This window comes from Planococcus faecalis (assembly GCF_002009235.1).
Lineage (GTDB): Bacteria > Bacillota > Bacilli > Bacillales_A > Planococcaceae > Planococcus > Planococcus kocurii.
Genome location: NZ_CP019401.1, coordinates 1,171,885 through 1,402,570, shown reverse-complemented (window position 1 = coordinate 1,402,570; position 230,686 = coordinate 1,171,885). Strand labels below are relative to the sequence as shown.

Here is a 230,686-nt window from a genome sequence, read left to right as displayed (position 1 = left end):
CATTGTTCCACAACGACCTTTTCTCCAATACGAGCAGCAATATCACCTAGCGCGCTACGCTGCATCGCAATCAATTGATGGATTCCTGCTTCTCCAAGGTCCAGCAATTCGTTGAGTTGAGCACGTGTAAACGTAGACTCCTCTCCCGTTCCTTGCAATTCCACGAAATGACCTGCCCCTGTCATAACTAGGTTCATATCAACTTCAGCGCTAGAATCCTCAACGTAATTCAAGTCAAGAATGGATCCGTTTTCAGCTGTAACGCCGACACTTGTTGCAGCAAGAAAGTCCGTTACTGGAAATGCCGGAAGCTCTAGCTTACTAATAGCCATCGTCATAGCGATAAATGCCCCTGTAATCGATGCTGTACGCGTTCCACCATCTGCTTGGATTACGTCGCAGTCGATCCACAATGTACGCTCACCTAGCTTCTCAAGATCCACAACAGCTCGCAATGCACGACCAATCAGTCGCTGAATTTCCATTGTCCGTCCACCAATTTTTCCAGCTGAAGCCTCACGACGGTTTCGGCTGTTCGTTGCACGTGGCAACATGGAATATTCTGCTGTTATCCAGCCCTTGCCTTGACCTCTCAAGAATCCTGGAACTTTGTCTTCAATCGTCGCTGTACAGATTACTTTCGTCTGTCCCACCGTGATTAATACCGAACCTTCTGGGTGAATCAAATAGTCTACGTCCACTGAAACAGGACGCAACTCGTTAGTTTGTCTATTATCTATGCGTGTCATAAAAATCCTCCTTGTATATGCTCAAATAGCTTACCATATTTCGCTGATAACGACAAAAACCTGACAGCATCTGCTATCAGGTTTTGGGAAATCGAATCGAATAGATCATGGGTCTTTCAATGCCTAACCATTTATGAATAATGGAGCCAAAAATCTGAGTAGATCCCGATGTATAAAAGCGATGCACCGGCGGCTTGTTCCAATTTGCAAACTGCTGTTTATAGCTCAAGTATCGCTCGACGTCTTTGGCCGTTTCTTCTGCTGACGACAACACGTTCACCGTATCTCCAAGAACTTCCTCAATAAAACCTTGTAACAATGGATAATGCGTACATCCTAAAATTGCTGTATCAAACTCTTCATAGGCAATAGATGCTAATGTATCTTGAACAATTCGATGAGCAAACTCACCTTCGTATTCATCACTTTCTACCAAAGGAACAAAACGTGGACAAGCAAGTTGTACGACGTGTGCAGAAGAAACTAATGATAAAATTGCTTTTTCATAAGCTCCGCTTTGCACTGTTCCTAACGTGCCTAAAACGGCAATTTTTTTAGTTGTTGAAGATTTAATGGCAGCACGAGCCCCTGGAAAAATAACACCAATTACAGGAATTGGCAAATTCTTCTGCAAAGAGTACAGCGCTGCTGCAGTTGCCGTATTGCAGGCGATAACTAACATTTTAATATTTTTCTTCATCAGTGCATCGGCCATTTGCCACGTATACGTCCGTACTTCCGACAGCGGACGCGGACCATAAGGGCATCGCGCGTTATCCCCAATATAATAAATTTGCTCATTCGGCAAAAGTTTCATTATCTCTTTTGCGACGGTAAGTCCACCGACTCCTGAATCGATTACTCCGATTGGCGCATTCACACTCATCGCCTCTATCCTATTTCATGTTGGTATGCAATTTTTCAAGTAACGCCGCAAATTTCACAGCCTCGTCTTGAGTAAAATTCTCTAATACGGTTTTCAAGTATTCCTGGCGTTTTTGAATCACTTCTTCAATGACGCGTTCGCCTTCTTTTAACAACTTTATACGAACAACGCGACGATCCTGTTCTTCGCGAATACGGACAACCAGTTCATTTTTCTCCATACGGTCAACTAAATCCGTTGTCGTGCTGAACGCTAAATACATCTTATTCGATAAATCTCCAATGGTCATATCCCCATGCTCAAATAGCCACTGCAATGCGACAAATTGAGGCGGGGTGATCGTATAGGAATTTAAAATCTCTCGACCTTTTTGCTTAATAATCCCCGAAATATAACGTAGCTCTTTTTCCATGAACGCGATGCGCTCCAATTCATGATTGACGCTTTGCTTGTCTTCATTCATTAATCAATCCCACTCCTTGAAAAACCTATCTTATTTCTATAGTGACGGTTTTTTATTGATATAGCAAGAGCTCCTTATTTTTTTGCACTGATCAATTGCTTGCTCTGAAGCATTTCAATCTCTTGGTCTGACCAAGGGTGACCTTTTCCCGTGTGTTTCGATATTTGGACAATGGCTCCTCTTCCCGTGAAACAAGTTTCCTCTTTTTCGTTGACAGTCCAGTAATGAACATCGACAGAAGAAGTTCCGATGCGCGCTATTTTGACGTAAACTTTTAACTTTTCATCAAAAAATACTTGTTGAACAAAATCTACTTGCATATCTGCTACGACGGGAAACAACTCGTTGCCCGTTTTTAACCAGCGCTGCATCAATCCCATTTCTTTCATAAATTCGATTCGGGCAAATTCAAAATAAGCAATCGGCACGGTGTTATTAACATGCCCAAACATATCCGTTTCAGAAAAACGAACTTGAACCGGAGCAGAAAAGATAAATTCCTGCTTCCACTCCTCCAAATTTCCAATGTAATTCGCTGTCATAAGTAACCTCCACTAAATAATTTGATGACTTGAACATTTTTCCCACGCACTGAATAGCACGAGGATCATCACTCTTGTATGAGCCTGTTAAAGGGTTCAGCCTGGAGCGTTTTTTACTACCACTCACTCCAGTCAAAATCTACTTGTCTGTTTCATTTTATTAGTATACCAAATTTTTTATGGAAAGGCAGGTCTATTAAAATTAGACAAATTAAAAACCCCGCCGCAGCGGGGTTTTTACTAAATACTAGTCAACCATTCTGTCGCTTCCGAAGAAGTTACGGAACATTTGTACAGTTGTGTCGCGGTTTAGTGCTGCGATTGAAGTTGTCAATGGAATTCCTTTTGGACAAGACTCCACACAGTTTTGAGAGTTACCACATCCTGCCAATCCACCTTCACCCATGATCGCATTCAAGCGAGCATCGCGGTTCATAGAGCCTGTTGGATGCGCGTTCATCAAGCGAACTTGTGACAGTGGTGCAGCTCCGATAAAATCGGATTTATCATTAACGTTCGGGCATGCTTCAAGACATACGCCGCAAGTCATACATTTAGATAGTTCGTAAGCCCATTGACGCTTGCGCTCAGGCATACGCGGTCCATCTCCAAGGTCATGCGTACCATCGATTGGCACCCATGCTTTAACTTTCTTCAACGAATCGAACATCCGACTGCGGTCAATGACAAGGTCACGAACAACAGGGAATGTTTTCATCGGTTGAAGACGGATTGGCTGTTCTAACTGATCAATCAAAGCCGTACACGATTGACGTGCTTTGCCATTGATAACCATTGAACATGCGCCACAAACCTCTTCTAGACAGTTCATGTCCCAGTTTACAGGAGTGGTTTTTTTCCCTTCCATGTTGACAGGGTTACGACGAATTTCCATCAATGCCGAAATGACATTCATGTTCATCTTATATGGCAATTCGAACTTTTCCCAATACGAATCTTCATCCGTAGAGTTTCTGCGTTCGATTTCAAATATTACCGTTTTTGCTGCTTCACCCATGGTAAATTAGCTCCCTTCATAATTATGCTTTTGCTGAATAATCACGTTTACGCGGTGGAATCAACGATGTGTCGACTTCTTCATAATGGAAGATTGGTGCATCAAAGCCATTAAATTTAGCCATCGTTGTTTTCAAGAATTCCTCGTCATTACGTTCCGGGAAATCCGGTTTGTAATGAGCTCCACGACTTTCGTTGCGCATAAGCGCTCCGATTGTGATTGCTCGAGCTAAATGAAGCATATTGCGCAATTGACGTGTAAACATCGCGCCTTGGTTACTCCAAAGTTGCGTATCTGTAATGCTAATCTGATTGAAACGTTCAAGAAGTTCTTGGATTTTCTCATCCGTCTTCTGTAAACGATCATTATAGCGTACAACAGTTACGTTATCTGTCATCCACTCGCCTAATTCCTTGTGCAGAACGTAAGCGTTTTCTGTACCATTCAATGCCAAAATTTCTTCCCATTTGCGTTGCTCCTCAGCTTCATGCTGATCATAGATCGCTGAAGGAAGGTCTTCCGCAAGAACAGCTAAGCCATTTACGTATTCAATAGCATTCGGTCCTGCGACCATACCACCATAAATCGCTGACAGCAAGGAGTTCGCACCTAAACGGTTACCCCCATGCTGAGAATAATCACATTCGCCTGCTGCTAAAACGCCCGGAATGCTTGTCATTTGATGATCATCTACCCATAGTCCGCCCATTGAGTAATGAACAGCTGGGAAAATTTTCATCGGTACTTTACGAGGATCATCACCTGTGAATTTCTCATAGATTTCGATGATTCCGCCCAACTTGATGTCAAGCTCTTTCGGGTCTTTATGAGAAAGATCCAAGTACACCATATTCTCGCCATTAATGCCAAGTTTTTGGTTGACACACACATCAAAAATTTCACGCGTTGCAATATCACGCGGTACTAGGTTTCCGTATGCTGGATACTTTTCTTCAAGGAAATACCAAGGCTTGCCGTCTTTGTAAGTCCAAATACGTCCACCTTCTCCACGAGCCGATTCTGACATTAAGCGCAGTTTATCGTCTCCTGGAATCGCTGTCGGGTGAATTTGGATAAATTCGCCGTTTGCGTAATAAGCTCCTTGTTGATAAACGATAGAAGCCGCTGAACCTGTATTAATAACAGAGTTCGTCGATTTCCCAAAAATAATTCCCGGTCCGCCAGTTGCCATAATAACAGCATCCGCACGGAACGATTTAATTTCCATGGTCGTCATGTTTTGAGCTGTGATCCCTTTACCAACGCCTTGCTCATCAAGAACAAGACCGAGGAATTCCCAACCTTCATATTTCGTGATCAGTCCAGCCACTTCATAGCGACGAACTTGCTCATCTAGTGCATATAATAGTTGTTGACCCGTTGTGGCACCAGCAAACGCTGTTCTGTGGTACATTGTTCCACCAAAACGACGGAAGTCCAATAGACCTTCTGGCGTACGGTTAAACATAACGCCCATCCGATCGAACATCCGAATAATTCCAGGTGCCGCATCTGCCATTGCTTTCACGGGACGCTGGTTCGCTAGGAAGTCTCCACCGTAAACGGTATCATCAAAGTGGATGTCCGGAGAATCCCCTTCACCTTTTGTATTAACCGCTCCGTTGATCCCGCCTTGTGCACATACTGAGTGGGACCGCTTAACTGGAACGATTGAGAATAAATCAGCGGGAGAGCCTGCTTCTGCAACTTTAATTGCTGCCATTAAGCCAGCAAGGCCACCACCGACGATTGTAATTTTGCCCTTCGCCATGTTAGTATTCACTCCTCTTTTAGTTCACCAATGATTGAAACATTCTTAAACGAATGCAAACAATGCTCTGATACCAATAACCGATAACACAATAAATACTAGAAGTGTGAAATAAGTTGCGTTTTTTTGTGCTGCTGCAGATTGTGTAATTCCCCAAGTAACAAGGAACGACCAAAGCCCATTTGCAAAGTGGAAAGTTGCTGCCACTACACCAACAATGTAGAATGCCATCATCCAAGGGTTGTCTAAGATGTTTGCCATCATGTTAAAGTCAGCTTCAGCAGCTGCTCCGATTGCAACTTGGAATCTTGTTTCAAAGATGTGCCAAGCGATAAAGACTACTAGGAAGACTCCAGTATAGCGCTGTGCAACAAACAACATATTGCGCATATAGCTATAATGCCCAGGATTGTTCTTCGCAGTAAACGCTATGTATAGGCCGTAGAACGCATGATACAAAATCGGCAGGTAAATGACAAAGATCTCCAGGAAAATGACGAATGGAAGATGTGCCAAAAAGTAAGATGCCTTGTTGAATGCCTCTTCCCCCTGTGTAGCAAAATGGTTGACAATTAGGTGCTGCGTTAAGAATATACCGATAGGAATAATTCCCAACAATGAGTGCAGCCTACGCATAAAAAATTCACGATTGTTATCCAAAATTTTACCCCCCTCAAAACATTAATTGGTAGCGTTCAAGACAGACGATTCGTATGACTATACCTGAAGCCACGCACCATCATGATACAATAATATGACATATTTATTGTACTCCCCCCCTCAAGGAGCGTCAAGGCAACATAACTCCTTTAAACCGATAGCGCTTATGGATTTCGCAGGCGATTACCTTCTATCTAGAGGAAATGTATCGAAATAGAATCGATTTAACAGCATTCCCTCAAAAAAGCGATTCTCTAATTGAGAATCGCTCTTTCCAACTATTCTAGTACAAACCACTGTGTAGACATCATTACTATATCAGCATTGAGAATTTGAACATTTTGTGAATTTTTTCACTAGCTTTTATTACATTAGGAATTCATTATTTATGAGTGGACTTCTACCGCAGCCAATCCGTACGCTGCATGTAAAGCATTCGCTGATTTGTTCATATCTACTTCTGGCACAACGACTGAAATTTTTATTTCAGAGGTACTAACCATCTTCACCGGAACTTCTTCGCTTCTTAAAATATCGAACATCCGAGCTGCGACTCCAGGATTCGATACCATGCCTGAACCTACTATCGACACTTTCGATAAGCCGACTTCTACATTTAGTGTCAGAAAACCAATGGCATCTTGTGCTTCCGTTAAAACTCGGCGTGTTTCTTCAAGGCTTTCCTGGCTAATAGAAAAAGAGACAGACGGTGGAAATTCATCACTGATGCTTTGAACAATAATATCCACATCAATGTGATTTTCAGCAAGCTTTGTAAAAATAGTAGCAAGAGATCCGTTGAATGGCTTTTTGTAACTCACAGTTACGCGCGCTATTCCTGGTTCGAATGCCACACCTCTAACGATTAAATTTTTCTCCACAGTGATCACCTCTTGTATGATTGTGCCAGGCTCGTCTGAATAACTTGCTCTGACAGATAATGGGACGTTATTGTTTTTTGCGAATTCGACCGCTCTCGGATGTAGTACGCCCGCTCCGAGATTAGCAAGTTCCAACATTTCATCATAAGAAATTTGTTGTAACTTGCGTGCACCTGTTACATACCGTGGATCTGACGTATAGACACCGTTAACATCTGTATAAATCTCACATTTTTCCGCTTTTAGTGCTGCAGCAAGCGCAACGGCAGTCGTATCCGATCCACCGCGACCAAGGGTTGTAATATTACCAATTGTATCCACTCCTTGAAAACCGGCAACCACACAAAGATAACCATTTTCCAACACACGTTCAAGACGTTCTGTATTTATTTTAATGATGCGTGCATTACGTGGTACGGATTCTGTTTCAATTCCTGCCTGCCATCCAGTAAAAGATAGAGCTTCATGACCCAGTTTCTTGAAAGCCATCGCCAATAACGAAATCGTAATTTGCTCACCTGTTGCCAGTAACATATCCATTTCTCGCTTTGGCGGTTCCGCTGATATTTCTCCCGCTAATCCGAGCAACGTATCAGTTGTCTTACCCATCGCCGAAACAACAATGACTACGCGTTTGCCTGCTTGTTTTTCACGGATAGCTCGTTTGGCAACTCCGATAATTTTTTCTGGAGTCGCGACAGAAGTTCCTCCAAATTTCATGACGATCGTTTTCATTCCATCCACTCCCACATTTAGTATGTGGCCCTCAAAATGACTAGCGATCATGCCACTAGACACAAAAAAAGGTAGCTCCCCGCAACCGCGGGAAACTACCTCTTATCATGTACGAAAAAAACGTCCATGTGAGATAGCCCTCCAGAGATTGACTCTGACAGCTCTGCACTTGTTAAATGCAGAACCAGCATGCGTAATAGCAGTCATACGCACACTTCGGCGACCATCCCTTTCACCATCCTTCGCAGATTCTGCAAATCTCCAGATGCTTACTATTGACGTTCGCGCCTCTATCATCACTTTTCCAAGTGATTTACTTATTCTTCTACGATACCATGTTACGACTCGCTTGGCAATGTGCCTTGTTTAAAATGCTGTTCAATAGAGATTGCTAGCGCTTCTGGCATTCCTGCCTCTTGGATTTGTTCTACTGATGCTTCTTTGATTTTTTTAACAGAACCAAAATGTTTCAGTAGCTGTTGCTTACGTTTGGGGCCAACCCCTTCAAGCCCATCAAGTGCTGATTGAATTGAATTTTTTCCACGTAACTGACGGTGAAACGTAATAACAAAACGGTGGACTTCGTCTTGAATCCGTTGAAGCAAGTAAAAAGCTTCACTCGTCCGTTTTAGTGGCACAATTTCAGCAGGTGAACCATACAGCAATTGAGAAGTTTGGTGCTTAGCGTCTTTTGCTAGACCCGCAATTGGGATAGATAAACCGAGTTCATCTTCTAAAATTTCACGTGCCGACTCCATTTGTCCTTTTCCTCCATCAATAACAATCAGGTCAGGTAAAGGTAAACCGTCTTTCAATACACGTGAATAACGTCGACGGATAACTTCTCGCATCGCCGCGTAATCATCCGGCTTTGACGCATTCCGAGTCTTGTATTTGCGGTAGTCTTTTTTAGAAGGCTTGCCATCAATAAACGTAATCATTGCAGATACTGCATCAGCGCCTTGAATATGCGAGTTATCAAAAGCTTCGATGCGAAGAGGCACTTCAATATTCATCGCCTCACCCAAATCTGTACACGCGCCAATGGTTCGTTCTTCTTGTCGCTCTAACAATTGGAATTTTTCTTTAATGGCCACTTCCGCATTTTTCTTAGCAAGTGCCACCAGCTCTTTTTTCTTGCCTCGTTGTGGAACGAGTACACGAACGCCTAGCCATTCTTTTAACATGTCCGGATCATCCGCTTCAGGAATTAAAATTTCATTCGGTTTCACATGGTTGGCTTTTTCATAAAATTGCCCGAGATACGTTAAAAATTCCTCTTCCGGATCGCGGTACAAGGGGAAAAGCGATACGTCTCGTTCAATTAGTTTGCCTTGTCGCACAAAAAAGACTTGCACACACATCCAGCCTTTATCAACAGCATACGCAAAAACATCGCGATTGGTAAAATCATTCATCGCCATTTTTTGTTTTTCCATCACCGTTTCAATCATATTAATTTGATCACGGTATTCTTTTGCGCGTTCAAATTCCAGATTTTCTGCCGCTTCCGACATTTTTGCGACCAATTGCACTTTAACTTCACGGAATCCACCGTTTAAAAACTTTGTAATGCCATCAATCATCTCTTGATAGGTTTCTTTTTCAACCGGTTTAACACACGGTGCTAAACATTGACCTAAATGATAATACAGACATACTCGGTCAGGCATCGTATGACATTTCCGCAACGGGTACAAGCGGTCCAGTAGTTTTTTTGTTTCTGCTGCTGCGTAGGCGTTTGGATAAGGCCCAAAATATTTCCCTTTATCTTTTTTTACTTGTCTTGTCGTGATCAGCTTCGGATGACGCTCTCCCGTAATTTTTAAGTACGGGTAGCTTTTATCATCTTTCAGCATAATGTTATACTTCGGATCGTATTTTTTAATCAAGTTCAATTCGAGAATTAATGCTTCTTTATCAGAAGACGTAATAATATACTCAAAATCCTCTATTTCATTCACCAAACGTTGTGTTTTGGTATCATGACTTCCCGTAAAATAAGAACGTACACGATTTTTGAGAACTTTTGCCTTTCCTACATAAATTACCGTATTCTGGCGATCTTTCATCAAATAACAGCCTGGTTGATCAGGCAATATTGCCAATTTGTGTCGAATCAATTCGTTTGCCATTTTATCACCCTATTAAAAAACCGGGTACCATCACTGGACCCGGTTAAGAATTATGTGTGTTTTTCAACCAATTCAGCTAATGCTTCTTTTGGTCGGAAACCAACTACTTTATCAACTGTTTCGCCGTCTTTCATCAATAACAAAGTTGGAATCGACATGATGCCATAGTTTCCAGCTGTTTCTTGGTTTTGATCCACATCAACTTTTACGATTTTAACTTTATCGCTCATTTCAGCGTCCAATTCTTCTAGCACAGGAGCGATCATTTTACATGGTCCGCACCAAGTTGCCCAAAAATCTACTAAAACGAGTCCTTCTGCTACTTCTTGTGAAAAGTTCTGATCTGTACCGTGTACAATTGCCATGAATAATTCCTCCTTATGATTAACCAAACTATATTCAAAGTATATCATGCGTTAAAAACACTAGCTATTTTTTTGCCTACTCCTCTATTACCCAGCAGATCATTGGGCTAAACGAAAACAGATCGCTTCCGTCCTAACAGTTGCTTTCCTACAGCAGTCGCTACTTCTTCAAGCCACTCATTAGTAAAAATCCTCAGACAAAAACAGATGACGAATTTTTTCTCGCCACCTGTTTAAGTTTTTAAAGTAAGCGATTAGCCACTTTTTGTAATTACATTACTTTCTTAAATTCTTCTGTCAGCATGGGAATAACTTCAAACAAATCTCCGACAATGCCGTAATCTGCTACTTTGAAGATATTTGCTTCTGGGTCTTTGTTGATTGCTACGATGACTTTCGAGTTAGACATCCCCGCCATATGTTGAATAGCTCCAGAAATACCAGCTGCGATATATAGGTCAGGTGTTACCACTTTTCCTGTTTGTCCAATTTGAAGTGAGTAATCGCAATAATCTGCGTCACAAGCTCCGCGAGATGCACCGACTGCACCACCAAGAAGATTAGCTAATTCTTGTAAAGGTTCAAATCCTTCTGTGCTCTTGACGCCACGGCCTCCAGCTACGATAACTTTCGCTTCCGAAAGATCGACACCTTCAGTTGATTTGCGGACAACATTTTTAATAATCGTGCGCAGGTTTGTAATATCCACAGCCAACGAATTAACTTCACCTGAACGTTCTTGTCTTTCAAGTGGCGCAATATTGTTCGAACGCACTGTAATAAAGTCAATGCCATCTTTTAGTTTCACTTTTTCAAACGCTTTACCAGAGAAAATCGGGCGGATAAATACAGCTTCGTCGCCTTCTCCTTCAATGTCCGTAACATCTGAAATTAAGCCAGCTTGTAATTTAGAAGCGATTTTGGGCGCCAAGTCTTTGCCAACTGATGTATGACCAAAAACGAGACCTTCTGGTTTTTCTTGTTCGATAACTGCCATGAAAGCTTGACCATAGCCGTCAGATGTATATGATTTCAAATGCGGATGTTCAACTGTTACGACACGGTCTGCGCCATATGCCACAAGTTCAGCACCAAAATCAGCGACTGCATCTCCGATTAAAACGCCTACTACTTCACCGCCGCCAGAAATTTTCTTAGCAGCTGCAATTGCTTCAAATGAAACATTACGTAATGCGCCTTCGCGCGTTTCGCCTAAAACTAATACTTTCTTCGCCATAGTCTGTTTACCCCCTAAGTAAATGTGAAAAAATGCTATCGTTATATGAACGTACCGAACGCTTAAAATCATCAACAAACTTGTCGTTGTATCTTTTACTTAAGATGATCGGTCACTTCAAGTTACATTAAATAACTTTTGCTTCGTTACGTAGTAAGCCAACCAGTTCTGTTACCTGGTTTGAGATGTCACCTTCAAGAATACGGCCAGCTGCTTTTTTCGGTGGCAAGTAGATTTCGATTGTTTCTGTTTTCGCTTCTACGTCGTCTTCTTCGATATCTAAATCATCTAATTCCAGTTCTTCTAGCGGCTTTTTCTTCGCTTTCATAATTCCTGGAAGCGATGGATAACGCGGCTCGTTTAACCCTTGTTGAGCTGTCACTAACAGTGGCAATGACGTTTCTAATTCTTCTGCATCGCCTTCGATATCACGAACGATGGTTACAGTTTCGCCATCAATGCTCAAACTAGTAATAGTCGTTACACAGTTAATGCCAAGTAAATCGGCAACGCGTGGTCCGACTTGTCCAGAACCGCCATCAATTGCTACGTTTCCTGCTAAAATCAAATCAGCTTCTTTGTCCTTTAAATACTCAGCCAATATGTATGCAGAAGTAAATTGATCCATTTCTTCAATGTCGTCTTCTGTATTAATCAATACAGCTTTGTCGGCGCCCATCGCAAGTGCTGTACGCAGTTGCTTTTCTGCTTCTTCATTACCAATTGTAACGACCGTTACTTCTCCGCCGTGTGCATCGCGGACTGTGATAGCTTCTTCAATCGCGTATTCATCGTAAGGATTAATGATGAATTCCGCACCGTCTTCCTGGATTTGTCCACCTGAAACGACGATTTTCTCTTCTGTGTCAAACGTACGTTTTACTAATACATAAATGTTCATGAACGTAAACCTCCCAAGTATTATTTCCCTTTAAATTGCGCTTCCCGTTTTTCCAAAAATGCTTGAATTCCTTCTTTAGCATCTTCTGAAACAAAAACTGTACCAAAAGATTGTGCTTCTGCATTGACACCTTCGTGATACGAAGCAGGTTTTGTATATTGCAACATTTGGATAGCTGCTTTTACAGAAACCGGACTTTTCTTCGCAATTTTACGGGCAATTGTAAGCGTTTCCGAAAGAAGGTCTTCTTCTGGATAGGCACGGTTAGCCAAGCCATATTGCGCTGCTTCCGTTCCTGAGATCGGATCACTCGTTAATAACATTTCAGCTGCTTTTGCTGCGCCTACATACCTAGGCAAACGCTGCGTTCCAGCAAACCCCGGAATCAATCCTAATTGAAGCTCCGGTAATCCTAGTTTAGCATTTTCAGTAACAAATCGCATGTGACAACTCATTGCCAATTCCAATCCACCGCCCAAAGCAGCTCCGTGGATCGCGGCGATAACTGGCTTATGGAACGTTTCAACACGTTCAAAAACTTCCTGACCACTCGCTGACAATTTTGAAAATTCTTCTCCTGAAGATACTTGTGTGAATTCCTTAATATCGGCTCCTGCAGAAAAGAATCTGCCTTCTCCGTGCAAAACAATGACGCGAACTTCCTCATCATTTTCTACTTGGTTTAACAATTCATCGACTTCCAAAATAAGTGAACGCGACAGTGCGTTTGCCGGTGGACGATTAATCGTCGCGATGGCAACTCCATCTTCTTTTTTCCAACTAATAAATTCCATCCAATGAGCCCCTTTCTTTAAGCTTGCATACCTTTTAGCAGCAAACGATGAACTTGTGGCGCGAGTTCGACTAAATCATATTTATGATCATTCATGACCCATGTTGTGATGGTCTCATCCATTGTACCAAAAACCATCTGTCTCGCTAAACGAATATCCATTTCAATGTCAAATTCTCCATCTTCCATTCCTTTTATGAGAATCTTGTCCATTAGCTTTAAATATTCTCGAAGCACATTATTGATTTTAAGGCGGAGATCGTGATTTGATTGGCGCAATTCAAGTTGCGTCACAATAGCTAAGTGAATGTCGCTCGCTAATAACTCGAAATGACTCGTAATCATTAACCCTAGTTTAGTTGATGCAGTCAACTCACGCGAGATGATTTCTTCTAGCTTGCTGACGAAAATACCCATTTTCTCTTGAAATACAGAGATGAGAATGTCTTCTTTGTTTTTAAAATACAAATAAATCGTTCCGTCAGCTACGCCTGCTTGTTTGGCTATTTTCGAAACTTGCGCTTGATGATAGCCATTTTCAGCAATCACAATAACCGCCGCATTGATAATCTGCTTATACTTTGGCTTATCTTTTTTTACCATACTGTCACCACCCAAAAAAATATGAAAATATGAATGGCGATTCATTCATATTTTCATATTATCGTTTATTCACTAGAGTGTCAAGTTTTTATCCTATTTACTGACTCAGCAGATTGCAAGTTTGAAATGGGCGAGTTCTTATGACGGAACTGCTTCGTTCTGTTTAGCGACTTCTTCATCCACTAACGATCTTCGTAATATTTTACCAACTGCTGTTTTCGGTAATTCTTTGCGGAATTCGTAAATGCGCGGCACTTTAAATGCAGCTAAGTTTTCTCTGCAATGCGTATTGAGTTCTTCTTCTGTTACAGTATAGCCTTCTTTTAGCACGATGTATGCTTTTACTGTTTCTCCACGATACGGATCTGGTATACCAGCTACGACGCATTCTTGAATCGCTTCATGCTCATATAATACTTCTTCGATTTCACGCGGATAAATATTAAAGCCACCAGCGATGATCATGTCTTTTTTACGATCCACGATAAAGAAATGACCTTCATCATCCATGTAGCCAAGATCTCCAGTCAATAACCAGCCGTCGACGATTGTTGCAGCCGTCTCTTCCGGTTTGTTCCAATAGCCCTTCATCACTTGAGGACCTTTAATCGCAATTTCTCCAATTTCGCCGTTAGGAACCGGGTTTAATGTACCTGACTGAAAAATTTTACTATCTGTATCTGGATACGGTAAACCAATCGAACCTTTTGTTCGTTCTCCCCAAACTAAGTTTGAATGAGTAACTGGGGCAGTTTCCGTCAATCCGTAACCTTCGACTAGCTTGCCTCCTGTTAGTTTTTCAAACTTCTCTTGCACTTCTGCTGGCAGTGGAGCCGAACCGCTCAAGCAAGCTTCAATAGAAGAAAGATCGTATTTTTCAATATCCGGATGATTCATCAATCCAATATAAATCGTTGGTGCTCCTGGGAATAAGGTAGGTTTTTGCTTGCTGATGGTTTTCAATGCTGTTTCTGGATCGAATTTTGGTAGCAGCACCATTTTGTCACCAAGCATGACAGATAAAATCATGACCGTCGTCAAACCATATACATGGAATAACGGGATGATTCCCATAATGGTTTCTTCGCCTTTTTTACATTTATACAGCCAGCTATCACACATGGTTGCGTTGGAAATGATGTTTTTATGCGTTAACATGACCCCTTTCGGAGAGCCTGTCGTACCTCCTGTATACTGCAACAACGCAAGGTCTTCTTCAAAATCGAAAGGTGTTTTCACGACAGTTGATTGTGCGGTTTTCATAATTTCAGTGAACAAATGATTAATGCCTCGATGTTCCACTTTAACGGTCATGCCGTACTGCTTTTTCTGGATAAATGGATAAACTAAATTTTTAGGAAATGCCAGATAATCTTTAATCCCGGTGACAATGACATTTTCTAGATCTGTTTCTTTTAATACTTTTGAAATCCGTGGGAATAGAATATCCAATCCAATGATGGCTCGTGCACCTGAATCTTTCATTTGATAAGCGATTTCGCGCTCGGTGTATAACGGATTGGTCATCACGACGACGCCACCCGCATAAAGGATCCCATAAAAACTAATGACCGCCTGCGGACAATTGGGCAGCATAATCGATACTCTATCGCCTTTTTTAATGCCTAATTTTTGAAGATAGTTAGCGAACTTCATAGAAGACTGATAAAGTTCTTCATAAGAAAGTTCTTTCCCCATAAAATGGATTGCTACTTTTTGTGGGTATTTCTCATAAGCCTTTGTTAAATATTCCTGTACCGGCATGCTTGGGTAAGTCAGTGTATGGGGCACTTCTGGTGGATAATGTGCAAGCCAGGGCTTTTCAGTCATTCTTTTGACCTCCTAATTTTTATTAGAATCGCGCGAATATTCCTACTTTTGATTATAAAGAAGATTGAGAACGCTTTCAAACTTTATTTTAGGACTTCTGAGTAAAGACTAATTTTGCTAATGACCAACTCAATCTTTTTGAGTACCTTTCACTAGAGCAGCTCCATTCGAAACAGCTCTCACCTGTCGATAACTGTCTCTACTTGCGAACTTTTCATCCATATAAAAAAGCCAGCTCCAAGGCTGGCACTGTCCATTAAAAAACGAACAGGAAAATAATTCCGACAATAATAAAAATCGCACAGAAAACAAACAAAATTTTAATAAGATTTTCCACAACATCCAACTCCTATTGAATACTAGCTCCGATGACAAACGACAAGCCAACCGAAATGGTCATTGAAATAAAGCCGACAGAACGATTATCCCGTTCAATTTCATCATCTACTTTAAATTTAGGTGTCAAAAACTCAAACAAAATATAAGCAAAGATCAACAAGGTAAAACCAAACAGACCCCAGCCCACCATTTCAACTAACGAGTTATGCTGTTCGATGGAAAAGCGGAAGATATTGGTGACACCAAAAATCTTGCCACCTGTAGCCATTGCCACTGCTAGGTTACCTTTTTTGATTTGTTCCCAATTATTGTACTTGGTCACCATTTCGAAAATCACCATTGCGACGATCAAGCACAATACTACCACACTAAAATAGCCAGCAGATTCGACTAGCGGGTGTGTCCAAAACCCTGTCTCTGTCATTTGTTATTCCCCTTTTTAGAAACTTACTTTAATTCGGCGACGGTCACACCAGAGCCGCCTTCTCCCGCTTCGCCAAAACGATAGCTTTTTACACGTGAATGTTTTTTCAAGTATTGCTGGACTCCTTGGCGTAGCGCACCTGTTCCTTTTCCGTGAATAATTGATACTTGGTGGTAATTTGATAATAACGCATCGTCCAAGTATTTTTCAACACGTGCAAGTGCATCCTCATAACGTTCACCACGTAAGTCTAGCTCCATTTTGATGTGACTGTCACGGTCTTTTAAGGTTGCCATCGTTCGGGTTTCTTTTTGCTTTTCGGGTTTTGTATAAGACAGGTCTGACTCAGGCAATTTCATTTTCAAAATACCGATTTGAACAATCCATTCATTTTTCGATACTTTTTCAACTAAGGTTCCTTTTTGACCGAAGGAAATGACTTTAACTTCGTCATTTGGTTTTAACGGTTTTTCTGCATTGTCTTTTGCTGCTTTTTTCAAGATTCGGTTTTGAGGCATCGCTTCTTCAAGCCGCTTTTTCGCATGGATCAGTTCGTGCTCTTTTACCGGCGAACCTTGATTAAGCTGCATTTTGCGCAAGTCCGTTATGACAGCTTCCGCTTCTGCTCTTGCTTGGTCAACAATTTTCCGCGCTTTTTCTTTGGCTTTTTCTTCTAGCCGTTCTTTTTGTTGCTCGTATTCTGCTAATTGCTTGGCTAATTCTTTTTTCAATTGCTCAGATTCTAGTAAGACTTCTTGCGTTTGTTCTGCGTCTTGTTCTGCTTGTCGACGACTCTTCTCAAGAGATGCAATCATCGAGTCAACTGCTTTGCTATCTGTTCCTGTAAAGCTCTTTGCATGGCTAATGATATGATCTGGCAATCCAAGACGTTTTGAAATTTCAAAGGCATTACTCCGACCTGGTACTCCAATTAATAACCGGTAAGTCGGACTCAATGTCTCCACGTCAAACTCTACACTGGCATTCGCTACACCGGGACGATTATAACCATAAGCTTTTAGTTCCGGGTAATGCGTTGTCGCAATAACACGCGCGCCTCTGCCATGGACCTCGTCTAATAGTGATATTGCTAGCGCCGCTCCTTCTTGAGGATCTGTACCCGCTCCCAGTTCATCAAAAATCACCAGTGAATTTTCATCGAACTTGGTCAAAATATCAACAATATTCACCATATGCGAAGAAAACGTACTCAAGCTTTGCTCGATTGATTGTTCATCGCCGATATCGGCAAAAATTTGATCGAATACCGCAAGTTCTGAACCATCAAGAGCCGGTACCGGCAAACCAGATTGTGCCATCAACGTCGATAACCCAACCGTCTTTAACGTCACTGTTTTACCGCCTGTATTGGGGCCGGTGATGACGATCGCTGTTATATCTCTACCAAATTCGATATCGTTTGGTACGACTTCGTCTTTTGGAATTAACGGATGTCGCGCTTTTCGCAAATTAATATAGCCTTCTGTGTTCATCGTCGGCTTGGTACCTCGATGAGCTGAGCCGTATTTTGCTTTTGCTAAGATTAAATCGATTTCACCGAGTACATCAACTAATAAGAAGAGTTCATGCGCCACTTCTTGGACCTGTGCTGACAACATCAGCAAAATACGATCGATTTCTTCTTTTTCTTTCATCTTCAGACGACGCACTTCATTATTTGCTTGGACGACTGCATCTGGTTCGATAAATAAGGTCTGTCCTGATGAAGATTGGTCATGTACAATGCCTCCGTAATGGCTGCGGTATTCTTGCTTGACCGGAATGACAAAACGGTCATTGCGTATCGTCACAATCGAATCCGACAGCATTTTCGAAGCATTTTTGCCACGCACCAAACTTTCTAAACGCTCACGGACACGACTTTCTTGTGTACGCAATTGCTGTCGAATAGTCCGTAGCTCTGTGCTCGCACTATCCAATACCCTACCATTGTCATCAATACAAATATTAATGGCGTGTTCAAGAGCTGTCAGGATGGGCATGGATTCTTTTTTCTCTAGGAAATGTGGAATCTGCACTACTGCTTCTTCTTGAATGGTTTCGAAAAACTGACGCAAGATGCGGCTCGCACGAACAGTCGATGACACTTCCATTAGTTCCATTGGACTTAGACTGCCACCAATTTGTGCTCTTCGTGCGTGAAGGCGAATGTCAAAAATCCCCCCCATCGGCACATTGTTTTTAACACGCAGTACTTGTGCGCCTTCGTCCATTTGTTCAAGTAAGCGATTAACTTCATTGATATCTGTGGATGGCAACAGATTATCCACATGGGCTTTTCCAAGTGAAGACGTACAGTAACGTGCCACTTCATCGCGGATTTTGTAAAATTCAAGTATTCTTAATGCGCGTTCTGCGATCATGTAAGAACCTCCTAACTTTGGCTATAAAATAAATGGTTCTATGTCGTTCTTCTGCAAGTGTCTGGATCATTTGTTATTTTGATTTGTTGATAAATTCTTTGAATTTTTCAAGTGACCACGTATTGACGACCGTGTCTTTTTTCAGCCAGGCTTTTTGGGCATGCTTGACGCCGGTTTCCATGACTTCCAATCCTTCAATGGCATGAGCATCTGTGTTGATTGCGACAGGAACTCCTTTTTCTTGAGCCAGTACAAGGTAAGGAACAGCAAGATCTAAACGGTACGGACTGGCATTCAATTCAACAATTTTGCCGTATTCTTTTGCCCAATCGAGGATTTGTTCAACATCCGGATTATAGCCATCACGCTGGCCGACAATTCTACCAGTCGGGTGTGCAATCATGTGAACATTTGGGTTTTTCATAGCCGTTAAAATCCGTTCCATAATTTGTTCTTGTGGTTGCTGGAAACTTGAATGGATGCTGGCAATGACAAAGTCTAATTGGCTCAGCATGTCATCATCGAAATCCAAGCTAGCGTCTGGCAAGATATCCATTTCTGTTCCAGAAAATACTTCGATTTCTGAGTATTTTTTATTCGTTTCACGAATTAAGGCGTGTTGCTCTGTCAGTCGTTCAGGGGTTAGGCCATTCGCAACTTTCAAGTACTGCGAATGATCGGTAATAACCATAAATTGATAGGATTTCGCGACACACGCTTCAATCATTTCTGTTAAGGAGTTGGCACCATCTGACCAAGTGGTATGCATGTGCAAATCGCCTTTAATGTCTTCAATCGTTACTAATTCTGGCAATTCATCTAAACGATCGAGTTCACGGCCATCTTCACGCACCGATGGCGGAATAAACGGCAAACCAAAATGGGCAAAAAATTCTGTTTCAGATGCAAACGTAGTGACCGTTCCGTCTTCCTGCTCGACACCGTATTCACTAATTTTCTTGTTTTGCGACTTGGCCAGTTGACGCATTTTCACGTTATGGTCTTTCGATCCGGTAAAGTGGTGCAGCGCTGTGACAAATTCTTCAGGCGCGACTAAACGAAAATCTACATCAATTGGTTCTAATACTTCTACAGTCACCGAAACTTTTGTGTCTCCAGATGCAATCGTTTCCTTTACAGGTAAAGCCGCAAGTAATTGCTCTTTCACGAGCGCAGGTTCAGCGGTTGCGATAATAAAGTCGATATCTTTACTTGTTTCTTTCGTCCGGCGAAAACTTCCAGCTACTGAAAACTCAGTAACTTCGGCAATTGATGTTAAAACATCTTGAATAAACGCCACGGTTTCTTCCGTTTTCCAAATTGGCTGACGATCCGGCTTGGTTTCAAAGTCATTGATCTCTTTGAGTATCTTTTCTTCTGATTTCGGACCAAATCCTGGAAGTTTCTGGATTTCTTCATTCAAGCAAGCTGCCTTCAAGGTTTCCATCGAATCAATGCCCAATTCTTTGTAAAGTTTGGCAATTTTCTTACCACCTAATCCTTGAAGTTTCATCATTGGAATCAGCCCTTTTGGCACTTCTTCTTGAAGCTCTTCGAGAACGGTTGACTTATTGTCATTTATTAGTTCGAGTATAACGTCTCCCGTTCCTTTTCCAATACCTTTTAATTTGGTGACATCTTCGATTTCGTCCAAACTGCGCTGATCGAGTTCCAGCGCTTGAGCGGCTTTTCGGAAAGCCGATACTTTAAATGGGTTTTCCCCTTTAAGTTCCATGTATAACGCAATTTTTTCAAGTGTTCTGATGATAATTTTCTTATTCACCAAAAGCCCTCCTCGTTTCGATTAAAAAAACTTCCCTCGTAAGAGAGAAGTTCCTACTATAGATAAATATACCACCATTCTTTTACTTTCTCAGAAAAATAAGGCGTATTCTCAATCATGGATTGAGCAATTCCTGAATTCTCTAATTGGTTCTGCACCACATCAAGTGGAAGCAGCGCGAACACATAGATGAAAATAAACAACAGTATGTAGGCTTCGATAAACCCTAAAATCGCACCTAGAATTTTGCTGAAAAATCCAAGTACTGGTAAGAACTTTAAAAAATCAAACATCGATGCAACCAGTTGCAATGCGAACTTCACAACAAAGAAAATAAGTGCAAAGGCTAATAATTGATAAAAAGTTTGATCCAAGTCTAATTGATCCACTACTAGCGTGAACTGAGAGTTTTCATTTATCGCTGGATAGGGAATCCACAACACAAAGTATTCGGACAGTGGTTTATAGTATTTATAAGCCGCGACTAGTGCAACAACAAACCCGATCATATGAATCAACTGGACAATAAACCCTCTTTTTGCGCCCACGATGATACCACCGATCAGTAAGATGACTAATAGTATATCAAGCATTCACGTCAACCCTTCAGTTTTTTCAATTCATTTTCTAATTGTTCAACTTGCTCTTTCAGTTTAAGATAGTCATGTACCGCATTTGATGCAGTTAAGACGGCAAGCTTTGCTTGATCCAATGATGGATTCAACGCATTGATTTCTCGCATGCGGCTATCGACAATCGATGCAACTAAGCGCATATGACCGGACGTTTCAGTACCAACCATTTTATAGGTGTTGCCATAGATGTCAACGACCGTGTGAATTTTATGTTGCTCTGACAATGCAATATCCCCCTTTGGAATTCTTTACCCATCATACCATGAACACAAGCTGATTGTGAATCAAAGAAAGGTGACCCACTCATGTCAAACGTCGTTCTAAAACTTACAGAAGACAGTCTTCTCAAAGTGATTGCTCATTACGAGAAAAACAAGATCATTTCCAAAAATCCATATGCTCGCTTTAGCGCTAAAATCTCCGATACCGTCGTGACTGTTTACACCTCTGGAAAAGTCATGTTTCAAGGGAATGGAGCTGCACGAGAAGCAGCAAAATGGGGAATTGCCCCTGCAGCTGACAAAATCGTCTCAACAAAAGGAGACAAACTTCCTGACGGTTTTGCCCAACTTTCGGTTCTCGGATCTGACGAAACGGGCACCGGTGATTTTTTCGGACCAATTACCGTCGCGGCGTGTTACGTACCGGCCGACAAAGTTGAACTTGCACGCGAACTCGGTGTGAAAGATTCGAAACAACTGACCGATGACTGGATGCGCCAAGTTGCCCCCGACCTTAGAGCAACATTTGCACATAAAGTGCTAACTTTAAAAAATGATAAATACAACAAAGTCCAAAGCCAAGGCTGGTCACAAGGAAAAATCAAAGCCTTGTTGCACAACCAAGCACTCAAATATGTTCTAAACGAGATTGCACCCGAAAAACCAAACTTTATCTTAATCGATCAATTTGCAGAACGCGGCATCTATTATAAGCACATTAAAGAAGAACCAGAAATCATTCGTGAGAACGTCTTGTTTTCCACGAAAGCAGAAGGTCTTCACGTTTCAGTTGCCTGTGCGTCGATTATCGCTCGCGTTGCATTTCTTGAAGAAATGGACCGAATGAGTCAAGACGCGGGTATGACTTTGCCAAAAGGCGCTGGAAAAATCGTGGATGAAGCAGCGGCGAAGATTTTATTGAAGCATGGTGAGGCGTATTTGAAAGGGTTGACGAAGGTGCATTTTGCGAATACGGGGAAAGCTGTTGCAATAGCTGATAAGAGGCGCAAGTAAATTTACACTTAACATTTAATGAAGCTTATTATTTTTATAAGGTAGATATCCAATTCAAAAGTTCTTTAAAAAGTGCTATCCCATAATCTCGAACTCGACGTTTACTTTTTGAAGTCCTAGAGGTGAAATCTTTTGAACAACCAATTGCGCTTAATAGGAGCGAATACACTTTCTACATCTATTTTGCGTCTGCTGTAAAGTTGGGTTACAGATTCATCCTCAAGAGCTGCTTTAGTCTTTACTTTCATTTTACGGAAATAATCTTTTGTTTTAGCTTCAAAATGGATGATGGTACTGAAGACGAATCGGTTGAAGCTATGCCCGCGGAAAACGTCCGTCACAATGGATATCATTCTGTTCTTTAACTCGGAAAAGGAGCTGTACCCAAAGGTCATTGTTCATGACCTTTGGGACAGCCCCTTTTTAACCTTGCAATTAAATTCCGTTAACTTCTCAGCTCTGCTCCAGCTTCTGTTAAAGCTGCTAATACTTTTTCATGTGCACGGATAACATCTTCATCCGTTAATGTTTTTTCTGGATCAAAGTAAGTTAACGAGAAAGCTACTGATTTTTTGCCTGCTTCCATCTTATCGCCTTCATAAAGGTCGAACACGCGGACGTCTTTCAATAGTTTGCCACCTGCATTGCGGATGACGGTTTCAATCGTTGCCGCTTCTACCACTTTAGAAAGAACTAATGCCACGTCACGTGACATGGACGGGTAACGTGGTACTGGCGTGTAAACAAGTGCATCTGTTGCTTTACTTAACAACACAGCCAAGTTCAACTCCATGACAACCGTAGTTTTCAAGTCGCGCGCTTTTTGTTCAGACGGATGCAACTCACCGATCACACCAATACGCTGACCGCTATGCATGATAAAGGCCGTTCTTCCGGGATGCAAATCATCCATTTGGCCACGTTCAAAAGTCAATTCAACACCAAGTTTATCGCTAAGCCCCTCCACAATACCTTTCAAGACGAAAAAGTCGACGGGCTTTTTCTCACCTTGCCAGCTATGATCGAGCCAAAGACCTGTAATAGCGACCGCTAAATGTTCCTGCTCGTTTAGTAGCTCATCTTGACCTTTAAGGAAAACAGAACCAGTTTCATACAAAGCGACCGAATCCATTCTTCTTGCTGTGTTATACGTAACAGATTCCAACAAATGCGGCAACAAGCTTTGACGCAACAAACTACGCTCTTCGCTCATCGGCATTAAAAGACGCGTTGTTTCCGTTTCTTCTAAAGCAAATTGTTTTACTGATTTTGCAGAAGTTAACGAATACGTCGTCGCTTGCAATAATCCAGCGCCTTCCATAAGTGAACGAACAATGCGGCGTTTTGCCTGATAGGGAGTCAAGCCACCTGGTGTCGTTTCAGCTTCTGGTAATGTTGCTGGAATTTCATCGTAGCCGTATAGACGAGCAATTTCTTCGACTACGTCTTCAGGAATTTGAATGTCTTGTCGACGTGTTGGCACAGAAATGACCAGTTGGCCATTCGTTGCTTCTGTGTTAAATTTCAAGCGGTTTAAAATATCCCACATGTCTTCAAAGGAAATCTTCATGCCCAGACGGCTATTAATGAAATCTGGAGATACTTTAACAATTTTCTCTTCTTTGTTTAATTCATCGAATATGACAGAGCCAGCTAATACTTCGCCACCCGCAAGTTGGGACAACAACTGCGCTGCACGTTCTGCGGCTGGAATGACACGATTTGGATCGACGCCTTTTTCAAAACGTGAACTAGCATCACTGCGTAGGCCATGATCTTTAGAAGTTTGACGAATAGAACCCGATTCAAAATAAGCAGATTCGATGACAACAGTCGTCGTTGTTTCGCTTACTTCCGAGTTAGCGCCGCCCATAACTCCTGCAATCGCCACCGGTTTTTCTCCATTGGTAATCACTAATTGACGGCTAGATAATTTTCGCTCCGCGTCATCTAAAGTGGTAATCATTTCGTCTTCTTTAGCATGGCGAACCGTAATGTTCCCTGTTTCCAATAAATCATAGTCAAATGCGTGAAGCGGCTGACCATATTCCATTAATACATAGTTTGTAATATCAACTACGTTATTATGTGGACGGACACCAGCTGCCATTAAGCGTTGTTGCAGCCACATAGGTGACTCTTGAACTTTAATGTTGCGAACGACTTTTGCGACATACAAAGGGTTGGCTTCAGGCGCATCGACTGACAAGGATAGCATCGAATCTGCTGTGTCAGCTGCTTCTGTATAGCTAATCTCAGGCAGGTTGATTTCTTCTGATAAAATAGCTCCTACCTCATAAGCAACGCCCAGCATGCTCATCGCGTCTGCGCGGTTTGGTGTCAGTCCTAGTTCTAATACAGTGTCATCTAAACCGAAATTTGCAATGACATCAGAACCGGTTTTTGCATCTTCTGGCAGCACATAAATGCCTTCAGCGTAGGCTTTTGGCACAAGCTTGCCTTCAATTCCGAGTTCTTGCAACGAACAAATCATACCATTCGATTCTTCTCCACGAAGCTTCGCTTTTTTGATGTTGATGTCACCTGGAAGTTTCGCTCCAGGACGTGCCACGATTACTTTTTGGCCTGCTGCAATGTTCGGTGCACCGCAAATGATTTGTGCCGTTTCTCCGCCAACATCTACTTGACAAATCGATAGTTTATCAGCTTCAGGATGTTTGACACAAGATTCAACATAGCCCACTACGACATTTGTCATACCGTGTGACCGGTCGATCACTGCGTCTACTTCAATACCTGAACGCGTTATTTTTTCACCTAATTCAGCGGGTGGTAATTGTTGTGTGTTTACATAGTCTTTTAACCAGTTAATGGATACGAGCATGTTTTATTTCCTCCTTAAAGTTCTGTACGTTGGAACTGAGATAAAAAGCGAACATCGTTTGTGTAGAAATGACGAATATCTTCAACGCCGTATTTCAGCATCGCAATCCGTTCTGGACCCATACCAAAAGCAAATCCAGTTAAGCGTTTGGAGTCATAACCAGCCATTTCAAGTACATTTGGATGCACCATTCCAGCGCCTAGAATTTCAATCCAACCTGTTTTCTTACACACGTTGCAGCCACTGCCGCCACATTTAAAGCATGAAATATCCATTTCAACAGAAGGCTCTGTAAACGGGAAGAAACTTGGACGAAGGCGAATTTCGCGATCATCGCCGAACATTTTCTTCGCAAATACAGAAAGTGTTCCTTTTAAATCACTCATGCGAATGTCTTCGCCGATAACCAATCCTTCAATTTGTGTGAATTGGTGTGAATGCGTCGCGTCATCACTATCACGGCGATACACTTTGCCCGGGCAAATGATTTTGATCGGTTCGCCGCCTTTTGCTTCCATTGTCCGCGCTTGAACTGGTGATGTATGTGTGCGTAGTAGGATGTCTTCTGTTATATAGAAAGAATCTTGCATATCACGAGCTGGATGACCTTTAGGTAAATTCAACGCTTCAAAATTGTAGTAATCTTTTTCTACTTCTGGTCCTTCTGCTACTTCGTAACCCATTGAAATAAACAAGTCTTCAATTTCTTCTACTACACGCGTCAGTGGATGTGCATTACCTGTTTTGACGGGACGTCCTGGTAATGTAATGTCAATTGTTTCGCTTTGCAACTTCTCATAGATCGCTTGTTCTTCTAAGATGGCCATGCGTTCTTCGAGTTGCGTTGTAACTTCCTCGCGTACCACATTTACCAAAGCTCCCATTTTCGGACGCTCTTCAGCTGGGAGTTTCCCCATGCCTTTTAATAAATCCGTAATCGGTCCTTTTTTCCCTAAATACGCGACACGAACATCATTCAGTTCTTTAACAGTCGACGCTGTGGCAATTTTTTCGAGTGCCTGTGTTTTCAATTCCTGCAATTGTGCTTCCATTTTTTCTCCTCCTTAGACAGTAAAAAGCCCCGTCCCAGAAAAGGGACGAGGCATTATTCGCGGTACCACCCTAGTTATTGCAAATTGCAATCACTTGTTTACATAACGGCTCTTCACCGGCCCATCTTTACAGTATTGCTACTGGTCCCGTTGGGCAGCTCGCGGGGTGAACTTCTGAGGCGTTTACATATCTACACTTCCAGTCAAGGTGCAGAATCTCTGTGATGTAAGGGCGCAACGTACTTTTCCCGTTCTTCGCTTTTACTTATTTACTTTCTCATTATACGAAAGTTCTAGCCTTTTATCAAACTTAGTTTTTCGGAACCAAGCTATACAAAAGAATCCCTGTCGCCACTGCAACATTCAGTGATTCTGCGCTACCATATAGCGGCACCATCAAATTCTGATCGGTTTGCTGCAAAAGTACAGCATCAACGCCACTGCCTTCATTGCCAACAAGTAAAGCAAACTTTTCACATGTCTCAACTTCGTGAACCGGTGTCGAGTTATGAAGCGCTGTTCCAAAGATTTGGATATCATTTGCTTTAGCTTGCGCTGTCCATTCAATCAGTTCGCCTTTAACAACAGGAATCTGAAAATGTGAACCTTGAGCAGATCGAACCGTTTTCGGGTTGTAAGGGTCTGCACAGCCTTTTCCAAGAATGACTGCGTCCATGCCGCTTGCTGAAGCTGTCCGAATCATCGTCCCGATATTGCCAGGATCTTGAACAGCATCAATCATCAATAGCTTAGACCATGTTTTTTGCTCATCTTCTGTAAATTCGGGTTGTGCACAATGCGCGAAAATTCCCTGCGTATGCTCAGTTTCCGAAATTTCCTTCGCTACTCCTGCCGTGACCGAATAATGAGGAACGCCTTCAATATCCCAGTCTGCTGGGATATCTACGCCTTCGCGGACAATCAATGATTTGACAAGATCTTTTTTACGCAAGGCTTCTTCTGTCAAATGAAAGCCTTCGACTAGGAATTCTGCAAACTTATCGCGTTCTTTTCGTGTCGTTCCAAGCTTTTTCCAATGCTTGACGAGCGAGTTTTGGTTAGATTCAATTCTTTTCATTATAGCTTCACGCCTTTATTTCAGAATAACACCAGTATAACATACCCAAAAGCGCAATCACCTAGAAGTCGATGTCGAGCTATTGCCACTTTACTTATGCAAGATATTTTGACGAACCAACATTTTTCGCCACGTATTAATGAGATCTAAGCAACTTTACCTTCATTTATTCAAGCCGTAAAAAAATCAAATCCAAGCGCTGTCAAAATACCGAATGCTAATGTCCAAGCAGCAATGCTGATCGTCAGCCAAACCGTCGTGTTCTTTTTAGTAGCACCAAGTGTCATTCCGATAAAAGCTGCAATATGTGTACCAATTAAAATAGGTCCAAGCATCGCTAGTCCTGGCAGACCGTACTTGTTCCAAATTCGTTTGGCCCGTTCATTTTTTTTCGAAGTGGCTTTACCTTTTGCTTGTTGTCGTTTTGTGTACCAAAGTTGGAAGCGGTCAAAGCCAATAATTAATGCCAGGACAGTGACCATATTTCCAACAAATGCAAGTACCATCACCCAAAACGGGGATAACCCCCAAACAATGCCAAGCGGAATAACCAACGCAATTTCAAACCACGGAATGGCCGCTCCTAAAAAAACGAGAAAATATTCGTAGATCATTCATCTTCCTCCTTTAAATGCGCGCGAATTTCTCGGTAGTAAATGACGTATTGAAGTAACGCGACTACCAAAATGGCAAGCACGGTATAAATCCGTGGCAGCGGCGAAAACATTGCAAATACTGCGAGTGCTGGCAAACTCCAAGTCATAAAGGTATAGACTTTTTGAGAAGCAATGCGCGTAATATGTGTCATGCCTTCATCTTGTTCTAAATATTCAGGTGGACGAATTGCAAAAGACGGAATTTTTTGTGTTGGATACAGCTTGTTATGGCGTCTTATTTTCATGTAAAAAATGAACAACATGATCAGGTATAAAATGATTGACCCTACAATAACAAATCCTTGAACGACGCCATACTCAACTAATATGCTTTGTTCTATTTCTGTATTGACAATTTCAGTCGTTTCGGGTGAATTGACTCCGAACAAGAAAATTCCTAACACCATGATAAATCCCATCATCCACAATGGATACTGCATACGAAAATCATTTTTCATGTCCTTCGTCCTCCTCTAACCAGAATAAGTCGTTGATGTTCGTCTGCAGAGCTTTTGCGAGTTTTAACGCTAAGGTAATTGAAGGGGAAAACTCCCCTTTTTCAATAAAAGCAATCGTTTGTCGCGTGACATCCACTTGCTTGCCGAGATCGCTTTGGGTAAAGCCGTAACGAGCTCTTAGTTCTTTTACTCGGTTCTTAAGCATCTGCTTCATCCACCCTTTTATGTTCGGTTTATATTACATAATGTATATTATACTTAACATTATGTCAATTATTATGTACATTTTTGAAGCTAGAGACGCTTTATTTGCGGATTGAATGACTTTGTTTGCGCGATAAAATCGGTTGTTTACATTATCTCGCGCTTTGTTTGCGCAAGACGAGACGTTGTTTGCAAAACAAAAAAGCTTCTCACTTGAGTGAAAAGCTAGTCTTTTTTCTTTAACTGATAGGTTCGATTGCGCAATGCACCAGCTGTGTCAAATTCGAAAGTCGACAATAAGCGAGACGCTACAAAAGGCGATTCGATATTACAATACTGCCTCAACATCTTATTACTCAGCTGATTATGAACGAGCGAAAAATATTCCCGAATCGTCGTTTCAAATGCATTTATATCTATCGATTGGCACAATTCGCATATCCAGCCACATCGTTTTTTTCGAACCATTCGCAGGCTTTTGCATGAATCGCAAAAAATACCGGTCTGTAGTTCGCCAGGTTTTATAGCATACAGCTGACATAAAGGAAGTCGCTTATAAGGAGTTTGATGTTTTTGAAGAAGTTTATCGATTTTCACTAAATTCGGTCGGATATTCGAGTCGGGGAAAGAGGAGAGTATGTTGAGTAAATAATCGATTAGTTGATAAGTTTTACAAACATCGGTGGTTTGCGGTTTCGTAATAAATTCACATTGTTTGGATGTGAATACAACAATTCCTTTGACCGGCAACTGGATTTTATGCAGTTTGAAAAATTTCGTTAAAAAGCGAATGTGTTTATTTAATTGAATCGCGGGATCTTCCATCACGGTCCGCACGCCTTCTACATCTGTTCGAGCAAATTCGCCTGTTTGATTATCGAAATGTAGCCGTCCACTAATGTTTTTCGACTCAATAATAATCACACCACGTTCTGTTAGCAGCAATCCGTCCATTTGGATTTTCCACTCACCAAGTGATAAGCAAACATTCTGCAAAAAGCGGTAGTTTTCTTCAGGGCTGAATTCAACCAGCTTTCGTACCAGTCCAGCTTCTCCTCGTTCTCCAGCAGCGCTTCGGTACAATTCGACTTGAAGAAATTGGCGTTGTGGATGCTGCTCTGGCAACCGGTATAATAACCTTTCGAGCGCTGTTGTTTGAGATAATAAAACGAGTTCTTTTTTGTGCATAGAGCACCTCCTATCAGAATAAATAGAGTATAGCATTCTTTTTAAAACCTGAAAATCTCTAAATGGATGCTTTTCGCTAGCGAAAAGCGAAAAACTTTAGTTGTTTGCGGTATACACGCTGTTGTTTGCGCTACCTCACTGTTTGTTTGCGGCAAGAAAGTCTTTATTTGCGCAAAAGATCACTTTGTTTGCACAACAAAGAAACCCCTCGCCAAAGCGAAGGGTTTCCGGATTTTATTCGAATGTAATACGCGCGACGGTATCTTTATTTAGCTTTTTGATCACTTCGATGATTAATTTCACTGCATTTTCGTAATCATCGCGATGCAAGATTCCAGCGTGCGAATGAATATAGCGAGTAGCTACGCCGATTGCAAGTGCAGGAACGCCGTTTGCTGTTAAGTGAATGGACCCAGCGTCAGTTCCGCCGCCTGCGATCGTTTCAAATTGGTACGGAATGCCCGCTTCCTCAGCCGTATCGACCACAAGTTCGCGCAAGCCGCGGTGAGATACCATTGAAGCATCGAAAAGCAATAATTGTGGGCCATCTCCCATTTTACTGTTCGACTCTTTGCTCGTAATGCCTGGTGTATCTCCTGCAATGCCTACATCTACTGCAAATCCGATATCTGGTTGAATCTTCGCAGTCGCCGTTTTCGCTCCGCGCAAGCCGATTTCTTCTTGCACTGTTCCAACACCGTAAACGACGTTCGGGTGATTGACACCTTTTAATCCTTTTAAAACATCAATCGCAATCGCACAACCAATCCGATTATCCCAAGCTTTTGCCATTAATAATTTTTCGTTGTTCATCACCGTGAATTCAAAATACGGAGTGACCATATCTCCTGGTGTGACTCCCCACTCTTTTGCTTCTTCACGGGAAGAGGCACCAATATCAATAAACATATCTTTGATTTCAACAGGCTTCTTACGCGCTTCTAGTGAAAGAATATGCGGTGGTTTTGAACCAATTACGCCTGTGATTTCTTTACCGCTTCGTGTTGTAATTGTCACGCGCTGCGCTAGCATAACTTGTGACCACCAGCCACCTACTGTTTGAAATTTTAAAAATCCTTTATCATCAATTTGCGAAATCATAAACCCAACTTCATCCAAATGACCTGCTACCATAATTTTAGGTCCGTCAGCTAATCCTTCTTTTCTAGCAATCAAACTGCCAAGACCGTCTGTTTCAATCGAGTCAGCGAATGGTGTTATGTATTTTCTCATGACTTCACGCGATTGACGCTCATTTCCTGGAATAGCGTTCGCATCTGTCAACTCTTTTAGCATTAATTGTGTTTCATCCAAATTAGTCATTCCTTCGACCTCCTAAATAATTCATTGCTCATCTATTGTAATGTAGTTAATAACCTATATCAAAACTTACGTTCAATAACCCTCTTTTTGCCTTTGATAGTTTATATTATTCTTTCTTATATATCCTTCGAATATTTCTTCATCTGTGAGATCAAGAGCTATTCTTATTTTTTCCATTACTCCCCATATATCTGAATACACTTCTTTTGTCGGTTTAGATATAAAAATATTTATTAGCATATTAGCATTTAAAAATAATCTAGTTAAGTTATCTTCTTTCGGACTTGTAAAACATACTTTCACATCATTAAATCCCACTTCAATTCCTATAGACAATAAAAAATGTAATGTGTCTACGTATTCCTCTAAGATCATTGGCTTTGGAGATGGCGTTTTTCTACTCCAATATTTAAAAGAGCGCACTTCATTTGCTAATTCTCCTAGTTCAACAATTAACGCTAAACTTTTGTCTAAAAATATATCTTCTTTATTTTTTAAATTATTCCCAATATAATTGTCTAATTTCATTTGCTTTTCAAATAGTAATTCTAAACTAATCATAATTTCACACCCAACTTTGTACAATTTATTTGGTTATCGCAGCGTAAGAAGAAACAACTATTGCAGCTAAAGACATCAAAGAAATTAATATTGTTATAATAGTTGCATTATCCTTTACAAATACATTCACTTTATCATTTAAAAGTATATTTTTCTTAGTATTCGGTAACTTCTTCCCTTTCTTTTGATATGGTCTAGCGCCATCTGCAATATCTTGTATTATTAAAGAACAAAATTTTTCTTTTCTATCTAAAAAAATAGTTTCTTTACCTAAATTAAAGAGCGTAATAGTTAACGATCCTTGATAACCTGGATCAATTTTCGACGTTGTATTTGAAACTCCCTTTTCTAATAATTTAACTTTCGGAAGTATTTGTCCAAATTTGTTCAATGGAAAATGCACTTCTTCTTCTGTTTCAATAATCAGTGCTGCCCCTGGTTTTAATCTTATATTTTGATTCTCGCTTATACTAACCGTTTTATTTTTAATATGATCTCTATAACTCTCTCCTACCCTTAAATCATAAGAGACATTAGAATCCATTTCATCCGAAAACTGTTCATCATCTAAATTAACAATACATACCTCTTTTCCATCCAGCTTAAATTTACTCTTTTCAGTTATGATTGTAGCGTAATTATCATTTGAATTAATAAAAGGAATAATCGTCATATTCAGTCCTCACCATCTGTTAGAATTCTTCGAACAATTTACTAGCTTGAATGCCCGTATTTCCGTTATACTTTCCATTTAAATAAGGTAAAAATTCACCATCTAAATGATGATAATATATTTGACACACCTCAACTCCTGCATAAATTTTTACAGGCTGTATACAAGAAATTTCTAATGTCCAATATCCTTTAAAACCAACATTCCCATATGGAGATGATAAGTGTATCGATATTCCCAATCTTCCTAAGGAAGAGCGACCTTCAATTACTGGAACTAAATCCCGTGTTTCAGTATATTCAACTGTCCTTCCAAGATATAATATACCTGGTTTTAAAATAAGTCCCTCAGGAGGAATAGTCACTTTACTTATTCTATTATTTTTCTTCATGTCTAATATTTCTTCTTCATAGATCAGTAATTCGTTATGTAAGCTCAAATTATAACTATTTGGATTTAAACTTTTTTTATCGAACGGTTTTATTATTATACTCTCATTCATTCTTTTTAATATTTCTAATCCAGATAATATCACTTTAATCCTCCTCAACTCTACAACTAAAAAATAAAGAATATAAATATATAATTCCTTACTAATATCCTCTGAGAAATCAGCCCCTTTTATTACTTAAGTTCATCTTATTTTTATGCTATTCAGATAATTTAGTCAACCCTTTAATTTGAAACTCTAAATAATCTTTAGGGTTACTATTATAATACTATTATTTTCAATTAAAATCATAAATATCACTGTAAATAGATGTTTAAATATGTAAATTACGAATTCAATTCGAACATGGCATAAAATCACGAATACCACGGGGTGTGTTGTAATTAAGTACTTTTTTGAGGAACCTGGTTGAATACCAGGACAAAGTCCATGATTTCTTTCTGGGTCATTTGTCTAATTAATGCCTTTCGGATACCTGAGTCGAATACGACCGTCATTATTCTCATTCGTGCCAAGCTGACCAGGTACACCCAAATCCGAGAAGTAAAACGGGATTTCCAAAGCTTTTTCCACTTCGAGCCAGTCGTAAAATTCCTTGCTCCGGTCCGCGGTAATAGACTTCACTATTTTCTTTGACAGATTTTTCAACACATGGATGATTTCCTGTGTGGTTTCACTTGCCGTCTTCGCAGCTAACTTATAGATCATCTTGAAACGGGTGGTACATTCGGTCAATGTGAGAATCTGGCTCTTGCGCGACTTGCAATTTCCCAATGTCCCACTTGACTTCTTGGCGCCAAATGTGCATGAATCTTTTCAGACGATGCATCTTACTTCGCGTCTCCACCTCGCTATTCTTTAACTTTCGTCCTTTGCGGATTAACTGTTTTTGGGACAGGTTGAACAAGCCGAGGGCCATGTATCGGTAGATTGTCGAAACACGGATGGGAAAGGATTTCTTATGATTTTTCCAGTATCGTCCGATAATGTATTCTGGTAACCAGCCCAACTTTAGTTTGGACAGGATATAGTCGACGTTTTCTTGATTGACAGAGCATTTAGCCCCACAATTTTCACTTTTAATCTCTAATCAGCCCGTGCCAACAGAGCGTTGTATGACTTATAACGTTTCAAATTCGTAGTGATTTGTACTTTTACTTTGTTTCAATTGCTTCGCCATGTAGGTCAGCGATTTCTCTTCTAGGCAATAACTCTAGATTAGCACATGTTCCCGTGATTTCATTTAGGCATAGCTTATTTTGGGGACACTCTTTTAGTTGATTCGTATTAACTATTATATACCCGTTTGAGAAATTTTTATTTTTTTACCGTTTGATTTAATATGATAATCTACATTTATATAGTGTGCATCTTGAATTTTTATTCAAATGTAATTTCTTCAACTTCATAAAACCTCTCCTTTTTTCAATCAATCTTGAAACCAAACTACTTCCTAATCGTATAGTACTGAGTAGGATTATGTAAATCAGGGGGTAATTCATTTGGCTTTTCTCATACGCTTTGTTGTGTTGGCATTAATTATCTACTTATTTTACCGACTGATCCGTTATGTTGTAGATCCTAAAAGAAAACTCGATAACGCACTTGAATCGGGTGCTTATTATTTTTTAGACGATGTGAAAAATGTGCAAAAAAACTTTTTTATCGCACTTCGTGGCGTGTTGTTTGAAGGCGAAAAATACTTAGGCACAACTGAACACTCTTTCGAAGTCGTCTCTATTTTTGTGTGGGTCGAAAAACCTAATCAATTACAGGGATTCACAAAAGAAGATTTTCATTTTCTAGAAAAAGAAATTTTGATGAATTATCCAGAAGCTCGCATAAGTTGGAAAAATCCAATAGAACAATTAATGAAGCAAAATGGATGAGCATGAGACTCATCCATTAACAAAAGTTTGATAACTCCACATCAAAATAAGAATATCAAATAGAGCCAAAATCAGAAAACCAACACGAAAATTAGTATGCTTCGTTTTGTGACGAAATGCCATCATGCCCAAATAAGCCCCAATGCCGCCACCAAAAATAGCGACGGTCCACAAGTTTTTTTCAGGAATTCGCTGACCGTGACGCTGCGCTTGAGATTTATCGACTTTCATCATAACAAAAGCCATCGCTGTTACAATTGCAAAATAACCAACAATAATCAAAAACATCGGATTTTCCTCCATAAGAAAAGACTGACGAAAATTCGTCAGTCTTTTTTGTTATAGCGTTAGATGCCTGTACATTGCAGTTTTCTAGTTGTGTGATGTCTATGGGCTACACTGAACAGGCACTTTCGCTTTTATTATCTAGCTGCAGTGCCTAGATCCTTGGGACTTAAGTCAGCCCACCTGTGCGACAAAAAACGCCGCTTCGGTGGTCTGTCTTAAGCCTGTCGGGTCTTAACAGGCACTTTCGCTTTTAATTACTTAGTTACTGCTTTTTTTGCTTGGTCAACCAATGATGTGAAAGCAGCTGCATCAGATACAGCGATTTCAGCTAGCATTTTGCGGTTGATGTCGATACCAGCAACTTTTAATCCGTGCATAAGACGGCTGTATGAAATTTCGTTCATACGTGCTGCTGCGTTGATACGCGTGATCCAAAGTCTACGGAAATCACGTTTTTTGTTGCGACGGTCACGGTAAGCATAGTTACCTGACTTCATTACCTGTTGGTTTGCTACTTTGAAAAGGATGTGCTTTGCACCATAATAACCTTTTGCTAATTTAATGACCTTTTTACGACGCTGACGCGTCACTGTTCCACCTTTTACGCGTGGCATATCACATTACCTCCTGCTGAATATAAAAAATTCGATTTTTTGTTACATGTCTAGACTCAAGCACCCAGATTCTCGGGGTCATAAGTCAAAGTGGCTGTGCGGCAAAAAACGCCGCTTCACCTCTTCGCCTTATGTCCGTCAAATCTATACGGGCGTTTTAGCTTTTATTATTTCATGTTATAGATTAATGATTTGATGCGTTTTAAGTCGCCTGAAGAAACAAGTTTCCCTTTACGAAGTTTACGCTTTTGTTTTGTAGATTTGTTTGCGAATAAGTGGCTAGTGTGTGAGCTGTGGCGTCTTACTTTACCAGTACCCGTTTTTTTGAAACGTTTTGATGCACCGCTGTGGCTTTTCATTTTCGGCATTTCGAATTCCTCCTAAACAATGATCTCTTATTCTTTTTCGTTGACTGGTGCAAGCATCAAGAACATGCTGCGGCCATCCATTTTCGGGCGCTGCTCAACTGTTGCAACTTCTTTGCACGCTTCTGCGAAACGTTCAAGTACACGTTGTCCAATTTCTTTGTGCGTAATTGCACGGCCTTTAAAACGAATAGAAGCTTTCACTTTGTCGCCTTTTTCAAGGAACTTGATAGCGTTGCGAAGTTTCGTGTTGAAATCGTGATCGTCAATTGAAGGGCTTAAGCGCACTTCTTTAACGATAATCACTTTCTGATTTTTACGGATTTCACGATCTTTCTTCTGCTGCTCAAACTTGAATTTACCATGATCCATGATCCGAGCAACCGGCGGCTTAGCTTGAGGAGCCACAAGAACAAGATCCAAGTTGACACGAGCTGCAATTTCAAGTGCTTCGATACGTGTTTTGATGCCAAGTTGTTCACCGTTTTGATCAATAACTCGCAACTCACGTGCACGAATACCGTCATTTACATTAATGTCTTTGCTAATAGTAATCCACCTCCGGATAGTGTCGCGAATAGCTTAAATGTGTGAACCGGCCGAACCGGTTTACAGGGTTCCGATCAAAACAAAAGCGGATGGACCAATGAGGTCCACCCGCAAATATGACAACACGCGTCTTTCTGCGTGTAAAAGTCAATCGTGTATACCTGCCAACAATCGGTCGATCAGGTGAGAAGCGGGTGCTCCTGCTTGCACATATAAGTATTCTATAACCTTATTCATAATATCACGCGTTGTAAAAGAAGTCAAGATGTTTAACGAATTTCACTTTGAACCAGTTTAACAAAATCTTCAAACGGCATACTTTCAGATTTTTGTTCGCCGTATTTACGGACATTCACCGAACCATCTTGTAGTTCTTTATCTCCGATCACAAGCATATACGGTACTTTTTGCATTTGTGCTTCACGAATTTTGTAGCCTAATTTTTCATCGCGCTCATCGATATCTACACGAATTTTATGCGACTGCAGTTTTTCTTGAAGTTCTTTTGTGTAAGTACTATGAGCGTCAAGCGAGACTGGAATCATTTCCACTTGGACAGGTGCCAGCCACGTTGGGAAAGCTCCTTTGTATTCTTCGATTAAGAATGCAACAAAACGTTCCATTGTTGACACGACTCCGCGGTGAATAACGACCGGACGATGCTGTTTGCCATCTTCTCCGACATAAGACAAGTCAAAGCGTTCTGGCAAAAGGAAATCTAGTTGGACAGTTGACAAAGTTTCTTGTTTACCAAGAGCTGTCTTCACTTGGACGTCTACTTTCGGTCCGTAAAATGCCGCTTCGCCTTCTACTTCCTCATAGTCAATCTCCATTTCATCCATTGCTTCTTTTAACATCGCTTGTGCACGATTCCACATGGCATCATCATCAAAGTATTTTTCTTTATCTGCTGGGTCGCGATAAGACAAACGGAATGAATAATCTTTGATATCAAAATCTTTGTAAACTTCAACAATCAAGTTGACGACTTGTTTGAACTCTTCTTTGATTTGGTCTGGGCGTACGAAAAGATGCGCATCATTCAACGTCATTCCGCGAACGCGTTGAAGACCCGACAATGCACCTGACATTTCGTAGCGGTGCATCAACCCAAGTTCAGCAATACGAATTGGCAACTGACGATACGAGTGGATACCTTGTTTGAAAATCATCATATGATGCGGGCAATTCATTGGACGCAATACCAATTCCTCATTGTCCATTTTCATCACTGGGAACATATCGTCTTGGTAATGATCCCAATGTCCGCTTGTTTTGTATAATTCCACGCTACCCATTACAGGCGTATACACGTGATCGTAGCCTAAGCGCTCTTCTTTATCGACAATATAACGCTCGATAATGCGGCGGATTGTGGCGCCTTTTGGCAACCACATCGGCAAGCCTTGACCGACCTTTTGAGAGTTCATGAACAAATTCAATTCTTTTCCGATTTTACGGTGATCACGTTCTTTTGCTTCTTCTAGCATTTCAAGATGTGCTTTTAAATCTTCTTTTTTGAAAAAGGCAGTTCCGTAAATACGCTGAAGCATTTTGTTGTCGCTGTTCCCTCTCCAATATGCTCCGGCCACACTTAATAACTTAAACTCTTTTAATTTACCTGTTGATGGTACATGAACACCTCGGCAAAGATCGAAAAAATCACCTTGCTCATAGATAGATACTTGATCATCTTCAGGAATGGCTTCAAGAAGTTCTAATTTGTACGGATCTTCAATCGCTGCAAATCGTTCTTGTGCTTCTGCACGAGTCACGTCATGACGAATAATTTCAACATTTTCATTGATGATTTGCTTCATTTCTTTTTCAATCAATGGCAAATCTTCTGAAGTAATTGCTGACTCTGTATCGATATCATAATAAAAACCGTTCTCAATAACCGGTCCCACACCGAGCTTCGCATCTGGGTACATCCGCTTGATCGCTTGTGCCAATAAATGTGCTGTGCTGTGGCGCAATACTTCTAAACCTTCATCAGATTCTGGTGTGATGATTGCAATATCTCCATCTTCTTTTAAAGGTGCACGTAAATCGACTAATTTATCGCCCATTTTACCAGCCAATGCTTTTTTCCGTAATCCTGGGCTAATTGATTGAGCAATTTCCTCAGTAGTTACGCCTTGTTCAAACTCTTTTACTGCTCCGTCTGGGAATTTCAGTTGAATCATGTTTGCCATGTCAATCTCTCCTTTTAGTTAACTCTGGTCGAAATGTCTAAACCACAGGGTCTGGTAGACATTTCTTTATTCTTGTCTAGCTGCAATGGCCTGCTCCTCGGGTCATAAACTGTCCTTCCTGTGCGGCAAAAGCGCCGCTTCGGAAGTCCACCTTATGCCTGTCAGAGCAAAACGGCCATCTCCGCTTTTCTTTTTTTCCACAGAAAAAAGCCCCATCCCAAAAGGGACGAAGCTTTAGCTCGTGGTTCCACCCTTCTTCTATTTTGAACAGCTGAAACCATTCAAAATGAAGCTCTGCATCGGCTAACGGGCCGGTACCGTCAGCTGCTACTAAAAAACTGTTCACAGCTGCTGCTCAAAGGGGGTAAGCGAAAAAACGATACTTAAGAAGCTCACAGCCTAGGCTTCTCTCTCTGAAAGTCGTAAATTCCGCTCATGTCCTTGTCAAGGCATGTAAAATCTTGGTTCGATTGTTATTACTATAAACCGAATTGTTCCAAAAGGCAATAGTTCTCGCACTTAATTTCTTCGATTGCGTCCATCAAGTTTAACTGGACTCGTTAATGCACGAATTCGTTCCATAATGCGCGCCGCTTTTAAATCTTCTTTTTCTCCGCGCTGCGAATAGGTTAAATGATACTCCAGCTCGGTATAACTAAAGTTTGATGACATAAATGTTGGCAGTTTTTCAGACATCCGGTAATGGAGAATTGTTCCAAGTACCTCGTCTCGTGTCCAGCTTGACATTGCTTCAGCTCCAATGTCATCTAGCATCAAGACGTCTGCTTTTTTCACATAATCCACTTTTTCCTGCAATGTTTGATCACCAATCGCCTGTTTCATTTCTCGCATAAATTCTGGAACGAATACCAACACAGATTTCACATTGATCTCAGCCAGTTCATTTGCCACTGCGCTCAATAAGTACGATTTCCCGATACCGAATTGTCCATAAAGATACAATCCTTTCTCAGGTAAATTGTCAGGACCCGTTGCTTGATCGAGGAAATCACCAACCGCTCGAAACGCTTCCATGCGACTGTCATCTAATTCAAAGCCGTCCAGTGTCGCTTGCATCACTTCTTTTGGCATATACATGCTATGGATTAAAGAAGATGCATGACGTTTGTTGTCGTGAATATCCTTTGAGCGACATTTTGTATACGAAATTCCGATAGTTCCACGTTCTAATACAAGATTCGGCTCAAAACCTTTTAAATGATTAATACAGCCATCCAAGCTAGGACATTTGTTGCAATCATGGGATTGGTCGATGTATTCGTATAACTTATGAAGCCCTCTATCAATAGTAGGTGCGTCAATTTCGTCTGCGTGATTTTCCAAGAATTTTTGAACTCCCACATGCGCCAATACTTCTTTACGCATTTCACCGTAACGCTCAGAAAAAGCAGGGGCATTGACTACACGTTTTAAGGTTTCGCTAATCGGTTCCATTTAACCACCTTTTCCTTTCTTCAGCGCAAGTTTCGCAAGAAGTTTTTGTTTTTCTACTTCTAAGCTTTCGTTTCTTGGCTCTGCTTTAGCAACAGGTATATCGTCTTTTTTATGGAACCATTCCGGCAATCGTTCTTCACGCAGCGGCTTTTGATTGCCTGTGAATGGTTTGGCGATAGTCGTTAGCGAGCCTTCAGACTTCCACTTCATATACTGCGTGTGCTCGACACGGGCAATTTCCATTGCATCTTTTGCGGTTGTAATATTCTTGCGTAGCCAGTGCGAAGCGATTTTCTCCACATATGCTTTGGTTAGCTTCATATCGGTTCGTAGCAACACATAGTGAAGCAATACATTTACAACCGCTGTCTCCATCTTGTGAAAAGTGACTAATTGGTTTGCTAGTTCCACATCTGCCGGCAACGGTTCGTGGCCATCCGCAATATCTCTCAGTACTTGGATAGGAGCTGCAGTCTCTAAATAAACCAATAACTCATCTTCTTTTGTTTTTGACGTTTCATCTGTTGCTTCAACAGGTTCTGTTGCTTTATGTACAGGAACCAGTTGCGGCGCTGTAGTGGATACTTTCATTTTGTAATGCTCGGTTGCTGCTTTTTTTAAAAGATCAGTCGTCAATTTATAATTGTCATCAATCGCCATTAAGACAACTATTTGCATTTCAAGCGGGTCCCAACTATACAAAAAAGCCAATTTGGCAATATAGGCTTTTATGCTGCCCGTTAATACACGTTTGGGGACTAATTGCTCGGAAAGCCCTTGTTGCAATAAACCAAAGTCAAAATCTGATTCTGTGCTGTATCCCCCATTTTTTCGTTCTTGTAAATCTTTTTTCTTAGCGGGATAGCCTGCTTTAGCATGAACTGGTTGAAAAATATCGGTAAAGGTTCTCGACACTTCTTCGTAATCAGTCGGAATCTCCGTTTCGATGGCAAAACGTTTGCGAACTTTTCGGTAAGACGTTTCACCAATTTTGCTAAATAAAAACATAGACAATAACGGATCCATAAAAAACGTTTTTGGATCGAGTGGCGGACACAGCTCATAGATGAAAGAACGCTCACTGCTTTGATTTTTATACGTTCTAAGCAATCCAATTGCTTCCAACTGGATTCTAGCGTCAAATATTTTCGAAATAGAATTCCCCAACATATTCATCAATGTATAATGACTCGACTCTTCACTAGTCACTTCTCCTTCAGCCCATAAAGTTAAATACAATGCAATGGCTTCCGCACCAATCATAGGTTGATAGAGCAATGTTAGAAGTTGCCGATCATAATTTGAAAACGGATAAGGTAAGCGAATTCGAAATGGATCAGCAGGCTGCAACTCTTTATAATATGCAGTCATAAGTCACCGCCTTAATCGATTTTCTTGTCTTCCGGAGTTTTATTTAGCAAATCCTTGAGTTCATCAATAAAAACAGTGATGTCTTTAAATTGGCGATACACTGAAGCAAAGCGAACATATGCTACTTCGTCGATTGTTGCTAGTCGATTCATGACCAATTCTCCGACTTCTTCAGATTTTACTTCTGGGTTACCCGCACGGCGAAGGTCTTTCTCAATCGTAAAGACAACTTCTTCTAACACTTCTAGAGATACCGGCCGTTTTTCACATGCGCGAATAACGCCACGCAAAACTTTTTCACGGCTGAACTCTTCACGTGAGCCATCTTTTTTGACAACAATCAGTGGCATTTCTTCCACTTTTTCAAATGTCGTAAAGCGATAACCGCAAGACTCACATTCTCTTCGCCTCCTGATGGATTTCATTTCGTCTATTGGCCGCGAATCGACAACACGTGTGCCGTTATGTTGGCAAGCTGGACATTTCATTTTTACATCTCCCTAACTTCTCTATCTCGTGTATCTAGTATAACAAAAAATCATTGAAAAAATAGAAAAAGCAGAGGATTTCATCCTCTGCTCACGTGTTTTTGGTTAAATGGATTATGCTGTTACTGAAACTTTGGATTTCTCAACACTTACTGGTCCCATACCGCGTGGTATTTCTACAAGCTCGCGTGATGTTGAACCTAGTGCGTCTGCGATATATTCCGCTGCAATAGTCGGATCTAAATCGCCGCAAGTGTAAACATCTACACTCGCATAGCCGTGTTCTGGAAAACTGTGAATCGTTAAGTGAGATTCTGAGATAATCACAACTCCGCTAACACCTTGTGGTGCGAATTTATGAAAAGCTACCTCTCTTACTTCAGCTCCAGATTTGAGTGCTGCATCAACAAAAGTTTGTTCGATAAAATCCATATCGTTTAATTTGTCAAAATCACACTGCCAAAGTTCTGCAATTACGTGACGTCCCATTGTTTCCATGGTTCGTTTTCCCCCTTTGATATCATTTTGGTTTTTGCGCAAAATATTCAAAGTTGACTACCACGGGGGAAAGTTAGTCCAAAGAGGTCCTAACCCTTTAAGCAGTCATGTGAATAAAAAATCTTACGCTCCTAATTCCGAATACACGATGGAAAGTCAGAAGTGGTAGTCATTTTTCAACTACGATTCATAGTATAAAACGTATTTATCGCAAATGCAATAACAATATCTTATTGATTCAGAATTTTTACGATCATATGGACAGAGAAAAACCCTGTTTCTCTTTTTAAAAAACTAGAGAACAGGGCATTCAGACTTATTTAGAAACAAGAACCATGGCATTGGCAACTTTTTTAGTCAAATCGATTACACGTGCTGAATAGCCCCACTCGTTATCGTACCATGCCAAAACTTTTACTTTGCGATCGCCAATAACCATCGTTGATAATCCATCAACAATTGCCGAATCTGAATTGCTATTAAAATCAACAGAAACCAATGGTTCCATCGTCAAGCTCAAAATTCCTTCTAAGCTATTTTCAGAAGCTTCCTTGAAAGCTCTATTAACTTCTTCAATTGTCACTGCTGTGTTCAAGTCAACAACTAAATCGACTAAGGATACATTTGGAGTTGGCACTCGTAATGCCATACCATGAAGTTTCCCTTCCATCTCAGGCAACACTAATGATAGCGCTTTCGCAGCACCCGTAGAAGTTGGAATAATGGATTGTGCACAGGCACGCGCGCGCCGAAGATCTTTGTGCGGATTATCTAAGTTCTGCTGGTCGTTTGTGTAAGAATGGATGGTCGTCATCAAGCCATTTTCAATTCCAAATGTATCATTCAGCACTTTTACAACAGGTGCTAGACAATTGGTCGTACAGCTAGCGTTGGAAATGATATCATGCTTATCAATGTCTAGTTTATCATCATTAACTCCCATAACGATTGTGATATCTTCTTTTTTTCCAGGCGCTGTCAAAATCACTTTTTTAGCTCCTGCTTCTAAATGCAGCGCTGCTTTTTCACGTGAATTGAATTTCCCAGTTGCTTCGATGACGATATCAATGCCCATTTCTTTCCATGGCAAATTCAGTGGATCGCGCTCACTTACCAATTGAACCCGTTTTCCATTGACAATTAAAGCATCTTCTTCTGAAGATACGTCACCCGTAAAGGTACCGTGATTTGTGTCATACTTAATCAAATGCGCCAGGGTCTCAGCTGGATACGAAGCGTTGATTGCTGTTATTTTAACATCATCCATCAATATCGCCTGTCTGAAAACCATACGGCCAATACGGCCAAATCCGTTAATTGCAATAGAAACTGTCATGTAGGAATCCTCCGTTTGTAATTAAGTTATACTCATATTTTTAATTTCTTATATAGTATAACACAATCACCTATTTAGAGAACCTTTAAAATTACATATCTTTTATTCTTTTTCAAGGCTGGTTTGCCAATTTGCTAAAATTCGATTTAATTGGCTTTCCGTCTCGTTCAATGTACCGTTATTGTAGATAACCGCATCCGCTCCATCTTCTTTTACAGACATTGGCAGTTGTGAACTAATACGTGCCCGCGCCTCTTTTTCAGTAAAGTTGTTGCGTTCCACTAGCCGAGCAAATTGATTTTTTTCGGTAACACTGACGACTAAAATTTTATCGACCAAGTGCTGTAGGCGGCTCTCAAATAATAACGGAATATCCATGATGATGGTCTTGAATCCTTGCGCCAAAAAATCCTGCCGCTGCCGGAGCATTTCCTGACGAATTGCCGGATGAATAATATCGTTCAATATCTTGCGACTTGCCGGATCGTTAAAAATGATTTCGCCTAGTTTTGCACGGTCCATCGTTCCGTCTTCGCGCAGTATCTCATCGCCAAATGCTAAAACGATTTGTCCTAAGGTGTCAGAACCTGGTTCTACTACTAACCGCGCGACAAGATCCGCATCAATAATCGGATAGCCTAAATTTTTTAACATTTCGGATACGGTACTTTTTCCACTGGCAATGCTACCTGTCAATCCAATGATCATTATTCATCCTCATTTCTGGCAAGTTGGGCAATATACAGATGCCCGACCTCCGATTTTCAGCGTCTTCGTCATCGTGCCACAAACCATACACTGTTTTTTTCCATACATACCAAAACGATCTTGCATGCTGCCTGATTCACCATTGATGTTGCGGTAATCCGAAATCGTACTTCCGCCTGCTTCTATGCTTTCTAGCAAAATAGCAACAATTGACTCAAATAGTTCTACTTTTCGTCTCCGACTAATGCGCCTAGCCGCTCGTTTGGGATGTATTTTCATTTTAAAAAGGGCTTCTGTTGCATAAATGTTACCGCAACCCGAAATAATTTGGCCGTCCATAATAAGTTCTTTGATTGCTTTGTTTTGGTATTTAGCACTCTCAGCCATCGCCAAAAAATGTTCTCGCGCACCTGGCTCAAAAGGCTCCGGTGCCATCAGCAGTAAAGGAGGGAATTCTGCCTCTTCTTGCAATACCCTCATTTCCCCAAAACGACGAATATCCGAAAACGCTAGTAAGTTGCCATCGCTCAATGTCAAAATGACATGAACGTGTCGCCGGAATTTATCTTCCGGAATAGACTGAAGCTGGTCGACGTAAAACCAAGCTCCTGACATTCCCAAATGATTAACTAATAAAAATTCATGGTCTTTTCGCAATGTAAAGTAAATATATTTGCTGCGTCGCTCGACACGGACAATTTGCGCTCCTGTTAAGCTATCAACAAAACGGTCGGCTTCCATCCGCTTAATGATTGCTTCTTTGCCATTCGCTTTCGATAAGCGAATAATGTCTGATACCGTTACTGCCTCAATTTTTTTACCAATAGAAACAGGGCGGATCTGCCGAACGACACCTTCTACTTCTGGAAGTTCAGGCATATCGTTACCCTCCGATCATTTAGTATCGTACCAAGTTGCACCATTGGCGATGTCTACTTTTAACGGCACAATTAGTTTCACTGCATGTTCCATTACTTCAGGTACTAATTTCATCAGTTTCTCCAATTCTTCAGGTGGTGCTTCAAAGATTAATTCATCGTGTACTTGCAACAGCATACGCGTTTGCATCCCCTCACGCTCGAGTGCTGCATCCATATCAATCATCGCTTTTTTAATAATATCCGCTGCACTCCCTTGAATCGGCGTATTCATCGCTGTACGCTCTGCAAAGCTACGCAAATTAAAGTTAGAACTCGTAATATCCGGTAAATAGCGTCTCCGGTTCATCAATGTCGTGACAAATCCATCACGCTTTGCGTCTGCCACAATCGTTGTCATATAACTTTTGACGCCAGGAAAACTTGTGAAATAACGTTCAATAAAATCTGCTGCTTCTTTCCGTGGAATGCTTAAGTTTTGAGACAAACCATAATCACTAATGCCATAAACAATTCCGAAGTTAACGGCTTTAGCAGCTCTTCGCATATCGCCTGTCACTTGTTCTATAGGAACATGAAAAACATCGCTAGCCGTTGTTGTATGAATATCTCGGTCATCTTTAAAAGCTTGCACGAGACGCTCATCTTCCGACATATCTGCCAAAACACGCAATTCAATTTGTGAATAATCCGCTGCGACCATTACCCAGTCCGGCTCTGAAGGAATAAAGGCTTTCCTGATTTTCCGTCCTTCTTCAAGACGCACCGGGATATTTTGCAAGTTCGGATTAGTTGAACTAAGTCGACCAGTTGTTGTAAGAGCCTGTTGGAACCGGGTGTGGACTTTGCCGTCTTCGTGTACTTCTTTTAGCAATCCTTCTATATAAGTGGACAATAGTTTGCCCAATTGACGATACATAAGAATATGCGAGATGATCTCGTGCTGCCCCTCTAGTTTTTCTAGAACATCTGCTGCTGTTGAGTAACCGGTTTTGGTTTTCTTTAAAGCTGGTAATCCCAGTTTTTCAAACAGGATGACACCTAATTGCTTAGGGGAATTGATATTAAATTCTTGTCCGGCCAGCCCATGTATATCCGATTCAATTTTTTCAAGCTTATGAGACAATTCCTTGCCCATTTCGGACAATTGATCGCGATCGACTTTGACGCCTAGTGACTCCATTTGACCTAAAACTGTCGCCAGTGGCAATTCTAATTTGTCGTATAAATCAAATTGCTCGTTTTCTTCGAGTTTTTTCATAACTAATGGCCGAACTTTCCAGATAGTGCGTGCTTTTCTAGCAATATGCTCGTTTAGAATCGTTTCTTCCGGCACTTTCTTTTTAGCACCTTTGCCGTAGATTTGTTCGTTAGTTGATACGTCTCTATAACCGTACTCTTGAACAATACTCGCCATATCCGTATAAGTTAACGACGGATTCACAATATAAGCACCTAGCATCAAGTCAAAATCGACACCTTTTAATTCAATGCCCATACGTAAAAATGCTGCAGTTGCTGCTTTTGAGTCTGCCATAAATTTCTTTTTCGATGGATCTTTGAACCACTTGTTGAATTCTTCTGATTGCTCAACAACTGTCATTGGAATTACATAGGTTTCCGTCTCCGTCGCTAAAGAAACACCAAGTAAATCACAGCTATGGTAATGTTCATCGTATAACTCTAGGTGAACAGCCATCTCGTCTTTTAATATAGCTGGGTCAATGGCAGTCAGTACCTCGAAGTGTAATTCCTCTTTAACTGTTTCTTCTGCTGTATATTCCATTTTTTCTAGTAAAGATTTAAATGCCAATTCCGTCCATACTTTTACCAATTCGTCTTGATTTGGTCCAGCATAACTCAATTCTTCAATGCTAATTTCAATGGGGGCATGTCGTTCTATGGTCGCCAGTTGCTTGCTGATATAAGCAAGATCTTCATTGGCGACTAGTTTTTCTTTCATCTTGCCTTTTTGCAAGTCAATTGCTTCATAAACACCTTCAACTGAACCGTGTGATGCTAATAATTTTAGCGCTGTTTTTTCGCCAACACCTGGCACACCCGGAATATTATCCGATGCGTCGCCCATCAGACCTTTCATATCAATAATTTGATTGGGTGTCAGGCCGTATTTTTCTTTAATATGCTCGACTGTGTACTTTTCGATATCTGTGATCCCTTTTCGCGTGATAAAGACGGTCGTCGTTGATGATGCCAATTGCGTCATATCCTTATCTCCAGAAATAATCACAACTTCATCACCCGCTTGTTCTGCTTCAAGACTCAAAGTTCCGATAATATCGTCCGCTTCGTAATTGTCTAATTCATAGCGTTTAATGCCGTAAGCATCAATCACTTTTCTCAGATAAGGAAATTGTTCCGACAACTCAGGCGGCGTTTTTTGTCTCCCGCCTTTATACTCACTAAATGTCTTGTGACGGAAAGTCGTTTTCCCTGCATCAAACGCCACAATCATATGCGTTGGTTTTTCTTCTTCGATTATTTTTTGAAGCATCATCGTAAATCCATATACAGCATTCGTGTGAATGCCATTTTCATTGGTCAATAGCGGCAAGGCGAAAAACGCGCGATATGCCAAGCTATTGCCATCTAATAAAAGTATTTTCTTTGCCACAAAATTACCCCTCTCCATAAAAAAAGCCATCATTCCCTCTATTTTACCACGCGGGCAAATAGAAGAGAAATGACGGCTCTAGCCTTATTCGAAATTACCGGATAAGATTTCTGCGTAAGGTGAATCAGATGGTAAAACGATGACGGTATCATCACCAATTGTTTTCTTATAAGATTCTAGTGAGCGATAAAGCTCATAGAATTCCGGATCTTTTGAGAACGATTCGTTATAAATTTTAGCAGCTGCGGATTCGCCTTCTGCTTGGATTAATGCGGCTTCTTTACGCGCTGTAGCAATTACTTCTTGTGCCTGTCGGTCAGCTTGTGCTTCCATTTCACGTTTTTTCGCATCTCCCTGAGATAAGTATTCTTGAGCCGTGGACTCACGTTCTGAAATCATCCGCGTATAAACAGACTGCTCATTTTCTTCAGGTAAATCTGTTCGTTTTATCCGAACATCCATCACTTGAATGCCATATTGATCCTTGTTTAGCAATTCATTCACTTTCGCCGTGACAGCATCGTTCACACTGCCCCTAGAAGAGTTTTCATCATTAATGATTTCATCGTAATCCAACTGGCCCAGTTCTGTACGAACTACCGAGTAAATAAATTCTTCCATTCGGGATTCAGCGTTGACGATTGTCCCCGCATTTGAAATCAAGTCAAATGGATTGACAACATGCCAAACTGCATAATTATCGATGATGATTCGTTTTTTGTCTTTCGTATTAATTTCTGCTTCTGAAACATCGTAAGTCATTTGATAGTTCGGCAAAGTCGTAACGCTTTGAATAAAGGGTATTTTCATGCGGATGCCTGGCTCTTCTTGAATTTTCACCACTTCACCAAATTGACGAACAACTCGGTATTCATTTTCTTTTACAATATACACATTCGTTAAGACCATTAACAAGAGAACAAATGCTACAACTAAACCGACAATCAATTTCCAGTATTTTTTAAAGTCAACCGGATCTCTCGGTTCTTTTTTCTTTTTTGGCCTATCATAAGGGTTGAATTTTTTCACTTCTCCTAAAGGTTTGTTTGGTTCCATTAGTCGCCACTCCCTTCTTCAGTTTCCGCAACCGGTGGGATAGTTGTCTGCAATCCTTCAAGTGGCAGGTATTTCATCGTTCCACCTTCATCGTTCATAATATACAATTTGGCGTTTGGCAAGACTGTTTCTAAGGTTTCCATAATAATCCGTTGCTTTGTAACTTCTGGATTGTTTTCGTATTCTTTATACAATTTATCAAATAATGCAACGTCTCCTGTTGCTTGTTGAATACGCGTTACTTTTTGACCTTCTGCACGTGAATTAATCGCAGCTTTTTCTCCTAAGGCTTCGTTACGTTTTTGGTTTTCGTATTTTTTGGCTTCGTTGATTTTCGTGTTCATCGTTTCTCTAGCATCTGTTACATTCGTAAATGCCGCGCGCACTTCTTCGTTCGGTAGTTCTACATCTTGGAGTTTGACAGCTAACACAGTTATGCCGATATCGTACTTCTCAATTAAAGAAGCAAGCAGATCGCGTGTGTCCGATTCAATTTCCGCTTTTCCAGATGTTAGTGCGTCATCAATCAGCGAGTTGCCGATAATTGAACGGATAGATGCAGATGTTGCATCATGCAAAATATCTTGAGGAGCTTCTGCATTAAATAGATATTTCTTAGGATCCGTGATTTTCCACTGAACAATCAAGTCCGTAAGAACGATGTTTTCATCTCCTGTAATCATCTTAGTTTCTTTGTCGAATGCCACAATTTCACCTTCGTCGTTTTGGTTGTAGCCGAATTTCAAGCTGTAAGTTTCTTTTGAAAGAATTTCTGCTTTTTGAATTGGCCATGGCATTTTAAAATGTAAGCCAGCTTCAGTATTCGTTTCATTGGCTACACCGAATGTAATAATGATTGCTTGTTCGGATTCATCTACCGTGTACCAAGAAGTAAAAATCGCAATCAGCAGAAGAATTCCCGTAATTGATAAACCAATCACCGCTAGTAGTTTTTTAGTTGTCATGATGGCCCCTCCTTTTTTCTTGTTACTGACTATACGGAATAATAGTGAAATAGTTTCAGAAAAACAGAAAAAGAGTCCGGGGGAAGGACTCTTTTTCAAATTATGCGGTTGAAGGGGGTTCTAGTAAACCTTACCATCCAAGTATGAAGCCAGTGTTAAGCTTCTGTAAATTTACCATTGATTGTTTTTATACTTTTTATAGTAATTCACTTGGCGTGCCAATAAATAAATTTTTCGTTTTAGATGCTTATCTTGTTTATAAAATAACGGATTCCCGTATTGTCCTTTTTTAATCAAGCGCTTAATGTCTTTTAGCACTGCTTTATTCGCGACAAAATTGCGCAAGACTGCTTTTGGTACGACTGTGAACAGGAAATCTTCATTTAAATACGTTATAGACTTTTCAGTATGATAGATCAAATCATCCACAAAATACTCAGCCATATTATGCCCAAGTGCTGTGACGTAATAGCTAGAACGTCCTTGACGAATGTTCACCTCAAATACTTTAAATGTATTATCGCGCGAATCGTATTTTAAATCGAAATTTGCAAACCCGTTATAGCCGACTGCTTCAAGGAAATTTTGCAGCTTGACCATCACGTCTTTATCAAAGCGTGTGATCAATGCGGTGTAGTTTCCAATTGCCGTAACAGTATGTTCTTGTAACACTACTTGCGCAAAAGTAACGAGTTGTGTTTTGCCTTTCGAATTAGCGTAAATAACCGAATCCCACATAAATGTATCGTCTCCTGGAATATAGTCCTGGATGATCAATTCGTCGCGGTAACCACCCGTTTTAATTTGCTGGATGACGTTGTGCATTTCTTTTGGGCTTTCAACTTTATACACTTTCTGCTGGCCTTCAAACTTGTTTCTGCTGTATTCGATACCGTTGCTTGGTTTAATAATAACTGGGAACATCATTTCTTCTTCAAACGGCTTGTTCGAATTGCAGCTATAAAAGAACGTTGTCGGTGTGTCAATACCATGCACTTTGCAAAGCTCATAGAAATTAGCCTTCACTTGCAGTTGGTTCATCAACTCTTCATTGATGTAATTGAAAACATAATGCTCTCGCAAAATTTTAGCATTTTCAATAATTAAGCGCACATAAAGATCGTTAGTACCAATGAGTAAAAGTGTTTTACCAGGTGCTCTATACTTACGTGCAACTTCGATCAGAATGTTAGCAAACTGAGAATCATCCGCTAAACCTGAACGTATTTCAATCGTTTCCGTAATCGAACTTAGTGAAGTAAACGATAAATGTTCTTTGCCGACTAAAATGGGCTTAATGCCATATGCCTCGTGAAATGAGATAGCCATATTATAAGCGTTCATGTCTGTACCGATAATAATCGGTAAAAATGGGTGTTTAGTTTCCATACGTTCCTCCTAAATTAGCTAGCTAAGGGCAGGCAAATGGTAAATGTAGTTCCGACACCTACTGTGCTATCAACTTCCACTTGCCCATGATGTGCCTCGATTAAATGTTTAACAATAGACAGCCCGAGTCCGGTACCTCCTGAATTTCGACTGCGTGCTCGGTCGACACGGTAAAAACGCTCAAACAATCGACTGATTTCAGAACTCTCGATTCCGATTCCTTGGTCTGCCACTTGAATAACGGCTTGATCTTCTTTCGTAAAAAGCCGAATGGTTATTTCAGTATAATTACTAGAGTATGTAACAGCATTAATTAAAAGGTTCATCATCACTTGGATTAAGCGATTTGGATCACCTAGTACTATTACTGGCTGAACTTCTAATTGTAATTGAATGGATTTTTCATTAATTTTAGGCTGAATCATTTCGATTGCTCTTTTAATGACGGCTTTCATATCAGTCGGTTGCGCATTTACTTCAAATCCACTTTGTTCTACGTTCGACAAATCAAGCAGATCATTAATCAACATTTCCAATCGGTTGCTCTCAGTATGAACAATGTCTAAAAATGACAATAAAGTATCTGTATCTTTGTAGGCCCCGTCCAGCAGTGTTTCTGAGAATCCTTTAATAGATGTGACAGGCGTACGAAGTTCATGAGAAACGTTGGCAACAAAGTCTTTACGAATTTGCTCCAATCTTTTCAACTCCGTAATATCTTGGAATACGATAACAATTCCTAACCAACGTTCGTGCTCCCCAATAACCGGTGCTCCATAGACGTTTAAATTCCTCTGTTTTGACCTCAATACAAATTCAATCTGAGCACGTGAATGCGTTTCCGTCATAAACACATTTTCGATAAAATTTTCCACCACATTAGGAACTTGTATTTCCTTATAAAACTTCCCCAATATCGCCTCAGGTTTTAAGTTGAATTCATCTAAAAAAGGCTTATTGACAAGCGAAACGGCACCTTGTCTATCAATCATGATCAGTGCGCTTCCCATGTTCTCAATTAACGTTTTTAGTCGTTCTTGTTCCATGACGCGCACAGCTGTAATTTCTTGAAGATTGCGGGCCAGAACATTAATCGTCCTACTCAATTCGACACTTTCTTGGGCATTGGATTCCGTTGCGCGCGCAAGATAATTGCCTTTGGCTAATTCCAAAGCAGTCTCAGTCGCATTTTCAACCGGTTTAATGTTTACATTAATCACGCGGTTACCAACTATGGCTGACAGTAGCAACGCGCTCAAAAATGTCAAAAACAAAACTAGCCAAATATCGGACTTGTTCTCAGCACCTTCATAAATCGGCAGTAGTTGGAGTACGACAATAAACAAACCAGCCAACATCATGCCAATCCATACGAGCAAAGTGCCTAGTAGACGACGACGAAACGATTTCATATGTTTTTTGGCTCCTCGAACTTATAGCCCAGTCCCCGAATTGTTTTAATAAACGTAGGTTTTCTGCTGTTTTCTTCTATTTTATCGCGCAAATGGCTAATATGAACATCCACAATGCGTGTATCTCCTGCGAAATCATATTTCCAGACAGCGCTAAGCAACTGATCACGTGTTAAAACCCGATTTTTGTTTTCCATCAAATACACAAGCAGTTCAAACTCTTTTGGAGTAAATTCCAATTGTTTTTTACTAAGAAAAACTTCAAAACGATCAGGATAAACAGCTAATTCACCGAGTGAAATAGCTACCGAAGAATCTTGCTGTGCAGTGGGAACGTTACTGGCTCTTCTCAGTACTGCCTTAATGCGTGCTACAACTTCTCTTGGGCTAAACGGTTTGGTCATATAATCATCCGCCCCTAGCTCCAGGCCAAGAACTTTGTCAAACTCATCGCCTTTAGCCGTCAACATAATTATCGGTGTATTAATTTTTTGTTGACGCAAGGATTTACACACTTCGACACCGTCCATTGATGGCAACATTAAATCCAGCACAATTAATGATGGACTTTCGCTAAGTGCCAAGTCAAATCCTTGTTTGCCATCATTGGCAATAATCGTCTCAAAACCCGCTTGAACCAAATTATAAGAAAGCAATGTCGCAATTGAATGTTCGTCTTCAATGATTAATATTTTTTTCAGCATTTTACATCCTCCACACTCAGTTTGAAACCCCCATCTCAAACCGCATTAAACATAATTCGTTGCATGAGCCGTCCGTTATTCCACTATTCGCGGCGGGTTCGCAGCAAGTTGTCCTGCCACTACAATTTCACCGTCTTCATTGATTCCTTCAACCCGAACAACTACCTTATTATGCTCGATATCCACTTCGACAACTTCCAAGTTAAAATCGATCGTTGCGTAATGATAAACAGGTTTTAAGAATTCCAACTGTTGACTGACAATATAAGAGCCAGGACCCGGTATGTATTTTGATACCGCAGAAGTAAGAATACCCGTCAACATAATATTCGGTACGACAGGTTTTTCAAAACTAGTCTGTAAAGCGAAATCATGTTGGATATATAGCGGGTTGCTGTCATTTGTCAAACCCAAATACAAGAGAAGATCTTTGTCTTCAATTTTCTCTGTCAGCTTTAAGTTCTCACCAATCTTGATATCTTCTACTCGCCGGCCTAATTTCCGCTTTTTCCCAAGCAACAAACAACATCCCTCCATTTTCTTAATATCTCTATAGTATCAATTTAGTCAATGAAAGCGCAAGCGACGAAAGAGACAGGAAGAGTAACGTTTATGAATAGCTTGTTCAAGAAAATAATAAATGAGCAGGGAATTCTCCCTACCCATCATCTATTACATCATGTTAATACCTTCATAACAGCTTTCACTGAATCTGCTGATTGATTTAACAAAGCTTTTTCTTCTTCATTTAAATCGATTTCGATGATTTTCTCAATACCTGCTGCACCTAAAATGGTCGGCACCCCTAGATAAATTCCATCCATTCCGTACTCACCTTCCAAATAAGCAATGGTCGGTAGAATGCGACGCTGGTCTTTAATAATCGCTTCAGCCATCTCTACTAGTGAAGCTGCAGGGGCATAATAAGCTGAGCCATTTCCCAAGAGATTGACAATTTCTGCTCCACCTTTACGTGTACGTGCAACAATTTCATCCAAGCGTTCTTTAGAAATCAACGTTTCTAATGGGATACCGCCTGCATAAGAATAGCGAACCAGTGGCACCATGTCATCGCCGTGTCCACCTAGCACAAATCCTGTAATATCTTTAACCGATACATCGAGTTCCTCAGCAACAAACGTTCTAAAACGAGCAGAGTCTAATACCCCTGATTGTCCAATCACGCGTTCTTTTGGTAAACCAGATGCCTGAAAAACCGTGTAAGTCATGGCATCAACTGGATTAGTTAAAACAATAATTGTCGTTTCCGGAGAGTATTTCACAATATCTGCTGTTACAGCTTTCATTACTTTTTGATTGGTTTGAACCAAATCATCGCGGCTCATCCCAGGCTTACGTGCAATTCCTGCCGTGATAATGACTAAATCAGAGTCTTTTGTGTCTTCGTAATTAGAAGTACCTTTGATGCGCGCGTCAAAACCAAGAACAGGACCTGCTTCAGCCATATCCAAAGCCTTGCCTTTTGCTGGGTCTTCCATTGGTGGAATATCGACTAACACCACATCGCCTAATTCCTTTTGGGCTAGTAAGAACGCTGCAGTAGCTCCGGTAAATCCAGAACCAATTACTGAAATTTTTGTGCGCTTGAATGTCATGAAATATCTCTCCTTTTACAAAATTAGTTTTCTTGTTGTCTCTCCTTGAGTACCCCTAAAATTCACTCTTCTCTTTTGTCGCCTACATTGCCGGGACACTTCAGTTCTAACATAACACATCTCATCAAAACCTAATAATAATGGGCATAAAAAAAAGAGAGGGATTCCCTCTCTTTTGATTATAGGCTTATAAGTTTTTGATTAATTCATCAGCAAACTCAGAGCATTTCACTTCTGTAGCGCCGTCCATTAGACGTGCAAAGTCGTAAGTTACAACTTTAGAAGCAATTGTTTTCTCCATAGAGTTTGTGATCATTTTAGCAGCTTCAGTCCATCCTAAATGCTCAAGCATTAATACGCCTGAAAGGATTACAGATGAAGGGTTTACTTTATCAAGACCAGCATATTTAGGAGCTGTTCCGTGAGTTGCTTCAAAAATCGCATGTCCAGTATCGTAGTTGATGTTTGCTCCAGGAGCAATACCAATTCCGCCTACTTGAGCAGCCAAAGCATCAGAAACGTAATCTCCGTTTAAGTTCATTGTTGCAACAACATCGAACTCGCTTGGACGTGTAAGGATTTGTTGCAAGAAGATATCAGCGATTGAATCTTTAACAAGAATTTTACCTGAAGCAAGTGCTTCTTCTTGTGCTTTGTTCGCAGCGTCTGTCCCTTTTTCGTCTTTAATTGCATCGTATTCGTTCCATGTAAATACTTTATCGCCGAATTCTTGTTCAGCCACTTCATAGCCCCAGTTTTTGAAAGCTCCTTCAGTAAACTTCATGATGTTCCCTTTATGAACAAGTGTCAATGATTCGCGGCCTTCAGTAATTGCGTAGTTGATTGCAGCACGAACTAAACGTTTTGTTCCTTCTTCTGAGATTGGTTTAATACCAATACCTGAGGATTCCGGGAAACGGATGTTTTTAACGCCCATTTCGTCTTGTAGGAATGCAATCAATTTTTTCACTTCATCCGTACCGTTAGCGTATTCAATACCAGCATAGATATCTTCAGTGTTTTCACGGAAAATAACCATGTCAGTATCTTCTGGGCGTTTAACTGGTGAAGGTACACCTTCGAAATAACGAACTGGACGTAAGCATGTGTAAAGATCCAATTCTTGGCGAAGTGCCACGTTCAATGAACGGATACCGCCACCGATTGGCGTAGTCAAAGGTCCTTTGATCGCGATTAGGTATTCGCGGATTACGTCAAGAGTTTCTTCTGGAAGCCATTCGCCTGTTTGGTCAAATGCTTTTTGTCCAGCAAGAACTTCTTTCCAAACAATTGATTTTTCGCCGTTATATGCTTTTGTAACTGCTTGTTCTAAAACACGTGATGCTGCATGCCAGATGTCTGGTCCTGTTCCATCACCAATAATATAAGGAATTACCGCATTGTTAGGTACGTTCAAAACACCGTTTTCTACTGAGATTTTTTCGCCGTTAGTCATGTTAAATTTCCTCCTGTAGTCAAAGTCATAGGGCTGCACAGAGTGCTAGCCCTATAAGTTGTATTTTTTTATCTTACAATATAGATAAAAATTTCTTATCGTTCTTCAACTGGCACATACGTTTGCATGCCCGGTCCAATGTATTCTGCACGTGGGCGGATCAAGCGGTTGTTTGAGTATTGCTCCAAAATGTGTGCCAACCAACCCGATGTACGTGACACGGCAAAAATCGGTGTGAACAAATCGTGTTCGATGTTCAAACTATGGTAAACCGATGCCGAGTAAAAATCAACGTTCGGTGGCAAGTTTTTCTGACCGGTAACGATTTCATCGATTTTCACCGACATGTCGTACCATTTTTCTTCGCCGCGAATTTTGGTCAATTTCTGTGACATGTCGCGTAAGTGCTTCGCACGTGGATCGCCTTTGCGGTAAACCCGGTGACCAAAGCCCATAATTTTTTCTTTGTTGGCTAGTTTTTCGTTGATGACTGTTTCCACGTTATCGACCGAGCCGATTTCCGTTAACATCTTCATCACTTGCTCGTTCGCACCGCCGTGAAGAGGGCCTTTTAACGCGCCAATTGCCGCAGTGACACCAGAATACACATCCGACAACGTTGCGACTGCCACACGTGCCGTAAACGTTGACGCGTTCAATTCGTGATCTGCATGTAAAACTAATGCTTTGTTAAACGCTTCTTCTTCAATCGCTTCTGGCAATTCACCAGACAACATGTACAAGAAGTTTGCCGCAAAACTCAAGTCTGTTTTCGGTGCAACAGGTTCTTGACCATTGCGGATGCGACCGAAAGCTGTTACCAACGTTGAAATCTTCGCTTGGATTTTAATGGCTTTGCGGTAGTTGGCTTCAGGCTCCATCACTTCTGCTTCTTCATCGAACAAGCCAAGCATCGAAACTGCCGTACGTAGTGCAGCCATCGGGTGAACGTGTTTGATATCGTAGGTTTTAAAATGATCCAACACGGCTTGTGGAACGGCCATGTTGTCCGCTAATTGTTGCTTGAGTTCCACCAATTCGTCTGCTTTTGGCAGGCGCTGGTGCCATAACAAGTAAATCACTTCTTCAAAACTTGCGTTAACGGCTAAATCATCGATATCGTAGCCGACGTATGTAAGTGTGTCATCAATAATCGAGCTAATGGCCGATTGTGTTGCTACTACACCTTCTAAACCTTTTGACGATGTCATTTAAATCGCTCCTTCTCTAATCTAATTCACCATTCCCAAAAAAAAATGCAGAATGATGTCTCATCTGCGTTTATGAACTTCTGTTTTTTGACCTTACTAAGCTATTATAATCAACTTTGTAGAATTTGTGAATGGAAACGCTTATAGAAATTAAATTTCCTCTCTGAAACGATGGAAATACCCGGCATTATCTTACGATAACCCGGGTGTTTTTCATCTTTTTGTGAATCATTCGGTAAATGAATGGCTTATACATTTTTTGAGTAGGGCTAAAAAGCAGTGTAAATCCCACTGCATCAGAGATAAACCCAGGCGTCAGCAGCAAAACTCCGCCAACTAAAATGAATGCCGCATTCAACAATTGATCACCAGGAGCTTCGAAACTATTCATTCCTGCTTGAATATCTTTTAATGCTTTTAAACCTTGTTTTTTAGCTAGGAAAGCCCCTAACAAGCCCGTTGCCACAATAATTGCCAGTGTAACGAAAAAGCCAAGCTTGCCTCCTGCCCAGATTAACAAAGCCAATTCGAGAGACGGTACAATAATTAAGGCCAAGAAAATCCATTTCATCATTTTGACCAGCCTCCTTGTGGAATTTTACAGAACACTTGCATGGCCGTGATAGACGATGCCTGATTCTGCGTCCATTGTAATATCGTAATTTGTTTTAATTAGAGTAGTTGCTTCTCTAACACCCACGATAACCGGAATTCCAAGACTCAAACCGACTACTGCTGCATGACTCGTTAATCCGCCTTCTTCCGTGATAATCCCTGCACATTTGTTGATGGCTGGCATCATGTCACGATCTGTTCCGATTGTTACGATGATTTTACCTTCTGTATCGATTGCTAGTGCTTCTTCTGCATTTCTAACAACTACAGTTTCTGCAAAAGCAACTGTCTTGCCAATTCCTTGACCTTTAGCCAGAATATCGCCAATTACATGAACTTTCATTAAGTTAGTTGTGCCCGCTTGTCCTACAGGGACACCTGCTGTGATAACGACAAGGTCACCGTGTTTCACATAGCCATGCTTTAAGCTTTCGTCAACCGCATTTTCGAGCAATTCATCTGTCGAATGGACTGACGCACCAATAATTGGTTGTACGCCCCATACTAAAGATAGTTTGCGCGCTGGACGTTCTGAAGATGTTACTGCGATGATTGGTGCTCCCGGGCGATATTTAGAAATCATTTTCGCCGTTGTGCCACTTTCCGTTGGGGCAATAATGGCACGAACCTTCAAGTTCAAAGCCGTATAAGCTACAGCTTGACCAATCGCTTCTGTCATATTCGACTCTTTTTCTTTTCTTCTATTTGAAACAATTTGCTTATAATTTAACGCAGATTCTGTCGTTTCGGCAATGCGGTGCATCGTTTCGACTGATTCGACAGGATAAATACCCGCGGCCGTTTCACCTGACAACATAATAGCGTCTGTGCCATCAAAAATTGCGTTAGCAACGTCACTTGCTTCTGCGCGTGTCGGGCGCGGATTACGCTGCATAGAATCTAACATTTGCGTAGCGGTAATAACTGGTTTACCTGCACTATTGCATTTTTCGATCAATGATTTTTGAACTAGCGGAACTTCTTCTGCTGGAATTTCTACGCCTAAATCTCCACGTGCCACCATCAAGCCATCGGAAACCATAATGATTTCATCAATATTATCGACACCTTCTTGGTTTTCGATTTTCGGAATAATTTGTATATGCGAGCCGTTGTTTTTTTCAAGCAAGCCACGGATTTCCATCACATCTGAACTTCTTCTAACAAATGAAGCCGCAACAAAATCAACGTTTTGTTCAATGCCAAATAAGATATCTTGTGCATCTTTTTCAGTAATACCAGGCAATTGAACTGAAACGCCTGGAACGTTAACACCTTTTTTACTTTTCAATGTTCCAGCATTTTGAACTGATGTATGGATAATGCCGTTTTCCATATCGAGACTTTCAACACGCAATTCGATCAAGCCATCATCCAAAAGAATGATTGATCCTGCCTTAACATCTTCGATTAATTGGTCGTAAGTAATTGAAAATCGCTCAGCAGTCCCCAACACTTCAGTCATAGAAACTTCGATTTTCTGACCTGTTACGAGTTCAATCGAATCGTTCTCCATCTGATGTGTACGAATCTCAGGACCTTTTGTGTCCAACAAAATCCCAACAATTTTACCAGCTTTATCAGCTGCTTCGCGAATTCGTTTAATACGTAAAGCGTGTTCTTCGTGATTACCGTGCGAAAAGTTCAAACGAGCTACGTTCATTCCCGCTTCGATTAAGCGTTCTAGTAGTTCAGGTGATTCACTTGCAGGTCCGATCGTACATACAATTTTCGTTTTTCTCAATAAACTCACTCCATTTACTATTTTAAATTGCTAATTCTTTAGATAATGTATACAAACTCATATCAGCATTATGCTCTGCAGTAAATGCTTCTGTCATATCATAGTCTACCACTTGGTGATTCTTCATGCCAATAGCCCTGCCTCCGGCGCCTTCAAGAAGAACTTCCACTGCCCGTGCACCGAACAAACTTCCTAAAACACGATCTCGCGCAGTTGGTGATCCACCGCGTTGAATATGACCCAGTACTGAAACCCGTGTTTCAATATCTGCTTTTTCTTTAATAAGAGCTTTTAATTCGTTACCATTCATAACCCCTTCGGCCACAATAATAATACTGTGACGCTTGCCACGATTACGGCCTTTTTGTAAACGGTCGATCATGTCATCAATATTGTAGCTTTCTTCAGGAATCAGAATAGTTTCTGCTCCACCCGCAAGCCCGGCCCACAATGCCAAGTCACCTGCATCACGGCCCATCACTTCGACAATAAACGTTCGTTCATGGCTCGTTGCCGTGTCACGAATTTTATCGATTGCTTCGATAACTGTATTCAACGCCGTATCAAAACCGATTGTGTAGTCGGTTCCTGGAATATCGTTATCAATAGTTCCCGGAACACCGACACATGGAAAACCTCTTTTGGTCAGAGCCATCGCTCCTTGGTACGAACCGTCTCCACCGATAACAACCAGTCCTTCAAGACCGGCTTTTTTTATTTGTTCAATTGCTTTTAATTGGCCAGCTTCTGTACGGAATTCTTCGCAACGTGCTGAGAATAACTTCGTTCCTCCACGCTGGATGATGTCACCGACGTCCCCTGCTTCTAGCGTTTTAATAGTGCCCTCGATTAATCCCTGGTATCCGGAATAAACGCCAGCCACTTCAATGCCATGAAAAATTCCTTTTCGAACAACTGCTCTAATAGCAGCGTTCATGCCAGGTGAATCTCCCCCGCTTGTCAAAACTCCAATTTTCTTCATAGTAGCCCTCCTGCAGTCCATTTACTCTTTTTACCTTACCACGACATGGCCCTACTGTCAGTCCTGAAAAGTCGTGAGACATGTTAAGTGTTTATGAAGGTAGTCTGATTTATCCTCCAGAAAAAATATTATTGTTTGTATTACGGAAATCAAAAAAACCGCCGAGGCGGTTTTTCATCATTCGCTGAATACACCAATTGATTTGAATTTGTTATAACGCTGTTCAATCAGCTCTTCTCCAGACATGCCGTTCAACTCTTCCAATGAACGTCTGATTGCTTCTGAAATGATGGCTGCTTGCTTTTGAGGATCGTGATGCGCACCCCCACGCACTTCAGGAATCATATGTTCAATTATTTTCATTTCCAAAAGGTCAGGCGCTGTAATTTTCATCGCTTCAGCAGCTGTTTGTGCTAACGCAGAATCTTTCCACAAAATGGATGCTGCTCCTTCAGGAGAGATAACAGAGAATGTCGAATTCTCTAGCATTAAAATTTGATTTCCGACACCAAGTGCTAGCGCACCACCACTTCCACCTTCACCGATGACAATTGACAAAACCGGCACTTCAAGTCCAGCCATTTCGACTAAATTACGTGCAATGGCCTCACTTTGTCCGCGTTCTTCTGCAGCTTTTCCAGGGTAGGCACCTTTTGTGTCAATCAAGCAAATGATAGGACGCTTGAATTTTTCAGCTTGCTTCATTAGCCGTAACGCTTTTCGGTAACCTTCAGGATGAGGCATACCAAAATTACGACGAACATTTTCTTTTGTGTCCTTGCCACGCTGATGGCCGATAATAGTAACCGGCTGACCGTGGAAAGAAGCGATTCCACTAACGATGGCAGCGTCATCTCCGTACAAGCGATCTCCATGCAATTCAATGAAATCGTTAAAAATCATCGGTATGTAATCGAGCGTTGTTGGTCGTTCAGGGTGACGAGCCACTTGAACACGGTCCCAAGGTTTCATGTTTTCGTAAATTTCTTCTTCTAGTTTAGAGAAACGCTCTTCTAAAGACTTGATTTCTGAACTCAAGTCTACTTCAGCGTTTGCTGTGTAATCTTTTAGCTCAGATATTTTTGCACGCAGCTGAATAAGTGGTTCTTCAAAAGGCAATGTTTTTTTACCGTTCTTTTTAACCATTTGTGACAGCTCCTTTCGTGTGAAGGCGCACGATGGTCGCCAGTGTATGTTGCATCGAAGCACGGTGGACAACTGCATCTAATTGACCATGCGCCAATAAAAACTCAGCAGTCTGAAAATCTTCCGGCAATTTTTCGCGGACAGTTTGCTCAATAACGCGACGACCTGCAAAACCGATCAATGCTTTTGGTTCGGCAATATTGATGTCTCCTACTGATGCAAAACTTGCTGATACACCCCCTGTTGTTGGATGCGTCAAGACTGACACAAAAAGCAAACCTTCATTGCTATGACGCTTTAATGCTACACTGGTTTTCGCCATTTGCATTAGAGATAAAACCCCTTCTTGCATACGCGCACCGCCACTCGCTGTGAAAATAATAAATGGCAATTTGCGTTCTGTAGCCGTTTCAATGGCGCGCGTGATTTTTTCACCGACAACCGAGCCCATTGAACCCATACGGAAATGCGAATCCATTACAGCTAATACAATATCTTGCCCTTGCAGTTTACCAGAACCCGTTAACACGGCTTCGTTCAAACCAGTTTTTTCGCTATCTGCTTGAACTTTTTCCGTATATCCCGGAAAGCCCAGCGGATTTTGTGATTTTAAATGGTCGTCCATTGACTCGAAGCTGTCTCCATCCAATAAACTATTTATCCGTTCGTAAGCGGTCATTTTAAAATGATGATCGCATTTCGGGCAAACTTTTTTATTTTTTTCTAAATCTTTTGTTAAGGTAATTTCCTTGCAAGAAGGACATTTCGTCATCAAACCTTCTGGTACATCTTTTGCAGATTTTGACGGCATGGTTGCTTCTTTGCTATCTTTATTGCGTTTAAAAATATCACGAATGATTGCCATTGTGTGTTCTCTCCTTTTTTAGCCAGTCACTCCAAGTTCGAAACTCTCGAATAGCTGTATCTGCGTCTTGTTGCTCGATTGCTGCTAGTATACTGTTCATAAAGTCAATTTCATCAGAAGAAATGGTTCCATCATATGGGTTGCCACTATATTGCGTAAGCAAAAACCAAATTTTTAACGACAAACGATTGCCTGACAAGACCATTAGTTCTCTAACAAAGTCTTGACGCTGAAAACTTTCATCCTCCAAGCGCAACCGAAAACTGTCCCAAACTTTCATTTGGCTAATGGTTTCATTTCGACAAATTATGTGAATAGCAGCGATTTCATGAAGCAACCGAGTTTCCCAGACATCTTCATGTGATCGATTATCCTGTAAAACAAAAGTTGATAGAACTTCAACCAATTTATGGTTTCTGTGATCAGACAAAAAGGTACCTTCTCCTCTACGAGTCTCAATCAACCCCAACAGTTCAAGACTACGAAGCGCTTCTCGCAATGTTGAACGGCCCACTTGCATCGTTTCAGCCAATTCTCTTTCAGATGGAATGCGCTCTCCAGGCTTGATTTTTTCCTGTCGAATCATATCACGAATGTCCCGTACTATATCTAAATAACGTTTCGATTGATTCATGATGGTTCCTCAGTTCCCATTTTTTTGAAAGTGGTCTGGCCACTCATATCCTTTACCTTACAAAAAAAATACTGTTACGTAAAGAAAAAACTGCTTTTCTTTGAGAAAAGCAGTCAAGTTTCTATGGTTTTACAGATAATAGCCGTTTTCTGATTACGATTTTCGACTACACCTTGAATTTCGAGTACAGCATGGAGTTCCAAAAGAGAAGTGTATTTAGCGTATTCCACTGGAAACAACGTAACGGAAGCTGGACCCGTATCGTCCATTAAAGTGACAAATGCCATAGCATCTCCTTTTTTTGTACGAATCCGTTTGACATCTTCTACCATACCTAAGACCGTTACCGATTCCCTATCCCGTTTGTTTTTCAGCGATTTCAGATCTTGATAGGTTTTTTGACGATTTTCTTTCTCACGTTCAATCGGATGCTTCGACAAGTAAAAACCAAGAACTTCTTTTTCATAGTCAAGCTTTAGCGTTTCAGGCATATCTGTAGCCTTCGTGTATTTCGGTTTCATGAAGCTAGAGCCCATATCATCAAACAAGCCAGGATCTTCTGTTGGCTTAACGAGTTCGGCATGCTTAATGGCACTATCAAGCGACGCCAGTAACACTCCACGGTCATAACCAAATTCATCCAGAGCACCTGCTTTAATGAGTGGCTCAAATGATTTACGGTTAAAATGCAAAGCCGAAATACGTTCGGCAATATTAAACAAACTACTAAACGGTCCACTTTCTCTAGCAGCCAGTAACGCTTTAACAGTCGTACCTGGAACTCCTTTTACTACATTCAAACCGATTCGTATTTCGCCAGCTTCTACAGAAAACGAATGACGACTTTTTTGAATAGATGGTGACAACAACGGGATGTTCTTTTCTTTGATTTCTTGCATTAATTGTTTTGTTTTATCGACATTACCCGCACTGTTGGTCAACATTCCGGTATAGAAATAGACTGGATAATGAGTTTTCATATAGCTTAGTTGATAAGAGATTATGCTATAAGCAACCGCATGACTTTTTGGAAAACCGTAATCGGCAAAACGAACAATCAAATCATAAACTTCTGCCGCTTCTGCTTCTGTAAAATTTTTGGCTTTTGCCCCTCGGACAAAGTGTGCACGCTGTTCATCTAGAATTTCTCTTTTTTTCTTACTGACAGCGCGACGTAATAGATCGGCTTGTCCAAGAGAAAATCCAGCCATTTTCGCGGCAATGTGCATAATCTGTTCTTGGTATACGATGACGCCGTATGTTTCGCTCAAAATTGGTTCAAGAATCGGATGAACGTATTTAACAGATTCCTGTCCGTGTTTCCGTCTCGCATACAGAGGGATAAATTCCATTGGACCTGGTCGGAACAAGGCATTGACAGCAACAATATCACCAAAAGCCGTTGGTTTGATTTGTTGTAGCGCACGCCGCATTCCGTCAGACTCTAATTGGAAAATGCCAGTCGTATCGCCCTTGGCCAGCAGTTGATAGGTTTCAGCGTCTTCTAGTGGAAGGCTTCTATAATCGATTCGCTTTTTGGTATCCCAATAAACCAAGTTACGGATCTGTTCTAATATGGTTAAATTACGCAAACCAAGAAAATCCATTTTCAACAAACCGATGGCTTCAAGTTCTTGCATTGGCCATTGCGTCAAATAGATTCCTTCATGACCTTTTTCAATGGGCACGTGGTCCACTAGAGGCGTCGGGCTTAAAATCACACCTGCTGCATGTGTCGAAGCATGGCGTGGCAGGCCTTCTAATTTTAACGCGGTTTTAAACCAAGATTTGCGTTCTTCTTTTTCAATAATCCAATCGTTAAATGCAGTAGACTCTTTAAGAGCTGAACGCAATGTCGTTCCTGGACGATTTGGAATCATTTTTGAAATGGCTTCGAGTTCTTCTGCTTCAAAACCAAACACACGGGCAGTATCACGTGCAACGGCTTTCGCTGATAAGGTGCCGAATGTAATAATCTGCGCCGTGCGAATGGCACCGTATTTTTTCGCTACATAGTCGACCACTTCGTGGCGCCTGTGATCAGCAAAATCGATATCAATGTCTGGTAACGTAACTCGCTCTGGATTCAAGAAACGTTCAAATAACAACCCATGTTCAATCGGATCAACATCGGTAATTTTCAGCGAATACGCAACAAGTGAACTTGCCGAAGAGCCACGTCCAGGACCTGTTAAAATATCTTGATCTCTGGCATATTTCATAAAATCTGCAACAATCAAGAAATAATCGATAAAGCCCATCTTAGCGATGACCGATAATTCGTAGTCTAAACGCTGCTGATAAATTTCTGAAAATCCGACTTTCCGTTCAGCTAACCCCAATTTGCATAGCTCCGCAATAAAAGTCGCTTTGTCAACTTTTTCATCCACAGGAAAAACCGGCAGCAATTGCTGATTCATTGGAATTGTTACGTGACAACTTGCCATCAGTTCTGTTGTACGCAAGAGCCATTCCGGATGATCTACAAACCAAGATTCCAATTCTTTAGGGCTTGGAATATAGGCACTCGTGTGCTCCGGTTCATGCCTTTGCGGATCGTTCATCTTTAGCCCTTGACCAATCGCAGATGCCACTTCATAAGCAAATGCATCTTGCTCACGCAAATAACGACTTTCGTGTGTTGCGATAATGGGTAATTGGATGGTGTCGCACAATTCAATAAACGTCGACTCGTATTGAGACTTAACACCACCTGGACGTTCAAGACTTCCAAAAGCGCAAACACCAAACAAGTCTTTTACAAATTGGAAAACCTGACTCCGATCAGCTAATAGCCACTCTGCTTTGTTTGGAATGACACAAATCAAGCCTTCTTTATAAGCTTTTAACCATTGTTCAGGTATTGCCTCTTTGTCTCTCGTCGAAAGAGCACTGGAGATTTTCAGTAAGTTGCCATAACCTTTATTAGTCTGGGCATACAAAATGATTGGATAATGCTGCTCTTCGTATTCGATAAAAACTGATAAACCAATTACTCCGTGAATATCGGCACGGCGACATTCTTCCCAAAACGGTAAAATGCCATACAATTTTGTATTAACGATTGCGACTGATGTGGCTCCTTGTTCCTTTAAATAAGGGAAAAGTTCGTCAAGGCGCACCGTGCTTTTCAGCAAATCGGCTGATGTGCTTATATGCGGATAAACCATTGACAATAAACTCCCTCCTTAATTTGCAGTTGCACAAATTTCTTTTAGACGATCAATTACACGGTCAGCTTCTTGCCATGAATACGCAGTTGCCCCAGAAGCCAGCGGGTGACCTCCGCCACCAAATTCTTTAGCCAACTCGTTAATAACGGGTCCTTTCGAACGCAATCGAACTCGAATTTCACGGTCTTCTTCAATCAGAATAACCCACGCTTTTATATTTTTTACATTTCCAAGCGAACCAACCAATAAAGAAGTATCTGTTGCTGTAACATCAAATTCGGTTAAAATGTCTTTGGTGATTTTAACATACGCCGCACCATTTTCATCCATTTTGAAGTTCTGGTACATATAGCCTTGCAAATGCAATAATTTACGATCCATTTCGTACATGCCGTTATGCAGCGCATTGCGATCAAAATCGTATTTTATCAACTCACCGGCAACTGAAAAAGTTTTTTGTGTGGTACTTGGAAATAAGAATCGTCCAGTGTCACCAATAATTCCTGCATACAATAACCGAGCTGCTTTTGCTGACATGTTCCAGTCTTCATGTTCACGACCATATGTATAAAGGTCATAAACCAATTCAGATGCTGAACTAGCCGTTGTATCCACAGACACGATGTCTCCATAGGCATCGTCATTTGGATGGTGATCAATTTTGATGAGTTTGTCGCCTGTCTTATAGCGTTGGTCATCCACACGTTCTGTATTGGCAGTATCTGTGACAATCACTAAAGCCCCTTCGAAATCTTGGTCTTCGACAGTGTCAGGAAAATCTAAAAAATCCATCGTGTAATCGTGTGTACCGGCAGCTAAAATACGCTTGTTTGGGTAGTTTTGTTCCAGCAAGTATTTTAAACCAAGTTGTGAACCATACGCATCCGGGTCGGGTCGCACATGACGATGAATAATAATGGTGCTGTATTGCTTAATTGTGTCGATGATTTGACTGTTCATTTCCGAGTTCCTCCATTTATAAGGAAATCCATTCGCAATTTTACTCAGTTCTCAGTACAATGATAATGAGTTTTGGAATTCAGGAGGTCCTTATGTTCATTTTTGTCGTTTTAATTATTGTATCATTTGTCATTTATTTTTATAACAAAACAAAGCAATTCCGCACACGCACCGTTTTGCCCATTCGAAAAAAATGGTATGCTGCACGTGCATCGATGGCGTTGGGAAGTTTTGTCGCCTTTTTTGGTGTCAATCAACTATTCGTTTTTCAAACCGTGATTACGTACATCATTTCAACTATTTTCATTGTTCTTGGTCTAGCTTTGGTTTATTACAACTACAAAGCGGCGCGTCATTATCATGTATTTCTGGAAGAAGAAGCAGATTTGAATCCATAAGTGATTCCATTTGCTCGACAGACTAATTAGGCAGCAGGCACACTCGTTTATTGAGTGTGCCTGCTGCCTTTTAGAGGTCTTTTTGCTTTAACGATCTAGTAATTGGAAAGTCAACATGGCTTTTCCGACGATTTCGTTTTCCAAAGATACTTCAACTTCAACTTTGGCCGATTTTCGACTAATGTCCAAAATGGTTGGTTTGACGTACACCAGCACATCCAACTGAACCGGCTTCAAAAAATAAATGGTTAAGTTTTCTAATACACTATCTTTTCGGTTTTTCGTTTTTAATATTGCCGATGCTGCTTCGGTTAAAATCATGGTATACGCACCATGAGAAATCGAACCATAAGCATTCGTCATTTGAGGTGTCACGCGAAACTCGAGCAATAGTTTGTCGCTAGTTTGTTGGTGAAGTTGACTTTTGATGATATCATCAATTGTTTCGCCTTGTTGTGGCTGGCGTTGAGCCGTTTGAATCGCTTTTAACACATCTTGCCTACTAATAACGCCTTTCAATTTGCCAGAGTCGTCCGCAACAGGCAGTAAATCGATGCCTTCCCAAATCATACGATGTCCTGCCGCCGCAACACTGGTCTGCATTGAAACGGTAATGGGATCTTTGGTCATGACTTTTTCTATTAATTCTGTAGGCAGATGCCCAATCACATCACGCGAAGTAATAATGCCGACCAATCGATTGGATTGGTCTACTACTGGGAAGCCACCATGTGTCGTTTCTTCATTTAATTCGTGATAACGACGAATGGGTTCTTTAAGATTTAAATGATCGGTTTCTTCTAGCGGAATTAAAATATCTTCAATTAACAAAATTTCCTTTTTAATTAATTGATCGTAAATAGCTCGATTAATCATTGTGGCAACCGTAAACGTATCGTAGCTAGTCGAAATAATCGGAAGCTCGAATTCATCCGCTAATTTTTTTACGCCATCCGATGCTTCAAATCCACCTGTCACAAGTACTGCCGCACCTGCGCGAAGTGCATATTCATGTGCTTTATAACGATTCCCGACAATTAGTAAATTGCCTGCTTCTGTGTAGCGCATCATGTCTTCTAGCTGCATGGCCCCAATAACAAATTTGTTGAGGGATTTGTGCAGCCCAGCTCTACCACCCAGCACTTGCCCATCAACAATATTGACAATTTCAGCATAGGTCAATCGTTCAATATTTTCTTTCTTTTTACGTTCAATACGAATTGTCCCCACACGTTCAATGGTCGACACCAATCGGTTTGTTTCTGCTTCTTTAATCGCGCGGTAAGCCGTTCCCTCACTGACCTGCAAATCCTTCGCAATACGCCGTACCGAGATTTTCTCCCCCACAGCTAAAGTCTCAATATGATCCAGTATTTGTTCATGCTTAGTCGCCATGATTTCACCCATTCTTTCTACGTTCCTTTACCTTACAGTGTAGCATAAGTACACGAAAAGTGGAGGTGGGCGTTTTGGTCCGACAGGCATAAGACGCAGTGGCCGAGCGGCATTTCTTCAGCCGCACTGACACTGTGGCTTATGTCCCGAGGAACAGCCCGGCGCAACTAGACAAATCGAAAAGTGGAGACGGGCGCTTTGGTCCGACAAGCATAAGACGCGATGGCCGAGCGGCATTTCTTCAGCCGCACTGACACTGTGGCTTATGTCCCGAGGAGCAGCCCGGCGCAACTAGACAAATCGAAAAGTGGAGACGGGCGCTTTGGTCCGACAGGCATAAACGGCATAAAACAACCCGAAAAGTTTCTACTCTTCGGGCTGTTTTATGTGCTACAGTTTGATGCTTTCGCCTGACTGTAAAATGTTTACTTGTGCATCTTTTACTAACGACTTAAAGTACTCAGGATCTTGCTTAATGGGCGGGAATGTATTGTAATGGATCGGAACAACCACTTTCGGTTGTAATAATTCGACCGCATAAGCTGCATCTTCTGGCCCCATTGTAAAATGATCGCCAATTGGTACAAACGCCACATCAATATCATTTCGCTCACCTAACATCTTCATGTCACCAAACACTTCTGTATCACCTGCATGGTAAATTGTTTTGCCTTCTGCTGTAAATAAAATTCCAGCTGGCATGCCACCATAAACGACTTCACCTTCTGCTGTTGTGAAAGAAGAACTGTGAAATGCTTTTGTGAACTTCACCACACCAAACTCGAATTCGTGTGCGCCGCCTAACCCCATACCTACTGCGTTTACACCGAGACTGTCTAAATAATTAGCTAGTTCAAATACAGCTATCACTTGCGCATTACTTTTTTTCGCTAGTTCGACGGTATCGCCAACATGATCGTTATGGGCGTGCGTTAAGAGGATCACATCTGGGCTTTCTTTTTCGACCGTTAAATCAGTGAACTCATTGCCGTTAATAAATGGATCAATTAAAATAGTATATTCACCTGTTTTGATTTTCACAATAGAATGACCATGATATGAGACGTGCATAAAATCCCTCCAATTGATGTTTGAATATAGTGAATTCAATTCATATAGCTGATTTATACCCTGTTTTTTGATATGCTACACATATAGAGGAGGAATACATATGATAAAAATTAACCAACTACAAGATTACCTGAAACAACATTCAATTGATGCGGCATTTATTACAGATCCCTACAACGTTTTTTACGTTAGTGGTTTCAAAAGTAATCCACATGAACGTCTACTAGGTGTCATGATATTCGCAGAAGCTGAACCCTTTTTAATTTGTCCTAAAATGGAAATTCCAGATGCAAAGAATGCTGGGTGGACAGGCGAAATCGTCGGTCACGAAGACACACAAAATTCCATGGAAATTTTATATAAAACAGCAAAATCGCGTGGCATTGAATTAAAAACAATGGCAATTGAAAAAGCGCATATGACAGTAAATCGCTCCGAAGCGATTCTCTCATTCTTTGAGCCGCGTACACTTGTACAACTGGACGATCAGTTAAATGCTATGCGTGTAATAAAAGATGACGCAGAACTACAAATATTACGTGAAGCAGCGGCATTAGCTGATTACGCGATTGAAGTAGCTGCAAAAACAATTAAAGAAGGCATTACTGAAATTGAAGTCATGACAGAAATTGAATTAGCGTTAAAAAAACGTGGCGTTACGCATATGTCGTTCGATACAACTGTATTGGCTGGAGACAAAGCGGCTTCACCACACGGTAAAACTGGCGATCGTAAATTGAAAAATGGCGACTTGGTATTGTTTGACCTTGGCGTTGTTCATAAAGGCTATTGCTCAGATATTACCCGTACATTAGCGCTTGGAGAACCTAGTGAAGAGCAAAAGGCTGTATATGATATTGTCTATCGTTCTGAAACAGCTGCTCTTGAAGCGGTCAAACCTGGCGTTACAGCTGCTGAACTTGATCAAATTTCACGTAAAGTAATTACAGATGCAGGATACGGTGAGTATTTTACACACCGTTTAGGACATGGTTTAGGCATCGATGTTCATGAATTCCCTTCTATTCATGGCGAGAATTCGATAAAAATGGAAAAAGGAATGGTCTTTACATTAGAGCCTGGTATTTATATTCCTGGTAAAATCGGCGTTCGTATTGAAGATGACGTCGCTGTAACTGCAGATGGTTACGAAGTACTGACAAAATTCCCGAAAGAACTTCAAATTATCCATAATTAATAGACACAGCGACATCAGAAAAATTCTGATGTCGCTTTTCATTTACCGTAAATTGAACGATTGGTTTAAACCATCACTTTACTGCTAGCTATTTATTTCTATTCATCTAATTACCATGTCAAAAGACGCCTTTAATTAGACAAAAAATTCACGAAATTACATCCAATTTAGCAGGAACTTAGATAGTTTTAGCGAATGTTTACAAAGAGAGATAAAGGAGGAATGTAGGATGACATTAAAATACAGTCAAATTCTTGTAGCAGTCGATGGTTCGAAAGAAGCTGAGTGGGCATTTAAAAAATCAGTTGGTATTGCTGGACGGAATAACGCTACATTAAATTTGGTAAACGTAATCGATACCCGTTCGTTCGCTGCAATTGAAGCGTATGATCGCTCGATTGCTGACCGTGCTCAAAAGTTTGCTGAAGATTTATTAGAAGAGTATAAAAAAGAAGCATTAGCCGGTGGTGTTGAAAAAGTGAACATTGTTGTCGATTATGGTTCTCCTAAGACAATGATTTCAAGAGATTTGGCACAGAAAGTTGAAGCGGATTTAATTATCTGTGGTGCTACCGGATTAAATGCGGTTGAACGTTTCCTAATCGGTAGCGTTTCAGAACACATTGTTCGTTCAGCAAAATGTGATGTCTTAGTTGTACGTACTGAAGAAGCTCAAGACGATGCACCAACAGGTTAATACGTAAAACGAAAAAATCCTTTCACTCATGTGAAAGGATTTTTTCGTTTTATTAAGATTTCACTTTGATAATAATTTTTCCGCGAGCATGATGAGTTTCACTAAGTTCGTGCGCATCTTTTAACCCTTGCTCACTAAAATCAAACACGTGACCAATCGCAGGTTTAAATTCTCCTGATACAAACAAATTAGCCAGCTGATGTAATTGCTCACCGCTCGGCTCTAACCAAAAGCTGCTTGCTTTTACTTCGTGCTCTTGCGCTTTCTCTGCAGAAGGCTGACCTGCAATCGAAATCAGTTTCCCGCCTTTTTTCAAGACTTTGAAACTTTTATCTAGTACTTCTCCACCCATTGTGTCTAATACTGCATCAAAGTTTTCCAGTAACTCACTAAAATCTTCTTCACTGTAATTAATGACACGATTTGCACCTAGTGATTTGACCAGTTCATCGTTTTTGTCACTCGCAGTCGTCGCTACATACGCTCCGATGCTGTTAGCGATTTGAATGGCCATACTTCCCACTCCACCGGCTCCCGCATGAATCAATACTTTATCTCCTTTTTTAACTTCGGCAAAGTCGACAAGGCATTGATAAGCAGTTAGCCCAGCTAACGGAATTGCCGCACCTTCTTCAAAAGTCATGCTTTCTGGCATATGAGCTAATAGCTGTTCCTCTACTGGCACAAATTCTGCATAAGTCCCTTGACGTGTTGTCGCAGGTCTCGTAAAGACACGATCGCCTACTTTGAAATGCTTAACGTTTGTGCCAATTTTAGCAACCACACCCGCTGCATCCCAACCTAAAATAATTGGGAATTCCCAAGGTAACATTTCTTTTAAATAGCCTTCACGTAATTTCCAGTCAATTGGATTTATAGAAGTGGCATGAACTTCAACTAGCACCTGATTTTCGTTGATAGTTGGTGTTTCTACTTCTCTTTCTTTCAGTTGTTCTATACCACCATAACTGTCGATAATAATTGCTCTCATGTCAAACATCCCCTTTCCTTATGCTATAAATATACCCTATTACAGAAATAGTACACCTTCCGGAGACTTGAATTTACAGTCTTCTTTTCTGGTACATTATGTTATTATTAACACTGTTCGCTAAAAGAGGTTCGCAAACTCCCTCTCTAAAAAACTAAGGAGTGTTACAGATGAAAAAAGAAAAAGCAGTCGTCGTTTTCAGCGGTGGCCAAGACAGTACCACTTGCCTATTTTGGGCAATCAAGAATTTCAAAGAAGTAGCAACCGTCACTTTTGATTACGGCCAGCGTCATTCGGCTGAAATTGAGTGTGCCAGAAAAATCGCTGAAGAACTAGGTGTATCATTTAAGGTATTGGATATGACTTTGATCAATCAACTCTCAGCCAATGCGTTAACACGTGATGATATCGATGTGACCGCAGAAGATGGTGAATTGCCATCTACTTTTGTACCGGGCAGAAATCACTTATTTTTATCTTTTGCAGCAGTTTATGCAGACGCTATCGGTTGCCAACATTTAATTACTGGAGTAAGTCAAACCGACTTCAGCGGTTATCCCGATTGTCGTGATACGTTTATTCGTTCACTAAATGTCACATTAAATTTAGCAATGAACAAGCAGTTTATCATCCATACGCCGTTAATGTGGCTCGACAAGACCGAGGTTTGGGAACTTTCTGATACACTTGGTGCTTTTGAATTTATTCAAGACAAGACCTTAACTTGCTACAACGGCATCCCGAGCACTGGTTGTGGTGAATGTCCTGCCTGCAAGTTGCGAAATGATGGACTTGCTCGCTATCAGGATAAAAAAATGGCTGGTGTTAGAGCATGATGCAGCAATTTTATCCGACAATTCCACACGATTTCCAATTTGAGCTAAATAAGGACTTTCATTTTTCAGCAGCGCATTTTATTCCAAGTGAAGAAGCAGGGAAATGCCAAGTCATGCACGGCCATACGTATCATCTCAACATTACAATCGCAGGTAACGAACTTGACGCCATTGGTTTTCTAATTGACTTTAAATTATTGAAAGAACTGATTCATAAAAAATACGACCACAGTGTCTTGAACGATCATTCAGAATTTGCCACTAAATTTCCGACCACCTAGCTTCTTGCTAAGCAAGTGTGGCAGTCGATTCAAACGATGCTGCAAGCGACCAGCAACCGTCCCAACTGTCTGCAAGTTATCGTTCGTGAAACACCAACCAGTTATGTTGTATTCCGTCCGAAACAAGAGGACTTGTTATGAGAATTCCAGTGATGGAAATTTTCGGTCCAACCATTCAAGGTGAGGGCATGGTAATGGGACAAAAAACCATGTTTGTGCGCACAGCAGGATGCGATTATTCTTGTTCTTGGTGTGATTCTAAATTCACGTGGGATGGCACAGGCACAAGCGTCTCCAAACAACCTACTGAAATCGTTGAGGAACTCATCCAAACCGGTGGCAAGGCCTTTTCGCACGTCACCATATCCGGTGGCAATCCCGCTCTCCATAAAGGTATCGGTGAACTCGTTGATTTGTGCCATTTGCAAGGCTGGAAAGTGGCTGTAGAAACGCAGGCATCTCTTTGGCAGGAGTGGATGATAGAAATCGATGATATTACCTTGTCACCAAAACCACCTAGTTCTGGTATGAAAACAGATGTAACGAAACTGGATGTATTTATAGAAAAACTGCAAAATGCCAATGTCAGCCTGAAAGTTGTTATTTTTGACGAAGTTGACTTTGCTTATGCAGAAAAACTCCATCAGCGTTACCCGTCAATTCCATTTTTCTTACAAACAGGCAACGAAGACACTGCAACGACAGATGATTTGCAGTTAGTGACTACCTTACTTCATAGATACGAACAATTAATTGATTACCATATTCAGTCCCCTATTATGAATGATGCCAAAGTGTTGCCGCAATTGCATACTTTAGTATGGGGCAACAAACGCGGCGTTTAAATAGATAAACACGAAAAAACTCCATCGACCTTTTGAGGTCGACGGAGTTTTTTCGTGTTATGCTTTTTTAACAAATTCCGATTTTAGTTTCATCGGACCAAAACCATCGATCTTACAATCAATGTCGTGATCACCATCAACCAAACGGATACTTTTTACTTTTGTTCCAATTTTCAAAGTTGACGAACTGCCTTTGACTTTCAAGTCTTTAATGACTGTTACAGCATCCCCATCTTTTAATACCGTTCCGTTTGCATCTTTGACGATTTTTTCTTTTTCATCCTGTTCAGCTTCAATCGCTAAATTCCATTCATGTGCACATTCAGGACAGACAAACAGATTGCCGTCTTCATACGTATATTCAGAATTACAATTAGGACAATTCGGTAATGTTGTCATTTTCTCCTCCAGCTGGTCTTTTAGTCAGTTAATCAGTAATACCAATAATCTTTTTACCAGTATACCAGAACTATCCACTCGTCCGTCTGAGTTATTTCACGACTAGTACTGGACAATGCACGTGATTGACAACTTTCTGACTAACACTGCCAAGTACTAGCGCCGATACTGGCTTTAATCCCCTGCTGCCAATCACAACCAAATCAAATTCCCCTTCATTGGCCATTTCAATAATCACGGGTGCTGGACGACCGTGCATCATTTCAATTTTGTAAAAGACTTCTCCACGTTCTAAAGCTTCTTTGATCGGTTGAATTTTTTTCTTTCGCGACAATTCAAACTCGAGCTGACCACCATCGTGAACCTTTTCATTGCTGTCTTCATCAAAATCGGAAACGTATACGATTGTCACTTCTGTCCCTTTCACTAACGTTGCGAGTTGGGCAGCTTGCTTTCCAGCTCGTTCGGCATTTTCAGAACCGTCTATAGCGACTAAAATTGATTGATACATTTCTCCACCCCTTTAAACTAGTTTCCGTGACTTCGCAATAAGTACCCTCTACTGACACTATTCGACTTTCTATTGAAATTCCCTGCTTCTCTAGAAAAACAGATGACGATAAACGTCAGCTGTTTTCTCTTTATAGTCGTTATTTACTTGTATGTTAGCGTTTTTCCGGTGAATCCAAATAAAATCGTTAGAACAGGCGATAGCAAACAAAAGAATGCGAATGGTAAATACTCAAGTGTCGGAACGCCAATAACACCGGTAATGAAAATTCCACATACGCTCCAAGGAACAAGTGGGTTGACGACTGTTCCAGCATCTTCCATCACGCGACTCAAGTTTTTCCCTGCGAGTCCTACTTTGTCGTAAGGCTCTTTAAATGCCTGTCCCGTCAATAAAATGGACAAGTATTGTTCACCGATCAGAATATTGATACCAATTGCGGTTAATGCCGAAGCCGCAATAACCGACGAAACTTTTCTCAGTACGCTCTCTACTTTGGCTAACAAACATTGAACAATTCCTAAAGTAAATAGCAATCCACCCATACTAAGCGCGAGTAGCACTAAGGCTACCGTGAACATCATGCTCTCCATCCCACCACGTGACAACAAACTATCAATCTCTGTGATACCAGTAGAAGACACATATCCGCTAAATAGCACTTTAAAAATCTCGGAAGCTGTAGACATTTGATGCAGAAAAGAAATCGCAATGGCTGATATTGAACTTAATGCCAGCGTCATTAAAGCAGGTGTTTTCGCCAAGGTTAAAACAATAAGCACGACTAATGGAACAAGCGTATACCCGTGAATCATACCTGTAGCTAACAGTCCTTCTTTAAAGATCGAGATGTTCTGCACACTAGCTCCCGTCGCCTCCGGAGAAAGCCATGCAAACAACCCTAGAGTTATGACAAAAGCGGGAATCGTCGTCCATCCCATATTGCGAATGTGTTCAAACAAATCTACACCGACAATGGTCGAAGATAAATTTGTTGTGTCTGACAATGGCGACATTTTATCCCCAAAAAATGCGCCTGAAACAATTGCACCAGCTGTTATGGCTAATGACAAATCCATTGCCGTCGCCATCCCGATAAAAGCCACACCAATCGTTGCAACCGTCGTGAGTGAGCTACCAATAGACAATCCAATTAATGATGTGACGATAAAGACAATAGCATAAAAAAACGTCATAGAAATCAAGGTAAAGCCTGCGTATATCAACGTTGGAATGGTACCGCTAATCATCCAGCTACTAATGAGCATACCGATAAAGAAAAATAGAAAAACTGCACTCATTCCCGCACCTGCACCATCAACCAATCCTTTTTCCAGTGTTCGGTAAGACACTTTCTTTAACAATCCATAACCGAATAGCAACAAAACCGAAAATAAGATCGGAAGATGTGGAACTGATTTAAATCGAATAATACTGACACTGATTAATAGAAAGATAGCAGTTGTTATTAAAATAGCTTCTGAAACTCTTGGCGTGATGACTGATTTGATATTATGCATGACAAACTCTCCTTTTTTATAAAAAAAAAAGAGAAAACGCCCGTCCCAATAAAGGGACGAAGGTTTTCTCCGCGTTACCACCCAATTTGATGTTCTAGCTTACCAAACATCCACTCTTTGCGAATCGATCAAAACTGATGGCGTATTTCATCCCATTTGCTGCCTGAATTTACACCTACCATTCAGTCTCTTGCTGCTGCACACAAATTGCCTACTAAACCATCGAACGACTTATTTAAACACTTACGTAATGAAAAAATACGGCTTACCACTTTAAATCCAGTAAAGTTCATACTAATTTACAGCAATGACATAAGAATTTTTTTTCGAACGACTCATCTAGTCATTTTTAAAAGTATATTGAAATAAATTTTACCAGTCTTCTCTGACAAGTCAATACTTTGAGTTAAGTTTTATTTGAAGACATAGGTTTTCGTTAACCAATCGTAAAGCGTCTGTTTATTTTTTGTAAAAATAACCATCAACATAGAAAGAAAAACCAATCCATAAATCCATCCCCAAATTAGATAGTCTAGTAATTCTAATTCCTCAGCTCTCAATTGAATCATTCGATACACCATAAAGTGAGAAAGCTGCCATGGTAAAAACTTCAAAAACGTCCGACTCATTGCTCGACCTATCGATAAAGGCTTTTGGTTCTTATCTGTTACGACAATACCCATTTTATATTTCCCAAACGATTGCTTACCCATTTTTGAGTCTGCAACGATAAAATAGAGAGAAACAGGTAGCGTAAGCAATATGAAGCCCGTTAGTTGAGCAATAATTCGTGAACCTTGAAACCCCTGTTGTATGGAAGGAATGAAAATCACAGATACAACAAACAATACTCCCATATAGGAAAAAATCAACACATAATCAAGTGCAAACGCTTTTAAACGAAGCCACAATCCCGCATACATCAAAGACCTCCACCCCCAGTCACTATTCACGACCTAGTTGAAAATAAAGGTTTAACGGCTAATTCTAAAAAAAGAGACAAGGAATAATCCTTGTCTCTTTTACATTAAGTAACGTGATCGATCACGTACCCATTTTACGGCGGTTATTACTAACTTTCTTTGATTGCTGGCTCTTCATCTTTTTAGTCGATAGTGAACCGTTACCACCAGATAATTTGTCTGAAGCTTGGTTTTTCTTAGCTTCAAGTTGGCGTTTTACAGCTTCTTGAAGACTCACTTTTTTTGGTTCTTCGTTTGACTCAGTCATTGCGCATCCCTCTTTTCGTTAAAAATGGTACATATGGATGTTTTTATACCTTTAGTATAGCATAACTTCCCTGCTCTATTCTTTGTTTTCTTTAAACCAACTAGTAACTTGAGAAAAGAATTGAGACATGGATTCGGGCTTGGACATATTCGGAACTCGTGCCAACAAAACTTCTTTCGGCGCTTTAATGCCTTCTTGCTTTTTCTGTAAGACGAGAATCCCTTTAGCATGCGCTGAGTTTTTAAATAAGCTATCTGGCAATTCCATAACAGATTGAATATGCGCATGTTTTTTCAAAAAACTATGCAATTGACTGGCATGCTCAGATTCAAATAACGCTTTCGGGACGATGAAAAACAAATAGCCACCATCAGCCGTGTGTTTTAACGATTGTTCGATAAACAAATGATGTGCATACGTCATGCCTTCATCTGCTTTTAGTTCATAAGTGGCTGCGGTTTCGTCGTCGGGATAATAACCGACCGGTAAATCTGAAACGACAACGTCTACTGGATCAATCAATAAAGGCTGAAGTGCATCTTGTAGATAGAACGTAATAGGTTGTTCTACTAAATTCCCTGCATTTGAAGCAAGACGCACGAGAAGATCGTCTAGTTCTACGCCCGCTCCTGTCAAGCGGCCGTCCAAGTAATTCATAACTGTTAACAATAGATTACCTGTTCCAACTGCCGGGTCTAAAATGACTGCTTGATCTTTTTTGACAAACAACTCAACCAAATAACCAACCAATAACCCAAGTGCGTCAGGCGTCATTTGATGATGTGGTTGAATGTGCTCTTTCATGCCCTTTAACACAGCTAGCTGAAGTGCTTTACGAACTTCTTCTTTGCTGGCATCCGCTTCTAACTTGATAAGTCCATCCAACCAATTTTCAGTAGTCGTCAATAAACTTTCCAGGTAGGCGTTTTCTTGTTCTTTCTGAATTTCTGTTGTGTGATTATCAATAAAATTAAACGTTTTTTCCATTGCTGAATTCATAATTCGCCGTCCTCAATAAGGAAACCCACTCTCTCGAGTGGGTTTCTTGTATTATTTTGTTAATTCTTTAACTGCATCTAAAGCCTTTTCGTAATCGGGATGATCTGTTCCTTCAGCTACATACTCTACATAAGTAACTTTGTCATTTTCATCAAGTACGAAAACTGAACGAGCTAGAAGTCGAAGCTCTTGCATCGTCAATCCGTAAGCTTCACCGAATGACAAGTCACGATGATCCGACAAAGTTGTAATAGCATCTACTTTGTTGATGTCTGTCCAACGTTTTTGAGCAAATGGTAAATCAGCTGAGATGGCGAGTACTTCTACATTGTCCCCCAGAGATGCGGCTTCGTCACTGAAACGTCTCGTTTGATCTGAACAAACACCCGTATCCAATGATGGAACCACACTAACCAACCGAATCTTTCCAGTTGTGTCTTTAAGTGTTACAGGTGATAAGTCTGTTGATAACACAGTAAAATCTGGAGCTTGATCTCCAACCTTCACTTCTTTGTTAGGTAAAGTCATCGGATTATTCTTGAATGTAATTTGTACCAATCAATACGCCTCCCTTTCATTAGTCTCTTTATCATACTAAAATGCTTGGGTGTCATGCAACCCAGACCCCTCTATATGCTTTTTCTTCATCAATCTATTTTTTCTAAAAGACTCTTCATGAACAACTGTCGTGTCAGCAATGTAGTCGTGGACGCCTTGTTTTAACGGTGTAAAGCCAACAATCCAGTAGAGCGGCAAAATGGTCACGGAAAGAAAGCGACCAATCCACTCGCGGAACAGGAGCGTCATCCAAGAGATGCTATCGGACTTCAAAGACACTACACGGATCCCCATAACCATCTTTCCGACAGTTTGACAAAAGAATTTTGTCATTAACACAAAATAGCCGTAAAAGAGGATGGCCGATACAATTGCATACGGCGCATACCAAGGAATACTGGTTGTTTCTATTCCTGTCAAAGCAAATATAGGTTTGACTAGAATAGCAGTAAGACCCGCAATAACCAGTAAATCGATTAAATAAGCCCAAAATCGCACCCAAAATCCAGCCGGTTTCCGTTCGTAAAAAAGAACTTCTTCAAATCCTCCGCTTTCAGGACGCTGTTTCGTGACGGGCACTTCCACTGTGGTTTCATTCGTTTCGTGGTCTGTCATTGTGGTCCCTCCTTATTTTTCACCGTATAAATACATCATACGTGGAGAACTGTATTCAGTTAGCATTTTTGTAATCATTTGTGTTTCGAGATCGTTACCGAAAAACGAATTCATTTTCATGGATAAAAGCGAACCCCAGCCTTGCGAAGCTCCGTATTGGAATACTTGTGCATTACCTAAATCGAAATCAGTTTTTACTTGTGCGATTACGTCTTCCTCGAATCCGAAATCATCCGCTAAATTCGCCTCTACTGCTTGACGTCCATTCATGATACGTCCGTCTGCCACAGCTTTTACTTCTTTTTCTGTCATGTCACGACCTTCTTCAATTACATCGACAAACGACTCGTATGAATCATCTAGCATTTCTTGAAGAATTACGCGTTCCTCTTCTGTCATGTCACGAGTTGGGCTCATAATATCTTTATATGGACCCGACTTGATCGTCACAAAATCCACACCCAGTTTGTCTGCTAGTTCACCATAATTGACACTTTGCATAATGACACCGATAGAGCCAGTTAAGGTTTCCTTGTTAACAAAAATCTTTTCTGCTGGTGCTGCAATATAATAGCCACCTGATGCAGCTACTGCTCCCATTGATACGTAAAATGGTTTTTTTGTTTCTTCTTGAATTTCAATAATCTTATCGTAAATTTCCGCCGACTCCACAACGCCACCACCCGGTGAATTTACGGTAAGTACAACGGCTTTAACCGTAGGATCTTCTTTAACATTTTCTAATTGTTCCATAAAGAAAGAGTGGTTATAACCAGTCGTTCCAAACAGTGAAGCTGCATCTCCCGTGTCTTGAATCACACCATCTACATTTAAAACAGCTACACGGTTATCAAAATCTCCATCTTCTACCACAACTTCCGAAAAACTTGATTGCGTACTCGCTACGAGTTCGTCAACACCATCAGTAAAACCACCTTGAAGAAAAGCAAATGCCGAGTTGATAACCAATGAAATTCCGAGTACAGCTGCCGCTACAACTAGAGCAATCCATCTTTTTGTATTCATTTATACCATTCCCTCCTTAGTTCTACTCTTACTATACGTGAAACACGCACAAATGTTTCAACAAAAAGAAACACTAAACCGAAATTTTCCTGCTTGCCTTTCGAATTCCCCGTGCCTCCAAAATTTTTGAAGAAGTAAACAAAATCAACGCGCTCCAAATCAACGAGAAAGAAATAATATCGACTGTTGTAAAAGCTTCACCGTAAATGAAAACCCCAATTAGCAACATTAGCGACGGAGCAATGTATTGCAAAAACCCAATCATGTACATCGGAATCAATGGAGCACCGATTGCAAACAATAATAATGGGAAAGCAGTAACCAATCCACTAGCGACTAACAACACATCTGTTGTTAGTCCTGTCTCTAAAAAAGAAACGCGATCGATTGACATCAAATAGATATAATAGGCAATTGCAATCGGAAAAACAAAAAGTGTTTCAATTGCCAGTCCGCGCAAAGCATCTAATTGAATGGTTTTTTTGATCAAACCGTAAAAAGCAAAACTGAAAGCCATACCGAGCGCAAGCCACGGCAAAGAACCAAAAGAGAAAGTTAAAATCAAAACACCAGTTGCCGCTAAAAGGAAAGCAATTTTTACCGCTGGAGACAATTTCTCCTTCAAAAAAAGAGCTCCCAACAGCATAGAAATTAACGGATTTATGTAATAACCGAGACTTGTTTCAACAATCCGGTCATGCGAAACCGCATAGACATAAAAAAACCAATTAGCAGAGATGAGGAACGACGCCAACATCAATAAGAAAAATTTCTTTTTTGATATCCACAGCTTTTTTAGATCAAGCCACAATTGGCGACCTCCTTTAGTTAAAAGAATAAAACCAAAAGTTAATACGAAAGACCATATAATTCTTCCTGCTAGGATTTCGTCCGCTGGAACGTGACTAATTTGTTTCCAGAAAATCGGCATAAATCCCCATAATGTATAAGTCAAAATAATGACCAAAACGCCTTTTTTTGAATCTGTCATTCTACATCGCTCACCATTCTTTATTAAATTTTATATTCCGAAATAATAGTCTCATTATAGGCTTGATGGGAGCAGAAAGTAAATAATCATACGTCAATTATAGAAACATCCGTTACCCATTCTTGCTCAAGTTCAAATCAAAAAACGGCAACTCTTTTTTAATAAGAGAAGTGCCGTTTTTGGGGTTGCATTTATTTTTTCGCGTGTTCTTGCTGGCGTAATTCCACACGTCGAATTTTACCAGATGCCGTTTTTGGCAACTCTGCTAAAAAGTCGATTGCCCGAGGGTATTTATAAGGTGCAGTCAATTCTTTTACATGATTTTGTAATTCTTTTACCAAACTATCTGAAGCCGTAAGACCTTCTACTAGTACGACAAAAGCTTTGACAATCGTGCCGCGTATTTCGTCGGGTGCACCAATAACAGCACATTCTTGAACAGCCGGATGTTTAACCAATGCATCTTCTACTTCAAAAGGTCCGATTGTATAGCCGGAAGAAATAATGATATCGTCTCCTCGACCTTCAAACCAAAAATAACCATCTTCATCTTTTGATGCTTTATCACCCGTTACATAATAATCTCCGCGGAATTGCATCTTGGTTCGTTCGGGATCTTTAAAATATTCCTTAAACAAAGCAGGTGTCTCAACATGAACAGCAATATCCCCCACTTCACCAACTAGACACGGGTTACCGAACTCATCAATGATTTCGACATGGTTGCCAGGCGTCGGTTTGCCCATAGAACCAATGCGAGACTCCATGCCTTTCATAACTCCGACCAGCAACGTATTTTCCGTCTGGCCATAACCATCGCGGACTTCTATGTCAAAATGATTTTTAAAAACATTGATGACTTCTGCGTTAAGTGGTTCCCCCGCAGACACTGCACTGTGCAAAGCGGACAAATGATAGTTGGCTAAATCTTTTTGTTTTGCCATCAACCGGTATTCTGTCGGCGTACAGCACAACACATTGACTTTGCGTGTTTCCATGAGTTCTAAATAAATAGTCGGATCAAATTTACCATTGTAAACAAAACCGGTAGCTCCGCTACCTAGTGTCGCTAAGAACGGACTCCAAATCCATTTTTGCCAACCTGGACTTGCGGTTGCCCAAACAACATCCCCTTCTTTTGCACCGAGCCAGTGCTCCGCTGACGTTCGAAGATGTGCATATGCCCAGCCGTGGCTATGTACGGCTCCTTTGGGATTGCCGGTAGTTCCTGAAGTATAAGATAAGAACGCCATATCGTCTTTTTTAGTAGGCGCTGCTATGTATTCAGGAGAAGCGGCAGCCATTTCATCAACTAAAGAAATCCATGAACTTCCTGATTTTCCAATGACAAACTTCACGACATTGTCCATTTCCTTCACACCTTCGAATTGATCCATGAACGGCTCATAGGCGATTACCGCTTTTGCATCACTATGATTTAAGCGGTACGCAATATCTTTTGCCCGAAGCATTTCAGAGCTGGGAATGACTGCTAAACCCGCCTTTAGTGCTCCGATATACGCAACATACGCTTCGATCAAACGTGGCACCATTACGAGCACGACGTCACCTTTAACAAGACCTGCTGTTTCAAAACTATTCGCTGCACGATTTGCGTGCTCTATTAATTCATCATATGTAAGTTGGTGTTTTTCCCCTTGATCGTTTTCCCATAGAATCGCAAGTTTGCCGTCACCTGTTGCGTATCGCTCAATTTCCTCCACCAAATTATACGAATCCGGCGCTAGTAATTCTTCTCTTTTCATGCTATTTCCCTCCTCTGACTAGAGCTAATTGTTATATCCATATCATTATACATTAAATTTTTAATTATTCATATAATTTCATCTAGTTAAACTTTTAAAAAGAACTCTTATTTTCTGTTGCTGATTGTGTGCGTTTAGTTCAGATCTAACTCGCGAACTAAAGTTATGCGTCACAAAAAAAGCTGCCTGTAAAAGGCAGCTTAGCTATTATAAAAGATCTTCAAACTGATTCTTTTTAATGCGTGGAAACTTAATAACTTCTCTTTGAGATACTGCTTCACCGATCATTTCATCGAACGAAACAAAGTTCTCGTAGTACTCGACTTTTTCAAGTTTTGGCTTGATTTTAGGATTTGCTGGTGTAAAAATCGTGCAGCAATCTTCAAACGGACGGATAGAGATATCGTACGTGCCAATTTTTTGAGCTGTATCGATAATCTCCAACTTATCCGTCGCAATTAGCGGCCGCAAAATGGGCGTGTTTGTGACCGCGTTAATCGCTTGTAAACTTTCTAACGTTTGGCTTGCCACTTGTCCTAGACTTTCTCCTGTAATGATTGCTCGGCAATTTGTCTCAGCCATCACCAAATCAGCTACGCGCATCATCATGCGCCGCGTCGAAGTCATCGTGATGTTATCCGGCACTTGCTTGTGTACTTCTTGCTGAAGCTGTGTAAACGGTATGATGTGCAAATTGACGGATGAACTAAACTGCGATAGCTTTTCAGCTAAATCAAATACCTTTTCCTTGGCACGTTCATTGGTAAACGGTGGACTAAAGAAGTGAATCAGTTCTAGTCTAACGCCACGTTTGAGCATATGATAGCCTGCAACCGGACTGTCTAAACCACCCGATAGCATGAGCAATGCTTTACCGCCCGCTCCTACTGGCAAACCACCTGCTCCTTGAATCACTTCGGCCATCATATAAACAGCTTCTTTTCGAACTTCTACTTTCAAATCAATTTCAGGGTCTTTCATTTGAACTTTTAAATCTGGAAAGACTCTTAATACATGTGAGCTGAGTTCTTTCATAATTTCCGGTTTTTCGTGAGGAAATTCTTTAAATGGTCGTTTTACCGATACTTTAAAACTTTTATCGGTATCTTCAATTTTAGCGATAACTGCTTCTGCTGTTTTTTTCATTGCTTCCATGTCTAATTCACATGCTGTTACTGGACTAAACGATTGGATACCGAATACATGCGGCAAGCGCTCAATCACTTGTGCCAATTGTTGCTCACTGTCTGATGTAATAAACATCCGGTCACGCTCTGCTTTGATTTGGATTCCTTTCAAGTCTGAAAAAGTCTGTCTGACATTATCTCGCAGCCGTCCAATAAATGAACTGCGATTTTTGCCTTTGGTTGATAATTCGCCGTAACGTACGAGAACTTGATTGATTTTCATTTATCGTTAAACTCCTTTAATCATGCGGTATACCCGCTGAAATGCTGTTTTAAGTGCAATAATATCCTGCTCTGTTGTAAATTCTCCAAAACTGATGCGGATCACACCATCTTTAAATTCACGCGGCAAACCGATTGCTTGAATTACTCGACTCGTATGACGCGTTTTCGATGAGCAGGCACTTGAAGTGGAAACAATGACCGATTCTTTTTGCAAACCCGATACCAAAATCTCACCTTTAATGCCTTTTACAGCTACCGCTAGAATGTGAGGAGCAGCTTGTTTTGGGCTAACTATTTTTACGCCGTTAAACCCTGAGAAAAATTGGCGTAAGTCTTGATTCCATTGTTTGTGTAGTGGATTTGGTTCTACTAACCTTAATGCTTTTGCTAAAGCGACTGCATTTGGTACAGAAACGGTACCACTGCGTATCCCCGATTCCTGCCCTCCTCCATATTGAATCGTTTCTAATTCAACTCCAGAATATGCTAGAAGCCCACTGCCTTTTAGTCCGTGAATTTTATGTGCCGATAGTGTGATCAAGTCGGGCAAAGCGGTTGGATCAAATATCAGTTTCCCGATACTTTGCACTGCATCCACATGAAAGAAAATACGTCTTTTTCTTAACAGACGAGCAATATCTGCAATTGGATGAATGGTGCCTATTTCATTATTGACATGCATTAATGAAACTAAAATTGTATCGTTCTGCAACGATTTTTTCAATTCATCAACATGAATACCTCCGGAAGAATCGACCGGTAAACGCGTGATGTTAAAGCCTTGTCGTTCTAGCGCAACAAGGCTATTTAAGACAGAAGGGTGCTCTGTTTCAGCAGTGATGATGTGCTTGCCTCTATGCTGATAACTCTGAGCTGTACCAATCAATGCTAAGTTGTTTGCTTCTGTACCACCAGAAGTAAAGACAACATTCTCCATATGCAACAGATTTTTTAATTGAGTTCGTGCGGTTTCTAGCAAATCTTCTGCTTGGTTTCCGAGCACATGCAATGAAGACGGATTTGCATAAAATAGCTCATTTACTTTCATATACGCATCGAGCACTTCTTTTTTTGGTTTTGTGGTTGCGCTATTATCCAAGTAAATCATCTGTTCACCTCCGAAAAGAAAACCACCAGCAGATTAGCTGGTGGCTTTACATGTTGTTTTTAAATGCGCCATGCGTCTTCTTTAACCAGCACTTCAATCCGTTTCATCGAACCTGGTTCAAAGTTTTCGACTGCAGTTGCCGCTTCTTCTAATGCTTTTGTATAACGAAGCTGTCTAAATGATTCTTCAGCTTCTTCAAGTTTGGCATCTAACTGAAGATTGGATTTGCGGTAACGGTTGCCATATTGAATGATGCGCTCAATCAAAAGTACATTTTCAACCATTTCAACTGCTTTAGTATGACCGTCTTCAATACTTTTTTCAGCTTGTTCTAAATAATTATCCACAAGCTTGATGTTTAATGGTACTTCACGCAAAGTCTGGATTGTCACGAAAAGGTGTTCTTCGGCTTCTTCTAGACGCACATCCATGTCTTCTGGAATACCCGGTATATTGGCTTTATGCAAAATACGATCGGTTTCTTGCAATTTACGTTTCAACTGTTCTACTTTCGCGCGCGCATTGTTTTCTTCGATGCGCAAGCTCTTAAGTGCCGTCATAAAATCAATTTGTGTCGAGTCAACAATCGATAAATCCTCACGAATATGAACCAATTCTTCTTGAAGACTTGAATATGCCGATTGATCTTCTTCGAGACGTGATGCCAGCAAACTATAGCGTTTTGCTAATTGCTCCATTTTATCCATACATGACTTTGGAATAGCCGCTTCGCTTTCGCTAATTTTATAGCTATGCTGAACGTATCTACACTCTTCATCCATTTCTTTTGTATCTCGTGCCACAACTTCTAAATGACGCTCTGTATCGATGCGGAATTCGTCTACATATTGTTTCGCTTCCACTTCTTTTTCCAAAAGTTCATAAAATGAATCAATGCGATCTTTTATTTTTTCGACTGCAATTTTCGTTTGTGGAATTTCCAGAAGCGTTATATTTTCTTTTAATACTTCTAGTTCTTCTTCTATTTCGTCCAGTTGAAGAGTCAATTCTAAATGTCCTAAGTAATAAGACTGCTCTTCCATTTCTTCTTTGCCTTGACGCAATTCAGCAACGTAAGAAGGAATTTTAGTTTGGACATCCGACAATAACGGTGGAATGTCATCAACTAGTAAAAACGCCTCTTCGCCTTCTGACGATAAACTAATGACGGTTTCACGTGCTTTCAGGTAATTCCCTTCATTGGTCAGTTGTTCATATTCATCAAATAACGGAATAAAAGACTCAAGTTTTTTCTCTAACGGTACAGCAGCCATCCCGTAAGAATGCTGATGAGCCAATAAGTTTTTACGTGCACGACGGTATTTTTCTTGAAGAAGATCAATTTCACTGCGATTTTTTTCCTCGCTACCAATCAACTCTTTTAGTTCTACCAAAATGCCGTTCATCTGCTGATCCACAAGATCAATTTTAACTTCAGTATCTTGTTCTAGCTTTGTCGCTTTGTTGAATCTGAAACGATTAATTGCTTCTTCTGCATCATATAAAGCAGCATCAATTTTCGGAATATGCACATCCATAATTTCAGTCCACACGTTGCGCCAGCGTTCGAACATTTCTTCTGTCTGGCCATTCATGTTCAACTGTTTCACTTTAGTCAATTCTTCAAGTATCGGTTTATTTTGTATTTGCAGTTTTAACTGTTCCAAGCGCTCAATTTCAGCTAAATGTTTTTTACGAAACATAAAACCAATGATTGTTATCGCTAATAGAATGATGACCGCAATGATGATATACTCCATCATAAGTCACATAGCCCCCTGTTCCAAAATCACATTACCAGTTATACGTAAATGTATTCATGATTCTTTTATTTTAACATGTATTCTACTCTTTTGTTTGCCAAATTAGAAGAAAAGCGATTATATTTTTTAATAGACAGAAAAGAGGATGCCTTTATGAAGCGAGACGGTCACATTCACACCCCCTTTTGTCCACACGGGACAAAAGACTCAACAAAATTATATATTGAAAAAGCAATAAAGTCCGGATTTACGGATATCTCTTTTACTGAACACGCTCCACTTCCAGCTAACTTTTCAGATCCTACTCCTGATCAAGACAGCGGCATGAGCACAACTCAGCTAACTGCCTATATAAATGAAATTACTCATCTTAAGCATGTTTATGAAAAAGATATTCGCATTCGATTAGGGTTGGAAGTTGATTACATTGAAGGCTTTGAAAAAGAAACAGCCCTTTTTTTAGATGAAATTGGTCCGGAATTAGATGATTCTATTTTGTCGGTTCATTTCCTGCACGTAAATGACCACTATGTTTGTGCTGACTTTAGTAAAGAAGTATTTACAGAACTCGCAACGGCTTGCGGATCTGTAGAAGCTGCCTATCAGCTTTACTATAACACGCTTGAAAAATCGATTTACGCAGATCTTGGCCAATTCAAACCCAGCCGAATTGGTCATCCCACATTAATTCACAAATTCCAAAAAGCACATGGCGAGAACATCAATGATAACAAACAAATCCGACACATTCTCGAGCTAATAAAGAACACCGGCTTAGAACTGGATGTAAACGGGGCGGGGTACTCGAAATCAGATTGTTTGGAAGCCTATCCTCCGCTCCCTTATATCGAATTCGCCCAATCACTCGGCATTCCGTTAGTGTTCGGCTCGGACGCCCATAGTGTTAATGGCTTGCATAAGCATTACGACAAAATTTATACTTACTTAAGTTAAGCGGATTTGATTTTCAACATACAATACACCGAAACGAGGGAATTCTTTATGTTTACACAAACAGATTACAGTGGCAGCAGTATTGAACAATACACGATGCTTTCAAAACAATTAGATGCTTTATTAGACGGTGAGAAAAACAGCATTGCTAATTTAAGTAATGCCTCTGCTTTACTCAATCAATTTCTTGAACGCATCAACTGGGTTGGATTTTATTTGATGGAAGAAGGCGAACTTGTTCTTGGGCCTTTCCAAGGTTTGCCAGCATGCGTACGAATTTCAGTCGGAAAAGGCGTTTGCGGTACAGCCGTTGCTGATAAAAAAACCATGTTAGTGGAAGACGTTCAAGCATTCCCTGGTCACATTGCATGTGATGCAGCGTCACGTTCTGAAATTGTCGTGCCATTAATGAAAGAAGATCAAGTGATTGGGGTTCTTGATATTGATAGCCCTGAGTTAAGTCGTTTCACAGAAGAAGATCAGCAAGGCTTGGAACTATTCGCCAAAGTGTTGATGAAGCATTTATAATCGAATGAAAACCCGAAACTCAATTGATGAGTTTCGGGTTTTTTTAGATTTCTTGAAGTTTTGGTTTCACTTGCTCGAATGCTTTGTTTAAGTCTTCGATTAAGTCGTCTGTATGCTCAAGTCCAACTGATAAACGCAGTAAGGAATCACTAATGCCCATCGCTTGTCTACTTTCAGGTGGCACGACCGCATGAGTCATCGTAGCTGGATGCTGAATCAATGTTTCTGCATCTCCTAAACTAACAGCAATTTTGATCAGTGATAACGCATTTAAAAAGGCTTGCGCTTCTTTTTTACCACCCTCAATTTCAAATGAAATCAAACCGCCACCTTCACGCATTTGGCGTTTCGCAATTTCAACTTGCGGATGACTGTCATCAAACGGGTAATATATATTTTTAACGATTTCTTGTTGTTTTAAAAATTCTAAAACTACTTTTGTATTGCTAACATGTCGATCCATTCTGACATGAAGTGTTTTTAATCCTCTAAGCAATAGCCATGCATCAAATGGCGACATAATACCACCGACGTCTTTTTGTACCGTCATTCGAATATGTTGCATTTCTTCTGCATCACTTCCGACTAAAACGCCACCAACTACATCTCCGTGGCCATTCAAGTATTTCGTCGCACTATGCAAAACAAAGTCTGCGCCCATTCGCAATGGATTTTGTAAGTAAGGTGAACAGAAGGTATTATCTACAACGACTCGAATGTTGTGTTTTTTCGCTACCGCCATGACTGCTTCAAGATTCACGAGTTCCATAGTCGGATTGATAGGTGTTTCTACGTATATGCAGACCGTTTCTGGGCGAATCGCATTTTCTACCTCTTCTTCAGTAGTCATCGACACCAAGCTATGCGTAATGCCATATTTCTCTTCCATAATCTCCAACAAACCGAACGTGCAGCCGTAAATGCCTCGTGAACAAAGAACGTGATCTCCCGCTTTCGTCAAATAAATCAAAATCGCACTAACCGAGGCCATCCCCGACCCAAAAGCTAATGCACCTTGACCGCCTTCGATTTCTGCCATTCGTTCTTCGAGTACGCGAACTGTTGGATTTCCGAGACGCGAGTAAATATTTCCTTCGCAATTCCCTGCAAAACGATCTTCCCCTTGCTCGGCACTTGCAAACGAATACGTTGAAGTTTGATAAAGTGGTGTCACCAAACTATCATGATGTTTAGTGCTGTCGTACCCTTTATGGATAACCGCCGTCTCAATGTTCATTTCTTTATCTCTCATTAAATATACACCCCTTAACTATTATAGAAAGCGCTTACATAAATACTCATTTCCATTCTACCTTGTCCTATCAAAAAAAGAAAGTTAGGTTGCCTATCTATTCTATAGGGGTTACTGTTGACTTACAGTTCTAAATTCAGTTATACTATGCTTTGTGTAAAATAATCGCAGCAGTTGTATGTGCGTGTTTGCCCATTTTATTCCTCATAGCAGGTGTATCGTGTAACTCTTTGGCTGCTGAGCGAAGGTACAAGAATATAAAATGGCTTGCAGCATGAATGCATCTGGTTTTTATTTTACTCTAAAAACCAAAAATAGAGGAGGAGACTTATATGTCTCGTTATACAGGTCCATCATGGAAACTGTCACGCCGCTTAGGAATTTCCCTTACAGGCACAGGTAAAGAATTAGAAAAACGCCCTTACGCACCAGGTCAACACGGTGCTAACCAGCGCAGAAAAGTTTCTGAATATGGTTTGCAATTACAAGAAAAACAAAAACTACGCTTTATGTACGGAGTGAACGAACGTCAGTTCAAAACTTTGTTCAACAAAGCTGGTAAAATGGACGGCAAACACGGTGAAAACTTCATGATCCTTCTTGAAGCTCGCCTTGATAACGTTGTTTATCGTTTAGGTCTTGCGCGCACTCGTCGCCAAGCTCGTCAAATCGTAAACCACGGCCACATCCTTGTTGATGGCAAACGCGTTGACATCCCGTCATTCAGCGTGAAACCAGGACAAACAATTGCTTTCCGTGAAAAATCAAACAACCTTGATGTAGTAAACGAAGCAATCGAAGTAAACAACTTTGTTCCTGAATACGTAACTATCGATACTGATAGCAAAACAGGAACATTCGTACGCCTTCCAGAGCGTAGCGAATTGTCTGCTGAAATCAACGAACAGTTGATCGTTGAGTACTACTCACGTTAATTCCAACTTGATTTCGAAAACCTCCCAAACCTTTTTAAGGATTGGGAGGTTTTTTCTTTGGGTTTTGGAAAGCGCAAACAAACTTGATTATCGCGCAAACAACTTCTCCTCCGCTGCAAACAAACTAGCTTAATCCGCAAACAAACTCCTTTTCCCACAAATAAATTCTCTCCCTTCAAACAATCCGGTCTTTCGGGCAAACAAAGTGAGCGATCCCGCAAACAACCACATAGTCACCGCAAATAAAACCAAATTCCACTATAGTAAATCACAAAAAAATCCCTAGAACCTTTGTTGGTTCTAGGGATTTCTATTACAATGAATCAACTTTATTTTGTTTTAATGCTTGAGCAAGCGTGTTGTACACTTCAATATCAATAAATTTAATGCCTAACTGCACAGCAGTTTGAGCGATGACTGGACTAATGCCAGATAAAGCCACTTTCACGCCAATGATTTCTAAACCTTTGATTAGCTGGAACACTTGTTGCGCAACCATCGTATCAATCATCGGTACGCCTGATAAATCAATAAATAGTTTTTCTAAATCGTGTTTCGAACTTTGTGCCAATGTTTTTTCAAAAATAATGTCTGCACGATGTGGCGTGATTTCGCCGACCAATGGTAGCATTCCAATCTTGTTAGCCAACAGAATAACTGGCGCACTCATTTCCACAATCATTTGTTGCTGTGAGTTCAATCGTCTTTCTGCAGCCTTGGAATTTTTATCTGTGAATTTAAGACTTACCTCACTAATTACTTCGACGATTGTTTTTGTCCATTCCATCAGCTTTTCAAGACTTACCTGCTCTTTATGATTCAAAGAAAAACGTTCAATTTCATCCAAGTATTGCTGTTGAGTCCGAAAAAATTCACCAATAACTTCTACAATAGGTGTGTCGAGATGCGCTTCGTCCGTGGCAACCAGGTCTATCCAATGCTGAAAGTCTGATTTAAAATTAAGCTTCCCCTCTTTAAACATTGTACAAAACAAAAGATGAAATTCATGATTTTGTTTTTTTAATAGAGCGATTTTATCCGGATCGGTCGAACCATAAACACCTGCTTTACTTTTGTCCAGTGAATGGTACCAGTCTTCAGTCATTTCCCAAGTTTTTGCGTTCAAGTGTTCATATAAATCTTGGTCTTTTAACATTTATTAGCTATTGCGGCAAATCGACTATTAGGTACTCGCATAATACAAGTTCGAAAATTTTTTGTCTCATTTGGCAATAGCCTCACCCCGCTCTCACTAATAATTTCATTGTTGTTTAGCAGTTTAGTTTTTCTACTCAACTATGAATACCCATTTTTTTGAAAGTTAAACGTGGAGCCTTACTCTTTCTCTTTTTAAAAAATTACTACGTAAATTTCCCAAGCTCCTTACACGCTTTTGTTTTATCAATTTCACCGAATTGAAAGAATTTAATCAATAGGCATGGTAAACTGAAAAAATGGAGGTGGAGCTAAATGCGAATTATTTCAATTTGCCCGAGCAATACAGAATTACTAGCATTTTTAGATGCCGAACATCTACTCGTCGGGGTTGATGATTATTCTGACTGGCCTAAAGAAATTACAACATTGCCTCGTCTAGGACCTGACTTGTCGATTCGGATGGATGAACTAGAAGCGTTACAACCTGACTTGGTATTGGCGTCATTGAGTGTTCCTGGAATGGAGAGGAACATAGACGAGTTGGTGCGGAGAAAAATCCCTCACCTTATTTTGGATCCTCAGTCATTAGAAGAAATCGGACAAGACCTGTTAAAGGTCGCGCATGCTTGTGGACTCGATGCCACGACTGTTCATAACGAATACCTAGCCGTCATTGAAGACATCAAAACACGTGGGCAACTTGCTGCAACTCGTCCATCGTTGTACTGGGAATGGTGGCCAAAGCCTGTTTTCACACCAGGTAACATCAACTGGCTAACAGAAATCAGTGCCATTACCGGCGCTAGAAATTTGTTCGATGACACTGATTCTGCTAATATCCAAACAGATTGGGCCGATGTGCTCGAACGCCAACCTGATTATATTTTACTTGCCTGGGTCGGTATTTTAACGGCAAAAGTAAAACCGGAACTCGTTAAAAAGCGCCCCGGCTGGGATGACATGACCGCTATCAACCACATTCATGTAATGGAAGAAGAATTGTATTGCCGACCTTCTCCTCGCTTGATTGAAGGCGCTATCCGTTTAGGAAAACTCATTCACCCGAATGAATTCAATGATATGGAACTGCCTCGCTTCATTAAAGAAAAGCAAATTTAATCTGCTATGTTGAAAGGACAGCCAAAATCCGGCTGTCCTTTCTTCATTTTTATTGAAATTGCACCATATGGTATTTCTTTTTGCCGCGGCGGATAATGGCAAAAGCATCTTCCAAACGGTCTTTTCCACCAACAATGTATGCTACGTCAGTTACTTTTTCACCATTTACTGAAATTGCACCATTTGTAACATCTTCACGCGCTTGTCTTTTCGACGAGGAAATACCGGCTTCTACAATCAAGTCCACAATTGACTTGTCTTCTTTTGGCATTTCCACAGAAGGAACGTCTTTAAATGCGGCTTTCATCTCTGAAGAAGACAAAGCTTTCAAGTCTCCACTGAACAATGCTTTGGTAATACGCTGAGCATCTGCAAGTGCAGCTTCCCCGTGAATCAGTTTTGTCATTTCTTCTGCCAGCGTTTTTTGCGCTTGGCGTAAATGTGCTTCAGTTTCAACCGTTTTTTCTAACGTCTCAATATTTTCACGACTAATGAATGTAAAAATTTTCAAGTATTTGATTACATCTGCATCAGCTGCATTGATCCAAAACTGATAAAACTCATAAGGTGTTGTCTTTTTTGGATCTAACCAAACTGCACCACCGGCTGATTTCCCAAACTTCGTACCGTCCGCTTTTGTGACCAGTGGAATGGTAATACCAAATGCTTTAGATTCTTCATCATGTGTTTTGCGAATCATTTCAAGACCTGAGGTAATATTCCCCCATTGGTCCGAACCACCGATTTGAATGCGACAATTGTGTTCATTGTACAGATGGTTAAAGTCGATCGCTTGAATAAGCGTGTAAGCAAATTCTGTAAACGAAATTCCTGTCTCTAAACGTGACGCAACTGAATCTTTTGCGAGCATGTAGTTAACTGAAATCAGTTTGCCGTAATCGCGTAAGAATTCGATCACGTTCATCGCACCGATCCAATCGCGATTATTAACCATTTTGGCTCCGTTTTCAGACTGAAAATCAAAAATTTGTTCCATTTGAACTTTGATGCCTTCGACGTTGCGGTCAATTTGTTCAGTCGTTTGCAATTGACGCTCTTCGTTGCGACCTGAAGGATCCCCAATCATGCCTGTAGCTCCACCGACTAATAAAATCGGTTGGTGGCCATGCATTTGAAAACGGCGTAATGTAAGGAGCGGCACAATATGCCCAATATGCATACTGTCTGCTGTTGGATCGACTCCGCAGTATAATGAAATTTTTTGTTCGTTTAGTAACTTCTCCATACCTTCTTCATCTGTTTGTTGGTATAACAAACCGCGCCATTGTAAATCTTGAATTAATTCGTTAGCCATTCCAATTCCTCCTTTAACTTTTAAAAAGATGAGCGCCATAAAAAACCACATAAAAAAGCCCCTGCATGAAAAATTCATGCAGGGACGCAATTAGCGCGGTACCACCCAGCTTGGAGAACACAGTCTCCCTCTCATCATGTGCCATACGGGACACTTCCGTAAACTCCAGACCTGTAATTCGATCTATGCATTTTGACCGGTTTGCACCACCCACCAGCTCTCTAAACAAAATTGCACACTCTACTTCGGGACCTTCATCGTTTTAAATATGAATTATAGTAGTAGTTTACGTTATTTTTCAATATTGTCAATATGCTTCGATGCAATTATAACTTTATGATATACTATAAAAGATTTTAGGAGGGTGATCGTGTGCACGATAAAATAAAAAATTGGATTCATAAAGCCGAAGAAACAACTGATAGATGGACTTCAAGTAAGTGGTTCAAGCGAATGAGTATAACATCAGGAGTCCTGTGGAATTTAGCCTTGATTCTGGCCATTGTCTTAGTGACAGGAGGAGTTTTTGCTGCATCGGTTGGAGCAGGATATTTTGCTTCGCTCGTTGATGAAGAAAAGCTTCGTTCTGAAGATGAAATGCGAAACGAAATTTACAGCTATGTGGAAACGTCAGAAATGTTTTTTGATAACGATGTCTATATCGGAAAAATTCAGACTGACTTGGAACGAAAAGAAACAACACTTGATAAAATTTCACAGACCGCTATCGACGCTGTATTTGCAACGGAAGATGAATACTTTATGGAACATGAAGGCATTGTTCCAAAAGCCATCTTCCGCGGCCTACTTCAAGATGTTGCAAACTCCGATAGTCAAACAGGTGGATCGACGCTGACACAACAGCTCATTAAAAACCAAATTTTGACAAACGAAGTTTCTTACGAGCGAAAAGCAAAAGAAATTCTCCTTGCAATGCGTCTTGAAAAATTTATGACAAAAGATGAAATCATGGAAGCTTATCTCAATATTATACCGTACGGCAGAAACTCATCGGGTGCTAACATTGCCGGAATCGAAACTGCAGCTAATGGACTCTTTAACAAGTCAGCAAGTGAATTGAGCTTGCCTCAATCTGCTTTTATCGCTGGAATACCAAAAGCCCCTTTCCGCTACACACCTTATAATTCAGTTGGCCAGTTGAAAGACGCGGATGGATTGGCACCAGGAATCGATCGGATGAAAACCGTTTTATTCCGAATGAAAGAAACTGAGTACATCACACAAGAAGAATACGATGCTGCCATTGCTTATGACATCGTTAAAGATTTTCGCGAAAACGAATCACGTTCACGAGATAGCGAACCGTATATTACAGATGAGCTCGAAAAACGAGCAGCACGTATTATTATGGATGTGCTTGCTGAAAAAGACGGTATAGATCCGAAATCACTTGAAGAAAACAATAAGCTGTACGAGGAATATGCAATTTTAGCTGACCGGGCAGTTCGTTCAAATGGTTACCGAATTCACTCAACCATTAACAAAGAGCTGTACTTGGCACACGAAAAGGCAAAAGACGCTTATGCACGTTACGGCACAACATTGTCCGTACCAAGTGAAGACGGCGGAGACAAAATGAAAGACCTTCCTGTTCAAGTTGGAAGTATGATGATGGAAAACAAAACAGGACGTATTTTAAGTTTTGTCGGCGGACGTGATTTTGAAGTTGAAGAATTGAATCACGCAACTCAAGCATATCGTTCGATTGGTTCTACAGTAAAACCTTTACTCGTTTACGGACCAGCTCTTGACCTTGGTACGATTGGTGCAGGAAGTCCCGTTGTTGATGTGAAATTCAAATTAGCTGACGGTTACTCGCCTGCAAACTTCATCCCTTCTAGCGAACGAGGCATCATGTCAGCACGTGATGCGCTAGCACAATCTCAAAACTTGCCAGCTCTTCGCTTGTTTGGTCAAATTAGAGAGCAAATGCCGATCAATTACTTGATCAATGCCGGCTTCTCCAAAGTCAAAGAGGAATCAAACTATTATCCTGCTACTGCTTTAGGTGGTGGTGTCGAAGGATCTGTAGAAGAGTTAACGAGTGGTTATGCCACTGTCGCAAATGGCGGTAAAAAAGTTGAGCCGTATATGATTCAACGCATTGAAGATGCAGATGGCAATGTCATTTTTGAACACAAAGTTGCCGAAAAAGAAATTTATACACCGCAAACTGCTTATATTTTGACCGATATGTTAAGAGATGTGTTTAATACAGATCGCGGTACCGCGAACCGAGCGAATAGTTTACTAAATTTTAGTGGCGACTTCGCCGGGAAGACAGGAACTACTCAGAACACAAAAGATGTTTGGCTAGTTGGTTATAACCCAAACATTACGATGGGTCTATGGCTTGGATACGATAGCGAAAAATATTCACTTGATAATTTTCCGAATTCGAATTTACAGCCTTCTGTCCGTGTCAACCAACTGTGGGCAAGCTTAATGAACACCACTTATCAAACAGTTCCAGATCTAGTTGGAGCAAAGTCGACTTTCAAACAACCTGAAGGTGTCGTTACCAAGTCGTTTTGCGGAATTTCTGGCTTGGCACCAGGAGGAGCTTGTCAAAGTGCTGGCCTTGTACGTTCAGATTTGTTTAATGCCAACGTTATGCTTCCAAAAGGACAAGATGATAGTTTAACAAGTAGTTCCTTTACAACAATTAATGGTAAACGTTATACAGCTTTATCAACTACCCCAAGCGAATTCGTCTCTGGTGGAGGCATTGGTGTATCGCAAAAATACATTGATCGCATGCTGGCTCCATTCGGCGGAGATGCTGGTAAATTGTTCCCTGGCAATTCAAAATTCTCTTCAGTAGTTGCAGGGGCAACTTTCAAAGCAGATGGCGCTGCTCCTGGAGCTGTTCAAGCAGCAATTAGCGGCCAAACCATTACCTGGACCAATTCTGGTTCAACTGATGTTGTTGGATACCGAGTTTACAAAGGCGGCTCACGCGTTGCTTCTATTTCGGAATCGAGAAGCAATTCATATAGCGCGAGTGGGGCTGGAAGTTATACAGTCGTTGCTGTAGACATCACAGGCAAACAATCAGGTGCTTCAAATAGTGTCAGTATTGCTGCACCAAAGCCAAAGCCTGAACCAAAACCAACTCCACCACCTGAAGATAAAGAACCAGAAAAAGAAGAAACACCACCGGTTGAAGAAGAAGTTGTGACTCCTCCTGAAGAAGAGGAAACTCCTCCTGAAGAAAAACCGGAAAAGCCAGTTGAAGAAAAACCGGATCCTGAAAAACCTGAGAAACCAGAAGAACCTGAGAAACCAGAAGAACCTGAAAAACCAGATCCTGAAAAGCCTGCTGAAGATGACGCAGCGTAACTAAAAAAGCCCGATTCGCTCGTTTAGCGAATCGGGCTTTTTGCTATTAATCTTCCATGGAAGACAAGTCACCTGTTGGCAAATTAAGTTCCCAAGCCTTTAGTACTCGACGCATAATTTTACCACTTCGTGTTTTCGGAAGTTTGTCTTTAAACTCAATTTCACGTGGTGCTGAATGGGCAGCTAACCCTTTCTTAACAAATTGCTGAATATCTTGAACCAATTCTTCTGAAGGCTCATAGCCATCGTTTAATGCCACAAACGCTTTAATAATTTCACCACGTACCGGATCTGGCTTACCAATCACTCCGGCTTCAGCAACTGCTGGATGTTCCAGTAATTTGCTTTCTACTTCAAATGGTCCAACTCGCTCACCAGAAGTCATAATGACGTCATCCACGCGACCTTGGAACCAGAAATACCCTTCCTCGTCCATATAGGCTGAGTCCCCTGAAACATACCATTTATCTTTTAAGAAATAAGAATCGTATTTCGCCGGATTATTCCAAATTTGACGCATCATTGCTGGCCATCCTTTTTCAATCGCTAAGTTCCCCATCTGATTAGGTGGCAATACATTGCCTTGGTCATCGACAATGGCAACATTGATGCCCGGCACCGGTTTCCCCATTGAACCTGGCTTAATGTCGACAGATGGATAATTACAGATAGTTTGTGCTCCCGTTTCAGTCATCCACCACGTATCATGAATACGTTTGTCGAATACTTCCGCTCCCCATCTGACCACTTCAGGGTTTAACGGTTCCCCTACAGACAACACATGACGCAGCGTCGATAAATCGTATTCTTTTACTAGTGCATCGCCTGCGCCCATCAACATACGGAAAGCTGTCGGTGCACTATACCAAACCGTTACGCCAAAATCTTCAATGGCTTTGTACCAGCCATCTGGAGAAAAGCGTCCACCTAAAATGACGGTCGTCACACCATTTAACCAAGGTGAAAATACGCCATAAGCTGTTCCTGTCACCCAGCCTGGATCCGCTGTACACCAATAGATATCCGTTTCATTAAAGTCCAACACCCATTTCCCTGTCTGGTACTGCTGGACCATCGCATACTGGGCATGCAAGACACCTTTTGGTTTACCTGTAGAACCAGATGTGTAGTGAAGAACCAAACCATCTTCTTTGTCTAACCACTCAATATCAAATGTATCTGAGCTGACCGGTAACTGTTTCAACACATCGACGTGTCCGTCTTGCGCTTTAACGTTCTCCCCTACTAGAAAAATCGTTTCAAGCTCCGGCAAACGATCATAAGGAATCCGCTCTAATAGTTCTGGCGTTGTAACAATTGATTTGGCTCTACTGTCGTCAAGTCGATCGTAAATAGCGCCTTCCATAAATGCTTCAAACAGCGGGCCGACAATTAGCCCCATTTTTAACGCTCCGAACATCATGAAATAGAGCTCCGGAGAACGAGGCATAAAAATGAAGAGGCGATCTCCTTTTGCTAATGTTGAATTTTCTTTTAACAAATTAGCTGCACGATTTGTCATACGCTTCATTTCATAAAACGTGTATGACTCATTACGATTTTGATCTTTGTAGTAAAGAGCTACTTTGTTTTTCCGGTCGGAATCCGCGTGACGATCAATGGCTTCGTGCGCCATGTTAACTCGACCAGTCTCATACCAACTAAATTCTTTTTCAACGTCAGTCCAATCAAAGTTGGCAGCTATTTCTTCGTAATTATGTAATTGATGAATTCCTGGTTTTGCTGGTAAGGTTTTCACATTCATACTGTTCACCCTTTCAAGTTGATTACTTATATTCTACAACATTGCCACAAATTATTGCGAACTATTTAAACTCTTTAGAAAACACTGCATATTTCAATGGCTTTTTTCCAAATCTACTTACGTTCATGTATAATGGAACCAATTGTATCTGACAGGCGGTGAAATGATGGAACATAAAAAGATGTACAACTCGATGGAATTAGAAACTGAACACGGTCTTCTGGTCATTGAAGGTCCTATACCTGGAAAAGAAATAAGCAAACTTGAGTTCCACGAAGACTTGGTCGCCTTCAGACCACCCGCTCAGCAACACAAAGCCATTACAGAAATTGCCGATTTGCCAGAAGGACGTATTCTTATTGTTCGAGATGATAACATGATTGTCGGTTATGTTACATTTCTTTATCCGGATCCTTTAGAACGTTGGTCAGAAGGAAAAATGGATAACTTGATTGAACTTGGGGCAATTGAAGTAATTCCAAAATACAGAGGTAGCGGTGTTGGAAAAGCCTTATTGAGAGTGTCAATGATGGATGATGCTTTTGAAGATTTCATTGTCATTACAACAGAATATTATTGGCATTGGGATTTAAAAGGGACAGGCTTGAATGTTTGGGAATACCGAAAAATTATGGAGAAAATGATGCAAGCTGGTGGACTAGAATATTATGCTACCGATGATCCTGAGATTAGCTCTCACCCAGCGAACTGCCTAATGGCCAAAATCGGTAGCCGGGTCGATAACGAGTCAATCCAGAAATTCGATCAGTTACGTTTTATGAACCGCTATATGTATTGATTTAACACAAAGGGGTGCTCATATGTTAGTGGAAGAAATTATGAAAACGGACGTTCATACGCTCACGTCCAATCAAACTGTGCAAGATGTTATGGACTTATTCAAAGACAAGCGAATTCGCCATGCACCTATTGTTGATGACGGGAAAGTAGTCGGCATTGTAACCGATCGCGACTTAAAAGATGCAGTTCCTTCTCGATTTACCGTCTCACCAAAAGGTGAACCTTACAAAAAAAAAGTAACAGAAATTATGACACCTAATCCGGTTACAGCACATCCGCTCGACTTTGTAGAAGAAGTAGCCATGATTTTCTATGAGCAAAAAATTGGTTGTATCCCAGTAGTCAGCAACCAGCAACTCGTCGGCTTTCTGACCGAAACAGATCTTTTGTACACCTTTATTGAACTAACCGGCGCACACCAGCCTGGTTCACAAATCGAAGTGCGCGTAGAGAACCGATCAGGAATTCTATACGAAGTTTCAAAAGTATTTCATCAACAGAATGTCAATGTGCTCAGTGTCCTCGTTTACCCCGATAGAGAAAATAATGCCAACAAAATTCTGGTTTTCCGAGTCCAGACGATGAATCCACTTGCAATTATCAATAATTTACGAAAAAATGGATTTGACGTTTTGTGGCCAAGTATGCCACAAGTGAACGAATGAAACACGCTGTATTCGTCTTTTCAGAAGATCAATTGGGGTATAAATTTTCTGAAACACATCCATTCAACCAGAAAAGACTCGTCTTAACGATTGATTTATTAAGAGAAATGAACGCGCTTCCAAAAGATTTAATTGTCCCAGCTCGTATTGCAACCGATGAAGAATTATTACTAGCACATGATGAACGTTATATTGATATTGTCAAAAAAGCGGGTCGCGGTGAAATCACACCAGAAGCTGGTGAAAGTTATGGCATCGGCACAGACGATACGCCCATTTTTGAAAATATGCATGAAGCGAGTGCACGTCTAGTAGGCGGGACGCTAACCGCTGTGGATTATGTCATGGAGGGAAAAGCACAGCATGCATTAAATCTAGGCGGCGGTTTGCATCACGGTTTTCGAGGTAAAGCATCCGGTTTTTGCATTTACAATGACAGCTCGGTTGCTATCAATTACCTAAAAAGTAAATACAATGCAAGGGTGCTCTACATTGATACCGATGCTCACCATGGCGACGGCGTGCAATGGAGTTTTTACGACGACCCTGATGTCTGTACAGTCTCTATTCATGAAACAGGACGTTACCTGTTTCCAGGAACAGGTAATATTAATGAACGCGGCAGTGGTCAAGGCTATGGTACTTCTTTCAATTTTCCAATCGATGCTTTTACTGAAGACGAGTCTTTTCTCGAAGTTTACCGGACGTCCATGAAAGAAATCATTGATTTTTTTAAACCTGATGTCATCTTGACACAGAATGGGGCAGATGCCCATTATTTGGACCCTCTGACACACTTATACGGCACGATGAATATTTACAAGGAAATACCCCGGATCGCTCATGAACTCGCTCATGAGTATTGTGAAGGCCGCTGGATAGCTGTTGGTGGTGGCGGCTATGATATTTGGCGTGTAGTTCCACGTGCTTGGTCGTTAGTTTGGATGGAAATGAATAATTTTCCTGTACCTTCTGGGAAATTACCTGAGTCGTGGACCGCGAAATGGCAGCCAGAGTCGCCTGTTAAGTTGATCGATACGTGGGAAGATCCACCGAACTTGTACAAAGCCATACCACGTAAAGCAGAGATTACCGACAAGAATCTGCAGATGTTGAATAAGGCTTTGTATATGATTCGTAATAAATGATGAGGTATTCGTTTCCCCTACTGAACAACAAAACCCTTGTGCAGATCATTTGATCCGCACAAGGGTTTTGTTTGTTTATAGCAATGAAGTTTTAAAAGCTTAATCGTTTTTAGTCGATTGTCTTTCTTCAATTCGGTATGGGAGAATAACTTGCTGTTCTTCGATTTCTTCGTTGTTCATATACTTTGTTAACAAACGCATTGATACCGCTCCAATGTCGTAAAGCGGGAAAGCGACTGCTGTTAACGTTGGACGTGCCATACGTGACAGTTTGGAATTTTCGTAGCTAATAACTTCTGCATCCCTTGGAATCTTTCGGCCTTGCTCTTCTAATCCATGAATGACCCCGATTGACATTTCGTCGTTCCCTACAAAATAGGCAGTCGGCTCGGCAGTCGCTAAAATTTTGACAGCCTCCATGCCCTCATCATAAGAGTTGTTGCATTCAACGACCAGTTTTTCATCGTAAGCAATACCTGCATCTGCTAATGCTTCTTTATAAGCTTTTAACTTATATTCCTTGTTAATCATCGAAGTCATTGGCCCTGAAATAAGCGCAATTTTCTTATGACCATTATCAATGAACTTCTTAACAACTTCGTAGGCAGCACCATAATAATCAATATTAACCGAAGCAATTGCTGCTGATTCATCAATTGAACCTGCCAGGACGATTGGAGTTGGAGAACGCTCCATTTCTTTGAGAAGTTCAGGTGAGATGACATCACTCATGAAAACAATTCCATCTACTTGTTTTCCGAGCATTGTTTCCAATAGCTGAAGTTCCTTATTTTCGTTCTGATCTGAGTTAGATAAAATAATATTGTAACGGTACATTGTCGCGATATCTTCAATTCCACGGGCTAGTTCAGCATACATGCTATTGGAAATATCGGGTATAATGACGCCGACCGTCGTTGTTTTTTTACTTGCAAGTCCACGAGCCACAGCATTTGGACGATAGCCTAATTCTTCTATCACTTTTAATACTTTCTTCCTTGTGGCAGGTTTGACGTTTTGATTAGCATTTACTACACGTGACACAGTAGCCATAGAAACGTTCGCCTCTCTTGCCACATCATATATCGTAACGGTCATTGTGCACCCTCCTTTTCCAGTCTTTCTATAATCATACGACAAAAACTTCAACAATATCAACTAAAAAAAAGAAAAGCCGAAGAAACTCCGGCTTTTCATGTTTATACTTTCATTTCGTACTGTTTCATGAATTTCATTAATGCATCGTAGTATTCATCAAATTGACCTAAATCCATTTGCTGTTGAGCATCAGATAATGCTACTGCTGGATCTGGATGAACTTCAGCCATTACGCCATCCGCCCCAATTGCGATAGCCGCTTTAGCAGCTGGAAGCAATAAGTCACGACGACCTGTTGAGTGAGTTACGTCTACAAATACCGGAAGATGTGTTTCTTGTTTTAAGATAGGCACAGCCGAGATATCTAATGTGTTACGTGTCGCTTTTTCGTATGTGCGAATTCCACGTTCACATAAAATGATGTTTTCATTTCCTGAAGCAATAATGTATTCAGCAGCATGGATAAATTCATCCACAGTTGCTGACATGCCGCGCTTTAAAAGAACCGGTTTGTTGATCTGGCCTACCGCTTTTAATAATTCGAAGTTTTGCATATTACGAGCGCCTACTTGAACAACGTCTACATAGTCAAGAGCCGATTCTAAATGTCCAGGTGTTACGATTTCTGAAACCACAGCCAAATTATACTGATCAGCTGCTTTTTTCAACATTTTCAATCCTTCTAAGCCAAGTCCTTGGAAATCATAAGGTGATGTACGTGGTTTGTAAGCTCCACCACGAATCATTTTCAAGCCTTTCGCTCCGATAGCTTCAGCAACTTTCATCACTTGGTCTTGAGATTCAACTGCACATGGGCCAAAGATGAATGATGGATCTCCAGAGCCTACTAGTTCGCCGTTAATGTTGATAATCGTATCTTCAGCTTTTTTCTTGCGTGAAACAAGTAAAGCTTTGCGGATATCTTCTTCTTGCATATCTAGTGCTGATTTGAAAATTTCTTTAAAGATATGATCAACTGTTTTTTGATCTAATGGTCCAGCATTATTTTCTTTTAACAGATTCAACATATGACGTTCACGCAACGGATCGTAACGGTTAACTCCTTGTTTCTCTTTTAGTTTACCAATTTCCTGAATTACGGAAGCTCTCTCATTAATCAGAGATAGAATCTGCAGGTTGACTGCGTCCACTTTTTCTCTTAGTTGCTCTAAATCTAAATTACTCATTCTATAACTTCCCCTTTCGCGAATAACCTTTATCAGGTGACTCATATTAACATGATAGGACTATTATAAGCAAACTATTCAATAAAGTCACGGAAAATGTTTTAGCGATTCAACGCGCTAAAGTATTTTCACGCAACAAAGCCGAAGCGACTAGGCTTCGGCTTTGTTTTAAAAAATAAATTCTTTCATGGAATCACTTTTAATTTTATCGTGTGAAGCGTGCCAGTCCATTTTTAGACTTGTAAAATGAAACAATTGTGGCGACTCATGCGTAACTCTCGTAATCTCTTCGATAGCTTTAGAAAGTTCACGATTTTCCTGAACGACTAGATACAAAAAGAGTTGATTCGGGTGCAACGAGCTGTACTCATTGTACTCATTCCACGCTTTAGCAGACACTGGGCACGTACTACTGTGTTTGAAGAGCCAGTAATGCTGACTATGCCCTACTGCTTGTTTTAGACTATCTAAATTGTCTACATGCACTAAGTTTTTCATCTAAATCGCTCCTAGATTAATTCTTTTTATCGTAATTAGTCGTTGGATTTGATGATTTATTGCTGTTGTTGTTGCTGCTGGTCGTATTTGGACCCTTGCTCGCACTTGCTGTATTGCTGTTCATGTTGTTGCCTGTGTTGGCAGCATTTGACGAGCTTGATTTTTTTTCTTCTTTTACTTCTTCAACTGCTTCTTTTAAAGCGTTGGCTGTGGAAGTGAACGCATCAAAGTCGGCAGATGAATTTTGAATTGTCGAATGAATGTCAATCGACTCTTCGCCTTCTGATGAAGCGGTTCCATCGTCCATCGGTGAATTACCAGCCTTCATATTTTTTACTTTATCCACTACTTTTGTTGATTGTTCTTTTAGCTGTTTTGCGAATCCACCTGAACCATCGTCATTAAAGTCTGTCTGCTGAGAAGCTTTTTCTTTTAATGTAGTTGCTTGAGTTTTAAGGTCAGCTTGGAATTCTTTTCCTGATTTAGGAGCAAGAAATAACGCAGCTGCAGCTCCGATAACTCCCCCAACCAAAATACCAACCAAGAAACTTGAACCTCCATCTGATTCTTCATAGTCGTAAAGATCGTCGTAACGGTTTGAAGCTCCGTATGACTGAGGTACATAGTCACTCTGCTGATAGCTTCTGCCACTATTCTGGCTATACTGGCCACCTTGCGTATAGTAATCCTTATTATACTGTGAATCATTTGCATCAGATTGATTATAAAAGTTTTTGTTTTTACTCATTGATATTCCCTCCATTTAATTTATGATAAAAGCAATTTTAGTATTGTTCGTTATGAGGTAATTTTTTTTGTCCAGGTACAGGTACCGAAGCAGCATTCGCACGAGCTTCGTAGATTTTACGCTCGTTCCACTTGTCACGGATTCCCATAGCCACGTTGCCCCATTGAACAACTTGCGCAATCTTATCTTCATTTTGTTCTACATGCACTCCAACGCTTGACGTGATGCGACGGACAGTAGAGTTTAAATCAGTAACTGAGTTGCCGACACCTTTTACTGCATCTACGACACCGTTTAATTTTTCTGATTTCACTTGAATGTCTTCAGCTAGTTCATTTGTTTTATGCAATAGGTTTGTTGTTTCCAACGTTACCCCCTGCAATTGATTTTCAAGACCGGCTACGGTACCTGAAACTTCTTTTAATGTGTTTTTCAACGAATTTAATGTCATTGCCAACGCTATGCATAGAACTAAGAATCCAATAGCGGCCACGATCGCGGCAATGTAAAGCAAAATTTGCCAATCCATTCTATTTCCTCCTTTTAAACGAATTATGTTATATCCTTTTCTACCCTTGAAGAGTTTGGATTAAACACCGTCTTTATTATTATTCGACAAAAATAGTTTTGTTCCTGCATGAAAAAACAGTTTAACTCGAAAGTTAAACTGTTTTTCCTGTATTCAATCCATTTTCAAATGCTTCTTGGAATTTAGTGACATCTCCCGCACCCATGAACAAATAAACTGCGTTACCGTGCTTGGCTAGTAAGTCTACCTCTTCTAACTGTAGCAAATGACTGCCCTCGATTTTCTCAGCTAAATCTTGAATTTTAAGCGTCCCTACTTTTTCGCGTGCAGAACCAAAGATGTCACAAAGATAAACCTGATCTGCTTCAGCCAGGCAATCAGCGAACTCTTGTAAAAAAGTTTGTGTCCGCGTAAATGTATGTGGCTGGAAAATAGCGATAAGTTCACGCTCCGGATATTTTTGGCGAGCGGATTGTAAAGTTGCCCGGATTTCTGTCGGATGATGCGCATAGTCATCGATTAAAATTCGATCACCAATTGCTGATTGGGTGAATCTGCGCTTTACTCCTTCAAAATCTTCAAACTGCTGCTGAATGATATCCGCAGGAATGTTTTCATAATGGCAAAGTGAAATAACTGCTAACGCATTTAAGATCGCGTGATCTCCAAACATTGGTAGCGTAAATGTATGGAAAAACTCATTACGAATCACGACATCAAAAGTAGTACCCTCAACGGTTTTCATAACATTTCTCGCTTGGAAGTCATTTTCTTCCCCAAAGCCGTAATAAACGACAGGGATTGGTGCTTGAATCCGTTGCAAGTATTCATCATCACCACAAGCAATGATGCATTTCTTCACTTGTTGCGCCATTTCTTCAAATGCCTTAAAGACATCATCAATTCCCGTAAAATAATCGGGATGATCGAAATCGATATTGGTCATAATTGCGTAATCTGGGTGATAAGCCAAAAAATGTCGACGGTATTCGCAAGCTTCTGCGACGAAGAAATGAGAATCTTCTTGTCCGACGCCTGTTCCGTCTCCTATTAAATACGACACAGGTTTATAGCCAGCTAAGACATGCGCCATTAAGCCTGTCGTCGATGTTTTACCATGCGCGCCTGTAATGGCAACTGATACGTATTGGCGCATCAAATCCCCTAGGAACTGATGATACCGAATAATCGTAGCACCTAATTCACGTGCTTGAACCAACTCAGGATGATCATCACCAAATGCATTTCCTGCAATAATGGTCATCTCTTTTTCTATATTGTTTGCATCAAACGGCAAAATGGTAATGCCTCTTTCGCGTAATCGATCTTCTGTAAAAAAATGTTGCTCAATATCCGAGCCTTGTACGTGTTCTCCCATATCATGCATGATTTGGGCAAGTGGACTCATACCAGAACCTTTGATTCCGGTAAAATGTAAAACTGTCATAAATGAACCTCCTGTGGGAGTTGAAAATTAGTCTATATAAGTCGCTAAGCGAATTTTATAGCTGGTAAAGATAAGCACAAGTACAGTATTATATCATAAATTTGTCTTTCTTTAAAATGCCTCATTATTTACTACATTCTTTTTTATGTGGCTAGCTTGTAGATTTTTCTACTTAGCGTTTCTTTCTCGTATTATAGGAAAACTGAAGTCGTCTGTAGAAGATCCACAGACGACTAGCTTTTACCGAAATACTTCTTCAATATCGTTTTCTGTAATTAACACTGACCGAGCTTTGCTCCCATTTTGCTCTGAAATAAAACCATGTTTTTCGATTAAATCCATTAACCGCGCAGCTCGATTATAGCCAATATGGAACTTCCTCTGCAACAGCGATGTGGATGCACTTCCTTGTGTCATGATGAATCGACAAGCCTCTTCAAACAGGTCATCCTGTTCAGCAGGAGACTCACTTCGCTTGATCAATTCTTCTTCTCTAAAAAAGTATTCAGGCTTGCCTTGCAATCTGACATGCTCAATGACTTTTTCAATTTCGTCATCGGTAACAAACGTCCCTTGTAAACGATTTGGAGCCGACATTCCGTTTCCAAGATACAACATGTCTCCTCGTCCAAGAAGACGCTCTGCACCTTGAGAATCCAGTATCGTGCGACTATCTACTTGCGATGAAACCGAAAACGCAATACGTGTTGGAATATTGGATTTGATCAATCCTGTAATCACATCTACAGACGGACGTTGAGTCGCAATCACTAAATGGATACCGCAAGCGCGAGCTTTTTGTGCAATCCGACAAATAGAATCTTCGACATCTGAAGGAGACATCATCATTAAATCGGCTAATTCATCAATCACAATTAAGATATACGGCAAATGCTGCACGTAATCTCCTTTTTCTTTTACTAATTTATTGTAGCGACTAATATCACGCACACCACTATGTGCGAACAATTGATAGCGTCGTTCCATTTCTTCAACTGCCCATTTTAATGATGCAGTTGCCGCTTTAACATCCGTAATAACAGGACTGACTAGATGCGGTATATGATTATACGGTGCCAGCTCGACCATTTTCGGATCGATTAGCAACAGCTTCAAGTCTCTTGGCGATGATTTATATAACAAGCTGACCAGCAACGAATTGATGCACACCGATTTCCCAGAACCTGTAGCACCCGCAATCAAGCCATGAGGCATTTTACGTAAATCAAGCGTGACCGGCTTGCCGGTCAAGTCCAGCCCAAGAGCCGCTTCGAGTGGAGAATCCGACTCTTCAAAAACAGCACTACCGATAATTTCAGAAATCCGTACAGCACGACTTGTGCGATTCGGAATTTCAATTCCAATGGAACTTTTTCCGGGAATTGGCGCTTGAATTCGAATATCTCTAGCTGCTAACGCCAATTTTAAATCATCCGCTAAATTGCGAATTTTGCTAACTTTTATGCCCTGTGCAACTTTCAATTCGAACTGCGTTACAGCTGGACCTTGAACGATACTTAAAATTTCAGCTTTAATCTGAAAATGAGACAATGCTTCGATTAACCGTATGCCTTGCTCATCCATCCAAACATCATCTTTACGATCGTTTTCAGGAGCCATCAAATATTCTAAGAGTGGCAGCTGATAAGCTTGAGATTCAGCTTCTGATACTGAATTGAAGGCATGTGAAGGCTGATCAACTAAATTTATCGTTTTTTTTTCCGGTTGTGGCGTTGTTACTAGTTGTTCGTCGTGCGGTGGAACATCTGGCAATGGTTTAGTTTTGTTTTTTAACAGTTCTTTGTCTGATTTAAGCATTAGCACATTAAAGGGCACGGTTTTTTCACGTTTGGGCGCAGGTGTTGACATTGCTTCAGTTGCTGGCTCTTGTTCCTGTGCCGGTAACTCTGTAGCCATTGCTGATTCGGACTGCTCTTCGTCAATTTTCAGCTCTGTTACTACGGACAACTCGATCGTAGGCTCTGATATTGTTTCTGATTCATTGTTTTCCTCCGTAGCAGCTGCTACTGGTGCCGTATTTATCGGTGAAAAGGGCGGTACTATCCGTTCATCTTGCTTCTCTTCTACAACAGAAACTTCAGCTGGCTCTTCCTCGGAAACATTGATTACTACAGACTCTTCGATTGATTCTGTAGTTTCAACAGCTTTGGCAACCTCTATTATCGGTTCTTCCTTTTTTTCAAAAATTGGAGCAATCTCGTGTTCGATTGGCGCTTTCGGTTTATGCCATCCGCTTCTAGCTTTTTCTTCTATAGCTTCATCTAGCAACTGACGGTTTATCTTTTCTTCTCTGTCCTCTCCTAACTTTTGAGTAGGTGCAGGTCGAGCCGTGTTAAAGCCGTGAATCGGTGAAGCGATACGAGTTGGTTCAAACCGGTGTGTCTTATTGACCGGCAATTCGGCATTTTTTCGATTGGCAATTGTCGATTGACGGATTGGTGCCTCTTTTGGCCCCATCACTTTTTTTTCTATGGGAAATACGGGCTCTTTTCGAGGGGTTTCCCTTTCACGTCCATTGAAAAACGGCTTTTCTTGACGCGGTTCTGCGCGTTTTACATCGTGAACAAAACCCTCTTTTTCTTCATCTGGAATAAGTGGAAAGCGAAAAGGTGCTTTTTCTTTTTTTACAGTCGGGGGCGTTTCATAAATAATTTCTTCTTGTTCTTCGAACTCCTCGGCGTCATCTGTGAACATGCGATTCCATACATTTTTAATCCAGCTCATTATGCATCACGCCTTTACTTTGAAAGTTGAACCGATTTCTGCATCATCAGACAAGACAAGAATTCCTTTTTCCTCTGGTGCATCTGGTAAAGCTAGCTCTTTTGCCGAACAAATCATTCCAGACGATGCCACTCCCCGAAGTTCTGCATCACGAATGATCATTCCTGAAGGCATTACAGCTCCTACTTTTGCCACAACAACTTTTTGTCCTTGCTCAACGTTTGGAGCACCACAGACAATCTGTAATTGCTCATCTCCAACAACTACTTGGCAAACATTCAATTTATCAGCATTTGGGTGTTTTTCTTTAGCTTCTACAAATCCAATAACAAATTTCGGTGAAAAATCGACTTCAAGCGTAAAATCAATACCGTTTTTAGCTAGTGCATTTTGCAAAGATGTTACAAGCTTTTCAGACACTTCTACTTGTTGGCCTTCAGCTAATTCTGCATAGCTTGAAGCGTTGAATACATTAAATCCAGCAATCGTTCCCGTTGCATCTTTGATCAATGTAATATCCCCAAATTGTTCTGGGTTAATTTTTTCTGGAGTTTCTGTTTGCAGTTGAACGAGCAACACATCGCCAATTCCTTCGTTGTTATAAAATACATTCATTTTTTATCGTTCTCCTCGTTTGGTCTATTTTTTGCCATAATGAAAATCGGCTCTAATTCGTCATTTTCATAAATGAACGATAAGGAAGTGATCGGCACTTTGCCATTCGTAAAGAAATGCATAGCCATTTGCGCGAGCACGTCGTATCCCGTTTCATTTCGGATATCGCCTATAATCAATACATCTTGATGAGGTACAGATACGGTCATATCCCCTGTAATTTTAGCTTTCATTTCTTTTAAAAACGATTCGTTCAAAATTCTTGAAGCGTCATAACCATCGTTTTCGTTAAGAAAATAAAAGATATTGCCAGCAACATGGTCTTCTTTCACAGCAGTTTTTAGTTTCTTCACTTGAAATTTCGCAATTTCCTTAATTTGCTCTTCTGTGAGACTTAATGAATTTACCACATTTTCATCAATTAAGCGATAGGTAGTACCAGCATCTAAAGCAAAATAAACGCGTGTTTCTGCAGTATGTTCAGCTGTGATAAATTTATGGCCCTCATTAGATTCAGTTGGGAAAGAAGTTGAGCGAATAACCGGAAAAATATGTTCGGTCGATTTCATTTCTCCTTTCGCTTCTTTTTCCATCGCTTCAAAAGTTTCCGTAATGGTATAAACGATTTCTTGAATCGCTGCATCACCTTTTGCTTCGAATCGGTTGATTACTTGCGGCAAGGAAATACTCATGCCTTTACCGAGTTCTTTGTGTTGAATGTTGACAACATCTTGTTCGCGGTCAAAGCGCCATTCTAGTTGGCGGCTTGGCATACGCTCTCTTAATATATTAAAAAGTTCAGTAGATTTCATCGTTGGTTGGCCTCACTTTCATAAATAAACGGTTCAGCCAAGTATAGGCGAACCGTTTTTGTTGTTATTGCGACAAATTCGAAACAAACTCTTCGATTTCTGCCTGTGTTTTACGGTCTTTGCTAACAAAGCGTCCCGTTTCCTGTCCATTTGCAAAACCAAGAAAACTAGGAATGCCATAAATATCTTGCTCAATACACAAATCGATAAACTGGTCGCGATCCACTGATACAAACGTATAAGCTGAAAACTTCTTTTCGATATCAGGCATGATCGGATCAATTACACGGCAATCTGGACACCATGCTGCAGTGAACATAAAAACAACCTTTTTTTGCTTCGTTAATTCGTGAAATTCATCCGTAGATTGCAAGCTTCTCATTTGAGTAATCCCCTATTCATTCTTCGCGATTGAGCGTACAGTTTTCATCATCCAGTCCATATTTTTTGGAAGTTCGTTTTCGTTTGTAGTCGTCGTCAAGCTCACTCCACCCGCACTAACAACTAGTTCTAACTGATTTTCCGCAACTTCTTTAACTGTTGTAAATCCGAAACGACCGTTTTGCTGAAACGTCTCATCTACCAGCCATTGCTGATCCGAATCAACTTTTTGCAAATCATAGAAGAAAGTACTTGTAGCTTTTTCGTTCGGATTAATGACTAAAGCAAAAGAGTTTTTGCCATTTGTGATTAAGCGGTTGAATTCATCCGCTGTTTCTTCAATAACGTAATCATTTGGTACAAACAAATCGACTTGCCCAACCATTTCATTGGGATTTTCCGGCTTTGCCTGAAACGCATCCCGTGCGTTCGATACTCCCTGTAAAACCTGTTCTTCCGGCGCTACCGCACAGCCAGACAATAGGCCTAGCAGCACAGCCAGCATAAAAATCCTTCTATATCGAGGCACGCACATTCCCCCTGACATCACTGCTATTTATTTTAAAGGTGTTTTCAAAGACATGCAACTTAATCGCCGTCTCTCTGATACTGCCCAATTAATAATTTAACAACGTGACCGAACATTTCTCCTCGATTAACAAGGCCATCCGTTAAAATACCAATGGCTCCTTTATGATGACGGATCCCACTTTCGTTGGCGTAGTCATCCATGATTGTACCAAGTTCAGTACCCGAACGAAGACCTGCTGCAATTTCCTCTGGTAGTGGAATTTGAGCACCCGCTGCTGTAAACAAACGTCCGTCTTGAGTTGCTAACGCCCCCCAATTGCATAAGTATAAAATCTCTTCAACTTCATATACTCCGCCTTCTAGCCCGATAGCAAAATCTTGATCTCCTAATGCATTTTTGGCTCTGTTAACTGCTCCTTGACGCGTTTCTTGCTGAGAAAAAGGCTGTGCTGAAACTTCCGATTCAGCATCTACAGCGGATAAATCAACAGCCCACTCTAGGTTTTTAAATACATTTGACACTGCCGTAATTTTCGCAGGATTTTTTGATGCAATTGCTACACGATTTTTTCTCATCAATAGTATTCCCTTCAAAAAAAGAGCCCTGCAGGCACTTTTTAGACATTTTTTTGGATGGTTTCAAGCGTTGTTCGATCTGTCGCTTTTATAAGCTTCACTAATAATTCTTTAGCTGCTGCATAATCGTCTGTGTGAATGATTGACGCTGAAGTATGAATGTAGCGAGAGCAAATTCCAATTACTGAGCTTGGAATTCCTTCATTGGCTGTATGTACTCGTCCTGCATCTGTTCCACCTTGTGAAACAAAATATTGATACGGAATATTATGTGTTTCGGCTGTATCCAATATAAATTCACGCATACCACGGTGAGTGACCATGCTCTTGTCTAGAATACGTAATAATGTCCCTTGACCAAGCTGGCCAAACTCATTTTTATCGCCTGTTGCATCATTGGCCGGACTGGCATCTAGTGCAAAAAATAAATCTGGTTTGATCATCGTTGCTGCTGTCTGTGCTCCTCGCAAACCAACTTCTTCCATCACTGTAGCGCCTGAGAACAATTGGTTCGGTAATTTTTCATCTTTTAGTTCTTTTAAAAGTTCAATCGCTAAGCCACAGCCATAACGATTATCCCATGCTTTCGCCATAATTTTCTTATCATTAGCCATTGGAGTAAACGGGCTGAATGGCACAATTTGTTGCCCAGGTTGGATGCCAAGTGCCAGTGCGTCTTGTTTATCATCGGCACCAATATCAATCAACATGTTCTTAATGTCCATTGGCTTACTGCGAAGTTCTTCGCTTAATAAGTGTGGGGGAATAGAGCCGATCACACCTGGAATTACCGTGTCGCCTGCCATGATGTCTACACGCGTAGCTAACATCACTTGGTTCCACCAGCCACCTAAAGGCTGAAAACGAATCATGCCATTATCGGTAATTTGGGTGACCATGAATCCCACTTCATCCATATGACCAGCAACCATAATACGCGGGCCGTCTTCTTGACCATCTTTAACGCCGAAAACGCTTCCTAAATTGTCTTGAAGCAAGCGGTCAGCATATTTCCCCAGCTCTTGTCGCATAAATTTACGGACAGCGTGTTCATTTCCTGGTGCTCCTGGTAGTTCGGTTAAGATTTTAAACATTTCAAGAGTTTCCGTATGCATATTAAAATTCCCCCTAATTCATTTACCTTTATCAAGTTTAGTGCTTTTATCAGATAATTTCCAGTTTTATACTCTCTTTTTTAAAATAACTAGACTTTCAAGCTTTCATTTCGTCCTTCAAAATATTTATGGTACAATTTATCCACTAAGCAGAGGAGGGATTTTAGTGAAAAATCGTGATTTACTTATTGGATTTGCTACAGGCATCGCAGCTTCGTATTTAGCAAAAGAAGTCTATAATCGTACAGAAAAGCTATATCCAGCAGATGACGTATTAAAAGAAGTTAAATCTGCATTTAAAGAAGAAGGCCCTATTGATGGTTCTTGGATTTTTATGAAAACCGAGCCTTATAAGCAGCATGCATTAACAACTGAAGTCTATAAAGGCGGTATTACTCGCCATAAAGAAGATGAACTTCAACAATTCGAATTTTTAGCTGATGCTTTTACCGGTGCAGTGATCGAAGTAAAACAAGTATAAAAAAAGGAGCCCATAGGCTCCTTTTTTTATAGAATTTTTTCTTTCCGCTCTAGTGCTTCGACAATTTCTTTGCCGTCTGTACTCCACTTCAGAATGCGGTAATACGCATCGTGATAAAAGCTAAAATAATAGCCGTTTTCCAATGCTTCTTTCATCAGCTTTTCTTTTGCGTAAATTGAATCCATCGGGTAATCATCAAAAGCTAACACCCATAATGGATTTTGATGCGCGTGAGTTGGCATGATGTCGGCCATATGCAAAATCGTTTCATGGCCACTAGTCATTTTAATGACACTATGGCCATCTGAATGACCTCCGGTATGAATGAGCGTGATAGCATCGAACAAGGTTTTTTGACCTTCAAAAGTTTCGACTTGATCGACTATAGGTTGCCAATTTTCTTTCCAGTAAGTGTTTCGTGAGCGAATATTCGGATGTTGCATTTCATTCCATTCTACTGCTGATACGTGGATTTTAGCATTTGGAAAAGTAGAAACCAGCTCTTCGCCTTGCCATTTCGTTAACCCCGCTGCATGATCGCCGTGAAGATGAGTCATTAAGACGGTATCAATATCTTCAGGTGCTAGCCCAAGCTCCGCCAAATCTTCTTCTACTCGCGACTGCTCAGAAACACCTAGGTTTCGCAACTGACGCTCTGTCAATTTGCCATCACCAAGACCGCTGTCGATCAGTATATTATGACCTTCAAACTGGACAAGTATAGGATGTGTTGGTAATTCAATTTGATTTTTTTCATTGGTTGGATAACGTTTTGACCAAATGACTTTCGGTACTACCCCAAACATCGTACCGCCGTCTAAAAAAGTCGTGCCCCCATCAAGCCAAGTTAAGTTCATCTCGTGAAATTGAAATTTCTGCATTCCCTTATCCCCCCTATTATGATCAACTACCTGAAAACTGTGCTTCCATTCGGTAAATTGGTTGGCCTTTTTTCGAGAATTTTTCTTCGTACTCGGTCATAATGTTCCATTCAGGCTCATTGTCATGAAGATCCAATGACACCTCTTTTAATAACATACCATATTCAGAAATACTCGTGAGTGAATATTCGAACAGGTTTCTATTGTCAGTCTTAAAGTGAATTTCGCCTTTTTTAGGTAAAACGGCTTCATATAATTTAAGAAATGATTCATGTGTCAACCGGCGTTTTGCGTGACGTGTTTTTGGCCACGGATCTGAAAAGTTTAAGTAGAGTCTGTCCACTTCACCTTTTTCGAAATAATCAGCAATTTTTTTTGCATTAACTTTTAAAAGACGTAAGTTTGGAACGCCGTTTTCTTGTTCAAGAACTGTCTCAAGAGCTGTGACGATGACACTATCAAACAGTTCAATGCCGATGTAGTTGATGTCTGGATTTGCTTTTGCCATTCCAATAATAAAGCGGCCTTTACCGGTCCCTGCTTCGATATGAAGCGGCTGATTATTGCCAAAAATTTCGTTCCACTTGCCTTTTTGTTGTTCTGGATCTGGTATAACAATCTCCGGGTGATTATCGAGCAAATCTGCTGCCCATGGTTTAAAACGTGATCTCATGTTTCATCCTCTTTCTATTTATATAAGCTGAGCTAGTAATTCTAACCTGTCGCAAACCAGTACCTGCATCACGAAGCGTACTTTGTCATCGGCAACTGTTATTGACTTAAAACTCCTTTTAATTCAACTTATATAGTCGGTTAATTTTATTGATTGCCAATCGGTTTGACTTACTGTGTAGCTGACTAAATCGTTTGCTGGGCTCATGCCAGCATCATCTCCATCTACATGACGGCATACTGGCTTTTCGGTCGAGAGCCAAAATTCTGTGCTGCTCATTTGAATAACTTCTTTGAAACGTGTATGTGCTCCGCTGAATACCGTACCAAAAACCAGCAATAGTTTCAAACGGGAAATTTTGTGAACGACCGTCAATTCAAGTAAACCATCGTCCGTTTTTGAGGAAGGCGAGATTTTCATGCCCCCACCAAAATAAGGTTGGTTGTTGACAGTCGCTAACCAAACGTCTTTGTAAGTAACTAGATTACCGTCGCATTTTACAGACAACGTAAACTTCTCGAATTTCAATAAAGTCCGGATGACATAGACAACGTAAACTAATTTCCCTAGACCCAGTTGGTTTAGTTTTTTCTTAAGAGGTGACCGGTTAACCGAAATGGATATTTCTGCATCAAAGCCGATACCTGAACTGCTAACAAACTGAAAAGCTTTGCCGTTAGTGAATTCACCAAGGTCTTGCCGTTTGGGCAACGGCTTGTGAAGAAATTGTTCAATTACCTGCGCATCTGTAAAAGTGCCGTAAGCACGTCCAAAATCATTGCCTGATCCTGCTGCTATTGAACCAACAATCAATTTTTCAGATCCTGCTGCACCTGCAATAATTTCACGCAGCGTACCATCTCCACCAAAGCCGATTAAGAGAGCAACTTGTTTACTTTCCCGGTAGTTTGCAGCAATAGCTAAGGCGTGTCCAGAATATGTAGTGACGACTTGTTCGAATGGAAACTGAATTGTTTTCTCAAAGCGGCGCCATCTTTTCAAGGCTCGACCATTCCCAGCTGCAGGATTAATAATAAATACTATTTTCATAAACACTCGCCTTCGGATGTATTAGATGGGTCTTTAAAGCCGATAATCGAAGATCTTTTGATAACGTGGTATTTCTTTCATTGCAATTCGGAACAGTGAAAACTCCGTCACTTCAAATTGCATCTGATCAATTGAAAATTGCGGTTCTGCAGGCACGCCTCCTGCCCATTTACTAGCCAATGTGATATGCGGCACGAATTCTTTCAGGTTGGGACTCATCTGTAGCGAATCCAAAGTATGGACAATTTGTCGCTGAAGCACATTTAATTCTTCACAACTTTCAAGAGAGGCATAAATTATACGTGGAGTTACCGGGTTACCGAAAGTCTTAATGCCATTCACTGTTAGTTTAAATGGCTGCTGATTGGTTCTGGCTAGTAGTTTTTCAATTTGATCTATTTCGCCATTCACATCTTCGCCAATAAACAGTAAGGTAATATGCATATCTTGAGCTGGGGTTTGCCTTTTATGACTTTTCAACTTCCAACTGTCTCGTTCTGCAACTAAGTTCTCTGCAATGTTCTGTGGAATTTTTATGCCCACAAAGTAATGTGGTTTCATTTAACGTCACCTCGCTTCAGTTTACCATGTGCACGGATACAAAAAAATAGTGATTGGCTTGAGCCAATCACTTTTCTTCTGATAAATGATGGATTACGATTTTACGCCGACTCCAATGCGCGCTTCAAAAGCGGCCTGTAATTTACGCGTCAATTCTCCAGGAACACCTTGACCGATTTTTTTATCACCAATTACGACAACTGGCATTACTTCAGTGGTCGTTGAAGACATGATAAATTCATCCATTTCAAGTGCTTGAGCTTTTGTGAAAGGTGTTTCTTCTACTGGAATTTCCAACTCTTCACATAATTCAAGAATTACACGTCTCGTAATGCCATTTAAAATAAGGTTGTTAGCAGGATGGGTATAAAGGATGCCGTTTTTAATGCCATACATATTCGATGAACAGCCTTCTGTCACGGTTTCACCACGATGCAAAATCGCTTCAAAATATCCTTCTTCATAAGCTTCTTGTTTCGCTAGTACATTGCCGAGCAGGTTCAAGCTTTTAATGTCACAACGCAACCAACGAATATCTTCGATAAACTTCGCCGTTACTCCAGACTCTAAACTCCCAACTGGACGCTCCACTGATTTCGTATTGCCGGTAATCACAGGATTTGCTTGTGTTGGGAATTGATGCTGTCGTTCTGCAGCGCCACGCGTAACTTGAACGTATACCTGACCGTTATCAATCATGTTCAATTCCACAAAATCATACATCATTTTATGAAAAACATCTTTTGTATAGGGAATAACAATTTTGATTTTATCAGCACTTTCATAGAAACGGTCAATATGTTCTTTTGCTGTAAACAAGTTGCCGTCATAAACACGAATGACCTCGTAAATACCGTCTCCAAACTGATAGCCACGATCTTCTTTCGAAATCACCAAATCCTCTTCACGAATAAACTCACCATTATGCAATATCAAATCCATAGCTAATCCCTCTTCCCTTATTTTTTACAAGCCAATTGATAAATTGCTTCTGCGTAAATTGCAGTTGCTTTAACTAAATTGTCGATATCGACAAATTCATCTGCTTGGTGCGCAACGTCCGGCTCACCTGGAAACAGCATACCGAATGCTACACCTTTATCAAGTACGCGCGCATATGTGCCCCCACCAATAGCAAGAAGGTCTGCTTTGTCGCCTGTTTGTTTTTCATAGGCATTTTGTAGCGTCTTGATAAATGAATCGTTTCCATCCACGTAATGAGGAGGAGAATTGGACGCAATGTCCAGAACAAAATCCTTGAGTTGATAAGCCGCGATTTTTTCTTCAAATGGATAACTAATGGAATACCGCATGCTGACTGTAATCATCGCTGTTTTCTTTTTCTCAAAGCGAATAATTCCCGCGTTAAATGTCGTATCTCCTGACTGTTCATCCATAAACTCCAGTCCCAGTTTGCGACCACGCGAATCTTGATAAAACGTATCCGCGACAAATGACACAAATTTCTGGCCATCGCCTTCTAAGCGATCTTTCAAAAATAATGCCAGTAAAACCCCTGCATTGACACCGTCTTCAGGCTCCATGGCATGGGCTGACTTTCCATTTAACGTCAACTCGGTCGAGCCGTTATGCTGTTCGACGACTCCTGTAACATTGTGTTCTTTGCAAAACGCTTTAAAATCTTCCTGCCATTCTGCTAGTTGGCCATTTAAAATGGCGGTTGCTTGGTCAGGCACCATATTGGTTCGATGACCTGCAATAAAAGATTCTAAAATCGCATCTTCATGCATGGAAAATGTTGAAAACACCAAGGTTGCGATCCCCTTTTCAGCATTGATGATTGGGAAATCCGCATCTGGTGTAAAGGCAATAGAGGGCATTTCTTCTGTTTTAAAATAACGATCCATGCAGCGGAACTCACTTTCTTCATCGGTTCCAATAATCAACCGCACGCGTTTTGTAAATTCTACGCCTGCTTCTTTTACCATGTTCAAAGCCGTCCATGCGGCAATTGTCGGACCTTTGTCGTCGATCGTGCCTCTGCCATAAAGTCGACCATTTTCAATTTCTCCACCAAATGGAGCTTTTGTCCATCCACTTCCCACTGGCACAACGTCAACGTGCCCTAAAATACCGAGCAATTCTTCACCTTGCCCAATCTCAAGATGCCCTCCAATGTCCCCTACATTTTTTACTGAATAGCCTTGAGTTTTTCCTTTTTTTAAAAACCAATCCAATGCCTGTTTAACTTCTTTTCCAAAAGGAGCCGTTGGTGTTGTGTCGTCACTTAACACGCTGGGAATCGCCACTAATTCCTGTAATTCTCTCAGCATGGTCTCTTTGCGTTTGTTAGCTTCTAGCAGCCAATCCATGGTTCACACTCCTTTTTGTTATGGCTATTGTACACCTTTTTCCATCAAATTAAAGAATTTGTGACAATTTGCATAAAAAATTCTGTCTTTCTATTGTTATTTTTGTGTAAAGATAGAGGGAAATCCTAGAATTCGATATGTTTTTCCGGTATACTGGAATTGTCAGACTAGTCAAATTGACACACTATTTTAGGAAAAGGGGCTGTCTTTGGCATCAATCATAAACCAGCTGTATAAATCTCAGCCTATCGTCCGCTAGTCTTTGCCAATGGGAAAAAAGATGAAGGAGTGGTTCTATTATTATGAAACCCACAACCGATCGCATGCTCATTCGAATTAAAGATATGTATAAGTACATTCTCGACAACGGGACTGTAACGACGCAAGATCTTGTCGATGAATTCGGCATCACTCCTCGCACCATTCAAAGAGATTTGAATGTGTTAGCCTTTAACGACTTGGTGACCAGCCCAACTCGAGGCAAATGGACAACGACGCAACGGAAAGTGAAAATGACGTCTTAAACAATTTCCTAAACGAAGAAAATGACCGCAGCTATGCGGTCATTTTCTTTGTTTTAAACTAGTTACTTCTTCTTCCGTTAAATGACGGTATTCTCCAAGACCAAGCTCTGGATCAAGACTCAGAGGTCCCATCGACAAACGTTTCAAATAAACTACCCGCTTGCCGACACTTTCGAACATCCGTTTAACTTGATGGAATTTGCCTTCAGTAATCGTCAATTCGATTTTAGATTCGGCACCAGTCTCAATTATATTTAAACTAGCTGGCTTCGTCACGTAACCATCGTCGAGCGCTACACCTTTTTTGAATGCTTCTGCATCCTCTTCTGTGACTTGTCCTTCAATTACTGCAAAGTAAGTTTTGTCTACATGCTTTTTGGGTGATAATAATTCATGGGCTAACTTGCCGTCATTCGTCAGCAACAAAAAACCTTCAGTATCTTTGTCCAGTCGCCCAACCGGAAACGGCTCGAAATGCTGTTCTTGTTCTCCCAATAAATCGATTACCGTTTGGTCGTATTTATCTTCGGTTGCAGAGATGACGTCTTGCGGCTTGTTCATCAGCAAGTAGATAAACTCAGTATAAACAACCGCTTCGCCTTCTACTGCTACTTGATCTGTCTGTTCATCTACATGTATTTTTGGATCACGGACAATTTCCCCGTTCACTTCCACTGCAGTTGATTTCAGTAGGATTTTAACTTCTTTTCTAGAGCCAAAACCCATATTCGAAAGGAATTTATCTATGCGCATTGTGTCACTCCTAAAAGCCTAATTTCCGAGAAATTTTCGTTATTTTTGATCCCATTAACTTTTGTGCTAGTCCTGTTTTCAGTCCAAGATAACCATAAACAACTATTCCCACACCACCAACTAAAAGTAAGCGCAACATTGATAATAATTTATTGTCCATGCCTATAAATAGATCTAATCCCGACATCGCTAAGAAAACCGCTCCCGCCATAATCACGTTTAAGATGACGATTAAAATAACACGTCTTCCAACCATTTGCGAACGGTAATTCATGGTTTTAGCGATGACCACCATGTTCATACCAATCGCTACTAAATAGCCAATAATCGTTGCAGCAATAGCACCGTCTGTTTCAAAGCGTTCGATCAACGGTGTATTTAATACTGCTTTTAATAATAAACCTATCGACAAGTTGATAATAATCCATTTTTGTTTGTTAATCCCTTGTAAAATAGAAGCGGTGACTGGGAAAGCCGAAAATAAAATTGCTACTGGTAAATAATGTGCCAGGATTTCAGATCCAACATCACTGACCTCGTAAAAGACATGGTATAACTCATCAGACAGCATCGTCATACCGATAACAGCCGGTAATGTCAAGAATAGTAGTAACTGTATTGATTGATCGAGTGTTCGCGATACTTGAAGATATTCACGACGCGTAAAATGTTTGGTGATCAATGGAATCAATGCCATTGAAAAGCCAGTTGCGAGCATCACAGGAATCATGACTAGCTTATGAGCAGTCAAATTTAAAATTCCAAGAAGATCGATTTCAGAGACATTCCCACCCGAGCTCATCGCTCGGTTAAATGTCATCAAATCAACAAATTGGAATAACGGATTGGCAATTCCTAGGAAAATAACTGGAACCGCGTAAATCAAAATCTCCTTGTACATATCACGTAACTTTACATCGTACGATTCAACGGAGTTCGCTAACAGACGATTATATTCAGGCTTTTTCTTTTTCCAGAAATAGGCTAGCGTCACAACACCACCAAGTGCCCCAACTGCAGCTGACAACACAGCAAATTGAATCGCCGTTTTTGGTGTACCTCCGAAGATATAAATTACTGCATAAGATCCGCCTAACAGGAAAATAATACGAACGATTTGCTCCACTAACTGTGAAACAGCGGTCGGCATCATGTAATTATAGCCTTGGAAAAATCCTCTCCACAAACTCATAAACGGCACGACAATTAATGCAAAGCTGACCCAGCGAATGGCTTCAGTAATGTCGCCTACTGAATAAATAAGCTCATCTTCAGAAATGGTGATGCGCGCTAGTGGTTCTGCGAAGATGTAAAGTAAAAGAAACGACACAAAACCAGTAATCATCATTGTCAAAAGACCTGACTTTAATAATCGCCTGCCGGTTTCATAATCACCGAGAGAATTGTATTTCGCGGTAAATTTCGAGAACGCAATCGGTGCACCGGAAATAGCCAGTGCCAGCATCAAGTTATACGGGATATACGCATATTGATAAAGTCCGATATTGTCTTTTCCTACCATGCTATAAAACGGGATGATATAAAGAACGCCAAGGATTTTCGATAAAAATAGACCCAAGGTTAAGATGGCTGTACCTTTAATTAATGATGACATTTTACACTTCCTGACTTGTTCGTGATAAAAACAATCTACACGATAGTTTACACCTATAGAAGAAATTACTCAACGTGTTTCGCTGCATCGTGTATACTTGAGAGAAAAACGAAAGCGAGTTCTTATTCTATGTATGACGTTATAATCATAGGCGGAGGTTCCTCCGGCTTAATGGCATCTATTGCCGCAGCTTCGATTAACCAAAAAGTATTGCTGATCGAAAAAGGTAAAAAATTAGGAAAAAAATTAATTATATCTGGCGGTGGACGTTGCAACGTCACCAATCGATTGCCACTCGATGAAATTGTTAAACACATTCCAGGGAATGGACGTTTTCTTCATAGCCCCTTTTCTGTATTCGATAACGAAGATATTATTTCCTTCTTTGAAGGACTTGGTGTTGCCCTAAAAGAAGAAGACCATGGCCGCATGTTTCCCGTTTCTAATCGGGCACAGGACGTAGCAGATGCCATGTTTAAAGAAATGGAACGACTCAACGTCACCATTTTATTGGATTCACCTGTGAAAAAATTATTAATGACCGATGAAAAAGTAACCGGTGTTCGTCTGCACACAGGTGAAGAATATACGGCGAAAGCAGTAGTTGTAGCGGTTGGAGGCAAAGCCGTGCCACAAACTGGCTCTACTGGAGACGGCTACCCGTGGGCAGAAAAAGCAGGTCATTTGGTGACAGAGCTTTATCCAACTGAAGTACCCCTTTTATCAAAAGAACCGTTTATCGTCAGTCGCGAGCTTCAAGGTTTGGCTTTACGCGATGCCGCTGTAACCGTATTAAACAAAAAAGGCAAAGTGCTTGTCACACATCAAATGGATATGCTGTTTACGCATTTTGGATTGAGCGGTCCTGCAATTTTGCGTTGTAGCCAATACGTTGTCAAAGAAATGAAAAAAAATGGTGGTCACCCAGTTGAAATGCGTATCAATACCTTGCCAGATGAAAATGCAGAATCTGCCTTTCAGCTGTTAAACAGTATGATGAAAGACGAACCCAAAAAATCATTGAAAAATGTTTGGAAAAGTTTAGCGCAAGAACGTTGGTTGCTGTTTCTTATGGGGCGTGCAGAAATTGATCCATTACTGACTGGTGCCGAATTGCCAAGTGACAAAGTACGCGCAATGGCTCAACAGCTAACCGCTTTTACAATGTTTGTTAACGGTACACAATCGATTGAAAAAGCGTTTGTTACGGGTGGCGGTGTATCGATCAAAGAAATCGAACCCAAAACGATGGCTTCTAAAAAGAAACCTGGATTGTATTTCTGTGGTGAAATTTTAGATATTCACGGCTACACGGGTGGCTACAATATCACGTCTGCATTAGTCACAGGCAACGTAGCCGGACAAAGCGCAGCACAATTTGCCAAAGAAAGTTAAAGAGAAGGCGGAGGTTAAACGCTATGGGTGACGTAACCGAGTATGTTCTGTTGCTAGTCTACTCCCTTCCACTGCTCATCATTTTCGGCGCCTTGTTAATTGGGCGTGCTTTTGGTAAAAAGAAAAAGAGTTAGTTTTCAAACAAATAAGAAGTGTCTATTTTGAATAACCTGCTCTAAGTGATTGCTTTTCACTCGTTCTCTTAAAAGCCCTTAGTCTATTTTTTGTACCATTAAATCACATTAAAGCTTATGTCCTATCAAAATTGGCCAAAGCCGTTCATAAAGACAAACAAGCTACTGGTAACAACACAAAAGAGGCAGACCGGAACTTCTCCGATCTGCCTCTTTTGTTATTCGCTTTAATAAATGCTACCGGAAGACTCCGCTTTTCTTTGTCTAGACTTTGTCTTCCAGCTCCTCGAGTCTTAAGTCAGCCCGACTGTGTGGCAAAACGCCACTTCGCCAGTCTGTCTTAAGCTTATCGGAGCTACCGGAAGACTCCGCTTTTCTTTGTCTAGACTTTGTCTTCCAGCTCCTCGAGTCTTAAGTCAGCCCGGCTGTGTGGCAAAACGCCACTTCGCCAGTCTGCCTTAAGCTTGTCGGAGCTACCGGAAGACTCCGCTTTTCTTTGTTAGCCTACTACGATGTTAACCAATTTCCCTGGAATGACGATGACTTTACGTACTTGTTTACCTTCTGTCGCTTTCTGGACTTGTTCGTCTGCAAGTGCAGCTGTTTCTAGTTGTTCTTTTGAGCTGTCTTTAGCGATTGACAGCTTAGTTTTTACTTTGCCGTTTACTTGAACTACAACTTCGACTTCATCGTCGACCATTTTCGATTCATCGAATTGCGGCCAATTTTCGTAAGAAATAGATCCTTCATGACCCAATTTCTGCCACAGTTCTTCTGCTACGTGAGGTGCGATTGGCGACAGTAATTTCACAAAGCCTTCTACGTATTCTTTCGGAATCGAATCGACTTTGTAGCCTTCATTGATGAACATCATCATTTGTGAAATAGCCGTGTTAAAACGGAGCCCTTCAAAATCGTCCGTGACTTTTTTCACGGTTTGATGATAAACTTTTTCCATTTTGCCATCGTTTGTGTCCGTGACTTTCGCACTCAATTGATCTTCATCCATCAACAAGCGCCAAACGCGATCTAGGAATCGACGAGAGCCATCTAGTCCGTTTGTCGACCAAGCAATTGATGCTTCAAGAGGTCCCATAAACATTTCGTACATGCGCAATGTATCTGCTCCGTGACTTTCGATGATTTGGTCTGGATTCACAACATTGCCTTTTGATTTCGACATTTTTTCGTTGCCTTCGCCCAGAATCATACCTTGGTTAAACAATTTCTGGAAAGGTTCTTTTGTTGAAACCACACCGATATCGTAAAGCACTTTATGCCAGAAACGGGCATACAGCAAATGAAGCACTGCATGCTCTGCACCGCCGATATAAACATCGACCGGCAACCAGCGTTTCAATAGTTCTGGGTCTGCCAACATTTCGTCATTCGTTGGATCGATAAAGCGCAAGTAATACCAGCAGCTTCCTGCCCATTGTGGCATTGTGTTGGTTTCGCGGCGCCCTTTCATGCCTGTTTCTGGATGAACAATATTGACCCAGTCCGTAATATTAGCAAGCGGTGATTCGCCAGTTCCACTTGGCTTAATATCCGTCGTTACCGGCAACATCAATGGCAAATCTTTTTCTTCAACCGGTGTCATCGTGCCGTCTTCCCAGTGGATGATTGGAATCGGCTCGCCCCAGTAACGTTGACGGCTAAACAACCAGTCACGCAAGCGGTACGTAATTTTCTTGTCGCCGACTTTCTTGTCAACTAGCCATGCAATGGCTTTTTCGATTGCTTCTTTTTTGTTCAATCCATTAAGGAAATCAGAATTGATCAATTCACCATCGCCAGCATAGGCCTCTTCTTTGATATTGCCACCTGATACAACTTCCACAATTGGCAAATCGAATTGCTGAGCAAATTCATAATCGCGCTCGTCGTGAGCAGGAACCGCCATGATGGCACCTGTTCCATAAGTTGCCAATACATAATCGGCAATCCAAATCGGCATTTTCTCACCACTCGCTGGATTTGTTGCATAAGCGCCTGTGAATACACCTGATTTGTCTTTCGCCAAATCAGTACGTTCCAAATCACTTTTCGTTTTAACGTCATCAATGTATTTTTCAACAGCCTGTTGTTGTTCTGCTGTTGTAATCGCAGCTACTAATTTATGTTCAGGGGCTAGTACCGCATAAGTCGCACCAAAAATCGTATCCGGGCGTGTCGTAAATGCGCGGAAAGAATGTTCCGTGTCTGCGACTTGAAATTCCAGTTCTGCGCCTTCTGATTTACCAATCCAGTTGCGTTGCATATCTTTCAAGCTTTCTGGCCAATCCAAGTCTTCCAAATCTTCAAGAAGACGATCTGCATAATTTGTAATACGCAACACCCATTGGCGCATTGGACGACGCTCAACCGGATGACCTCCACGTTCTGATTTGCCATCAATGACTTCTTCATTTGCAAGAACCGTACCGAGTGCCGGGCACCAGTTAACCGCTACTTCGTCAACATACGCCAGTCCTTTATTATACAGTTGAATAAAAATCCATTGTGTCCATTTGTAATAAGACGGATCTGTCGTGCTAATCTCACGATCCCAGTCATATGAAAATCCAAGTTCTTGAATTTGACGTTTAAAAGTTTCAATGTTTTTAGCTGTAAATTCAGCTGGGTCATTTCCAGTATCCAGTGCATATTGCTCTGCCGGTAGACCAAATGCGTCCCAGCCCATTGGGTGAAGAACGTTGTACCCTTGCATGCGTTTGACACGACTTAAAATGTCCGTCGCCGTATAGCCTTCTGGATGTCCTACGTGAAGTCCAGCACCTGATGGATACGGGAACATATCTAGTGCATAAAATTTTGGTTTTGATGGGTCATCCACCATTTTAAACGTCTTATTATCTTGCCAATATTTTTGCCATTTTTTCTCAACTAGTTTGTGATTGAATGTCATTTCCGATTCCTCCTCAAAATAAAAAAATCCCGTCCCTTAAAAATAAGGGACGGGATTTTCCCGCGGTACCACCCAAATTAGCGATTGCTCGCTCAACTTGATTCCTTAACGCGGAAAACGGTGTATCTTACTTAGTTTCACATACACGGACTCCAAGGCGAGTTCACTTGCGCATTTTACCAGCTTGCACCTACCGCCGGCTCTCTGTCAAAAATACACAAACTACTAGTCCTCTTCACTGTCATTGGTTATTGTCTCTATTTTAGACGAAGCGCTGTTTTTTCGCAATAGCTTAAGAAACTTTGACGTTTTCCGTATTCAACGGTGCGTCTGTAGAATCGATGATATCTTGAACAGTAAAGCCTTCAAATACCTCTGACAACACTAAACCACCTTTTGTTACTTCAATCACTGCACGCTCTGTGATGATTTTGTTGACTACGCCTTTGCCAGTTAACGGCAAATCACATTGTTTTTTGATTTTAGCAGACCCGTCTTTTGACACATGATCCATAATGACAATGACTTTTTTGGCACCATGCACTAAATCCATCGCTCCGCCCATGCCTTTAATCATTTTACCAGGAATCATCCAGTTGGCTAAGTCGCCATTTTCAGCTACTTCCATTCCACCAAGAATGGCGACATCAATATGTCCGCCGCGAATCATCGCAAAAGATTCCGCACTGGTAAAGAAAGACGATCCTGGGATTGTCGTTACGGTTTCTTTTCCAGCATTGATCAAATCCGGATCTACATTGTCTTCAGTCGGATAAGGGCCGATTCCTAAAAGCCCATTTTCTGATTGAAGCACAACACTTTTGTTATCGGAAATGAAATTCGCTACCAAAGTCGGCATACCGATTCCTAAGTTAACGTAATCGCCATCGTTGATTTCTTTTTCAGCGCGTTTTGCAATGCGTTCTCTGACTAATTGTTTATCCAATATTTCTCCACCCTCTCTTAAACAGTGCGTGTTGTAAGACGTTCGATGCGTTTTTCTTGGTCTGCTTGAAGCAAGCCTTGTACATAAATGCTTGGCGTTTGAACGTGATTCGGATTGATGTCACCGATTTCCACGATTTCTTCTACTTCCGCAATGGTAATTTTTCCAGCTGCTGCAGCAAGCGGATTGAAGTTTTGTGCTGTTTTGTTGTAAATCAAGTTCCCCATCTTATCGGCTTTATGTGCTCTCACTAAAGCAAAGTCAGCTCTTAAAGCGTGCTCTAGTACGTGTTCTTTGCCGTCAAACTCACGAATTTCTTTGCCTTCTGCAACTGTTGTGCCTACGCCAGCTGGTGTAAAGAAAGCTGGAATTCCGGCTCCGCCTGCGCGCATTTTTTCAGCAAGTGTTCCTTGCGGAGTCAATTCAACTTCGATTTCGCCCGACAATACTTGACGTTCGAATTCTTTGTTTTCACCCACATAAGAACCAATCATTTTTTTTATTTGTTTGTTTTTAAGTAGCAGTCCCAGGCCCCATTCGTCTACACCGCAGTTATTGGAAATGACGGTCAGATTGGTTATCCCTTTATCAACTAGTGCTAAAATAAGTTGTTCAGGTATGCCTACTAACCCAAAACCGCCCACCATAATTGTGGCACCGTCTTGAATTTGTTCAACTGCCTCTTTTGCAGAACTGTAAATCGGTTTCATTCCATTATGCCTCCTCTGACTCATCAACTAAAAAGTAATTAGTAAAACGCTTCCATAACTAATTTAAACAAACTATCGCACTAAACGCAATATTCATAAATATCGGCGCTACATTTCACTAGCATTGTTGATCGTTTCCACGGCATGCTACAATGTTGTTTAAGGAGTTGTTACGAGTGAATACAGAATTTCCTTTTTCATCTGATGGAAAACGTTATTATACATGGAATCGCCATTTGCGCGATCATTTTGGTTTTAAGGTTATGAAAATCGCGTTAGATGCGGGGTTTGATTGTCCGAACCGGGATGGTACCGTTGCACACGGCGGTTGTACATTTTGCAGTGTCGCAGGTTCTGGTGATTTTGCCGGAGACCGTGTGGACTCGATTCCTGAGCAATTTGATCAAATCAAAGAAAAAATGCATCGCAAGTGGAAAGATGCCAAGTACATGGCATATTTTCAAGCTTATACCAATACACATGCCCCTTTGCCTGTTATCAAAGAAAAGTTTGAAGCGGCACTTGAGCAAGAAAATGTTATCGGGTTAAGCATCGCAACGCGTCCGGACTGTTTGCCAGACGATGTCGTAGATTATTTAGCCGAATTAAACGAACGAACGTATTTATGGGTTGAACTTGGCTTGCAAACGGTTCATGAGCGAACGGCCCTTTTGGTCAACCGTGCGCATGATTTTGAAGCTTATATCGAGGGCGTAACGAAATTACGCACGCGCGGCATCCGGGTATGTACACATATTATCAACGGTTTGCCACTTGAAGACCGTGACATGATGATGGAAACTGCGCGTGAAGTGGCTAAACTTGATGTCCAAGGCATTAAAATCCACTTGTTGCATTTATTAAAAGGCACACCGATGGTCAAGCAATATGAAAAAGGCATGGTCGAGTTTCTTGAAAAGCAAGAATACATTAACTTAGTCGCCGACCAACTTGAAGTGTTGCCACCTGAAATGGTCGTGCAACGCATTACAGGGGATGGCCCGATAGATTTAATGATTGGTCCGATGTGGAGCGCAAACAAATGGGAAGTCTTAAACGGCATCGATGCAGAACTCGCACGCCGCGAAAGTTGGCAAGGTAAACGGGCTACAGGGAGTGTGACTTCATGACGGTACAACGTGTATTGCCTTTTACGAAATCATTGCTTGAACAAGTGGTCTCTTCTGGAGACATAGTCATTGACGGCACTGCTGGCAACGGACATGATACACACTTTCTTGCAGGTTTAACTGGAGCAACCGGAAAAGTTTTCGCTTTTGATATTCAAGCAGAAGCGATTGACGCGACACGAATTCGCGTGCAAGACGTTGACCACGTCGAACTTATTCATGACAGCCATGCCAAAATAAAAGACTATGTGTCAGAGCCCATTGCAGCTGCTGTTTTCAATCTTGGCTATTTGCCAAAAGGCGATCACAGCATTATTACGAAAGCAAAAAGTACGCTCTCTGCTCTCAAACAATGTTTAGACCTTTTGAAAATAAATGGCGTATTGCTAGTAGTTGTATACAGTGGACACGAAGGCGGCAGTGAGGAACGGGATGCTGTTATGGAATTCGTTTCCTCGCTCCCGCAAAAAACGTTTGATGTGCTAAAATACGAATTTATCAACCAACAACATTCCCCCCCTTTTTTATTAGCCATTGAAAAAAAACATGCAAGCAATTAAAAAAGCAGAAAAGAGCACTTGCTCTTTTCTGTTTTTTAAACTTAGTTTTCTATTCCTTCTTTTTCCGGCGGATTTGCTAGTAACGCCGCCACAATACCGAGTAGTGGGAAAATCATAATAGCCCATAACACTTCTTTATATCCGCCAAAGAAATCGTAAAATAAGCCGAACGGTAACGGTCCGAGAGCAGAACCAATGACCATAAAGGCCATTGAAATACCGGTAATGCTACCAAGGTATTGTCGACCGAAATAATTCGGCCATACAACACTCAGAGTTACCCGTTCAATTCCCAACATAAAGCCCCATACAACCGCAAACAGAATCGCGCCTGAAAACAGGTCCGCTTCTTTTAATAAAAAAATTGAGGCGATTTCCCCAACGAATACAAAAGCTAACATCCACTGCACACGTATTTTATCAAGCAAGTAACCTGCTAGAAACGTTACTGGAAAACCGATAATCGCCATTAAACTCAAGACAGTCGCAGCTGTTTCAGGTGCTAACGATTGAATTGAAAAAATAGACACCAAATGGAAAGTCATTCCCGTATTAACCAAAGCAGGAACCACTACACAAAACAACAAGAGCCAAAAAGAGCGGGTCTTTTTCGCTTCTTTTACTGTCCAACTACTATCTGAAGATAACGGCTTTTGTTGATCCTCATCTCTTACTAGAGGTCCATTATCTGGAAGCAAGCCGATATCTTCTGGTTGATTTCGGATAAAGAAAAATGCTAAAGGTGTAAAAAACAGGACAATGGATGCGCCAAGAATTTGCCAAGTCGTCCGCCAGCCATATGCTTCAATTAACCAAACATTGATCAACGGAAATGCAGCCGATCCAATCATCCCACCTAATGCAGCTAACCCAAGTGCACGACCTCGTTTTTGTATAAACCATTGTGGTACCAACGCATTTGGTACGAGCGTCATTGATCCTTGACCAAACAACCGTATAGCGAAAAACCCCATAAACAACATCACCCAATTGATAACAAAGCTATTAAATATACTGGCTGCTGCTAAAATTAAGGATACCGCAATTGCCATTTTTCGCGCACCGACTTTATCAATCATTCGACCGATAATAAACAATAAAAACCCTGCAAGAAGTGTCGCTGAAGAATAAATACCGGACACGGTTGAGCGGCTCCAGCCAAATTCTTCTATGTAATAATCAATAAAAATGGCATTTGAATAAGTTTGTCCAGGTCCAGAAAAAAAGTGAGACAATCCTGCGAGAATGACAATAACCCAGCCGTAATAAAATGGTGTCTGGATAACACCATTTCCATTAATCCTTTTTTCTTTTGTTTTCTTCACAACAACCCTCCTCCAAAGAAAAAAGAGCCCCTTTGAGCTCTTTTTATCCGTTCTATTATTTTACAATTAACACTGGGCAATTTGCACGTTTTACCACTTTATGGCTAACACACAAAAGAGACCTTGCCCCATTAACAGGCAAGGTCTTTTTAAGTGATTTAAAGCTAAACTATTATTTTAAATTCTTTTTAATATACTGCACAACTTTGCGAAGTTCTGTTGCGCTCGGACGTCCATAAGGGCTTGTTTGCTGCTGTTGATAAAGAATATTCCCTTTTTCATCAAGCAAATAATGAGCAGCTTCCCCGTGAATTCCATGATCTTCATATGGTGCATCTTCTCCGTGGTAATAAGCTCCGTACTGCTCTAATAAATCTGTTGTAAGGTCAGACAGGAGTGGAAAACTTAAGCTATGCTCATTTTTCATCCCTAACGAATTTTCTTGGCTATCTGTTGATAGAGCCGTAAAATAAACGCCTTTTCCTTCAAAATAAGAAAGGCTTTCTTCAATTTCTTTTAAATCTTGGTTACATACTGGGCACCACGATCCTCTGAAAAAGACCAAAAATCTCCAACCTGGACGATCCGTCAAATCTTGTTCCAAAGAATAAGTACCGCCTTCTGCTAATGGTAATTCAAATTGTGGTGCTTTATCACCGAGGTGTAATGTTGTCATAGGTAGTTTCCTCCTTATTTTTAAAACGCAATCAAGTGAACGTTATTTCCACTTTAACAATCCAGTTAAATCATCAAATACATAATCCGGCTCTAGATCGAGTTCTTCAACTGGCATCCCTTTTCGGTTGATCCAAGCTGTTTGGAATCCAAAACTTTTCGCACCTGATACATCCCAGCCATTAGACGACATGAAAAGAACTTCATGACTTTCGATTCCAAGTTGTTCTAATGCATATTGATAAGATGCCGGTGTTGGTTTAAATTCTTTCACGTCATCAATACTCAATACTTGATCAAACAACTCTTCTAAACCTGCATTTTTAACTAATGGATCCAGCATATCGTGAGAGCCATTTGAAAAAACCACTAAGTTTTTATCTTTTAACTGCGTAAGAACTTCTTTCGATTCTGAGTAAAGCGGTAAATGCAGATATGAAGCTAATAATTTTTGCTCGTTTTCTTTACTTGGCTGCAAGTCATTTTCGTTCAGTGCATATTTTAATGCATCATGTGTAATGGCATAGAGCGTGGCATAATTGCCCATCAGCTGGCGCAACATAAAATATTCCACTTGCTTGGATCTCCATGTTTGACTGATTTTCTCGCCGTAACCTGGATATAATTCCTCGCATTCTCTTTTTATTGCCGTAACATCGAACAAGGTTCCGTATACATCGAACACGAAGGCTTTGATTGAACTGTTCACTCTACATCCTCCTTTTGATGATTCTGCAAACATCGACTATACATGTATGTACAATTGGCTGACCTACAATACTGTCTCTTCTCTTTATACCCAAAGCCAGTCGGATTAATCGGAAATCAGCAAGTTAATCTAAATGTAAAATAAAAAACCCGATCGTTGGCACTTTTAAAAGTGCCAACGATCGGGTTTAATCTCTCATTTATTAAAATTAGTTTAGAAATAATTCATCGGATCCACTGCATTTGAGCGAGCCCCATTCCAAGAGCCAATATGGACTTCAAAATGAAGGTGAGGTCCGGTAGAACGTCCTGTGCTACCGACTAATCCTACATTTTGGCCTTGTGAGACTGCTTGACCAGCTGAAACGTTAATAGCGCTCATATGACCGTATACAGTTGCATACGATTGACCATTGATTGAATGGGTCAAAATTACAACGTTACCGTAGCCGCCCATATTACCTGCAAAGGAAACATAACCAGATGCCGCGGCAGAAATTGGTGTACCCGTTACATTGGCTATGTCTTGTCCGAGATGCGATTCAGCACCGTCGCCAATATCCCGTCCACCAAAGCCAGACGAGTATCGTCCAGAAACGGGTCTAATAAATATCGCGCTAGATGAAGGTGCAGGTGCAGTTTCCACTTTTTCAGGCGCGCTCACAACCGGGCTTGATGTTTCGGGCTTACTCGCTGTTTCAGCTTTGGCGCTAGTTTTAGCTTGTGCTTCACGCGCTGCTTGTGCACGGGCTTCTTCTTTTGCAGTAGCATCTGCTTGTGCTTGTGCTCTTGCTTCTGCTGCAGCTTTCTCAGCAGCTATTTTTCGTTGACGTTCTTCTTCTGCTTTTCTGGCAATTTCAGCTAAACGTGCTTGTTCGTTCATGATTTGCTTTTCTAAATCAGCGCTAATTTCGATAGCTTCTGTGCGTTTATTTTCTAAACCGCCTTTTTCTGTTGCTAATCGTTGCTGTTCAGTTTCTAAGTTCCGAACAAAACCTGCTTGCTCTGTTTTTTTACTACCTAAAGATGCTTTTAACCCAACTAATTCCGAACGGCGTAATTCTTGTTCAGCTAGCTTGGATTCTACTTGTTCTTTTTGTTCCGCTAGCAGTTCTTTATCTGCTGCTTGTTCGCGCATGATTTCTCGGTCTGCTTCGATCAATGTATTGACTGCAGAAAATCGATCAATAAAATCTACGAAACTGTTTGCGCCAAGTAGAACGTCAATGTAATCTACAGAGCCGCCACTCAATTGAATTGCACGCGCTCGTTCTTTCAATAACTGTGTGCGTTCCTCAATTTTTCGTTCCAGCTCTACAATTGATTTTTTTAGCTCATCAATTTCTATTTTCGTTTGATCAATTTCTGCTTGGACATTGTTAATGTTTGCTTCTGTATCATTGATTTGCGTATTCAAATCTGCAATTTTTGATGCAAGCTGCTCTAGCTTTGATACATTTTGAGTGATTTGCCCTACTTTTTCATTAATACCTGCATTCAATTCACTTTGCTGTTGTTGTGTTTCTTGCTGTTTTTGCTCTAATTCACTTAGTGTATCCGCGTTAGCTGTTGGTATCAATATTGATAAGGCTAATACAGAGGATAAACTAGTTACCATCCATTTTGAAATCACGTGTTTAATCCCCTCTCGAATCTTTCTAATGTTTTAATCTCTGTATGTCTTATGTATATAAGTGTAAATCGTATAGGTTTCTTCGAAAATTGCGACTCGCTCAGTATACCAGCTAGGAACCTCTATACTGTTACAGCAATATTTCTTTTTCTTCTAATAATGAAATATTTTTGTAATATATTAGAAATTATAATAATCAGAATTTTACACCTACTTAAAACTACTTATTGTTTTACATTAGTTGTTCGAGAAAAAAAGAATTTTAAAATTTCTTTACCTTATTATCAACATGAACTAATAAGAAAAGAAGCTCTCATTAGAGCTCCTTTTTGTTCCGTAATAAGCGATAGTTTTTTACTTATATTTGCTTAAAAGTTCTTCAGGAATATGACAGTAATCATCTGGGCATCTAGTCAACCGATCTTGATGTTCTTCTGCACTTTTTACGTAATTTGTAAGCGCCCGTACCTCAACTACGATAAGGTCGTAATCGCTTCTCTCGCGAAGAAATGCCTCTGCTTCTTCTAAGTGCTGAGGCTTTTCACTGTATACACCCGTTCTGTATTTCTCACCAATGTCCTGCCCTTGTTTGTTTAAACTGTATGGATCGATAATTTCAAATAAATAGCTCATTAATTCTTGGCATGTCACAATGGCTGGATCAAATGCTGTCTTCACACATTCGGCGTAGCCATCGTAATCTCCTTCACGTATAGGACTTGTTCCGTTAGCCCTTCCCGCTTCTGTAAATATGACACCAGGCAAAGTTTTAATAAAAGCTTCTACTCCCCATAAACATCCACCCGCAATATATAACACTTCCATGTTGTACCTCCTAGTAGTTTTTAATATAACTTCGATTGTTCCAATAACATAAGCGAAAAAAATGATTCTGTTAATGGATCATATGTAAACTCAATGAAACAGGTTAAATTATATAATAGCGCTTAGTTTCTCCCATTCTTCTCTCAATATACCCATTTTGATGGCCTCAAAATACTGTCCTTCTACTGTTCGGGCATTTCTAATACGCGCTTCTATAATCATCCCCATTCGTTCGGCCACTATTATCATTCGTTCGTTTCGGGACCAGGTTGACATTCCCAATCTATGTAATTCTGTTGATTCAAAAAGAAAATCAATCCAGAGTTTGTAAGCTTCCGAACCATATCCACCATTCCAATAGTCTTTATCGTAAATCACAATTCCGGTCTCGAGCCAGTTTGTATTCTTATCTATCCAGTAGGCACCCACATAGCCAATCACTTTTCCCTCAGCTCTTATCACAAGAGAAGCTGGAACTCCTGTTGCAATCTCTTTTTCATTTAGCCAGTGTTTGCGATGTTCTTCCTTTGTTATTCGCTTTTCGGGTATGTAAGGTCCATTCCATTTTTTCGCTTCTTGTTCCTTTTCTTCAAATCTCCAAAAATACAAATCATCCAAGTTTGCTTCCCTATTTCCTAGTAATTCAACTTTTCTTCCAATTATCTTTATCATAGTTATGGTTCAGCCTCTCTTCCTGTAATCATATGTTCATTTTGTTAGCCCTTTCAAATAGAATTGAACTGTTTACTTTCTATCTAAGAAGTTATATTTAACTCCCTTTATTGCATTAATTTCAGACAAATACTCATAAGCAAGAAGAAGCAATAATGGCTTTTTGGTTTTAGAATCTCTACTATTCTTCCTTCGTCCTCGATTCTAGACATTAGTCTATCTGACTTGGGGAACTTAAAGACGATTTCTTCATTTACTATTAAAATATCATTATCCCAACCAGTGCTATTCGTTTGCACTTTATTTAGTGGTAAATCCGGAAACCTATTTTCTACAAAACTAACATGTCTTCCTTGGTCATAAGTGTCTTCCTCCATATTTAATCCCCTTCTGATAATCCACAATTTGTAAACCACTTAACCGACTTCTGCTGTCATTTCCGGCTTCTTATTGCTGAAAAATCAAATAGGAAGCTCCTTTAACCGATAGTCCAGTCCCATATTGATATACCACTCATTTAGGCCGGTCCATAGATCTTCACAAAGGAAATAAAATTTTTCTTTGTCTTGCAGCTGCCCTTCCGTGATGAAATTCAAGAGTTTTTTGTATCCTGAAGGAATGGATGCCAGTTCCACAGATTCTTTAAATGTTCTGGCTCTTGTAGTGTAAAATGTCTTATTTGCAAGCCCAATCAGTTTCGCACTTTGCCAGAGCAAATCTCTTGCACCTATATCTAGATAATTTAAGTTGCCACTGCTGTAATTATTTCTTATTTTCGCAATGGTTTCATAAGGCTCCCAGACCATGAACTCTTTCATAATATCTCGCCTATTAGCATCCAATGCTTCAAAAGGAAGGTCTTTAACTTGCTCGAATAAATGGGTGGGATCATGAATCGGAAGGATATGAATAAACACACCAGCCTTAATCGCCCATGAATCGTCCACTTCTTTTGCTTGTTTGATAAATGTACGATGGTCTTTTGTACTGAGTTCGATTTTGAATTTGTCGTAGATAAATTCAAAGCTCTCTAACTGATTGGCAACTTTTGTAATGACATGCAATTCGATGTCTGAAAACGGTCCATCCGTTTTTAAAGCGATAGATCCATAAGCACCGATGGCCAATATGGCATCCCCGTGTGCAACGAGCAGCCTCTCTTTTATCGTGTGTATCATTTCTAACTTTTCTTTTCTCGTCGTTGAAACCGGATAGGCTAGCATGTTGTTGCCTCCATTCTAAATTCTTTCATACACCTTACCCGCAACGAAAAGAACATGCTAAGTCCTCTCGAAAAAAATGGCGTAGTTTCTATAATACTATATCCAAAATTTTCTTTTAACGCTATTTATTTTCCATTAATTTCACGTATAATAAGAATAATCAAATTTCTCGATAAATCGAAGTCCCCCAAGATTTATCTTCCATCGGAAAGGAACTGCTGACATGATAACTAGTCCAATTTGATCACCCCTTCAATAGAAATCATTTAAGAAATGAACTCTTGGGGGAACTTATTTATGAAACTGAATCGAAATTTTAACTTATTGCTGACCGGGCAATCGCTTGCCAACATCGGCGATGTCTTGTACATTGTCAGCATCATTTACATGATTTTCGAATTGACCGGATCAGCCACTGCGGCTGCTTTCGTACCGTTTACCATCACCAGTTCGATGTTCATCTCGAACACCTTAACACCTTTGTTGATGCAACGCTTCAACCTGAAATGGCTGTTGGCAGGTTCGCAGATGGGCAAAACGGTGTTGCTAATCGGACTGGCATTCTTTCTGCCACAACTCTCGCTGGCCAATTTTTACGGACTGTTTCTGGTTATCAGCTTAGTCGCCTTACTGGACGGCTGTGCTAATCCCGTAACCCAATCGCTCATTCCAAATTATGTGAAAAGCGAACAGTTGCTAAAAACAAATGGCCTTACGGAAACTGTTACCCAACTGATCCAGACTGCCATGTGGTTTGTTGGTAGTTCCTTGCTGATTTGGCTCTCTGCAAATGAATTGGTCTGGTTAACAGCCGGCTTGTTTTTGGTCTCGAGTCTGCTATTGAGCTTTTTGGAGAGGGTCGACTTTACGCCATCGAAGGCGCAAGGAAAGTGGAAACAAATTACAGAAGGCTGGCAAACGGTCTCCACTTCGCCTGTACTCAAGCGAATTGTCTGGATAGATGTTCTGGAGACGATAGCTGGGACGGTGTGGATTGCGGCGATTCTCTATGTTTTTGTCAGTGATGCCTTATTGGCAGATGAAAAATGGTGGGGGTTCATCAACGGTGCCTTTTTCTTGGGATTGATCGCTGGCAGCTTGTTCTGTCTGCGGTTTTCAGATTGGATCGAACAAAAGATCAGCCAGTTTATTTTCCTTGGTGCAATCTCCAGCAGCTTGGTCACCATCTTCTTTGGCTTGACGAACCTTCCGATGCTTGCGCTACTTTTTTCCTTTTTGGTTGGAGTTTTTGGTCAGATTAAAAATATTCCGCAACAGACGGTAGTTCAGACAAGTGTTCCCAAAGCACAATTGCCAACCGTATTTACTACACTCGGCGCAATTGGTACCGGAACCTTTGGCATTGCTTCCCTTTTGATGGGTGTTCTGGCAGACGCATTTGGCATTCGCGGGGTATTCATTTTGTCTGGAATTTTATTGAGCATTGTCAGCTTGATTGCTTATAAAGGCAGAGTCTTACTATGGCGAACAGTGTAAGCTTTTAATAGAAGAACTTTACGATCAGCTGGCTGATTTAATGGCTGAAAAACGGCCGCTGACGGAAAATGTCTCTACTTTTTCAGTCGTGGAAGTTCGCGGTGCGAGTGCTACTGAATCCCCTGTTATTGATGAAGAAGACAGGTGGGAATAACCGTTGTATCAGCTTGAATGGACACAGTATTCAATGGAAGATTATGAACAGCTTGATGGCAGCCAAAAATTTTTCGTCCATAAAGCGCTGGACCGAATCAAATTGAGAGGCGTGGAAGCGGGCCAATCCCTTCACGGCAACTTGGCGCAATGCAACAAGCTGAAAAACAAGAAGATGGGCCTGCGGATTATTTTCAGAGAAGCCGAGGCGACCATCCAAATAATTCAGATTGTAGCTATTGGAAAACGCGATAAAGAAAAAATTATAAAATGGCTGAAGAGTGATTAAGCTAATTGAAATGAAGAACAGGTTTTCCCGACTAAAAAGAGTCCGACAAAGCGAACACTTTAGAAGTGCTCGCTTTGCCGGACTCTTATTTTGTTGAACCAGATTATTTTCTATTTTGATGGCTACAACTTCTGATAATCTGATGATACGTAAACTAGACTATCTTTATAAAGTTGGTTTTCTTCTTGTAAAACTGATTCTGATCTACATACATATATGAACCAAGCCTATAGATATTAACTTCTCAGCCCACGGCCTTTTTCGATCAGATACCAATTGAGTCCATAAAGTAAAACCACAAAAATAATCGAAATGAGAACAGAGAATAGGATCGGTACATCGATTACACCAAGGATCCCGAATCGAAATCCAGAAATCATATAAACAATCGGGTTAAACTGTGATACAATCTGCCAAAATGGAGGCAACATCGAGATGGCAAAAAATACACCACCTAAGTAAGTTAATGGCTGAAGAATAAAAGTAGGAACAATAGACACATCGTCAAACGATTTTGCAAAAATGCCGTTTAACAGACCAGCCAAAGAGAACAAAATAGACGTCATTAAAAACGTTAATATGACAATACTCCAAGAATGGACTTGCAACGGAACAAAAAGTAGCGAGATAATCGTGACCAGTACCCCTACCAGAGTACTTCTTCCTAGTCCTCCCATCACAAATCCCCAAATAATAATATGGGTCGGGACGGGAGCGACCAATAGTTCTTCAATATTCTTTTGAAACTTTTGTGAGAAAAATGATGACGATACATTCGAGTAGGAACTGGTAATGACTGACATCATAATCAATCCAGGAACAATAAACTCCATGTACGAAAATCCTTCCATTTCGCCAATCCTTTTGCCAATCAAATTCCCAAAGATGATAAAGTATAAGGAAGTCGTAATAACAGGCGGAACCAATGTTTGGATCCAAATTCTAAGATAACGGTTCGTTTCTTTGACCGCCAAACCTTTTAATGCTACTAAATATAGTTTTAACATGTGAATCCTCCACTACGCAGTTTCTTTTGTAAGTTTTAAAAATAACTCTTCTAATCGATTAGACTTATTACGCATCGACAACACTTTAATCCCTTGTTCGGTCAATTGGTTAAACAGTTCGTTGATTCCTTGATCACGTCCTACTTCCACAGAAAGGGATCCTTCATCCATAAGTTCACTCTTATAGCCTTTAATTACCGGAATTTGTCCTGAAGATTCAATATCTAAAATAATTGTTTCAAACTGAAGCTTAGCAAGCAATGATTTCATACTCGTATCTTCAATCAGCTGCCCCTTTTGAATGATACCAATATTGCGGCATAACATCTCCGCTTCTTCCAAATAATGTGTTGTCAAAATTATCGTCGTACCATTATCATTCAACTCTTTCAGAAACGTCCACATTTCTCGTCTCAATTCAATGTCCACACCCGCCGTCGGCTCATCAAGAATAAGTAGACGCGGTTCATGCATCAAGGCACGTGAGATCATCAGTCGACGTTTCATCCCTCCGGAAAGCATCCGTGCCTGAACATTTTTTTTCTCCCATAAATCAGACTGCTTCAAGTATTTTTCGCTGCGCTCTAATGCTTCCTTCCTTGATACGCCGTAATAACCTGCCTGGTTCACGACAATCTGTTGGACCGTTTCAAAAGGACTGAAGTTAAACTCCTGGGGGACCAGACCAATCTGCAGCTTCGCCTGCATTAACTGTGTGTCCATATCATAGCCGAAGACTTTGACATTTCCTGATGTCTTATTGACAAGGGATGTCACAATCCCGATGGTCGTAGATTTCCCTGCACCGTTAGGACCTAAAAGAGCGTAGAAGTCTCCTTCTTCTACTTTCAAATCGATGCCACGCAAAGCCTCAACGCCGCCAGTATAGACCTTTTTCAAGTCGTTTATTTCTAATGCATATGTCATTCACTTTATCTCCTAACTATCTTTTTATTAGTTGTATTTAACTACCTAATTGCCAGTATGCCACTCCCTCATATTCGTAAAGCTTTGTGTATACATTTTTTAAATGCGCCGGTTGTGAAATTAAGCTAGACAACCGAAAAAGTCATTCGTGGTACCTCACTATGTGTTTTCCGATCAAAGAAAAACTTCAGAGTGATCACGAATGAACCGGTGATGATAGAATCCTACTACCAAATATGCACGTTTCAATCATTGCTGAGTGCCTGAATCGTTCCAGACAGCCAATTTATAATATCATAAAATTCCTGGAATCGGGGCATAAAGCCCTCGACTTTCACAAGTAGTACGAAAGAAACAAGAAACCTTGCGTTTGCTGAAAAATGGTCTTACCGAAGAAAAAATCGCTTATATTCAAGACAAGATGACGCAAGTCTAGACAACAGATTTCATTATCGGTCGTGAAAAAAGCAATCGACTGGTTCATGCGCACGCTCTATCACATGTTCAAAAATCGGATTTTTAATGTAGCGACTCTGCCGATAAAAGGAAAACGGAAATCCCATGGCCACCAGGAACGCCGCGGAAAGCAGGCGTTCAAAAGGAACATTTTCGAAAAAGAATTCGGGCACATTGAAGCGATACCATTGTGTGCGCTCGCTACAAAAGTGCGGTAATCACGCTCGTTGAAAAGCTAAAAAAAGTCATCATCGCCGTGAAACCTGCAGGATAAGGCGTGCCATAGTGAGACCACATTACATCAGTTGTTTCAAGGGATTCCCAGAAATCTGTTCAAGTCCATCACGTTTGATTATAAAAGGAATTCTTCAACTGAAAACCGCTGTGGAACCAACATGACGTCTCAATTTATTTTGCGGATCCCGGCACGCCTTCTAAGCGCGCCTTGAATGAACATTCCAACGGGCTGCTTCGAAAAGACGGCTTGCTAAAGGAAATGGACTTCAACCAGGTGGATCAACTGTTCATTTCATCAATGGCTGACAAGCGGAATCACATCCCACGGAAGTCGCTGAATTACCGCACACCTTTGGAGGCATTTTTGAGTCACTTGAATGGAGTGGACTTGTCTAGCTTATATTGACAAACGGAAAATCAATAAAAATAGTATGAAACTGCATGATTTTAGAAGAAAAATGAAACTTTAATGACAATAAATCAGTATAGTACTTGATCAAAAATTTTGCTGAGGAGGAAATAAAAGGTTAAGTAATAGAGCTTCAGATGCCTCCTACGTTACTCCTTGGGGCGAAGTTGCGAATAAATATGGTTTGCAATTGTACAGATCTAGCACACCAACTCCAATGAATTAATATAAATTATATGAATTTAAACACTCTATTTTGACTAATTTGTGCCCCATTTAATAGACAGTTCATAAAAAAGCAACCTGCAGCTAGGCTGCTATCAGATGATCTCGGTATTGTGCCGAAGTCATCTTTTTTAAATTCCATTGCTTGCGAGTCTGGTTATACTACTCCACGTCATCATCCACGAGCCCTTTTCATTCGGAAAAGCTGGGTGCTTGTTGAAAGTCTACACTATCTTTAGAGTGATCAAAAATTGTTCCATGGGGCCATTGTTGATACAACTGCATTGGCTGGTCATTGATTAGGTCAACCGCATTGCCTCTACCCCAAGATTCGTTTTTGGTGTTCATTGAAAATGATTATACTCATCTAATGTTCTCTCCTATCTAAACTCGCTAAATTTAGTATATGAGGTTTGAAAACAGAAAAAAACCCAAATGAGTCACTTTTTTAAAAGTGTCTACAATTTGGGATTCAGTTCAACATGAGCTATTTTTTTTGTAATCTATTATTGTAAATGGGGCACCTAATCCATTGAGAGTGGCTCGATATTCTCCAGGAGTCAGGTCATAACTTAAATCTTCAATATTAAATACCATTTCAGTTGTATCGCCAGGAGCGTGAGATGTTGCTAGTTCCGTAAAGAATTCTTCTTTCATAGGAACACGAAACCATTTGTCTTCCACTTCTTTTTCAAGAAATACATCAAGACCCGTGGAGTATTCTTCCGTACCTTCATTTGTAAGTACAATCGTTATATTTTCAACTGTCGTTGGGTATTCGCTTTTTTCTGTTTTAATCATTACATCTTTCTCCGATACTGGACGTTCTAAAGGCGCTTCCTCGGTAAGAAGTGATTGATCTTCGGTGACAGAAGACTCTTCAGAAGCCGTTTGCAATTCAGCTTGCTGACAACCTGCTAGAAATAAAAGGAGCATTAGAATACCTAAAGAACCATGTACATACTTTTTCATGATTTTCCTCCTTAAATACTTAAGATTCTGAGTGAAGTATCCTTATTGGAGCAGACGGTTAGAATAAAAAAGTTTCATTTTCTCTATTCTTAAAAACACGCTTATGCGAATAAATAGAAGTGAAAAGCTTATTAGCTCCTTCTCTTCCGATACTTTGCAATATGTAAACTCTTTTTCACTTAAAAACATGACCTTAAAGCTTTAGAATATAGCCTTTTAAATGTATCATTTTTTCTAACAAATTCACATTCCCTTGTAGTATTGCTAACTTCTTTAAAATAGCGTTTCTGAATGTAACTTACTTACTATTATGTTACATTCAAGATGGATATAATCCCTTTCTATTTCAGCTATTTTAATTGATTTAAGAGGAAAGAAAGTATATATTTAAGAAAGTAGGAAAGTTAGATTTTATTAAACTATACGAGATTGGAAGAGGTGTATCGAATGCCAAAACTTCAAGAACGTCCACAAGACAACGGCGTGGCCAAGCATGTCCGTTTGCGGAACAAAGGGCAGATTACGATTCCCAACGAAATACTGGAACAGCTGGAGTTAACCGCGAATACCAATTTGAAAGTGACCGTGGTAGACGGACGGATCGTCCTCATTCCCATGATTGAAATCGCCAAAGACCAGGCTTGGTATTGGACCGAAACGTGGCAGCAAGATGAAAAAGAAGCCCAACAGGAGATCGACAAAGGGCAAACCAGTGGACCATTGGCCGTAGAAGATGCGCTTGCCTGGTTGGACGAAGAGGAATGAAGGTGACCGTTGCTTGTTTGAACTAGAGATCACGAATAAATTCAAGAAATCCTATAAAAAGTTTCACAAGAATGAGCAAAAGGCCGTCAGTGAGGCTCTTAAGCTCTTGGCAGCTGCACCACCCTTTCAATCTTCTTTGAGAACCAAGCGCATTGAAGGGACGAAATCCATTTTTGAAGCCAGTGCCAATATGGATATTCGGATTTCGTGGGAATACGGCCAGGCAGATGAACAAACGCTGATTTTGCGGAACTGCGGTCACCACAACGACTTACTAAGAAACCCTTAAAAGTAATAACTTATGAAGAAAGCCCTCCAGCAATGGAGGGCTTTTGAACGTAACTTAATTGCTAATAAGTTACATTCGTTTTCATATTCCCAGATGGTAAAGATAGAGGTTCTCTTCTTCCAATCTTTCAATCATTGACAGCAGCCTTTTCAATAATTCCAGCACATCATTTCTACAAAATACTAGACGTTCACGCCCGCCTAACACTTTTTTGTTGGAAGAATGGACGAATTCCCCAGTCAGTTCCAGCTTTTCAAGTGAATTCGTAAATAAAGAGAGCCATGCCGTAAAGATACTTTTCATAGTTGCTGCTGACGTTTGATCAAAAAGGGTCACCCCATAATAATTTATTCCTATGTTTTCTTTCGTCATCGATATTGCTGGATTTTTACATGGAATCCAGTTCAAAGAATCGGCTATGTATTGAATCAAATCGTCTGGTATATCTATAGAGTCAATAATGTCTATATTTTGTTCATTGCACTTCATCAATTCTGGATAGGCCACTGTATTGGGCACTAAGAAAAATTCATGTTCTAGGCTCATCTTTAGTCCCTCCTTAAGCTTTCAGTTTCTGGGGTTTTGAATGTAACTTAATTCACAATAAGTTACATTCAAAATCAAGTAATCTTAGTGTTCTTTGTAGAATGTGCTTTACTTGTTTTCCGAACTGCGCATTTTTCTATAAAAACTAGTTATAGAACCCTTTATGTCATTGTGGTGTTCTAGCACTGGGAATTCTTTCAAGACTTCGTCCAGTTCCTTAACTAGTTGATTTAAATAGCTCTGATCTGAATCAAACTCAAAAGTGAGAACGGCACCAGTACCGATTGGATAACAAGTGCGCACTTCCCAATAAATTCCTCCTAGAGAATCTATGACTGCTTTCGCTTCGATAGCATTCTCTATTGAAATCAAGGAGGCCGTTCCCTCTAACTCTTGATTCATGGCAGCTAATTGATCACGAAATTCTTTAAATTCTTCAGTTCTTAAATCCGCAAGAAAATTAACAGAATATCCTGGGATTTCAACCCTTAAGGCCGCCTTAACCCAGTCCCCTTCCCATGAACCGATTGATTCAGGATAAAGTCTTTCCAATATCATAATCTCAACTTTGGTTTCCGAACCTAAAATATCCAGCTTTTTCATAAGGCACCCCCTTTTTTAAAAGCATTGTTTTATTTTTCAGTCCAATAATCTTTTAACTGAATGTAACTTAACTGCACATAAGTTACATTCAAACCCAAGCCTCTAAGCCAACAATTCTACTTGGATTTTTCCGGGAATTCTTTATTATTTCATAGTAGATTTATATCCACTCGATGCCAATCTCAGAAAATAAAATCTTACTTTCGTTAATTCCCTCTTCACTTTCTGATCCAATGGCCTCTATATCATTTTGTTCTAAAGTGATTGTTTCGTTCGGCTATGCAATTTTCAAATGATAGAGTTTCTTCAACAACATCAGTTGCTCTTGCGTAAATTCAAATTCCTCTTCACACGCCTCCAGAGCTTCAGTGACATTCATGGACTGAATATCTAAAATTTCTCCTCCGTTTTTAAGCATTTCATCAAATCGATGGCTGGAGAAAGTTTGTTCTTTCTCTCCCCAAATTGCTGTAGTAATTGAGGGCAGAGTCTTTCCCTTTACATCATCCAGCAAATACTGAAGGGCTTCCTCTTCAGCAAGTTGAAGGACTTTTTTAGGCGCTTGATGAAAATAATCTTCAAAATTCAAACTGTCAGCTAAAACTTCATCATTTCTAAATGCCGCTATAAAGAAGTCAGGATGAAAGGTAATAGTTCCTCTGATTCCTTGACTGTTATTCAAATTATAATTAAAGCCATCCCAAGAATTTTCATGAGCAAGTTCTGGAGCATCAGCGACAAAAATAGCATGAGCGATAGATATGAGAATGGCACCTTCCCATAATTCCTTATACGACCATCCCTGTTCCGCAATTAGATGTGCAGACATTTTGTTTCCCACTTGATTTAATTTTCGAAATTCGATATTCATTTTAACTATACTTAGGAAAAGTATGGAAAACTAGTGTCTTTTTGAAAATATAACCGTTCGTAAAAGTACAGTTTCGCAAACAAAAAGGAGAAAAGATGCGCTACGTACAGCCCCTTCTTTCCTTTTCACTATAAGTAGCTTCCGATAATAAATGATATATAAAATAGTCAGTTAATTTGATTGAACTAAATAAGACTTGATTTTCTAAAGGTAACCGATCGAAATAGTGTTTATCTAAGATTATTCTTTATATGAGTTACTCAACCAGTACAGAATCTTTTTTGGATAAGTTCTTTTGTTGCTTCATATAATCTGCTTTCATCACTCATTTTCCCTTTCAAGAAAGTAAATCTAATAGCTGTCGTTTCTTTTTACTTTATCGCTTCATTTAATGCAATGAAATCTATTCCCTCACTCTATTGTCTTTTACTTTCAGTGCCTTTTCACGCGTTACCAGCTTAATATTTTCATGATGAATTTTTTCATAAACATTGAAAATCCACACTCATCTACAAAAGATTCCAGTAAATGATACTTACTGTCTTCTTCAGCCGTTCTCAGAAGCTGTTCAATATACCAGAGCGAGTCATCAAGTCTGTCTTTAATTTCTGTTGGACTTGAAGTAACAGACCCATGACCTGGAATAAGAACATTAATTCTCTGCTGTTCATGAAGGCTCTTTATTTTTTGAAGAGACTCCTCATAGAACTCGATGTTCTGATGAATGTATGGAATTTCTACATCACTTGAATAATCTCCAATGTCAAAATAAATTATAATTGAATATAACTTTTCAGTCGTGAGTAGAGTTGTTCACTTTACTTAATATATTAATTTAAACACTGTAACTTTTAGTTTAATGGCACCACCGTCGAGCTAGTATACAATTCCAAACCATAATTATTTCTATATTCAACCCAAGGGGTAAAATAAGAAACATCATCTTTTTCAGTATTGCCACCGTGGTGAATACCTACTAAGCTTTGTCCAGAATTAGTCATGTAGTGCCAGGGACCACCACTATCTCCGCCTTGTGAAAGAGAAGTTCCATCGTAACTTGTTACTTCAGTTCCGACAAATTTTTTGGGGGCATAATTTTTTGGTTCAAGAACCATTCTTACATCTGTAATTCTGCCGCAACTATGCCAAGTTTTAAGACCCTCTAAACAAACTGTATCTCCTGCTCTTTGATACATAGAACTCATCAGCTTTTTATCATAATTGTAATTCACTATTCCTTCAGACAACAAACCATTTGTAACGTACCGCTGAAGAGAGCTACTAATTATTCTAATAAGTCCAACATCATATCCACCCTCCATTGAATTTAAATGTACCCTGCCCACAGAGTGAGAGGTATATTGAAAAAAAGTTGCTGTATTAAGACAATGGGCTGCTGTTACAATAAAGTAATCTCCAGCTTGGTTTTGAGCAATTGCACCTAGTGTACACAAGCCACCATCTGAGGTAGTAATTCCAATTCCTGCTCCTAATTTGTTATATGTCTTTACTTTATCAGTGGCCAGACTTTCTGGCACTATAGTAAGTTCATATTCCGGATCTATAATAACATTGATTATATTGCCAAACTTCTTGATGATTTTAGCTTTATCACTCTCACTTATGTCAGAGACTGTTAAATCAATCCTATTATCAATTGAATTGAGTGATGTTTTATATTCACCTGCAAGAATGATTTCACTTTTCATTATATGATTGACTAAATCATCTTGTGCTTTTGTTAAATCGTTATACGAGTATTCTACGATTTTAGTTTTAACTGATTTATTTAGCTTTTTTTCAATTTTCTCTTGCATTTTAATAATTTTACGTTCAGCTTTTGGAGTGGATTCTTTTAAAGTTCCCGATGTACCTACAACATCTTTTTTAATATGAAAAATGGGATTTTTCTGTTCATTAAGGTAGTAATTTCCTTCATTATTAAAATCCTCTTCAGTAATATTTAGTTCTAAAAGAGCTTCTTGAAATGCACTCTTAACAACTGATTGTTTAGTGTACATTTCTTCTACTGACATTTCGTTTAGATTACTAGCCTCAGTATTAGTTGCCATTACTATCGATAAAATAAAAGCAAAAATTAAAGGTACCTTGATTCTTCTCACTTTAATCACTCCTTTTCAATATATTTAAATTATAAACATTTTTTTACAAATATTATATAATTAAAATGTAATTCAATTGCGAATTTTCAAATATTTTTTATGAGTTACACTAAAGATTTGGTAAAAGGATTATAATAATTAATGAGAGAGGAGGAGGCATATTATGAGAACTAAAAGTTTAAAGGCATTTTCTATTTTAGTATTCTTACTACTGACATTATGGGGCTGTACTGATAAATCTTCCTCAACAAACTATAATGACCTAAATTCTAGTGATCAAAAGGGAGATTTCAAAGTAGAAGTTTTTTCCAAAGACAATGATAAGAAAAGTATATATGCGACCTTAACGTATATTGGCGAAGAAGAAGAGGTTTCAATTCTTCACGGGGGGAATGAAGCACTTTACTTTTTAATATTCAAAAATGAGGAGTTACTTAATCCTGGTTCTCGAACCGATCAGGGGACTAAAGCAATACTCAAACAAAATGAACCACTAATTATTAACCTAGATAAAAGTTATCAAGATTTGTTGAAATCTGGTGATTACCAAATAGTTGCTATCGCAGATATGAGCTATGATACGCCTGAAAGCACACAATATAGAATCCCCGTATCTACCAACTTTTCAATCAATTGAAAATCGATTACTAATTTTCTGTTTTAATTATCCTAAAAGCAAACAAAAAACATTCATATCTAGACTGACATAGCGATTTGAGACAACTATAAAAAACCTTCAGTAGGCTGCTTGCGCCCATATTCGTTGAGGGCCAAGAAGATCTATTTATTTCATAGCTCTGTATCTTCATATCTTTCATACGGGTGTGCTAATAAACTTGGAATTTCCTCTACAGCAAAACAATCTTCAGCTTCTTTGAAGGCTGAGAGGGCTTTTTGGAAAGCATTTTCTCCTTTATCAAACTTGGATGTCGCTACTCCTAATTCCCCATCCCTCTATACGCACAGCCTTGGGCTACCAAACTTTTCGATAAGACCGCATATTCCAGTGATTGGTCCAATAGGATGTTACCTTCCGCGTATTTCTTCTCTTTTATAGCAATGGAACCCCGTTCGTAAAAGTACACTTTTCCGAACGAATATCAAAAGTCTTATGATTTAATACTTCTAGTTTTTTTAGATGAAGTAAAAAGACTTTTAAAAGTCTTTTAAAAAGTATATAATGAAACTAACTTAAAGGAGTGGATAGAAATGGCGATGAGAATACTCGATATCCCTACAACTTCGATTTCGAATGTCAAACGGTCACCCATGGAAGCTTTTCAGAAGGCCGATCAAGAAGCTGCTGGCGTGTATGTCTTCAACCGTGAAAAAGTTGCCGGTGTGATGCTTACCCAAAAACAATACGAGTCCTTGAACAGAGAAATAGAAGAACTTTACGATCAACTGGCTGATTTGATGGCTGAAAAACGGCTGCTGACAGAAAATGTCTCTACTTTTACAGACGTAGAAGTCCGCGGAGCCATCGCAACTGCCCCCCCTGTCATTGATGAAGAAGACGGGTGGGAATAACCGTTGTATCAGCTTGAATGGACACAGTATTCAATGGAAGATTATGAACAGCTGGATGGCAGCCAAAAGATTTTCGTCCATAAAGCGCTGGACCGAATCAAATTGAGAGGCATGGAAGCCGGCCAATCCCTTCATGGCGATTTGGCGCAATGCAACAAGCTGAAAAACAAGAAGATGGGCCTGCGGATTATTTTCAGAGAAGCCGAGGGAACCATCCAAGTGATTCAGATTGTAGCCATTGGGAAACGCGATAAAGAGAAGATTTATAAGATGGCTGAAGAGCGATTAAGCTAACTTAAATGAAGAACAGGTTTCTCCTACTAAAAAGAGTCCGGCATGTCGGCACTTCTAAAGTGCTCGCTTTGCCGGACTCTTATTTTGTTGAACCAGGTTATTCTCTAATTTGATGAAAACAACTTCCGATAATCCGGAATATGTAAACTCAATGCTTCCCACTTTCACGATTTCTTTATCCCATTGATGGTCGGTGGGCTTGATGAATCGGAGATTTTGAGGTTATAAGATTTATTAGCTTGAACCAATGCAAAGAATTGAGCAAACACAATGAATAACAGGAACAGAAACAAATAATTTATAGATAGATTGGTTAAAAGTAGACCCCCGATTCCAGGTCCAATCGCATAGGCAAAGTTTCCACCAGCGCCTATTAAAGAAAAATAAGTAGCTTTCAAATTTGTCGGAGCGCTTTTCGCCATGACTGCTTGCATTCGCGGTGCTACTATCATTTCTCCAATCGTGATAAACGCAAAAGAAATAAACCATGCGTAGGTAAAATTATTTAAGAACAACAAAATCAAAAATCCAAGAAAGTAAAGACTGTTACCAAATACGAAGGAGCGCACATTGCTAAACCGACTGAAAACGTGCGTTATAATCGGTTGTAAGACGACAATCAAGCCGGTCATCATAGCAACTAGCAATCCAAACAAGCGGACGCCATCTTCAAAAGAGCCATTTAAATATTGCGCAATGTTCGTATCGACTTGCGCTTCGATGAAAAAGATAAAGAAATAACTAAGCATCAGCCATATCAGTACACGGTCTTTCGTGAGTAAGGTGAATATTGACGTAGAGCCTGCTAGTTCTTTTTCTGCCTCTATATAGTGAGCAGAGATATCTGCTTTTTTGACACGGAACAAACCAATCATTGATCCAGCCAGCGCAACTAAAATAATCGAAAACAATACAATGGGTGTTTCATAACTTCCCATCTCAATGACGAGTACACCCAGCAGCGGCCCTATAACCCCGCCTAGATTGATAACCCAGTAGTTATAACCGAAAACCACTTCAGTATGCGCTTTAGGAGTATGCAGCGCAAGAATCGAATTACTAGTCGAATTATAAACAGTCCAACCAATTCCAGCTAAGACAGAAAACAGTGCGATAACCAGATAATTTTCGAAGACGATATACCCAATCAAACTCGCTGCTGGAATAAGCAAAGCGATAGGATATACTTTGTGTATCCCAAACCTATCCGCAATCCTACCGCCTACAACACTGAAAACCAAAGAACTGAGAGGAGAAATTCCAATCAAAACACCGACTTCTGCAGGCGTAAGGTTCAGTTTTTCGCTGAAATAAATGGCCATGAATGGCATAGACATAAAACGAAATGTATTGAAGATAATATTGGCTAAAAGCAAAGACCACACCAAAAAAGGAATTTGTCGATAGCGTTCTTTAATTTTAGACAGTTTGCTACTCATACTCTTCTCCATCTTCCGATGAATTGAAGAAAGGCTCATTCATACGGAAGCCGAAGGTCGAAATATAGAACCACTCCGCATCTTCGCTCTCTTCTACCACCCCTGTTAATTCTTCTAGCAATTTTTGGTATTTCATAACCCATTCTTTGAATTTTTCCTGCGTCATTTTCACTTCCAACTGGCTGGTAATTTTACTCCATTCTTTTGGATTTTCCGTTTCTGTTATAAAGGCAGTATCAGGGGCTTTTAAAACTCTTTCTTTTGTCCGTTCCAGCGCAGTGAGAGTCATTAGTTTTCCGCTTTCATTTTGTGGTGCTTGAAAGGGCATTAGTTCTTTCGTAGGAATGTAACTTCTTGCGGTCGATCGGTACTGTTTCTCTGTCATATTCCGTTTTTTTGACTCACTGACCAGATAAATCAATTCATTTTTTTCAAGATCCTTTAAGTGGTAATGGATTTTTGAACGCGGAATATTTAACAATTGGGAAAGCTGTTGGCCCGAGTAAGGTTTTTCGATTAGTAAATGCAGCATCTTGACCCGTAACGGATCACTTAAGCTCTTTAATTGTTCTAACTGAGTTAAAAGAAAAATATTTTGTTTCATGTCATGTCCTCCTTTTTTACTTGTCAGTTTTTATTGACATAAACATAACACCCTTTCGTTTCTTATGTCAATAAAATTTGACATGAACAAATAAATTATTGTATGTCTTATTAAAACGTTCGTAAAAGTAAAGGTTCAAGTACAAAAAAGGAGAAAAGATGCGCTACGTACAGCCTCTTCTCTCCTTAGTTATTTAAGCAACTTCCGATAATGTGTCATATGTAAAGCTATTTATCAGCACTTGAATTCCCTTTACTTATTGTCACTTAGGATTTCCATACTTATTTTTTTATTCCCCATAACCCATCCTACGGGTATAAAGATAAGCAAGCTAACAACCCACATACTCACTGCTACTCCCAATATCAATGGAAAGTCGAAGGCGACTTTACCCGAATCAATCAGTGAAACGATAAGAGAAAACACCAATCCGCATAATGCGCCGAAAACAAGGCCAATCAAAAGATAAAAAGAGATCTGTGTGACAATAATTTTCACGATTCCCATTGGCCTGACTCCGATTGTTCGGAGTACCGCAAATTCTTTTCGTTTAGCCAGTATGTTGTTCAGAAGGGTATTCAGGACACCTGCCATGACAGAGACAACCAGTATAATCAGAACTAAAATGAAGATGGCCCAGCGCTGCAAAAACATATTTGAAGCTTCTTTCAGTGCAGCAGCATGCGTATTGACTATGAGTTCTGGATACATACTGGTTAGGGTTTCAAGAGAACTCATCGCCAGGGATTCATCAACTGTATTAACATATGCTTTATTAAAGTTGGTAGAAGAAGTATTTAACGCCTTCGCCTGCCAATCAAAAAGAACTTCTCCATTGCCAACTGCGTCAGAAACTGCACTTACAACCATTGTCGTCACATATTCTGCACGTTGCTTTTCATCTGAGTAGATCCCAATTTCTAAGGAATCACCGACTTTTACATCATGCTGTTTGGCAAATGCAGGCGATGCAATCGCGGCTTTTGCTAAATTCTCTTTTCCAATATCCGTTATGACTTTCGTACTCTCCAGCGCTTTTAGGTCTCCCAGCGTATAGTCGAAAGACCTCGTCCCATCTTCAACAAACAACTCTCCCCCACCAAAAGTGCTGACAGAAGCGACTTGCGCGCCTTGAACTTGGTTACGTACTTCTCCGCTCAAGTGTATCGGATCGATTTCAGATTGTTGAATTCGACTTGTAATGACCACAGAAGTAGGAAACTGTTCACTGATATAGTTTGTATTATTCTGCTTGATCGTACTCAGCATAACTGAACCAAAAACAGCGATAATCATGACAACGCTAATCGAGAGGATTACGAAGCTATTCTTTTTGACTTGCGGCTTTAAATTCTGAAGCGCAATTGACATATTACGGGAGAAGAATTTCTTAGACGCTGGTATTAGTACATTCAATAGGCCAGTCAGTAACATCGGCAATGCTAAGAAAAGACCCGTTAACAACAAAAAACCACTCAATAAAATCAGTATAGCGCTCGCGCTTTCATCTACGGCGAGTATAACGCCAAACAGCAGCGATACAAGGGATGAAATCCCTAGGATTTTGATTGCTGCCTTTTGCATTCCACTGTTTTTAAAATCGAGCTCTTCATTTTCCTGAAGAATCGTTAAGGGCAAGATTTTTGATGATTTGAGTACTGGGATATAGAGGAACAGTTGAATCACTAGACTCGCTACAACGAGCACGGGAATTGCTACTTCCCATGCAAATGACAGTTGAGTTAAGGAAACGGAAAACCATCGCCCAAAACTTGGCTGTAGAAATTGGTCCGCTGTATAAGCAATCGCCAATCCGAGAAAAGCGCCAGCACCTGTAATCATCGTGCTTTGGATTCGGATGATCTTAGCTAGTTGCGCTGTCTTCGCTCCAAGTGCCCGCATAATCGCAAACTGATTTTTATTCTTATAGATGAACAAGTCAAAATTGGAAATGACCATGATGGCCGTGACAATTAAAATGAGTATGGACAGAATGACAATAAATAACGTCAGGGAATTCACGTTATTTTTTGCTGCTTGATCCTCTTCAACAATGTCCACTCGCAAGTCCGGATGCACCTTTTGGAATTCATTTGCCATGGCGATCAAATCGGTTTCTTCTGCAGTTTTCACCATTAAAGCAGTTGTTTCATTGTTAAGATAAGACAGCTCCTTATTGTGAAACAACTTCGCTCTCTCTAATGCGAAAATCATCATGTCAGGAGCAATTCCTGTTCCTTTAGCGTTCTTTAAAATTTCAGCAATTTTAAATGGATCATCTTCAATTTCGATTTGATCGCCGATTGAAAGCTTGAGCGACGCAGCTAAATTTTCTGTAATGACGACTGTGTCTTCCGTTAAATCTACACTTGTTTTATACCTACTTTTCGCAATAGGATCGTTTTCTATTCCCAGTGTGTAAACTTCTCCACCTAGTGGCTCTACATACGTTTGAGTAACCAATACTTGCGACACAGCACTTGTCGAAGGATGGTCCGATATCAGTTACAACAACTTCTGTTCATCTTCCACCGGATTGTCATCGCTATAGACAAAGGCCAGGTCCATATCGCCATACATCTTTCGCATGTCCTCTTGAAGGGTTTGTTTTGCATTGACGGCAAATAGGGTCATCGTTATAACAAGAGAAACAGCGATGGCAATACTCATAACCGAGGTAAAGATCAAAAATTTGTTTTCTCTAAATAAACGGAATGCTAACTGATTGAGTGACTTCATACGGCAGAACCTTTTAAAATATCCTGAGAGATTTTCATAATGTGTTCAAGATCCTGTTTGCCGGAACATTCGTACTCGTTGATGATGGCACCGTCATGGAAAAACAGGACCCGATCTGCATAAGTTGCGACTTTCGGGTCATGCGTCACCACAAGTATGCTTTGGTTCAGTTCTTCCTTCATAGAAGTCAATACCTCCAAAATTTCTTCAGATGTATTGGCATCTAAATTTCCCGTCAATTCGTCTGCCAACAATATCGGTGGTTCACCAATGAGTGCCCGACCAATCGCGATTCGTTGTTGCTGCCCGCCCGATAATTGGACCGGACGATGTGCTTTCCACTGAGTTAACCCCATCCGTTCAATCATACGAGTTGTTTTTCGATCAATGGTTTCTTTTGATTCGTCTTTCAAGAGCAACGGCAGCGAAATATTTTCCTCCACCGTTAAGTCTTTCAGCAAGTTATAGGCTTGGAAGATAAATCCGATGTTCTCACGGCGATAATCCGTCGCTTTCGGTTCTGTAAAGAATCCTTCCGAATCTACTCCATTCAATCGTATTGTCCCGCTGGTCGGTTCATCCAATGCGCCGATTACATTGAGCAACGTGCTTTTTCCTGAGCCACTCGTCCCCATAATTGCGACAAATTCCCCTGCATATAAATTGAACGAAATTCCTTTTAATGACTCCACTTCGAACCCTTTACCTATGTATTTCTTTGCTAGATTATTAACTTCCAAAGTTACTTTTCTCATTAATGTCAGTAGCCTCACTTGTTATAAATAATTTTTTTCATTCTTCTCGACTCTAGGTATTTATAGATCAAGCACGAAATTCGTTCGGATGTTAAAAGTAAGACTATTACTATATTTAGAACAAGTACCATATAAATACAATAACATAAACGAGTAAAAATTCTGTTTTTATCACGATTTTTAAATAGAGGTTATTGGAGCTTTCAATTTATTACTTATTTACATCTTTACTAAAACAGGACATGAAAATAGAAGAAAAAGGAAAGGAACTTTACAGTCAGCTCCTTTCCTTCCGATAACCTATGATATGTAAACTGTTTAATCCTACTTTTTTTATAACCAAAAATTAATGATTCAACTCGAAATGAGTTTCTTTCAGTTCTGTTACAACAACATTTGGATTTAATTCCACTATTTTCTGCGCCAATGTTTTTACCCCATAGATTTCTGTGAAGGTATGACTACCCACTAGTAGATTGATTCCTGCGAACTCTGCGTACTGGATAGCATATAGGGTGGCTTCGCCTGTTATATATGTATCGCATCCTTCATCGACTGCCTTTTGAATAACGGCAGAGGAATGGCCAGCTCCTGTTAATACGCCAATGCGTTTAACTTCTTTACTGTTGTTTTTCCATGCCCGCACCGGTTCATTCAATTTAGAACACATTTTTTCTCTCAAGAGATTAAAGTCAAGAGAATTGCTATACTCTCCAATTCCTGGAAAATCTCCATCTTCCTCATTATACGAAGAATATTTTTTAATCGTATTAATTTCTAAGGCTTCCATTAAAGATGTGCAAGTTCCGAATTCAACAAAATCCAGCGGAGCATGAATCCAAAAGTGACTAATATTATGTTCCTGCATTTTCTTTACACATGCTTCTCTTAAACCATAAAGAAAATCCCAAGCATCATGATGTGTAACTATCAAATCAACCCCTTGCTGAATTGCTTGTTCAACAGTTTCGAGTGAAAGGTTCGTAGCGTATCCAACTTTTTTAATGTCATCATTTGAAGTATTAGTAAATCCATAGTCGTCATGTTCTTCTAATAATTCCGTACCGAAAATTTTTTTGATCGTTTGCTCAAATTCATTTAAATTCATCTCAATATCCCCACTATTCTATTTTTTCTTAATTTTACCATATTGAATATATAAAAAAGGGATTTTTTCAATTCTACTTCCATCTGATAAGTATTCGTAAAAGTACAGTTTCACGAATAAAAAGGAGAAAAGATCGATAGGTTACAGCCTCTTCTCTCCTTTGCAATACACGTAGCTTCCGATAAGCTGCGATATGTAAACTTAGTTCCTTTTGAAATTCGGCCTTTAAAAACCTTGTTGTGTAGTATGTTGAATGCATCATTTTTTCTAGAGAATCTACTTTCTCTTCTTACTCTTCGAAGTTCAATGAAACTAAGGAACTGAATGTAACTTAATTTAGATTAAGTTACATTCAAAAACAAAAGACTTTATTCAGTTTAGAAGCCTTCATAAATTGTTATTTTCCATGGTAGCCACATCAAGTCTTCTTCCGCCATTCCCTGTTCAGCGAGCACCTCATTGGTGTAACGGGCAAGAGCTTCTGCCGTTTGCAGTTCTGGAAACAAACCGTATTTATTGATTGAAAGGTTTGGATCGAGTGCCAGATAATCCTTGAAAAGATGATTACCCAAGAACGAGAGAAACCGGCCGCCCAGCTCATAGCCTGCAATATCGTACCCTGCGAATATCCCACCGCTGCTAGTTGGTTGCTTTTTTTTCAAGCAGTAGACGACTCCCTCTCCTTCTCCAGTTTCGTCATTGATAGGGTCCCGCCAGTCGTGAAAGTCCGGAAGATACTTCTCGTCAAGGCTGATGCCGATCAGACTCACCGATGGTTCCTGGGCTCTTGCTTCCCGATAGCCTTCCAGTGCGTCTTCCAGCGTACCAAATACCATGGATACCAAGACCTTATCCAGCACCGATTTGGATAAGACGGGTGTCGGCCTTTTAGGCTTTCGGTCTGCCCAAATATCAAAAATGTTGGGGAAAACACCGCCCACTTCCTCATCCATCGAAATCAGCTTTTCGAGGTGGAATCCGCCATCATTCACTTGGGTGAGATAAAAGGGTTGATTGGCGCTTCCTGCAGAAAGAAGAAAATAGCCAGCACTGTATTCCATCCGTTTCACCTCCATTTTTGGTCTTCCGTTTTGCACTCAAAGAAAATGCAGAACTGAATGTAACTTAATTGCTATTAAGTTACATTCGTTCTCGACTTCTAACATATCTCAATTGATTTACAGGTAATCTGACAATCCATCATAGGAATAACCATTTTAACTTGATAAAGATGGACGTCTTCTACTAAAATTTCTCTAATTGAGATGTCATGAAAATAGAAAGCTAAGTCATTCGGGGATTGTGGAATATCTCCTTTTGCCCCTTCCAGCCAATTATTGAAGATGGTTGAAAAACATTCTTTAAACAGAACCGTATACTCTCTTTCTTCGCCCTCAACATCGCTTAAACCCATATATTTCATTGTCACTAAATGCTTGGTATGATCATAGTTTAAACCCTTTAATTCTGAATCAATATAGTGAGTAGCCATTAATTTCTCTTCGAGTTCTTGACCACTTAGTTTCAATCTTTGTAACCTCCACTTCTAAACTTCAAATCAAAAATGCTGTAAAGTTTCGGTTTTGAATGTAACTTAATTCACATTAAGTTACATTCGTTTTGAAGAAATTAAAATAACCTGAGTCGATTTGACAGCGCTGTTCCTTTTCCATTGAGTCTAAGCCGGTCTAGCAATGGACTGGGAAGGACACAGGTCATATAGGGCTTGTTTTGCATAAGCTCTATCGTAATTTCTGCTTGATTGGTCTCCCCAGAAATTTCCTCGCCGATCATCGCAAAATCGAAAGGGGATTTGTAGTAGATACTCTCTGCTAACCGTACATACACTTCATTGATTTTCTCTAACCAGGGATTCAGCTCGGTGGTGAGAGGATAGCGGTAAGGAAACACCTTCTCAAATGCAGCCTGTGGAATTGAAATATCTAACCAGTCCGACTCGCCGTTTACCCTGATGACCGTAATCAGACAAGGCAGCTCCTCTTTAGTGGAATTGTGAAGGGATAGGCTGCCGTAAAATGACTTCACACTTTCTTCTTCGATCGTTATCGGCAGAGAAATTGAATGCTTTTGGAAATCCTTTTTCTCTTCCCAGAACCCATTGAAGTAAAGACTTTCCTCCAAAGCAACAAGTGCTTCATTTACCCTTTTATCGTCCCCATATGGGTGATATTCAATTGATAGTTCGTAAAATCCATCCATCCAATGATCGGGGTTATTGTAGAAATCATAATTCATTTGTCTTCACCTTCATTTCAATAAACTTTTATATAATTTAGTATCTCAATTTAAAAATTGATTTCTGCTAGTTTGAATGTAACTTTTCTGCACTTTTGTTACATTCACTTAGGCAAATTTCTTAACCTTATATTGGTATCAAACTTTAAATCAGCAGGTTCGAATCTGATTGAAACGTAAGACAGACTTTCTTAATTTTTTTATAGATTGAGTAGCAATAAAATCGATTCATTCTCTTTTACAAACGAGGATTTTCATTTTCCCACAAATAATGTATAAACTTCATTATTTCCCCGTTCATTTCGAATTCTTCTTCGCCTACTCGAACTTGCTTAAACCCATTTCTTTCTAACACCTTTTGCGATGCATGGTTACCAGTCGTTGTTTTCCCACGTATTTGTTTCACACTTAGATCAGTTTTCAATAGTAGATTTAATGCCCGATTTCCGATTCCCTTTCCCACATATATTGCGCCTACTCTAAATCCTATGTCTGCTATGTCATCTTTTTTATCAACCAAGTTGATTCTTCCTACAATTTCTCCAACATCATTGGTGATCAGGTAAAAATAAGAAAGGCCCTTCTTTTGTTCCTTCAGTAATTCTTGATGTCTTCTTAAAAATGTTTCGAAAGAATAGTAATCGTCTCCTCGACTTGGAACCATCTTTTCAAAAAACCATCGATTTTCAGACTCGAACTTAAATAACGCTTCTGCATCGACTTCTTGTAATAAATTTAAAGATATCTCCATAAGTTGTCCAACCCATTTCAAGTAGTAGATGTATTGGTTTCTTTCATCATACCAATTATATCCATTATTTTTGATTATAAATAGAACTTTCTGAAATTCTACTTCGTTATATTTCTGTTATGAGATTCCCTCAGAAAACCGTTCGTAAAAGTACACTTTTACGAACACTCTAAAAACAGCATAAAAACTAAAAAAAGAACGTTCGTAAACGTATCTAGACACTTTACGAACGTTCATATTTTACATATACGTTTACGAACGCTTTTCTTAGTCCCATTCCTATTAGCGTCTATATTCCGTTAACACTAAAGTTAAAATAGTAATTCGTTCCTTACATATTCACATCTCACTCAGATGTACGGTTTTCTTGATAAGAAAGTGTATCCCAGAATGAGATGTCCGCATCTGCAATAGAATCATCCGCAATTGCACGAACTGTTGCATCGAGTGTCGTGATGGTTTGTTTAATTAGATAGCCATTGCTCTTTTGTCCCAGAACATACGACTCGTAAGAATGATCCGACATGCCGCGCATCTCGAATAACAGGGTAGAAATTCCATACTCGACTGCAATGCCATTTCGACTAATGGTTTCTGCATTTCCGCCTCTGTACTTGCCTAAATGGCCCCATCCTTTTGAATCGATAGCATCGAATACTACAGCTCCCAGCTGCTTGGATTTAAGAAGTACATCCGGGTCAACGTTCGGTGTTGTCGGGTACAAAATAGAACCGGATACCAGTTCTTTATCTCGCTCACTTTGAGTACCTTGATGATGCAAATCAATCATGTAATCAATATCATATTTTCTCATCACATTTTCGTGGAAGGCTTTTGTTTCAGGTTGAATTTTGGTAATGTGATCACGGTTCAAATCAATGCCGTCCGCGTTATAGCGTGTGAGATTCCGCTCTCCTTTCGCTATGTAATCATCTAATGAAAAGTTCACATCTCCCATGGCACCATCTGGATTGAGCATTGGCACGATTAACATATTGACGCCATCTGTTACCCCTTTCATCTTGCCTGTTCCAAGGTGTTTGATAAATTCAAGCGCGCCTTCTGTTGTCAATTGTTCGTTGCCATGTTGTTGAGTGAGAAAAAGAATGGTTGGATTTTCAGGATTTGTCACATACTTAACTAAGTACAAATCACGCCCTTTAATACTTTGTCCAATTACTTCAAGTTCCATATTTTTTTGTTTGGCTTCTTGTGTTTTTAAAAAATCCGCCATTTCATCATATGTTGTTAGTATGGATGTGTTGATGGTTTCGTTGCCACCATAAGCTGGTCCATTCCCCACTGCTCCGACAACGGGCGACATAAAAGGAGAAGCGCTCAAAACCATCGCTCCGGCAATTGTTAATGTCATCATTTTTTTGCGAATCATCTTCTTGTTAGCTGTTTTCGTCACATTCATTTTCTTCATCCATTTTCCACCCCTATGATTTTTTTAGAAACGGTCTTAAGAAAAACAATTCAGCTCCATCTGTAGCCTCCGCTCCAAAGTATTTCGTCACACTAAGTTCTTCCTTCTTTATTGATTGAAATCCTTTAATTGATTTTAAAATGAACAAATGGAATCAGTATATTTTAAATTAACAGTCTATTAGTCGTGCTGAACACTATAACTTTCTTCTTAGCATCAAAAAACCACTTCCTTTATTGGAAGTGGTTATGGTCTTCTGTCAAGAAAGTGGACACGGAAATACTGTTCTTTTTCTTCCAGAACCCGATCGCACTCTGTTTGATCGGACGGTCATGAGAAGCAGTTCAAAAGCGAACTGCTTCTCATGACCGGCAAACTGTTACGAAACTAATCGTTCTGAGGTTAGAGCCTCGTGCTTTTTTTCATAGTTTTCAGGTGACAAGTAGCCAAGTGTGGCGTGCCGTCTCCGCAAGTTATAAAAGTCATCGATGTAATGACTGATGGCCTCTCGGGCGTCTCCCCGTGTTCGGAACCGGTGGCGGTAAATCAGCTCTTTCTTAATGGTGGCGTGAAACGATTCAATGCAGGCATTGTCATAGGGATCTCCCTTACGGCTCATACTGATTTGAAATTCCCCTTTTTTCAAGCACTTGATGTATTCATCGGAACAGTACTGGGAGCCGCGGTCGGAGTGGTGGATCGGTTCACCAACGGGATTCCGCAAAAGCAGCGCGTCCTGTAGCGCCCCAAGTGGCAGTTCGGTCTTCATTGTGACGTCCAGATTCCAGCCAACAATCTTACGCGAGAACAGATCCATCACACTCGCCAGATACAACCATCCTTCTAGCGTCCAGATATACGTGATATCGGTAACCCAGACCGTATTGGGTTTGTCGACATCGAACTTGCGCTCGAGCAGATTCGGGTAGATAAACTGGCTATGATTAGAATCGGTCGTTGTCATGAACTGTTTTGTCGGCAGTGCAGAGAGTCCCAACTCGTTCATGTAACGCCCCACGGTTCGTTCGCATATGGAATATCCCTGCGCCTTGAGATCCTCAAGGATGCGCGGGCTCCCGTAAGTGCCATAGCTCTCATGATACGATTGAGCAATTTTTTGGAGAAGCTCTTCCCGCAGCATCTGCCGTTCAGTTCGATTCGCTGCGATCAGCTGAGTCCGCCATTTATAGAAACCACCTCTGGATACGCCAAGTAGCCTGCACATCTTCAACACGTCGTATTCGTTCCGGTGCTCTTCGATGAACGAATAAATTACGTGCGGCTTTTCATGAAGACATGCATGGCCTTTTTTAAAATCTCTACTTCGTCATCTCGTTCTTTCAGCTGATTTTCCGTCTCACGCAACTTCTTCTCCATTTCTGAGAAAGTGACGCGCGGCTCACCCGTTGGATTCGCCAAACGGTCCTGCTTTTCCCGGTATTCTCTCGCCCATTGCCGCACCGTTGTCGCACTCACACCAACTTCATAAGCCAGGTCGGTGGCTTTCCGCCCTTCCTCAATATGGAGCTTGGCAACATATTCCTTGTATTCGGTCGTTTTGTGTTTGCCCATGTTTGACACGTCCTTTTCTTGGTACTTTCAGTATGTCGAAAACCGAGTAGTCGTGTCCACTTTTAAGTCTAAACCCAGTTAGAATATAAAATGTATTTATTATTGATCTGTTACTATAGAAAAGTCAGTTTGTCTACGTCTTTTCATTTCTTCAGCAATCAATTCAAAGGTTTTGAGTTTGTCCTTAAAATCGTACGTTGCTGAAACTAGCATGACTTCGTCTGCTTCGTATTCTGAAGCTACTGTTTCGAGTTGGTCTACAACGTGCTGCGACGTGCCCACTACCATGCGACGACGATTTTCAGCGACTAATTGCTTTTCGAATTTCGAGTATGGATAAGCACTTGCTTTTTCAGGTGGCGGTGTGCCGTTTGAGGGCATCCCTTGCGCACTCATGGATAATGATAAATCTAAAGAAGAGGCGATCCACTCTGTTAGTTCAGGTGTTTCTTGGCAGACTACAAAAATGGCAATACCGACATAAGGATTACTGCCATCAATTGACTTAAACTGTTTTCGGTATTCTTTCGTGAAGGTTTGGCCGCCTTCTCCATTGATAAAGTGAGCAAACATATAAGGCAATCCTTTTTCAGCTGCTAGCCGTGCTGAATTTTCACTAGATCCTAAAATCCAGATGGGTGGCGCATTTACCGTAACCGGCGTTGCTTTCATGCCAAAGTATGGATGGTCTTCTGGAATAGCATCGTTTAAGTACATACACAGCTCGTCTATTTGTTTAGGAAATAGACTACTGTCTCGCTTTTTTCCTTCATCTAATGCATAAGAAGCACGTGGCATACCACCAGGTGCTCGTCCCATTCCTGCATCGATTCTTCCAGGATATAAGGCTTCCAGCAATTTGAAGTTTTCCGCAATTTTAAAAGCAGCATAATGTGGCAGCATGACGCCACCAGAACCTAGCCGTATTGTTTGAGTCACAGCTCCTAGATGCGCAATCAGCACTTCTGGAGAAGATCCGGCTAGCGTTGTTGCATCATGATGCTCAGACACCCAAAAGCGTGTATAACCCCACTTTTCAGCTTGTTGTGCAAGAATGGCGGTATGCTTTAATGCCTCCTGCGGTGTGCTACCTTCTGAAATTGGTGATTGGTCTAATAGGCTATACTTTAATGCCATAAAAATTCTCTCCTTTACAAAAAAACAGCTTATTCTTCAACCAAGTAACCGACAGAGCGCAAAACTGTATGAATAAACGCCTGCGCTGCTAGAAAGACTTCTTCTTTTTCAGGTTCTTGGAAAATATCGTGATAGCAAAATTTCCATTCTTTGTAGCTGAATTCGTTTAGTTGTTGCTTTAGTAACCATTGACGAGCTACTTCTTTCTCAACAATTAAATCTCGCTCTGCTGTATACAAACAAGTCGGAATCTGCGGATACCTGTCAATACTTGCAGCCGTTTCTTTCATATAACTCTGCAATTCTTTATACCAACTTGCAGTAATAACCGTTTGATACCGCTTGCTTTCGGTTTCTTGACTATAAGAAAAACGATCGCGTGTCAGGTGGCGTAATTCGATGCCATGATCCACCTTTCTGCGGCCAGTCAATTGCGCAACTCCTGGAAATGCGTTTGGCACTTTCGGTGGCAATTTTTTTAACTGCAACCAAGGCGACGTAAAAATAACTCCGGCTACATTGAATTTCCGGTTCCCTAAGACATTCATCGCAATAGTTGCGCCCAGTCCATGGGCAATGACAAATACTGGCAACTCATTTTCTGACGACAGTCTCAGCAACTCATTTACTGCCTGTTCGTAGTCATCAAACGATTCTCGGTGAACTTTGTCCGCTCCCGCATTTTTGCCATGGCCCGGTAAATCTCCTGTATATACGTCAAATCCTGCCGATCGCCATTTTTCAATTTGCCATGCATAGCGCAGGTGTTGTTCATACGCACTATGTATAAACACAACTACTGCCTTTGCTGATCCTTCAGCCTGCCATTTCCACATAATCCAACTTCCTTTCCCTGCTGATTAATTCTCGATGTTGTCTGTTAATTTGACGTTTTGATTTGATTTGTTACGATTAAGAATATCTTATCTTGTTTAAAGGAGCTTTGCTATGATTTATCCATTTAAAGACAAATTCCCTAAAATCGATCCATCTGTTTTCATTGCAGACTACGTCACAATTTCTGGTGATGTGACAATTGGCACAGACTCTTCTGTGTGGTTTAATACGGTGATTCGCGGGGATGTCTCTCCGACGATTATTGGCGATAAAGTCAACATTCAAGACCTCTGCATGCTTCATCAAAGCCCGGGTAAAACCTTGCTTCTTGAAGATGACGTGACTATTGGCCATCAAGTTACACTTCACAGTTGCATTGTTCGTAAAGGTGCTCTCGTCGGCATGGGTTCGATTATTCTCGACGGCGCGGAAATTGGAGAAGGCGCATTTATTGGTGCGGGTAGTCTCGTACCGCCTGGAAAAGTTATCCCTCCTGGCATGCTAGCACTCGGACGCCCCGCGAAAGTCGTCCGCGAACTTCGTGAAGACGATAAAGAAGATATGGAACGTATTGTTCGAGAGTATGCAGAAAAAGCAGCTTATTATAAATCACTCCAAAAAAAGTAACAAAACGAAAAGGACGACCGGGCATCACTGCCTAGTCGTCCTTTTCGTTTTGTTAACTTATACGCCAGCTTGTTCTTTTAAGATCGCTGCTTTGTCTGTACGTTCCCATGGCAAATCAACATCGGTACGGCCAAAATGTCCGTAAGCTGCCGTTTGCTTGTAGATTGGGCGACGTAGATCCAACATTTTAATGATGCCAGCAGGACGCAAGTCAAAGTTTGCACGTACCAAATCATCTAATGTGTCTTCATCAACGATGCCTGTTCCAAACATATCAAATGCGATCGATACAGGATGTGCTACACCAATTGCATAAGCTAACTGAACTTCGCATTTATCTGCAAGGCCAGCTGCGACAATATTTTTTGCAACATAACGCGCCGCATAAGCCGCTGAACGGTCTACTTTTGTTGCGTCTTTTCCTGAGAATGCGCCGCCACCGTGACGCGCATAGCCACCGTATGTATCTACGATGATTTTACGTCCAGTTAAACCTGCATCTCCTTGAGGTCCACCGATAACAAAACGGCCAGTTGGGTTGATAAAATATTTTGTTTCTTCATCGATCCACTTTGCTGGTACAACTTCGTTAATGACGTATTCCTTAATATTACGTTGAATTTGTTCTAACGTTACTTCTGGATGATGTTGAGTTGAGATAACAATTGTATCCACGCGAAGCGGTTTGTTGTTTTCATCATATTCAACCGTCACTTGTGTTTTACCATCTGGACGCAAGTATGGAAGAATTTCTTCTTTGCGTACTTCAGCCAAACGACGTGCCAATTTATGTGCCAATGAAATCGGCAATGGCATTAACTCTTCTGTTTCGTTGTTCGCGTATCCAAACATTAATCCTTGGTCACCTGCACCGATATCGTCTAACTCTTTATCTGTCATTTGGCCTTCGCGTGATTCAAGCGCTACGTTTACTCCAGCAGCGATGTCCGGTGATTGCTCATCGATTGCGGTAAGAACTGCACTTGTTTCTGAGTCGAAACCATATTTAGCTCGCGTATAGCCAATTTCTCTTACCGTTTGTCGAACGACTTTCGGAATATCTACATACGTAGAAGTGGTAATTTCTCCGGCTACTAGAACGAGTCCTGTCGTAACAGTCGTTTCACACGCAACGCGTGCATTTGGATCCTCGGTTAAAATGGCATCCAAAATAGCATCTGAGATTTGATCACAAATTTTATCTGGATGTCCTTCTGTTACTGATTCTGATGTAAATAATCGACGGTTTTTCAAAAAATGTTCCTCCTTATATCCTGCGAGATTGCTCTCGAAATTGATACGGTACTCGTTTCCCATGTCAAGTCCGTTCCAGACAATCTGGATTGAACTTCAAGCCGTTTGTGGCCTTTCACACGAGGATTAAGGGCATTTCACAAAAAAATCCCTTCACTCATTCGTCATGAGGAAAGGAAGAATCATCATTAGCACCTTTCACTCTTATCATCCAAGGTCTGTGCACCTTGTGTCAGGTTGGGCACCATCACTGCAAAAGCAGCAGGTTGCCGGGTTTCATAGGGCCTGCCCCCTCCACCAGCTCGGAATAAGAGTATCCGTTCAATTTTTCATCATACGGAATTAGCAAAGTGATGTCAACAATTTTCGAAAATAAAATTACATTCTTCAAATAAAAACAATGATTTTTTGATTATGCTATTCTACCAAACTTTAGATTCCCGCAAGTAAAAAACCAAACTATTCAGTAGTATTTCTGTTCACACAAAGCCATTGTACACTGTAGAAAACCGCTTTAAAAGGCACCAGGACTATTTGGAAATTATAGAAATAATTCTACGTATTGTCGGGGCTATCCTCTAATATTTTTTAATTTCCCCAGTGGATTAGTGTAGACTAATAAAGCTAATGTGTTATACTAATGAACGAATATACATCCTCCCCATTATGGGAATAACAGAAAAGGAAGGTACATATATATGACTTCAGTGAACTTTGCAAACGATTTAAAAGATCTTTTGACTGGCCAAAATGTGCATGTTCAATTATCAGTGCCACAATTAGTGGAAGCGGCAACATCCCGCAAAGAAGCAGTATTAACTCGGGAAGGCGCTGTAACAGCGGAAACAGGAAAATATACTGGCCGCTCACCGAAAGACAAATACATGGTGGAAGAAGAAAGCTCTAAAAACAAAGTCGACTGGGGCAATGTGAACCGTCCGATTTCAAGCGAAATATTTGAAAAGCTTTACGCTAAAGTGATTAAGCACCTTAAAGACAAAGATGCGCTTTATGTATTCAAAGGATTTGCCGGAGCCGACCATGAATCACGTGTGCCCATCCAAACAATCAATGAATACGCATGGCATAATCTATTTGCTCACCAATTGTTCATCCGGCCTACAGCTGAAGAATTGCAAACACACAAAGCTGAATTCACAGTTGTGTACGCTCCGACTTTTCAAGCAGACCCTGCAGTTGATGGTACAGCTTCTGAAACATTTATCATCGTATCGATGGAGCAAGGCATTATTTTGATTGGCGGCACTGAGTACGCTGGCGAAATGAAAAAATCAATTTTCTCTATCATGAACTACTTACTTCCTGAAAAAGGAATTTTACCTATGCATTGTTCAGCAAACGTTGGTCCAGAAGGCGACGTAACTTTATTTTTCGGTTTATCCGGAACAGGTAAAACAACTTTATCAGCTGACGGTGATCGCAAACTAATCGGTGATGATGAGCACGGCTGGTCAGATAACGGCGTATTTAACATTGAAGGTGGTTGCTACGCTAAAACGATTAATTTGTCGCGTGAAAATGAACCACAAATTTACGACGCAATCCGTTTTGGTTCAGTACTTGAGAACGTCGTAGTGGACCCTGAAACACGCATTCCAGATTATAATGACGGTTCATTAACTGAAAATACACGTGCAGCATACCCAATGCAAGCAATCGACAATATTGTAGATCCTTCAGTTGCAGGACATCCGAAAACAATTGTCTTTTTGACTGCTGACGCATTTGGCGTATTGCCTCCAATCAGTAAATTAACAAAAGAACAGGCGATGTACCACTTTTTAAGCGGCTATACATCGAAACTTGCTGGAACAGAGCGCGGAATCACTTCACCTGAAGCAACATTCTCTACATGCTTCGGTTCACCTTTCTTGCCGTTGCACGCAACAGTTTACGCTGAAATGCTTGGTAAGAAAATCGACGAGCACGGCGCTCAAGTTTTCCTCGTTAACACTGGATGGACTGGTGGCGTATACGGAGTCGGTAGCCGTATGAAACTTTCTTACACACGCACAATGGTTCGCGCTGCGATCAAAGGCGAATTAAACACTGTGCCAACTGAAAAAGAAGCAGTCTTCGGTTTTGAAATTCCAACTGAAGTACCTGGAGTTCCAAGTGAAGTATTAAACCCACGCCATGCATGGTCAGACAAAGCAGCTTATGACCAAAAAGCAAATGAATTGGCGCAAGAATTCCAAGAAAACTTTAAAAAGTTCGGCACTGTCGCACCTGAAATCAGCGTGCTAGGCGGACCAACTCAAAAATAATCTTGCAAAAACCCGTTCGGAATAAAATCCGAACGGGTTTTTTTACTTTTCTTTTTCTCTCATCCACAGACAAACTGCTTTGACTGTTTTCCAATTCGCTACAGGTGGAAAAAAGTGCGTGTAATCTGGAAAATACCATGTCTCATGCGGCTGATCCTTTAACTTTAATGCCTCTTCTAACAAATGTGCTTGTCCGGGTGAGACATTGTCATCTAGTAAACCGTGAATGATCAAAACGGGCGCAGTATTTTCTTCAATCCGCAATAATGGGTTGCGCTCTTCAAATTGAGTTAAAGCGGTGTTCGGCGTTCCCCCATAAAGTCGCTTCATCATGCGACGCATATCCGGACGTTCTTTATACGTTAATACCGTATCTGTAACACCTGCCCATGTAACAACCGACGTAATATCTTGACGCAAAATAGCTGTCCATAATGCCATAATCCCGCCTCGTGAAAATGCCAGTAAGTGGACATTTCCATTACTGAATTTTTTTAAAACATCGACAGCATGAACGGCATCCCACCTGTCTTCTCCTGCAAATTCATCACGGCCTTCACCGCCTCGATTGCCTCGATAATACGGAGCAAACACTACAAAGCCTTGTGCGGCAAATTGAGCGATTCGTGCAGGACGTACCATCCCAATCGACTGAATGCCTCCTCTTAAATACAAGATGCCACTATTGCTTCCTTTTTTTTTCGGTTCAGCTAGCATTCCTTTTACGCGTAATCCTTCTGACCAGTAAACAATTTCTGATAACCGAACGTGTGGATTCGGCGATGGATAAGGTCTCTTCGATCTAATCGTTCCATTTTTCAAGCTGCTTCACCTTCTCTATTATTTTACTCATTCCTTCATCTTTCATTAAAAAACTAAAGTGGCTAGTTGTCTTTAACTCTTTTAACAAGATGATTCCCTCTGTTTCAAGAAGGGAAATTCGGTCTATTCCTTCTACCTCTGCGACAAAAACCGTTTTACAAAATGGTTTCTCTGAATACACCACGTATTCAGCAAACCAGTCTAGGTTTTTTATATGCGCCCCAGTTTCTTCGTAAACTTCCCTCTTGGCAGCCTCCTGTAAACTTTCCCCCACTTCTACTTTGCCGCCTGGAAATTCTAACCCTCGCTCATTATGCTTGGTCAGTACCCACTTTCCGTTATCGCTACAGATTACCAATACATGTCTACTTTCAATAGAAAAGCTATTTTTTTCAAATGATAGTTCACATAAGTAGCCGTTCAAGTCTTGATAATGCATTTTTTCACCTCAATGCCATAAGAAAAGCGTACACTAAATTTCAGTGTACGCTTGTATAATTCTATCTTACTTCTTTTCGCCCAAGAATGCTGATAACATCCAAGAATGTTTTTCAAGATTTTGATGAATGGCATTCAACATGTCTTCTGTCATGTCGTCACCATCTTCAGCTGCCAAATGCATTCCTTTTTTCAGTGATTTCATAATTTTATCGTAATCACTCACAACAGTATCTACCATTTCCTCAGCCGACTCCTTGCTGTTCGCTTCTTCGATCACAGAAAGCGCTAGCTGTTCTTTCATTGTAGCGACCGGCTTTCCACCAAGTGCTAATAACCGTTCTGCAATCTCATCCATGTGCAATGTCGCTTCATTGTATAATTCCTCAAATTTTACGTGCAATGTAAAAAACGAAGGGCCTTTTACATACCAATGGAAATTATGTAATTTTGTATAAGCAACAGACCATGTTGCCACCTGTACGTTTAGTTCTTGGTTTAATTCGTTTGACATTTCCGATCACACTCCATTTTTTTGATAAGTTCATATACTTTATTTATACCACTGATGCCCCTACAATAAACATATGAAGTAATTCTGCGAAAAGAGTTGAAATTTTATGAAGACGACTTTACTACGGATGTTCCGTTTTTATCAACGATTCATCTCTCCTTTATCACCCCCAAGCTGTCGATTTTATCCAACATGTTCGCATTACGGCATTGAAGCTGTCGAAAAGCATGGCGCGTTAAAAGGCGGATATCTAGCCGCGAAACGCATTTTAAGCTGCCATCCTTTCCATAAAGGGGGAATCGATTTCGTCCCTGAAGAATGGCCACCAAAAAAATAATTGGTGGTTTTTCTTGTGTTTTTATTGCGTATACTGTAATATTCAACTAGTCATTAAAACGTAATCATTACATTTTGGAGGAAAATATGAAAAAAATACTATTACTAATCTCTATTGTTTTATTATTAGCAGCTTGTGGAAAAACAAGTGATGAAGCGCAAAGTATCGATACTGATGCTTCGAAGCTACAAATTTATACAACGGTTTATCCACTAACTTATTTTACAGAGCGCATCGGTGGTGATTTGATTGATGTTCAGTCAATTTATCCTGCCGGCTCCAATGAACACACCTTTGAACCCACACAACAAGAAATGATTCAACTCGCAGATGCAGATTTGATGTTCTCGATTGGTCTGGGTCTTGAAGGGTTTATCGACAAAGCTCAAAAAACATTGAAAAATGAAAATGTTGAATTTGTAGCGACTGCTGATACTCTAACAGATGAAGATTTAGAAGCCGCACTTGGGTATAATGAACAATCTCATGAAGAGCATGAAGAAGATTCTCACGAGGCAGAAGCTGAAAGCCATGATGGTCATGATCACGGTTCAACTGACCCGCACGTCTGGATGTCTCCTGTACTAAGCAAAAAATTAGCAGAATCGATTAAAGATTCCTTGATAACAGCCGACCCAGAAAACGCAGAAACTTACGAAAGCAATTATACAGAATTAGTTGTTGAGCTCGAAACCTTAGACCGTTCGTTCGCTACGCTATCTGAGCGCGTCACGAAAGACACCTTTTTCGTTTCCCATGAGGCTTTTGGCTACTTGTCAGAGCCTTACGGTTTTGAACAAATGGCAATCGCTGGACTAAATAGCCAGGATGAGCCTTCGCAAAAAGAGTTAACAGAGATTGTTGATTTAGCAAAAGAAAAAAACATAGAGTATATCGTCTTTGAACAAAATGTTTCGTCTAACTTGACAGAGGTTATTCGAAAAGAAGTAGGTGCTGAAGCAATCCAAATGCACAATCTTGGCGTTTTAACACAAGAAAACATCGACAATGAAGAAACGTATTTTACCTTGATGGAAAAAAATCTACAAGTACTTGAGACCATTCTAAAATAGTGAAAAAGCACAGCCGAGAACTTCTCTCTGCTGTGCTTTTCTTTTTCATGTTAGCTACCCGATGTTAATTTAGTTAGTCGTTTGGTCAAAAATTGCCGCCATTCAGCTGCGAGTTCTTCTACTTCCAATACTTTGACAATCCCATCGATGTCTCTTGTTCTCTGGAAATTGATTTCATTGGCATATAGAACCGATACTTGTTGTGGACTTTTTGCTACTAGACGAATCGATGAATCGGCTCTCACAATGCCTTCTTCTAGTACACGGCAAAGATAACCAGTAAAGCCCGTTTTCACCATTTCTTTTAGTAAAGGCTTCATGTCCAGTCGCCTGTCAATGGTATTACAAGGAACTCTTCCTTGCGTCACTTGAATAATAGCCTCTCCTACTTGAAAAATGTCCCCAATGCAGACGTCTCGCTCTAGCATATTTGTCACCGTTAAATTTTCGCCAAAAGCAGCAGGGGGTAACTGAACTTTAAATTGGTCCTTCCAATAAGCATAATGTTCATACGAATAAATGCACACGGCACGTTCTGGACCTCCGTGATGCTTAAGATCTGCGACACCATCTCCTTGAAAACCGTCCTTAGTTAACAATACCGTTTGCGCTTGTTGTTTACGAATAGCGGTTTCCATTTCCTTGCCGTTTTCATAGGTCATTTTCTCAGGTAACCCGATCGCAAAATTTTTGATGACCGCTTTTTCTGAATTCCTCATACATCCCCCACCTTTTGATCCGTCAGCTAATCGACTCTGATTTACTTTTCTGTATTATACATCAGACCATCAATCTTCCAAAATTTCATTTAAAAACTTTTCGCGATGATCTAAAAAATACTTGGTGATTCGGTAATGGTCGGTCATTTCATAATCGATTTCTTCAATCGCTCCTCCGTCAAAACTTAAAATTTGTGCATCTGGATATCCAAGAAGAATAGGTGAATGTGTCGCAATGATAAATTGACAATTCTCTTGTGTAGTCAAGTCTTTTAAAATTTTCAAAAATGTCAATTGTCGTTGGGGGGACAATGCGGCTTCTGGCTCATCAAGCAAATACAGTGCTCGCCCATTAAAACGATTCAAAAATAAAGACAAGAACGATTCCCCGTGAGATTGCTTGTGCAACGAACGACCTCCATATGACTGAAATCCATCTTCATTCACATCTTCTAGATGTGTCGCAAAATGATAAAATGATTCAGCGCGCATGAAAAATCCATTGGTCACTTTTGGCATCCAGGATAATCGAATGTACTCACCCAACACCGATTCAGAAGCGTGTACGTCATAGTTATTGTTGCGTCCACCTCCTGCTGTATTAAATTCGCATTTATCTGCGATGGCTTCGAGTAATGTTGACTTGCCCGACCCATTTTCTCCAACAAAAAAGGTAATGGGGTTGCTCAGCTTGACTTGTTTCATACTGTTTACCGCAGGTACTGTAAAAGGGTATTGTTCAAAATCCTCTACTTGGTCTCTCAACAAACGGATGCCAGTCAAAAACATTCCTTTGCCTCCTCGCTAGGGCTTAAATGAGCAGTATCTACTTTATAACCGATTCCTGTAAGCTGACTTAACTGTATCTCACCATTGTCGACAAAAATTTCCGGCTCGATTATATCTTTTTCCCAAAAATGAGTAGAAGCAGAAAAATCACCTGGATATTCTATACCTGGTAACGACGCCAGCGCTAAATTATGAGCCTTTGATACGCCAAATTCAATCATGCCACCCACCCACATGCCTATAGAATGCTCACGACACAATTCCACCACTTTCAAGGTTTCTGTCCAGCCTCCAAGACGACTCATTTTTAACACGACAATGTCTCCTGCTTTCATATCGATCATTTGCTGAACATCATCTACACTAGAAATACTCTCGTCCAAACAAATTTTAGTGTTGAGTTGCGCTTTTGCTCGCGCATGTAACGCCCACTCACGCTCTCCAAACGGCTGTTCAATAAGCGTGAACCCAACATCATCAAATTCTTTTAACCGTTCAAAATTGGCTTTGTTGAAACTACCATTGGCATCCGCGAAAAATAATAGCTCGGGATAGTTAGTAACAACAGATTTCAACACAAACGGATCTGTATCTGGATGAATTTTGATTTTGATACGCTTGTACCCCGCATTGTTCGCTTGCGCTACTCGGTCTCCTATTTGAGAAGGATCTGCAGCTATAACGATGCCAGCAGGAACTGCTTTCAAAATGCCACCAACAAATTGCCAAAGCGGCTGCTGTTGCTGTTTTGCAAACAAATCCCACACAGCCATTTCTATGGCTGCTTTTGCCATCCGATTGCCTTTCACAGCTTTGAACAGTTCCCAAACTTCTTTTGGATGTTGAAAATTTTGACCCCTGAGTAGTGGCAGTAACACGTGCTCAAGTACAAAACGACAGCTGGTGATGGTTTCTTCTGTATACCAAGGAGTTTCAAATGCTACACATTCTCCGTAGCCAATGTCTCCTGACTCGTCTTGTACACTTACAACAATTACTTCTCGCTCATCTACTTGCTGTAAAACAGATTTAAAAGGGGTTTTGAGCGGTCTTCGTACTGTCTTAAAGCCAATCTCTTTAATGGTTATACCCATGCTCTCAGCTCTCTTCTCAGCAGCTTGTTGGAAGCATTGCGCGGCAACGACTCAATAACCGTCAATTGTTTTGGCACTTTGTAAGACGCCAACTGCTCGCGGCAATAAGCCAGCAATTCTTCTGCAGTCACGTCTTGTTGCAATACCACAAATGCCACGGGAACTTCTCCCCACCTCTCACTCGGTGCCCCGCAAACACCGACTTCTTGAACGGCAGGATGACCCAATATTACTTTTTCAATTTCAGCCGGATATACATTTTCTCCACCAGAAACGATTAAATCCGAACGGCGATCCACCACAAACAAAAATCCTTCATCATCTAAATAACCCATGTCTCCCGTGTGAAGCCAGCCATCTTGTTGCACATTCCGCTCCGCAAATTTCCCTATATAGCCAGGTGTCACTTGTGGACCGCGAATCAGGATTTCTCCCACCTCACCCAATTTTTCCGTCTTGACTTCATATAAAAATAATGGCTTACCCGCTGATCCAATTTTTCGCTCTGCATCCGCCACTTGTAAAGTTGTTGTTTGTGATGATGTTTCTGTCATGCCATATGTTTGCAACACCGGTATCCCACAGTTTTCAGCACGTTTCATATAGGCAACAGGAATCGGTCCACCTCCAGCAAGAACCGCTTTAAAACGATCAGAAGCTTGCGTGGAACCTCTTTCGACACTCGTTAATATGCGTTCTAACGTCACACCCACAACCGACATATGCGTCACGCTGCCGTTGCAAATTTCTTCTGCGCTACGATCTGCGTCAAACTTCTCATATAACCGAACCCCCATGCCGTATATTAACGATCTCATTAAGATCGAAAATCCACTAATATGAAACAAAGGCACTGCACATAACCAAACATCTTCCGGTGCAACGCCAATATTAAGTGCAGAAGATACAGCACTTGAAAAATGATTTTCCGCTGTTTGGCGAACGCCTTTTGGATGTCCGGTAGTACCTGACGTATACATAATCGAAAGAGTCCGGTCTTTTGCCCATTGTTGTTGCGGTTCGAATTGATCGGCGTTGGCTTTTTCGATTTCACTAAATAAAACCATGCGTGAATCGTCCACTTTTTCTTTTAGCACATCAGCTACGAAAATAAACGCGACTTCCGCATCGTTTATTTGGTATGTTAATTCATTGCTTGATAAACGCTCATTGAGCATGACCATTTCACAGCCTAGATGCATACAACCATACAAGACAAAAACAAATTCTGGAGTAGATTTTGCTAATACTGCAACACGTGAATGTTCTTTCACGCCAAGTGCGCTAAGTTTACTGGCATAATCGAGTGCAATTTTATTGATTTCAGAAAAAGTCCACTGTTGCTGCTCAAACGACAAGGCCATACGGTCCCCGCTCAAATAACTTCGCTGACTCAACCAATTCGGATAGGTCATGTTGAAAATCCTTTCTTCAAAAAAAGCTGTCCCTCAAGAGGACAGCTTTCAATTATTCTATAATCATGGGAAACGTGGGAATTGACCAAAGTCCGGTTTGCGTTTTTCTTTAAACGCATCGCGTCCTTCTTTCGCTTCGTCTGTTGTGTAATACAAGAGCGTTGCGTCTCCAGCCATTTGCTGCAATCCAGCAAGACCGTCTGTATCAGCATTCATCGCCGCTTTTACAAAACGAAGTGCAGTTGGGCTCATTTCAAGCATTTCCTGACACCATTGAACCGTTTCGTCTTCTAACTGTTCAAGAGGTACAACTGTGTTCACTAAGCCCATGTCCAGTGCTTCTTGTGCGTCGTATTGGCGGCATAAGTACCAAATTTCACGTGCTTTCTTGTGACCAATAATACGTGCCAAGTAACCAGAGCCGTAGCCAGCGTCAAACGAACCAACGCGCGGTCCTGTTTGGCCAAATCGTGCGTTGTCTGCTGCAATCGTCAAGTCACACACAACGTGCAAGACGTGTCCGCCGCCAATTGCATAGCCTGCAACCATTGCGACAACTGGTTTTGGAATAACACGGATTAAACGTTGTAGATCCAATACGTTCAAACGTGGAATTTCATCTTCCCCAACGTAACCACCGTGTCCGCGTACAGATTGGTCGCCACCTGAACAGAAAGCTTTTTCACCTTCGCCAGTTAAAACAATAACGCCTACATCTGCGTTATCGCGCGCACGTGAAAACGCATCAATCAATTCATGAACTGTTTTCGGACGGAATGCGTTGCGCACTTCCGGGCGGTTAATCGTAATTTTGGCAATGCCTTTAAAAATTTCATACTTAATGTCTTCGTATGTACGTTCTGTAATCCACTCGCGTGTCATGATTTTCCTCCTTGATAGTTCAAACTTAAATACTCTCTTACTATTGTAGCAAATTCAGCAGGTTTTTCCACATGTATTGCATGTCCTGCGTCGATAGTTTTATGAATGGCCTTTGGCATCAGACTAGCCATCTCTTTAGCAATCAACTCAAACTTCAAGTCCAACTGCCCTGTTACCAATAAAACCGGCATATTTAAACACATTAACTCTGCCCAATAAGTAGCTTGAGAACCGGTTCCCATACCGAGTAAACTATTCGCAAGCCCTACTGGATTTTGCTCCAAGCGTTCTTGGCGAATTGTGTCCTTGACCTTTTCTGGCAAAGATTTCTGACTATCGAACAATGCAATGTTTTCCCAGGAATCGATAAAACGCTCAAGACCTTGCGTAACAATTCGCTCTGCAAGATGTGCGTCATTGGCTCGGCGTTTTCTTCTGGCCTCTCCACTTCGGAGTCCAGGAGAAGCACTTTCTAGAATCAATCCACTAACTCGCACTGGAAATTCACAAGCATAAGCAAGCGCTGTACGCCCGCCCATTGAATAGCCGATAAGGGAAAAGTGATCAAGCTCTAACTGGTCAAACAAAGCATCTAAATTGGCGAGTTGCCGTTCCATTGTATAAAATTCGACTGATTTTGGACTCTCCGTCTTTCCGTGACCAATCAAATCAATGAAAACAAGTTTGTGGTCCGTCCAACCTGTTGCAACTGAGTGCCAGCTTTTTGTAGTGCCCGTAAAGCCATGCAGAAATACTACGGTTTCTTGTTTTTCTCGATTCCTTACTTCTATATGGTAGTGAGTTCCATTAACTGTTAGTTTCATTGCTTAGCCAGCTCCTCATCAAAGCGGCTCCATAATTTACGATGTGTCATCACATTATTTTCACGATTGGTGAACACTTCAATAATCTTCACTGATTTTGTTTTCGGCTCATCTAAAGCGGCAGCAAATTGGGCAATCGTTTCAGCAGATACATATTGCGCATCGTACATGTTCGCTGCATCGCTAAACGTTAATCCAGTCGGCGTACCGAACAGTTCTTCAAAATGACGTTCTTCTTGAGACTGAGGCAAATAAGAGAAAATGCCGCCACCATCGTTATTCATCACAACAATCGTCAAATCGGTTTCCTGCATTTTAGACGCAATCAAGCCGTTCATGTCATGCAAAAAGGATAAGTCGCCAATATATAAATACGCAGGTCGCTGTTTTGCCGCTTGTACGCCAAATGCCGTTGACACTACGCCATCAATGCCATTCGTCCCTCGGTTCGCATACATCATGACATCCCGCTCTGTTGATTGGAAGAAGGTATCCACGTCGCGAATTGGCATACTGCTACCAATGATCAAATCGCAGTTTTCCAATGTATCAAAAAACACTTTTGCTAACACGCCTTCATCCAACTCTTCTTGACTATGAAGAGCTACAACTTTCCAATATAAAGAGGATGCCTTGGTCCATTTTTCACGGTACGAATTCGTTTTTTTCATTTCTAAAGACAATTGCCACAAACCATTTATAGAAGCCTGAATGTGATGCGTTGCTACCGATTGCGCATCTCGCAACATCGGACTTTCATCAAACACCACATAAGTTTCAGGTCTAGCTGCTGCCAAAAACAAACTCAGTGGTTTTGAAACCGGTTGTGGCCCAATCCGAAACACGACTTGTGGGGTTACTTGTTCTTTAAACTCTTTATTTTTTAACAACGCATCGTATGAATCAACAATCAGATGTCTTGTAGTTGATGGACAATTGCCTCGTAAATTCGATAGTGGATCGGCAAGTACTGGCCAGTTGAGCTTTTGAACAAACTCCCAAAATTCAGGTGGCATCGGTTTGGTCATTTCCCCAACAATTAATAGTCCCCGGTCCTTTTTTAACACGTTCTGCAAAAACACACGACTTTCGGCAGATAGGGAAAGTTCTCCACCAAAATGGGCAATGTCTCCGCTACTTTCATAAGTTTGTTCGAAATCAATACCAAGTGGTTCACGAAACGGTACATTGATATGCACGGGTCCTCTTGGTTCACTGTTGGCATTTTGAACAGAACGGTGCAAATGACGCGTTAAGAACGCCAATTGATTTTCCGTTTCCGGCATCGGCAAATCAGTTGACCATTTAACGTGTGATCCAAACAAATTGATTTGATTGATTGCTTGCGGTGCCCCGACTTCTCGCAACTCGTGCGGTCGGTCAGCCGTTACGACGATTAACGGTACACGTGCGTAGTAAGCTTCGACGACTGCTGGAAAATAATTAGCGGCTGCAGTTCCAGATGTGCATAACAGCATCACCGGTTTACCAGACGCCTTCGCCATGCCCAGCGCGAAATAAGCTGCGGAACGTTCATCGATTTGACGGTATACCGTCAAGCCTTCTTGTTTCATACAAGCATAAGCTAATGGTGTTGAACGAGATCCTGGACTAATGACTGCAGCTGCCACGCCTAGTTCAACTAGTGAATGGGTGAATGCAGATACATATTCTGTTAACGCTTTACGACTCGTCACTCAATTGACCTCCCAATGCCCGGAGCATCGGCCTAAACTTAACCCATGTCTCGTCATATTCTGACTCTGGCGTGGAATCTGCTACAATTCCACCTCCCGCATATAAATAAGCTTCTTTGCCATCTAGTAAAGCCGACCGAATAGCAACCGCAAATTCGCCGTCTCCTTTGGCATCAATCCACCCAACAGGCGCAGCATAATAACCGCGATTCATTGCTTCGTAGTTCCGAATCATTTCCAACGCTAATAATTTGGGTTCTCCACCGAGTGCTGGCGTAGGATGAAGAACTTGCACCAAATCAAATAGCGTAGCACCTGGATTCAAGTCTCCTTCAACCGGTGTATATAAATGCTGAATATCCCTAATTTTCATCAATTTCGGCAATTTGGGTACGATTGTCCGACTGCAATTCGCTCTAAAAACTTCACTAATCATGTTTACTACATATTGATGTTCAGCACGATTTTTAGAATCTTTCAGTAAAATTTCCCCAAGTTCGGTATCCTTCTCAATGGTTTTTCCACGCGGAGTAGAACCCGCTAAACATGTTGAAAGGGCTTTATGATTTTCCACTTTTACTAATCGTTCAGGAGTCGCACCAAAGAAAAATTGGTCTTCTGCCTCCAAACCAAATAGAAAACTTTCAGGTTGTTCATTAGATACTTGATACAATGCTGAAGTCGGTGTAAACACATCTTCAAATTCCAGTTTCATCGTGCGTGCAATAACAACTTTTTCAACTTCTTTAGCTTTAATAATGTCGGTTACTTGTTTGATGGAATCCAAATAAGCTTGTTTTTTCAGTTCTATACGACCCGTTGTTTGCGGTTTATCGTATTTGTCCACTTCTGATACTTGGGCTGCATGGATCAATTTATCCCGCTCTTTGCGCATCGCCTCAAATTCTGCAAAACTCTCTTGCTTTTGAGTGATTAAATGGATACTAATAAAAGCCTGTTCTCCTTTTAACACTAGTTGAAAAGTCGGCACTGCGAAATAAGCCTGAGGAAATCTCTTCCATTCACTCGCTTTATTGTTTAACGGATCAAACGAAAATCCACCAAATAGAACCGGCTGAACCGAATGCTCTTCATTGACAATTTGGCGACATAAGTTCTGCCACTCTTTTTTTATTTCTTCAAATCTTCCATTTGCCTTGTTTGTAGACAATACATGGGCATGACCAATTCCGACCAACGTAAAGGTCTTTTCCCGATTTTGCCAGTACAGTCGTTTTCCTGAGTGGTCACTTCCGCCGGCTTCAAAAAATGCCAATGCTGACATGCGTGTTACTTCAATTGTTTCCGTATAAAAGCGGTAGCCTTCATATTGGCTATCCGCAGATTGTTGAGTCGATGAAGACGATTCTGAATTCACCTGATTACCTCCGTTTTAAGACAACAGTCTAGTTTATTCCACAAACGTTCTACTTTTTAATCTCTACCTTCTATCATACTCTTTTCTGCTAAAATCAGCACATCATTTGCTGTATTCACTGTTATTTTGAAGTACAATGAGGAGTGGAAAGAATTAAAGGAGAGAGATATATGACACATTCACTACAAGCAGACAGCGGATGGCGCGTATGGTGGCAACTAACTCGGCCGCATACCTTAACCGCTTCTTTCGCTCCCGTATTCCTCGGAACGATGATTGCTTTACAGTATTCCCTTATCGATTGGATTTTATTCCTAGCTATGCTCGTTGCGAGTTTGTTGATTCAAGCAGCTACTAATATGTTCAATGAATATTACGATTTTGCTAGAGGGTTAGACAATGAGAACTCTGTCGGTATTGGGGGTGCAATTGTTCGGAACGGTGTGAAACCGAAAACTGTATTAAATCTAGCTTTATTGTTCTACGGGATTGCTGCAGTTATTGGTCTCTATATTTGTTCACTAACTAGTTGGTGGCTTTTAGTTGTAGGTGCCGTTGCAATGGGGATTGGCTATTTTTATACCGGTGGGCCATATCCTATTGCCTACACACCTTTTGGCGAACTTTTCTCTGGCGTAGTCATGGGCTATTTGATTGTAATCATTGCCTTCTATATTCAAACGGGGATGGTAACCCTAGAAGCATCGTTACTTGCTATTCCGAGCACATTATTAGTAGCAGCTATTATGCTAGCCAATAACATTCGCGATATTGTGGGCGACGAAGAAAGTGGACGCAAAACACTTGCTATTTTGGTTAAAAGACCGGCAGCTGTCAATATTCTTATGTGGTTTTTCATTCTAGCCTACGTATGGATTGTCATTCTTATCCTAGTAGGAATATTGACACCGTGGGCCTTACTAGTCTTCATAAGCGTCATTAAACCTATTAAAGTCGTTCAAATCTTTAAACGTTTTACAGAACCTCTAAAGGTGATGCCGGCGATGAAAGATACTGGAAAAACAAATACATTTGTGGCTTTTTTACTTGGAATTGGGTTACTGATTGATTACCTTCTATAATATAGACAAACAAAAAAGGATTTCTAGAGAAATCCTTTTTTTGTTTGTCTAAAATAATACTTTGAAGAACAGTTAATTATAAGTTATAGTAAATAAATAATTCTAAATTTTCGAATGAGGAGGATATATAGTGAAACCTATCATCATCGGCATTATTGCAGCTTTTTTCTTTGCATTTACTTTCGTACTCAACGCCACGATGGAAGCTGACGGCGGGAATTGGATCTGGAGTGCGTCTCTCCGATACTTTTTCATGATTCCCTTTTTACTTTTGATTGTTGTATTAAGAAAGAACTTAAAACCGCTGTTACAAGAAATGAATAAAAACAAAAGAGCTTGGACCCTATGGAGTTTTGTTGGATTTGGCTTATTCTATGCTCCACTATGTTTCGCTGCAGCCTATTCCCCTGGCTGGCTCATCGCAGGAACATGGCAAATTACCATAGTCGCTGGTACATTACTTGCTCCCTTATTTCTCATTACCATACATAGCAATAAAGAAACTACTCAACTAAGAGGAAAGATTCCTGTTAAAAGCTTGATGATTTCTTTTATCATATTAGCAGGAGTCAGTTTAATGCAACTTGAACATGTAGCAGTTGTTTCTTCTTCAACACTTTGGTTCGGTTTTATCCCTGTTATCCTCGCAGCTTTCGCATACCCATTAGGAAATAGAAAAATGATGGATATATGTGGAGGTAGGTTGGATGCGTATCAGAGGGTTTTGGGCATGACACTAGCTAGTCTACCTTTTTGGTTTATCCTATCATTATATGGGCTTGTTACTGTAGGTGGACCTAGCGCTTCACAAAGCTTACAAACTTTAATTGTAGCAATCAGTTCAGGTGTAATGGCAACAGTACTCTTCTTTAAAGCGACTGATCTAGTTAGAGGCGATATGCAGAAACTAGGAGCAGTAGAAGCGACACAATCAATGGAAGTTTTATTTGCGTTAGCAGGAGAAGCACTTTTCTTGTCAATTATCTTACCTTCAAGCTTAGCAATAATCGGGATTTTCATTGTAATGCTTGGCATGATTCTTCACAGTCTTAATTCTAGTAAAACGAAAAAAAGTGTTATGCAATTAAATGCATAACACTTTTTTATAATGACCCCTACGGGATTCGAACCCGTGTTACCGCCGTGAAAGGGCGGTGTCTTAACCGCTTGACCAAGGGGCCAAATACTGGCGGAGAAGGAGGGATTTGAACCCTCGCGCCGGTTGCCCGACCTACACCCTTAGCAGGGGCGCCTCTTCAGCCACTTGAGTACTTCCCCAGTATGGCTCCGAAGGTAGGACTCGAACCTACGACCATCGCATTAACAGTGCGGTGCTCTACCACTGAGCTACTTCGGAATGGTGGGCCTAAATGGACTCGAACCATCGACCTCACGCTTATCAGGCGTGCGCTCTAACCAGCTGAGCTATAGGCCCATATGTAATATTATGGAGCGGGTGGGGGGAATCGAACCCCCATCATCAGCTTGGAAGGCTGAGGTTTTACCACTAAACTACACCCGCATAAAATGGTGGGTCAGGACGGAATCGAACCGCCGACACTTAGAGCTTCAATCTAATGCTCTACCGACTGAGCTACTGACCCACTTTATTTATTGGAAATGGCGGTCCCGACCGGGATCGAACCGGCGATCTCCTGCGTGACAGGCAGGCATGTTAACCGCTACACCACGGGACCATTTGGTTGCGGGGGCAGGATTTGAACCTGCGACCTTTGGGTTATGAGCCCAACGAGCTACCGAACTGCTCCACCCCGCGACAATAGTATAATTCAAAAGAAATTCGTCCACACATTTTAAAAATATGGAGGAGGAAGAGGGATTCGAACCCCCGCGGGATTTGACTCCCCTGTCGGTTTTCAAGACCGATCCCTTCAGCCAAACTTGGGTATTCCTCCGAGATAAAATACATATGGTGGACCTTGCAGGACTCGAACCTGCGACCGGACGGTTATGAGCCGTCTGCTCTAACCAACTGAGCTAAAGGTCCTAAAAAAGTGGCGGCAGAGGGGATCGAACCCCCGACCTCACGGGTATGAACCGTACGCTCTAGCCAGCTGAGCTACGCCGCCGGGATCTTTACTTTAAAAAGTTGGTGGAGCCTAGCGGGATCGAACCGCTGACCTCCTGCGTGCAAGGCAGGCGCTCTCCCAGCTGAGCTAAGGCCCCATTGTTTGGTCGGGAAGACAGGATTCGAACCTGCGACCCCTTGGTCCCAAACCAAGTGCTCTACCAAGCTGAGCTACTTCCCGAACTTGAGTTGCTGAGTATAAAAATATGGTGCGCCCGAGAGGACTCGAACCTCTAACCGCTTGATTCGTAGTCAAGTACTCTATCCAATTGAGCTACGGGCGCATATGATGCTATTCACTATTTCGTGAAAAGATGGTGCCGAGGACCGGAATCGAACCGGTACGGTAGTCACCTACCGCAGGATTTTAAGTCCTGTGCGTCTGCCAGTTCCGCCACCCCGGCTAAGGGTCGGTATCACGTGCAAATAAATATGGAGCGGAAGACGAGGTTCGAACTCGCGACCTCCACCTTGGCAAGGTGGCGTTCTACCACTGAACTACTTCCGCAAAAATGGTGCGGGTGAAGGGAGTCGAACCCCCACGCCCGAAGGCGCTAGATCCTAAGTCTAGTGCGTCTGCCAGTTCCGCCACACCCGCGTGGCAATATAAAATTAAAATGGTGAGCCATGAAGGATTCGAACCTTCGACCCTCTGATTAAAAGTCAGATGCTCTACCAGCTGAGCTAATGGCTCGAAAAAGTGGTGCCGGAGAAAGGAGTCGAACCCTCGACCTACTGATTACAAGTCAGTTGCTCTACCAACTGAGCTACTCCGGCAAAAGAAATAATGGTGGAGGATGACGGGATCGAACCGCCGACCCTCTGCTTGTAAGGCAGATGCTCTCCCAGCTGAGCTAATCCTCCGATATATTGCCCAGCGACGTCCTACTCTCACAGGGGGAAACCCCCAACTACCATCGGCGCAAAAGAGCTTAACTGCCGTGTTCGGGATGGGAACGGGTGTGGCCTCTTTGCCATCATCACTGGACTATTTGGTTTTGAAAGACAAGATTTATTATACCAGTAGTACTGTTTTTTTCAAGCTTTTTTTACAAAAACTTGGGCTTATTCTTTCAAAACTGGATAAACGACAGGTGAAACAGGCAAGTTTTTCGCATACAGTGTGTTGGTTAAGTCCTCGATCGATTAGTATTCGTCAGCTGCACGTATCGCTACGCTTCCACCTCGAACCTATCTACCTCATCGTCTTTGAGGGATCTTACTTGCTTGCGCAATGGGAAATCTCATCTTGAGGGGGGCTTCGTGCTTAGATGCTTTCAGCACTTATCCCGGCCACACATAGCTACCCAGCGATGCCCTTGGCAGAACAACTGGTACACCAGCGGTGTGTCCATCCCGGTCCTCTCGTACTAAGGACAGCTCCTCTCAAATTTCCTGCGCCCGCGACGGATAGGGACCGAACTGTCTCACGACGTTCTGAACCCAGCTCGCGTACCGCTTTAATGGGCGAACAGCCCAACCCTTGGGACCGACTACAGCCCCAGGATGCGATGAGCCGACATCGAGGTGCCAAACCTCCCCGTCGATGTGGACTCTTGGGGGAGATAAGCCTGTTATCCCCGGGGTAGCTTTTATCCGTTGAGCGATGGCCCTTCCATGCGGAACCACCGGATCACTAAGCCCGTCTTTCGACCCTGCTCGACCTGTACGTCTCGCAGTCAAGCTCCCTTCTGCCTTTACACTCTACGAATGATTTCCAACCATTCTGAGGGAACCTTTGGGCGCCTCCGTTACTCTTTAGGAGGCGACCGCCCCAGTCAAACTGCCCGCCTGACACTGTCTCCCAAGCCGATCAGGCTTGTGGGTTAGAATTTCAATACAACCAGGGTAGTATCCCACTGACGCCTCCTCCGAAGCTAGCGCTCCGGAATCTCAGGCTCCTACCTATCCTGTACAAGTTGCACCAAAATTCAATATCAGGCTACAGTAAAGCTCCACGGGGTCTTTCCGTCCTGTCGCGGGTAACCTGCATCTTCACAGGTACTATAATTTCACCGAGTCTCTCGTTGAGACAGTGCCCAGATCGTTACGCCTTTCGTGCGGGTCGGAACTTACCCGACAAGGAATTTCGCTACCTTAGGACCGTTATAGTTACGGCCGCCGTTTACTGGGGCTTCAATTCGCACCTTCGCTTGCGCTAAGCACTCCTCTTAACCTTCCAGCACCGGGCAGGCGTCAGCCCCTATACGTCACCTTACGGTTTTGCAGAGACCTGTGTTTTTGCTAAACAGTCGCCTGGGCCTATTCACTGCGGCTCTCTCGGGCTATTCACCCTACCAGAGCACCCCTTCTCCCGAAGTTACGGGGTCATTTTGCCGAGTTCCTTAACGAGAGTTCACTCGCTCACCTTAGAATTCTCTTCTCGCCTACCTGTGTCGGTTTGCGGTACGGGCACCTCCCGCCTCGCTAGAGGCTTTTCTTGGCAGTGTGAAATCAGGGACTCAAGGGTAAACCCTCTTGCCGTCACAGCTCAACGTATTAGAAATGGGATTTGCCTCATTTCACGCCTCACTGCTTGGACGTGCACAACCAACGGCACGCTCTCCTTATCCTTCTGCGTCCCCCCATTGCTCAAACGGCGGGGAGGTGGTACAGGAATATCAACCTGTTGTCCATCGTCTACGCCTATCGGCCTCGACTTAGGTCCCGACTAACCCTGAGCGGACGAGCCTTCCTCAGGAAACCTTAGGCATTCGGTGGACGGGATTCTCACCCGTCTTTCGTTACTCATACCGGCATTCTCACTTCTAAGCGCTCCACCAGTCCTTCCGGTCTGACTTCAACGCCCTTAGAACGCTCTCCTACCACGGATCTCTAACGAGATCCATCCACAGCTTCGGTAATCCGTTTAGCCCCGGTACATTTTCGGCGCAGTGTCACTCGACCAGTGAGCTATTACGCACTCTTTAAATGATGGCTGCTTCTAAGCCAACATCCTGGTTGTCTAAGCAACGCCACATCCTTTTCCACTTAACGGATATTTGGGGACCTTAGCTGGTGGTCTGGGCTGTTTCCCTCTTGACTACGGATCTTATCACTCGCAGTCTGACTCCCAAGCATAAATCACTGGCATTCGGAGTTTGTCTGAATTCGGTAACCCGGGATGGGCCCCTAGTCCAAACAGTGCTCTACCTCCAGGATTCTCAATCTTGAGGCTAGCCCTAAAGCTATTTCGGAGAGAACCAGCTATCTCCAGGTTCGATTGGAATTTCTCCGCTACCCACACCTCATCCCCGCACTTTTCAACGTGCGTGGGTTCGGGCCTCCAGTAAGTGTTACCTTACCTTCACCCTGGACATGGGTAGATCACCTGGTTTCGGGTCTACAACTGCATACTCTGTCGCCCTATTCAGACTCGCTTTCGCTGCGGCTCCGCCTTCTCAGCTTAACCTTGCATGCAATCGTAACTCGCCGGTTCATTCTACAAAAGGCACGCCATCACCCATTAACGGGCTTTGACTACTTGTAGGCACACGGTTTCAGGATCTATTTCACTCCCCTTCCGGGGTGCTTTTCACCTTTCCCTCACGGTACTGGTTCACTATCGGTCACTAGGAAGTATTTAGCCTTGGGAGATGGTCCTCCCAGATTCCGACGGAATTTCACGTGTTCCGCCGTACTCAGGATCCACTCTGGAGGGATAGGGTTTTCGGCTACGGGGCTGTTACCCGCTGCGGCGGACCGTTCCAGGTCGCTTCGCCTAATCCTATCTTTTGTAACTCCGTATAGAGTGTCCTACAACCCCAAGAGGCAAGCCTCTTGGTTTGGGCTGATCCCGTTTCGCTCGCCGCTACTCAGGGAATCGCATTTGCTTTCTCTTCCTCCAGGTACTTAGATGTTTCAGTTCCCTGGGTCTGCCTTCTCATGTGCTATAGATTCACACATGGATACTACCCGATTAAAGGCAGTGGGTTCCCCCATTCGGAAATCTCCGGATCACAGCTCACTTACAGCTCCCCGAAGCATATCGGTGTTAGTGCCGTCCTTCTTCGGCTCCTAGTGCCAAGGCATCCACCGTGCGCCCTTTCTAACTTAACCACTGGTTAATTAAAAAGTTGTGACGAAATCGTCACGCGTACTTGAATTACTTGCTTTGTTTCAATGTCGTTTTATCCAGTTTTCAAAGAACAAGGTTGAAAGTCACAAAAAAAGGCGTTGCCGCCTGAAGGTGAACCTTCAAAACTGAACGCAAAACGTCAACCCCGAGACAAGCTCGGTTCCGAATTTATCCTTAGAAAGGAGGTGATCCAGCCGCACCTTCCGATACGGCTACCTTGTTACGACTTCACCCCAATCATCTGTCCCACCTTCGGCGGCTGGCTCCACAAGGGTTACCTCACCGACTTCGGGTGTTACAAACTCTCGTGGTGTGACGGGCGGTGTGTACAAGGCCCGGGAACGTATTCACCGTGGCATGCTGATCCACGATTACTAGCGATTCCGGCTTCATGCAGGCGAGTTGCAGCCTGCAATCCGAACTGAGAACGGTTTTCTGGGATTGGCTTGCCCTCGCGGGGTTGCAGCCCTTTGTACCGTCCATTGTAGCACGTGTGTAGCCCAGGTCATAAGGGGCATGATGATTTGACGTCATCCCCACCTTCCTCCGGTTTGTCACCGGCAGTCACCTTAGAGTGCCCAACTGAATGCTGGCAACTAAGATCAAGGGTTGCGCTCGTTGCGGGACTTAACCCAACATCTCACGACACGAGCTGACGACAACCATGCACCACCTGTCACCACTGTCCCCGAAGGGAAAAGTGTATCTCTACACCGGTCAGTGGGATGTCAAGACCTGGTAAGGTTCTTCGCGTTGCTTCGAATTAAACCACATGCTCCACCGCTTGTGCGGGCCCCCGTCAATTCCTTTGAGTTTCAGCCTTGCGGCCGTACTCCCCAGGCGGAGTGCTTAATGCGTTAGCTGCAGCACTAAGGGGCGGAAACCCCCTAACACTTAGCACTCATCGTTTACGGCGTGGACTACCAGGGTATCTAATCCTGTTTGCTCCCCACGCTTTCGCGCCTCAGCGTCAGTTACAGACCAGAAAGTCGCCTTCGCCACTGGTGTTCCTCCACATCTCTACGCATTTCACCGCTACACATGGAATTCCACTTTCCTCTTCTGCACTCAAGTTCCCCAGTTTCCAATGACCCTCCACGGTTGAGCCGTGGGCTTTCACATCGGACTTAAAGAACCGCCTGCGCGCGCTTTACGCCCAATAATTCCGGACAACGCTTGCCACCTACGTATTACCGCGGCTGCTGGCACGTAGTTAGCCGTGGCTTTCTGGTGAGGTACCGTCAAGGTACCAGTAGTTACTTGGTACTTGTTCTTCCCTCACAACAGAGTTTTACGATCCGAAAACCTTCGTCACTCACGCGGCGTTGCTCCGTCAGACTTTCGTCCATTGCGGAAGATTCCCTACTGCTGCCTCCCGTAGGAGTCTGGGCCGTGTCTCAGTCCCAGTGTGGCCGATCACCCTCTCAGGTCGGCTACGCATCGTCGCCTTGGTAGGCCATTACCCCACCAACTAGCTAATGCGCCGCGGGCCCATCCTGCAGTGACAGCCGAAACCGTCTTTCCGTGCAGCCTCAGGAGAGGCCGCAAACTATTCGGTATTAGCACCGGTTTCCCGGAGTTATCCCGATCTGCAGGGCAGGTTGCCCACGTGTTACTCACCCGTCCGCCGCTAAACAATGGGAGCAAGCTCCCAAAGTTCCGCTCGACTTGCATGTATTAGGCACGCCGCCAGCGTTCGTCCTGAGCCAGGATCAAACTCTCCATTATAGAGTAGTGTTGATTGCTCAATACTGCTGGCGTATCGCCGTCCGAAGACGCACGATTCGCTTTGATCTGCTCAATGCTGATCAGTAAGTTGTCGTCACGAACACCGAGAAGGAAAACAACTTTGCTCTGGTTGCCAAAGGCAACCTTCGCAAAAGCCGTTCTCGCACCGAAGTGCTCGTGACGTCTTTCGTTGACGTTTTGCTGTTCAGTTTTCAAGGTTCAAGTTGTTGTTTTTTTAGCCGCGCTCATTGGCGACTTAATTAATATATCTCATCCCAACTTCGTTGTCAATACTATTTCAAAATATTTTTACGAGTTGTCTTAAGGACATATATAAATATAAACCGCCACGAGCAAAAAATCAAGCCTTTATTTTTAAAAAGTACATTTTAATTTTTTGGTAGTCTGCAACGAATAGCGTTATCCCCGCTAACACTACACTTCCACCAACAATTTGAGATACACTTAAATATTCTCCGAGTATGAAATACGCTAGTATAGCTGCTCCTATCGGCTCAAAAAGAATAGCAATTGATATAACATTCGTGCTTACCCATTTTAAAGCCCAGTTAAATAATGTATGCCCTAACAGATTCGGAATAATCGCTAACAACAAAAACCACATCCACTCAGAGGCTGGGTAAGGACCAAAAGATTCTCCTTTGAATACAATATAGAAGAATAATGTTATTGTGCTAACTCCGTAAACCACAAATGTATACGTGACCAGTGATAACCTCTTTCTGACATCTTGACCAAATAATAAATATGCCGTAATTAAAGCACAAGCTATTAAAGCCAACAAATCTCCGTAAAGAGCACTTCCACTCACTTTGAAATCACCGTAGCCAATTAAAACACTTCCCGCAATTGCAATAGCTCCCGCAATAAGCGTCTTAATAGATACTTTCTCTTTAAAGAAGAAGTATGTACCAGCAAAAGCGAACAGCGGTTGCAAGGTTACAAGGACAGTCGAGCTTGCAACTGACGTATAATTAAGCGATTCAAACCATAAAATAAAGTGAAAAGATAAAAACACACCCGCAATTGACGCAAAAACCCAATCTCTTTTGCTTAGCTTTTTGATTTCGTGGGTATATTTTAAAAAGAAGACTGGGCTCATGATCAACACCGAAAACAACATCCGGTAAAAAGCTGTCACTCCTGAATCGGCAGATGTCATCTTAACAAAAATAGCCGATAACGCTACTGAGAATACTCCTATCATAATAGGGATATATGGATGAATAGCCGGTTTTTCCATACCTACACCTCTTCTTCTATATTAACTTCACCGACGACACACTTAACAAGTTTGCCACGTTCGCTAAAGAGAATCAATACAAGACAAAAAAATGGAGGTTTTTTTATGGAGTTTTTCAGCGCAATGCAAATTTCTTCATATGAAACTTTCTTTAAACTTGTCATAGCCGCTCTCTTAAGTTTAGCAATCGGACTGGAAAGGGAATTAAAAAGAAAGCCTGTCGGATTAAAAACGAGTATCGTTATCTCTACGTTCAGTTGTTTACTAACCATCATCTCGATTGAATCTGCCTATATTGCACAAGGTAGCGAGTATGCTAATGTTAATATTACAATGGATCCCTTGCGTCTTGCCGCACAGATTGTTTCAGGTATTGGTTTTTTAGGGGCTGGCGTAATTTTAAAACGTGGCAACGATTCTATTTCAGGACTTACGACTGCGGCCATGATTTGGGGAGCTGGAGGAATTGGGATTGCAGTTGCTGCTGGCTTTTATATCGAAGCCGTAACTGCGGTCTTACTCGTCCTGATTGGAATAGAAGTTTTGCCTCACCTACTTTTTAAGTTTGGGCCAAAACGTTTGAAGATGGTTGAAGCAAATTTAAAGGTAGTTGTCACTGATCGAACATCCATACGGGAGGTGCTAAATGAATTAAAAATAAATGGGTCCGTGATCGAAAGCATTTCAATCGCCTACTCAGATGAAGTAGGTTCTTCTTTCTTTCATGAACTTCGGATTCGTATGTCTGTCCCTCACGACAAAGACACCATTGATTTGTACCAAGAAATATCAGACATGAAAAATGTTGTGCATGTTGAAATCGAATTAATTTGACCGAGGAGGATTTTTATGAAAGAGTTTTTCGGATTATTGAAAAATGGCAATAAGCCGTCTTTGACGGCAGCAGTCATTAATACGTTTATCGCAATTATGAAAGGTGTGGCGTTTTTCTTCACAGGGAATGTCGCCATGTTCGCTGAAACAATGCACTCTATCGGAGACGCAGCGAACCAGTATTTCGTTTTTATTGGCTCTGCACTCTCTAAGAAGGCGCCGACCAAGCAATTTCCAAATGGTTTCGGGCGTCTATTGAACATCGTTCTCTTAGGTGCCGTCTTGATTGTTGGAATCATGGCATATGAAACTATTATCGAAGGCTGGCATCAAATGACAAAACCAGTCGAAGCAGAAGGATTCATCATCAGTGTTGTGGTATTATCCATCGCAATCATTCTTGAATTTTTTGTTCTTTATAAAGCCGGAAAAGAAATCCTTCACGAAGCAGGCGTTAAAGGTGGAGCTCTAGCTCCCTTGACTACAAGTTTTTCTCACTTGAATCGAGCGAAGCCTGCAACTAAATTAGTGTTTTTAGAAGATTTGGTTGCAACTGCAGGTGGGGTCCTTGCCTTAACCGCTGTATTAATCGCGCATTACACTGGCTTTCTTCAAGTCGAAGGTGCTGCGTCTATTGCGATTGGCTTTATGATGTTCTATGTTGTCGCAAAAGTTTTCATGGATAACGCACGTGGCGCCATTGGTGAAACGGACGAACATATGGTAAACCATATTGCACACTTGTTGAGTGATCATTCAGATGTTCGAGACATTCAAGAGTTAGAAGTTGTTAAAGAAGGAGAATTTCTTCATGTTGAAACTAAAATTGAAGTTGATCCAAATTTAAACGTGATACAGGCCGATGCTTTACAAGAGCGTTTAGCCGAGCTTATCCTCAGCCAACCAAGTGTTGACGACGTCATTGTTTCTCTCGATGCAGATGATGGTGAAACACATTGGAAGCATTTAAGTAAACGACCAAAAAAACTTAATCCAAATTAAAAAAGGATTGGCGCTCAGCGCCAATCCTTTTCTTATAGTGATGCTTGTAAAATTTCTTTCACATCTTCATCTTTTAGTTTTGCAAAGTTACCGAATTCTCCATAGACCATCGCTTTCTCTACCATTGCATCAATTTTTGAATCATCGATGTCGTAGTAGTCCAAACGAGTTGGTGCTCCTAATGAAGTCCAGAATGCAGATACGCGATCGATTCCTTCATAAGCGATTTCTTCCTCAGACTTACCTGCTGAATCTACGTCAAAGACACGAACTGCCATTTGAGCAAAGCGAGCTGGATTTACGTTTACGTTATGACGCATCCATTGCGGGAATAAAATTGCCAATCCACCAGCATGTGGAATGTCATAAACTGCAGACACTGCATGTTCAATGTTATGCGAACCCCAGTCTCCTCTATAGCCCATTTCAAGGAATTTGTTCAATGCCATTGTTCCTGCGAACATGATTGTTTCGCGGTGTTCATAACTTTGAAGATCTTCCATTAATTTTGGTGCAGTTTCAATTACCGCTTTTAATACACCTTCACACATACGATCTTGAACCGGTGTGCTCGTCGCATCGTTAAAGTATTGCTCGAAAATATGAGACATCATATCAACAATTCCGTAGACCGTATGGTTTTCCGGCACTGACAATGTGTAAGTTGGATCTAGAATTGAAAATTGCGGGAATGACAACGGGCTTCCCCAGCCGTATTTTTCTTGTGTTTCTTCATTCGTAATAACTGAACCTGCGTTCATCTCTGAACCAGTAGCAGCAATTGTCAAAACTGTACCAAATGGCAGCGCTTCTTGTGGCTGTGCTTTGCGAGATACTAAATCCCATGCATCGCCGTCGTATTTAGCGCCGCAAGCAATCAGTTTCGTGCAGTCAATAACTGAACCGCCTCCAACTGCTAATAGCATATCGATGCCTTCTGTTTTGCAAATTTCGATTCCTTTTTTAGCAGTCGAAATACGTGGATTTGGCTCAACTCCCGCTAGTTCAAAAACTTCAAGTTTCGCTTCAGCCAAAGTTTTAATCACTTCATCGTAGAGTCCGTTCTTTTTAATACTGCCTCCACCATATACAAGTAGAACTTTTTTACCAAATTTAGGTAATTCTTCCTTAACTGCTTCAAGTTGGCCTTGACCAAAAATAAGTTTTACTGGGTTATAAAATGAAAATGCGTTCATCCAATCATCCTCCTCTATTCAAATAATAGTATGTAGTCTCTTATAGAAAAAAGCAAAAGATTGAGACTAAAAAACCGCCTGGAAAGGATTCCAGGCGGTTTTTTCATATCTTATACCCATCCACGGAAGCGTGAAGCTTCAGCAGTTCTACGAGCACCGACCATGTAAGCAGCTAAACGCATATCGATATTACGCGTAGTAGCGACATTATAAACATTTTCAAATGCATCAATTAGCTTTTTGTTAAGCTTTTCGTCCACTTCTTCTTGTGTCCAATAATAACCTTGGTTATTTTGCACCCATTCAAAGTAAGAAACCGTAACTCCACCAGAACTTGCTAAAACGTCAGGCACCAAAAGGATTCCGCGTTCTGTCAAAATTTTAGTAGCTTCAGCAGTCGTAGGACCGTTTGCTGCTTCAACCACAATAGAAGCTTTAATGTTATTCGCATTTTCTACCGTAATTTGATTAGCAATCGCTGCCGGTACCAAAATATCGCAATCTAATTCAAACAACTCTTTGTTTGTGATGGTGTTATCAAATAAAGTTGTAACCGTACCGAAACTATCACGACGGTCCAATAAATAATCAATATCTAAGCCATCCGGATCATGCAAGGCACCGTAAGCATCTGAAATTCCAATTACTTTTGCTCCAGCGTCGTGAAGGAATTTCGCTAAGAAACTTCCTGCATTACCAAAACCTTGAATGACAACACGTGCCCCTTGCATATTTAGGCCGCGTTTTTTCGCAGCTTCGTTAATACAGATAGTAACTCCTTGTGCAGTCGCTTTGTCCCGGCCTTGAGATCCACCAAGAACAATTGGCTTACCTGTAATAAAACCAGGGGAGTTATACTCATCGATTTTGCTGTATTCGTCGTACATCCAAGCCATAATCTGTGAGTTGGTGAATACATCTGGTGCTGGAATATCTTTGTTCGGCCCAACAATTTGACTAATCGCGCGAACGTATCCACGACTCAATTTCTCAATCTCGTGCATGGACATTTCACGTGGGTCGCAAATGATGCCACCCTTCGCTCCGCCATAAGGCAATTCCACAATTCCACATTTTAATGTCATCCACATTGATAAAGCAATTACTTCATCACGATTTACATCCGGATGAAAACGGACTCCACCTTTTGTCGGTCCAACTGCATCACTGTGTTGAGCGCGGTAACCTGTAAAGACTTTTGTTTTGCCGTCATCCATACGCACTGGAATGCGTACTTCTAAAAGCCGCATTGGTTCTTTTAGAAGTTCGTACATCGCATCTTCGTAGCCAAGCTTATCTAATGCAGTTTTAATAACATTCTGTGTAGACGTCAACAAGTTCAAGTTTTCAGCCATTGTATTAGTTCGCCTCTTTATATTTAATATTTACTCATATTCTAGTGTAACACATGTCAAGATTTGTGTGCCATGCAGAAATTAATTAGCGAATACTTTTTGAATGCGTTCAATCGCCCAATCCAATTCTTCTTTTGAAATAATTAGTGGCGGTGCAAAACGGATAACCGTATCATGTGTTTCTTTGCATAAAAGACCTAACTCTTTTAGTTGTTCACAATATGGTCTTGCTGCTTCAGTCAATTCCATACCGATGAACAATCCGCGACCTCTAACTTCTTTAACAGAAGGGTGTTTGATTTCACGCAATTTGCCCATGAAATATTCACCTAGTTCTTGAGAGCGCTCAGAAAGTTTTTCATCAAGCAATACTTCTAAAGAAGCTACTGAAACTGCACACGCAAGCGGATTGCCACCAAAAGTAGAACCGTGTGATCCTGGATTGAATACACCAAGAATGTCTTTGTCAGCTACCACACATGAAATTGGGAATACTCCGCCCCCAAGTGCTTTACCTAAAATGTACATGTCCGGGTTTACATCTTCCCATTCGCAAGCAAACATTTTACCTGTACGAGCAAGTCCACACTGAATTTCGTCAGCAATAAACAACACATTATTTTCACGACAAAGTTCTCTCGCAGCTTTTAAGAAGCCTTTTGGTGGCATGATAATTCCAGCTTCACCTTGAATTGGTTCGATTAAGAAAGCAGCTGTATTTGGTGTAATAGCATTTTTCAATGCTTCTAAATCACCAAAAGGAATTAAGTTGATACCCGGAAGCATTGGTCCGAAGCCTTTACGGTATTCAGGATCCGAAGATAATGAAACAGCTGTCATTGTTCGGCCATGGAAGTTTCCGTCACACGCAATAACTTCTGCTTGATTTTCTGCAACGCCTTTTACATCATACGCCCAACGACGCGCAGCTTTGAAAGCGGTCTCAACTGCTTCCGCACCAGTGTTCATCGGCAACGCCATTTCCTTACCAGAAATATCGCAAATCATTTCATACCAAGGAGCTAATTTATCATTGTGGAATGCGCGTGAAGTCAATGTAACACGGTCCGCTTGATCTTTTAATGCTTGAATAATTTTCGGGTGACGGTGCCCTTGGTTTACAGCTGAATACGCTGACAGCATATCCATGAATTTATTGCCTTCTGGATCTTTTACCCAAACACCTTCTGCTTCTGTAATAACGATTGGTAGCGGATGGTAGTTATTAGCCCCGTATTTTTCTGTTTGTTCAATGATTGTTTGTGTCTGTGTCATGTAATTTCCTCCTTTTAAAAAAAGGCAGACAGTCGTCCGCCTTTTAATGAATGATCATACCCTTTGGTTATAGATTAATACATTTCAGAAGTAGTTTTTGCTTGCATATGAAGACCGATGTAATCAGGTCCGCCTGCTTTTGAATCAGTTCCAGACATGTTGAATCCACCGAATGACTGATATCCTACGATTGCGCCTGTGCAGCCGCGGTTAAAGTATAAGTTACCTACGTGGAAATCTTCACGCGCTTTTTCAAGGTTAGCACGGTTGTTTGTAATTACTGCACCAGTCAAGCCGTATTCTGTGTTGTTTGCAATTTCAATTGCATGATCGAAATCTTTTGCTTTCGTTAGACCCACCACTGGACCAAAGATTTCTTCTTGCATGATACGTGCTTGTGGATCAAGATCAGCAAAGACAGTTGGGTTTACGAAGAAACCTTTAGAATTGTCTCCGTCTCCACCAGCTACAAGACGTCCCTCTTGTTTCCCAATTTCAATATAGCTCATGATTTTATCGTACGAGTTGCCGTCGATAACTGGGCCCATATAGTTTGATTGATCAGTTGGGTCACCAATCGTCAATTCTTTTGTCAATTCGATAACGCGTTCAAGAACTGTATCGTATACATCTTCAACGATGACTGCACGTGATCCAGCAGAACATTTTTGTCCACTAAAGCCGAATGCTGATTTTACAATTGATTGTGCTGCAAGTTCAAGGTCTGCTTCTTTATCTACGACCATTGTGTTTTTGCCGCCCATTTCAGCGATCAAGCGTTTCATCCAAATTTGTCCTTCGTTCACTTTAGCAGAACGTTCTGCAATGCGAAGACCCACTTCTTTTGAGCCTGTGAACGAGATAAAGCGAGTGTTCGGGTGATCAACTAAGTAGTCGCCAACTTCAGATCCTGGTCCAGGAATAAAGTTAACAACACCTGCAGGCATACCTGCTTCTTCAAGAACTTCAATGAATTTGTAAGCAACCACTGGAGTTGTTGAAGCTGGCTTCAATAGTACAGTGTTACCTGCTACCATCGCTGCAACAGCCGTTCCAGCCATAATTGCAAAAGCAAAGTTCCAAGGTGAGATTACAACGCCTACACCTAAAGGAATGTAGTCATAACGGTTGTCTTCGCCCGGACGGCTTTCTACATGCATGCCGTCTTTCAGACGTAGCATTTGGCGCGCATAGTATTCCATGAAATCAATTGCTTCAGCTGTATCAGCATCTGCTTCGTTCCAAGGCTTACCTGCTTCTTTAGTCAAAAGTGCTGAGAATTCGTGTTTGCGACGACGCACAATTGCAGCTGCTCTCATCAAAACGTCAGCGCGAATTTCTGGTTTTACTTTTTTCCACGTTTTAAATGCTTCGTCAGCTGCTTGCATCGCTTTCTCAGCTAGTTCTTTGTTTGATTTTGATACTCGACCAATCAATTCTTCTTTGTTTGAAGGGTTGAATGAAATAATTTTATCTTCAGTAGTGATGCGTTCTCCACCAATAATTAACGGATAGTCTTGTCCAAGATAAGCTTCAACTGTTTTCAAGCCCTCTAGGTAGTCTTTGCGATTTTGGTCAACTGAGAAATCTGTGAATGGTTCGTGTTTGTAGGGAATCATGTAAATCCTCCTTGAGTTTTAAGTAAGCGCAAAAAAAATTTGCACTTTCAAACTGTTTCCACTTATAATAATGCAAAAGATTGTTGCATAATTCAAGTGTTTTCGTTTAAAAAATCAAAATAATTTTGGAGTGAGCGTTTTGAAGACTGAAAACATCGACTTATCCCCGTTCTATAAATTTGCTGGAGAGCACGTGGCTATTGGTATTCATGCCATAGATATGAAAGGTAAAACTATTTTATATAATAAAAAGATGCGTGAAATTGAAGGATTCGATTTCGAAGAACTTGCCGATCGTTCACTGCTTGAAATGTTTCGTTTTGATCAACATGAGAGTACGTTACTCCAAGTTTTGCAAAGTGGCACGCCTGTTTTCAACGTCAAACAAACGTATTGGAACCGAAAAGGGCAAGAAATTACGACGATAAATGATACTTACCCGGTAGTTGAGGGAGATGCATTAATTGGGGCAATCGAATTATCACGTGACGTCACTACACTTGAAAAAGTAATTTATCAACCTTTAAGAAAATACGATGAGCCTATTACTTTCTCGGCAATTACTGCTGTTTCTAAGAGTATGAGAAAAGTGATTGATACTGCCGAAAAAGCCGCTACCGCTAAATTACCTGTTCTTCTTGTAGGAGAATCAGGGACTGGTAAGGAACTAATTGCCGAGGCTATTCACTGGGCACAGTCTTCGGTTAGACAGATGTATACGCTGTACTGTCATGGAACAGATGGTACCATCATCGATCAATTAGGCGAAGATATTAAAAAAATGGGCGATGGAACGATTTACTGTGAACGAATTGATTTGTTGCCTTTGTCTTTGCAAGAGCAGTTATTGATTATGGCTGAAGAACGTTCACGAGGAAATACCTATTTTATTGCGAGTGTTGGTGAAGATCCGGTTGAATTGATTACTTCACACAAGTTGCTGAAGGATTTGTATTATTTCTTTTCGTCGATGACCATTAAAGTAGAACCGCTGCGTTCACGGAAAGAGGACATTTTGCCGTTTGTTGACGATTATTTTTCTCGTCACCGAATGAAAGTAGGTTCGGTTGTTCGCGGATTGGATTTAGAAGTGACTGATTTGCTTCATGCTTATGACTGGCCAGGAAATTTAAAAGAACTTGAAGTGCTGCTCGATGAAATAACGTCGATGCTAACAACACAAGAAATTATAACTGTAGACATGCTGCCTTATCACTTTAAACTAAAGACCAATTTGAACGGCGCACAAAATCCTGAAGATTTTATTGTTCAATCCACCACAGAGTTGCTACCACTTGAGGATTATTTGTTTGAAGCGGAAATGTATTATTTGCAAAAAGCGATGGATTTACATAGTGGCAATGTGACAAAAGCCGCTGCCGCTCTTGGCATGAGCCGTCAAAATTTGCAGTACCGTCTACGTAAAATCAAGAAAAACGAAGCACAGACATGATGTCTGTGCTTCGTTTTTTGTTTATTACTGTTGACCAGAACGCTTGATCCACTCTTCCATTTTTTCCTTCAAAGAGTTAAATCCTTCAGAATCACTTTCGTTCACATGTGACTGAAGAGATTGTTTTGGTTTTTCAGTTTTTTGAGCTGCTACTGGCTGCTCTTGAAGTGCACGGATTGACAAGCTGATTTTTTTAGATTTTTCATCAACTTCCAATACTTTCACGTCAACTTCTTGTCCTACTGCCAAATACTCACTAACTTCTTTTACGTAACCGTGAGTGATTTCTGAAATGTGGACCAAACCTTGTGTTTGATCGTCTAAAGCTACGAATGCGCCGTATGGCTGGATTCCTGTAACTTTACCTGAAACCTTATCGCCTGTTTGGTATGTTTTTGTCATGTTTACCCGCTCCTAGTCATATCTAATTGTCCTGTACACCTATTGGCATCTGTATATTATAGCACAACTATATGCTGGGAGCAAAATCAGTATTCATTTATATTCGACATTCGCCAGCCATCTTTGGTTTTATCCATGTTAAACATTTCAGGAAACAGATTTCCCTGTGCCGTTGTATAGTATTGTATTTCCACTGTCCCTCCACGTCCCAGTGGATGATTTGGAGTAAAATGGCTCCTAAATGTCAATTGTGCCAATTCAGAAAATGGCCGGAAATTTTTCAATGCTAATAAATCGACAAACTCTTCATCAGTCAAATGGGTTTCTATCATCAATTTTTTCATCATTGGAACGTCTTCATTTTCAACAGCCTTGAAAAACATGGCTGCAACTTCGGCTGGCTTAGCCTCCGTTAGAAGTTGTGCTTGGAAATCAGTAGCAAACGATGCATACAAAGACTCAACGGCTTGATTGAATTGTTGATCTTCTCCTTGCAAATCGTAACTTTCATATTGGCGATAGTCGATTTGCCAAATTTGATCTTTTTCTGTAACCAACAGTAGATCCAATTGTTCATCAAACTCATACATGTCAATTCCCGGATATATATAAACCTTGTCTTTTACTCTTTGTGTATATGAACTATTAGAAAGTTCAACCCATCTCGCTGTTTTCGTCAGCTCAGGAATTTTCCTCCACTCTTTAATGAATGTTTCAAGTGTTGGCTTTGACGGACTGTCCGCTAACAGGTGCCATTGCGTGGTTGCATCTTCTTGTTTGTTGGCATAGTGATACATAAACAAGACATCCAACGGCGATACACCTGATAAAAGCTGTAAATCATAGGACGCTTCAAATGATTCATACAAAGATTGGATGCGACTGTAATCAAAATCTTTCAAATCAACAAATTCGTCTTCAAGCTTTAAGTTGCCATTGGGTAATTTGTTGGCCAATTCGCCTGACTTTTCCATCGCTAACGCATCCATCACATGATGAAACTCTAATTCGTCATAGATTGTCGAAGTGGTCCAATCGCTCGCTTCCATTTCTTTTAAAATGGGCAGCATGATAAACGCCATCGGATTAGAAGAAGCGATACTACTCCAGGCAATTCGGTAATCCATTTTCACTTTTCCTGGCTCATCAAAGACCGGCGAATTGTCGCTGCCCTTAACTAATTGCCAAAAAATTTGCTGATAAGCAATTTCGATGCTACTTAACAAAGCCGAACTTGGTCCCTCTTCAAGCAATGCCGCTTCCATAGCAAACAAATGATAAGGAATGCTTTCAAGAGGTAGCAAAAAACCACTATTATCAAAATAAGGTTCACTGCTAAGTAAATGCAAATATTGCCCGGCGTGCAGATCTCCCATAACAGGTTGCTGTTGCGTAAGATTGTCGACATTTCGAACCGTTCTAAAATAACTATTTTTCGGGTGGGCAATTGGCGTTAAATTATATTCTGGTAATGCCTCTACAACTAAACGTAATTCTTCCGGATAACTACTAGCTTGTGCTAACAGTTTTTCGGGTGACAATTGATCCATCACAATCGTTGACTCTAACTCTTGTTGGTATTTTAGGAGCAGGTTGTCTACAAACAAACGTAATTCATCCGTTTTCGCTGCATAATCCAATAAAAAATCTTCCGTTTCAGTGCTTAACATTGGGTTCGGACCAGCTAAAGAGTCAACCATTCCTCTCGGTGTTTCAATCTTCCTAAAAAGACGATCGACAACAACTTGCATGTGAATGGGATCGTCTTTTAATGACTTTTGCATGTTATCGCTGAAAACCCGCTCCATTTCAGCGTCTGCCTGTTTAACGTATGCTAATTGTTCAAACTGTTGCGGCGTCATTCCTAAACGTTCGGGAGCTGTTTTCTTAATGGTGTCGTATTGCGACTGCCAATCCGTCATCATCTTATCAGTCACTATTTCAGATTGTTCGAGTTCTGTTGCGCCTGAAGTTTTTGCTTGTTGGTCGTTTACAGTAAAACTGATGCCGATGACGAGCGCTAGAAAAAGACCTGCAGTCCCAAGAAACATCGCTGATTTTTTGCTCAGTGGCTGCGGTGTGGAAGACGTTTTTACACTTTCTAGATTTAGTGTTTCTTCATCTGACCGCTGAATATCTAGTTCTATTGGTGATAGTGGGACAAAACGTTGATAAGATTTCTGGAGCATGGTCAACCTTTGCACCAATTGCGTTTCATTTAAATTCATCGTAAGCCGAATCGTACGCAGTCCCTCATCAATAGCTTGCTGTACTTGTTGCTCTGAAATCTCTAGTATGGCCGCTATGTCACGAAGCGAAAAATGATGAAAATAAAATAAAACGATAGGCACTCGCTGAGGCGGTAGTAAATTTTGTAATTCGTCGTGCAGTTCTTGATCTTCTTGAAAACTAAGAATCATCGGAAGATCCGTGCTTTCACCTCGGATTGGCTGTATTGAAACGCGTTGAATCAGTAACTGATAAAGTTGGATTTTTGCTTGTTCCGGCGTAAGTTGTCCAAGGTGTTTTTGCAGTTCTAGCAAACTAGTTTTTTGGAATTCTGGCAGTGTCGGGTAGCGGACACCCAATTGATAAGCAAAGCGGCCCATGTCAGGAAAAGCACTCTCAACCCAACAATAAAGCGAGGCTGTATCCCCTTTTTGAGCTTGTCTAAAATGATCGTTTGCGGAAGTCATTGCCACACTCCTCTTATAGTTGGAATAATCACTTTTTTACTAATTCTTGTTTATTATACGACTCTTCCTACAAAACGTTTCAAATACTGCTATTTTTTTTTGTGTAGCTCGTGTAAAATGAGGAAATCTATATGAGATAGGAGTGACGAATTTGGAAAAACGCGATCAATGGAGCTCTAAGCTAGGCTTTATCTTAGCGGCAGCAGGAAGTGCTATTGGCTTAGGAGCTATTTGGAAGTTCCCATACGAAACTGGCGCAAATGGTGGCAGTGTTTTTATTCTGCTGTTCATTATAAGTACGATCGCAATTGGATTACCGATTCTACTCGCTGAATTTGTCATTGGCCGCAGAGGTCAGGCTGATGCGGTCACTGGATTGAAAAAACAAGCCCCTGGCAAGCCTTGGTATTTAATCGGCTGGTCTGGATTTATCTTTTCGTTCCTCATTTTGTCTTTTTACAGCGTTGTGGGCGGATGGGTATTGTCTTACCTAGGTCGTTCTATTCTATTCCAATTGTCTGATCTGGGGGACGACGAATTTGCAGAACTGTTCACAGGCATTATTACAAATCCATGGGAAGTGCTGCTTGCACAAGCTGCCTTTATGGGATTGACGGTGTGGATTGTACAAGGTGGCATTAAAGGAGGCATCGAGCGTGCTAGCAAAATTATGATGCCTGCTCTATTGATTTTCTTTGTAGTACTCATGATTCGGTCGTTAACACTTGATGGTGCGATGGAAGGTGTACGCTTTATGTTCGTTCCAGACTGGTCTTTCTTTAACTTTGAAACGGCATTAGTGGCACTCGGTCAAGCCTTTTTCTCACTAAGTGTCGGTGTGGCAGGAATGATTACTTATTCATCCTACTTATCAAAATCAGAAAATCTGACGCGTTCTTCTATTAGTGTTGTGTCATTAAATATCGTTATCTCAATTATGGCGGGATTGATCATCTTCCCAGCTGTTTTCTCTTTAGGCTATACACCTGACCAAGGTCCAGGGCTAGTATTTATCATTCTGCCTGCGATTTTCGATCAATTGTTTATGGGACAATTTTTAATGATCATTTTCTTTATTCTGTTGTTATTTGCAACATTAACCTCTTCTATTTCCATGCTGGAGATTACCGTTTCCATTGGCGTCAAAAACAAATACGATCGCCGTCGTCGTGTTGCGCTAATTTTTGGCTTGATGATTTTCATCGTCGGAATTCCAAGTGCTTTGTCGTTTGGCGTTATGCCGCAAGAAGTTTTCTTCGGTTTCACATTTTTTGACTTCGTCGATACCTTGACTAACCGAATCGGATTGCCTTTAGGCGCTCTATTCACTGCATTATTTGCAGGTTATGTTTTGACAAAAGAAGACGTCCATAACGAACTTCCGCAACAAAAACTATGGGTCGATATCTGGCGAGTAGTAGTTCGCTATATCGCACCGATCGCTATTATTGTTGTTTTCATTCAAGGAATTATTGCCATTTTTTGACTCAGCTGTTTGAAAAATGCCACAACTTGTCCTATCGAAAGTTTTCACGACATGATAGTATATAACTTATAGAAGAAAGTTTCTTATGAGAAGGAGTGCATGATTATGAAAAACGACTTACACGCTCAATTAAAAGCGCTTCGCGAAGAACGCGGGCTATCATTAGACGAACTGGCTTTAAAAACAAGAATTGGTGTTGCTAAACTGCAAGCCTATGAAAGTGGCGAAGAAGTACCATCAACTCAAACAATCATGATTCTTTCAAATGCATTAGAAGTTCCTGCTTCTAATTTAGTAGACGGATTAGAATCTAACTAAAACAAGAAAAGAGCTTTCAGCGAATTCCGCTGAAAGCTCTTTTCTTGTTTTAAATAATGTGTTTGGCTTCGTATTTAACTGCCAGCAGTTTGTAGGAAATGTCCACACATTGCTCTAACGGAATCCATTTTCCAAACGACAATTCGTAGCTAGTTTGAATTGTTTTTGCGAGATCTGAAGGATGGTCTAAAATCTGCAATTGAGCAACGACATCTCCAATTTCTTTACCATATAATTCGGAGCCAATAGCAAAAGGATCCCAATACTTCATGATTGCAACCGCTCTTCTGTTCATTTCACTCGTGTCCATTTGTTTTCACCTGACATTTCTCTATTGTTAAGGGCTATAATAGCACATAAATAGAAAAAGAAAAGCAGAAAAAACCGATTAGACCGTTTTTCGATGCTCTCTTATTGCTGAAGAATTTTAATAGAGTCGATGGTCACATCTGTAACTGGCTTTTCAGCTTCGGTTTCAACTGCTGCGATGGCGTCTACTACATCCATTCCTTCAATCACTTGACCGAATACGGTGTGTTTGCCATCAAGCCAAGGCGTGCCTCCTTGTTCTAGGTAAGCGTCTTTAATTTCCTGCGGGTATTCGGTTGCAAACATATCCGCTGTTACTTCTGGTGCTTGGACAATGAAAAACTGGCTGCCATTCGTGCCCGGTCCTCCGTTAGCCATCGCTAAAGCTCCCCGAATATTAAACAGATGGTCGTTAAACTCGTCTTCAAACGGCGCTCCATAAATACTTTCACCACCGCCACCTGTACCCGTTGGATCTCCTGTTTGCAACATGAAATTTTCAATGACTCGGTGGAAAGTCAGACCGTCGTAATAGCCTTCTTCTGCATGTGTCAAAAAATTTTCCACTGCTTTTGGTGCAATGTCCGGAAACAGTTTGATTTGCATAGCGCCCATGGACGTCGTCACTTCAACAAGCGCTTCGTTGTCTGCAACTTCTGTTGATAATTGCGGATAGCCGTCCACTTCCACTTTCGCACTTTCGGTTGTTGTTGTTGTTGTTGTTTCCTGTTCTTCTTGTCCTGAGCATGCACTTAGGAACAACGCTAATAAAACTGGTGCCACAATTATTTTTTTCATCTTTTTCACCCCGTTTTATTTTAGCATAGTTTCATTCAACAAAAGAACTCGCTTTGTAAGCGAATAGCGTATACTGACAGGAGACAGAACAGTTTGAATTAATCAATAAAACCCAGCTCTTTCTTCGTGTGACGAAGTATTATATAATGAGAGCAGATGCTTTGTTCAGAAAGAAGGGTTCTTTATGGACACTCAGAAAAAGAATTTCTTTATTATTATGTTCACTAACTTTTTAGTAGCTGGTAGCACTACCATGATTATGCCATTCTTATCTCTTTATATTGAATCACTCGGGAATTTCACAGATGAATATGTGCAACGTTGGTCTGGTCTAGTCTTTGGCGTTACGTTCGTTGCGGCTTTGATCATGTCGCCTATTTGGGGACGCATTGCTGATAAATACGGCTTTAAGCCTATTTTAATCATTAACGGCTTTGGTATTGCCATTAGTATTTTTTTAATGGGAACCGCTGATTCCGTCTCAGAACTGTTTATGATTCGTTTGTTCATGGGTGTAGTAACTGGATTTATCCCGACTTCCTTGGCTTTTGTCAGCTCTCAAACTTCCAAAGAGACAGCAGGGAAAACTCTCGGCACGCTTCAAATGGGCAGTGTATCCGGCACATTGTTCGGTCCAGTTCTTGGCGGCTTAATGGCAGATGCTTTTGGTTTTAAATATACATTCTTGATTACAGCTACTGTCATTACCATCGCTGCATTGTTCGTCGTGTTTGGCTTGCACGAAGTTAAACGACTGAAAGTAAAAGGTGCTCACGTTTACGCACCGAAAACAATCGTCAGCGGAATTTTAAATCATCGTTTAATGCTCAACGTTATGATCATCACAGCATTTATTCAAATTGGGAATTTCAGCATTCAGCCCTTGTTGTCGCTGTATGTGGCAGAACTAACAGAAGGAAGTACGCAAGTCGCTTTTCTAGCGGGTATTACTTTCAGTGCCACTGGCGTAGGGAACCTTCTTTTTGCTCGGCGCTGGGGACGACTAGGCGATTCTATCGGTTACGAGAAGGTATTAGGTTTTCTACTTTTGCTGTCTTTTATCTTTATCATCCCGCAAGCTTTTGTCACAGAACTTTGGCAACTCATCATTTTGCGGTTGTTCTTCGGAATGGCAGTTGGCGGAATGATTCCAACGACAACTGCTTTGATGCGTCGGGAAGCGCCAATTGAAATTCAAGGAGAAATAATGGGTTACAATACGAGCTTCCGCTTTCTTGGAAACATTATCGGCCCAATGTTCGGTGGGATTATCAGCGGTGTGATTGGCATCTCTTCTGTCTTCATCGTAACGGGCGTGTTGTTTATCTTCGCATTCATCTTTCTACGGTCTACATTAGCAAAACCGCAGCAAGATTTTGAAGACGTCCTGCTCGAACAAGAATTAAAAAACACGTAAACCAGGTTTCTACTAGAAAACCTGGTTTTTTTGTGTCTTTTTTTGATTTCACAAAATTAACTTAATTGGCTTTCTTCCTATTTCTAAAGTTTGCAAAAAGTAAAGCTGATCTTGGTCCATTAGTAGACGGGCGGTGCAAATCCACTCGATTTGCGTTATAATTTCTAATTAGAAACTCATCACGTTTATGCTGGAAGGAGGATTCATTTGTCATTTGTGTTTTTAATCTTTGTACCTTTGCTTGCAGCCTTGTTCATTCCGCTGTTATTTAAGAAATTCGGAAGGATTCACACAGGCTGGTTTGTTTTAGTCGTTCCCGTTATTTTATTCACTTACTACGTCTCATTGCTTCCCACAACGATTAGTGGAGGCAATTTAGTTTCTGAATTTCAATGGATCCCTTCACTTGATATCGCCTTTGTAGCGTATATCGATGGATTGAGCCTGCTGTTCACGTTATTGATTACAGGCATTGGCGCTTTAGTCGTGCTGTACTCTATTTTCTACTTGGACAAACATCGCGAACAATTACATAATTTTTACGTTTATTTATTGATGTTCATGACGGCAATGCTCGGTATTGTTCAAAGTGATCATTTAATCACTCTTTATCTGTTTTGGGAGTTAACTTCGATTTCATCTTTCCTGCTGATTGGTTATTGGTATACTCGTGATCGTTCAAGATTTGGTGCCTTAAAATCAATGATGATTACCGTTTTCGGAGGATTGATGATGCTCGGTGGTTTCGTGCTACTGAGTATTATGGGTGATACATATTCGATACGCGAATTAATCCCACAAGCAGCTGAACTCGTAACGCATGATTTCTTTATTTGGGCGCTCGTTCTTGTGCTGCTCGGAGCATTTACAAAATCTGCGCAGTTTCCATTTTACATTTGGCTTCCAGATGCGATGGAAGCGCCTACTCCTGTTAGTGCGTACTTGCACTCAGCGACTATGGTCAAAGCGGGCTTGTATTTAGTGGCACGACTGACGCCTGTGTTTGCGATATCCGGTACATGGATGTGGCTAGTCGCCGGCGTTGGATTGTTTACCATGTTCTGGGGCTCGTTTTTCGCCTTGAAACAAAAAGATTTAAAAGGGATTCTCGCATTCTCGACCGTTTCTCAACTGGGTTTGATTATGTCGTTACTCGGAGCTTCGGCTGCTGGTTATCATGTTGACAACATTGCTGAGACGACATTCAAGTATGCTGGATTCGCAGCGATTTTTCATTTGATTAACCACGCGGTCTTTAAAGGCAGTTTGTTCATGATTGCTGGTATCGTCGATCATGAAACCGGCACACGGGACATTCGCAAACTTGGTGGTCTCATGAGCCTAATGCCGATCAGTTTTACCGTAGCTATGATTGGGGCTTTCTCTATGGCAGGCTTGCCTCCATTTGGTGGATTCCTTAGTAAGGAAATGTTTTTGACTGCCATGCTGTCATTAACGGAATTTGATTTGTTTTCCATGGACGTTTGGGGCATCTTATTCCCTGTTGTCGCTTGGCTGGGCTCGGTATTTACATTTATCTACAGTTTCTATTTTGTTTTCCACACATTTGCTGGCGAACACAAGCCGGAACAATTGCCAAAACCTGCTCATGAAGCGCCCATTGGCATGCTGATTTCACCTGTTTTTTTATCACTTCTTGTTGTGGTCATTTTCTTTATCCCGAACCTTGTCGGTGACTGGCTCGTGAAGCCAGCTGTTTTGGCGATGCAACCGTTTCTTTATACATCGCCGGATGAAATTAACATTCATGTTGAAGCATGGCACGGACCTACGCCTGAGCTGTTTATGACGCTTGGAATTGTTGCTATTGGATTCTTGATGTTCTGGACGTTGCGCAAATGGCAGAAGAGCTATGATCTTTTCCCAGATACGTTAACGTTGAATGCTCTGTATGACAGTGTCATGTTCATGAGCGATACGGGAGCAAACCGTTTTTCAAGACTTTACATGACTGGCTTTATCCGTTCGTATTTGGTGTATATGTTTAGTTTCGTCATATTCATTGTTCTTGGAACTTTATTCTTAACGGATGCTTTTGCTATTGATTTTACGAACCTTGCACCCGTTGGATTTTATGAAGTCGTGATTTTAATCGCATTAGTTGGCTCGACACTTACCATTCTTTTCTCTAAGTCTAGACTGACAGGAATTATCGCACTTGGTGCTGTCGGTTATTCAGTAGCGTTATTCTTTGTTATTTTCCGTGCTCCTGATTTGGCTTTAACACAACTTGTTATTGAAACAATTTCTGTTGCTTTGTTCTTGCTGGCGTTTTACCATCTGCCACAGATCAGTCGGAAAGAAGAACGGATGCGCTTCCGTTTTGGAAATGCACTTGTGGCAATAGGTGTTGGAGTGACGGTAACGTTGGTTGCCTTGTCTTCTCTATCACAAAAAGCTTTGCCTTCGATTTCCGAATTCTATAAAGAAACGGTTTATAAAGAAGCTGGCGGTGGAAATATCGTCAATGTGATTTTAGTTGATTATCGTGGGTTTGATACTTTGTTTGAAATTGCTGTATTAGGTATTGCGGGTATCGGTATTATTACGATGATTAAACTACGCTTGACGAAAAAGGAGGATCAGCATGAGAACAAATGATGTAATGCTTCAAACGGCCACAAAAGTAGTGACCTTCATCATTTTGATGTTTGCTGTCCACATTTTCTTTGCAGGACATTATACACCAGGTGGCGGATTTGTTGGTGGGCTGTTAACTACCAGTGCAATTGTGCTATTAATGCTCGCTTTTGATATTGAAACGGTGAAAAAAATACTGCCGATCAATTATGTAACAATGACAGCAATCGGCTTGCTGTTGGCACTTGCTACAGCTTCTGCCTCTATCATCTTTGATGTTCCTTTTTTCACACATGCTTACGATTATTTTGATTTACCGCTTTTTGGTAAAACTTCTCTGCATTCAGCAATGCTGTTTGACGCAGGGGTTTACCTGGTTGTTGTCGGTGTAACGATGACCATTATTCAAACGATTGGAGAGGATGAATAATGGAAATAATTATGTCGGTTGCCATTGGATTTCTCTTTATGGCAGCTGTTTACTTAATGCTTTCGAAGAGTTTGATACGTATCATTATCGGAACGGGATTGCTGAGTCATGGCGCCCATCTTTTACTTTTAACTATGGGGGGACTTGGAGGAAACTCTCCTCCTGTCGTAGCCGATGGCGTCAGTGTCAGCGATTATGCAGATCCCTTGCCACAAGCTTTGATTTTGACAGCCATTGTCATTTCATTTGCTGTTACATCATTTTTCCTAGTGCTCGCCTACCGCTCTTATCAGGAACTCGGTACCGACAATATGGATTTGCTGAGAGGAACTGAAGATTATGAGTAATTTACTCCTTTTTCCAATCATCATTCCGTTGTTTTTTGCTGCTATCCTGATGATGTTCCCGAAAAACTTGAAACTTCAGCGCACGTTAGCTGCTGTTGGAGCTGGAGCAGCTTTACTTTCTGCTCTTGTGCTAGTAGCAAAAGTTAATACAGCTGGTGTTCAAGCGGTAACGCTTGGCAGTTGGCCGGCACCATTCGGTATTTCTATGGTGTCCGATCCGTTATCTGCCTTACTGGTGGTCACGTCTTCGATTATTACATTGTTTGTTATTTTTTATAGTTTTCCAACTATTGGCATCAAACGCGAACAATCTTTCTATTATCCAGCTGTGTTATTTTTAATGGTTGGTGTTAACGGTGCTTTCACGACTGGAGATATTTTCAACTTATTCGTTTTCGTCGAAGTGTTGCTAATGGCTTCTTATACATTAATCGTTCACGGCGGCGAGAAACCACAGTTGCGCGAGTCCATCAAATACTTATTGGTGAACATCATTTCATCTGCCTTGTTTGTAGCAGCTGTTGCTTTTCTTTACTCTGTTACTGGCACGTTAAATATGGCGGATTTGGCGGTCAAGATTCCACAAATAGAAGAAACAGGCATTTTGACTGTGATTGCTGTGATGTTCCTAGTTGTCTTTGGATTTAAAGCCGCTATCTTTCCCTTGTACTTCTGGCTACCGGGGTCTTACTATGCACCTCCGATTCCGATACTTGCATTATTCGGTGCTTTGCTGACAAAGGTTGGCGTCTATGCCATCATGCGTACATATACTTTATTCTTTACGATGAATATCGGCTTTACGCATGAATTACTTGGCATTATTGCCATCCTGACAATCCTTGCTGGATGCATTGGCGCTCTCGCTTACTTTGATGTTAAAAAAATCATTATCTATAACATCATTATCGCTGTCGGTGTTATTTTGTTCGGAATTGCGCAGTTAAATCAACCAGGTATTGATGGCTCTATTTTTTACCTGATTCATGATATGTTGATCAAAGCTGCCTTGTTCTTCCTTGTTGGAATTGTTGCGGTCCTTTTTGGCACAACAGACTTGCGACAAATGGGCGGATTGATTAAAACTTATCCAGTTTTAGGCTGGGTTTATCTGGTCACTGCATTTGGGTTAGCGGGTATTCCGCCACTCAGTGGATTCCCAGGAAAACTTTTAATTGTTCAAGGTGGATTTGAAGGCCCGCAGTTTTGGGGCAGTATTATTATTCTAGCAACTAGCTTAATTGTGTTGTTGAGTGCTGTGCGTATTTTTGTCTACGCTTTTTGGGGAGAACCGGTTGAAACCGTTCCTCTAAAAAAATCAGTTTTCAATCAAATGTTCATTCCAACAGTTGTCCTTGTGGCCCTGACAGTGGCGTTCGGGGTCGGTGCGGAACTCTTCATGCCGCTCATTTCAGGCGCGGGTGAAGTGCTGCTGAATCCATCCATCTATATTGATGCGGTATTAAAGGAGTAGGTACCCTATGGCTTTACAAATATTATTGAATTTCTTCCTAGCCTTTGTTTGGATGTTTATGACCGTGTCCTTTAGTCCTTCAGGATTTGCAATTGGTTTCTTGGTGGGCCTTGGCATCATCATCTTAATGCGACGATTCTTTTCACACAGACTTTATACAGCAAGAGCATGGGCGATTATCTCGCTATTCCTCTTGTTTCTTAAAGAGCTTTTTCTATCAAGCGTTCAAGTTTTGTGGATTGTTATCAAACCGTCTATGAACTTAAAGCCCGCTATTTTTGAACTAGAAACAAAATTGACGGAGGACTGGGAAATTACTCTCTTATCCGCTTTGATTACGTTAACACCCGGAACACTGGTTGTCGGCATATCCGACGACCAGAAAAGGCTGTACATCCACGCGCTCGACTTTGATGACATCGACAATGCAGTTAACTCCATCAAAGATACATTCGAACGGGCCATTTTGGAGGTGAGCCGCCCATGATAATGTTTTACTGGGTTTCACTAATTATCGTCAGCATCGGATTTACTGGACTGCTTTTTCGGCTCGTCAAAGGACCGACAATCGCAGATCGCGTAGTAGCCCTTGATGCTATTGGAATCTCGCTCGTTTCAATCATCGCTTTGCTGTCATTGATTATCGAAACAGAATTCTTTTTAGAAATCATTTTGCTGTTAAGTATTTTGTCCTTTATCGGGACTACCGCTTTTGCGAAATTCCTTGAGAGAGGAGAGATTTTCGATCGAAACAATCATCATTAACATTGTCATCATTGTATTAATGAGCACAGGCGTCATTTTTAGCGTAGTAACGGCATTGGGACTTATTCGCTTGCCAGACGTTTATACGCGCACGCACGCTGCCTCTAAGAGCTCGACACTGGGTGTCCTTTGTGTATTGCTCGCTGCTTTTATCCATTTTTGGTTAATCGAAGGCATTTTCAATACACAATTGATTATCGCGATTGCTTTCTTGTTTATCACTGCTCCTGTAGGTGGACATTTAATTGGACGTGCTGCCTATATGTCTGGCATTAAAGTTACCGAAGAAACGGTACGTGACGACATGAAGGATGCAGTAAAAGAAGCAAAACAAGAACTAAGAGATCGTAAACCAACAGAATTATAAAACAAGCCTGCAGGCACTTTGTCTGCAGGCTTGTTTTATAATTTATTGTTCGTCTGCCATCTTCTCAACTAACATAGCCAGTGTTCTAACCATGGCACCCGTACCACCTTTTGGTCCAAGATCGTGAGCTCCATCTGCATCAGAAGTACCCGCAATATCCAAATGAATCCAAGGCGTGTCTCCTGCAAATTCTCCAACAAATCCCCCACCGAAAATCATATGACCATCGCGTCCCGGTGAATTATTCAAGTCTGCCACATTGCTTGTTCGTATGCGTTTTTTATCGCTTTCTGTTAATGGCAAGCGCCAAACAAATTCTCCACTTTCCAGCGATGCTTCAAGGAAAGTCTCAAAAAATGATTCATCGTTTGTTAAAGCGCCAGTTTTGTCTTTGCCTAATGCGACAATAACTCCACCAGTCAATGTTGCCACATCCACAATGCGTGTTGCGCCCAGTTGCTTCGCATAACTAACAGAATCTGCTAGTACTAAACGGCCTTCTGCATCGGTGTTGAGGATTTCAATGGTTTTGCCACTCATCGAAGTGATCACATCATCTGGTTTAAAGGCATTACCAGAAATCATATTGTCGGTTGATGCAATAACGGCAATGACGTTTTGCTGTGGCTGCAATTCACCAATAATTTTCATGGCGCCAAGAACTGCAGCAGCTCCACCCATGTCGCCTTTCATCCCTACAATGCCGTCTTTTGGCTTGATTGAATAGCCACCTGTATCAAAGGTAATTCCTTTTCCGACAAGTGCCAGTGGGTCTTCAAAGCCTTCTGTTGCCTTGTACTTCAAAACAATGAGGCGTGGCTCTTCGACTGATCCTTGATTGACCGCAAGAATCGCGCCCATGCCCAGTTCTTCAAGTTCCGCTTTTCCTAAAATGTCGGTTTCAAAGCCATAAGCTTCTCCAAGTTCACGTGCATATTCACCCATTGCTGTTGCAGTCAAAACGTTTGCTGGCATATTAACAAGCGTTCGCGCTTCATTGACAGACTGTCCGAAAATAGTGCCTACAGTAGCTGCTGCTTCGACGTCTTCTTGTACTTCTTCTGCCAATAAAGTCAAAGTTTCTAACTCTACTTGCGTTTCATTTGATGTCGTTTTGTAATCATCAAAGCGGTAGCCACCCATTGTAATGGCTTCTGCTGCTAAAAAGGCAACATCTTCAGTGGTGATTCTTTCATTTTCAAACGATTCCATATAAATTGCCGCATGTTTTATCTTTTTCTTGGCTAATTCTTTGCCGACCAATCCGAAGCATGATCGGAGGTCTTCTTCAGTTAACTTTTTGCGATCATTCAATCCGACAAATAAAACACGTGGGATCGCTCCTGAAAGTGTGGGATAGGTAATTAATGATTTCAAATCAAATGATAGATCTAGTTTGATCCACTGTTCTAATTTGCCATCAAAGCGCTTAGTGAATTCACTCCACCCTTTGCTGTTTTCGGGATGTCGGTTTAGACCGACGATCAGGATATCAGCTTTACTGTCGTGCGAATGTTGCTGTAGATTGATTTGCATGTAATTCCTCCTTTTTACGTTCTCTTCCAGTGTAGCATTTAATTCGAAATTCGAGTAGTTCGTGTAGCGAAGGAAAACACGCTACTGTTATTGTCTAGGATACATCAGGACAACACATTACATAGAAAGGCTGTATCACCGTGTTTATGGTTATTACTTTAAAACGTTTTTCACTTACAAACAACAACTTAACACAACCAAAAAATCGCCAATCCGGATGACCAGATTGGCGATTTCTTATTAAAACATTTGGTAACCCATTTTACGCAAAATTTTCATAATGAACCCTGACGTAATGGCTCCTGCCCAACCAGCAAGTAAGACAGCAAGATCACTGCCTGTCATGGAAGTAATGGTATCTCCTAGCATCGAAAAAGATTCACCCGGATTCGTGAAATAATCAAAAATACCGACATCATCCACAACTAGCAAGATAACGACGGGATAAACAATCCCCATCAACCAAGTCATGCGAAGCAGCATGTTCAACAAAAAGCCGATTCCGAAAAACATAACATAAAAAAGCAACATAGAAATAATTAATTGCACAATTGTAAATGAACTGTTCATCAACTCTAACCTCCGTTATTCCTTTCATCAGTTTACCCGAAAAAACAAAGGCTTTCAATCCAACAGAACAGAGTTCATCGCTTTGTCACTTATGACCGAAATGCGGAAGCGGCCACTTAGCTCCGACAGGCGTTAGTTGAGCTGGCCGTGTGGCATTTCTTCAGCCACACTGCTAGTTCGACTTACGTCCCGAGGAGTTGGCCGGTGGAGCTGGACAATGCGAAATGCGGAAGCGGCCGCTTAGCTCCGACAGGCGTTAGTTGAGCTGGCCGTGTGGCATTTCTTCAGCCACACTGCTAGTTCGGCTTACGTCCCGAGGAGTTGGCCGGTGGAACTGAACAATGCGAAATGCGGAAGCGGCCGCTTAGCTCCGACAGGCGTTAGTTGAACTGGCCGTGTGGCATTTCTTCAGCCACACTGCTAGTTCGGCTTACGTCCCGAGGAGTTGGCCGGTGGAGCTGGACAATGCGAAATGCGGAAGCGGCCGCTTAGCTCCGATTCTAAAAAAAAGCAATCGGCATGACTCAACCGATTGCTCTTAACGTGCAGCTTATTTTTTTCCTGAACCCGAACAGCAGGAGCACGTTTCTGAACCACCCAGTCGTAATTGGAAATATCCTTGACCTGAGCAATAAGAGCATTGATCAACGTTTGTAGCCTTTTTGAAGATCGTCATTCGAAACACCTCCTTCTGTTCTTGTTTGTAATATTCTGATAATATAGCACGATGCTTATTAGAGTGCAAGCTAAAAAATAAATGTAACCGCTGTCATTCAAAAAAATATTATTTTCTCGATTTACCTGAAGCATCTACTCTTTTTTAAAAAAGAGTTTGTAGTCCGAATAGCCAAATACTTTACCTGGATCTACGTTCTCAATTGGTTCTAACCCATCTTCTAGTACGTAAGAAACCATTTCTTTAAGCATCACAGAAGCCTCTGCATCATTCGATAATTCTGCAGGCATTAACCAATCTGCTGAATACAATTCGGCTAACTGTGCACGAATTGGCTGTTTTTCATTTTTTGCTTTCAATAAAAAAATGGCCATGTTGTCACTAACTTTTCCTTGAATAACGCCTGAACGAAAACCAATCATCCTGACTACTTCACATTCAATGCCCGTCTCTTCTTTAACTTCTCTTAAGGCAGTTTGGTCAATCGTTTCAGTGCCCTCCACAAATCCCGCTGGAAGCGACCACTTCCCGTGCAGTCCGCCATATCTTTTTTTCACGACTAGCCACTGACCTTCGGAATTTACAACAAGTGCAGCCGCTCCTAGCCAAACATTTCCTCGTTTATTAGTTGCCATGACCATTCTCCTTTTTACTTACATTAGACCAGTCTGTGATACAGACTATCTAAAAACACAATAAGCCCTATCAAGGTACAAAAAAAGCTCCCCGCTAAGGGAGCTTAAACTGTTTATCTTATAAAACGTTGAATTTACCTTTTTTCAAAACAAGCATAGGTCCGCCAATCATGAACAATGCGCGGTTATCAATCATTTTTTTCATGAATGACGCTCTTTTACCTGTTACTTTTTTGCCGAAGACAACACCAATTGCATCGTCATCACCAAGTGAACAAACTGTTCCTTTTAGATCTGGAACAAATTCAATCGTTGTTTCACCATTCATCAATGCTTTCAGGTTTTTCGCTACGCTTTCACCTTGTTGCATAGCAATCTGTGCAGTTGGTGGGAATGGACGATTCGTTTCTTCGTTGATCATTAATGCACAGTCACCAATAATGAAAACATCATCGTATCCTGGAGCACGTAAATCTTTATCAACTTTAACGCGAGCGCGCATGTTTTCGATTGGAGTGGCTTCGATCAAACGGTTACCACGGACACCCGCAGCCCAAACAACCGTACCAGCTTTGATGAATTCAAATTCGTCATCGCCTTTTTTAATTTTAACGCCTTCTGGAGTCGCTTCTACAACAGGTGTACCAATTGAGAATTCGATTCCTTTAGACTCTAGATGACCTACTGCATAGTTGACAAGCTCTGGATCAAATCCAGGCAATACCATTGGTGCAGCTTCTACACAAACAACACGCACTTTTTCACGTGGCACGTCAAACTCTTTGCAAAGTTCAGGTACGCGGTTCGCTAATTCACCAAGGAATTCAATTCCTGTAAATCCAGCTCCTCCGACAATAATCGTCAAACGGCTATCATCTTTAACAGGCTCTGCAGACCATGTAGCAAATTGGAATTCAATATGCTCACGAATATAACGTGCAGCTTTTACGTTGGCAATAGATAACGCATATTTATCGAGGCCTTCAATTCCGAAAGTCTCTCCTTCAAAGCCAAGCGCAATAACAATGTAATCATATGTGAATTCACCATTGTCTGTAGAAACTTTTTTACCTACTACATCAATTGCTTCAACAGTTGCTTGTACAAATTTTACTTTCACGCCATCAATAACATCTTTGATATCGTAACGCACTTGTTCTGGAAGCAAAGTTCCTGCAGCAGCTTCATGGAGCCAAGTACTTTCATAATGATATTCATTTTTGTTGATTAATGTAATGTCCGCAGCATCTGTGCCAAGAACTTTTTGCAAGTTTACTACAGTAGTCAATCCACCGTAACCTGCTCCTAATACTAATATTGACGGTCTTTTCAACACAATCGCAACCACCTTCAAGTCATTTTTTAATCGAATATCGACAAAGCCTTTTAGCCTTGACGCCCCGATAAACACCTATCCTCTATACTAGACCTAAACCCTTCTGATTTCAACTGAATAATGTGTTTATACTAATCCTGTCCATAATAAAAAGCCGGTTTGTCACCGACTTTTAACAATTTTCTGGAGTACCTGCTTTTTTAGCTGTTCGGAAGGAAGTTCCACAGCCACATGATGCAATGGCATTGGGATTTTCTATTGTGAATCCACCACCCATTAATGACTGTTTATAATCAACTACTGTACCTTGTAAAATCGGTGCGTCTTCTTTAGCAATTAGAATGGGAATTCCAAATTGCTCATACCGATCATCTGCTTCACTTTTGGTTTTTTCAAACCCCATACCATATGTCAATCCGCTGCATCCGCCGCCTTTAACAGCAACACGCAAAAAGGATCCTTCTTCTTCGTTGTGACGCATCATTTCTTTAATTTGGAATGAGGCTGCTTCTGTAATTTCTACTACTTCTGTCAATCTGATCACCTTCCTCTAACTCTATCATAGCAATCATTTCTATCATTGTTCAAGCCGTTAACCTTAAATTACCGTGTTCTCGAAGTAAGAGTAAGAACTTTCATTTATTTTATATAGAAAAAGAGACCTAAAAAGGTCCCTTAGCATTAGAATACTTGTTCTACTTCTACAATTCCAGGAACTTCTTCCACTAACGCGCGTTCAATTCCTGCTTTTAATGTAATGGTCGAGCTTGGGCAGCTTCCGCATGCGCCGAGCAGACGAAGTTTTACGATGCCATCCTCTATATCAACAAGTTCACAGTCTCCACCGTCACGCAAAAGGAATGGACGTAATTTATCTAAGACTTCCATTACTTGATCTTCTAGCAAAGCTTCAGTCATTTATATCGACTCCTTTCATTATAATCATTATAATGTGATTAGCAGGAAAAAGCCACTAATGAATTCACAGGGGGTCCAAATTATGAAGAAACAATTATCGATAGAAGTCTACGGAACCGATGTTATTTGCGCAAGTTGTGTCAATGCACCTTCGTCAATTGATACGTATGAGTGGCTAGAAGCCGCCATCTCAAGAAAATACAAAGATCAGCCATTTTCAATTACCTATATCGATATTGAGAAACCAATTGAGCTAGACCACCAAAAAGATTATGCACAACGCATTATGGACGATGAATTTTTTTATCCTTTAGTAGTAGTTGAAGGTGAAGTTGTTGGAGAAGGTTATGTACAACTAAAACCTGTTTATCGTGAACTTGAAAAACATGGTTTTTCAGAAGTTGAATAAAAATGAGTAAAGGGTTTGGAATAGCCATATTCCAAACCCTTTTTCTTTAGCCATTTACTCTCTTTCATAAAAAACTGTAGACAACTCGAACGAGTTAAGTTTGCCTACAGTCAACATGCTTTTAATTAGCCGTTATGCCATTTATACATCCACAATACGCCGGATTTCATTAAACGAGCAATACGACCAGTAACTGTGCGATCTGCTAAGTAAGCGAATCCTTGTTTTTTCCCTAAAGAACCTAGGAAGCCTTTTAGTTTAATTTCAGGCATTGTTTCAGGCAACGCCTCGCCTTTCCATGTTGCTTTCAATATTTTAACGATTTGCTCTGCTTGTTCTTCTGCTAGCTGTGCAGAAGGTGCCATTGGCAAGGCAGCACAGTCTCCTACCACATAGACATTGCTGTTGTTCGGCAGTTGATGATATTGATTGATGACTACGCGTCCACTAGCATCACTTGCTAACCCTAAATCACGGACTGGCTTGACAGGCTGAATACCTGCAGTCCAAACAACTGCATCAACAGGAATCGTTTCTTCATGATTATGCAGTAACTTTGGTTCTACTTGTGTGATATTCGAATTCGATACCACATCTACGTTATGTTTTTCAAACCATTTTCTAACGAAATCACTCAAACGTTCTGGGAAATCACGTAAGATTCGTGGACTCCGGTCAAACAATTTAATATTCAAGTCTTTCCGACTTTCACGCAGTTCACTGGCTAGTTCAATCCCACTAAGACCTGCGCCTACTACACCAACTACAGCACCAGCAGGCAGTCCTAATAACTGTTGATACGTAGCACGTGACTTACCAATCGTCTGAATGCTGTAAGTAAATTCTTCAGCTCCTGGTACGTTGTGGTATTTGTCTTCGCACCCTAAACCGATTACTAAGTCATCGTAGGCTATGCGTTCTCCATTCTCCATAAAAATACATTTTTCTTGAAGGCCGATTTCCAGTATTTCTCCGTTAACTACTGTTAGGCGTTCGTGTTCTGGAAACGGTACGCGGACTTCATGGTCTGACTCTGTACCAGCAGCTAACGCATAAAATTCCGTCTTCATGCTGTGGAATGGTGTCCGGTCTATCAAAATTATTTCGGTATCCTGTGGAAGGCTTGACGGCAACAAGCGGAGCAAAATCCGCATATTGCCATAACCGCCTCCAAGTAAGACTAATTTTCTCATAAAAATCTCCTTTAACTTTCATCTGTCAGATCAATTTCTCACATATGAGTATAGCTGATTGTGATAACTTTCACAATGCTTTCACCAGAAATCAATTAATTGACTCCTGCCACAAAAAAAGGTAGGATTTCGTTGTAGTGAGGTGACTTAGAATGAAACCAATTGTTGAATTTTGCATTAGTAATATTGCCAATGGTGCACAAGATTCTTTTGAAAAACTCGAACGAGATCCCAATCTCGATGTTTTGGAATACGGCTGTTTAAGCTATTGCACAAAATGTTCCGAGTCTTTGTACGCACTTGTTAACGGAGAAATCGTCGAAGCAGACTCTCCCGATGAGTTGACGAAAAAAGTTTACGAATTCATAGAGGAAAACCCATTATTTTAAGCCGTTCAAAAACGGCTTTTTTCAGTATATGGAGAAATTGGAACACTTAAGTTCTTGGCGCTAAACGACTTAACCCGGCGATGCGGCTTTGTGCTGCATCGCCGGGCTTTTTCTTTTGGCAGTTGTTTTTATAGCTCCCAAAACCCTAGATTTTCAATTGTAAAGCTTGGTGGATGTTCTTTTTTCAATACATAATCTGTGCTACTAACACCTGTATTAACGTGAATGGTATCAATGCCAAAGCGTATGCCCGCTTGAATATCCGTATCATAGTTGTCTCCAATCATCACCATTTCGCTTTTTTCAAAACCCGATTCATGTTGGATGGCTTCTAACATATGAATTTCTGGCTTGCCAATAAACACAGGCACTCTATCTGTCGAAGCAGCTACCATTGTTGTGAATGCGCCATTTCCTGGCAAAAATCCTTGTTCAGAAGGAAAAGCCAGATCTTGATTTGTTGATAAAAAAATAGCTCCTTTGCGAATTTCTAAACAAGCGGTTGCTAATTTATCATAAGTAACATTTCGATCAAGTCCCATTAATACGATGCCGGCTTGTTCTTCTACTCGTTCAAGCCCTTCTTGATGCAAGGCTTGATCTAAGCCGTGAGAACCAACCGTGTAAACAGTCTTTTTTGGATACCACCGTTTAATGTATTTGGCTGCTGCAATTGCGGAAGACATAATACGCTCTTTTTTAGCAGCAATCCCAAAGCCCGCCATTTTGTCTTGGAGTTGCTGTTGCGTCATAGATGCGTTATTCGTAATAAAAAAAGGTTCAATCCCATGTTGCTGCAGGCGCTTAACAAAGTCTACCGCTCCTTCAACCGCTTCAGTTCCCCGATAAATGGTTCCGTCTAAATCTAGGCAATAGGCTTGATAGTGTTTTCTACTTGTCATCATTTGTCTCCGGTATAAACGCTGAAACTGGACCTAATTCATGAACAAGGTAATGCTCGACTCTCGGTCCAAACGCTTTCAATGATTCAAGATTCGCATCAAGTGCTGCGATAATTTCTTGTTGATCTACTTTCATAAACTCTCGAACTAACATTTTTCGCAAAGCAATGACATCCTTAAACGGCTGATCCATGTCTGCTGTAATTACTTTTTCATCAACTAAAATATCGATTATGTCATCATAACTTCCAGGGTCACGCATAATAAAGCCATCAATCATCGAGTTACCGACATCAATGATCGACTCAATAATGTTTGCCCCGACACGTTCTAGCGCAAGTAAGTCATTAAATGACGTCCATTGCTGCTTTTTTTCGTAAAATTCCAATAAAGCATTCATGTACTGAATCGTTTCAGTAATTTTTCTGCGGTCAATAAAATACATAAAAATACCCTCCAATAGGCGTTTGAAAATCCTCAATTTCTTTCTTTATCATATCATATTGCAAAAAAAAAACCCCCTTGCGGATTACACATCCGCTTCGGGGGTTTGCTGTTCGGGTTCTTCAATTAAAGGAGCTGCTTTTCCACCTTTTTTTATAACGAAATAAGCGCAACCAAAATTACAGTACTCGTAAAGATAATCCTGTAAAGTACTAATTTTTGTATCATAGGTTGCTTTGTGGTTCGTGTCTTCAAAAAAGCCTTTCAACCGCAACTGTCCATAGCCCCAGTCTCCCAAAATATAATCATATTTCGACAAAATTTCGCTATAGCGTCCTGTTATGGCCTCCTCTTTGAATCCTTCTCGGTGATCTATTAATATGTCGTATTCCCATTGATCCAATGTAATCATTTTTCCACCATCCATTAGCTGTTTGTAGCAGCTGCTTGCACTTCTCCGAGGCGCTGACGCTCTTTAGCAGCTGCATTGACTTGCTCATCCGCATGGTAGCTGCTTCGAACCAAAGGGCCTGCCTGGCAATGCGAAAACCCTTTAGTCATCGCAATCTCCCAAAATTCTTTAAATTCCTTTGGCGAATAATATTTTTGTACCATTAAGTGTTTTTTCGAAGGCTGAAGGTATTGACCGATTGTCATGATATCGACATCGTTCGCACGTAAGTCATCCATCACCTCAATAATTTCTTCTTTTGTTTCCCCCAAGCCGATCATTAATGAGGATTTTGTTGGAATTTCCGGATGCATTTCTTTTGAACGTTTTAACAGTTCCAGTGATCGGTCGTACTTAGCACGCGCTCTGACTCTTGGTGTTAAACGGCGTACCGTTTCTATATTATGATTTAAAATATCCGGTTTTGCATCCATTAGACGTTCCAGATTTTCATAGACTCCACCCATATCAGACGGCAAGACTTCAACTGTTGTAAATGGATTAGCACGTTTAATCGCACGGATTGTTTCAGCAAAAACAGCTGAACCTCCATCTTTTAAATCGTCTCGTGCAACTGCTGTAATGACTGCGTGTTTGAGATTCATCATTTTTACAGAGGCTGCCACACGTTCAGGTTCTTGAAGATCCAATTCATTCGGTAGTCCTGTTTTGACTGCACAAAAACGGCAAGCTCTGGTACAAACGGCACCTAAAATCATAAAGGTAGCGGTTCTCCGGGTTCCCCAACATTCGTGGATATTTGGACATTTCGCTTCTTCACAGACAGTATTGAGATTATTTTCTCTCATCATCTTTTTTAAATCTGTATAGTTTTCATTGGTGTTGAGTTTGATCTTTAACCAATCGGGTTTTCTAAGATGCTCTTGTTTTGTTGACATGCACATCGTCCCCTGTCTATCTGATTTGTGAATGGAATCCTATTGTACTCCAAATGTATCATAAAGGTTTGCTCCTCACAAGTTCACGTCTCTCTTTAAAGACATGAAAAAGCCCAGAAACCAAAAGTTTCTGGGCTTGTAAATTATACGTTATTTGCAGCATTTTTCGACTTGTTCTTTTTGCTGCTACTGACTGCGTGAATGATGCTAGCAGCCAAGCCACCCCAAATAATGACCATGCCGATAATCATTACCACAATTGAACTTACAGTCATATGATACTCCTCCTTTTAATTGCGCTCGTCATATTCTCCCTGTTCTTTATGCCATTTTGCAAGAGAGAATAGAACTCCAAAAATGATTGCAGCGGAAGCAACTGCTACGCCTCCTGATAAGGTAAACATATCTGAATACCCTTCGTAGTTTCCAGTTTCAGTATCAAACTCTTTCAGAATGTTTAGCTTGAGTAAACCGAACATCATATAACCTAAAACGATTGGTGTAATGATGCCGAGACTGAATTTCCACCAGCCACCCAAATGAATATCCGAGATTTCGTTAGCATGTGCTTTAAGTGCATCTGCTTTACGGAATACCCAAACGACTAGCACCACTTCTACTAGACCGATTGCTGCAACACCAAATTGGTTGATAAAGTAATCTGCAAGGTCCAAGAAGAACAATCCGCCTTGTGTTGCAAAGAGAATTGAAATCAATGCTGCAAGTCCGCCTCCGAAAAGAACAGATTTTCTACGAGAAATACCGAACTTCTCAGAAAACCCAGCGACATAAGTTTCAGTAATTGACATCAAAGACGTCAATCCAGCGAGTGTTAACGATAAGAAGAACAATACGCCGAACAATCCGTTGAATCCTGGAAATTCATTGATAATTTGTGGGAATACCACAAATGCCAATCCAACACCGGCTGTTGCTACTTCACTTACTTCAACACCTTGTTGCGATGCCATAAACCCGAGAGCTGCGAAAACACCGATACCGGCTAATAATTCAAAGCTTGAGTTGGCAAAACCTGTGATAAAAGCATTATTTGTAATGTCCGACTTTTTAGGAAGATAGCTTGAGTACGTAATCATAATGGCAAATGCGACAGATAAACTAAAGAATATATGTCCATAAGCTGCGACCCAAACCGACGGATCCATAATAGCGGTAAAATCTGGTTGGAAAAATGCTTCTAGTCCTACCAACGCCCCGTCCAGTGTAACTGCACGAATTACGACTGCTACGAAAATAATAACTAACGTTGGAATGAAGATCCGGTTAGCTGCTTCAATTCCTTTTTTCACTCCTGCAAGCAAAATTCCGAGTGTAATGACCCAGACCAGCACTAGAGGAATAAATACGCCCCAAACAATTCCACCTGTTTGACCCGGACTAACTGTCAGCTGTAAAAATTCATTGAATAAGAAATCTTGTGTATCTGTGCCCCATGCCTGATTGATTGAAAATATAGTATAGCGCATTGCCCAAGCGATAATAACGGCATAGTACACAGATATAATGAAGGACACAAATACTGCCCACCAACCAAGCCATTCTAGTTTTTTACCACCCATTCTAAAGAATGATAATGGTGCAGAACCTCGGTACTTATGACCAATCGTAAATTCAAGTATTAGAATTGGTATACCGGCAGTTAATAATGCAAATAAATACGGTATGAAAAAGGCACCCCCACCATTTTCAAAGGCAACATACGGAAAACGCCAAATGTTACCAAGACCAATTGCAGAGCCGACAGCTGCCATGATAAAGCCGGCACGTGTACCCCATTGCGAACGTTCCATCACTCTTCCCCCTCTGTATTCCCATTCTATTTACATAAAAATAGGAATTTTGTTTGTTTTCAGATTATTAACTAATCTAAAAATAGTATACCGAGAGAGCGCTTTAATGTAAAGACGATTTCACAATATAATTCGAAAAAACTATTGCAGCAAAAGTAAAAAGGCAGAGAAATAGCTTCTCTGCCTTGATTTCATTATATATTTTGTTGTTTTTCAATAATAGTTGTTCGTTGTGACCAGACAACAAAGAGAACGGCTAACACGGCTAAGACTACGCCTAACGAAATCAATAGCGAACCAGTGAAACCTATGACAATGTACCCAATTGCAGCAATACCTGCAGCGGTTAACGCATACGGTATCTGAGTTAAGACATGGTCCATATGATTGCTTCCCGCTCCTGTCGAAGACAAGATCGTCGTATCGGAAATCGGTGAACAATGATCACCAAAAACCGCTCCTGCTAACACTGCTGATAACGCTGGCAATAATAAGGATGGGTCAGCCTCAATCATAATTGTACCGGCAATCGGTAATAAAATACCGAAAGACCCCCACGATGTTCCTGTAGAAAAAGCCATAACACCCGCTAACACAAACAGTAAAAAGGGAAGAATAGCTGTCGGAACATTGCCTTCAGACACAACGCCTGCTAAATATGCACCCGTTTCAAGTAACCCGATCAAAGAAGTCAGCGACCAAGCAAAAATCAAGATTAGCACTGCACCCATCATTGATTTGATACCTGCCCAAATGCCTTTGCCAATCCAGCCCACATTAGCTGTTTCGTTCTTTTTCATTTGCATAACGTATAAGATAATGGACGTTAATGCACCTAGCACACCACCTGTTAATAAGGAAGCTGGCACATCTGTATTTTCAAAAATCAACCAAATATCAAATACTTGATCTGCGTTCTGATAGCCCGTCCATATCATTGCTCCTACTGTACCAACAATCAACAATAAAATTGGTAGTAATAAATCTCTAACATGTCCATGTGAATGAGTTGGAAAATCTTCTTTCATTTCACCTGGAATGGTTTTGTTAGGATCAAAAAGTTGTCCTTCCGTAATCGCAAGCACTTCATGTTTCTTCATTTCACCAAAATCAACATCACGAATAGCAACAAAAAAGACAATAGCTAGAGAAGCGACTACATAAAAGTTCATCGGTGCCATCCATAAGAAAGCTTCTAGTGCGGAATATTCAACAAAAGTTTGTCCTGCTAAAATCGTCGCAATAATCCCAATAATTGCAGCTCCCCAACTTGATACGGGAGAAACGACACAAACAGGTGCAGCAGTCGAATCGATAAAGTATGCGAGCTTAGCGCGTGACACTTTGTAACGATCAGTAATTGGACGTGCAACTTGTCCTACAGCTAAAGCATTGAAATAGTCATCGATGAAGATCACAATTCCAAGAACTACTGTTAGAACCTTCGCCCCTCTTCGCGACTTGATACGTGTGGAAGCCCATTCAGCGAA

At 41.0% G+C, this 230,686-nt stretch carries 223 protein-coding genes, 20 tRNA genes, 3 rRNA genes, 2 pseudogenes, 3 riboswitches and 3 other annotated features (3 of these 254 only partly in view); of the genes and pseudogenes, 50 read left to right on the top strand and 198 right to left on the bottom strand.

The features are described from left to right. Positions 1-3, bottom strand: the 5' portion of a protein-coding gene (locus tag AJGP001_RS07005) for an XTP/dITP diphosphatase (RefSeq protein WP_078080310.1). Its footprint begins 609 nt before the window's first position; 3 of the gene's 612 nt are visible here — the first part of the coding sequence; the start codon lies at positions 1-3; the stop codon falls past the left edge of the window. Further along, positions 1-749 carry the 5' portion of a ribonuclease PH gene (rph, locus tag AJGP001_RS07000; RefSeq protein ID WP_058385672.1) on the bottom strand. 1 nt of this gene lie to the left of the window's left edge, so 749 of the gene's 750 nt are visible here — the first part of the coding sequence; the start codon lies at positions 747-749; the stop codon is cut by the window's left edge — 2 of its three bases fall inside, at positions 1-2. The genes AJGP001_RS07005 and rph overlap by 4 nt, the downstream gene beginning before the upstream one ends. Before the next feature lie 76 nt (positions 750-825). Then, positions 826-1,629, bottom strand: a complete 804-nt coding sequence (racE, locus tag AJGP001_RS06995) for a glutamate racemase (RefSeq protein WP_058385673.1) — start codon at positions 1,627-1,629, stop codon at positions 826-828. A 16-nt stretch (positions 1,630-1,645) separates the two neighbouring features. Continuing rightward, positions 1,646-2,098 carry a MarR family winged helix-turn-helix transcriptional regulator gene (locus AJGP001_RS06990; protein ID WP_058385674.1) on the bottom strand — a complete coding sequence of 151 codons (453 nt, stop codon included), beginning with the start codon at positions 2,096-2,098 and terminating at the stop codon, positions 1,646-1,648. Between the two features lie 74 nt (positions 2,099-2,172). After that, positions 2,173-2,640 carry an acyl-CoA thioesterase gene (locus tag AJGP001_RS06985; RefSeq protein ID WP_058385675.1) on the bottom strand — a complete coding sequence of 156 codons (468 nt, stop codon included), beginning with the start codon at positions 2,638-2,640 and terminating at the stop codon, positions 2,173-2,175. A 247-nt stretch (positions 2,641-2,887) separates the two neighbouring features. Then, entirely contained in the window at positions 2,888-3,658 is a 771-nt protein-coding gene (sdhB, locus tag AJGP001_RS06980) for a succinate dehydrogenase iron-sulfur subunit (RefSeq protein WP_058385676.1), read from the bottom strand. 22 nt (positions 3,659-3,680) lie between these two features. Beyond that, positions 3,681-5,429, bottom strand: a complete 1,749-nt coding sequence (sdhA, locus tag AJGP001_RS06975) for a succinate dehydrogenase flavoprotein subunit (protein ID WP_078080309.1) — start codon at positions 5,427-5,429, stop codon at positions 3,681-3,683. Positions 5,430-5,474: 45 nt separating this feature from the next. After that, positions 5,475-6,089 (bottom strand): succinate dehydrogenase cytochrome b558 subunit, encoded by a 615-nt coding sequence (locus AJGP001_RS06970; protein ID WP_058385678.1) that lies wholly within the window; start codon positions 6,087-6,089, stop codon positions 5,475-5,477. Between the two features lie 386 nt (positions 6,090-6,475). Continuing rightward, positions 6,476-7,705 (bottom strand): aspartate kinase, encoded by a 1,230-nt coding sequence (locus AJGP001_RS06965; protein ID WP_058385679.1) that lies wholly within the window; start codon positions 7,703-7,705, stop codon positions 6,476-6,478. Positions 7,706-7,831: 126 nt separating this feature from the next. Continuing rightward, positions 7,832-8,006: riboswitch (Lysine riboswitch) on the bottom strand. 37 nt (positions 8,007-8,043) lie between these two features. Then, a complete protein-coding gene (gene uvrC, locus AJGP001_RS06960) occupies positions 8,044-9,840 on the bottom strand; it encodes an excinuclease ABC subunit UvrC (protein ID WP_071153211.1) in 1,797 nt (598 codons plus the stop codon). 50 nt (positions 9,841-9,890) lie between these two features. Continuing rightward, the gene (gene trxA / locus AJGP001_RS06955; RefSeq protein WP_071153210.1) at positions 9,891-10,205 is read right to left on the bottom strand and encodes a thioredoxin; all 315 of its coding nucleotides are present in this window, start codon (positions 10,203-10,205) and stop codon (positions 9,891-9,893) included. A 271-nt stretch (positions 10,206-10,476) separates the two neighbouring features. Then, positions 10,477-11,442 carry an electron transfer flavoprotein subunit alpha/FixB family protein gene (locus AJGP001_RS06950; RefSeq protein ID WP_071153209.1) on the bottom strand — a complete coding sequence of 322 codons (966 nt, stop codon included), beginning with the start codon at positions 11,440-11,442 and terminating at the stop codon, positions 10,477-10,479. 127 nt (positions 11,443-11,569) lie between these two features. Further along, complete coding sequence (locus tag AJGP001_RS06945; protein ID WP_071153208.1) at positions 11,570-12,343, bottom strand: electron transfer flavoprotein subunit beta/FixA family protein; 774 nt, start codon at positions 12,341-12,343, stop codon at positions 11,570-11,572. A 20-nt stretch (positions 12,344-12,363) separates the two neighbouring features. After that, a complete protein-coding gene (locus tag AJGP001_RS06940) occupies positions 12,364-13,137 on the bottom strand; it encodes an enoyl-CoA hydratase (protein ID WP_071153207.1) in 774 nt (257 codons plus the stop codon). Positions 13,138-13,154: 17 nt separating this feature from the next. Then, positions 13,155-13,739, bottom strand: a complete 585-nt coding sequence (locus AJGP001_RS06935) for a fatty acid metabolism transcriptional regulator FadR (protein WP_058385685.1) — start codon at positions 13,737-13,739, stop codon at positions 13,155-13,157. A gap of 138 nt (positions 13,740-13,877) precedes the next feature. Continuing rightward, positions 13,878-15,569, bottom strand: coding sequence for a long-chain-fatty-acid--CoA ligase (locus tag AJGP001_RS06930; protein ID WP_071153206.1), 1,692 nt, complete (start codon positions 15,567-15,569; stop codon positions 13,878-13,880). A 349-nt stretch (positions 15,570-15,918) separates the two neighbouring features. Then, complete coding sequence (locus AJGP001_RS06925; protein ID WP_058385687.1) at positions 15,919-16,332, bottom strand: DUF350 domain-containing protein; 414 nt, start codon at positions 16,330-16,332, stop codon at positions 15,919-15,921. 23 nt (positions 16,333-16,355) lie between these two features. Then, on the bottom strand, positions 16,356-18,716 hold the full coding sequence (locus tag AJGP001_RS06920; RefSeq protein ID WP_078080308.1) for an endonuclease MutS2: 2,361 nt from the start codon (positions 18,714-18,716) through the stop codon (positions 16,356-16,358). A gap of 73 nt (positions 18,717-18,789) precedes the next feature. Then, positions 18,790-20,499 carry a DNA polymerase/3'-5' exonuclease PolX gene (polX, locus tag AJGP001_RS06915; RefSeq protein WP_071153205.1) on the bottom strand — a complete coding sequence of 570 codons (1,710 nt, stop codon included), beginning with the start codon at positions 20,497-20,499 and terminating at the stop codon, positions 18,790-18,792. 56 nt (positions 20,500-20,555) lie between these two features. Further along, positions 20,556-21,092 carry a CvpA family protein gene (locus AJGP001_RS06910; protein WP_071153204.1) on the bottom strand — a complete coding sequence of 179 codons (537 nt, stop codon included), beginning with the start codon at positions 21,090-21,092 and terminating at the stop codon, positions 20,556-20,558. Positions 21,093-21,097: 5 nt separating this feature from the next. Next, positions 21,098-21,358 (bottom strand): cell division protein ZapA, encoded by a 261-nt coding sequence (zapA, locus tag AJGP001_RS06905; RefSeq protein WP_058385691.1) that lies wholly within the window; start codon positions 21,356-21,358, stop codon positions 21,098-21,100. Positions 21,359-21,439: 81 nt separating this feature from the next. On the opposite strand from zapA, the gene rnhC reads away from it, so the two are divergent. Further along, positions 21,440-22,369, top strand: coding sequence for a ribonuclease HIII (rnhC, locus tag AJGP001_RS06900; RefSeq protein WP_071153203.1), 930 nt, complete (start codon positions 21,440-21,442; stop codon positions 22,367-22,369). 445 nt (positions 22,370-22,814) lie between these two features. Here the strand turns inward: rnhC and pheT are convergent, their stop codons facing one another. The 13 genes from pheT to AJGP001_RS17695 all read right to left on the bottom strand — a co-directional run bounded on the left by pheT (position 22,815) and on the right by AJGP001_RS17695 (position 33,687). Continuing rightward, on the bottom strand, positions 22,815-25,214 hold the full coding sequence (gene pheT / locus AJGP001_RS06890; RefSeq protein WP_078080307.1) for a phenylalanine--tRNA ligase subunit beta: 2,400 nt from the start codon (positions 25,212-25,214) through the stop codon (positions 22,815-22,817). A gap of 14 nt (positions 25,215-25,228) precedes the next feature. Then, positions 25,229-26,266, bottom strand: coding sequence for a phenylalanine--tRNA ligase subunit alpha (gene pheS / locus AJGP001_RS06885; RefSeq protein WP_058385695.1), 1,038 nt, complete (start codon positions 26,264-26,266; stop codon positions 25,229-25,231). Between the two features lie 38 nt (positions 26,267-26,304). Further along, positions 26,305-26,531, bottom strand: a binding site (T-box leader). A gap of 45 nt (positions 26,532-26,576) precedes the next feature. Then, on the bottom strand, positions 26,577-27,344 hold the full coding sequence (locus tag AJGP001_RS06880) for a TrmH family RNA methyltransferase (RefSeq protein ID WP_071153201.1): 768 nt from the start codon (positions 27,342-27,344) through the stop codon (positions 26,577-26,579). A gap of 170 nt (positions 27,345-27,514) precedes the next feature. Next, entirely contained in the window at positions 27,515-27,958 is a 444-nt protein-coding gene (locus tag AJGP001_RS06875; protein WP_071153200.1) for a small multi-drug export protein, read from the bottom strand. Next, a complete protein-coding gene (locus AJGP001_RS06870; protein ID WP_071153199.1) occupies positions 27,955-28,458 on the bottom strand; it encodes a hypothetical protein in 504 nt (167 codons plus the stop codon). Before AJGP001_RS06870 ends, AJGP001_RS06875 begins: the two co-directional genes overlap by 4 nt. Next, positions 28,448-28,663: a helix-turn-helix transcriptional regulator gene (locus AJGP001_RS06865; RefSeq protein ID WP_078080306.1), complete on the bottom strand. Its 216-nt coding sequence runs from the start codon at positions 28,661-28,663 to the stop codon at positions 28,448-28,450. Before AJGP001_RS06865 ends, AJGP001_RS06870 begins: the two co-directional genes overlap by 11 nt. Before the next feature lie 224 nt (positions 28,664-28,887). Continuing rightward, a complete protein-coding gene (locus AJGP001_RS06860) occupies positions 28,888-29,850 on the bottom strand; it encodes a nuclease-related domain-containing protein (RefSeq protein ID WP_078080305.1) in 963 nt (320 codons plus the stop codon). A 234-nt stretch (positions 29,851-30,084) separates the two neighbouring features. After that, on the bottom strand, positions 30,085-31,173 hold the full coding sequence (locus tag AJGP001_RS06855) for a M42 family metallopeptidase (protein ID WP_071153198.1): 1,089 nt from the start codon (positions 31,171-31,173) through the stop codon (positions 30,085-30,087). A gap of 72 nt (positions 31,174-31,245) precedes the next feature. Continuing rightward, positions 31,246-31,734, bottom strand: a complete 489-nt coding sequence (locus AJGP001_RS06850; protein WP_071153197.1) for a dUTP diphosphatase — start codon at positions 31,732-31,734, stop codon at positions 31,246-31,248. Between the two features lie 25 nt (positions 31,735-31,759). Further along, positions 31,760-32,407 (bottom strand): dCTP deaminase domain-containing protein, encoded by a 648-nt coding sequence (locus AJGP001_RS06845; protein ID WP_071153196.1) that lies wholly within the window; start codon positions 32,405-32,407, stop codon positions 31,760-31,762. Positions 32,408-32,426: 19 nt separating this feature from the next. After that, positions 32,427-32,942 (bottom strand): dCTP deaminase, encoded by a 516-nt coding sequence (dcd, locus tag AJGP001_RS06840; protein WP_071153195.1) that lies wholly within the window; start codon positions 32,940-32,942, stop codon positions 32,427-32,429. Between the two features lie 369 nt (positions 32,943-33,311). Beyond that, a complete protein-coding gene (locus tag AJGP001_RS17350; protein WP_245830281.1) occupies positions 33,312-33,566 on the bottom strand; it encodes a hypothetical protein in 255 nt (84 codons plus the stop codon). Further along, the gene (locus tag AJGP001_RS17695; RefSeq protein ID WP_281251065.1) at positions 33,556-33,687 is read right to left on the bottom strand and encodes a hypothetical protein; all 132 of its coding nucleotides are present in this window, start codon (positions 33,685-33,687) and stop codon (positions 33,556-33,558) included. Before AJGP001_RS17695 ends, AJGP001_RS17350 begins: the two co-directional genes overlap by 11 nt. Before the next feature lie 673 nt (positions 33,688-34,360). Between AJGP001_RS17695 and AJGP001_RS06830 the strand changes: the two genes are divergently transcribed. Further along, positions 34,361-34,747, top strand: a complete 387-nt coding sequence (locus AJGP001_RS06830; protein ID WP_071153193.1) for a sigma-w pathway protein ysdB — start codon at positions 34,361-34,363, stop codon at positions 34,745-34,747. 9 nt (positions 34,748-34,756) lie between these two features. Here AJGP001_RS06830 and AJGP001_RS06825 read toward each other — a convergent pair whose 3' ends face one another. From AJGP001_RS06825 to AJGP001_RS06675, 30 genes are all read right to left on the bottom strand, one after another. Continuing rightward, positions 34,757-35,035: a DUF1294 domain-containing protein gene (locus tag AJGP001_RS06825; RefSeq protein ID WP_071153192.1), complete on the bottom strand. Its 279-nt coding sequence runs from the start codon at positions 35,033-35,035 to the stop codon at positions 34,757-34,759. A 254-nt stretch (positions 35,036-35,289) separates the two neighbouring features. Then, on the bottom strand, positions 35,290-35,649 hold the full coding sequence (rplT, locus tag AJGP001_RS06820; protein ID WP_058385705.1) for a 50S ribosomal protein L20: 360 nt from the start codon (positions 35,647-35,649) through the stop codon (positions 35,290-35,292). A gap of 167 nt (positions 35,650-35,816) precedes the next feature. After that, positions 35,817-36,017, bottom strand: a complete 201-nt coding sequence (gene rpmI / locus AJGP001_RS06815) for a 50S ribosomal protein L35 (RefSeq protein WP_008432253.1) — start codon at positions 36,015-36,017, stop codon at positions 35,817-35,819. Positions 36,018-36,044: 27 nt separating this feature from the next. Continuing rightward, complete coding sequence (gene infC, locus AJGP001_RS06810) at positions 36,045-36,551, bottom strand: translation initiation factor IF-3 (protein WP_038703546.1); 507 nt, start codon at positions 36,549-36,551, stop codon at positions 36,045-36,047. A gap of 83 nt (positions 36,552-36,634) precedes the next feature. Continuing rightward, positions 36,635-36,775: a sequence feature (ribosomal protein L20 leader region), on the bottom strand. 57 nt (positions 36,776-36,832) lie between these two features. Beyond that, positions 36,833-38,761 (bottom strand): threonine--tRNA ligase, encoded by a 1,929-nt coding sequence (gene thrS / locus AJGP001_RS06805; protein WP_071153191.1) that lies wholly within the window; start codon positions 38,759-38,761, stop codon positions 36,833-36,835. A gap of 519 nt (positions 38,762-39,280) precedes the next feature. Beyond that, positions 39,281-40,216: a primosomal protein DnaI gene (gene dnaI, locus AJGP001_RS06795; RefSeq protein WP_071153189.1), complete on the bottom strand. Its 936-nt coding sequence runs from the start codon at positions 40,214-40,216 to the stop codon at positions 39,281-39,283. Beyond that, a complete protein-coding gene (locus AJGP001_RS06790; protein ID WP_078080303.1) occupies positions 40,217-41,587 on the bottom strand; it encodes a replication initiation and membrane attachment family protein in 1,371 nt (456 codons plus the stop codon). 11 nt (positions 41,588-41,598) lie between these two features. Then, the gene (nrdR, locus tag AJGP001_RS06785) at positions 41,599-42,075 is read right to left on the bottom strand and encodes a transcriptional regulator NrdR (protein ID WP_058385710.1); all 477 of its coding nucleotides are present in this window, start codon (positions 42,073-42,075) and stop codon (positions 41,599-41,601) included. A 114-nt stretch (positions 42,076-42,189) separates the two neighbouring features. Then, positions 42,190-42,573 (bottom strand): adenosylmethionine decarboxylase, encoded by a 384-nt coding sequence (gene speD / locus AJGP001_RS06780; RefSeq protein ID WP_058385711.1) that lies wholly within the window; start codon positions 42,571-42,573, stop codon positions 42,190-42,192. A gap of 316 nt (positions 42,574-42,889) precedes the next feature. Beyond that, positions 42,890-43,909, bottom strand: a complete 1,020-nt coding sequence (locus tag AJGP001_RS06775; RefSeq protein ID WP_058385712.1) for a glyceraldehyde-3-phosphate dehydrogenase — start codon at positions 43,907-43,909, stop codon at positions 42,890-42,892. A 102-nt stretch (positions 43,910-44,011) separates the two neighbouring features. Next, complete coding sequence (gene coaE, locus AJGP001_RS06770) at positions 44,012-44,617, bottom strand: dephospho-CoA kinase (protein WP_071153188.1); 606 nt, start codon at positions 44,615-44,617, stop codon at positions 44,012-44,014. Between the two features lie 9 nt (positions 44,618-44,626). Further along, a complete protein-coding gene (gene mutM, locus AJGP001_RS06765) occupies positions 44,627-45,496 on the bottom strand; it encodes a bifunctional DNA-formamidopyrimidine glycosylase/DNA-(apurinic or apyrimidinic site) lyase (RefSeq protein ID WP_071153187.1) in 870 nt (289 codons plus the stop codon). 15 nt (positions 45,497-45,511) lie between these two features. After that, positions 45,512-48,148, bottom strand: a complete 2,637-nt coding sequence (gene polA, locus AJGP001_RS06760) for a DNA polymerase I (RefSeq protein ID WP_071153212.1) — start codon at positions 48,146-48,148, stop codon at positions 45,512-45,514. Positions 48,149-48,214: 66 nt separating this feature from the next. Then, positions 48,215-49,186 (bottom strand): protease modulator HflC, encoded by a 972-nt coding sequence (gene hflC, locus AJGP001_RS06755; RefSeq protein ID WP_071153186.1) that lies wholly within the window; start codon positions 49,184-49,186, stop codon positions 48,215-48,217. Continuing rightward, positions 49,186-50,151, bottom strand: a complete 966-nt coding sequence (gene hflK, locus AJGP001_RS06750) for an FtsH protease activity modulator HflK (protein WP_078080302.1) — start codon at positions 50,149-50,151, stop codon at positions 49,186-49,188. The genes hflC and hflK overlap by 1 nt, the downstream gene beginning before the upstream one ends. A gap of 171 nt (positions 50,152-50,322) precedes the next feature. Next, entirely contained in the window at positions 50,323-51,540 is a 1,218-nt protein-coding gene (locus AJGP001_RS06745; RefSeq protein WP_071153185.1) for a carboxylate--amine ligase, read from the bottom strand. 14 nt (positions 51,541-51,554) lie between these two features. After that, a complete protein-coding gene (gene pnpS, locus AJGP001_RS06740; protein ID WP_071153184.1) occupies positions 51,555-52,952 on the bottom strand; it encodes a two-component system histidine kinase PnpS in 1,398 nt (465 codons plus the stop codon). Next, positions 52,949-53,656 carry a response regulator transcription factor gene (locus AJGP001_RS06735; protein ID WP_071153183.1) on the bottom strand — a complete coding sequence of 236 codons (708 nt, stop codon included), beginning with the start codon at positions 53,654-53,656 and terminating at the stop codon, positions 52,949-52,951. The genes pnpS and AJGP001_RS06735 overlap by 4 nt, the downstream gene beginning before the upstream one ends. A 75-nt stretch (positions 53,657-53,731) precedes the next feature. Then, positions 53,732-54,178 carry a MaoC/PaaZ C-terminal domain-containing protein gene (locus AJGP001_RS06730; RefSeq protein ID WP_071153182.1) on the bottom strand — a complete coding sequence of 149 codons (447 nt, stop codon included), beginning with the start codon at positions 54,176-54,178 and terminating at the stop codon, positions 53,732-53,734. 155 nt (positions 54,179-54,333) lie between these two features. Beyond that, positions 54,334-55,272, bottom strand: a complete 939-nt coding sequence (gene mdh, locus AJGP001_RS06725; RefSeq protein WP_071153181.1) for a malate dehydrogenase — start codon at positions 55,270-55,272, stop codon at positions 54,334-54,336. Between the two features lie 187 nt (positions 55,273-55,459). Then, positions 55,460-56,728, bottom strand: a complete 1,269-nt coding sequence (icd, locus tag AJGP001_RS06720) for an NADP-dependent isocitrate dehydrogenase (RefSeq protein WP_071153180.1) — start codon at positions 56,726-56,728, stop codon at positions 55,460-55,462. A gap of 95 nt (positions 56,729-56,823) precedes the next feature. Beyond that, the gene (gene citZ, locus AJGP001_RS06715) at positions 56,824-57,939 is read right to left on the bottom strand and encodes a citrate synthase (protein ID WP_078080301.1); all 1,116 of its coding nucleotides are present in this window, start codon (positions 57,937-57,939) and stop codon (positions 56,824-56,826) included. Between the two features lie 187 nt (positions 57,940-58,126). After that, the gene (locus AJGP001_RS06710; protein WP_058385724.1) at positions 58,127-58,513 is read right to left on the bottom strand and encodes an FxsA family protein; all 387 of its coding nucleotides are present in this window, start codon (positions 58,511-58,513) and stop codon (positions 58,127-58,129) included. A 24-nt stretch (positions 58,514-58,537) separates the two neighbouring features. After that, positions 58,538-60,298 carry a pyruvate kinase gene (gene pyk, locus AJGP001_RS06705; protein ID WP_058385725.1) on the bottom strand — a complete coding sequence of 587 codons (1,761 nt, stop codon included), beginning with the start codon at positions 60,296-60,298 and terminating at the stop codon, positions 58,538-58,540. Positions 60,299-60,320: 22 nt separating this feature from the next. Then, a complete protein-coding gene (pfkA, locus tag AJGP001_RS06700; protein WP_071153179.1) occupies positions 60,321-61,280 on the bottom strand; it encodes a 6-phosphofructokinase in 960 nt (319 codons plus the stop codon). Positions 61,281-61,457: 177 nt separating this feature from the next. Next, entirely contained in the window at positions 61,458-62,426 is a 969-nt protein-coding gene (gene accA, locus AJGP001_RS06695) for an acetyl-CoA carboxylase carboxyl transferase subunit alpha (protein WP_071153178.1), read from the bottom strand. Continuing rightward, on the bottom strand, positions 62,419-63,291 hold the full coding sequence (gene accD, locus AJGP001_RS06690) for an acetyl-CoA carboxylase, carboxyltransferase subunit beta (protein WP_078080300.1): 873 nt from the start codon (positions 63,289-63,291) through the stop codon (positions 62,419-62,421). Before accD ends, accA begins: the two co-directional genes overlap by 8 nt. Next, the gene (locus tag AJGP001_RS06685) at positions 63,275-63,925 is read right to left on the bottom strand and encodes a FadR/GntR family transcriptional regulator (RefSeq protein ID WP_078080299.1); all 651 of its coding nucleotides are present in this window, start codon (positions 63,923-63,925) and stop codon (positions 63,275-63,277) included. Before AJGP001_RS06685 ends, accD begins: the two co-directional genes overlap by 17 nt. Positions 63,926-64,038: 113 nt before the next feature. Next, complete coding sequence (gene dnaE / locus AJGP001_RS06680; protein ID WP_245830278.1) at positions 64,039-67,095, bottom strand: DNA polymerase III subunit alpha; 3,057 nt, start codon at positions 67,093-67,095, stop codon at positions 64,039-64,041. Between the two features lie 18 nt (positions 67,096-67,113). Then, positions 67,114-68,058: a DHH family phosphoesterase gene (locus AJGP001_RS06675; RefSeq protein WP_078080297.1), complete on the bottom strand. Its 945-nt coding sequence runs from the start codon at positions 68,056-68,058 to the stop codon at positions 67,114-67,116. A 92-nt stretch (positions 68,059-68,150) separates the two neighbouring features. Between AJGP001_RS06675 and AJGP001_RS06670 the strand changes: the two genes are divergently transcribed. Continuing rightward, positions 68,151-68,456, top strand: a complete 306-nt coding sequence (locus tag AJGP001_RS06670; protein ID WP_058385731.1) for a YtpI family protein — start codon at positions 68,151-68,153, stop codon at positions 68,454-68,456. 87 nt (positions 68,457-68,543) lie between these two features. Here AJGP001_RS06670 and AJGP001_RS06665 read toward each other — a convergent pair whose 3' ends face one another. Both AJGP001_RS06665 and AJGP001_RS06660 read right to left on the bottom strand, forming a co-directional pair. Continuing rightward, positions 68,544-69,851 (bottom strand): DRTGG domain-containing protein, encoded by a 1,308-nt coding sequence (locus AJGP001_RS06665; protein ID WP_078080821.1) that lies wholly within the window; start codon positions 69,849-69,851, stop codon positions 68,544-68,546. A gap of 390 nt (positions 69,852-70,241) precedes the next feature. After that, the gene (locus AJGP001_RS06660; protein WP_071153177.1) at positions 70,242-70,922 is read right to left on the bottom strand and encodes a metal-dependent hydrolase; all 681 of its coding nucleotides are present in this window, start codon (positions 70,920-70,922) and stop codon (positions 70,242-70,244) included. A 100-nt stretch (positions 70,923-71,022) separates the two neighbouring features. On the opposite strand from AJGP001_RS06660, the gene AJGP001_RS06655 reads away from it, so the two are divergent. After that, positions 71,023-72,120 carry a M24 family metallopeptidase gene (locus tag AJGP001_RS06655; protein ID WP_078080296.1) on the top strand — a complete coding sequence of 366 codons (1,098 nt, stop codon included), beginning with the start codon at positions 71,023-71,025 and terminating at the stop codon, positions 72,118-72,120. Positions 72,121-72,349: 229 nt separating this feature from the next. Next, on the top strand, positions 72,350-72,817 hold the full coding sequence (locus tag AJGP001_RS06650; protein ID WP_058385734.1) for a universal stress protein: 468 nt from the start codon (positions 72,350-72,352) through the stop codon (positions 72,815-72,817). A 52-nt stretch (positions 72,818-72,869) separates the two neighbouring features. Here AJGP001_RS06650 and AJGP001_RS06645 read toward each other — a convergent pair whose 3' ends face one another. Then, positions 72,870-73,808 carry an NADP-dependent oxidoreductase gene (locus tag AJGP001_RS06645; protein ID WP_071153176.1) on the bottom strand — a complete coding sequence of 313 codons (939 nt, stop codon included), beginning with the start codon at positions 73,806-73,808 and terminating at the stop codon, positions 72,870-72,872. Positions 73,809-73,928: 120 nt separating this feature from the next. Next, positions 73,929-73,972, top strand: a riboswitch (PreQ1 riboswitch). 6 nt (positions 73,973-73,978) lie between these two features. On the opposite strand from AJGP001_RS06645, the gene queC reads away from it, so the two are divergent. The 3 genes and pseudogenes from queC (at position 73,979) to queE (ending at position 75,770) form a co-directional block, all read left to right on the top strand. Beyond that, positions 73,979-74,644, top strand: coding sequence for a 7-cyano-7-deazaguanine synthase QueC (queC, locus tag AJGP001_RS06640; RefSeq protein WP_071153175.1), 666 nt, complete (start codon positions 73,979-73,981; stop codon positions 74,642-74,644). Continuing rightward, positions 74,641-75,066: pseudogene (gene queD / locus AJGP001_RS06635) on the top strand (6-carboxytetrahydropterin synthase QueD). Before queC ends, queD begins: the two are co-directional and overlap by 4 nt. Beyond that, the gene (queE, locus tag AJGP001_RS06630; RefSeq protein ID WP_071153174.1) at positions 75,063-75,770 is read left to right on the top strand and encodes a 7-carboxy-7-deazaguanine synthase QueE; all 708 of its coding nucleotides are present in this window, start codon (positions 75,063-75,065) and stop codon (positions 75,768-75,770) included. Before queD ends, queE begins: the two are co-directional and overlap by 4 nt. Before the next feature lie 57 nt (positions 75,771-75,827). On the opposite strand, the gene AJGP001_RS06625 is transcribed toward queE, so the two are convergent. The 14 genes from AJGP001_RS06625 to ezrA form a co-directional block, all read right to left on the bottom strand. Beyond that, the gene (locus AJGP001_RS06625) at positions 75,828-76,169 is read right to left on the bottom strand and encodes a zinc ribbon domain-containing protein YjdM (RefSeq protein ID WP_058385739.1); all 342 of its coding nucleotides are present in this window, start codon (positions 76,167-76,169) and stop codon (positions 75,828-75,830) included. A gap of 91 nt (positions 76,170-76,260) precedes the next feature. After that, a complete protein-coding gene (locus AJGP001_RS06620; protein WP_058385740.1) occupies positions 76,261-76,680 on the bottom strand; it encodes a universal stress protein in 420 nt (139 codons plus the stop codon). Positions 76,681-76,823: 143 nt separating this feature from the next. Next, on the bottom strand, positions 76,824-78,200 hold the full coding sequence (nhaC, locus tag AJGP001_RS06615) for a Na+/H+ antiporter NhaC (RefSeq protein ID WP_078080295.1): 1,377 nt from the start codon (positions 78,198-78,200) through the stop codon (positions 76,824-76,826). 413 nt (positions 78,201-78,613) lie between these two features. Beyond that, complete coding sequence (locus AJGP001_RS06610; RefSeq protein ID WP_078080294.1) at positions 78,614-79,123, bottom strand: RDD family protein; 510 nt, start codon at positions 79,121-79,123, stop codon at positions 78,614-78,616. Positions 79,124-79,244: 121 nt separating this feature from the next. Then, the gene (locus AJGP001_RS06605) at positions 79,245-79,430 is read right to left on the bottom strand and encodes a hypothetical protein (RefSeq protein ID WP_058385743.1); all 186 of its coding nucleotides are present in this window, start codon (positions 79,428-79,430) and stop codon (positions 79,245-79,247) included. A gap of 75 nt (positions 79,431-79,505) precedes the next feature. Beyond that, positions 79,506-80,429, bottom strand: a complete 924-nt coding sequence (locus AJGP001_RS06600) for a class I SAM-dependent methyltransferase (RefSeq protein ID WP_058385744.1) — start codon at positions 80,427-80,429, stop codon at positions 79,506-79,508. A gap of 51 nt (positions 80,430-80,480) precedes the next feature. Further along, positions 80,481-80,987: a thiol peroxidase gene (tpx, locus tag AJGP001_RS06595; protein ID WP_071153170.1), complete on the bottom strand. Its 507-nt coding sequence runs from the start codon at positions 80,985-80,987 to the stop codon at positions 80,481-80,483. A gap of 36 nt (positions 80,988-81,023) precedes the next feature. After that, the gene (locus AJGP001_RS06590) at positions 81,024-81,602 is read right to left on the bottom strand and encodes an RDD family protein (RefSeq protein WP_058385746.1); all 579 of its coding nucleotides are present in this window, start codon (positions 81,600-81,602) and stop codon (positions 81,024-81,026) included. Between the two features lie 12 nt (positions 81,603-81,614). Beyond that, positions 81,615-82,628 (bottom strand): signal peptide peptidase SppA, encoded by a 1,014-nt coding sequence (gene sppA, locus AJGP001_RS06585; RefSeq protein WP_078080293.1) that lies wholly within the window; start codon positions 82,626-82,628, stop codon positions 81,615-81,617. 73 nt (positions 82,629-82,701) lie between these two features. Continuing rightward, on the bottom strand, positions 82,702-83,619 hold the full coding sequence (rarD, locus tag AJGP001_RS06580) for an EamA family transporter RarD (RefSeq protein ID WP_071153169.1): 918 nt from the start codon (positions 83,617-83,619) through the stop codon (positions 82,702-82,704). A 191-nt stretch (positions 83,620-83,810) separates the two neighbouring features. Beyond that, complete coding sequence (gene mbcS, locus AJGP001_RS06575; RefSeq protein ID WP_078080292.1) at positions 83,811-85,385, bottom strand: acyl-CoA synthetase MbcS; 1,575 nt, start codon at positions 85,383-85,385, stop codon at positions 83,811-83,813. Positions 85,386-85,592: 207 nt separating this feature from the next. Continuing rightward, complete coding sequence (thiI, locus tag AJGP001_RS06570) at positions 85,593-86,795, bottom strand: tRNA uracil 4-sulfurtransferase ThiI (RefSeq protein WP_071153168.1); 1,203 nt, start codon at positions 86,793-86,795, stop codon at positions 85,593-85,595. A gap of 6 nt (positions 86,796-86,801) precedes the next feature. Then, positions 86,802-87,905: a cysteine desulfurase family protein gene (locus tag AJGP001_RS06565; protein ID WP_058385751.1), complete on the bottom strand. Its 1,104-nt coding sequence runs from the start codon at positions 87,903-87,905 to the stop codon at positions 86,802-86,804. 59 nt (positions 87,906-87,964) lie between these two features. Beyond that, a complete protein-coding gene (gene ezrA / locus AJGP001_RS06560; RefSeq protein WP_071153167.1) occupies positions 87,965-89,668 on the bottom strand; it encodes a septation ring formation regulator EzrA in 1,704 nt (567 codons plus the stop codon). Between the two features lie 153 nt (positions 89,669-89,821). Between ezrA and hisJ the strand changes: the two genes are divergently transcribed. Together hisJ and AJGP001_RS06550 are read left to right on the top strand one after the other, a co-directional pair. Then, on the top strand, positions 89,822-90,622 hold the full coding sequence (hisJ, locus tag AJGP001_RS06555) for a histidinol-phosphatase HisJ (protein WP_071153166.1): 801 nt from the start codon (positions 89,822-89,824) through the stop codon (positions 90,620-90,622). Between the two features lie 48 nt (positions 90,623-90,670). Continuing rightward, a complete protein-coding gene (locus AJGP001_RS06550; RefSeq protein WP_058385754.1) occupies positions 90,671-91,150 on the top strand; it encodes a GAF domain-containing protein in 480 nt (159 codons plus the stop codon). A 43-nt stretch (positions 91,151-91,193) separates the two neighbouring features. Here the strand turns inward: AJGP001_RS06550 and megL are convergent, their stop codons facing one another. Beyond that, the gene (gene megL, locus AJGP001_RS06545; RefSeq protein ID WP_071153165.1) at positions 91,194-92,402 is read right to left on the bottom strand and encodes a methionine gamma-lyase; all 1,209 of its coding nucleotides are present in this window, start codon (positions 92,400-92,402) and stop codon (positions 91,194-91,196) included. Positions 92,403-92,734: 332 nt separating this feature from the next. Here megL and rpsD point away from each other — a divergent pair, with 332 nt between their 5' ends. Continuing rightward, positions 92,735-93,337, top strand: coding sequence for a 30S ribosomal protein S4 (gene rpsD, locus AJGP001_RS06540; protein WP_058385756.1), 603 nt, complete (start codon positions 92,735-92,737; stop codon positions 93,335-93,337). Positions 93,338-93,650: 313 nt separating this feature from the next. Here the strand turns inward: rpsD and AJGP001_RS06535 are convergent, their stop codons facing one another. Beyond that, a complete protein-coding gene (locus AJGP001_RS06535) occupies positions 93,651-94,493 on the bottom strand; it encodes an STAS domain-containing protein (protein ID WP_071153164.1) in 843 nt (280 codons plus the stop codon). Between the two features lie 314 nt (positions 94,494-94,807). Here AJGP001_RS06535 and AJGP001_RS06530 point away from each other — a divergent pair, with 314 nt between their 5' ends. Next, positions 94,808-95,614 carry a cobalamin-binding protein gene (locus AJGP001_RS06530; protein WP_058385758.1) on the top strand — a complete coding sequence of 269 codons (807 nt, stop codon included), beginning with the start codon at positions 94,808-94,810 and terminating at the stop codon, positions 95,612-95,614. Positions 95,615-95,663: 49 nt separating this feature from the next. On the opposite strand, the gene tyrS is transcribed toward AJGP001_RS06530, so the two are convergent. Then, positions 95,664-96,929: a tyrosine--tRNA ligase gene (gene tyrS, locus AJGP001_RS06525; RefSeq protein WP_071153163.1), complete on the bottom strand. Its 1,266-nt coding sequence runs from the start codon at positions 96,927-96,929 to the stop codon at positions 95,664-95,666. A 372-nt stretch (positions 96,930-97,301) separates the two neighbouring features. Between tyrS and AJGP001_RS06515 the strand changes: the two genes are divergently transcribed. Beyond that, positions 97,302-100,292 carry a transglycosylase domain-containing protein gene (locus AJGP001_RS06515; protein ID WP_078080291.1) on the top strand — a complete coding sequence of 997 codons (2,991 nt, stop codon included), beginning with the start codon at positions 97,302-97,304 and terminating at the stop codon, positions 100,290-100,292. A 46-nt stretch (positions 100,293-100,338) separates the two neighbouring features. Here AJGP001_RS06515 and acsA read toward each other — a convergent pair whose 3' ends face one another. Then, positions 100,339-102,057 (bottom strand): acetate--CoA ligase, encoded by a 1,719-nt coding sequence (gene acsA / locus AJGP001_RS06510; protein WP_078080290.1) that lies wholly within the window; start codon positions 102,055-102,057, stop codon positions 100,339-100,341. A gap of 166 nt (positions 102,058-102,223) precedes the next feature. Here acsA and AJGP001_RS06505 point away from each other — a divergent pair, with 166 nt between their 5' ends. From AJGP001_RS06505 to AJGP001_RS06495, 3 genes are read left to right on the top strand one after another with little or no spacing between them, the layout of a single operon-like run. After that, complete coding sequence (locus AJGP001_RS06505; RefSeq protein WP_078080289.1) at positions 102,224-102,856, top strand: GNAT family N-acetyltransferase; 633 nt, start codon at positions 102,224-102,226, stop codon at positions 102,854-102,856. 22 nt (positions 102,857-102,878) lie between these two features. Next, positions 102,879-103,523: an acetoin utilization AcuB family protein gene (locus AJGP001_RS06500; RefSeq protein WP_078080288.1), complete on the top strand. Its 645-nt coding sequence runs from the start codon at positions 102,879-102,881 to the stop codon at positions 103,521-103,523. Continuing rightward, a complete protein-coding gene (locus AJGP001_RS06495; protein ID WP_078080287.1) occupies positions 103,520-104,671 on the top strand; it encodes an acetoin utilization protein AcuC in 1,152 nt (383 codons plus the stop codon). The genes AJGP001_RS06500 and AJGP001_RS06495 overlap by 4 nt, the downstream gene beginning before the upstream one ends. Positions 104,672-104,770: 99 nt before the next feature. Here the strand turns inward: AJGP001_RS06495 and ccpA are convergent, their stop codons facing one another. The 13 genes from ccpA to AJGP001_RS06430 form a co-directional block, all read right to left on the bottom strand. Further along, positions 104,771-105,769, bottom strand: a complete 999-nt coding sequence (ccpA, locus tag AJGP001_RS06490; RefSeq protein WP_078080286.1) for a catabolite control protein A — start codon at positions 105,767-105,769, stop codon at positions 104,771-104,773. A gap of 101 nt (positions 105,770-105,870) precedes the next feature. After that, positions 105,871-106,956, bottom strand: a complete 1,086-nt coding sequence (locus tag AJGP001_RS06485) for a bifunctional 3-deoxy-7-phosphoheptulonate synthase/chorismate mutase (RefSeq protein ID WP_078080285.1) — start codon at positions 106,954-106,956, stop codon at positions 105,871-105,873. A 168-nt stretch (positions 106,957-107,124) separates the two neighbouring features. Next, a complete protein-coding gene (gene ytxJ / locus AJGP001_RS06480; protein ID WP_071154602.1) occupies positions 107,125-107,454 on the bottom strand; it encodes a bacillithiol system redox-active protein YtxJ in 330 nt (109 codons plus the stop codon). A gap of 16 nt (positions 107,455-107,470) precedes the next feature. Beyond that, positions 107,471-108,202: a YtxH domain-containing protein gene (locus AJGP001_RS06475; RefSeq protein ID WP_071154603.1), complete on the bottom strand. Its 732-nt coding sequence runs from the start codon at positions 108,200-108,202 to the stop codon at positions 107,471-107,473. Positions 108,203-108,239: 37 nt separating this feature from the next. Continuing rightward, the gene (locus tag AJGP001_RS06470; RefSeq protein ID WP_058385770.1) at positions 108,240-108,731 is read right to left on the bottom strand and encodes a DUF948 domain-containing protein; all 492 of its coding nucleotides are present in this window, start codon (positions 108,729-108,731) and stop codon (positions 108,240-108,242) included. A gap of 133 nt (positions 108,732-108,864) precedes the next feature. Then, entirely contained in the window at positions 108,865-110,178 is a 1,314-nt protein-coding gene (gene murC, locus AJGP001_RS06465) for a UDP-N-acetylmuramate--L-alanine ligase (protein WP_078080284.1), read from the bottom strand. A gap of 240 nt (positions 110,179-110,418) precedes the next feature. Next, positions 110,419-112,923, bottom strand: a complete 2,505-nt coding sequence (locus AJGP001_RS06460; protein ID WP_078080283.1) for a DNA translocase FtsK — start codon at positions 112,921-112,923, stop codon at positions 110,419-110,421. A gap of 6 nt (positions 112,924-112,929) precedes the next feature. Further along, a complete protein-coding gene (gene ytpR / locus AJGP001_RS06455; protein WP_071154605.1) occupies positions 112,930-113,538 on the bottom strand; it encodes a YtpR family tRNA-binding protein in 609 nt (202 codons plus the stop codon). Next, positions 113,535-114,350, bottom strand: a complete 816-nt coding sequence (locus AJGP001_RS06450) for a DUF1444 family protein (protein ID WP_058385774.1) — start codon at positions 114,348-114,350, stop codon at positions 113,535-113,537. The genes ytpR and AJGP001_RS06450 overlap by 4 nt, the downstream gene beginning before the upstream one ends. Positions 114,351-114,414: 64 nt before the next feature. Next, the gene (locus tag AJGP001_RS06445) at positions 114,415-114,732 is read right to left on the bottom strand and encodes a thioredoxin family protein (RefSeq protein WP_071154606.1); all 318 of its coding nucleotides are present in this window, start codon (positions 114,730-114,732) and stop codon (positions 114,415-114,417) included. A gap of 12 nt (positions 114,733-114,744) precedes the next feature. Further along, complete coding sequence (locus AJGP001_RS06440) at positions 114,745-115,236, bottom strand: hypothetical protein (protein WP_245830246.1); 492 nt, start codon at positions 115,234-115,236, stop codon at positions 114,745-114,747. 83 nt (positions 115,237-115,319) lie between these two features. Then, on the bottom strand, positions 115,320-115,838 hold the full coding sequence (locus tag AJGP001_RS06435; protein WP_078080281.1) for a DUF84 family protein: 519 nt from the start codon (positions 115,836-115,838) through the stop codon (positions 115,320-115,322). 41 nt (positions 115,839-115,879) lie between these two features. Then, complete coding sequence (locus tag AJGP001_RS06430; RefSeq protein WP_058385778.1) at positions 115,880-116,953, bottom strand: M42 family metallopeptidase; 1,074 nt, start codon at positions 116,951-116,953, stop codon at positions 115,880-115,882. Positions 116,954-117,119: 166 nt separating this feature from the next. On the opposite strand from AJGP001_RS06430, the gene AJGP001_RS06425 reads away from it, so the two are divergent. After that, on the top strand, positions 117,120-117,434 hold the full coding sequence (locus AJGP001_RS06425; protein ID WP_058385779.1) for a PepSY domain-containing protein: 315 nt from the start codon (positions 117,120-117,122) through the stop codon (positions 117,432-117,434). Between the two features lie 26 nt (positions 117,435-117,460). Here the strand turns inward: AJGP001_RS06425 and AJGP001_RS06420 are convergent, their stop codons facing one another. The 6 genes from AJGP001_RS06420 to pepV form a co-directional block, all read right to left on the bottom strand. Continuing rightward, positions 117,461-118,315, bottom strand: a complete 855-nt coding sequence (locus AJGP001_RS06420; protein ID WP_071154607.1) for a YtnP family quorum-quenching lactonase — start codon at positions 118,313-118,315, stop codon at positions 117,461-117,463. Between the two features lie 22 nt (positions 118,316-118,337). Beyond that, positions 118,338-118,988 carry a tRNA (guanosine(46)-N7)-methyltransferase TrmB gene (gene trmB, locus AJGP001_RS06415; RefSeq protein ID WP_071154608.1) on the bottom strand — a complete coding sequence of 217 codons (651 nt, stop codon included), beginning with the start codon at positions 118,986-118,988 and terminating at the stop codon, positions 118,338-118,340. Positions 118,989-119,111: 123 nt separating this feature from the next. Then, positions 119,112-120,038, bottom strand: a complete 927-nt coding sequence (locus tag AJGP001_RS06410; RefSeq protein WP_078080280.1) for a diacylglycerol/lipid kinase family protein — start codon at positions 120,036-120,038, stop codon at positions 119,112-119,114. Positions 120,039-120,071: 33 nt separating this feature from the next. Further along, on the bottom strand, positions 120,072-120,599 hold the full coding sequence (gene thpR, locus AJGP001_RS06405) for an RNA 2',3'-cyclic phosphodiesterase (protein WP_071154609.1): 528 nt from the start codon (positions 120,597-120,599) through the stop codon (positions 120,072-120,074). 93 nt (positions 120,600-120,692) lie between these two features. Continuing rightward, positions 120,693-121,541 carry a D-amino-acid transaminase gene (gene dat / locus AJGP001_RS06400; RefSeq protein WP_071154610.1) on the bottom strand — a complete coding sequence of 283 codons (849 nt, stop codon included), beginning with the start codon at positions 121,539-121,541 and terminating at the stop codon, positions 120,693-120,695. Positions 121,542-121,558: 17 nt separating this feature from the next. Then, complete coding sequence (gene pepV / locus AJGP001_RS06395) at positions 121,559-122,932, bottom strand: dipeptidase PepV (protein ID WP_078080279.1); 1,374 nt, start codon at positions 122,930-122,932, stop codon at positions 121,559-121,561. A 302-nt stretch (positions 122,933-123,234) separates the two neighbouring features. Here pepV and AJGP001_RS06390 point away from each other — a divergent pair, with 302 nt between their 5' ends. Next, on the top strand, positions 123,235-123,456 hold the full coding sequence (locus AJGP001_RS06390) for a DeoR family transcriptional regulator (RefSeq protein WP_058385785.1): 222 nt from the start codon (positions 123,235-123,237) through the stop codon (positions 123,454-123,456). Between the two features lie 39 nt (positions 123,457-123,495). On the opposite strand, the gene AJGP001_RS06385 is transcribed toward AJGP001_RS06390, so the two are convergent. Continuing rightward, a complete protein-coding gene (locus AJGP001_RS06385; RefSeq protein ID WP_071154611.1) occupies positions 123,496-124,209 on the bottom strand; it encodes a pseudouridine synthase in 714 nt (237 codons plus the stop codon). Between the two features lie 10 nt (positions 124,210-124,219). Beyond that, positions 124,220-125,824 (bottom strand): putative polysaccharide biosynthesis protein, encoded by a 1,605-nt coding sequence (locus AJGP001_RS06380; RefSeq protein WP_071154612.1) that lies wholly within the window; start codon positions 125,822-125,824, stop codon positions 124,220-124,222. Positions 125,825-125,953: 129 nt separating this feature from the next. Here AJGP001_RS06380 and AJGP001_RS06375 point away from each other — a divergent pair, with 129 nt between their 5' ends. Then, entirely contained in the window at positions 125,954-127,219 is a 1,266-nt protein-coding gene (locus AJGP001_RS06375) for a BaiN/RdsA family NAD(P)/FAD-dependent oxidoreductase (protein WP_078080278.1), read from the top strand. 633 nt (positions 127,220-127,852) lie between these two features. Here AJGP001_RS06375 and leuS read toward each other — a convergent pair. The 3 genes from leuS to AJGP001_RS06360 all read right to left on the bottom strand — a co-directional run bounded on the left by leuS (position 127,853) and on the right by AJGP001_RS06360 (position 131,920). Further along, a complete protein-coding gene (gene leuS / locus AJGP001_RS06370; protein WP_078080277.1) occupies positions 127,853-130,264 on the bottom strand; it encodes a leucine--tRNA ligase in 2,412 nt (803 codons plus the stop codon). Between the two features lie 42 nt (positions 130,265-130,306). Then, positions 130,307-130,512 (bottom strand) — a binding site (T-box leader). A gap of 44 nt (positions 130,513-130,556) precedes the next feature. Further along, a complete protein-coding gene (locus tag AJGP001_RS06365; RefSeq protein WP_071154613.1) occupies positions 130,557-131,210 on the bottom strand; it encodes a 3-oxoacid CoA-transferase subunit B in 654 nt (217 codons plus the stop codon). A gap of 17 nt (positions 131,211-131,227) precedes the next feature. Beyond that, positions 131,228-131,920: a CoA transferase subunit A gene (locus AJGP001_RS06360; protein WP_078080276.1), complete on the bottom strand. Its 693-nt coding sequence runs from the start codon at positions 131,918-131,920 to the stop codon at positions 131,228-131,230. Between the two features lie 152 nt (positions 131,921-132,072). Here AJGP001_RS06360 and mnmL point away from each other — a divergent pair, with 152 nt between their 5' ends. Together mnmL and mnmM are read left to right on the top strand one after the other, a co-directional pair. Beyond that, a complete protein-coding gene (gene mnmL / locus AJGP001_RS06355) occupies positions 132,073-133,050 on the top strand; it encodes a tRNA modification radical SAM protein MnmL/YtqA (protein WP_211272187.1) in 978 nt (325 codons plus the stop codon). Next, a complete protein-coding gene (mnmM, locus tag AJGP001_RS06350) occupies positions 133,047-133,610 on the top strand; it encodes a tRNA 5-(aminomethyl)-2-thiouridylate-methyltransferase MnmM (RefSeq protein WP_071154614.1) in 564 nt (187 codons plus the stop codon). Before mnmL ends, mnmM begins: the two co-directional genes overlap by 4 nt. Before the next feature lie 41 nt (positions 133,611-133,651). On the opposite strand, the gene AJGP001_RS06345 is transcribed toward mnmM, so the two are convergent. The 8 genes from AJGP001_RS06345 to AJGP001_RS06310 form a co-directional block, all read right to left on the bottom strand. Next, positions 133,652-134,935 (bottom strand): MFS transporter, encoded by a 1,284-nt coding sequence (locus AJGP001_RS06345; RefSeq protein ID WP_078080274.1) that lies wholly within the window; start codon positions 134,933-134,935, stop codon positions 133,652-133,654. Between the two features lie 172 nt (positions 134,936-135,107). Then, entirely contained in the window at positions 135,108-135,611 is a 504-nt protein-coding gene (locus AJGP001_RS06340; protein WP_078080273.1) for a redoxin domain-containing protein, read from the bottom strand. A 42-nt stretch (positions 135,612-135,653) separates the two neighbouring features. Beyond that, positions 135,654-136,319: a haloacid dehalogenase type II gene (locus AJGP001_RS06335; RefSeq protein ID WP_143039562.1), complete on the bottom strand. Its 666-nt coding sequence runs from the start codon at positions 136,317-136,319 to the stop codon at positions 135,654-135,656. A 213-nt stretch (positions 136,320-136,532) separates the two neighbouring features. After that, positions 136,533-137,951, bottom strand: coding sequence for a murein hydrolase activator EnvC family protein (locus AJGP001_RS06330; protein ID WP_078080272.1), 1,419 nt, complete (start codon positions 137,949-137,951; stop codon positions 136,533-136,535). Between the two features lie 354 nt (positions 137,952-138,305). After that, complete coding sequence (locus tag AJGP001_RS06325) at positions 138,306-138,776, bottom strand: peptide-methionine (S)-S-oxide reductase (RefSeq protein WP_071154616.1); 471 nt, start codon at positions 138,774-138,776, stop codon at positions 138,306-138,308. A gap of 108 nt (positions 138,777-138,884) precedes the next feature. Continuing rightward, positions 138,885-139,448, bottom strand: a complete 564-nt coding sequence (locus AJGP001_RS06320) for a GNAT family N-acetyltransferase (RefSeq protein ID WP_071154617.1) — start codon at positions 139,446-139,448, stop codon at positions 138,885-138,887. A 107-nt stretch (positions 139,449-139,555) separates the two neighbouring features. Next, positions 139,556-139,825 carry a hypothetical protein gene (locus AJGP001_RS06315; RefSeq protein ID WP_071154618.1) on the bottom strand — a complete coding sequence of 90 codons (270 nt, stop codon included), beginning with the start codon at positions 139,823-139,825 and terminating at the stop codon, positions 139,556-139,558. Between the two features lie 84 nt (positions 139,826-139,909). Further along, entirely contained in the window at positions 139,910-140,671 is a 762-nt protein-coding gene (locus AJGP001_RS06310; protein WP_071154619.1) for a kanamycin nucleotidyltransferase C-terminal domain-containing protein, read from the bottom strand. A 297-nt stretch (positions 140,672-140,968) separates the two neighbouring features. Here AJGP001_RS06310 and AJGP001_RS06305 point away from each other — a divergent pair, with 297 nt between their 5' ends. Beyond that, complete coding sequence (locus tag AJGP001_RS06305) at positions 140,969-142,168, top strand: MFS transporter (RefSeq protein WP_071154620.1); 1,200 nt, start codon at positions 140,969-140,971, stop codon at positions 142,166-142,168. A gap of 157 nt (positions 142,169-142,325) precedes the next feature. Then, positions 142,326-142,610 carry an addiction module toxin RelE gene (locus tag AJGP001_RS06295; protein WP_078080271.1) on the top strand — a complete coding sequence of 95 codons (285 nt, stop codon included), beginning with the start codon at positions 142,326-142,328 and terminating at the stop codon, positions 142,608-142,610. Positions 142,611-142,846: 236 nt separating this feature from the next. Here AJGP001_RS06295 and AJGP001_RS06290 read toward each other — a convergent pair whose 3' ends face one another. Next, positions 142,847-143,617: an ABC transporter permease gene (locus AJGP001_RS06290; protein ID WP_071154622.1), complete on the bottom strand. Its 771-nt coding sequence runs from the start codon at positions 143,615-143,617 to the stop codon at positions 142,847-142,849. A gap of 12 nt (positions 143,618-143,629) precedes the next feature. Continuing rightward, positions 143,630-144,544, bottom strand: a complete 915-nt coding sequence (locus AJGP001_RS06285) for an ABC transporter ATP-binding protein (RefSeq protein ID WP_058385804.1) — start codon at positions 144,542-144,544, stop codon at positions 143,630-143,632. A 213-nt stretch (positions 144,545-144,757) separates the two neighbouring features. On the opposite strand from AJGP001_RS06285, the pseudogene AJGP001_RS06280 reads away from it, so the two are divergent. After that, positions 144,758-145,643: pseudogene (locus AJGP001_RS06280) on the top strand (IS30 family transposase). Positions 145,644-146,348: 705 nt separating this feature from the next. On the opposite strand, the gene AJGP001_RS06275 reads toward AJGP001_RS06280, so the two are convergent. Further along, positions 146,349-146,843: an immunoglobulin-like domain-containing protein gene (locus AJGP001_RS06275; RefSeq protein WP_071154623.1), complete on the bottom strand. Its 495-nt coding sequence runs from the start codon at positions 146,841-146,843 to the stop codon at positions 146,349-146,351. A gap of 447 nt (positions 146,844-147,290) precedes the next feature. Between AJGP001_RS06275 and AJGP001_RS06270 the strand changes: the two genes are divergently transcribed. Together AJGP001_RS06270 and AJGP001_RS06265 are read left to right on the top strand one after the other, a co-directional pair. Continuing rightward, positions 147,291-147,608: an AbrB/MazE/SpoVT family DNA-binding domain-containing protein gene (locus AJGP001_RS06270; RefSeq protein ID WP_071154624.1), complete on the top strand. Its 318-nt coding sequence runs from the start codon at positions 147,291-147,293 to the stop codon at positions 147,606-147,608. 13 nt (positions 147,609-147,621) lie between these two features. After that, positions 147,622-147,897, top strand: a complete 276-nt coding sequence (locus AJGP001_RS06265; RefSeq protein WP_071154625.1) for a type II toxin-antitoxin system RelE/ParE family toxin — start codon at positions 147,622-147,624, stop codon at positions 147,895-147,897. Between the two features lie 81 nt (positions 147,898-147,978). Here AJGP001_RS06265 and AJGP001_RS06260 read toward each other — a convergent pair whose 3' ends face one another. From AJGP001_RS06260 to AJGP001_RS06245, 4 genes are all read right to left on the bottom strand, one after another. Beyond that, a complete protein-coding gene (locus AJGP001_RS06260; protein WP_071154626.1) occupies positions 147,979-148,443 on the bottom strand; it encodes a hypothetical protein in 465 nt (154 codons plus the stop codon). Between the two features lie 108 nt (positions 148,444-148,551). After that, positions 148,552-149,046 carry a WapI family immunity protein gene (locus AJGP001_RS06255; protein WP_071154627.1) on the bottom strand — a complete coding sequence of 165 codons (495 nt, stop codon included), beginning with the start codon at positions 149,044-149,046 and terminating at the stop codon, positions 148,552-148,554. Positions 149,047-149,323: 277 nt separating this feature from the next. Then, positions 149,324-149,875, bottom strand: coding sequence for a hypothetical protein (locus AJGP001_RS06250; RefSeq protein ID WP_078080270.1), 552 nt, complete (start codon positions 149,873-149,875; stop codon positions 149,324-149,326). Between the two features lie 893 nt (positions 149,876-150,768). Then, a complete protein-coding gene (locus tag AJGP001_RS06245) occupies positions 150,769-152,040 on the bottom strand; it encodes a S1 family peptidase (RefSeq protein WP_071154628.1) in 1,272 nt (423 codons plus the stop codon). Positions 152,041-152,203: 163 nt separating this feature from the next. Here AJGP001_RS06245 and AJGP001_RS06240 point away from each other — a divergent pair, with 163 nt between their 5' ends. The 3 genes from AJGP001_RS06240 to AJGP001_RS06230 all read left to right on the top strand — a co-directional run bounded on the left by AJGP001_RS06240 (position 152,204) and on the right by AJGP001_RS06230 (position 153,864). Further along, complete coding sequence (locus AJGP001_RS06240) at positions 152,204-152,677, top strand: hypothetical protein (protein WP_071154629.1); 474 nt, start codon at positions 152,204-152,206, stop codon at positions 152,675-152,677. A gap of 572 nt (positions 152,678-153,249) precedes the next feature. Beyond that, entirely contained in the window at positions 153,250-153,570 is a 321-nt protein-coding gene (locus tag AJGP001_RS06235; protein ID WP_078080269.1) for a hypothetical protein, read from the top strand. Positions 153,571-153,573: 3 nt separating this feature from the next. Beyond that, a complete protein-coding gene (locus AJGP001_RS06230; RefSeq protein ID WP_078080268.1) occupies positions 153,574-153,864 on the top strand; it encodes a type II toxin-antitoxin system RelE family toxin in 291 nt (96 codons plus the stop codon). Between the two features lie 164 nt (positions 153,865-154,028). Here AJGP001_RS06230 and AJGP001_RS06225 read toward each other — a convergent pair whose 3' ends face one another. The 15 genes from AJGP001_RS06225 to AJGP001_RS06155 form a co-directional block, all read right to left on the bottom strand. Then, a complete protein-coding gene (locus AJGP001_RS06225; protein ID WP_049693715.1) occupies positions 154,029-155,303 on the bottom strand; it encodes an MFS transporter in 1,275 nt (424 codons plus the stop codon). Further along, positions 155,296-155,907, bottom strand: a complete 612-nt coding sequence (locus AJGP001_RS06220; RefSeq protein WP_078080266.1) for a winged helix-turn-helix domain-containing protein — start codon at positions 155,905-155,907, stop codon at positions 155,296-155,298. The genes AJGP001_RS06225 and AJGP001_RS06220 overlap by 8 nt, the downstream gene beginning before the upstream one ends. A gap of 252 nt (positions 155,908-156,159) precedes the next feature. Next, complete coding sequence (locus AJGP001_RS06215) at positions 156,160-158,382, bottom strand: FtsX-like permease family protein (RefSeq protein ID WP_151897507.1); 2,223 nt, start codon at positions 158,380-158,382, stop codon at positions 156,160-156,162. A gap of 30 nt (positions 158,383-158,412) precedes the next feature. Beyond that, positions 158,413-158,646 (bottom strand): hypothetical protein, encoded by a 234-nt coding sequence (locus AJGP001_RS06210; protein ID WP_078080264.1) that lies wholly within the window; start codon positions 158,644-158,646, stop codon positions 158,413-158,415. After that, positions 158,643-159,401: an ABC transporter ATP-binding protein gene (locus AJGP001_RS06205; RefSeq protein ID WP_078080263.1), complete on the bottom strand. Its 759-nt coding sequence runs from the start codon at positions 159,399-159,401 to the stop codon at positions 158,643-158,645. Before AJGP001_RS06205 ends, AJGP001_RS06210 begins: the two co-directional genes overlap by 4 nt. A 346-nt stretch (positions 159,402-159,747) precedes the next feature. Then, positions 159,748-160,509: a Nif3-like dinuclear metal center hexameric protein gene (locus AJGP001_RS06200; protein WP_078080262.1), complete on the bottom strand. Its 762-nt coding sequence runs from the start codon at positions 160,507-160,509 to the stop codon at positions 159,748-159,750. A 377-nt stretch (positions 160,510-160,886) separates the two neighbouring features. Beyond that, positions 160,887-161,570: a hypothetical protein gene (locus tag AJGP001_RS06195; protein WP_078080261.1), complete on the bottom strand. Its 684-nt coding sequence runs from the start codon at positions 161,568-161,570 to the stop codon at positions 160,887-160,889. A gap of 98 nt (positions 161,571-161,668) precedes the next feature. After that, positions 161,669-162,037, bottom strand: coding sequence for a hypothetical protein (locus AJGP001_RS06190; protein WP_078080260.1), 369 nt, complete (start codon positions 162,035-162,037; stop codon positions 161,669-161,671). 101 nt (positions 162,038-162,138) lie between these two features. Further along, positions 162,139-162,765: a hypothetical protein gene (locus AJGP001_RS06185; RefSeq protein WP_071153375.1), complete on the bottom strand. Its 627-nt coding sequence runs from the start codon at positions 162,763-162,765 to the stop codon at positions 162,139-162,141. Positions 162,766-163,003: 238 nt separating this feature from the next. Further along, on the bottom strand, positions 163,004-163,516 hold the full coding sequence (locus AJGP001_RS06180) for a GNAT family N-acetyltransferase (protein ID WP_078080259.1): 513 nt from the start codon (positions 163,514-163,516) through the stop codon (positions 163,004-163,006). A 346-nt stretch (positions 163,517-163,862) separates the two neighbouring features. Continuing rightward, positions 163,863-164,945 carry a M14 family zinc carboxypeptidase gene (locus tag AJGP001_RS06175; protein ID WP_245830244.1) on the bottom strand — a complete coding sequence of 361 codons (1,083 nt, stop codon included), beginning with the start codon at positions 164,943-164,945 and terminating at the stop codon, positions 163,863-163,865. Positions 164,946-165,324: 379 nt separating this feature from the next. After that, the gene (locus AJGP001_RS06170) at positions 165,325-166,206 is read right to left on the bottom strand and encodes an IS3 family transposase (RefSeq protein ID WP_245830276.1); all 882 of its coding nucleotides are present in this window, start codon (positions 166,204-166,206) and stop codon (positions 165,325-165,327) included. Positions 166,207-166,217: 11 nt separating this feature from the next. Continuing rightward, positions 166,218-166,517 carry a transposase gene (locus AJGP001_RS06165; RefSeq protein WP_071153373.1) on the bottom strand — a complete coding sequence of 100 codons (300 nt, stop codon included), beginning with the start codon at positions 166,515-166,517 and terminating at the stop codon, positions 166,218-166,220. 99 nt (positions 166,518-166,616) lie between these two features. Beyond that, positions 166,617-167,654 carry an LLM class flavin-dependent oxidoreductase gene (locus AJGP001_RS06160; RefSeq protein ID WP_071153372.1) on the bottom strand — a complete coding sequence of 346 codons (1,038 nt, stop codon included), beginning with the start codon at positions 167,652-167,654 and terminating at the stop codon, positions 166,617-166,619. 29 nt (positions 167,655-167,683) lie between these two features. Then, a complete protein-coding gene (locus AJGP001_RS06155) occupies positions 167,684-168,490 on the bottom strand; it encodes an alpha/beta hydrolase (RefSeq protein WP_071153371.1) in 807 nt (268 codons plus the stop codon). Between the two features lie 112 nt (positions 168,491-168,602). On the opposite strand from AJGP001_RS06155, the gene AJGP001_RS06150 reads away from it, so the two are divergent. Continuing rightward, complete coding sequence (locus tag AJGP001_RS06150) at positions 168,603-169,118, top strand: gamma carbonic anhydrase (RefSeq protein WP_071153370.1); 516 nt, start codon at positions 168,603-168,605, stop codon at positions 169,116-169,118. A gap of 57 nt (positions 169,119-169,175) precedes the next feature. On the opposite strand, the gene metK is transcribed toward AJGP001_RS06150, so the two are convergent. Then, on the bottom strand, positions 169,176-170,372 hold the full coding sequence (gene metK / locus AJGP001_RS06145) for a methionine adenosyltransferase (protein ID WP_071153369.1): 1,197 nt from the start codon (positions 170,370-170,372) through the stop codon (positions 169,176-169,178). Positions 170,373-170,573: 201 nt separating this feature from the next. Then, positions 170,574-170,686: riboswitch (SAM riboswitch) on the bottom strand. 384 nt (positions 170,687-171,070) lie between these two features. On the opposite strand from metK, the gene pckA reads away from it, so the two are divergent. After that, positions 171,071-172,660, top strand: coding sequence for a phosphoenolpyruvate carboxykinase (ATP) (pckA, locus tag AJGP001_RS06140; RefSeq protein WP_071153368.1), 1,590 nt, complete (start codon positions 171,071-171,073; stop codon positions 172,658-172,660). Between the two features lie 42 nt (positions 172,661-172,702). On the opposite strand, the gene AJGP001_RS06135 is transcribed toward pckA, so the two are convergent. From AJGP001_RS06135 to AJGP001_RS06125, 3 genes are all read right to left on the bottom strand, one after another. Continuing rightward, positions 172,703-173,482: an alpha/beta hydrolase family protein gene (locus tag AJGP001_RS06135; protein WP_071153367.1), complete on the bottom strand. Its 780-nt coding sequence runs from the start codon at positions 173,480-173,482 to the stop codon at positions 172,703-172,705. After that, positions 173,463-173,921 (bottom strand): RNA deprotection pyrophosphohydrolase, encoded by a 459-nt coding sequence (ytkD, locus tag AJGP001_RS06130; protein WP_071153366.1) that lies wholly within the window; start codon positions 173,919-173,921, stop codon positions 173,463-173,465. The genes AJGP001_RS06135 and ytkD overlap by 20 nt, the downstream gene beginning before the upstream one ends. 66 nt (positions 173,922-173,987) lie before the next feature. Next, entirely contained in the window at positions 173,988-174,434 is a 447-nt protein-coding gene (locus AJGP001_RS06125; RefSeq protein ID WP_058385823.1) for a Dps family protein, read from the bottom strand. A 106-nt stretch (positions 174,435-174,540) separates the two neighbouring features. Between AJGP001_RS06125 and yidD the strand changes: the two genes are divergently transcribed. Both yidD and AJGP001_RS06115 read left to right on the top strand, forming a co-directional pair. After that, complete coding sequence (gene yidD, locus AJGP001_RS06120; RefSeq protein ID WP_058385824.1) at positions 174,541-174,771, top strand: membrane protein insertion efficiency factor YidD; 231 nt, start codon at positions 174,541-174,543, stop codon at positions 174,769-174,771. Positions 174,772-174,857: 86 nt separating this feature from the next. Beyond that, positions 174,858-175,844, top strand: coding sequence for a metal ABC transporter solute-binding protein, Zn/Mn family (locus AJGP001_RS06115; protein ID WP_071153365.1), 987 nt, complete (start codon positions 174,858-174,860; stop codon positions 175,842-175,844). Between the two features lie 50 nt (positions 175,845-175,894). Here AJGP001_RS06115 and AJGP001_RS06110 read toward each other — a convergent pair whose 3' ends face one another. From AJGP001_RS06110 to AJGP001_RS06075, 8 genes are all read right to left on the bottom strand, one after another. After that, entirely contained in the window at positions 175,895-176,563 is a 669-nt protein-coding gene (locus tag AJGP001_RS06110) for an MOSC domain-containing protein (protein WP_078080258.1), read from the bottom strand. 69 nt (positions 176,564-176,632) lie between these two features. Beyond that, positions 176,633-177,352 (bottom strand): AAA family ATPase, encoded by a 720-nt coding sequence (locus AJGP001_RS06105; RefSeq protein ID WP_078080257.1) that lies wholly within the window; start codon positions 177,350-177,352, stop codon positions 176,633-176,635. Then, positions 177,343-178,446, bottom strand: coding sequence for an o-succinylbenzoate synthase (gene menC / locus AJGP001_RS06100; RefSeq protein ID WP_078080256.1), 1,104 nt, complete (start codon positions 178,444-178,446; stop codon positions 177,343-177,345). The genes AJGP001_RS06105 and menC overlap by 10 nt, the downstream gene beginning before the upstream one ends. Beyond that, complete coding sequence (locus AJGP001_RS06095; protein WP_078080255.1) at positions 178,437-179,861, bottom strand: o-succinylbenzoate--CoA ligase; 1,425 nt, start codon at positions 179,859-179,861, stop codon at positions 178,437-178,439. Before AJGP001_RS06095 ends, menC begins: the two co-directional genes overlap by 10 nt. A 63-nt stretch (positions 179,862-179,924) precedes the next feature. Beyond that, positions 179,925-180,743 (bottom strand): 1,4-dihydroxy-2-naphthoyl-CoA synthase, encoded by an 819-nt coding sequence (gene menB / locus AJGP001_RS06090; protein ID WP_071153364.1) that lies wholly within the window; start codon positions 180,741-180,743, stop codon positions 179,925-179,927. Continuing rightward, complete coding sequence (menH, locus tag AJGP001_RS06085) at positions 180,740-181,567, bottom strand: 2-succinyl-6-hydroxy-2,4-cyclohexadiene-1-carboxylate synthase (protein WP_071153363.1); 828 nt, start codon at positions 181,565-181,567, stop codon at positions 180,740-180,742. Before menH ends, menB begins: the two co-directional genes overlap by 4 nt. Continuing rightward, complete coding sequence (gene menD, locus AJGP001_RS06080; RefSeq protein ID WP_078080254.1) at positions 181,564-183,264, bottom strand: 2-succinyl-5-enolpyruvyl-6-hydroxy-3-cyclohexene-1-carboxylic-acid synthase; 1,701 nt, start codon at positions 183,262-183,264, stop codon at positions 181,564-181,566. The genes menH and menD overlap by 4 nt, the downstream gene beginning before the upstream one ends. Then, positions 183,251-184,642: an isochorismate synthase gene (locus AJGP001_RS06075; RefSeq protein ID WP_078080253.1), complete on the bottom strand. Its 1,392-nt coding sequence runs from the start codon at positions 184,640-184,642 to the stop codon at positions 183,251-183,253. The genes menD and AJGP001_RS06075 overlap by 14 nt, the downstream gene beginning before the upstream one ends. 170 nt (positions 184,643-184,812) lie before the next feature. Here AJGP001_RS06075 and AJGP001_RS06070 point away from each other — a divergent pair, with 170 nt between their 5' ends. Further along, entirely contained in the window at positions 184,813-185,724 is a 912-nt protein-coding gene (locus AJGP001_RS06070; RefSeq protein WP_078080252.1) for a 1,4-dihydroxy-2-naphthoate polyprenyltransferase, read from the top strand. A 130-nt stretch (positions 185,725-185,854) separates the two neighbouring features. Continuing rightward, positions 185,855-186,820, top strand: coding sequence for a DMT family transporter (locus AJGP001_RS06065; protein ID WP_078080251.1), 966 nt, complete (start codon positions 185,855-185,857; stop codon positions 186,818-186,820). Between the two features lie 13 nt (positions 186,821-186,833). On the opposite strand, the gene AJGP001_RS06060 is transcribed toward AJGP001_RS06065, so the two are convergent. From AJGP001_RS06060 to AJGP001_RS05945, 24 genes are all read right to left on the bottom strand, one after another. After that, positions 186,834-186,905: transfer RNA gene (locus AJGP001_RS06060), tRNA-Glu, on the bottom strand. Positions 186,906-186,911: 6 nt separating this feature from the next. Further along, positions 186,912-187,002, bottom strand: a tRNA-Ser gene (locus AJGP001_RS06055). 4 nt (positions 187,003-187,006) lie between these two features. Further along, positions 187,007-187,081, bottom strand: a tRNA-Asn gene (locus tag AJGP001_RS06050). 1 nt (position 187,082) lies between these two features. Beyond that, positions 187,083-187,159 (bottom strand) — tRNA-Ile (locus AJGP001_RS06045). Between the two features lie 13 nt (positions 187,160-187,172). After that, positions 187,173-187,246, bottom strand: a tRNA-Gly gene (locus AJGP001_RS06040). A gap of 6 nt (positions 187,247-187,252) precedes the next feature. Beyond that, positions 187,253-187,328, bottom strand: a tRNA-Phe gene (locus AJGP001_RS06035). A gap of 17 nt (positions 187,329-187,345) precedes the next feature. Next, positions 187,346-187,421 (bottom strand) — tRNA-Asp (locus AJGP001_RS06030). Between the two features lie 3 nt (positions 187,422-187,424). Next, a tRNA-Met gene (locus tag AJGP001_RS06025) sits at positions 187,425-187,501 on the bottom strand. 46 nt (positions 187,502-187,547) lie between these two features. After that, a tRNA-Ser gene (locus AJGP001_RS06020) sits at positions 187,548-187,640 on the bottom strand. 15 nt (positions 187,641-187,655) lie between these two features. Further along, positions 187,656-187,732: transfer RNA gene (locus tag AJGP001_RS06015), tRNA-Ile, on the bottom strand. Between the two features lie 8 nt (positions 187,733-187,740). After that, positions 187,741-187,814: transfer RNA gene (locus AJGP001_RS06010), tRNA-Met, on the bottom strand. 21 nt (positions 187,815-187,835) lie between these two features. Further along, a tRNA-Ala gene (locus tag AJGP001_RS06005) sits at positions 187,836-187,911 on the bottom strand. 6 nt (positions 187,912-187,917) lie between these two features. Further along, positions 187,918-187,994: transfer RNA gene (locus AJGP001_RS06000), tRNA-Pro, on the bottom strand. 26 nt (positions 187,995-188,020) lie between these two features. After that, positions 188,021-188,097 (bottom strand) — tRNA-Arg (locus AJGP001_RS05995). Between the two features lie 31 nt (positions 188,098-188,128). After that, positions 188,129-188,217 (bottom strand) — tRNA-Leu (locus AJGP001_RS05990). A 29-nt stretch (positions 188,218-188,246) separates the two neighbouring features. Beyond that, a tRNA-Gly gene (locus AJGP001_RS05985) sits at positions 188,247-188,321 on the bottom strand. A 5-nt stretch (positions 188,322-188,326) separates the two neighbouring features. Next, positions 188,327-188,411, bottom strand: a tRNA-Leu gene (locus AJGP001_RS05980). Between the two features lie 20 nt (positions 188,412-188,431). Next, positions 188,432-188,507: transfer RNA gene (locus tag AJGP001_RS05975), tRNA-Lys, on the bottom strand. A 7-nt stretch (positions 188,508-188,514) separates the two neighbouring features. Further along, positions 188,515-188,590, bottom strand: a tRNA-Thr gene (locus AJGP001_RS05970). An 11-nt stretch (positions 188,591-188,601) separates the two neighbouring features. Then, positions 188,602-188,677: transfer RNA gene (locus AJGP001_RS05965), tRNA-Val, on the bottom strand. 8 nt (positions 188,678-188,685) lie between these two features. After that, positions 188,686-188,801 (bottom strand): 5S ribosomal RNA (gene rrf, locus AJGP001_RS05960). 138 nt (positions 188,802-188,939) lie between these two features. Further along, positions 188,940-191,872 (bottom strand): 23S ribosomal RNA (locus tag AJGP001_RS05955). Positions 191,873-192,069: 197 nt separating this feature from the next. Continuing rightward, positions 192,070-193,619: ribosomal RNA gene (locus AJGP001_RS05950) — 16S ribosomal RNA — on the bottom strand. The 16S, 23S and 5S rRNA genes sit together here with 20 tRNA genes alongside, the layout of an rRNA operon. A 361-nt stretch (positions 193,620-193,980) precedes the next feature. Then, complete coding sequence (locus AJGP001_RS05945) at positions 193,981-194,883, bottom strand: DMT family transporter (RefSeq protein ID WP_078080250.1); 903 nt, start codon at positions 194,881-194,883, stop codon at positions 193,981-193,983. A gap of 105 nt (positions 194,884-194,988) precedes the next feature. Between AJGP001_RS05945 and AJGP001_RS05940 the strand changes: the two genes are divergently transcribed. After that, on the top strand, positions 194,989-195,717 hold the full coding sequence (locus tag AJGP001_RS05940) for an MgtC/SapB family protein (RefSeq protein WP_058385835.1): 729 nt from the start codon (positions 194,989-194,991) through the stop codon (positions 195,715-195,717). A 15-nt stretch (positions 195,718-195,732) separates the two neighbouring features. Further along, the gene (locus AJGP001_RS05935; RefSeq protein WP_078080249.1) at positions 195,733-196,719 is read left to right on the top strand and encodes a cation diffusion facilitator family transporter; all 987 of its coding nucleotides are present in this window, start codon (positions 195,733-195,735) and stop codon (positions 196,717-196,719) included. A gap of 32 nt (positions 196,720-196,751) precedes the next feature. On the opposite strand, the gene AJGP001_RS05930 is transcribed toward AJGP001_RS05935, so the two are convergent. The 4 genes from AJGP001_RS05930 to pruA all read right to left on the bottom strand — a co-directional run bounded on the left by AJGP001_RS05930 (position 196,752) and on the right by pruA (position 202,164). Beyond that, positions 196,752-197,915, bottom strand: coding sequence for an iron-containing alcohol dehydrogenase (locus tag AJGP001_RS05930; RefSeq protein ID WP_071153804.1), 1,164 nt, complete (start codon positions 197,913-197,915; stop codon positions 196,752-196,754). 110 nt (positions 197,916-198,025) lie between these two features. Then, positions 198,026-199,270 (bottom strand): Glu/Leu/Phe/Val family dehydrogenase, encoded by a 1,245-nt coding sequence (locus AJGP001_RS05925; protein ID WP_058385838.1) that lies wholly within the window; start codon positions 199,268-199,270, stop codon positions 198,026-198,028. A gap of 81 nt (positions 199,271-199,351) precedes the next feature. Next, the gene (locus AJGP001_RS05920; RefSeq protein ID WP_058385839.1) at positions 199,352-200,545 is read right to left on the bottom strand and encodes an ornithine--oxo-acid transaminase; all 1,194 of its coding nucleotides are present in this window, start codon (positions 200,543-200,545) and stop codon (positions 199,352-199,354) included. Between the two features lie 74 nt (positions 200,546-200,619). After that, positions 200,620-202,164 carry an L-glutamate gamma-semialdehyde dehydrogenase gene (gene pruA / locus AJGP001_RS05915; RefSeq protein ID WP_071153803.1) on the bottom strand — a complete coding sequence of 515 codons (1,545 nt, stop codon included), beginning with the start codon at positions 202,162-202,164 and terminating at the stop codon, positions 200,620-200,622. Positions 202,165-202,303: 139 nt separating this feature from the next. On the opposite strand from pruA, the gene AJGP001_RS05910 reads away from it, so the two are divergent. Then, the gene (locus tag AJGP001_RS05910; protein WP_078080248.1) at positions 202,304-203,617 is read left to right on the top strand and encodes a sigma 54-interacting transcriptional regulator; all 1,314 of its coding nucleotides are present in this window, start codon (positions 202,304-202,306) and stop codon (positions 203,615-203,617) included. Positions 203,618-203,641: 24 nt separating this feature from the next. Here the strand turns inward: AJGP001_RS05910 and yugI are convergent, their stop codons facing one another. Beyond that, positions 203,642-204,019: a S1 domain-containing post-transcriptional regulator GSP13 gene (yugI, locus tag AJGP001_RS05905; protein ID WP_058385842.1), complete on the bottom strand. Its 378-nt coding sequence runs from the start codon at positions 204,017-204,019 to the stop codon at positions 203,642-203,644. Between the two features lie 86 nt (positions 204,020-204,105). Continuing rightward, entirely contained in the window at positions 204,106-206,715 is a 2,610-nt protein-coding gene (locus AJGP001_RS05900; protein ID WP_071153802.1) for an RNA polymerase sigma factor, read from the bottom strand. Between the two features lie 151 nt (positions 206,716-206,866). On the opposite strand from AJGP001_RS05900, the gene AJGP001_RS05895 reads away from it, so the two are divergent. Next, on the top strand, positions 206,867-208,201 hold the full coding sequence (locus tag AJGP001_RS05895; protein WP_071153801.1) for a sodium-dependent transporter: 1,335 nt from the start codon (positions 206,867-206,869) through the stop codon (positions 208,199-208,201). 105 nt (positions 208,202-208,306) lie between these two features. Continuing rightward, the gene (locus AJGP001_RS05890; RefSeq protein WP_058385845.1) at positions 208,307-208,519 is read left to right on the top strand and encodes a helix-turn-helix domain-containing protein; all 213 of its coding nucleotides are present in this window, start codon (positions 208,307-208,309) and stop codon (positions 208,517-208,519) included. Positions 208,520-208,568: 49 nt separating this feature from the next. On the opposite strand, the gene AJGP001_RS05885 is transcribed toward AJGP001_RS05890, so the two are convergent. Together AJGP001_RS05885 and AJGP001_RS05880 are read right to left on the bottom strand one after the other, a co-directional pair. Then, positions 208,569-208,829, bottom strand: coding sequence for a DUF1871 family protein (locus AJGP001_RS05885; RefSeq protein WP_071153800.1), 261 nt, complete (start codon positions 208,827-208,829; stop codon positions 208,569-208,571). Positions 208,830-208,930: 101 nt separating this feature from the next. Then, positions 208,931-209,626, bottom strand: coding sequence for a peptidylprolyl isomerase (locus tag AJGP001_RS05880; protein WP_071153799.1), 696 nt, complete (start codon positions 209,624-209,626; stop codon positions 208,931-208,933). Between the two features lie 184 nt (positions 209,627-209,810). Between AJGP001_RS05880 and AJGP001_RS05875 the strand changes: the two genes are divergently transcribed. From AJGP001_RS05875 to mnhG, 8 genes are all read left to right on the top strand, one after another. After that, the gene (locus AJGP001_RS05875; protein ID WP_071153798.1) at positions 209,811-211,043 is read left to right on the top strand and encodes an MFS transporter; all 1,233 of its coding nucleotides are present in this window, start codon (positions 209,811-209,813) and stop codon (positions 211,041-211,043) included. A gap of 207 nt (positions 211,044-211,250) precedes the next feature. Then, entirely contained in the window at positions 211,251-213,665 is a 2,415-nt protein-coding gene (locus AJGP001_RS05870; protein ID WP_071153797.1) for a Na+/H+ antiporter subunit A, read from the top strand. Next, positions 213,652-214,074 (top strand): Na(+)/H(+) antiporter subunit B, encoded by a 423-nt coding sequence (locus AJGP001_RS05865; RefSeq protein ID WP_058385850.1) that lies wholly within the window; start codon positions 213,652-213,654, stop codon positions 214,072-214,074. Before AJGP001_RS05870 ends, AJGP001_RS05865 begins: the two co-directional genes overlap by 14 nt. Continuing rightward, positions 214,074-214,421: a Na(+)/H(+) antiporter subunit C gene (locus AJGP001_RS05860; protein WP_058385851.1), complete on the top strand. Its 348-nt coding sequence runs from the start codon at positions 214,074-214,076 to the stop codon at positions 214,419-214,421. The genes AJGP001_RS05865 and AJGP001_RS05860 overlap by 1 nt, the downstream gene beginning before the upstream one ends. Then, a complete protein-coding gene (locus AJGP001_RS05855) occupies positions 214,414-215,895 on the top strand; it encodes a Na+/H+ antiporter subunit D (protein ID WP_078080247.1) in 1,482 nt (493 codons plus the stop codon). The genes AJGP001_RS05860 and AJGP001_RS05855 overlap by 8 nt, the downstream gene beginning before the upstream one ends. Before the next feature lie 7 nt (positions 215,896-215,902). After that, positions 215,903-216,382, top strand: coding sequence for a Na+/H+ antiporter subunit E (locus AJGP001_RS05850; protein WP_058385852.1), 480 nt, complete (start codon positions 215,903-215,905; stop codon positions 216,380-216,382). Next, the gene (locus AJGP001_RS05845) at positions 216,379-216,660 is read left to right on the top strand and encodes a Na(+)/H(+) antiporter subunit F1 (protein WP_058385853.1); all 282 of its coding nucleotides are present in this window, start codon (positions 216,379-216,381) and stop codon (positions 216,658-216,660) included. The genes AJGP001_RS05850 and AJGP001_RS05845 overlap by 4 nt, the downstream gene beginning before the upstream one ends. After that, the gene (mnhG, locus tag AJGP001_RS05840) at positions 216,620-217,027 is read left to right on the top strand and encodes a monovalent cation/H(+) antiporter subunit G (protein WP_369678782.1); all 408 of its coding nucleotides are present in this window, start codon (positions 216,620-216,622) and stop codon (positions 217,025-217,027) included. Before AJGP001_RS05845 ends, mnhG begins: the two co-directional genes overlap by 41 nt. 42 nt (positions 217,028-217,069) lie before the next feature. On the opposite strand, the gene AJGP001_RS05835 is transcribed toward mnhG, so the two are convergent. The 7 genes from AJGP001_RS05835 to AJGP001_RS05810 all read right to left on the bottom strand — a co-directional run bounded on the left by AJGP001_RS05835 (position 217,070) and on the right by AJGP001_RS05810 (position 222,698). Beyond that, positions 217,070-218,563, bottom strand: a complete 1,494-nt coding sequence (locus AJGP001_RS05835; protein WP_078080246.1) for a leucyl aminopeptidase — start codon at positions 218,561-218,563, stop codon at positions 217,070-217,072. Positions 218,564-218,803: 240 nt separating this feature from the next. After that, the gene (locus AJGP001_RS05830; RefSeq protein WP_058385856.1) at positions 218,804-219,133 is read right to left on the bottom strand and encodes a YuiB family protein; all 330 of its coding nucleotides are present in this window, start codon (positions 219,131-219,133) and stop codon (positions 218,804-218,806) included. 550 nt (positions 219,134-219,683) lie between these two features. Next, positions 219,684-219,809: a YuiA family protein gene (locus tag AJGP001_RS17485; protein WP_169793156.1), complete on the bottom strand. Its 126-nt coding sequence runs from the start codon at positions 219,807-219,809 to the stop codon at positions 219,684-219,686. 134 nt (positions 219,810-219,943) lie between these two features. After that, entirely contained in the window at positions 219,944-220,444 is a 501-nt protein-coding gene (locus AJGP001_RS05825; RefSeq protein ID WP_071153795.1) for an NUDIX domain-containing protein, read from the bottom strand. Positions 220,445-220,562: 118 nt separating this feature from the next. Continuing rightward, the gene (locus AJGP001_RS05820) at positions 220,563-221,777 is read right to left on the bottom strand and encodes an NAD(P)/FAD-dependent oxidoreductase (protein WP_058386933.1); all 1,215 of its coding nucleotides are present in this window, start codon (positions 221,775-221,777) and stop codon (positions 220,563-220,565) included. 175 nt (positions 221,778-221,952) lie between these two features. Continuing rightward, a complete protein-coding gene (locus tag AJGP001_RS05815) occupies positions 221,953-222,315 on the bottom strand; it encodes a HesB/IscA family protein (protein ID WP_058385859.1) in 363 nt (120 codons plus the stop codon). 146 nt (positions 222,316-222,461) lie between these two features. Continuing rightward, the gene (locus tag AJGP001_RS05810; RefSeq protein WP_008429467.1) at positions 222,462-222,698 is read right to left on the bottom strand and encodes a NifU family protein; all 237 of its coding nucleotides are present in this window, start codon (positions 222,696-222,698) and stop codon (positions 222,462-222,464) included. 82 nt (positions 222,699-222,780) lie between these two features. On the opposite strand from AJGP001_RS05810, the gene AJGP001_RS05805 reads away from it, so the two are divergent. Continuing rightward, complete coding sequence (locus AJGP001_RS05805; protein WP_071153794.1) at positions 222,781-223,107, top strand: YuzD family protein; 327 nt, start codon at positions 222,781-222,783, stop codon at positions 223,105-223,107. Positions 223,108-223,232: 125 nt separating this feature from the next. Here AJGP001_RS05805 and AJGP001_RS05800 read toward each other — a convergent pair whose 3' ends face one another. Continuing rightward, a complete protein-coding gene (locus AJGP001_RS05800; protein WP_071153793.1) occupies positions 223,233-224,300 on the bottom strand; it encodes an NAD(P)/FAD-dependent oxidoreductase in 1,068 nt (355 codons plus the stop codon). 152 nt (positions 224,301-224,452) lie between these two features. On the opposite strand from AJGP001_RS05800, the gene AJGP001_RS05795 reads away from it, so the two are divergent. After that, positions 224,453-224,689, top strand: a complete 237-nt coding sequence (locus AJGP001_RS05795; protein WP_058385862.1) for a YuzB family protein — start codon at positions 224,453-224,455, stop codon at positions 224,687-224,689. 128 nt (positions 224,690-224,817) lie between these two features. Here AJGP001_RS05795 and AJGP001_RS05790 read toward each other — a convergent pair whose 3' ends face one another. The 7 genes from AJGP001_RS05790 to AJGP001_RS05765 form a co-directional block, all read right to left on the bottom strand. Continuing rightward, the gene (locus AJGP001_RS05790; protein ID WP_071153792.1) at positions 224,818-225,591 is read right to left on the bottom strand and encodes a TIGR01457 family HAD-type hydrolase; all 774 of its coding nucleotides are present in this window, start codon (positions 225,589-225,591) and stop codon (positions 224,818-224,820) included. Beyond that, entirely contained in the window at positions 225,581-226,036 is a 456-nt protein-coding gene (locus AJGP001_RS05785) for a DUF86 domain-containing protein (protein WP_071153791.1), read from the bottom strand. The genes AJGP001_RS05790 and AJGP001_RS05785 overlap by 11 nt, the downstream gene beginning before the upstream one ends. Positions 226,037-226,120: 84 nt before the next feature. Further along, positions 226,121-226,447, bottom strand: coding sequence for a YutD family protein (locus AJGP001_RS05780; protein ID WP_058386934.1), 327 nt, complete (start codon positions 226,445-226,447; stop codon positions 226,121-226,123). A 14-nt stretch (positions 226,448-226,461) separates the two neighbouring features. Next, a complete protein-coding gene (gene lipA / locus AJGP001_RS05775; RefSeq protein WP_071153790.1) occupies positions 226,462-227,385 on the bottom strand; it encodes a lipoyl synthase in 924 nt (307 codons plus the stop codon). A 143-nt stretch (positions 227,386-227,528) separates the two neighbouring features. Further along, positions 227,529-227,660, bottom strand: coding sequence for a methionine/alanine import family NSS transporter small subunit (locus AJGP001_RS17345; protein ID WP_143039520.1), 132 nt, complete (start codon positions 227,658-227,660; stop codon positions 227,529-227,531). Between the two features lie 15 nt (positions 227,661-227,675). Continuing rightward, the gene (locus AJGP001_RS05770; RefSeq protein ID WP_071153789.1) at positions 227,676-229,196 is read right to left on the bottom strand and encodes a sodium-dependent transporter; all 1,521 of its coding nucleotides are present in this window, start codon (positions 229,194-229,196) and stop codon (positions 227,676-227,678) included. Positions 229,197-229,390: 194 nt separating this feature from the next. After that, a protein-coding gene (locus AJGP001_RS05765; protein WP_071153788.1) for a Na+/H+ antiporter NhaC family protein crosses the window boundary here: on the bottom strand, positions 229,391-230,686 show its 3' portion. 279 nt of this gene lie beyond the right edge of the window; the window shows 1,296 of its 1,575 coding nt (coding positions 280-1,575); its start codon lies off the right edge, out of view; it ends in the stop codon at positions 229,391-229,393.

Coding starts and splice junctions, on each gene's coding strand:
- AJGP001_RS06185 (WP_071153375.1), bottom strand. CDS start 162,765: ATGAATTATGATTTCTACAATAACCCCGATCATTGGATGGATGGATTT.
- yidD (WP_058385824.1), top strand. CDS start 174,541: ATGAAGACGACTTTACTACGGATGTTCCGTTTTTATCAACGATTCATC.
- AJGP001_RS05900 (WP_071153802.1), bottom strand. CDS start 206,715: ATGACTTCCGCAAACGATCATTTTAGACAAGCTCAAAAAGGGGATACA.
- pepV (WP_078080279.1), bottom strand. CDS start 122,932: ATGGATTGGCTGCTAGAAGCTAACAAACGCAAAGAGACCATGCTGAGA.
- AJGP001_RS05785 (WP_071153791.1), bottom strand. CDS start 226,036: ATGTATTTTATTGACCGCAGAAAAATTACTGAAACGATTCAGTACATG.
- AJGP001_RS17485 (WP_169793156.1), bottom strand. CDS start 219,809: ATGACGATCTTCAAAAAGGCTACAAACGTTGATCAATGCTCTTATTGC.
- dat (WP_071154610.1), bottom strand. CDS start 121,541: ATGGATTTGATATTGCATAATGGTGAGTTTATTCGTGAAGAGGATTTG.
- AJGP001_RS05925 (WP_058385838.1), bottom strand. CDS start 199,270: ATGGCTGAAAACTTGAACTTGTTGACGTCTACACAGAATGTTATTAAA.
- ytpR (WP_071154605.1), bottom strand. CDS start 113,538: ATGAATGTATTTTATAACAACGAAGGAATTGGCGATGTGTTGCTCGTT.
- pruA (WP_071153803.1), bottom strand. CDS start 202,164: ATGATTCCCTACAAACACGAACCATTCACAGATTTCTCAGTTGACCAA.
- polA (WP_071153212.1), bottom strand. CDS start 48,148: ATGGAGAGGGGTAATTTTGTGGCAAAGAAAATACTTTTATTAGATGGC.
- AJGP001_RS06985 (WP_058385675.1), bottom strand. CDS start 2,640: ATGACAGCGAATTACATTGGAAATTTGGAGGAGTGGAAGCAGGAATTT.
- ytxJ (WP_071154602.1), bottom strand. CDS start 107,454: ATGAAAAACTTAGTGCATGTAGACAATTTAGATAGTCTAAAACAAGCA.
- AJGP001_RS06530 (WP_058385758.1), top strand. CDS start 94,808: ATGCGAATTATTTCAATTTGCCCGAGCAATACAGAATTACTAGCATTT.
- AJGP001_RS06435 (WP_078080281.1), bottom strand. CDS start 115,838: ATGAGAAAAAATCGTGTAGCAATTGCATCAAAAAATCCTGCGAAAATT.
- AJGP001_RS06310 (WP_071154619.1), bottom strand. CDS start 140,671: ATGCTAGCCTATCCGGTTTCAACGACGAGAAAAGAAAAGTTAGAAATG.
- AJGP001_RS06670 (WP_058385731.1), top strand. CDS start 68,151: ATGTTCATTTTTGTCGTTTTAATTATTGTATCATTTGTCATTTATTTT.
- AJGP001_RS06165 (WP_071153373.1), bottom strand. CDS start 166,517: ATGGGCAAACACAAAACGACCGAATACAAGGAATATGTTGCCAAGCTC.
- AJGP001_RS06605 (WP_058385743.1), bottom strand. CDS start 79,430: ATGACTGAGTCAAACGAAGAACCAAAAAAAGTGAGTCTTCAAGAAGCT.
- tyrS (WP_071153163.1), bottom strand. CDS start 96,929: ATGGCTAACGAATTAATTCAAGATTTACAATGGCGCGGTTTGTTATAC.
- AJGP001_RS06875 (WP_071153200.1), bottom strand. CDS start 27,958: ATGATCTACGAATATTTTCTCGTTTTTTTAGGAGCGGCCATTCCGTGG.
- AJGP001_RS06200 (WP_078080262.1), bottom strand. CDS start 160,509: ATGAATTTAAATGAATTTGAGCAAACGATCAAAAAAATTTTCGGTACG.
- AJGP001_RS06485 (WP_078080285.1), bottom strand. CDS start 106,956: ATGAGTAATTTAGATTTAGAGCAACTAAGAGAAAAAGTGGACGCAGTC.
- AJGP001_RS05865 (WP_058385850.1), top strand. CDS start 213,652: ATGAGAACAAATGATGTAATGCTTCAAACGGCCACAAAAGTAGTGACC.
- AJGP001_RS05935 (WP_078080249.1), top strand. CDS start 195,733: ATGAAAGAGTTTTTCGGATTATTGAAAAATGGCAATAAGCCGTCTTTG.
- AJGP001_RS06845 (WP_071153196.1), bottom strand. CDS start 32,407: ATGACGATTATTCCTTTTATTAATTCAAATGATAATTACGCTACAATC.
- AJGP001_RS06125 (WP_058385823.1), bottom strand. CDS start 174,434: ATGTCAAACGAATTAAACCAAGAACTAAACGTACAGGTGGCAACATGG.
- AJGP001_RS05855 (WP_078080247.1), top strand. CDS start 214,414: ATGAGTAATTTACTCCTTTTTCCAATCATCATTCCGTTGTTTTTTGCT.
- AJGP001_RS06930 (WP_071153206.1), bottom strand. CDS start 15,569: ATGACTGAAAAGCCCTGGCTTGCACATTATCCACCAGAAGTGCCCCAT.
- AJGP001_RS05825 (WP_071153795.1), bottom strand. CDS start 220,444: ATGGCAACTAATAAACGAGGAAATGTTTGGCTAGGAGCGGCTGCACTT.
- AJGP001_RS06195 (WP_078080261.1), bottom strand. CDS start 161,570: ATGGAATACAGTGCTGGCTATTTTCTTCTTTCTGCAGGAAGCGCCAAT.
- AJGP001_RS05800 (WP_071153793.1), bottom strand. CDS start 224,300: ATGAGAAAATTAGTCTTACTTGGAGGCGGTTATGGCAATATGCGGATT.
- AJGP001_RS06360 (WP_078080276.1), bottom strand. CDS start 131,920: ATGAAACCGATTTACAGTTCTGCAAAAGAGGCAGTTGAACAAATTCAA.
- AJGP001_RS06950 (WP_071153209.1), bottom strand. CDS start 11,442: ATGGCGAAGAAAGTATTAGTTTTAGGCGAAACGCGCGAAGGCGCATTA.
- acsA (WP_078080290.1), bottom strand. CDS start 102,057: ATGAATGTGAAAACCTTACCAGCAAAACCAGGAATTCATCAATTACAT.
- AJGP001_RS05875 (WP_071153798.1), top strand. CDS start 209,811: ATGGACACTCAGAAAAAGAATTTCTTTATTATTATGTTCACTAACTTT.
- menB (WP_071153364.1), bottom strand. CDS start 180,743: ATGACACGCGAGTGGATTACAGAACGTACATACGAAGACATTAAGTAT.
- nhaC (WP_078080295.1), bottom strand. CDS start 78,200: ATGCATAATATCAAATCAGTCATCACGCCAAGAGTTTCAGAAGCTATT.
- AJGP001_RS06590 (WP_058385746.1), bottom strand. CDS start 81,602: ATGACAGACCACGAAACGAATGAAACCACAGTGGAAGTGCCCGTCACG.
- AJGP001_RS06565 (WP_058385751.1), bottom strand. CDS start 87,905: ATGATTTACTTGGATAATAGCGCAACCACAAAACCAAAAAAAGAAGTG.
- AJGP001_RS05930 (WP_071153804.1), bottom strand. CDS start 197,915: ATGAACGCATTTTCATTTTATAACCCAGTAAAACTTATTTTTGGTCAA.
- pheT (WP_078080307.1), bottom strand. CDS start 25,214: ATGCTCGTATCCATTAACTGGTTAAAAGACTATGTAAACACACAACAA.
- AJGP001_RS06945 (WP_071153208.1), bottom strand. CDS start 12,343: ATGAACATTTATGTATTAGTAAAACGTACGTTTGACACAGAAGAGAAA.
- AJGP001_RS05835 (WP_078080246.1), bottom strand. CDS start 218,563: ATGCAAATCAATCTACAGCAACATTCGCACGACAGTAAAGCTGATATC.
- speD (WP_058385711.1), bottom strand. CDS start 42,573: ATGGAAACAATGGGACGTCACGTAATTGCAGAACTTTGGCAGTGTGAT.
- AJGP001_RS06935 (WP_058385685.1), bottom strand. CDS start 13,739: ATGGTAAAAAAAGATAAGCCAAAGTATAAGCAGATTATCAATGCGGCG.
- AJGP001_RS06620 (WP_058385740.1), bottom strand. CDS start 76,680: ATGTATCAATCAATTTTAGTCGCTATAGACGGTTCTGAAAATGCCGAA.
- mbcS (WP_078080292.1), bottom strand. CDS start 85,385: ATGAAAAGAGAAGAATTACTAGCGCCGGATTCGTATAATTTGGTGGAG.
- AJGP001_RS06220 (WP_078080266.1), bottom strand. CDS start 155,907: ATGAAACAAAATATTTTTCTTTTAACTCAGTTAGAACAATTAAAGAGC.
- AJGP001_RS06855 (WP_071153198.1), bottom strand. CDS start 31,173: ATGACTAATTTGGATGAAACACAATTAATGCTAAAAGAGTTGACAGAT.
- AJGP001_RS05770 (WP_071153789.1), bottom strand. CDS start 229,196: ATGGAACGTTCGCAATGGGGTACACGTGCCGGCTTTATCATGGCAGCT.
- AJGP001_RS06320 (WP_071154617.1), bottom strand. CDS start 139,448: ATGATAAAGATAATTGGAAGAAAAGTTGAATTACTAGGAAATAGGGAA.
- menH (WP_071153363.1), bottom strand. CDS start 181,567: ATGAAACTAACAGTTAATGGAACTCACTACCATATAGAAGTAAGGAAT.
- AJGP001_RS06180 (WP_078080259.1), bottom strand. CDS start 163,516: ATGGAGATATCTTTAAATTTATTACAAGAAGTCGATGCAGAAGCGTTA.
- AJGP001_RS06410 (WP_078080280.1), bottom strand. CDS start 120,038: ATGAAAATAGTATTTATTATTAATCCTGCAGCTGGGAATGGTCGAGCC.
- AJGP001_RS06475 (WP_071154603.1), bottom strand. CDS start 108,202: ATGAGTAAAAACAAAAACTTTTATAATCAATCTGATGCAAATGATTCA.
- AJGP001_RS06610 (WP_078080294.1), bottom strand. CDS start 79,123: ATGTATGCGGGATTGTGGCTTCGTTTAAAAGCGTTTGCACTTGATTAT.
- AJGP001_RS06925 (WP_058385687.1), bottom strand. CDS start 16,332: ATGACAGAGACAGGGTTTTGGACACACCCGCTAGTCGAATCTGCTGGC.
- AJGP001_RS06710 (WP_058385724.1), bottom strand. CDS start 58,513: ATGATGAAATGGATTTTCTTGGCCTTAATTATTGTACCGTCTCTCGAA.
- AJGP001_RS06210 (WP_078080264.1), bottom strand. CDS start 158,646: ATGAAGTCACTCAATCAGTTAGCATTCCGTTTATTTAGAGAAAACAAA.
- AJGP001_RS06205 (WP_078080263.1), bottom strand. CDS start 159,401: ATGAGAAAAGTAACTTTGGAAGTTAATAATCTAGCAAAGAAATACATA.
- AJGP001_RS17345 (WP_143039520.1), bottom strand. CDS start 227,660: ATGACTGTAAGTTCAATTGTGGTAATGATTATCGGCATGGTCATTATT.
- AJGP001_RS06160 (WP_071153372.1), bottom strand. CDS start 167,654: ATGGCATTAAAGTATAGCCTATTAGACCAATCACCAATTTCAGAAGGT.
- hisJ (WP_071153166.1), top strand. CDS start 89,822: ATGAAGCGAGACGGTCACATTCACACCCCCTTTTGTCCACACGGGACA.
- AJGP001_RS06150 (WP_071153370.1), top strand. CDS start 168,603: ATGATTTATCCATTTAAAGACAAATTCCCTAAAATCGATCCATCTGTT.
- AJGP001_RS06790 (WP_078080303.1), bottom strand. CDS start 41,587: ATGACTGCATATTATAAAGAGTTGCAGCCTGCTGATCCATTTCGAATT.
- AJGP001_RS06495 (WP_078080287.1), top strand. CDS start 103,520: ATGAAACACGCTGTATTCGTCTTTTCAGAAGATCAATTGGGGTATAAA.
- AJGP001_RS06535 (WP_071153164.1), bottom strand. CDS start 94,493: ATGTTAAAAGACCAAGATTTATATGAACACTTGAACGCAAAAACTTGG.
- trmB (WP_071154608.1), bottom strand. CDS start 118,988: ATGAGATCACGTTTTAAACCATGGGCAGCAGATTTGCTCGATAATCAC.
- lipA (WP_071153790.1), bottom strand. CDS start 227,385: ATGTCAACAAAACAAGAGCATCTTAGAAAACCCGATTGGTTAAAGATC.
- AJGP001_RS06430 (WP_058385778.1), bottom strand. CDS start 116,953: ATGCATACGGAAACTCTTGAAATGTTTAAAATCTTAACCGAACTACCA.
- queE (WP_071153174.1), top strand. CDS start 75,063: ATGAGAATTCCAGTGATGGAAATTTTCGGTCCAACCATTCAAGGTGAG.
- AJGP001_RS06275 (WP_071154623.1), bottom strand. CDS start 146,843: ATGAAAAAGTATGTACATGGTTCTTTAGGTATTCTAATGCTCCTTTTA.
- megL (WP_071153165.1), bottom strand. CDS start 92,402: ATGAGAGATAAAGAAATGAACATTGAGACGGCGGTTATCCATAAAGGG.
- AJGP001_RS06420 (WP_071154607.1), bottom strand. CDS start 118,315: ATGCAGAAATTTCAATTTCACGAGATGAACTTAACTTGGCTTGATGGG.
- ezrA (WP_071153167.1), bottom strand. CDS start 89,668: ATGATGGAGTATATCATCATTGCGGTCATCATTCTATTAGCGATAACA.
- icd (WP_071153180.1), bottom strand. CDS start 56,728: ATGACTAACGGCGAAAAAATCTCAGTAGAAAACGGTGTTTTGAACGTA.
- AJGP001_RS05790 (WP_071153792.1), bottom strand. CDS start 225,591: ATGACAAGTAGAAAACACTATCAAGCCTATTGCCTAGATTTAGACGGA.
- AJGP001_RS06460 (WP_078080283.1), bottom strand. CDS start 112,923: ATGAGCTGGATTAAAAATGTATGGAATCGCATGTTCACAGATGACGCC.
- AJGP001_RS06385 (WP_071154611.1), bottom strand. CDS start 124,209: ATGCGCATAGATAAATTCCTTTCGAATATGGGTTTTGGCTCTAGAAAA.
- AJGP001_RS06070 (WP_078080252.1), top strand. CDS start 184,813: ATGACACATTCACTACAAGCAGACAGCGGATGGCGCGTATGGTGGCAA.
- AJGP001_RS06655 (WP_078080296.1), top strand. CDS start 71,023: ATGATAAAAATTAACCAACTACAAGATTACCTGAAACAACATTCAATT.
- AJGP001_RS06340 (WP_078080273.1), bottom strand. CDS start 135,611: ATGACAACATTACACCTCGGTGATAAAGCACCACAATTTGAATTACCA.
- AJGP001_RS06305 (WP_071154620.1), top strand. CDS start 140,969: ATGAAACTGAATCGAAATTTTAACTTATTGCTGACCGGGCAATCGCTT.
- AJGP001_RS06240 (WP_071154629.1), top strand. CDS start 152,204: ATGAGAACTAAAAGTTTAAAGGCATTTTCTATTTTAGTATTCTTACTA.
- thpR (WP_071154609.1), bottom strand. CDS start 120,599: ATGAAACCACATTACTTTGTGGGCATAAAAATTCCACAGAACATTGCA.
- AJGP001_RS05880 (WP_071153799.1), bottom strand. CDS start 209,626: ATGAAAAAAATAATTGTGGCACCAGTTTTATTAGCGTTGTTCCTAAGT.
- queC (WP_071153175.1), top strand. CDS start 73,979: ATGAAAAAAGAAAAAGCAGTCGTCGTTTTCAGCGGTGGCCAAGACAGT.
- AJGP001_RS06850 (WP_071153197.1), bottom strand. CDS start 31,734: ATGATTAGTTTAGAATTACTATTTGAAAAGCAAATGAAATTAGACAAT.
- sdhB (WP_058385676.1), bottom strand. CDS start 3,658: ATGGGTGAAGCAGCAAAAACGGTAATATTTGAAATCGAACGCAGAAAC.
- ccpA (WP_078080286.1), bottom strand. CDS start 105,769: ATGACCGTTACGATATATGATGTGGCAAGAGAGGCGAACGTTTCTATG.
- AJGP001_RS06880 (WP_071153201.1), bottom strand. CDS start 27,344: ATGAAAAGAATTGAATCTAACCAAAACTCGCTCGTCAAGCATTGGAAA.
- AJGP001_RS06225 (WP_049693715.1), bottom strand. CDS start 155,303: ATGAGTAGCAAACTGTCTAAAATTAAAGAACGCTATCGACAAATTCCT.
- AJGP001_RS06290 (WP_071154622.1), bottom strand. CDS start 143,617: ATGTTAAAACTATATTTAGTAGCATTAAAAGGTTTGGCGGTCAAAGAA.
- pnpS (WP_071153184.1), bottom strand. CDS start 52,952: ATGAAATCGTTTCGTCGTCGTCTACTAGGCACTTTGCTCGTATGGATT.
- AJGP001_RS06440 (WP_245830246.1), bottom strand. CDS start 115,236: ATGCTGGCTGTGCTGCTAGGCCTATTGTCTGGCTGTGCGGTAGCGCCG.
- AJGP001_RS06250 (WP_078080270.1), bottom strand. CDS start 149,875: ATGTCTGCACATCTAATTGCGGAACAGGGATGGTCGTATAAGGAATTA.
- AJGP001_RS06500 (WP_078080288.1), top strand. CDS start 102,879: ATGTTAGTGGAAGAAATTATGAAAACGGACGTTCATACGCTCACGTCC.
- AJGP001_RS06550 (WP_058385754.1), top strand. CDS start 90,671: ATGTTTACACAAACAGATTACAGTGGCAGCAGTATTGAACAATACACG.
- AJGP001_RS06660 (WP_071153177.1), bottom strand. CDS start 70,922: ATGCACGTCTCATATCATGGTCATTCTATTGTGAAAATCAAAACAGGT.
- AJGP001_RS06745 (WP_071153185.1), bottom strand. CDS start 51,540: ATGGAAACTAAACACCCATTTTTACCGATTATTATCGGTACAGACATG.
- AJGP001_RS06390 (WP_058385785.1), top strand. CDS start 123,235: ATGAAACCCACAACCGATCGCATGCTCATTCGAATTAAAGATATGTAT.
- AJGP001_RS05780 (WP_058386934.1), bottom strand. CDS start 226,447: ATGATTACATTGGATCAATGGGAATACGACATATTAATAGATCACCGA.
- nrdR (WP_058385710.1), bottom strand. CDS start 42,075: ATGAAATGTCCAGCTTGCCAACATAACGGCACACGTGTTGTCGATTCG.
- AJGP001_RS06775 (WP_058385712.1), bottom strand. CDS start 43,909: ATGACAGTTTCTATTGCAATTAACGGATTTGGCCGTATTGGCCGTATG.
- citZ (WP_078080301.1), bottom strand. CDS start 57,939: ATGACATCGTCAAAAGGTTTAGAAGGTGTAGTAGCAACACAATCGGCC.
- hflK (WP_078080302.1), bottom strand. CDS start 50,151: ATGACAACTAAAAAACTACTAGCGGTGATTGGTTTATCAATTACGGGA.
- AJGP001_RS06965 (WP_058385679.1), bottom strand. CDS start 7,705: ATGAAAACGATCGTCATGAAATTTGGAGGAACTTCTGTCGCGACTCCA.
- sdhA (WP_078080309.1), bottom strand. CDS start 5,429: ATGGCGAAGGGCAAAATTACAATCGTCGGTGGTGGCCTTGCTGGCTTA.
- AJGP001_RS06675 (WP_078080297.1), bottom strand. CDS start 68,058: ATGAACAGTCAAATCATCGACACAATTAAGCAATACAGCACCATTATT.
- AJGP001_RS06665 (WP_078080821.1), bottom strand. CDS start 69,851: ATGGCGACTAAGCATGAACAAATACTGGATCATATTGAGACTTTAGCT.
- AJGP001_RS05940 (WP_058385835.1), top strand. CDS start 194,989: ATGGAGTTTTTCAGCGCAATGCAAATTTCTTCATATGAAACTTTCTTT.
- AJGP001_RS06285 (WP_058385804.1), bottom strand. CDS start 144,544: ATGACATATGCATTAGAAATAAACGACTTGAAAAAGGTCTATACTGGC.
- accD (WP_078080300.1), bottom strand. CDS start 63,291: ATGGCAATCATTCGTGATATTTTTAAACGCAATAAAGATAGCAAAGAA.
- AJGP001_RS06645 (WP_071153176.1), bottom strand. CDS start 73,808: ATGAGAGCAATTATTATCGACAGTTATGGTGGTATAGAACAACTGAAA.
- rnhC (WP_071153203.1), top strand. CDS start 21,440: ATGTCAAACGTCGTTCTAAAACTTACAGAAGACAGTCTTCTCAAAGTG.
- AJGP001_RS05805 (WP_071153794.1), top strand. CDS start 222,781: ATGAAGAAACAATTATCGATAGAAGTCTACGGAACCGATGTTATTTGC.
- AJGP001_RS06260 (WP_071154626.1), bottom strand. CDS start 148,443: ATGAGCCTAGAACATGAATTTTTCTTAGTGCCCAATACAGTGGCCTAT.
- AJGP001_RS06910 (WP_071153204.1), bottom strand. CDS start 21,092: ATGCTTGATATACTATTAGTCATCTTACTGATCGGTGGTATCATCGTG.
- murC (WP_078080284.1), bottom strand. CDS start 110,178: ATGACAGTTTTACATTTTACCGGAATCAAAGGTTCTGGTATGAGTCCA.
- hflC (WP_071153186.1), bottom strand. CDS start 49,186: ATGGAACCAAACAAACCTTTAGGAGAAGTGAAAAAATTCAACCCTTAT.
- AJGP001_RS17695 (WP_281251065.1), bottom strand. CDS start 33,687: ATGCATCGTCTGAAAAGATTCATGCACATTTGGCGCCAAGAAGTCAAG.
- AJGP001_RS17350 (WP_245830281.1), bottom strand. CDS start 33,566: ATGATCTATAAGTTAGCTGCGAAGACGGCAAGTGAAACCACACAGGAA.
- AJGP001_RS05845 (WP_058385853.1), top strand. CDS start 216,379: ATGATAATGTTTTACTGGGTTTCACTAATTATCGTCAGCATCGGATTT.
- yugI (WP_058385842.1), bottom strand. CDS start 204,019: ATGACAAAAACATACCAAACAGGCGATAAGGTTTCAGGTAAAGTTACA.
- mutM (WP_071153187.1), bottom strand. CDS start 45,496: ATGCCTGAACTTCCAGAAGTAGAAGGTGTCGTTCGGCAGATCCGCCCT.
- AJGP001_RS06445 (WP_071154606.1), bottom strand. CDS start 114,732: ATGAGAAGCTTGCAATCTACGGATGAATTTCACGAATTAACGAAGCAA.
- AJGP001_RS05830 (WP_058385856.1), bottom strand. CDS start 219,133: ATGAACAGTTCATTTACAATTGTGCAATTAATTATTTCTATGTTGCTT.
- AJGP001_RS06625 (WP_058385739.1), bottom strand. CDS start 76,169: ATGACAACATTACCGAATTGTCCTAATTGTAATTCTGAATATACGTAT.
- AJGP001_RS06505 (WP_078080289.1), top strand. CDS start 102,224: ATGGAACATAAAAAGATGTACAACTCGATGGAATTAGAAACTGAACAC.
- AJGP001_RS06825 (WP_071153192.1), bottom strand. CDS start 35,035: ATGTTTTTGATTATTGTTGGTTATTTTGCAATTGTAACAGCGATGGCT.
- AJGP001_RS06325 (WP_071154616.1), bottom strand. CDS start 138,776: ATGGAAGTGTTATATATTGCGGGTGGATGTTTATGGGGAGTAGAAGCT.
- AJGP001_RS06235 (WP_078080269.1), top strand. CDS start 153,250: ATGGCGATGAGAATACTCGATATCCCTACAACTTCGATTTCGAATGTC.
- AJGP001_RS06315 (WP_071154618.1), bottom strand. CDS start 139,825: ATGGAGGAAGACACTTATGACCAAGGAAGACATGTTAGTTTTGTAGAA.
- AJGP001_RS06270 (WP_071154624.1), top strand. CDS start 147,291: ATGCCAAAACTTCAAGAACGTCCACAAGACAACGGCGTGGCCAAGCAT.
- AJGP001_RS05920 (WP_058385839.1), bottom strand. CDS start 200,545: ATGACACAGACACAAACAATCATTGAACAAACAGAAAAATACGGGGCT.
- mnmL (WP_211272187.1), top strand. CDS start 132,073: ATGTTGTTTAAGGAGTTGTTACGAGTGAATACAGAATTTCCTTTTTCA.
- rplT (WP_058385705.1), bottom strand. CDS start 35,649: ATGCCACGCGTAAAAGGTGGAACAGTGACGCGTCAGCGTCGTAAAAAG.
- AJGP001_RS06450 (WP_058385774.1), bottom strand. CDS start 114,350: ATGAAATCTACTGAACTTTTTAATATATTAAGAGAGCGTATGCCAAGC.
- pfkA (WP_071153179.1), bottom strand. CDS start 61,280: ATGAAGAAAATTGGAGTTTTGACAAGCGGGGGAGATTCACCTGGCATG.
- AJGP001_RS06735 (WP_071153183.1), bottom strand. CDS start 53,656: ATGCTGAAAAAAATATTAATCATTGAAGACGAACATTCAATTGCGACA.
- AJGP001_RS06255 (WP_071154627.1), bottom strand. CDS start 149,046: ATGAAAAAGCTGGATATTTTAGGTTCGGAAACCAAAGTTGAGATTATG.
- dnaI (WP_071153189.1), bottom strand. CDS start 40,216: ATGGAACCGATTAGCGAAACCTTAAAACGTGTAGTCAATGCCCCTGCT.
- rpmI (WP_008432253.1), bottom strand. CDS start 36,017: ATGCCGAAAATGAAAAGCCACAGCGGTGCATCAAAACGTTTCAAAAAA.
- AJGP001_RS05885 (WP_071153800.1), bottom strand. CDS start 208,829: ATGGACACGAGTGAAATGAACAGAAGAGCGGTTGCAATCATGAAGTAT.
- AJGP001_RS06375 (WP_078080278.1), top strand. CDS start 125,954: ATGTATGACGTTATAATCATAGGCGGAGGTTCCTCCGGCTTAATGGCA.
- AJGP001_RS05860 (WP_058385851.1), top strand. CDS start 214,074: ATGGAAATAATTATGTCGGTTGCCATTGGATTTCTCTTTATGGCAGCT.
- AJGP001_RS06110 (WP_078080258.1), bottom strand. CDS start 176,563: ATGAGGAATTCAGAAAAAGCGGTCATCAAAAATTTTGCGATCGGGTTA.
- rpsD (WP_058385756.1), top strand. CDS start 92,735: ATGTCTCGTTATACAGGTCCATCATGGAAACTGTCACGCCGCTTAGGA.
- AJGP001_RS05945 (WP_078080250.1), bottom strand. CDS start 194,883: ATGGAAAAACCGGCTATTCATCCATATATCCCTATTATGATAGGAGTA.
- AJGP001_RS06870 (WP_071153199.1), bottom strand. CDS start 28,458: ATGAAAAATGATTTTCGTATGCAGTATCCATTGTGGATGATGGGATTT.
- AJGP001_RS06860 (WP_078080305.1), bottom strand. CDS start 29,850: ATGCACAAAAAAGAACTCGTTTTATTATCTCAAACAACAGCGCTCGAA.
- AJGP001_RS06095 (WP_078080255.1), bottom strand. CDS start 179,861: ATGACCTATCCGAATTGGTTGAGTCAGCGAAGTTATTTGAGCGGGGAC.
- thiI (WP_071153168.1), bottom strand. CDS start 86,795: ATGAAAATCAATCAAGTTCTCGTACGTTACGGCGAATTATCAACCAAA.
- mnmM (WP_071154614.1), top strand. CDS start 133,047: ATGACGGTACAACGTGTATTGCCTTTTACGAAATCATTGCTTGAACAA.
- uvrC (WP_071153211.1), bottom strand. CDS start 9,840: ATGGCAAACGAATTGATTCGACACAAATTGGCAATATTGCCTGATCAA.
- AJGP001_RS05810 (WP_008429467.1), bottom strand. CDS start 222,698: ATGACTGAAGCTTTGCTAGAAGATCAAGTAATGGAAGTCTTAGATAAA.
- pckA (WP_071153368.1), top strand. CDS start 171,071: ATGACTTCAGTGAACTTTGCAAACGATTTAAAAGATCTTTTGACTGGC.
- AJGP001_RS06380 (WP_071154612.1), bottom strand. CDS start 125,824: ATGTCATCATTAATTAAAGGTACAGCCATCTTAACCTTGGGTCTATTT.
- AJGP001_RS06115 (WP_071153365.1), top strand. CDS start 174,858: ATGAAAAAAATACTATTACTAATCTCTATTGTTTTATTATTAGCAGCT.
- AJGP001_RS06650 (WP_058385734.1), top strand. CDS start 72,350: ATGACATTAAAATACAGTCAAATTCTTGTAGCAGTCGATGGTTCGAAA.
- AJGP001_RS05890 (WP_058385845.1), top strand. CDS start 208,307: ATGAAAAACGACTTACACGCTCAATTAAAAGCGCTTCGCGAAGAACGC.
- AJGP001_RS06865 (WP_078080306.1), bottom strand. CDS start 28,663: ATGCTTAAGAACCGAGTAAAAGAACTAAGAGCTCGTTACGGCTTTACC.
- accA (WP_071153178.1), bottom strand. CDS start 62,426: ATGGTTAAAAAGAACGGTAAAAAAACATTGCCTTTTGAAGAACCACTT.
- ytkD (WP_071153366.1), bottom strand. CDS start 173,921: ATGCATTATCAAGACTTGAACGGCTACTTATGTGAACTATCATTTGAA.
- AJGP001_RS06920 (WP_078080308.1), bottom strand. CDS start 18,716: ATGATCGCAGAACGCGCATTAAGAATACTTGAATTTTACAAAATCCGC.
- AJGP001_RS06155 (WP_071153371.1), bottom strand. CDS start 168,490: ATGTGGAAATGGCAGGCTGAAGGATCAGCAAAGGCAGTAGTTGTGTTT.
- AJGP001_RS06990 (WP_058385674.1), bottom strand. CDS start 2,098: ATGAATGAAGACAAGCAAAGCGTCAATCATGAATTGGAGCGCATCGCG.
- thrS (WP_071153191.1), bottom strand. CDS start 38,761: ATGGCAAACATGATTCAACTGAAATTCCCAGACGGAGCAGTAAAAGAG.
- rarD (WP_071153169.1), bottom strand. CDS start 83,619: ATGACAGATTCAAAAAAAGGCGTTTTGGTCATTATTTTGACTTATACA.
- leuS (WP_078080277.1), bottom strand. CDS start 130,264: ATGACATTCAATCACAAACTAGTTGAGAAAAAATGGCAAAAATATTGG.
- AJGP001_RS05795 (WP_058385862.1), top strand. CDS start 224,453: ATGAAACCAATTGTTGAATTTTGCATTAGTAATATTGCCAATGGTGCA.
- mdh (WP_071153181.1), bottom strand. CDS start 55,272: ATGACATTCAAGCGCACAAAAATTTCAGTAATTGGTTCTGGATTTACC.
- pheS (WP_058385695.1), bottom strand. CDS start 26,266: ATGGAAGCACAATTGCAGGAATTGAAAACACAGGCACTCGAAAAAATT.
- AJGP001_RS06470 (WP_058385770.1), bottom strand. CDS start 108,731: ATGGATTGGCAAATTTTGCTTTACATTGCCGCGATCGTGGCCGCTATT.
- sppA (WP_078080293.1), bottom strand. CDS start 82,628: ATGAATACAAAAAGATGGATTGCTCTAGTTGTAGCGGCAGCTGTACTC.
- AJGP001_RS06600 (WP_058385744.1), bottom strand. CDS start 80,429: ATGAATTCAGCAATGGAAAAAACGTTTAATTTTATTGATAATCACACA.
- AJGP001_RS06940 (WP_071153207.1), bottom strand. CDS start 13,137: ATGGAATTTATTAGTTGGAAAAAAGAAGATGGAGTTGCCATCGCGACG.
- dnaE (WP_245830278.1), bottom strand. CDS start 67,095: ATGGTTTATCCGCATATAAGCACATCAGCCGATTTGCTGAAAAGCACG.
- menC (WP_078080256.1), bottom strand. CDS start 178,446: ATGGGTATAACCATTAAAGAGATTGGCTTTAAGACAGTACGAAGACCG.
- AJGP001_RS06685 (WP_078080299.1), bottom strand. CDS start 63,925: ATGAATCAATCGAAACGTTATTTAGATATAGTACGGGACATTCGTGAT.
- AJGP001_RS06105 (WP_078080257.1), bottom strand. CDS start 177,352: ATGTTTTTGACTGGCATCCGTTTGTTGAGAGACCAAGTAGAGGATTTT.
- AJGP001_RS06175 (WP_245830244.1), bottom strand. CDS start 164,945: ATGAAGAAAATGAATGTGACGAAAACAGCTAACAAGAAGATGATTCGC.
- AJGP001_RS05850 (WP_058385852.1), top strand. CDS start 215,903: ATGGCTTTACAAATATTATTGAATTTCTTCCTAGCCTTTGTTTGGATG.
- coaE (WP_071153188.1), bottom strand. CDS start 44,617: ATGATCATTGGATTGACAGGTAGCATTGCCAGTGGAAAAAGTACCGTA.
- trxA (WP_071153210.1), bottom strand. CDS start 10,205: ATGGCAATTGTACACGGTACAGATCAGAACTTTTCACAAGAAGTAGCA.